Annotated in this window: 178 protein-coding genes, 2 tRNA genes, 9 pseudogenes, 1 riboswitch and 1 other annotated feature (2 of these 191 running past the window's edge); of the genes and pseudogenes, 86 read left to right on the top strand and 103 right to left on the bottom strand. The window is 53.0% G+C overall.

The window, feature by feature from the left end:
- Nucleotides 1–25, bottom strand: a pseudogene (gene hisI / locus CKO_RS23715) (phosphoribosyl-AMP cyclohydrolase); it reaches 377 nt to the left of the window's first position.
- A 150-nt stretch (nucleotides 26–175) separates the two neighbouring features.
- On the opposite strand from hisI, the gene CKO_RS22225 reads away from it, so the two are divergent.
- A complete protein-coding gene (locus tag CKO_RS22225) occupies nucleotides 176–658 on the top strand; it encodes a Fur family transcriptional regulator (protein ID WP_021575198.1) in 483 nt (160 codons plus the stop codon).
- Between the two features lie 205 nt (nucleotides 659–863).
- On the opposite strand, the gene CKO_RS04005 is transcribed toward CKO_RS22225, so the two are convergent.
- The 3 genes and pseudogenes from CKO_RS04005 to CKO_RS23565 all read right to left on the bottom strand — a co-directional run.
- On the bottom strand, nucleotides 864–1,772 hold the full coding sequence (locus CKO_RS04005) for a FecCD family ABC transporter permease (RefSeq protein ID WP_012131851.1): 909 nt from the start codon (nucleotides 1,770–1,772) through the stop codon (nucleotides 864–866).
- A gap of 110 nt (nucleotides 1,773–1,882) precedes the next feature.
- Complete coding sequence (locus tag CKO_RS04000) at nucleotides 1,883–2,839, bottom strand: ABC transporter substrate-binding protein (RefSeq protein WP_000732537.1); 957 nt, start codon at nucleotides 2,837–2,839, stop codon at nucleotides 1,883–1,885.
- A gap of 21 nt (nucleotides 2,840–2,860) precedes the next feature.
- Nucleotides 2,861–3,178, bottom strand: a pseudogene (locus CKO_RS23565) (ATP-binding cassette domain-containing protein); the annotation flags it as partial.
- A gap of 173 nt (nucleotides 3,179–3,351) precedes the next feature.
- Between CKO_RS23565 and CKO_RS03995 the strand changes: the two are divergent.
- The gene (locus CKO_RS03995) at nucleotides 3,352–4,614 is read left to right on the top strand and encodes a tyrosine-type recombinase/integrase (protein WP_000059622.1); all 1,263 of its coding nucleotides are present in this window, start codon (nucleotides 3,352–3,354) and stop codon (nucleotides 4,612–4,614) included.
- Nucleotides 4,615–4,807: 193 nt separating this feature from the next.
- Here CKO_RS03995 and ybtS read toward each other — a convergent pair whose 3' ends face one another.
- Genes ybtS through ybtP form a run of 4 tightly spaced genes read right to left on the bottom strand, consistent with a single transcriptional unit; the run spans nucleotide 4,808 to nucleotide 10,914 of the window.
- Nucleotides 4,808–6,112, bottom strand: coding sequence for a yersiniabactin biosynthesis salicylate synthase Irp9/YbtS (gene ybtS, locus CKO_RS03990; protein WP_012131849.1), 1,305 nt, complete (start codon nucleotides 6,110–6,112; stop codon nucleotides 4,808–4,810).
- A gap of 27 nt (nucleotides 6,113–6,139) precedes the next feature.
- Nucleotides 6,140–7,420 carry a yersiniabactin-associated zinc MFS transporter YbtX gene (gene ybtX, locus CKO_RS03985; protein WP_001286279.1) on the bottom strand — a complete coding sequence of 427 codons (1,281 nt, stop codon included), beginning with the start codon at nucleotides 7,418–7,420 and terminating at the stop codon, nucleotides 6,140–6,142.
- Nucleotides 7,413–9,215: a yersiniabactin ABC transporter ATP-binding/permease protein YbtQ gene (ybtQ, locus tag CKO_RS03980; RefSeq protein ID WP_012131848.1), complete on the bottom strand. Its 1,803-nt coding sequence runs from the start codon at nucleotides 9,213–9,215 to the stop codon at nucleotides 7,413–7,415. The genes ybtX and ybtQ overlap by 8 nt, the downstream gene beginning before the upstream one ends.
- On the bottom strand, nucleotides 9,202–10,914 hold the full coding sequence (ybtP, locus tag CKO_RS03975) for a yersiniabactin ABC transporter ATP-binding/permease protein YbtP (protein WP_001327262.1): 1,713 nt from the start codon (nucleotides 10,912–10,914) through the stop codon (nucleotides 9,202–9,204). Before ybtP ends, ybtQ begins: the two co-directional genes overlap by 14 nt.
- A gap of 256 nt (nucleotides 10,915–11,170) precedes the next feature.
- On the opposite strand from ybtP, the gene ybtA reads away from it, so the two are divergent.
- From ybtA to mobC, 31 genes and pseudogenes are all read left to right on the top strand, one after another.
- Nucleotides 11,171–12,130, top strand: coding sequence for a yersiniabactin transcriptional regulator YbtA (gene ybtA, locus CKO_RS03970; RefSeq protein WP_012131847.1), 960 nt, complete (start codon nucleotides 11,171–11,173; stop codon nucleotides 12,128–12,130).
- A 190-nt stretch (nucleotides 12,131–12,320) separates the two neighbouring features.
- A pseudogene (irp2, locus tag CKO_RS03965) lies at nucleotides 12,321–18,432 on the top strand (yersiniabactin non-ribosomal peptide synthetase HMWP2).
- Nucleotides 18,433–18,519: 87 nt separating this feature from the next.
- The gene (irp1, locus tag CKO_RS03955) at nucleotides 18,520–28,011 is read left to right on the top strand and encodes a yersiniabactin polyketide synthase HMWP1 (RefSeq protein WP_012131844.1); all 9,492 of its coding nucleotides are present in this window, start codon (nucleotides 18,520–18,522) and stop codon (nucleotides 28,009–28,011) included.
- Nucleotides 28,008–29,108, top strand: coding sequence for a yersiniabactin biosynthesis oxidoreductase YbtU (gene ybtU, locus CKO_RS03950; RefSeq protein ID WP_012131843.1), 1,101 nt, complete (start codon nucleotides 28,008–28,010; stop codon nucleotides 29,106–29,108). The genes irp1 and ybtU overlap by 4 nt, the downstream gene beginning before the upstream one ends.
- On the top strand, nucleotides 29,105–29,908 hold the full coding sequence (gene ybtT, locus CKO_RS03945) for a yersiniabactin biosynthesis thioesterase YbtT (RefSeq protein ID WP_024130222.1): 804 nt from the start codon (nucleotides 29,105–29,107) through the stop codon (nucleotides 29,906–29,908). The genes ybtU and ybtT overlap by 4 nt, the downstream gene beginning before the upstream one ends.
- Nucleotides 29,909–29,911: 3 nt before the next feature.
- Nucleotides 29,912–31,489, top strand: a complete 1,578-nt coding sequence (ybtE, locus tag CKO_RS03940; protein ID WP_012131841.1) for a yersiniabactin biosynthesis salycil-AMP ligase YbtE — start codon at nucleotides 29,912–29,914, stop codon at nucleotides 31,487–31,489.
- 130 nt (nucleotides 31,490–31,619) lie between these two features.
- Nucleotides 31,620–33,641 carry a siderophore yersiniabactin receptor FyuA gene (gene fyuA / locus CKO_RS03935; RefSeq protein ID WP_012131840.1) on the top strand — a complete coding sequence of 674 codons (2,022 nt, stop codon included), beginning with the start codon at nucleotides 31,620–31,622 and terminating at the stop codon, nucleotides 33,639–33,641.
- A gap of 871 nt (nucleotides 33,642–34,512) precedes the next feature.
- Nucleotides 34,513–35,439 carry a hypothetical protein gene (locus CKO_RS23440; protein ID WP_000039782.1) on the top strand — a complete coding sequence of 309 codons (927 nt, stop codon included), beginning with the start codon at nucleotides 34,513–34,515 and terminating at the stop codon, nucleotides 35,437–35,439.
- Nucleotides 35,440–35,578: 139 nt separating this feature from the next.
- The gene (locus CKO_RS03925) at nucleotides 35,579–35,764 is read left to right on the top strand and encodes an AlpA family transcriptional regulator (RefSeq protein ID WP_000205185.1); all 186 of its coding nucleotides are present in this window, start codon (nucleotides 35,579–35,581) and stop codon (nucleotides 35,762–35,764) included.
- Between the two features lie 21 nt (nucleotides 35,765–35,785).
- Nucleotides 35,786–35,968, top strand: coding sequence for a hypothetical protein (locus CKO_RS22210; RefSeq protein WP_001513329.1), 183 nt, complete (start codon nucleotides 35,786–35,788; stop codon nucleotides 35,966–35,968).
- The gene (locus CKO_RS03920; protein ID WP_000937857.1) at nucleotides 35,953–36,534 is read left to right on the top strand and encodes a DUF2857 domain-containing protein; all 582 of its coding nucleotides are present in this window, start codon (nucleotides 35,953–35,955) and stop codon (nucleotides 36,532–36,534) included. The genes CKO_RS22210 and CKO_RS03920 overlap by 16 nt, the downstream gene beginning before the upstream one ends.
- A complete protein-coding gene (locus tag CKO_RS22205) occupies nucleotides 36,524–36,733 on the top strand; it encodes a TraR/DksA family transcriptional regulator (protein WP_001112403.1) in 210 nt (69 codons plus the stop codon). Before CKO_RS03920 ends, CKO_RS22205 begins: the two co-directional genes overlap by 11 nt.
- Before the next feature lie 221 nt (nucleotides 36,734–36,954).
- Nucleotides 36,955–37,104, top strand: a pseudogene (locus CKO_RS22970) (Hha/YmoA family nucleoid-associated regulatory protein); the annotation flags it as partial.
- 568 nt (nucleotides 37,105–37,672) lie between these two features.
- The gene (locus CKO_RS03905) at nucleotides 37,673–37,906 is read left to right on the top strand and encodes a hypothetical protein (RefSeq protein WP_001231171.1); all 234 of its coding nucleotides are present in this window, start codon (nucleotides 37,673–37,675) and stop codon (nucleotides 37,904–37,906) included.
- A 72-nt stretch (nucleotides 37,907–37,978) separates the two neighbouring features.
- Nucleotides 37,979–38,689 (top strand): lytic transglycosylase domain-containing protein, encoded by a 711-nt coding sequence (locus CKO_RS03900; RefSeq protein ID WP_001593436.1) that lies wholly within the window; start codon nucleotides 37,979–37,981, stop codon nucleotides 38,687–38,689.
- Nucleotides 38,689–38,982: a TrbC/VirB2 family protein gene (locus CKO_RS03895; protein ID WP_000600171.1), complete on the top strand. Its 294-nt coding sequence runs from the start codon at nucleotides 38,689–38,691 to the stop codon at nucleotides 38,980–38,982. The genes CKO_RS03900 and CKO_RS03895 overlap by 1 nt, the downstream gene beginning before the upstream one ends.
- 12 nt (nucleotides 38,983–38,994) lie before the next feature.
- On the top strand, nucleotides 38,995–41,733 hold the full coding sequence (locus CKO_RS03890; RefSeq protein WP_001096398.1) for a VirB4 family type IV secretion/conjugal transfer ATPase: 2,739 nt from the start codon (nucleotides 38,995–38,997) through the stop codon (nucleotides 41,731–41,733).
- A 17-nt stretch (nucleotides 41,734–41,750) separates the two neighbouring features.
- On the top strand, nucleotides 41,751–42,458 hold the full coding sequence (locus CKO_RS03885) for a TrbJ/VirB5 family protein (RefSeq protein ID WP_000857358.1): 708 nt from the start codon (nucleotides 41,751–41,753) through the stop codon (nucleotides 42,456–42,458).
- A gap of 7 nt (nucleotides 42,459–42,465) precedes the next feature.
- Nucleotides 42,466–42,708 carry an EexN family lipoprotein gene (locus tag CKO_RS22195; RefSeq protein WP_001593437.1) on the top strand — a complete coding sequence of 81 codons (243 nt, stop codon included), beginning with the start codon at nucleotides 42,466–42,468 and terminating at the stop codon, nucleotides 42,706–42,708.
- Nucleotides 42,709–42,711: 3 nt separating this feature from the next.
- Nucleotides 42,712–43,785, top strand: a complete 1,074-nt coding sequence (locus CKO_RS03880; protein WP_001593439.1) for a TrbL/VirB6 family protein — start codon at nucleotides 42,712–42,714, stop codon at nucleotides 43,783–43,785.
- 91 nt (nucleotides 43,786–43,876) lie between these two features.
- Entirely contained in the window at nucleotides 43,877–44,014 is a 138-nt protein-coding gene (locus CKO_RS23500; RefSeq protein WP_000825479.1) for a hypothetical protein, read from the top strand.
- Entirely contained in the window at nucleotides 44,007–44,690 is a 684-nt protein-coding gene (locus CKO_RS03870) for a VirB8 family type IV secretion system protein (protein ID WP_000003229.1), read from the top strand. The genes CKO_RS23500 and CKO_RS03870 overlap by 8 nt, the downstream gene beginning before the upstream one ends.
- The gene (gene virB9 / locus CKO_RS03865; protein ID WP_000976328.1) at nucleotides 44,687–45,595 is read left to right on the top strand and encodes a P-type conjugative transfer protein VirB9; all 909 of its coding nucleotides are present in this window, start codon (nucleotides 44,687–44,689) and stop codon (nucleotides 45,593–45,595) included. The genes CKO_RS03870 and virB9 overlap by 4 nt, the downstream gene beginning before the upstream one ends.
- 43 nt (nucleotides 45,596–45,638) lie before the next feature.
- Complete coding sequence (gene virB10, locus CKO_RS03860) at nucleotides 45,639–46,883, top strand: VirB10/TraB/TrbI family type IV secretion system protein (RefSeq protein ID WP_012131839.1); 1,245 nt, start codon at nucleotides 45,639–45,641, stop codon at nucleotides 46,881–46,883.
- 11 nt (nucleotides 46,884–46,894) lie between these two features.
- Nucleotides 46,895–47,215 carry a hypothetical protein gene (locus CKO_RS03855; protein WP_004175313.1) on the top strand — a complete coding sequence of 107 codons (321 nt, stop codon included), beginning with the start codon at nucleotides 46,895–46,897 and terminating at the stop codon, nucleotides 47,213–47,215.
- Entirely contained in the window at nucleotides 47,205–48,230 is a 1,026-nt protein-coding gene (gene virB11, locus CKO_RS03850) for a P-type DNA transfer ATPase VirB11 (RefSeq protein WP_004175311.1), read from the top strand. The genes CKO_RS03855 and virB11 overlap by 11 nt, the downstream gene beginning before the upstream one ends.
- Complete coding sequence (locus tag CKO_RS22190; protein ID WP_012131837.1) at nucleotides 48,227–48,625, top strand: cag pathogenicity island Cag12 family protein; 399 nt, start codon at nucleotides 48,227–48,229, stop codon at nucleotides 48,623–48,625. Before virB11 ends, CKO_RS22190 begins: the two co-directional genes overlap by 4 nt.
- Nucleotides 48,626–48,651: 26 nt before the next feature.
- Nucleotides 48,652–48,960 carry a TrbM/KikA/MpfK family conjugal transfer protein gene (locus tag CKO_RS22185; protein WP_080516669.1) on the top strand — a complete coding sequence of 103 codons (309 nt, stop codon included), beginning with the start codon at nucleotides 48,652–48,654 and terminating at the stop codon, nucleotides 48,958–48,960.
- A gap of 42 nt (nucleotides 48,961–49,002) precedes the next feature.
- Nucleotides 49,003–49,308 (top strand): hypothetical protein, encoded by a 306-nt coding sequence (locus CKO_RS03845; RefSeq protein ID WP_012131835.1) that lies wholly within the window; start codon nucleotides 49,003–49,005, stop codon nucleotides 49,306–49,308.
- 777 nt (nucleotides 49,309–50,085) lie between these two features.
- Complete coding sequence (locus CKO_RS03840) at nucleotides 50,086–51,825, top strand: type IV secretory system conjugative DNA transfer family protein (RefSeq protein ID WP_004175309.1); 1,740 nt, start codon at nucleotides 50,086–50,088, stop codon at nucleotides 51,823–51,825.
- An 8-nt stretch (nucleotides 51,826–51,833) separates the two neighbouring features.
- The gene (gene mobC / locus CKO_RS03835) at nucleotides 51,834–52,598 is read left to right on the top strand and encodes a MobC family replication-relaxation protein (protein WP_004175307.1); all 765 of its coding nucleotides are present in this window, start codon (nucleotides 51,834–51,836) and stop codon (nucleotides 52,596–52,598) included.
- A gap of 1,269 nt (nucleotides 52,599–53,867) precedes the next feature.
- Here the strand turns inward: mobC and clbS are convergent.
- The 17 genes from clbS to clbB form a co-directional block, all read right to left on the bottom strand.
- Entirely contained in the window at nucleotides 53,868–54,380 is a 513-nt protein-coding gene (gene clbS / locus CKO_RS03830; RefSeq protein ID WP_004175305.1) for a colibactin self-protection protein ClbS, read from the bottom strand.
- Between the two features lie 34 nt (nucleotides 54,381–54,414).
- Entirely contained in the window at nucleotides 54,415–55,137 is a 723-nt protein-coding gene (clbQ, locus tag CKO_RS03825; protein WP_000065646.1) for a colibactin biosynthesis thioesterase ClbQ, read from the bottom strand.
- The gene (gene clbP, locus CKO_RS03820) at nucleotides 55,130–56,644 is read right to left on the bottom strand and encodes a precolibactin peptidase ClbP (RefSeq protein ID WP_002430641.1); all 1,515 of its coding nucleotides are present in this window, start codon (nucleotides 56,642–56,644) and stop codon (nucleotides 55,130–55,132) included. The genes clbQ and clbP overlap by 8 nt, the downstream gene beginning before the upstream one ends.
- A 12-nt stretch (nucleotides 56,645–56,656) precedes the next feature.
- On the bottom strand, nucleotides 56,657–59,116 hold the full coding sequence (clbO, locus tag CKO_RS03815) for a colibactin polyketide synthase ClbO (protein WP_001029878.1): 2,460 nt from the start codon (nucleotides 59,114–59,116) through the stop codon (nucleotides 56,657–56,659).
- A 30-nt stretch (nucleotides 59,117–59,146) separates the two neighbouring features.
- A complete protein-coding gene (gene clbN, locus CKO_RS03810; protein WP_001327259.1) occupies nucleotides 59,147–63,514 on the bottom strand; it encodes a colibactin non-ribosomal peptide synthetase ClbN in 4,368 nt (1,455 codons plus the stop codon).
- Nucleotides 63,511–64,950 (bottom strand): precolibactin export MATE transporter ClbM, encoded by a 1,440-nt coding sequence (clbM, locus tag CKO_RS03805; RefSeq protein WP_000217768.1) that lies wholly within the window; start codon nucleotides 64,948–64,950, stop codon nucleotides 63,511–63,513. The genes clbN and clbM overlap by 4 nt, the downstream gene beginning before the upstream one ends.
- A gap of 61 nt (nucleotides 64,951–65,011) precedes the next feature.
- Nucleotides 65,012–66,475: a colibactin biosynthesis amidase ClbL gene (clbL, locus tag CKO_RS03800; protein ID WP_001297937.1), complete on the bottom strand. Its 1,464-nt coding sequence runs from the start codon at nucleotides 66,473–66,475 to the stop codon at nucleotides 65,012–65,014.
- Nucleotides 66,468–72,932 carry a colibactin hybrid non-ribosomal peptide synthetase/type I polyketide synthase ClbK gene (gene clbK, locus CKO_RS03795; RefSeq protein ID WP_023316156.1) on the bottom strand — a complete coding sequence of 2,155 codons (6,465 nt, stop codon included), beginning with the start codon at nucleotides 72,930–72,932 and terminating at the stop codon, nucleotides 66,468–66,470. Before clbK ends, clbL begins: the two co-directional genes overlap by 8 nt.
- Before the next feature lie 10 nt (nucleotides 72,933–72,942).
- Entirely contained in the window at nucleotides 72,943–79,443 is a 6,501-nt protein-coding gene (gene clbJ, locus CKO_RS03790) for a colibactin non-ribosomal peptide synthetase ClbJ (protein ID WP_012131830.1), read from the bottom strand.
- A gap of 43 nt (nucleotides 79,444–79,486) precedes the next feature.
- A complete protein-coding gene (clbI, locus tag CKO_RS03785; protein ID WP_012131829.1) occupies nucleotides 79,487–82,519 on the bottom strand; it encodes a colibactin polyketide synthase ClbI in 3,033 nt (1,010 codons plus the stop codon).
- 49 nt (nucleotides 82,520–82,568) lie between these two features.
- Complete coding sequence (clbH, locus tag CKO_RS03780) at nucleotides 82,569–87,365, bottom strand: colibactin non-ribosomal peptide synthetase ClbH (RefSeq protein ID WP_012131828.1); 4,797 nt, start codon at nucleotides 87,363–87,365, stop codon at nucleotides 82,569–82,571.
- Between the two features lie 47 nt (nucleotides 87,366–87,412).
- Nucleotides 87,413–88,681: a colibactin biosynthesis acyltransferase ClbG gene (gene clbG / locus CKO_RS03775; protein ID WP_000159201.1), complete on the bottom strand. Its 1,269-nt coding sequence runs from the start codon at nucleotides 88,679–88,681 to the stop codon at nucleotides 87,413–87,415.
- Nucleotides 88,678–89,808 (bottom strand): colibactin biosynthesis dehydrogenase ClbF, encoded by a 1,131-nt coding sequence (gene clbF / locus CKO_RS03770; protein ID WP_000337350.1) that lies wholly within the window; start codon nucleotides 89,806–89,808, stop codon nucleotides 88,678–88,680. Before clbF ends, clbG begins: the two co-directional genes overlap by 4 nt.
- Before the next feature lie 3 nt (nucleotides 89,809–89,811).
- A complete protein-coding gene (gene clbE, locus CKO_RS03765; protein ID WP_001297917.1) occupies nucleotides 89,812–90,060 on the bottom strand; it encodes a colibactin biosynthesis aminomalonyl-acyl carrier protein ClbE in 249 nt (82 codons plus the stop codon).
- 29 nt (nucleotides 90,061–90,089) lie between these two features.
- Nucleotides 90,090–90,959 carry a colibactin biosynthesis dehydrogenase ClbD gene (clbD, locus tag CKO_RS03760; RefSeq protein ID WP_000982270.1) on the bottom strand — a complete coding sequence of 290 codons (870 nt, stop codon included), beginning with the start codon at nucleotides 90,957–90,959 and terminating at the stop codon, nucleotides 90,090–90,092.
- Nucleotides 90,960–90,968: 9 nt separating this feature from the next.
- Complete coding sequence (clbC, locus tag CKO_RS03755; RefSeq protein ID WP_001297908.1) at nucleotides 90,969–93,569, bottom strand: colibactin polyketide synthase ClbC; 2,601 nt, start codon at nucleotides 93,567–93,569, stop codon at nucleotides 90,969–90,971.
- A 40-nt stretch (nucleotides 93,570–93,609) separates the two neighbouring features.
- Nucleotides 93,610–103,230, bottom strand: a complete 9,621-nt coding sequence (gene clbB / locus CKO_RS03750; RefSeq protein WP_001518711.1) for a colibactin hybrid non-ribosomal peptide synthetase/type I polyketide synthase ClbB — start codon at nucleotides 103,228–103,230, stop codon at nucleotides 93,610–93,612.
- Nucleotides 103,231–103,671: 441 nt separating this feature from the next.
- Here clbB and clbR point away from each other — a divergent pair, with 441 nt between their 5' ends.
- From clbR to CKO_RS22160, 4 genes and pseudogenes are all read left to right on the top strand, one after another.
- A complete protein-coding gene (gene clbR / locus CKO_RS03745) occupies nucleotides 103,672–103,884 on the top strand; it encodes a colibactin biosynthesis LuxR family transcriptional regulator ClbR (RefSeq protein WP_000357141.1) in 213 nt (70 codons plus the stop codon).
- The gene (gene clbA / locus CKO_RS03740; protein ID WP_001217110.1) at nucleotides 103,885–104,619 is read left to right on the top strand and encodes a colibactin biosynthesis phosphopantetheinyl transferase ClbA; all 735 of its coding nucleotides are present in this window, start codon (nucleotides 103,885–103,887) and stop codon (nucleotides 104,617–104,619) included.
- Between the two features lie 145 nt (nucleotides 104,620–104,764).
- Nucleotides 104,765–105,615: pseudogene (locus tag CKO_RS03730) on the top strand (IS3 family transposase).
- 17 nt (nucleotides 105,616–105,632) lie between these two features.
- A pseudogene (locus tag CKO_RS22160) lies at nucleotides 105,633–105,833 on the top strand (IS3 family transposase); the annotation flags it as partial.
- A gap of 849 nt (nucleotides 105,834–106,682) precedes the next feature.
- Here CKO_RS22160 and CKO_RS03720 read toward each other — a convergent pair.
- From CKO_RS03720 to CKO_RS03710, 3 genes are read right to left on the bottom strand one after another with little or no spacing between them, the layout of a single operon-like run.
- Nucleotides 106,683–107,693, bottom strand: a complete 1,011-nt coding sequence (locus tag CKO_RS03720) for a FecCD family ABC transporter permease (RefSeq protein ID WP_012131823.1) — start codon at nucleotides 107,691–107,693, stop codon at nucleotides 106,683–106,685.
- The gene (locus CKO_RS03715; RefSeq protein ID WP_024130219.1) at nucleotides 107,690–108,646 is read right to left on the bottom strand and encodes an ABC transporter substrate-binding protein; all 957 of its coding nucleotides are present in this window, start codon (nucleotides 108,644–108,646) and stop codon (nucleotides 107,690–107,692) included. Before CKO_RS03715 ends, CKO_RS03720 begins: the two co-directional genes overlap by 4 nt.
- 19 nt (nucleotides 108,647–108,665) lie before the next feature.
- Nucleotides 108,666–109,499, bottom strand: coding sequence for an ABC transporter ATP-binding protein (locus CKO_RS03710; protein WP_012131821.1), 834 nt, complete (start codon nucleotides 109,497–109,499; stop codon nucleotides 108,666–108,668).
- A 228-nt stretch (nucleotides 109,500–109,727) separates the two neighbouring features.
- Between CKO_RS03710 and shiA the strand changes: the two genes are divergently transcribed.
- The 4 genes from shiA (at nucleotide 109,728) to CKO_RS22150 (ending at nucleotide 115,112) form a co-directional block, all read left to right on the top strand.
- Nucleotides 109,728–111,044 (top strand): shikimate transporter, encoded by a 1,317-nt coding sequence (shiA, locus tag CKO_RS03705; protein WP_012131820.1) that lies wholly within the window; start codon nucleotides 109,728–109,730, stop codon nucleotides 111,042–111,044.
- 117 nt (nucleotides 111,045–111,161) lie between these two features.
- On the top strand, nucleotides 111,162–112,616 hold the full coding sequence (locus tag CKO_RS03700) for an AMP nucleosidase (protein WP_012131819.1): 1,455 nt from the start codon (nucleotides 111,162–111,164) through the stop codon (nucleotides 112,614–112,616).
- Nucleotides 112,617–112,631: 15 nt separating this feature from the next.
- A complete protein-coding gene (locus CKO_RS03695; RefSeq protein WP_024130217.1) occupies nucleotides 112,632–114,410 on the top strand; it encodes an aminopeptidase P family protein in 1,779 nt (592 codons plus the stop codon).
- Between the two features lie 222 nt (nucleotides 114,411–114,632).
- On the top strand, nucleotides 114,633–115,112 hold the full coding sequence (locus CKO_RS22150) for a hypothetical protein (protein ID WP_012131816.1): 480 nt from the start codon (nucleotides 114,633–114,635) through the stop codon (nucleotides 115,110–115,112).
- 196 nt (nucleotides 115,113–115,308) lie between these two features.
- Here the strand turns inward: CKO_RS22150 and CKO_RS03690 are convergent, their stop codons facing one another.
- Both CKO_RS03690 and CKO_RS03685 read right to left on the bottom strand, forming a co-directional pair.
- Nucleotides 115,309–116,088: an SDR family oxidoreductase gene (locus tag CKO_RS03690; RefSeq protein WP_012131815.1), complete on the bottom strand. Its 780-nt coding sequence runs from the start codon at nucleotides 116,086–116,088 to the stop codon at nucleotides 115,309–115,311.
- Nucleotides 116,088–116,414 carry a nuclear transport factor 2 family protein gene (locus CKO_RS03685; RefSeq protein WP_012131814.1) on the bottom strand — a complete coding sequence of 109 codons (327 nt, stop codon included), beginning with the start codon at nucleotides 116,412–116,414 and terminating at the stop codon, nucleotides 116,088–116,090. The genes CKO_RS03690 and CKO_RS03685 overlap by 1 nt, the downstream gene beginning before the upstream one ends.
- A 90-nt stretch (nucleotides 116,415–116,504) precedes the next feature.
- On the opposite strand from CKO_RS03685, the gene CKO_RS03680 reads away from it, so the two are divergent.
- A complete protein-coding gene (locus CKO_RS03680; protein WP_012131813.1) occupies nucleotides 116,505–116,831 on the top strand; it encodes a winged helix-turn-helix transcriptional regulator in 327 nt (108 codons plus the stop codon).
- Between the two features lie 175 nt (nucleotides 116,832–117,006).
- Here CKO_RS03680 and CKO_RS03675 read toward each other — a convergent pair whose 3' ends face one another.
- Nucleotides 117,007–118,740 (bottom strand): ABC transporter ATP-binding protein, encoded by a 1,734-nt coding sequence (locus CKO_RS03675; protein WP_167316294.1) that lies wholly within the window; start codon nucleotides 118,738–118,740, stop codon nucleotides 117,007–117,009.
- Nucleotides 118,741–119,038: 298 nt separating this feature from the next.
- Between CKO_RS03675 and CKO_RS03670 the strand changes: the two genes are divergently transcribed.
- On the top strand, nucleotides 119,039–119,512 hold the full coding sequence (locus tag CKO_RS03670) for a cold-shock protein (protein ID WP_012131811.1): 474 nt from the start codon (nucleotides 119,039–119,041) through the stop codon (nucleotides 119,510–119,512).
- A 127-nt stretch (nucleotides 119,513–119,639) separates the two neighbouring features.
- Nucleotides 119,640–120,179, top strand: a complete 540-nt coding sequence (locus tag CKO_RS03665; RefSeq protein WP_012131810.1) for a DUF2058 domain-containing protein — start codon at nucleotides 119,640–119,642, stop codon at nucleotides 120,177–120,179.
- Nucleotides 120,180–120,280: 101 nt separating this feature from the next.
- Here CKO_RS03665 and CKO_RS03660 read toward each other — a convergent pair.
- From CKO_RS03660 to CKO_RS23770, 3 genes are all read right to left on the bottom strand, one after another.
- Nucleotides 120,281–120,356 (bottom strand) — tRNA-Asn (locus CKO_RS03660).
- 87 nt (nucleotides 120,357–120,443) lie between these two features.
- Nucleotides 120,444–121,934, bottom strand: coding sequence for an EmmdR/YeeO family multidrug/toxin efflux MATE transporter (locus CKO_RS03655; protein WP_012131809.1), 1,491 nt, complete (start codon nucleotides 121,932–121,934; stop codon nucleotides 120,444–120,446).
- Nucleotide 121,935: 1 nt separating this feature from the next.
- Nucleotides 121,936–122,088, bottom strand: coding sequence for a DUF5951 family protein (locus tag CKO_RS23770; RefSeq protein WP_153257545.1), 153 nt, complete (start codon nucleotides 122,086–122,088; stop codon nucleotides 121,936–121,938).
- 6 nt (nucleotides 122,089–122,094) lie between these two features.
- Here CKO_RS23770 and CKO_RS03650 point away from each other — a divergent pair.
- From CKO_RS03650 to CKO_RS03630, 5 genes are all read left to right on the top strand, one after another.
- A tRNA-Asn gene (locus tag CKO_RS03650) sits at nucleotides 122,095–122,170 on the top strand.
- A 229-nt stretch (nucleotides 122,171–122,399) separates the two neighbouring features.
- The gene (locus CKO_RS03645) at nucleotides 122,400–124,487 is read left to right on the top strand and encodes a TonB-dependent siderophore receptor (protein ID WP_012131808.1); all 2,088 of its coding nucleotides are present in this window, start codon (nucleotides 122,400–122,402) and stop codon (nucleotides 124,485–124,487) included.
- Nucleotides 124,487–125,500, top strand: a complete 1,014-nt coding sequence (locus CKO_RS03640; protein WP_012131807.1) for an ABC transporter substrate-binding protein — start codon at nucleotides 124,487–124,489, stop codon at nucleotides 125,498–125,500. Before CKO_RS03645 ends, CKO_RS03640 begins: the two co-directional genes overlap by 1 nt.
- A complete protein-coding gene (locus CKO_RS03635) occupies nucleotides 125,430–126,179 on the top strand; it encodes a class I SAM-dependent methyltransferase (protein ID WP_024130215.1) in 750 nt (249 codons plus the stop codon). The genes CKO_RS03640 and CKO_RS03635 overlap by 71 nt, the downstream gene beginning before the upstream one ends.
- A 32-nt stretch (nucleotides 126,180–126,211) precedes the next feature.
- Nucleotides 126,212–127,189, top strand: a complete 978-nt coding sequence (locus CKO_RS03630; RefSeq protein WP_012131805.1) for a FecCD family ABC transporter permease — start codon at nucleotides 126,212–126,214, stop codon at nucleotides 127,187–127,189.
- Between the two features lie 87 nt (nucleotides 127,190–127,276).
- On the opposite strand, the gene CKO_RS03625 is transcribed toward CKO_RS03630, so the two are convergent.
- Entirely contained in the window at nucleotides 127,277–127,840 is a 564-nt protein-coding gene (locus tag CKO_RS03625; protein WP_012131804.1) for a flavin reductase family protein, read from the bottom strand.
- Nucleotides 127,841–128,083: 243 nt separating this feature from the next.
- Between CKO_RS03625 and CKO_RS03620 the strand changes: the two genes are divergently transcribed.
- The 3 genes from CKO_RS03620 to CKO_RS03610 all read left to right on the top strand — a co-directional run bounded on the left by CKO_RS03620 (nucleotide 128,084) and on the right by CKO_RS03610 (nucleotide 130,417).
- Nucleotides 128,084–129,208, top strand: coding sequence for a YbdK family carboxylate-amine ligase (locus CKO_RS03620; RefSeq protein ID WP_024130213.1), 1,125 nt, complete (start codon nucleotides 128,084–128,086; stop codon nucleotides 129,206–129,208).
- 337 nt (nucleotides 129,209–129,545) lie between these two features.
- A complete protein-coding gene (locus tag CKO_RS03615) occupies nucleotides 129,546–129,914 on the top strand; it encodes an NlpC/P60 family protein (protein WP_024130212.1) in 369 nt (122 codons plus the stop codon).
- A complete protein-coding gene (locus tag CKO_RS03610) occupies nucleotides 129,914–130,417 on the top strand; it encodes a YqhG/Tai3 family protein (RefSeq protein WP_012131801.1) in 504 nt (167 codons plus the stop codon). The genes CKO_RS03615 and CKO_RS03610 overlap by 1 nt, the downstream gene beginning before the upstream one ends.
- 478 nt (nucleotides 130,418–130,895) lie before the next feature.
- On the opposite strand, the gene dctP is transcribed toward CKO_RS03610, so the two are convergent.
- Both dctP and CKO_RS03595 read right to left on the bottom strand, forming a co-directional pair.
- Nucleotides 130,896–131,951: a TRAP transporter substrate-binding protein DctP gene (dctP, locus tag CKO_RS03600; RefSeq protein ID WP_024130211.1), complete on the bottom strand. Its 1,056-nt coding sequence runs from the start codon at nucleotides 131,949–131,951 to the stop codon at nucleotides 130,896–130,898.
- A gap of 48 nt (nucleotides 131,952–131,999) precedes the next feature.
- Entirely contained in the window at nucleotides 132,000–132,590 is a 591-nt protein-coding gene (locus CKO_RS03595; RefSeq protein ID WP_012131798.1) for a nuclear transport factor 2 family protein, read from the bottom strand.
- 110 nt (nucleotides 132,591–132,700) lie between these two features.
- Here CKO_RS03595 and CKO_RS03590 point away from each other — a divergent pair, with 110 nt between their 5' ends.
- Nucleotides 132,701–133,603, top strand: coding sequence for a LysR substrate-binding domain-containing protein (locus CKO_RS03590; RefSeq protein WP_012131797.1), 903 nt, complete (start codon nucleotides 132,701–132,703; stop codon nucleotides 133,601–133,603).
- Here the strand turns inward: CKO_RS03590 and ldtA are convergent.
- From ldtA to pduF, 23 genes are all read right to left on the bottom strand, one after another.
- Complete coding sequence (ldtA, locus tag CKO_RS03585) at nucleotides 133,578–134,507, bottom strand: L,D-transpeptidase (protein WP_024130210.1); 930 nt, start codon at nucleotides 134,505–134,507, stop codon at nucleotides 133,578–133,580. The two genes, CKO_RS03590 and ldtA, sit on opposite strands and share 26 nt — an antisense overlap.
- A 112-nt stretch (nucleotides 134,508–134,619) precedes the next feature.
- Nucleotides 134,620–135,678 (bottom strand): nicotinate-nucleotide--dimethylbenzimidazole phosphoribosyltransferase, encoded by a 1,059-nt coding sequence (gene cobT / locus CKO_RS03580; RefSeq protein ID WP_024130209.1) that lies wholly within the window; start codon nucleotides 135,676–135,678, stop codon nucleotides 134,620–134,622.
- A 25-nt stretch (nucleotides 135,679–135,703) separates the two neighbouring features.
- Nucleotides 135,704–136,447 (bottom strand): adenosylcobinamide-GDP ribazoletransferase, encoded by a 744-nt coding sequence (cobS, locus tag CKO_RS03575; protein ID WP_012131794.1) that lies wholly within the window; start codon nucleotides 136,445–136,447, stop codon nucleotides 135,704–135,706.
- Nucleotides 136,444–136,989, bottom strand: coding sequence for a bifunctional adenosylcobinamide kinase/adenosylcobinamide-phosphate guanylyltransferase (gene cobU / locus CKO_RS03570; protein WP_012131793.1), 546 nt, complete (start codon nucleotides 136,987–136,989; stop codon nucleotides 136,444–136,446). Before cobU ends, cobS begins: the two co-directional genes overlap by 4 nt.
- Nucleotides 136,986–138,506 carry a cobyric acid synthase gene (locus CKO_RS03565; RefSeq protein ID WP_012131792.1) on the bottom strand — a complete coding sequence of 507 codons (1,521 nt, stop codon included), beginning with the start codon at nucleotides 138,504–138,506 and terminating at the stop codon, nucleotides 136,986–136,988. Before CKO_RS03565 ends, cobU begins: the two co-directional genes overlap by 4 nt.
- A complete protein-coding gene (locus CKO_RS03560) occupies nucleotides 138,503–139,318 on the bottom strand; it encodes an energy-coupling factor ABC transporter ATP-binding protein (RefSeq protein WP_012131791.1) in 816 nt (271 codons plus the stop codon). Before CKO_RS03560 ends, CKO_RS03565 begins: the two co-directional genes overlap by 4 nt.
- Before the next feature lie 8 nt (nucleotides 139,319–139,326).
- Nucleotides 139,327–140,004 (bottom strand): energy-coupling factor ABC transporter transmembrane protein, encoded by a 678-nt coding sequence (locus CKO_RS03555; RefSeq protein WP_012131790.1) that lies wholly within the window; start codon nucleotides 140,002–140,004, stop codon nucleotides 139,327–139,329.
- Nucleotides 139,991–140,272 carry an energy-coupling factor ABC transporter substrate-binding protein gene (locus tag CKO_RS03550; RefSeq protein WP_012131789.1) on the bottom strand — a complete coding sequence of 94 codons (282 nt, stop codon included), beginning with the start codon at nucleotides 140,270–140,272 and terminating at the stop codon, nucleotides 139,991–139,993. Before CKO_RS03550 ends, CKO_RS03555 begins: the two co-directional genes overlap by 14 nt.
- A 1-nt stretch (nucleotide 140,273) precedes the next feature.
- Nucleotides 140,274–141,011, bottom strand: coding sequence for a cobalt ECF transporter S component CbiM (gene cbiM, locus CKO_RS03545; protein ID WP_012131788.1), 738 nt, complete (start codon nucleotides 141,009–141,011; stop codon nucleotides 140,274–140,276).
- On the bottom strand, nucleotides 141,008–141,721 hold the full coding sequence (locus CKO_RS03540; protein ID WP_012131787.1) for a cobalt-factor II C(20)-methyltransferase: 714 nt from the start codon (nucleotides 141,719–141,721) through the stop codon (nucleotides 141,008–141,010). Before CKO_RS03540 ends, cbiM begins: the two co-directional genes overlap by 4 nt.
- On the bottom strand, nucleotides 141,718–142,512 hold the full coding sequence (cbiK, locus tag CKO_RS03535; RefSeq protein ID WP_012131786.1) for a sirohydrochlorin cobaltochelatase: 795 nt from the start codon (nucleotides 142,510–142,512) through the stop codon (nucleotides 141,718–141,720). The genes CKO_RS03540 and cbiK overlap by 4 nt, the downstream gene beginning before the upstream one ends.
- A 10-nt stretch (nucleotides 142,513–142,522) precedes the next feature.
- Nucleotides 142,523–143,308, bottom strand: a complete 786-nt coding sequence (locus tag CKO_RS03530) for a cobalt-precorrin-6A reductase (protein WP_012131785.1) — start codon at nucleotides 143,306–143,308, stop codon at nucleotides 142,523–142,525.
- The gene (locus CKO_RS03525) at nucleotides 143,305–144,030 is read right to left on the bottom strand and encodes a precorrin-3B C(17)-methyltransferase (RefSeq protein WP_012131784.1); all 726 of its coding nucleotides are present in this window, start codon (nucleotides 144,028–144,030) and stop codon (nucleotides 143,305–143,307) included. Before CKO_RS03525 ends, CKO_RS03530 begins: the two co-directional genes overlap by 4 nt.
- Complete coding sequence (gene cbiG, locus CKO_RS03520; protein ID WP_012131783.1) at nucleotides 144,030–145,085, bottom strand: cobalt-precorrin 5A hydrolase; 1,056 nt, start codon at nucleotides 145,083–145,085, stop codon at nucleotides 144,030–144,032. Before cbiG ends, CKO_RS03525 begins: the two co-directional genes overlap by 1 nt.
- Nucleotides 145,066–145,839: a cobalt-precorrin-4 methyltransferase gene (locus tag CKO_RS03515; RefSeq protein WP_012131782.1), complete on the bottom strand. Its 774-nt coding sequence runs from the start codon at nucleotides 145,837–145,839 to the stop codon at nucleotides 145,066–145,068. Before CKO_RS03515 ends, cbiG begins: the two co-directional genes overlap by 20 nt.
- Entirely contained in the window at nucleotides 145,832–146,401 is a 570-nt protein-coding gene (locus tag CKO_RS03510) for a decarboxylating cobalt-precorrin-6B (C(15))-methyltransferase (RefSeq protein ID WP_012131781.1), read from the bottom strand. The genes CKO_RS03515 and CKO_RS03510 overlap by 8 nt, the downstream gene beginning before the upstream one ends.
- Complete coding sequence (locus CKO_RS03505) at nucleotides 146,391–146,996, bottom strand: cobalt-precorrin-7 (C(5))-methyltransferase (protein WP_012131780.1); 606 nt, start codon at nucleotides 146,994–146,996, stop codon at nucleotides 146,391–146,393. Before CKO_RS03505 ends, CKO_RS03510 begins: the two co-directional genes overlap by 11 nt.
- Nucleotides 146,990–148,129 (bottom strand): cobalt-precorrin-5B (C(1))-methyltransferase CbiD, encoded by a 1,140-nt coding sequence (gene cbiD, locus CKO_RS03500; protein WP_012131779.1) that lies wholly within the window; start codon nucleotides 148,127–148,129, stop codon nucleotides 146,990–146,992. Before cbiD ends, CKO_RS03505 begins: the two co-directional genes overlap by 7 nt.
- Entirely contained in the window at nucleotides 148,126–148,758 is a 633-nt protein-coding gene (locus CKO_RS03495; protein WP_012131778.1) for a cobalt-precorrin-8 methylmutase, read from the bottom strand. The genes cbiD and CKO_RS03495 overlap by 4 nt, the downstream gene beginning before the upstream one ends.
- 12 nt (nucleotides 148,759–148,770) lie before the next feature.
- Entirely contained in the window at nucleotides 148,771–149,730 is a 960-nt protein-coding gene (gene cbiB / locus CKO_RS03490; protein ID WP_012131777.1) for an adenosylcobinamide-phosphate synthase CbiB, read from the bottom strand.
- Nucleotides 149,727–151,106 carry a cobyrinic acid a,c-diamide synthase CobB gene (locus CKO_RS03485; RefSeq protein ID WP_012131776.1) on the bottom strand — a complete coding sequence of 460 codons (1,380 nt, stop codon included), beginning with the start codon at nucleotides 151,104–151,106 and terminating at the stop codon, nucleotides 149,727–149,729. The genes cbiB and CKO_RS03485 overlap by 4 nt, the downstream gene beginning before the upstream one ends.
- 99 nt (nucleotides 151,107–151,205) lie before the next feature.
- Nucleotides 151,206–151,379, bottom strand: a riboswitch (cobalamin riboswitch).
- 298 nt (nucleotides 151,380–151,677) lie between these two features.
- A complete protein-coding gene (gene pocR / locus CKO_RS03480) occupies nucleotides 151,678–152,589 on the bottom strand; it encodes a transcriptional regulator PocR (protein ID WP_012131773.1) in 912 nt (303 codons plus the stop codon).
- A 205-nt stretch (nucleotides 152,590–152,794) separates the two neighbouring features.
- A complete protein-coding gene (pduF, locus tag CKO_RS03475; protein WP_012131772.1) occupies nucleotides 152,795–153,604 on the bottom strand; it encodes a propanediol diffusion facilitator PduF in 810 nt (269 codons plus the stop codon).
- 523 nt (nucleotides 153,605–154,127) lie between these two features.
- Here pduF and pduA point away from each other — a divergent pair.
- The 21 genes from pduA to CKO_RS03370 all read left to right on the top strand — a co-directional run bounded on the left by pduA (nucleotide 154,128) and on the right by CKO_RS03370 (nucleotide 170,914).
- On the top strand, nucleotides 154,128–154,412 hold the full coding sequence (pduA, locus tag CKO_RS03470; protein WP_001183618.1) for a propanediol utilization microcompartment protein PduA: 285 nt from the start codon (nucleotides 154,128–154,130) through the stop codon (nucleotides 154,410–154,412).
- Nucleotides 154,409–155,221 (top strand): propanediol utilization microcompartment protein PduB, encoded by an 813-nt coding sequence (pduB, locus tag CKO_RS03465; RefSeq protein ID WP_012131771.1) that lies wholly within the window; start codon nucleotides 154,409–154,411, stop codon nucleotides 155,219–155,221. Before pduA ends, pduB begins: the two co-directional genes overlap by 4 nt.
- Nucleotides 155,222–155,239: 18 nt before the next feature.
- On the top strand, nucleotides 155,240–156,904 hold the full coding sequence (gene pduC / locus CKO_RS03460) for a propanediol dehydratase large subunit PduC (RefSeq protein ID WP_012131770.1): 1,665 nt from the start codon (nucleotides 155,240–155,242) through the stop codon (nucleotides 156,902–156,904).
- A 10-nt stretch (nucleotides 156,905–156,914) separates the two neighbouring features.
- The gene (gene pduD, locus CKO_RS03455; RefSeq protein WP_012131769.1) at nucleotides 156,915–157,589 is read left to right on the top strand and encodes a propanediol dehydratase medium subunit PduD; all 675 of its coding nucleotides are present in this window, start codon (nucleotides 156,915–156,917) and stop codon (nucleotides 157,587–157,589) included.
- Nucleotides 157,590–157,603: 14 nt separating this feature from the next.
- The gene (gene pduE, locus CKO_RS03450) at nucleotides 157,604–158,122 is read left to right on the top strand and encodes a propanediol dehydratase small subunit PduE (RefSeq protein ID WP_012131768.1); all 519 of its coding nucleotides are present in this window, start codon (nucleotides 157,604–157,606) and stop codon (nucleotides 158,120–158,122) included.
- 15 nt (nucleotides 158,123–158,137) lie between these two features.
- Nucleotides 158,138–159,970, top strand: a complete 1,833-nt coding sequence (locus CKO_RS03445) for a diol dehydratase reactivase subunit alpha (protein WP_012131767.1) — start codon at nucleotides 158,138–158,140, stop codon at nucleotides 159,968–159,970.
- Nucleotides 159,960–160,310 (top strand): glycerol dehydratase reactivase beta/small subunit family protein, encoded by a 351-nt coding sequence (locus CKO_RS03440; RefSeq protein ID WP_012131766.1) that lies wholly within the window; start codon nucleotides 159,960–159,962, stop codon nucleotides 160,308–160,310. The genes CKO_RS03445 and CKO_RS03440 overlap by 11 nt, the downstream gene beginning before the upstream one ends.
- Nucleotides 160,311–160,329: 19 nt before the next feature.
- Nucleotides 160,330–160,605 carry a propanediol utilization microcompartment protein PduJ gene (gene pduJ / locus CKO_RS03435; RefSeq protein ID WP_004853788.1) on the top strand — a complete coding sequence of 92 codons (276 nt, stop codon included), beginning with the start codon at nucleotides 160,330–160,332 and terminating at the stop codon, nucleotides 160,603–160,605.
- Between the two features lie 24 nt (nucleotides 160,606–160,629).
- Entirely contained in the window at nucleotides 160,630–161,106 is a 477-nt protein-coding gene (locus tag CKO_RS03430; RefSeq protein WP_048902380.1) for a BMC domain-containing protein, read from the top strand.
- Between the two features lie 11 nt (nucleotides 161,107–161,117).
- Complete coding sequence (locus CKO_RS03425) at nucleotides 161,118–161,750, top strand: phosphate propanoyltransferase (protein ID WP_012131764.1); 633 nt, start codon at nucleotides 161,118–161,120, stop codon at nucleotides 161,748–161,750.
- Nucleotides 161,747–162,238 carry a microcompartment protein PduM gene (gene pduM, locus CKO_RS03420; RefSeq protein WP_012131763.1) on the top strand — a complete coding sequence of 164 codons (492 nt, stop codon included), beginning with the start codon at nucleotides 161,747–161,749 and terminating at the stop codon, nucleotides 162,236–162,238. The genes CKO_RS03425 and pduM overlap by 4 nt, the downstream gene beginning before the upstream one ends.
- A gap of 3 nt (nucleotides 162,239–162,241) precedes the next feature.
- Nucleotides 162,242–162,517 carry a EutN/CcmL family microcompartment protein gene (locus CKO_RS03415; RefSeq protein ID WP_012131762.1) on the top strand — a complete coding sequence of 92 codons (276 nt, stop codon included), beginning with the start codon at nucleotides 162,242–162,244 and terminating at the stop codon, nucleotides 162,515–162,517.
- Nucleotides 162,518–162,527: 10 nt separating this feature from the next.
- Nucleotides 162,528–163,535, top strand: a complete 1,008-nt coding sequence (pduO, locus tag CKO_RS03410; RefSeq protein ID WP_024130208.1) for a two-domain cob(I)yrinic acid a,c-diamide adenosyltransferase PduO — start codon at nucleotides 162,528–162,530, stop codon at nucleotides 163,533–163,535.
- Entirely contained in the window at nucleotides 163,532–164,917 is a 1,386-nt protein-coding gene (pduP, locus tag CKO_RS03405) for a CoA-acylating propionaldehyde dehydrogenase PduP (RefSeq protein WP_012131760.1), read from the top strand. Before pduO ends, pduP begins: the two co-directional genes overlap by 4 nt.
- A 10-nt stretch (nucleotides 164,918–164,927) precedes the next feature.
- A complete protein-coding gene (locus CKO_RS03400) occupies nucleotides 164,928–166,040 on the top strand; it encodes a 1-propanol dehydrogenase PduQ (RefSeq protein WP_012131759.1) in 1,113 nt (370 codons plus the stop codon).
- Nucleotides 166,037–167,392, top strand: coding sequence for a 4Fe-4S dicluster domain-containing protein (locus CKO_RS03395; RefSeq protein WP_012131758.1), 1,356 nt, complete (start codon nucleotides 166,037–166,039; stop codon nucleotides 167,390–167,392). Before CKO_RS03400 ends, CKO_RS03395 begins: the two co-directional genes overlap by 4 nt.
- 2 nt (nucleotides 167,393–167,394) lie before the next feature.
- Nucleotides 167,395–167,949: a propanediol utilization microcompartment protein PduT gene (pduT, locus tag CKO_RS03390; RefSeq protein WP_012131757.1), complete on the top strand. Its 555-nt coding sequence runs from the start codon at nucleotides 167,395–167,397 to the stop codon at nucleotides 167,947–167,949.
- Nucleotides 167,949–168,299: a propanediol utilization microcompartment protein PduU gene (gene pduU / locus CKO_RS03385; RefSeq protein WP_024130207.1), complete on the top strand. Its 351-nt coding sequence runs from the start codon at nucleotides 167,949–167,951 to the stop codon at nucleotides 168,297–168,299. Before pduT ends, pduU begins: the two co-directional genes overlap by 1 nt.
- A 4-nt stretch (nucleotides 168,300–168,303) precedes the next feature.
- On the top strand, nucleotides 168,304–168,756 hold the full coding sequence (gene pduV, locus CKO_RS03380; RefSeq protein WP_012131755.1) for a EutP/PduV family microcompartment system protein: 453 nt from the start codon (nucleotides 168,304–168,306) through the stop codon (nucleotides 168,754–168,756).
- Nucleotides 168,741–169,955, top strand: coding sequence for an acetate/propionate family kinase (locus CKO_RS03375; RefSeq protein ID WP_024130206.1), 1,215 nt, complete (start codon nucleotides 168,741–168,743; stop codon nucleotides 169,953–169,955). The genes pduV and CKO_RS03375 overlap by 16 nt, the downstream gene beginning before the upstream one ends.
- Nucleotides 169,956–170,047: 92 nt before the next feature.
- Nucleotides 170,048–170,914 carry a GHMP family kinase ATP-binding protein gene (locus CKO_RS03370; RefSeq protein WP_024130205.1) on the top strand — a complete coding sequence of 289 codons (867 nt, stop codon included), beginning with the start codon at nucleotides 170,048–170,050 and terminating at the stop codon, nucleotides 170,912–170,914.
- Nucleotides 170,915–170,947: 33 nt separating this feature from the next.
- On the opposite strand, the gene CKO_RS03365 is transcribed toward CKO_RS03370, so the two are convergent.
- From CKO_RS03365 to dacD, 4 genes are all read right to left on the bottom strand, one after another.
- The gene (locus CKO_RS03365; protein ID WP_024130204.1) at nucleotides 170,948–171,283 is read right to left on the bottom strand and encodes a DUF496 family protein; all 336 of its coding nucleotides are present in this window, start codon (nucleotides 171,281–171,283) and stop codon (nucleotides 170,948–170,950) included.
- A 172-nt stretch (nucleotides 171,284–171,455) separates the two neighbouring features.
- Entirely contained in the window at nucleotides 171,456–172,514 is a 1,059-nt protein-coding gene (locus CKO_RS03360) for an FUSC family protein (RefSeq protein ID WP_012131751.1), read from the bottom strand.
- Between the two features lie 143 nt (nucleotides 172,515–172,657).
- Nucleotides 172,658–173,125 (bottom strand): DNA gyrase inhibitor SbmC, encoded by a 468-nt coding sequence (gene sbmC, locus CKO_RS03355; protein ID WP_012131750.1) that lies wholly within the window; start codon nucleotides 173,123–173,125, stop codon nucleotides 172,658–172,660.
- Nucleotides 173,126–173,373: 248 nt separating this feature from the next.
- Nucleotides 173,374–174,546: a serine-type D-Ala-D-Ala carboxypeptidase DacD gene (gene dacD, locus CKO_RS03350; RefSeq protein WP_080516668.1), complete on the bottom strand. Its 1,173-nt coding sequence runs from the start codon at nucleotides 174,544–174,546 to the stop codon at nucleotides 173,374–173,376.
- A gap of 223 nt (nucleotides 174,547–174,769) precedes the next feature.
- Here dacD and sbcB point away from each other — a divergent pair, with 223 nt between their 5' ends.
- Nucleotides 174,770–176,194 carry an exodeoxyribonuclease I gene (sbcB, locus tag CKO_RS03345; protein ID WP_012131748.1) on the top strand — a complete coding sequence of 475 codons (1,425 nt, stop codon included), beginning with the start codon at nucleotides 174,770–174,772 and terminating at the stop codon, nucleotides 176,192–176,194.
- Nucleotides 176,195–176,207: 13 nt separating this feature from the next.
- Here sbcB and CKO_RS23765 read toward each other — a convergent pair.
- The 5 genes and pseudogenes from CKO_RS23765 to CKO_RS03330 all read right to left on the bottom strand — a co-directional run.
- A pseudogene (locus tag CKO_RS23765) lies at nucleotides 176,208–176,291 on the bottom strand (hypothetical protein); the annotation flags it as partial.
- Between the two features lie 110 nt (nucleotides 176,292–176,401).
- Nucleotides 176,402–177,763 carry an APC family permease gene (locus CKO_RS03340; RefSeq protein WP_024130202.1) on the bottom strand — a complete coding sequence of 454 codons (1,362 nt, stop codon included), beginning with the start codon at nucleotides 177,761–177,763 and terminating at the stop codon, nucleotides 176,402–176,404.
- Nucleotides 177,753–177,815 carry a membrane protein YoeI gene (yoeI, locus tag CKO_RS23240; protein WP_099433339.1) on the bottom strand — a complete coding sequence of 21 codons (63 nt, stop codon included), beginning with the start codon at nucleotides 177,813–177,815 and terminating at the stop codon, nucleotides 177,753–177,755. Before yoeI ends, CKO_RS03340 begins: the two co-directional genes overlap by 11 nt.
- A 161-nt stretch (nucleotides 177,816–177,976) precedes the next feature.
- Nucleotides 177,977–178,961: pseudogene (locus tag CKO_RS03335) on the bottom strand (LysR family transcriptional regulator).
- A gap of 41 nt (nucleotides 178,962–179,002) precedes the next feature.
- The gene (locus CKO_RS03330; RefSeq protein WP_012131743.1) at nucleotides 179,003–179,827 is read right to left on the bottom strand and encodes an SDR family oxidoreductase; all 825 of its coding nucleotides are present in this window, start codon (nucleotides 179,825–179,827) and stop codon (nucleotides 179,003–179,005) included.
- Nucleotides 179,828–180,002: 175 nt separating this feature from the next.
- On the opposite strand from CKO_RS03330, the gene hisL reads away from it, so the two are divergent.
- The 9 genes from hisL to hisIE all read left to right on the top strand — a co-directional run bounded on the left by hisL (nucleotide 180,003) and on the right by hisIE (nucleotide 187,239).
- Nucleotides 180,003–180,053 (top strand): his operon leader peptide, encoded by a 51-nt coding sequence (gene hisL / locus CKO_RS23235; RefSeq protein WP_001364200.1) that lies wholly within the window; start codon nucleotides 180,003–180,005, stop codon nucleotides 180,051–180,053.
- Nucleotides 180,029–180,153, top strand: a sequence feature (His leader region). (Overlaps the previous gene by 25 nt.)
- 46 nt (nucleotides 180,154–180,199) lie before the next feature.
- The gene (gene hisG, locus CKO_RS03325; protein ID WP_024130200.1) at nucleotides 180,200–181,099 is read left to right on the top strand and encodes an ATP phosphoribosyltransferase; all 900 of its coding nucleotides are present in this window, start codon (nucleotides 180,200–180,202) and stop codon (nucleotides 181,097–181,099) included.
- Between the two features lie 5 nt (nucleotides 181,100–181,104).
- Nucleotides 181,105–182,409, top strand: a complete 1,305-nt coding sequence (gene hisD / locus CKO_RS03320; RefSeq protein WP_012131740.1) for a histidinol dehydrogenase — start codon at nucleotides 181,105–181,107, stop codon at nucleotides 182,407–182,409.
- Complete coding sequence (hisC, locus tag CKO_RS03315) at nucleotides 182,406–183,485, top strand: histidinol-phosphate transaminase (protein WP_012131739.1); 1,080 nt, start codon at nucleotides 182,406–182,408, stop codon at nucleotides 183,483–183,485. Before hisD ends, hisC begins: the two co-directional genes overlap by 4 nt.
- The gene (gene hisB / locus CKO_RS03310; protein ID WP_012131738.1) at nucleotides 183,482–184,549 is read left to right on the top strand and encodes a bifunctional histidinol-phosphatase/imidazoleglycerol-phosphate dehydratase HisB; all 1,068 of its coding nucleotides are present in this window, start codon (nucleotides 183,482–183,484) and stop codon (nucleotides 184,547–184,549) included. Before hisC ends, hisB begins: the two co-directional genes overlap by 4 nt.
- Nucleotides 184,549–185,139, top strand: a complete 591-nt coding sequence (gene hisH, locus CKO_RS03305) for an imidazole glycerol phosphate synthase subunit HisH (protein ID WP_012131737.1) — start codon at nucleotides 184,549–184,551, stop codon at nucleotides 185,137–185,139. Before hisB ends, hisH begins: the two co-directional genes overlap by 1 nt.
- Nucleotides 185,139–185,876, top strand: a complete 738-nt coding sequence (hisA, locus tag CKO_RS03300; protein ID WP_012131736.1) for a 1-(5-phosphoribosyl)-5-[(5-phosphoribosylamino)methylideneamino]imidazole-4-carboxamide isomerase — start codon at nucleotides 185,139–185,141, stop codon at nucleotides 185,874–185,876. The genes hisH and hisA overlap by 1 nt, the downstream gene beginning before the upstream one ends.
- Nucleotides 185,858–186,634 carry an imidazole glycerol phosphate synthase subunit HisF gene (gene hisF, locus CKO_RS03295; RefSeq protein ID WP_012131735.1) on the top strand — a complete coding sequence of 259 codons (777 nt, stop codon included), beginning with the start codon at nucleotides 185,858–185,860 and terminating at the stop codon, nucleotides 186,632–186,634. The genes hisA and hisF overlap by 19 nt, the downstream gene beginning before the upstream one ends.
- Nucleotides 186,628–187,239, top strand: a complete 612-nt coding sequence (hisIE, locus tag CKO_RS03290; RefSeq protein ID WP_012131734.1) for a bifunctional phosphoribosyl-AMP cyclohydrolase/phosphoribosyl-ATP diphosphatase HisIE — start codon at nucleotides 186,628–186,630, stop codon at nucleotides 187,237–187,239. Before hisF ends, hisIE begins: the two co-directional genes overlap by 7 nt.
- Before the next feature lie 79 nt (nucleotides 187,240–187,318).
- Here hisIE and wzzB read toward each other — a convergent pair whose 3' ends face one another.
- The 31 genes and pseudogenes from wzzB to CKO_RS03135 all read right to left on the bottom strand — a co-directional run bounded on the left by wzzB (nucleotide 187,319) and on the right by CKO_RS03135 (nucleotide 223,641).
- Nucleotides 187,319–188,302, bottom strand: coding sequence for an LPS O-antigen chain length determinant protein WzzB (gene wzzB / locus CKO_RS03285; RefSeq protein ID WP_012131733.1), 984 nt, complete (start codon nucleotides 188,300–188,302; stop codon nucleotides 187,319–187,321).
- A gap of 146 nt (nucleotides 188,303–188,448) precedes the next feature.
- Nucleotides 188,449–189,615, bottom strand: a complete 1,167-nt coding sequence (gene ugd / locus CKO_RS03280; protein ID WP_012131732.1) for a UDP-glucose 6-dehydrogenase — start codon at nucleotides 189,613–189,615, stop codon at nucleotides 188,449–188,451.
- 236 nt (nucleotides 189,616–189,851) lie between these two features.
- A complete protein-coding gene (gene gndA, locus CKO_RS03275; RefSeq protein WP_012131731.1) occupies nucleotides 189,852–191,258 on the bottom strand; it encodes an NADP-dependent phosphogluconate dehydrogenase in 1,407 nt (468 codons plus the stop codon).
- 149 nt (nucleotides 191,259–191,407) lie between these two features.
- Complete coding sequence (locus CKO_RS03270; RefSeq protein ID WP_012131730.1) at nucleotides 191,408–192,844, bottom strand: undecaprenyl-phosphate galactose phosphotransferase; 1,437 nt, start codon at nucleotides 192,842–192,844, stop codon at nucleotides 191,408–191,410.
- Between the two features lie 14 nt (nucleotides 192,845–192,858).
- The gene (gene glf, locus CKO_RS03265; RefSeq protein WP_012131729.1) at nucleotides 192,859–194,007 is read right to left on the bottom strand and encodes a UDP-galactopyranose mutase; all 1,149 of its coding nucleotides are present in this window, start codon (nucleotides 194,005–194,007) and stop codon (nucleotides 192,859–192,861) included.
- 12 nt (nucleotides 194,008–194,019) lie between these two features.
- Nucleotides 194,020–195,009: an acyltransferase family protein gene (locus tag CKO_RS03260; RefSeq protein ID WP_024130198.1), complete on the bottom strand. Its 990-nt coding sequence runs from the start codon at nucleotides 195,007–195,009 to the stop codon at nucleotides 194,020–194,022.
- A 23-nt stretch (nucleotides 195,010–195,032) separates the two neighbouring features.
- Nucleotides 195,033–195,794 (bottom strand): DUF4422 domain-containing protein, encoded by a 762-nt coding sequence (locus CKO_RS03255; RefSeq protein ID WP_012131727.1) that lies wholly within the window; start codon nucleotides 195,792–195,794, stop codon nucleotides 195,033–195,035.
- A 13-nt stretch (nucleotides 195,795–195,807) separates the two neighbouring features.
- The gene (locus CKO_RS03250; RefSeq protein WP_012131726.1) at nucleotides 195,808–197,088 is read right to left on the bottom strand and encodes an MATE family efflux transporter; all 1,281 of its coding nucleotides are present in this window, start codon (nucleotides 197,086–197,088) and stop codon (nucleotides 195,808–195,810) included.
- Entirely contained in the window at nucleotides 197,088–198,164 is a 1,077-nt protein-coding gene (locus CKO_RS22140; RefSeq protein WP_071818850.1) for an EpsG family protein, read from the bottom strand. The genes CKO_RS03250 and CKO_RS22140 overlap by 1 nt, the downstream gene beginning before the upstream one ends.
- Nucleotides 198,152–199,462, bottom strand: coding sequence for a capsular polysaccharide export protein, LipB/KpsS family (locus CKO_RS03240; RefSeq protein ID WP_012131722.1), 1,311 nt, complete (start codon nucleotides 199,460–199,462; stop codon nucleotides 198,152–198,154). Before CKO_RS03240 ends, CKO_RS22140 begins: the two co-directional genes overlap by 13 nt.
- A 363-nt stretch (nucleotides 199,463–199,825) precedes the next feature.
- Nucleotides 199,826–200,719 carry a UTP--glucose-1-phosphate uridylyltransferase GalF gene (gene galF, locus CKO_RS03235; RefSeq protein WP_012131721.1) on the bottom strand — a complete coding sequence of 298 codons (894 nt, stop codon included), beginning with the start codon at nucleotides 200,717–200,719 and terminating at the stop codon, nucleotides 199,826–199,828.
- Nucleotides 200,720–200,884: 165 nt separating this feature from the next.
- Entirely contained in the window at nucleotides 200,885–202,288 is a 1,404-nt protein-coding gene (wcaM, locus tag CKO_RS03230) for a colanic acid biosynthesis protein WcaM (protein WP_012131719.1), read from the bottom strand.
- Between the two features lie 11 nt (nucleotides 202,289–202,299).
- Nucleotides 202,300–203,520 carry a colanic acid biosynthesis glycosyltransferase WcaL gene (gene wcaL, locus CKO_RS03225; RefSeq protein WP_012131718.1) on the bottom strand — a complete coding sequence of 407 codons (1,221 nt, stop codon included), beginning with the start codon at nucleotides 203,518–203,520 and terminating at the stop codon, nucleotides 202,300–202,302.
- Entirely contained in the window at nucleotides 203,517–204,797 is a 1,281-nt protein-coding gene (wcaK, locus tag CKO_RS03220) for a colanic acid biosynthesis pyruvyl transferase WcaK (protein WP_012131717.1), read from the bottom strand. The genes wcaL and wcaK overlap by 4 nt, the downstream gene beginning before the upstream one ends.
- Before the next feature lie 109 nt (nucleotides 204,798–204,906).
- Nucleotides 204,907–206,385: a colanic acid undecaprenyl disphosphate flippase WzxC gene (wzxC, locus tag CKO_RS03215; RefSeq protein WP_012131715.1), complete on the bottom strand. Its 1,479-nt coding sequence runs from the start codon at nucleotides 206,383–206,385 to the stop codon at nucleotides 204,907–204,909.
- A 9-nt stretch (nucleotides 206,386–206,394) separates the two neighbouring features.
- Entirely contained in the window at nucleotides 206,395–207,789 is a 1,395-nt protein-coding gene (wcaJ, locus tag CKO_RS03210; RefSeq protein ID WP_012131714.1) for an undecaprenyl-phosphate glucose phosphotransferase, read from the bottom strand.
- A 54-nt stretch (nucleotides 207,790–207,843) separates the two neighbouring features.
- Nucleotides 207,844–209,214 carry a colanic acid biosynthesis phosphomannomutase CpsG gene (gene cpsG / locus CKO_RS03205; protein WP_012131713.1) on the bottom strand — a complete coding sequence of 457 codons (1,371 nt, stop codon included), beginning with the start codon at nucleotides 209,212–209,214 and terminating at the stop codon, nucleotides 207,844–207,846.
- A 148-nt stretch (nucleotides 209,215–209,362) separates the two neighbouring features.
- On the bottom strand, nucleotides 209,363–210,799 hold the full coding sequence (gene cpsB / locus CKO_RS03200) for a mannose-1-phosphate guanyltransferase (protein WP_012131712.1): 1,437 nt from the start codon (nucleotides 210,797–210,799) through the stop codon (nucleotides 209,363–209,365).
- A 3-nt stretch (nucleotides 210,800–210,802) separates the two neighbouring features.
- Complete coding sequence (gene wcaI, locus CKO_RS03195; protein ID WP_024130196.1) at nucleotides 210,803–212,026, bottom strand: colanic acid biosynthesis fucosyltransferase WcaI; 1,224 nt, start codon at nucleotides 212,024–212,026, stop codon at nucleotides 210,803–210,805.
- 86 nt (nucleotides 212,027–212,112) lie between these two features.
- Nucleotides 212,113–212,586 (bottom strand): annotated as a pseudogene (locus CKO_RS03190) (GDP-mannose mannosyl hydrolase); the annotation flags it as partial.
- A 2-nt stretch (nucleotides 212,587–212,588) separates the two neighbouring features.
- Nucleotides 212,589–213,554: a GDP-L-fucose synthase gene (fcl, locus tag CKO_RS03185; RefSeq protein WP_012131709.1), complete on the bottom strand. Its 966-nt coding sequence runs from the start codon at nucleotides 213,552–213,554 to the stop codon at nucleotides 212,589–212,591.
- Between the two features lie 2 nt (nucleotides 213,555–213,556).
- Nucleotides 213,557–214,678, bottom strand: coding sequence for a GDP-mannose 4,6-dehydratase (gene gmd, locus CKO_RS03180; RefSeq protein WP_012131708.1), 1,122 nt, complete (start codon nucleotides 214,676–214,678; stop codon nucleotides 213,557–213,559).
- 23 nt (nucleotides 214,679–214,701) lie between these two features.
- Nucleotides 214,702–215,256 carry a colanic acid biosynthesis acetyltransferase WcaF gene (gene wcaF, locus CKO_RS03175; protein ID WP_024130195.1) on the bottom strand — a complete coding sequence of 185 codons (555 nt, stop codon included), beginning with the start codon at nucleotides 215,254–215,256 and terminating at the stop codon, nucleotides 214,702–214,704.
- A 15-nt stretch (nucleotides 215,257–215,271) separates the two neighbouring features.
- The gene (wcaE, locus tag CKO_RS03170; protein ID WP_012131706.1) at nucleotides 215,272–216,018 is read right to left on the bottom strand and encodes a colanic acid biosynthesis glycosyltransferase WcaE; all 747 of its coding nucleotides are present in this window, start codon (nucleotides 216,016–216,018) and stop codon (nucleotides 215,272–215,274) included.
- Between the two features lie 12 nt (nucleotides 216,019–216,030).
- Nucleotides 216,031–217,251, bottom strand: a complete 1,221-nt coding sequence (gene wcaD, locus CKO_RS03165) for a colanic acid polymerase WcaD (RefSeq protein ID WP_012131705.1) — start codon at nucleotides 217,249–217,251, stop codon at nucleotides 216,031–216,033.
- Nucleotides 217,226–218,443, bottom strand: a complete 1,218-nt coding sequence (gene wcaC / locus CKO_RS03160; protein ID WP_012131704.1) for a colanic acid biosynthesis glycosyltransferase WcaC — start codon at nucleotides 218,441–218,443, stop codon at nucleotides 217,226–217,228. The genes wcaD and wcaC overlap by 26 nt, the downstream gene beginning before the upstream one ends.
- The gene (wcaB, locus tag CKO_RS03155) at nucleotides 218,440–218,928 is read right to left on the bottom strand and encodes a colanic acid biosynthesis acetyltransferase WcaB (protein WP_024130194.1); all 489 of its coding nucleotides are present in this window, start codon (nucleotides 218,926–218,928) and stop codon (nucleotides 218,440–218,442) included. Before wcaB ends, wcaC begins: the two co-directional genes overlap by 4 nt.
- A gap of 2 nt (nucleotides 218,929–218,930) precedes the next feature.
- Nucleotides 218,931–219,773 (bottom strand): colanic acid biosynthesis glycosyltransferase WcaA, encoded by an 843-nt coding sequence (gene wcaA, locus CKO_RS03150; protein WP_024130193.1) that lies wholly within the window; start codon nucleotides 219,771–219,773, stop codon nucleotides 218,931–218,933.
- Between the two features lie 114 nt (nucleotides 219,774–219,887).
- Nucleotides 219,888–222,050, bottom strand: a complete 2,163-nt coding sequence (gene wzc / locus CKO_RS03145) for a tyrosine-protein kinase Wzc (RefSeq protein ID WP_012131701.1) — start codon at nucleotides 222,048–222,050, stop codon at nucleotides 219,888–219,890.
- A 2-nt stretch (nucleotides 222,051–222,052) separates the two neighbouring features.
- Nucleotides 222,053–222,496 carry a low molecular weight protein-tyrosine-phosphatase Wzb gene (wzb, locus tag CKO_RS03140; RefSeq protein ID WP_012131700.1) on the bottom strand — a complete coding sequence of 148 codons (444 nt, stop codon included), beginning with the start codon at nucleotides 222,494–222,496 and terminating at the stop codon, nucleotides 222,053–222,055.
- A gap of 5 nt (nucleotides 222,497–222,501) precedes the next feature.
- Nucleotides 222,502–223,641, bottom strand: a complete 1,140-nt coding sequence (locus tag CKO_RS03135) for a polysaccharide export protein (RefSeq protein ID WP_012131699.1) — start codon at nucleotides 223,639–223,641, stop codon at nucleotides 222,502–222,504.
- Nucleotides 223,642–224,332: 691 nt separating this feature from the next.
- Here CKO_RS03135 and CKO_RS03130 point away from each other — a divergent pair.
- Nucleotides 224,333–225,916 carry a TerC family protein gene (locus CKO_RS03130; RefSeq protein WP_012131695.1) on the top strand — a complete coding sequence of 528 codons (1,584 nt, stop codon included), beginning with the start codon at nucleotides 224,333–224,335 and terminating at the stop codon, nucleotides 225,914–225,916.
- Between the two features lie 171 nt (nucleotides 225,917–226,087).
- Here the strand turns inward: CKO_RS03130 and asmA are convergent, their stop codons facing one another.
- The 3 genes from asmA to udk form a co-directional block, all read right to left on the bottom strand.
- The gene (gene asmA / locus CKO_RS03125) at nucleotides 226,088–227,941 is read right to left on the bottom strand and encodes an outer membrane assembly protein AsmA (RefSeq protein WP_012131693.1); all 1,854 of its coding nucleotides are present in this window, start codon (nucleotides 227,939–227,941) and stop codon (nucleotides 226,088–226,090) included.
- Nucleotides 227,942–227,962: 21 nt separating this feature from the next.
- Nucleotides 227,963–228,544, bottom strand: a complete 582-nt coding sequence (gene dcd / locus CKO_RS03120) for a dCTP deaminase (RefSeq protein ID WP_012131692.1) — start codon at nucleotides 228,542–228,544, stop codon at nucleotides 227,963–227,965.
- Between the two features lie 91 nt (nucleotides 228,545–228,635).
- Complete coding sequence (gene udk, locus CKO_RS03115; RefSeq protein WP_024130192.1) at nucleotides 228,636–229,277, bottom strand: uridine kinase; 642 nt, start codon at nucleotides 229,275–229,277, stop codon at nucleotides 228,636–228,638.
- 327 nt (nucleotides 229,278–229,604) lie between these two features.
- On the opposite strand from udk, the gene CKO_RS03110 reads away from it, so the two are divergent.
- Nucleotides 229,605–230,686, top strand: the beginning of a protein-coding gene (locus CKO_RS03110; RefSeq protein WP_012131688.1) for a diguanylate cyclase. 2,248 nt of this gene lie beyond the right edge of the window; the window shows 1,082 of its 3,330 coding nt (coding positions 1–1,082); it begins with the start codon at nucleotides 229,605–229,607; its stop codon lies beyond the right edge, outside the window.

Raw genomic sequence — 230,686 nt, 5'->3', positions numbered from 1 at the left:
GGGCTTTTTCCAGTAAGAGAAACATTGGCACCTCACTTATCATGTGTTATGTTATAACGTAACAATAAAATTTGCCAGTTCTTCTTTCCTTACATGGCACGATCAAAACATCAGTAGATTTCCATCGTTTCAGGACAAGAAAAGATAACATCGCTTGAAAATTACAGGAGGCCCGGTGAGTAATAGCCCATATTCTCTAAGTACAAGGGACACTGCATTATCGTCTACGGATTGTTCCGGGCGGAGAGAGCTGATTGAGAGTAAGAAAATACGAATCACACCGCTCCGGGAGAGAGTTTATAATTTCGTCAGTCATGCTAAAGAAAAAGGCATTAGCGCATACCAGATACTGGAATTAATGAAGAAATATAATCCGAATGCAAAACCGGCTACGGTTTATCGTTCTCTGGATTATTTGCAACAGGCAGGGATTATCGTAAAAATAGAATGCTGTAGCAAATTTATCAAAAAAAATAATTTATCCTCTGATGTTGTGACTATTTTTTTGATTTGCTCAAACTGCGGAACAATAATCCAACATACTGACCACCTCATTCATACTTACATTGAGAAAAAAGCAATAGATTATGGTTGTGCTGTACAAAAAAAAGATATTGAAGTTAAAGTAATTTGCCCTGATTGTCGAGGAAAGGGTTAAATCACCAATACGAATAATCATTGAAATCGAGTCAGGCGATAAATAAATTTTAAAATATCTAAAAGCCATCACACTATTACCTGACTCTATAATAAATATAACCGTCAACAAGGATTGTCGGTTGCTTTCATAATTGGCGTCAACAACCTCAACCTTCAGAATGAATAAAAGACATCAGAGCCTTATTTTTCTGTCTTATATGTGCTTAACAGGCCGTATTTCTGGACGAATTTCGTGCGAGTAACATGATAATAAACAACCCTCCAATGCCCGCCGTAATAATGCCAATTGGTAGTTCCTGCGGTGCCAGTATCGTCCGGCTGACTATATCGCCGCCACACAGTAATATTGCACCCCAGACGCCACACAAAGGTAACAACAACAGATGCTTAACTCCTGCAAAATGCCGACACAGATGAGGCACCATTAAGCCAACAAATCCAATCACGCCGGTTAATGCCACCATCAACGATGTTGCCAGTGCGCAACAAAGAAAAATCTCGATGCGCAGACGACTCACGTTAATCCCCAGCGACAACGCTGTCTGTTCTCCTGCCAGCACACCATCCAGAGAGCGCCACCGTAACAGGACAAAAGCAAACAGCAACACCAGGCTGAACACTGCGAAAGGCAAATTATTCCAGGTGGCTAATCCCAGACCACCCAGTGACCAGAACAGCACAGAGCTGGCAGCTCGCTGATCGCCCGAAAAAATGAAATAACTGGTCAGCGCCCCGAACAAAAAAGAGATGGCAAGACCGCAGAGAATTAGATGCTCAGCTCCGCGTTGCTTTTTAAAATGAAACAACAGCATTACTGCTATGGCGGAACACACACCACCAACAAACGCCGATACGGGGAGCGTTAATACACCAAGTCGATCACCAAAACGGGTGATCACCAGCACCGCCCCCGCTGACGCGCCGGAGGATAGCCCGAACAAAAAAGGATCGGCCAGATCGTTACGGGTGGTAGTTTGTAACAACGCCCCTACCATTGCCAGTCCCGCCCCTGTCAGCACAGAGAGCAACATCCTCGGTACGCGTAAATCCGTCACAATTCTGCTGACCATGGCAGATACCGGCTCATCCACCAGCTTCAGTGCTCCCAGCACCTACATTAGCGACAGTGAAACTGTCCCTCTGGTAATACTGAATAACATCAACCCAATCAGCACTACCATGGCTCCCCACATCGCCCAGTGATAACGGTACGACATGAGCATCACTTCGCCGTTGACGGGTACATCGCCCGCGCGAGTTTTTCCACCGCATCAACGTTGGCAGGCCCCGGTGTCAGTTCAGCATATTGTAATTTCAGGTATCGATGATGCTGAACAGCCGGAGTCAGTTTCATTAACGGATGATTCTCAAGAAAATGACGCAGTGCATCCGCACCGCTGCCCGTCTGGTAATCCAACAAAATAATGAAGTCCGGCTCAGTAGCGGCCACGCTTTCCCAGGAAGTCGTTCCCCAACTGGTATCCACCGCCTCCATTACATTTTTACCACCAGCCGCCTCAATTATGGCCGTAGGCATCGCATATTTACCACTGGTAAACGGTTTATCCTCGCCTGAGTCGTAGACGAACACCTTTAAAGGACGGGTACCTGCCGCTGGCTTCGGCAGTTCATTCAACCTCTTTTTCCAGCCGCTGACCAGGGACTGTGCGTCATTGCGCTTGCCAAAAATCTTACCCAGCGTGAGGACATCGTTATACAGCAGATCCATGGTGGCTTTATTTTTGTGCGCAGTGGTGAACACACAGCTTTCACTCAGAACAAAAGTCTTGATGCCATATTTGCTTAGCGTATCCGGCGTCACTTCGCCACCCACCTTCATCCCATAGTTCCAGCCAGCGAAAAAGAAATCAGGTTCGGCTGCCAGCAATGTTTCCAGAGTGGGATATTTGGGTGCCAGTTCTGGGATCGAGCCCATCGCCTTTTTAAATTCCGGCGTCATTTTGTACCAGCCACTAATACCAGTCAGCCCAACAATACGATCCTGTAAATGCAGTGCAAACGCCATTTCTGACATATTAAGGTCGTTGATAACAGCCCTTTTCGGCGGACCGGCGAATGTGACAGGAGTCCCACAACTTTCAATAGTAACAGGAAAATCAGCAGCACTGGCTACTGAGGCAGACAGTACCGCCAGCAGGGATATAAACAATTTTTTCATCACTGACTCTCAGAAAGTAATTTATGCACAATGCGGAACTTCAAAAATACGCAACGCCTTTCCTGTATGGGGATGCGGTACGGTAAAACTGGTCAAGCCAAAGATGGGATAAAGGTATTCTGATACCAATACCCTCTCCGGTGTGTCACAGATCACTGATTGCCCCTGCGACAAGAGGAGAACACGGTCAGCAAATGATTCTGTCAGTGTCAGATCGTGCAATACCGCCACGACGGTAATTCCCTTGGTTTTTACAAGGGAAAGTAGTTCCTCGCGCCCGGGAGGATCGAGATGATTGGTGGGTTCATCAAGCAATACCAGGTCGGGCGTCTGTGCCAGTCAGAGGAGCCAATTTTCTGTTTTCATGCTTCCTTGCGAATCCTTATCTGATGTTGATTCAACAGGTTAGTGTGAAAACTCTTCCCGGTGCATTTTGATTTTACCCTACGCATCGGGAAAAATTGGTGGTCAAATCTGGGGTCAGGTTAGTTCGATAATGGAGTGACCCCCATATGTCCCTTACCGACGCAAAAATCCGCACCCTCAAGCCTTCTGATAAACCCTTTAAAGTCTCCGATTCCCACGGTCTGTATCTGCTGGTCAAGCCGGGTGGCTCCCGCCACTGGTATCTCAAATACCGTATTAGCGGTAAAGAATCCCGCATTGCGCTGGGTGCCTATCCAGCCATCTCCCTGTCTGATGCGCGACAGCAACGTGAAGGTATCCGTAAAATGCTGGCGCTGAATATCAACCCGGTACAGCAGCGGGCTGCTGAACGTGGCTCACGAACACCGGAGAAAGTTTTTAAAAACGTGGCGCTGGCGTGGCATAAAAGTAACAGGAAATGGTCGCAGAACACCGCCGACCGTCTGCTTGCCAGCCTGAACAATCACATCTTTCCGGTCATCGGGAACCTACCTGTATCAGAACTTAAACCCCGTCATTTCATTGACCTGCTGAAAGGGATCGAGGAAAAAGGTCTGCTGGAGGTTGCGTCCCGCACACGGCAGCACCTGAGTAACATAATGCGCCATGCGGTCCATCAGGAGTTAATCGATACGAACCCTGCAGCAAACCTTGGCGGCGTGACCACACCTCCTGTCAGACGGCACTATCCTGCCCTGCCGCTGGAGCGGCTGCCTGAACTGCTTGAACGTATTGGGGCATATCATCAGGGCCGTGAACTGACCCGGCATGCCGTTCTGCTGATGCTGCATGTGTTCATTCGCTCCAGTGAACTGCGTTTCGCCCGCTGGTCAGAGATTGATTTCACAAACCGAGTCTGGACGATACCCGCGACGCGAGAACCCATTATTGGCGTGCGTTATTCCGGCCGCGGGGCAAAAATGCGAATGCCGCATATCGTCCCCCTCTCAGAACAGTCCATCGCCATTCTGAAACAGATTAAGGATATCACCGGTAATAATGAACTGATCTTCCCCGGCGACCATAACCCGTATAAGCCAATGTGTGAAAACACGGTCAATAAGGCACTGCGGGTGATGGGTTACGACACGAAAAAGGATATCTGCGGTCACGGCTTCCGGGCAATGGCATGCAGTGCGCTGATGGAATCGGGTTTATGGGCAAAGGACGCAGTAGAACGCCAGATGAGTCATCAGGAGCGCAATACCGTGCGCATGGCTTATATTCATAAGGCAGAGCACCTAGAAGCCCGCAAAGCGATGATGCAGTGGTGGTCGGATTATCTGGAAGCATGCCGAGAATCTTATGCACCGCCTTATACAATTGGTAAAAATAAGTTTATCCCATAGTATACTAACGAATCCCACACTCTGGCAAATTACCACCACCTCTACAGGAGGTGGTTCTATATAGACTTTTATCAACTTCATGACGAAAAACACCTATTTTATCCAAAAAGAAGACAATAGAGTCACAGAGGAATCAAAGAGCGACTCAATTGTCTTTGGACAGTCTGGTTGTGAGGTTAGAAAACAGTTACTCCTACACCATTAAATAGGGCGCAATGCTCGCTAATTTCTCCCGGGTTTCCGTCAGTTCGCGTTCCGGCGTAGATTGCGCGATGATTCCCGCCCCCGCCTGTATCCAGCTGCGCTGGCTGTCCTGAAATACGGAACGCAGGACCAGCGCCGCATCGAAGCGCGTATCGTCCAGCAGCAGAATTGCGCCGGAATAAAGCTCTCGCGGCGTATTCTCAATTTGCATAATCGCGTTCAGAGCAGCGTTTTTAGGGATGCCTGAGGCGGTAATCGACGGAAACAATACAGTAAACGCATCCCAGGCATCCTTGTTTTCCGCAAGCTGACCGCTCACGCCAGACCCCAGATGCTGAACGCTGCCGCGCTGGCGAACCGACATTAAATCTTCAACCACCACGCTGCCCGGCTGGCAAACGGCCTCCAGTTCAGCAATAGCTTCTTTGACAGAAAGGATATGCTCAAGCACCTCTTTACTGTCGTGCAGCAGTTCTGCCTCTTTCGCCTTATTATGCTCCGGGTTTCCCATGCGATCGCGGGTGCCCGCAAGCGGTTCAGTGACCACTTTATTGCCCGTCACTGACATCACCAGTTCCGGGCTAAAGCCCAGCGCTTCGCGTCCTTCCTGACGGAACATAAACGAGCGCACAGGCGTGTTTGCCTGCCGACCGTATAACAGCGTGGCAGGCATATCAATCCGCGATGGCAGGGGAATGGCGCGCGAGACAATCACTTTGACATACTCGCCACGGCGGATCTCCGCAACGGCGCGTACAACCTGTTGTTTATACGCCTCACCATTGAGGGCGGTATCCACCGCCAGTGGTGCGTTCTGCGTCGTTGTACCGGCCTCTTTTACCCACTCGCACAGACGTCGGCACCCGTCGGCGGAGTCCGCATAAACGGTGACATTTCCCTTTTCAAAAATAAGTTCTTCACGGGGAACGGTTAACGTCAGCAGCGGCCACTCCCCGGCGTTAAAGGCAATCCCCCGCGCATGCGCCGCAAAGTTGAACCCGACCTGTCCATATACCCGACGTCCTTTCACCTGAGGATGCGCCATAAAACGACGCGCGCAGTCGGCAATGGAATCCACCGCCCATTTTTGCTCCCCGGCATCATCAATAAATGTCGCCTGCGTTCCATCGGCATTAATGTGCAACCGTGCCTGGCACCCTTTGCCTAAATACCAACAGGGTTGACGCTCATAGACATAACACTCTTCTTCTGCGAACTGGCGTAAAACGCCAGAAATCGTCGGCAGCCATTGTTCCTCTGGTAACGCCAGGTGTAAAAATTCACTGATTTTCATCCCTTACCTCTCTGTGTTATTCCCGGATCAATCAATTGCGCTTGTCATCAGTTCTCTTGCCGAATGCAGCCGGATATAAGCAACCCACGCCGCCAGCAACGTGAATACCCCGGCAAACAGGAAGCAGGCCGCATAGCCAAAATGTTGAGCAACAACGCCGCCGATAACACCAGCCAGGATGGCGATTGCCGCGTCAGTACATTGAAAGAGGGTGAAGTCGACACCGGCCTGCAAAGGCGATGAAAGCGACATCAGCGTGGCGTAAAGACAGACCAGCGCGCAGGCCAGCGAAATGGACTGGACAATGACCAGACACTGGAGAATCGGCAGCAACAGATGACCCGGCGCCATCATGAACGTCATCACCACCGCCAGCAGCGCGATCCCCTGGACGCCATAAGCCGTCAACAGCGCTCTGCCGGGTGAGGTGTATTTCATCAGTAATCCGCCGGCCAGCGTTCCTGCTATGCCCGCTGCAATATTGCCGCCGCTGAACAGCGCGCCCAACGCAGACATGCTCAACCCATGATCCAACAACAGCGGCGCCAGAAGAGGCAGCACAAACCGCATGCCTGAATTCAGCATTAATACCAGCAGTAAGCCCAGGCGCGCCTGCTTCCTCCTTAGCGCATAACCTAACGCCGGAACATGCGGGATAGGCGCTGTTCGCGTCGGCTCCGTAATGCGCCACAGCGGGAATGACAGCGCCATAATCAGCATCGCCATCATCAGCATGGCGACAGGCCAGCCGGATGCTGCCGACAACATCAGGAACACCCCGCCGCCGCACATCATTCCCAGATAGCTGCCGCCGACCTGCACGCTGTTTCCCCAGCCGTAACCCGCGCGAGTCAGTTGATCGACGCAAAAGCCGTCGCTGGCGATATCAATGGTGGAAGCGACCGTGCCTGCCACCATAAACAGAACAAATAACGCGACGATTTGCGTATCGGGAAATCCTCCTTCTCGCCCAAACCAGCCAATCGCTGCGGCAATCATCAGGATCGCCGCTAGCGCGACCTGACCACGCAGGATTAACATCCGCGAACGGCGTTCCTGGCTACCGGGCGGAAGCCGCCAGCGTTCGATCCACGGCGCCCAAATAAACTTCAGCGCCCAGGGCAGCATGAACAGGGTTGTCGCACCGGCAAGCGCCAGCGATCCGCCAGCAGCGCGCACCAGCGCGGGTAAGGACTGCATAGACAGCGCCGATACCAGACTCTGCGTCACATAGACGCCGGCAATAGCAAAAATCACCCGCCCGGTCGTCAACGTCAGCGGTTTCACATTCGACTGAACATCACTCATGCACCCACTCTCCAGACGCGGAAACCCCGTCGTCGCGCCACACGCGCGCGGCCATTTGCGCCTGCCACAGCGCCTGATAACGTCCATGATGTGAGAGCAATTGCGCATGAGTACCCTGCTCAACCACCTGTCCCTCTTCTATCACCAGAATGTTTCCGGCCCCGGCGATGGTGGATAAACGGTGAGCGATGATAATCACCGTCCGGTTGTGAACCAGGTTATCGATCGCTTTTTGCACCGCCAGCTCGCTTTCAATATCCAGCGCGGCAGTCGGTTCATCGAGAATGACGACCGGCGCGTTTTTCAATAACGCTCTGGCAATGGAAATCCGCTGGCGCTCGCCGCCCGATAGCTGGCCGCCCATCTCTCCCATTGGCGTCAGCCAGCCTTGCGGAAGACGGGAAATAAACTCAAGGCACTGCGCCGCGCGGGCGGCCTCTTCTACCTCCTGCCGCGTCGCCTGTGGGCGCGCGATACGGATATTCGCCAGCAGCGTGTCATCAAACAGCCAGACATCCTGGAAAACAACAGAAATCAGGCTATTGAGCTGTTCCGGCGTCAGGCGGCGAATATCGACGCCGCCAATAGAAATCTGCCCTTGCTGCGGATCGGCATAGCGCATTAACAGTTTGGTGACCGTAGTTTTGCCTGCGCCGGAGGCACCCACCAGCGCGCTCATACTGGCTGCCGGGAACGTCAAAGAAACATGATTAAGCGCGTGGCCGTCGCCTTCTTCGTAGCGATAGCTGACGTTGTCAAAGCGGATATCGTAACGTTCCGGCATCTCGCTTTGCTCTGCGACGGGAAGCGGTGCTATCGCCATAAACTGCTCAATCCGTTGCAGGGCGCTGGCGATCAGTTCCACAACCGAGGTGTAGCTGATAAACATCGCCATCGGTTCTGCGAAGCGCATAATCATCGCGACGGCGGCAATCAAAAAGGCGAGGTTCAGAGTGCCCGTCACTACCCAGACGATCCCGGATAACACCACCACCTGTAGGCCCAACTCCACGACGCTGGCGATCAGCATCGTCGCGCCAGCGCCCTGACGGTGAGTGCGGGTCTGTAAGTTTTCCAGCGCATTGAAATGCGCCAGCAGCGCCCGGCTTTTATCGGCATCGCTGCCGCAGGTGCGCAATACCATCATCCCCTGAGCAAATTCAACGATATCGCCGCTCAGACGCTGGTGCGCTTCCCCCAGCGTCTGCATTTGTCGCCGCATCGCCGGGCGGCGCCAGTAATAAAACGGCACCAGCAGAGGGAAGATCAGCAACATCACCAGCCCCAGCCGCCAGTCTATCCACAATGTCGCCAGCGACGCCGTCAGCGGCGTGACAATGGTGAGCAGCAAAATATTGGCTATCGCAATAACATAATTGAGGTTTTCATCCACGCTGCCCAGCAGCAAGGCGTTCATTTCACCCGCCCTGCCGCGCTGGAGCTTCTCCAGCGGCACGCGGCGTAACTGCTCGCCAAGTCGCAGGCGCAACTCATGGGTGGCCTGCGCCAGATGACCACGGTATTCAAAGCCCAGGCCATACCAGCGTAGCACCAGCGTCACAATTGCGGCGACGCTGAAGGCCATAGCCCAGTTAAGAAGTTGCGGCGCGTCTCCCCGTAACAGCGCATCAATGATCGGATAAAGACAGGCAAAGGCGATCCCCTGCATGAATGCCGCCAGCAACAGCGCCAGCATACTGCGTCGCAGCATCCTGGCCTGACTGCCAACGCTGGAGATAAGCTGGCGCCAGTTGACGCGCCAGGCCAGGTTATCCGCAGGATTATTGTCTTTCATTTTCCACCACCTCTTCCTGTGTTCCACCCGGCACCCAATGCTGCGCCTGCTGATAGTGTTGCCAGAGCCGTTGATACAGGCCGCCCTGCGCCAACAGTTGCGTATGGTTCCCCATTTCCCTGAGCTGTCCGTCGGAAAACAGCAATATCACATCGGCCTGAGTCACCATTGAGAGACGATGCGCGACCATGATGACCGTCCGGCCACGCATGGCCGCCGCGAGCGCCTTGATAAGCGCCGCTTCGTTTTCCGGGTCAGCAAACGCCGTCGCCTCATCGAGCACCAGGATGGGGCGATCCTGCAAAAGCGCCCGGGCGATAGTAATGCGCTGCCGCTGGCCGCCGGAGAGAAATACCCCACGTTCCCCGACTCGTGTGTTGTAACCTTCTGGCAGAGCGCTAATAAAATCATGGGCCTGCGCCACTCTGGCCGCCGCTATTACCGCCTCCAGCGGCGTATCCGGCGCGCCCAGACGAATGTTATTGGCTATCGTGTCGGCAAAAAGGAAGTTGTCCTGAAACACAAACGAGAGTTGCTTCATCAGGGTGTCCGTCTGCATATCACGCAGATCCACGCCTCCAATACGGATATGGCCTTTGTCCGGGTCGGCGTAACGCAGCAGCAAGCGCGCCACGGTGCTTTTTCCGGCGCCGCTTGGCCCGACCAGCGCCACAATTTGCCCGGCAGGCACATGAAAGCTCACCTCCTGCAACGCGGCGCCAGTACGCGCTTGCGGATAATGAAAGCTCACCTGCTCAAAGGTAATGCTCGCCTCTTGCGGCTGCTGGTCAGACTGCGGCAGCGATAACTCCGGCATCGCGAGAACCTGATAAATACGCTGAATGCTTAAACGCGTTTGCGCGACCAGGTTATTGAGCATCATCATTGGCATTACGGCTTCGGCCATTCCGCTGCCCAGCAGTAAAACGGCCACCCACGCGATAAAATCGAAACTGCCATAGTGCAGCAGGCCGTATCCCGACCAGATCAGGACAAACAGGGTCGGGAGAGGATTCAGAATCGAGAAGGAAAAACGCGCTGAAAAACCGGCTTTGCGATACCAGGTTTTGAGCACATCGACCCACTCTTCAAGGGCGCGTTGATAGCGCAAAAAACTGGTGCTGCCGCTATCAAACGTTCTCACCACGGGCATGGCCTGCACGAACTCAATCACCGCCGCGCTGACCTGCTCGCGCGCCTTATGATAACGCTGAGCCATATCTTCCGAACGCTGGCGGGCGAGCACGAGAACAACCGATCCAAACGCCAGTACCCCCAGCGTCGCGATTGCCAGCCGCCAGTCCAGCCAGAACAAGATAACGATTGTCGCCAGCGGCATGATGATCGCGCGGGCATAGAGCGGCGTGCTGTCGGCCACAAAAATATGTAACGACTTCACGTCATCCAGCATCACTTTCGCCACTGACCCGCTGCCCATTTGCTGTAACACGCCAGGCGGAAGCTGCAATGCTTTACGGGCTAACCTGCTGCGCAGAATGTTCTCCAGATGAAAAGCCGCGTAATGAGAGGTGTTGAACGCCTGTAAGCGCAGAACAAAAGTTAAGACCACGCAGCCGATCACGCCGCCCAGCGGCCAGGCCGGAATAGCGTCAGGCGTCGCGCGAATGTCACGCAGGCTCCACGCCAGAAAAAGGAGCGCCCCCAGGCTGGTTAATGCCGCCAGCCCCGCCAGCGCCATAGCTAAAATAACCTTCCTGCGAACCGGTGTAATCACCTGCCAGAGAGGAAATCGGGACAGCGATTCAGTATTGGATGATTGAGATGACATGGGAGTAACTGAATTTCCTGATGAATTTTTACGGACGCCAAAAACGACAATTCAGGGTGGCGTTCTGAGAATTAATGTGAATAATAACCATTATCAATAACTCATCTACCCCATTCGGTTCTATTTATACCCGCATTGGTCTAAGCCACAGGGAGATAACCAGGTCATGACGGAGTCACCGCAAACGCAATCTGAAATCTCTATTCACCAGTTGGTGGTCGGGAAACCTGCAAACGATGGCAATATTCCTGCTCAGTGTGAACTGCTGCGCTGTTCGTTGCAGGAAGGTATGGATATTTTGCTCTGGAGGGGCCATTTTGCGCGGCCTGAGACGTTGCAGCTACACGACGATCTGGGCAGGATTAACTTCTCGTACATCCTGGAAGGCACTTCGCGCTTTGCGATTCAGGGACTCCGGCGCCACACCGACTGGGAGCTTGCGCGCAATCGCCATTACATTACCCATACGCCAGACTGTCGCGGCAGCGCCTCCTATTGTGGCCGATTCGAGAGCATTACCCTCTCCTTCAGCCCTGAAACCCTCGCGCTGTGGGTGCCGGATATTAGCGCGGTCATTAAGAATAAGATCGACTCCCACTGCTGTTGCCAGCAGCAGCGTTGTAATGCTGAAACCCACTTAACGGCTCAGGCCTTGCGTCACGCGCTGATGCGCATGCACGGCGGCTTCAGTCATGAACAAAAGCCGTCGACGCTATGGTTGCAGGGGCAAAGTCTGGTCATGCTCAGTCTGGTGCTGGATGAACATCGCGAAGACGCCAGTTGCCTCTCCTGCCACTTCAACCCGATGGAACGCCAGAAACTGCTGCGGGCGAAGGATCTGCTGCTGGCTGATCTGACGCAAGCGCCGGGCGTCGCGGAGCTGGCCAGAGAGTCCGGTCTGAGCGTTCTCAAAATTAAGCGAGGCTTCCGCGTTCTGTTCAACAACAGCGTCTATGGCCTGTTTCAGGCTGAACGAATGCAGGAAGCCAGAAGACGCCTGGCCAACGGCAATACCTCCGTCATGACGGTGGCGGCCGATCTGGGCTATGCCAACGCCAGCCATTTCTCTGCCGCCTTCCAGAAACAGTTTGGCGTAACCCCTTCGACCTTTAAACGCGTGATGTAACCGGGGTCGCGCCCCCCTAAACTCCTCCCTGACAGAGGCCCGGATACCCCATCCGGGCCTCTGTTCTTTCCGCCTGTTACCAACCCGAAAGGGGCATAAATAAACCCGTTTCGGGTAGCATCCAATTGTTAATAATTATTATTCTCATATGAGCAATGCTTTTCGGTAAGACGTGCCATCAGGAGGAAGAATGATTTCTGGCGCACCATCTCAGGATTCGCTGTTACCGGACAACCGCCACGCGGCTGATTACCAACAATTACGCGAGCGGCTCATACAGGAACTGAATTTAACGCCGCAGCAGTTACATGAAGAGAGCAACCTGATCCAGGCCGGCCTGGATTCCATAAGATTGATGAGATGGTTACACTGGTTTCGTAAAAATGGCTACCGCCTTACCCTTCGCGAGCTGTATGCCGCCCCCACGCTGGCGGCATGGAACCAGTTAATGCTCAGCCGGTCGCCTGAGAACGCGGAAGAAGAAACGCCGCCCGACGAATCATCCTGGCCGAACATGACCGAAAGTACCCCCTTCCCATTGACGCCAGTACAGCACGCCTACCTGACGGGCCGCATGCCGGGGCAGAAGCTTGGCGGCGTGGGTTGCCACCTGTATCAGGAGTTTGAAGGCCATTGTCTGACGGCGTCGCAGTTGGAGCAGGCCATCACGACCTTGCTGCAACGCCACCCAATGCTGCATATCGCCTTTCGCCCCGACGGGCAGCAGGTCTGGCTACCGCAACCTTACTGGAACGGCGTCACCGTTCATGATTTACGCCATAACGACGCTGAAAGCCGCCAGGCCTATCTGGACGCACTGCGCCAGCGCCTGAGCCACCGTCTTTTACGCGTGGAAATCGGCGAAACGTTTGATTTTCAGCTGACGCTCTTGCCGGACAATCACCACCGCCTCCATGTCAATATTGACCTGCTGATTATGGATGCCTCCAGCTTTACGCTTTTCTTCGATGAGCTTAACGCCCTGCTGGCCGGAGAATCGCTGCCGGCTATCGACACCCGCTATGATTTCCGCTCGTATTTGCTGCACCAGCAGAAGATCAATCAACCACTGAGAGACGACGCGCGCGCTTACTGGCTGGCGAAAGCATCGACGCTTCCCCCCGCGCCCGTCTTGCCGCTGGCCTGCGAACCCGCCACGCTACGTGAAGTCCGTAATACCCGACGCCGCATGATTGTCCCGGCAACACGCTGGCACGCCTTTAGCAACCGGGCCGGCGAGTATGGCGTGACGCCGACAATGGCGCTGGCGACCTGTTTTTCTGCCGTGCTGGCTCGCTGGGGCGGCCTGACGCGTCTGCTGCTTAACATCACCTTATTCGACCGCCAGCCGCTGCACCCGGCGGTTGGCGCGATGCTTGCCGACTTCACCAATATTCTTCTGCTGGATACCGCCTGCGATGGCGATACCGTCAGCAACCTGGCGCGTAAAAACCAGCTCACGTTTACGGAGGACTGGGAGCATCGCCACTGGTCCGGCGTCGAATTACTCCGTGAACTCAAACGCCAGCAGCGCTACCCCCACGGCGCCCCGGTGGTATTTACCAGCAATCTGGGGCGTTCTCTCTACAGCAGCCGCGCAGAATCGCCGTTGGGCGAGCCGGAATGGGGCATCTCGCAAACGCCGCAGGTCTGGATAGATCATCTGGCGTTCGAGCATCACGGCGAGGTCTGGCTACAATGGGACAGCAACGACGCGCTGTTCCCTCCGGCGTTAGTCGAAACATTGTTCGACGCCTACTGCCAGTTGATTAACCAACTCTGCGATGACGAAAGCGCCTGGCAAAAGCCGTTCGCAGATATGATGCCCGCCAGCCAGCGCGCGATACGCGAACGGGTCAACGCCACCGGCGCCCCCATTCCCGAAGGCTTGCTGCATGAAGGCATTTTCCGTATCGCTCTGCAACAGCCGCAGGCGCTGGCGGTAACGGACATGCGTTATCAGTGGAATTATCATGAGCTGACAGACTATGCCCGCCGTTGCGCGGGCAGGTTAATCGAGTGCGGGGTTCAGCCCGGCGATAATGTGGCTATCACGATGTCGAAAGGCGCAGGACAACTTGTTGCGGTTCTGGCCGTCCTGCTGGCCGGGGCGGTTTACGTTCCGGTTTCGCTGGATCAGCCTGCCGCACGGCGCGAGAAAATCTACGCTGACGCCAGCGTCCGGCTGGTGCTCATTTGTCAGCACGACGCCAGCGCCGGGTCAGACGATATTCCCGTCCTTGCCTGGCAGCAGGCCATTGAGGCGGAGCCGATCGCCAACCCGGTAGTACGCGCCCCCACGCAACCGGCCTACATTATCTACACCTCCGGCTCTACCGGTACGCCGAAAGGGGTAGTCATTTCTCACCGGGGAGCGCTTAACACCTGTTGCGATATCAATACCCGCTATCAGGTTGGCCCGCATGACAGGGTGCTGGCCCTCTCCGCCCTACATTTTGATTTATCGGTTTACGACATTTTTGGCGTACTGCGCGCGGGCGGCGCGCTGGTGATGGTGATGGAAAATCAACGGCGCGATCCTCACGCATGGTGTGAGCTGATCCAGCGCCATCAGGTCACGCTCTGGAACAGCGTCCCGGCGCTGTTCGATATGCTGCTGACCTGGTGTGAAGGTTTCGCCGACGCCACGCCGGAAAACCTGCGCGCAGTGATGCTTTCCGGCGACTGGATCGGGCTTGACCTCCCCGCCCGTTATCGGGCCTTCCGGCCACAAGGACAATTTATCGCGATGGGCGGCGCCACCGAGGCGTCTATCTGGTCTAACGCCTGCGAAATTCACGACGTCCCCGCCCACTGGCGTTCCATCCCTTACGGTTTTCCGCTAACCAACCAACGCTACCGGGTGGTGGATGAACAGGGCCGGGACTGCCCTGACTGGGTGCCGGGTGAATTATGGATTGGCGGCATTGGGGTCGCGGAAGGCTATTTCAACGATCCCCTGCGTAGCGAGCAGCAATTTTTGACGCTCCCGGACGAGCGCTGGTATCGCACCGGCGATCTCGGCTGCTACTGGCCAGATGGCACAATCGAGTTCCTCGGTCGTCGCGACAAGCAGGTCAAAGTCGGAGGATATCGCATCGAGCTGGGCGAAATCGAAAGCGCGCTCAGCCAGCTGGCGGGGGTGAAACAAGCAACCGTTCTGGCGATCGGCGAAAAAGAAAAAACGCTGGCGGCATACGTTGTTCCTCAAGGCGAGGCTTTTTGCATTACCGATCATCGGAACCCGGCACTGCCGCAGGCGTGGCACACGCTTGCGGGAACGTTGCCCTGTTGCGCCATCTCGCCAGAGATCTCCGCAGAACAGGTAGCCGATTTCCTTCAGCATCGCCTGCTAAAACTGAAGCCGGGTCACACCGCTGGCGCCGATCCTCTCCCCCTGATGAACTCACTCGCTATCCAGCCGCGCTGGCAGGCCGTGGTGGAACGCTGGTTAGCATTTCTGGTGACACAACGGCGACTGAAGCCCGCTGCTGAAGGTTATCAGGTCTGCGCTGGTGAAGAACGCGAGGATGAGCACCCGCACTTCAGCGGACATGATTTAACGTTATCGCAAATTCTTCGCGGTGCCCGTAACGAACTGTCGTTACTGAACGACGCGCAGTGGTCGCCGGAAAGCCTGGCCTTTAACCATCCGGCCAGCGCCCCGTATATTCAGGAACTGGCGACAATTTGCCAACAGCTTGCACAGCGCTTACAGCGCCCGATACGCCTGCTTGAGGTGGGAACCCGCACTGGCCGCGCCGCAGAATCGCTGTTAGCACAGCTCAACGCCGGACAGATTGAGTATGTCGGGCTTGAGCAGAGCCAGGAGATGCTGCTGAGCGCCCGGCAGAGGCTCGCCCCCTGGCCTGGCGCCCGTCTGTCCCTCTGGAATGCAGACACGCTGGCGGCGCACGCTCACTCGGCGGACATTATCTGGCTTAATAACGCCCTGCATCGTCTGCTGCCGGAAGATCCCGGGCTCCTTGCGACATTACAACAGCTTGCCGTTCCCGGCGCGCTGCTCTACGTGATGGAGTTTCGCCAGTTAACGCCGTCCGCCCTGCTCAGCACGCTCCTGTTAACCAATGGGCAGCCGGAGGCCTTGCTGCATAACAGCGCCGACTGGGCGGCATTATTTAGCGCGGCCGCCTTCAACTGTCAGCATGGCGATGAGGTCGCGGGGTTACAACGCTTCCTCGTACAATGTCCTGACAGGCAGGTGCGCCGCGATCCCCGTCAACTTCAGGCCGCCCTCGCTGGACGTCTGCCGGGGTGGATGGTGCCGCAACGGATCGTCTTCCTCGACGCCTTACCGCTGACGGCTAATGGGAAAATTGACTACCAGGCGCTGAAGCGTCGTCATACCCCTGAAGCGGAAAACCCGGCCGAAGCGGATTTACCCCAGGGCGACATTGAAAAACAGGTTGCCGCCCTCTGGCAGCAACTCTTATCAACTGGCAATGTCACCAGAGAAACCGACTTCTTCCAGCAAGGCGGCGATAGCCTGCTGGCGACCCGTCTGACCGGGCAACTTCATCAGGCAGGTTATGAAGCGCAATTAAGCGACCTGTTTAATCATCCCCGGCTGGCGGATTTTGCCGCCACGCTGCGGAAAACCGACGTCCCGGTCGAACAACCATTCGTCCACTCCCCTGAAGATCGCTACCAGCCCTTTGCGCTTACCGACGTGCAGCAGGCTTACCTGGTGGGGCGTCAGCCGGGCTTTGCCCTGGGCGGCGTCGGCTCACATTTCTTTGTTGAATTTGAAATTGCCGATCTGGACCTCACCCGGCTGGAGACGGTCTGGAACCGATTAATCGCCCGCCACGATATGCTGCGCGCCATCGTGCGTGATGGACAGCAACAGGTGCTCGAACAGACGCCCCCCTGGGTGATACCCGCACACACCCTCCATACGCCTGAAGAGGCGTTGCGGGTGCGCGAAAAACTGGCGCATCAGGTACTCAACCCCGAAGTGTGGCCGGTATTCGATCTCCAGGTCGGATACGTGGACGGGATGCCTGCCCGCCTGTGGCTGTGTCTGGATAACCTGTTGCTTGACGGTCTGAGCATGCAGATCCTGCTGGCGGAGCTGGAGCACGGCTACCGCTACCCGCAACAGCTGCTTCCGCCGCTGCCCGTCACCTTCAGGGATTATCTGCAACAACCCTCGCTACAGTCGCCCAATCCAGATTCTCTGGCATGGTGGCAGGCGCAGCTTGATGATATTCCTCCGGCGCCTGCGTTGCCGCTGCGCTGCTTGCCTCAGGAGGTTGAAACACCGCGCTTCGCCCGCCTGAACGGCGCGCTGGACAGCACGCGCTGGCATCGGCTGAAAAAACGGGCGGCTGACGCCCATCTCACCCCGTCGGCCGTACTGTTGTCGGTGTGGTCAACGGTTCTCTCTGCATGGAGTGCACAGCCTGAGTTCACGCTTAACCTTACGCTTTTCGACAGGCGACCGCTGCACCCGCAAATCAACCAGATTCTGGGCGATTTCACCTCGCTGATGCTGCTGAGCTGGCATCCCGGCGAAAGCTGGCTGCACAGCGCGCAGTCACTACAGCAGCGGCTGAGCCAGAACCTCAACCACCGCGATGTGTGTGTCAGCCATCCGCGTGATGCGTCAACTGGCGCAACAGCAAAACGTGCCTGCCGTTCCGATGCCCGTCGTCTTTACCAGCGCGCTGGGCTTTGAGCAGGATAACTTCCTCGCCCGGCGTAATCTGCTCAAACCGGTCTGGGGCATCTCCCAGACGCCGCAGGTCTGGCTCGATCACCAGATTTATGAATCCGAAGGCGAACTGCGCTTTAACTGGGATTTTGTCGCCGCGCTGTTTCCTGCCGGGCAGGTGGAGCGCCAGTTTGAACAGTATTGCGCATTGCTAAACCGAATGGCCGAGGATGAAAGCGGCTGGCAACTGCCGCTCGCCGCGCTGGTGCCTCCCGTTAAACACGCAGGGCAATGCGCAGAGCGCTCACCGCGCGTATGCCCTGAGCAATCTCAGCCACACATTGCGGCGGACGAGAGCACCGTCAGCCTGATTTGCGACGCCTTCCGCGAGGTGGTTGGCGAGTCTGTCACGCCCGCAGAAAACTTCTTTGAGGCGGGCGCAACGTCGCTGAATCTGGTGCAACTGCACGTTTTGTTACAACGTCACGAATTTTCCACCCTGACGTTGCTTGACCTCTTCACCCACCCTTCTCCTGCTGCCCTGGCCGATTATCTGGCCGGCGTCGCCACGGTGGAGAAAACAAAACGACCTCGCCCTGTTCGCCGTCGTCAGCGGCGGATATAGCGCGAAGCAAACTGATTTTCCCCGGAACGCCATCGCGAACGCATGGCGTTCCATTGACTTTGTGAATCTTAGGAAACGGGACCGATTATGGATAACTTGCGCTTCTCTTCTGCGCCGACAGCAGATTCCATTGATGCATCGATCGCTCAACACTACCCGGACTGCGAACCTGTCGCGGTTATCGGCTACGCCTGCCATTTTCCTGAATCGCCGGATGGCGAAACGTTCTGGCAAAATCTGCTGGAAGGTCGTGAATGCAGCCGACGCTTTACGCGCGAAGAGCTTCTGGCCGTCGGTCTGGATGCCGCCATCATTGACGATCCTCATTATGTCAATATCGGTACGGTGTTAGACAACGCCGACTGCTTCGACGCCACCCTGTTTGGCTATTCGCGACAGGAAGCGGAGTCGATGGACCCGCAGCAGCGCCTGTTTTTGCAGGCGGTCTGGCATGCGCTGGAACATGCCGGTTATGCCCCCGGCGCCGTCCCCCATAAGACCGGCGTTTTCGCCTCTTCCCGGATGAGTACCTACCCCGGTCGCGAAGCATTGAACGTGACAGAAGTCGCGCAGGTAAAAGGTCTGCAATCTCTGATGGGCAATGATAAAGACTATATTGCCACCCGCGCCGCGTACAAACTCAACCTGCACGGCCCGGCGTTATCGGTACAGACCGCCTGCTCCAGCTCGCTGGTTGCCGTGCATCTGGCCTGTGAAAGCCTGCGCGCAGGCGAATCCGATATGGCGGTTGCCGGCGGCGTGGCGCTCTCTTTCCCCCAGCAGGCAGGCTACCGCTACCAGCCCGGAATGATTTTCTCTCCTGATGGTCACTGTCGTCCCTTTGACGCCTCGGCTGAGGGCACCTGGGCCGGTAACGGTCTCGGCTGCGTGGTGCTGCGTCGCCTGAGAGACGCGCTGCTGTCAGGCGATCCGATTATCTCGGTGATCCTCTCCAGCGCGGTCAACAACGACGGCAACAGAAAGGTCGGCTATACCGCCCCTTCCGTCGCAGGGCAACAGGCAGTCATCGAAGAGGCGTTAATGCTGGCGGCCATCGACGACAGGCAGGTAGGTTACATTGAAACCCACGGCACCGGCACACCGCTGGGCGACGCGATTGAAATTGAAGCGTTACGCAACGTCTATGCGCCTCGCCCGCAGGATCAGCGCTGTGCGCTCGGTTCCGTGAAAAGTAACATGGGCCATCTGGATACCGCGGCGGGCATTGCCGGACTGCTGAAAACCGTTCTGGCAGTCAATCGCGGGCAAATTCCTCCCTTACTGAATTTTCACACCCCCAACCCGGCGCTGAAACTTGAAGAGAGCCCCTTTACCATACCGGTGTCGGCACAGGCATGGCAGGACGAAATGCGCTATGCGGGCGTCTCCTCCTTTGGTATTGGCGGCACCAACTGCCATATGATCGTCGCCTCGCTGCCCGACGCGCTCAACGCGCGCCTCCCCAATACGGATAGCGGCAGAAAAAGTACCGCGCTGCTGCTCAGCGCCGCCAGCGACAGCGCGTTGCGGCGGCTGGCGACGGATTATGCCGGGGCGCTGAGAGAGAATGCGGATGCCAGCTCTCTGGCCTTCACAGCCCTGCACGCGCGCCGTCTCGATCTCCCCTTCCGCCTGGCGGCGCCATTAAACCGTGAAACCGCCGAGGCGCTCAGCGCCTGGGCCGGTGAGAAATCGGGGGCGCTGGTTTACAGCGGCCACGGCGCCAGCGGCAAGCAGGTGTGGCTGTTTACCGGCCAGGGCTCGCACTGGCGCACTATGGGTCAAACGATGTACCAGCACTCAACGGCGTTTGCCGACACGCTGGATCGCTGTTTTTCCGCCTGTAGCGAAATGCTCACGCCGTCACTGCGCGAAGCGATGTTTAACCCCGATTCGGCGCAACTGGACAATATGGCCTGGGCGCAGCCGGCGATTGTCGCGTTTGAAATCGCGATGGCGGCGCACTGGCGTGCTGAAGGACTGAAGCCAGACTTCGCCATTGGGCATTCCGTCGGTGAATTTGCCGCTGCTGTTGTCTGCGGACACTATACGATTGAACAGGTCATGCCACTGGTTTGTCGGCGCGGCGCGCTAATGCAGCAGTGCGCAAGCGGCGCGATGGTGGCGGTATTTGCAGACGAAGACACGCTGATGCCGCTGGCTCGCCAGTTTGAGCTGGATCTCGCCGCCAATAACGGTACGCAACATACGGTATTTTCCGGGCCGGAAGCCCGTCTCGCAGTATTTTGCGCCACGCTCTCGCAGCATGACATTAACTATCGTCGCCTGAGCGTAACCGGTGCGGCGCACTCCGCTTTACTGGAGCCGATACTCGATCGGTTCCAGGACGCCTGCGCGGGACTGCACGCGGAGCCGGGGCAAATACCGATTATTTCCACGCTCACCGCCGACGTCATTGATGAGTCAACGCTCAACCAGGCGGATTACTGGCGCCGACACATGCGCCAGCCGGTGCGTTTTATCCAGAGTATTCAGGTGGCGCATCAGCTCGGCGCCCGCGTTTTTCTGGAGATGGGGCCCGATGCCCAGTTGGTTGCTTGCGGGCAGCGCGAATACCGCGATAACGCATACTGGATAGCCAGCGCCCGGCGTAACAAAGAGGCGAGCGATGTCCTCAATCAGGCCCTGCTCCAGCTTTACGCTGCCGGCGTCGCCCTACCGTGGGCCGACCTGCTGGCGGGCGATGGACAACGTATCGCTGCGCCATGTTATCCGTTTGATACTGAGCGTTACTGGAAAGAGCGCGTCTCCCCGGCCTGCGAGCCTGCCGACGCAGCGCTGTCTGCCGGGCTGGAGGTGGCGAGTCGCGCCGCGACAGCGCTCGATCTCCCTCGCCTGGAAGCGCTTAAACAGTGCGCCACGCGACTGCACGCCATCTACGTCGATCAACTGGTACAACGCTGTACCGGCGATGCCATTGAGAACGGCGTGGACGCCATGACCATCATGCGCCGTGGACGTCTGCTGCCCCGCTACCAGCAGCTACTCCAGCGCCTGCTGAATAACTGCGTGGTCGACGGCGATTACCGCTGCACCGACGGGCGATACGTCCGCGCCCGCCCCATTGAACATCAACAGCGGGAATCACTGCTGACGGAACTTGCCGGTTATTGTGAAGGTTTTCAGGCTATTCCCGACACCATCGCCCGTGCCGGCGATCGGTTATATGAAATGATGAGCGGCGCGGAAGAACCGGTGGCGATTATCTTCCCGCAAAGCGCCTCCGACGGCGTGGAAGTGCTGTATCAGGAATTCAGCTTTGGCCGCTATTTCAACCAAATCGCCGCCGGGGTATTACGCGGCATTGTCCAGACGCGTCAGCCCCGCCAGCCGTTGCGTATTCTTGAAGTTGGCGGCGGAACCGGCGGCACCACCGCGTGGCTGCTGCCGGAACTTAACGGCGTTCCGGCACTGGAGTACCATTTCACCGATATCTCGGCGCTGTTCACCCGCCGCGCCCAGCAGAAATTCGCCGACTATGATTTTGTGAAGTATAGCGAGCTGGATCTCGAAAAAGAGGCGCAGTCTCAGGGCTTCCAGGCACAGTCTTACGATCTTATCGTGGCGGCGAACGTGATTCACGCCACCCGCCATATTGGTCGCACGCTCGATAATCTGCGCCCCCTGCTCAAGCCGGGCGGGCGCCTGCTGATGCGCGAAATCACCCAGCCAATGCGTCTGTTTGACTTCGTTTTCGGCCCGCTGGTTCTTCCGCTACAGGATCTCGACGCCCGCGAAGGTGAGTTATTCCTCACCACCGCTCAGTGGCAGCAACAGTGCCGCCACGCCGGATTCAGCAAAGTGGCGTGGCTACCGCAGGATGGCAGCCCAACCGCCGGGATGAGCGAACATATCATTCTCGCCACGCTGCCCGGTCAGGCGGTTAGCGCCGTAACATTCACCGCGCCATCAGAACCCGTGTTGGGGCAGGCGCTGACGGATAACGGTGATTATCTCGCCGACTGGTCTGATTGCGCAGGTCAGCCTGAACGGTTTAACGCCCGCTGGCAGGAGGCCTGGCGTCTGCTCTCACAGCGTCATGGCGACGCTCTGCCTGTGGAACCGCCCCCCGTCGCCGCCCCGGAGTGGCTGGAGGAGGTTCGCTTAAGCTGGCAAAACGAAGCCTTTTCCCGCGGTCAGATGCGCGTTGAAGCCCGTCATCCTGATGGCGAGTGGCTGCCGCTATCGCCCACCGCGCCTCTTCCTGCGCCGCAGACGCATTATCAATGGCGCTGGACGCCCCTCAACGTCGCCAGCGTTGACCATCCGCTTACCTTCAGCTTTAGCACCGGTACGCTTGCGCGCAGCGACGAGCTGGCGCAATACGGCATCATTCACGATCCGCACGCCTCTTCGCGACTGATGATTGTTGAGGAGAGCGAGGATACGCTGGCCTTAGCGGAGAAAGTGATAGCGGCGCTCACCGCCAGCGCAGCCGGATTGATTGTGGTCACCCGCCGCGCGTGGCGAGTCGAGGAAAATGAGGCACTCTCTGCGTCCCATCACGCGCTATGGGCCTTGCTTCGCGTCGCGGCCAACGAACAGCCGGAACGGTTGATTGCCGCCATCGATCTCGCCGAAAACACCCCGTGGGAAACGCTGCATCAAGGGTTGAGCGCAGTCTCACTATCACAGCGCTGGCTCGCCGCACGGGGTGACACCCTCTGGCTCCCTTCACTGGCGCCCAATACGGGATGCGCCGCTGAATTACCGGCAAACGTGTTTATCGGCGATAACCGCTGGCATCTGGTGACCGGTGCGTTTGGCGGATTAGGCCGCCTTGCCGTGAACTGGCTCAGAGAAAAAGGGGCGCGACGCATCGCCCTGCTGGCGCCGCGCGTGGATGAGTCATGGCTACGCGACGTGGAGGGCGGGCAGACGCGCGTCTGCCGTTGTGATGTGGGCGATGCCGGGCAACTGGCCACGGTTCTTGACGATCTGGCGGCCAACGGCGGCATTGCCGGAGCGATTCATGCCGCTGGCGTATTGGCTGACGCGCCGTTGCAGGAGCTTGACGACCACCAGCTGGCTGCCGTTTTCGCGGTAAAAGCGCAGGCGGCAAACCAGCTGTTGCAAACCCTGCGCAACCACGACGGACGCTATCTTATTCTCTACTCTTCCGCTGCCGCCACCCTCGGCGCGCCGGGTCAGAGCGCCCATGCGCTGGCCTGCGGCTACCTGGACGGGCTGGCCCAGCAGTTTTCCACCCTTGATGCGCCGAAAACGCTCTCTGTCGCCTGGGGCGCATGGGGAGAAAGCGGTCGGGCGGCCACGCCGGAAATGCTGGTGACGCTCGCCAGCCGAGGTATGGGCGCGTTAAGCGATGCCGAAGGCTGCTGGCACCTGGAACAGGCGGTGATGCGCGGCGCCCCGTGGCGACTGGCGATGCGCGTTTTTACCGACAAAATGCCCCCGTTACAACAGGCTCTGTTTAACATCAGCGCCACAGAAAAAGCCGCAACGCCGGTCATTCCTCCTGCTGATGACAACGCCTTTAACGGCAGCCTGAGCGATGAAACGGCGGTGATGGCATGGCTGAAAAAGCGGATTGCGGTTCAGCTAAGGCTGAGCGATCCGGCGTCACTGCGTCCAAACCAGGATCTGTTGCAACTCGGCATGGACTCGCTGCTCTTCCTTGAACTCAGTAGCGATATTCAGCACTACCTGGGTGTACGCATCAATGCGGAACGGGCGTGGCAGGATCTGTCTCCTCATGGACTCACGCAGCTTATCTGTTCTAAGCCAGAGACGACGCCTGCCGCTTCGCAGCCGGAAGTGTTGCGGCACGACGCCGACGAGCGTTATGCGCCCTTCCCTTTGACGCCCATTCAGCACGCCTACTGGCTGGGGCGAACCCACCTCATTGGCTATGGCGGCGTCGCCTGTCACGTCCTGTTTGAGTGGGATAAACGCCACGATGAGTTCGATCTCGCCATACTGGAGAAAGCATGGAACCAGCTTATCGCACGCCACGATATGTTGCGCATGGTGGTTGATGCCGACGGGCAGCAGCGAGTCCTGGCGACAACGCCGGAGTATCACATCCAGCGTGACGATCTGCGCGCGCTTTCCCCGGAAGAACAGCGTATAGCGCTGGAAAAACGGCGGCATGAACTGAGCTATCGCGTTTTGCCTGCCGACCAGTGGCCTCTTTTTGAGCTGGTGGTCAGCGAAATCGACGATTGCCATTACCGCCTGCACATGAACCTCGACCTTTTGCAGTTCGATGTGCAGAGTTTTAAAGTCATGATGGACGATCTGGCGCAGGTCTGGCGCGGTGAAACGCTGGCGCCGCTCGCTATTACCTTCCGTGATTATGTGATGGCTGAACAGGCGCGCCGACAGACATCGGCATGGCACGATGCCTGGGATTACTGGCAGGAAAAACTGCCGCAACTGCCCTTAGCGCCAGAGCTGCCGGTGGTTGAGACACCCCCGGAAACGCCACACTTCACCACCTTCAAATCGACGATCGGCAAGACAGAATGGCAGGCCGTGAAACAGCGCTGGCAGCAGCAAGGCGTCACACCGTCTGCCGCACTGCTCACGCTGTTTGCCGCCACCCTTGAGCGCTGGAGCCGCACCACGGCATTTACGCTGAACCTGACGTTCTTCAATCGCCAGCCGATCCATCCGCAAATCAACCAGTTGATTGGTGATTTTACCTCCGTCACGCTGGTTGATTTTAACTTCTCAACGCCGGTGACGTTGCAAGAGCAGATGCAACAGACCCAACAGCGCCTCTGGCAAAACATGGCGCACAGTGAAATGAACGGTGTTGAGGTGATCCGTGAGCTGGGCCGCCTGCGCGGGTCACAACGTCAACCGCTAATGCCGGTGGTGTTTACCAGTATGCTGGGGATGACGCTGGAAGGCATGACTATCGATCAGGCGATGAGCCATCTGTTCGGCGAACCCTGCTATGTGTTCACGCAAACGCCGCAGGTCTGGCTGGATCATCAGGTCATGGAGAGCGACGGCGAGTTGATGTTTAGCTGGTACTGCATGGACAACGTGCTGGAACCCGGCGCTGCCGAGGCGATGTTTAATGACTATTGCGCCATCCTGCAAGCCGTCATCGCCGCCCCTGAAAGCCTGAAGACTCTCGCCAGCGGCATCGCCGGGCACATTCCCCGCCGACGCTGGCCGCTGAACGCACAGACGGACTACGACCTGCGGGATATTGAGCAGGCGACGCTCGAATACCCCGGCATCCGGCAGACCAGAGCGGAAATGACCGAACAGGGCGCGTTGACGCTGGATATCGTGATGGCCGACGATCCGTCGCCATCAGCGGCGACGCCTGATGAGCACGAACTTACCCAACTGGCGCTGCCGTTGCCTGAGCAGGCGCAGCTTGATGAGCTGGAGGCGACCTGGCGCTGGCTGGAGGCGCGTGCGCTACAGGGGATCGCGGCCACGCTAAATCGTCACGGCCTGTTTACCACGCCGGAGATCGCCCATCGCTTTAGCGCAATAGTACAGGCGCTGTCCGCGCAAGCGTCTCACCAGCGTCTGCTGCGCCAGTGGCTACAGTGTCTGACGGAAAGAGCGTGGTTAATCCGCGAAGGTGAAAGCTGGCGCTGCCGCGTTCCGCTCAGCGAGATTCCTGAGCCTCAGGAAGCGTGCCCGCCAAGCCAATGGAGCCAGGCGCTGGCGCAGTATCTGGAAACCTGCATCGCCCGGCACGACGCCCTCTTCTCCGGGCAGTGTTCTCCGCTGGAATTGCTGTTCAACGAGCAGCATCGCGTTACCGACGCGCTGTATCGCGACAACCCCGCCAGCGCCTGTCTGAATCGCTATACCGCGCAGATTGCCGCCTTGTGCAGCGCAGAACGGATTCTGGAGGTTGGCGCCGGAACCGCAGCCACTACCGCGCCGGTGCTGAAGGCCACGCGGAACACGCGGCAGTCGTACCACTTCACGGACGTCTCCGCGCAGTTCCTCAATGACGCCAGAGCCCGTTTCCATGATGAATCGCGGGTGTCTTATGCCTTGTTCGACATCAACCAGCCGCTGGATTTCACCGCCCACCCGGAGGCGGGTTACGACCTGATCGTTGCCGTCAATGTGCTCCACGACGCCAGCCATGTCGTCCAGACGTTGCGCAGATTAAAACTGTTGCTGAAAGCCGGCGGACGTTTGCTGATCGTTGAAGCGACGGAGCGAAACAGCGTATTCCAGCTGGCGAGCGTGGGCTTTATTGAGGGATTAAGCGGATACCGCGATTTCCGCCGCCGGGATGAGAAACCGATGCTCACCCGCTCCGCATGGCAGGAGGTTCTCGTTCAGGCCGGGTTTGCAAACGAGCTGGCGTGGCCCGCGCAGGAATCGTCGCCGCTGCGCCAGCATCTGCTGGTGGCGCGTTCGCCTGGCGTAAATCGCCCGGATAAAAAAGCCGTGAGCCACTATTTACAGCAGCGCTTTGGCACCGGTCTGCCCATTTTACAGATCCGGCAAAGAGAAGCGTTATTTACGCCGCTGCATGCCCCGTCTGATGCGCCGACTGAGCCAGCCAAACCTACGCCAGTTGCCGGGGGGAATCCGGCGCTGGAAAAACAGGTGGCTGAACTCTGGCAATCGCTGCTGTCTCGCCCCGTGGCAAGGCATCACGACTTTTTCGAACTGGGCGGCGACAGCCTGATGGCGACAAGGATGGTCGCGCAGCTAAACCGGAGAGGGATTGCCAGGGCTAACCTTCAGGATCTGTTCAGCCATTCGACGCTGAGCGACTTCTGCGCCCATCTACAGGCGGCTACGTCAGGAGAGGACAACCCGATACCCCTTTGCCAGGGCGACGGCGACGAAACCCTGTTCGTCTTCCACGCTTCAGACGGCGATATCAGCGCCTGGCTGCCGCTCGCCAGCGCGTTGAACAGGCGCGTTTTCGGCCTGCAAGCAAAATCGCCGCAGCGCTTTGCCACGCTCGACCAGATGATCGATGAGTATGTCGGGTGCATCCGTCGTCAGCAGCCTCACGGCCCTTATGTGCTGGCGGGTTGGTCGTATGGCGCGTTTCTTGCGGCGGGCACCGCACAGCGCCTGTACGCCAAAGGCGAGCAGGTTCGGATCGCGTTAATCGATCCCGTGTGCCGACAGGATTTCTGTTGCGAAAACCGGGCGGCCCTGCTGCGCCTGTTAGCCGAAGGACAAACGCCTCTGGCGCTGCCCGAACATTTCGACCAGCAGACGCCCGACAGCCAGCTTGCCGACTTTATCAGCCTCGCTAAAACGGCCGGTATGGTGTCGCAAAACCTGACGCTGCAAGCGGCAGAAACGTGGCTCGATAACATCGCGCATCTGCTGCGTTTACTGACTGAGCATACGCCGGGCGAAAGCGTTCCGGTCCCCTGTCTCATGGTGTATGCCGCCGGGAGACCCGCACGCTGGACGCCAGCAGAAACCGAGTGGCAGGGCTGGATAAACAACGCCGACGACGCTGTGATTGAAGCCAGCCACTGGCAAATCATGATGGAAGCCCCCCACGTTCAGGCTTGTGCGCAACACATTACGCGCTGGCTTTGCGCAACCTCAACGCAACCGGAGAACACGTTATGATGCCGTCCGCCTCCCCAAAACAACGCGTACTGATTGTGGGCGCCAAATTTGGCGAAATGTACCTGAATGCCTTTATGCAGCCCCCGGAGGGGCTGGAACTGGTCGGCCTGCTGGCGCAGGGAAGCGCCCGCTCAAGAGAGCTGGCCCACGAGTTTGGCATTCCGCTGTATACCTCGCCGGAACAGATAACCGGGATGCCGGATATCGCCTGTATTGTCGTGCGTTCGACCGTCGCCGGAGGAACCGGTACGCAGCTTGCCAGACACTTTCTGGCGCGCGGCGTACACGTTATTCAGGAGCATCCCCTCCACCCGGATGACATCAGTTCCTTACAAACGCTGGCGCAGGAACAGGGCTGCTGCTATTGGGTAAACACGTTTTATCCGCATACGCGCGCGGGACGCACATGGCTTCGCGATGCGCAGCAGCTGCGTCGCTGCCTGGCTAAGACGCCGCCGGTAGTCCACGCCACCACCAGCCGACAGTTGCTCTACTCCACGCTGGATTTGTTGTTGCTGGCTCTGGGCGTTGATGCCGCCGCCGTGGAGTGCGACGTGGTTGGCAGCTTTAGCGATTTTCACTGCCTGAGACTCTTCTGGCCGGAGGGAGAAGCCTGCCTGCTGCTTCAGCGCTATCTCGATCCTGACGATCCAGATATGCATAGCCTTATCATGCACCGCCTGCTGCTGGGCTGGCCGGAAGGTCATCTTTCGCTGGAGGCGAGCTACGGCCCCGTCATCTGGTCATCCAGCCTGTTTGTCGCAGACCATCAGGAGAACGCCCACAGTCTCTACCGCAGACCGGAGATCCTGCGCGATCCGCCGGGTCTGACGCGCAGCGCGGCGCCCCTGAGCTGGCGTGACTGCTGCGAAACCGTCGGGCCGGAGGGCGTCAACTGGTTGCTACACCAGTTGCGCAGCCATCTGGCGGGCGAACATCCACCAGCGGCCTGCCAAAGCGTACATCAGATCGCGTTATCACGTTTATGGCAGCAGATTTTACGTAAGACCGGCAATGCGGAGATCAGACGCCTGACGCCGCCGCACCACGACCGGTTAGCCGGTTTCTACAACGATGATGATAAGGAGGCGCTGTGACGCAATCTGCAATGTGCATCCCGCTGTGGCCCGCCCGGAACGGCAATACTGCGCATCTGGTCATGTGCCCTTTCGCTGGCGGCAGCAGTAGCGCGTTTCGCCACTGGCGAGACAATCAAATGGCGAACAGCGCGCTTTCTCTGGTGACCTGGCCGGGGCGCGATCGCCTTCGCCATCTGGAACCGCTCAGAAGCATTACACAACTGGCGGCACTGCTGGCGAACGAACTGGAAGCGTCCGTATCGCCTGACACGCCGCTTTTACTCGCCGGGCACAGCATGGGAGCGCAGGTGGCGTTTGAAACCTGCCGACTTCTGGAGCAACGGGGGCATGCGCCGCAAGGACTGATTATTTCCGGGTGCCATGCCCCGCATCTGCATTCTGAACGCCAGCTCAGCCATCGCGATGATGCCGACTTTATCGCTGAACTGATAGACATTGGCGGATGTTCTCCTGAACTGCGGGAAAACCAGGAATTAATGTCGCTGTTTCTTCCTCTTCTGCGCGCTGATTTTTACGCCACCGAGAGCTATCACTACGACTCGCCCGACGTCTGTCCGCCGCTGCGCACGCCAGCGCTGTTATTGTGCGGCAGCCACGATCGCGAAGCCTCCTGGCAGCAGGTTGATGCCTGGCGTCAGTGGCTGAGCCACGTTACAGACCCGGTGGTGATTGACGGCGATCATTTCTATCCCATTCAACAAGCCCGGTCCTTTTTTACGCAGATTGTCCGCCATTTTCCCCACGCATTTTCTGCAATGACCGCGTTGCAAAAACAGCCCAGCACTTCAGAAAGGTGACGCATGAATTCTTCCTTTGAATCTCTGATTGAACAGTATCCCTTACCCATTGCCGAACAGTTGCGCCACTGGGCGGCCCGTTATGCCTCGCGAATTGCCGTCGTTGATGCAAAGGGGTCGTTAACCTACAGCGCGCTTGATGCACAAGTTGACGAACTTGCCGCAGGTCTGTCATCACTGGGTTTGCGTTCGGGGGAGCATGTAATTGTGCAGCTTCCCAACGACAACGCGTTTGTTACCCTGCTGTTCGCCTTGTTAAGACTGGGCGTTATCCCCGTGCTGGCGATGCCCTCGCAACGGGCGCTGGATATCGACGCGCTGATTGAGCTGGCGCAACCCGTCGCTTACGTTATTCACGGGGAAAACCACGCAGAGCTGGCCCGACAGATGGCGCACAAACACGCCTGCCTGCGTCATGTTCTGGTCGCTGGAGAGACCGTGAGCGACGATTTTACGCCGCTCTTCTCCCTTCACGGTGAGCGGCAGGCGTGGCCGCAGCCTGATGTTTCCGCCACCGCGTTGCTGCTGCTTTCAGGCGGCACAACCGGCACGCCCAAACTCATCCCGCGCCGACATGCCGACTATAGCTATAACTTCAGCGCTTCTGCTGAACTGTGCGGCATCAGCCAACAGAGCGTGTATCTCGCCGTCCTCCCGGTGGCGCATAACTTTCCGCTGGCCTGCCCCGGCATTCTGGGAACGCTTGCCTGCGGCGGAAAAGTGGTGCTGACCGACAGCGCCAGCTGTGATGAGGTGATGCCTTTAATCGCGCAGGAAAGAGTGACTCACGTCGCCCTGGTTCCGGCGCTGGCGCAATTATGGGTGCAGGCCAGGGAGTGGGAAGACAGCGACCTTTCGTCGCTGCGCGTCATTCAGGCAGGCGGCGCCCGGCTCGACCCGACGCTTGCTGAGCAGGTTATCGCCACCTTTGACTGTACCCTGCAACAGGTTTTCGGTATGGCGGAAGGCCTGCTCTGTTTTACCCGGCTGGACGATCCGCATACCACTATTCTCCACAGCCAGGGGCGCCCGTTGTCCCCTCTGGATGAAATCCGCATCGTTGATCAAGACGAGAACGACGTCGCACCGGGCGAAACCGGGCAATTGTTAACGCGCGGCCCTTATACCATCTCGGGCTATTACCGCGCCCCTGCTCACAACGCGCAGGCCTTTACTGCGCAAGGGTTTTACCGCACTGGCGATAATGTCAGGCTGGATGAGGCGGGGAACCTGCACGTTGAGGGGCGCATAAAAGAGCAGATCAACCGCGCCGGAGAAAAAATAGCCGCTGCTGAAGTGGAATCGGCACTGCTGCGTTTAGCGGAAGTGCAAGATTGCGCGGTGGTCGCCGCGCCGGACACGCTGCTTGGCGAGCGGATTTGCGCGTTTATCATCGCGCAGCAGATGCCAACTGACTACCAACAACTGCGTCAACAACTGACCCGTATGGGACTCAGCGCGTGGAAAATTCCTGACCAAATCGAGTATCTGGACCACTGGCCGCTCACCGCCGTCGGCAAGATAGACAAAAAACGCCTGACGGCTCTCGCCGTCGACCGTTATCGCCATTCTGTCCAATAAGCGCAAACCGACCCGAAACAGGTTGAAATAAACCCGTTTCGGGTAGCACCACTATTAGAAATAGTTATCATTTTCAATTCACCATTGTCGGTATTTTTGGCGTTTCGCCGTCTTACAGGGACTCACAACAATGAAAATGACACGGCTTTATCCTCTGGCCTTGGGGGGATTATTGCTCCCCGCCATTGCTAATGCCCAGACTTCACAGCAAGACGAAAGCACGCTGGTGGTTACCGCCAGTAAACAATCTTCCCGCTCGGCATCAGCCAACAATGTCTCGTCTACCGTTGTCAGCGCGCCGGAATTAAGCGACGCCGGCGTCACCGCCAGCGACAAACTCCCCAGAGTGTTGCCCGGGCTCAATATTGAAAATAGCGGCAACATGCTTTTTTCGACGATCTCGCTACGCGGCGTCTCTTCGGCGCAGGACTTCTATAACCCCGCCGTCACCCTGTATGTCGATGGCGTCCCTCAGCTTTCCACCAACACCATCCAGGCGCTTACCGATGTGCAAAGCGTGGAGTTGCTGCGTGGCCCACAGGGAACGTTATATGGCAAAAGCGCTCAGGGCGGGATCATCAACATCGTCACCCAGCAGCCGGACAGCACGCCGCGCGGCTATATTGAAGGCGGCGTCAGCAGCCGCGACAGTTATCGAAGTAAGTTCAACCTGAGCGGCCCCATTCAGGATGGCCTGCTGTACGGCAGCGTCACCCTGTTACGCCAGGTTGATGACGGCGACATGATTAACCCCGCGACGGGAAGCGATGATTTAGGCGGCACCCGCGCCAGCATAGGGAATGTGAAACTGCGTCTGGCGCCGGACGACCAGCCCTGGGAAATGGGCTTTGCCGCCTCACGCGAATGTACCCGCGCCACCCAGGACGCCTATGTGGGATGGAATGATATTAAGGGCCGTAAGCTCTCACTTAGCGATGGTTCACCAGACCCGTACATGCGGCGCTGCACTGACAGCCAGACCCTGAGTGGGAAATACACCACCGATGACTGGGTTTTCAACCTGATCAGCGCCTGGCAACAACAGCATTATTCACGGACCTACCCTGTCGGCACATTACTCGTTAATCTGCCGCAACGCTGGAATCAGGATGTCCAGGAGCTGCGCGCCGCAACCCTGGGCGATGCGCGTACCGTTGATATGGTGTTTGGCCTCTATCGGCAGAACACGCGCGAGCAAATGCAGGCAACTTACGACATGCCTACCATGCGTTATCTGACCAGCGCCGGCTATACCACCGCTGAAACGCTGGCCGCATACAGTGACCTGACCTGGCATTTAACCGATCGTTTTGACATCGGTGGCGGCGTTCGCTTCTCACATGATAAGGCCAGTACGCAATATCACGGCAACCTGGCCGGAAACCCATTTGGCGATGATGGAAAAAGCGACGACGATCAGGTACTCGGACAGCTATCCGCAGGCTATATGCTGACCGACGACTGGAGAGTGTATACCCGTGTAGCCCAGGGATATAAACCTTCCGGGTACAACATCATTCCTACCGCAGGTCTTTCTGCCAAACCGTTCGTCGCCGAGAAGTCCATCAACTATGAACTTGGCACCCGCTACGAAACCGCTGACGTCACCCTGCAAGCCGCGACGTTTTATACCCACACCAAAGACATGCAGCTTTACTCTGGCCCGGTCGGGATGCAGACATTAAGCAATGCGGGTAAAGCCGACGCCACCGGCGTTGAGCTTGAAGCGAAGTGGCGGTTTGCGCCAGGCTGGTCATGGGATATCAATGGCAACGTGATCCGTTCCGAATTCACCAATGACAGTGAGTTGTATCACGGTAACCGGGTGCCGTTCGTACCACGTTATGGCGCGGGAAGCAGCGTGAACGGCGTGATTGATACGCGCTATGGCGCACTGATGCCCCGACTGGCGGTTAATCTGGTCGGGCCGCATTATTTCGATGGCGACAACCAGTTGCGGCAAGGCACCTATGCCACCCTGGACAGCAGCCTGGGCTGGCAGGCGACTGAACGGATGAACATTTCCGTCTATGTCGATAACCTGTTCGACCGTCGTTACCGTACCTATGGCTACATGAACGGCAGCAGCGCCGTCGCGCAGGTCAATATGGGTCGCACCGTCGGTATCAATACGCGAATTGATTTCTTCTGATTATTGTAAAAGGGATACCGAAAAGGTATCCCTTTTACACCACTAGTTAAAACCAGTAACTCAGCAGAGTCGCAAAAAATATTATTCCATAGTGATTATTTAAACAATGAAATTGCGATTAGGACAAATAGATTTAACTTTCTCGTTCCTTTCTCTCCTTATACTAAAGAAATAATCATATCAAAATAAAAATTCACAACAGTGCAACATTAAAAACACAACCAACAAACAATCCTATATACAAGGCACATCTCCAGAATATAAAAGCACAGACAAACAACCTAAAAAAAACAACCCGAATTAATAAAACCTTTACAATTACACACCCTCAACTCAAAACAATTTCGAAAACTCAAAGATTTCATCGGCAAAAACAGTCATTAACACATCTATTTTTTTGAAATTCTGTAGAGTAAAACTGATATAAAGCATTTATCATATTAACATATCAATAAGTGCAAACTTAAAAATCAAAAGTTAGGGTTCAGTAAAACCAATTCGCCACAAAAAAACCACCCCATACATATAAATTATTTTATAGGTAAAATAGATTATATATTCTCATAGCTACCACAAACTATACTAGCCTGAACTATATTTATTCTTCTGCAATCAATGCATACATAACACAAATATCACTCAGGTACACTACTCAAACCACGCTGGGATTTTTCCTCAAGTTATAATCATCACCCCGAAAATCATTCGGCATTTACTCATTAAATAGTCACCCCATAGGCCTGTACATGTTCACTCAGAAATATACATCCTTTTCTCTGTCATAAACCCTCTGATTAATCATAAATAAATACTTGTGGCACCAATCTTTTTCCTTAACGGAACGAATTGTTGTGTAGAAGGAGATAATATTATGTCAAAAAAATATCAGCCATTGCTTATAACTCATTATATGTCAACATGGGTCACTATAACGGAAGCAGTTGAGATCACTACCAAAGCCATAAAACAAAAAATTACTCCTAGCGATATTTATCGTCATGCCTTGAGTGGCAACATCCTACTATCGGTCTATTTCCAGTCTCCTGTGATACTTAAGAAGATACAAACTTTTAATGGAAAAATAAAATTCAGGCAGTTTGAGGGAGACCTACTTGATAAACTATGCATGCTTGACAGGGACGGTTTTATTTATGGTCAAAATTTAAGACTCTGTACAGAAGCCAGATATGTTTGTCCTGTGCAACAAATTATAGATACCCCCCTGATAGGCTATGAATATGTTTTGATTCAGCGCATACTGGCACGTGAACTTAAATTCCCCTCCCCAATTGTGGGGGCAAGAAAAACTAACCATGGTATTATAGTAAGATTTTCAGAGGAGCTTTTTCAAATTTTCGAAACGATGAGTTGGAAAGAACGCGTAGAAAAACAAATTTCCAGACTACCTAAAAACACAGCATTAGATGTCATAAAAAAACTAACAGAAGTGACGACCATAAAATATAATCACAATGGGTGCTTTCCTCTTTATACATTACCGCCTGATGCCTGTTTTGTTATTCGCCACACCGAAGTCGAAAGACTAATTAATTTATACAAAAAAAGGGAGAGTCATCCCATTTCACCTTCCCGTATGACAACACCGTTATCACGCCTGTTTTGGCTGGCCTGCAAGCACAATGATACTATCAGCCCACTGCTGAATCATCCCTATAAGCTCCTTTCTATTTTTGAACAATGGGCATCAGACGATGGCATCGGGGAAAAACTGGACGCTGAAACACTGAAAAATGCGCTGAAGCGTGGTTCGCCATCTTCGACATCCTTATCCGGCTAATACCATCCCCATTTGTAATGGCCGACAACCCTAAATAAGGGTTTTGCATCCCTTATTTAGGGCTCACCAGCTTTCTCTCAGGCTTCCACTGTGTTTTTTTATTCTCCGGCCACCGTTTATTTCAGTCACAGGAGGATATATGACATCTTATCAGTTACTACGCCTCAGACAGGTTGAGCAAAAAACAGGGCTGAAGCGTTCACAGATATACCTTTATATGAAAGAGGGTGCATTTCCCCGTTCAATAAAAATAGGCCCTGCTAGTGTTGCCTGGCTCGAGTCTGAGATTGACGAGTGGATCAACAAAAAGTTATCTGACCGATAAAGACGCAATGAGGAGAAGATGATGAACATTAATATCCCGGCACTCATAAACTTCGATCCTGCAGGTATAAAAAAAAGCACCTGCATGTATATTTCAGACCTGCCCGGTATTGTGCTATATGACACTATACCATTCACTGAATATTCAGCTGAATTACTGAGCACTTATTCAGTTAAGGAGTCAATTTCATGCTTCCATCCCTGAATCATATTATATTAACCGTTGCTCTTCAGGCGCTACGGGAAGGAAATATTCATCACTGCGAAACTATGGGATTCACTTACGATGAAATGAATTTGCTCGGTTGCTTATCAATAAACGATCTTATCACCCTCAGTCAGGCACCTTTACCGCTTGTCGATATTACTATCCGCCATGATGTCCTGCAAAAATTACTGGCATCATCCCACGAGGAAAACAGGCGTCAGGAACAACTGAACAGAGCTGTCAGGCTGGGGGGCTCAATCGCACTGATGAACCGTTATTTCGGGGTTGGCTCCAGAGAAACCTGTGCACGCCGCCGGTTACTCGGTGTCTCCGTTCCAAACGGGAGAACACCCATTCCGGATGAAGAAACCGATGCTGCAATCTGGCATCAGTGGCAAAAATATCGGGTCGAAAACATTGATTCCCCGGAGGCGCTGGACGCCATGATGCAGGTTACAGAAAACCTTTCATCGTGTACTGCCCCCTCGCTGACCGTTGTCTGGAACTGCATCACGCATTGCGAAAGAAAGAACACGGTAAGGAGAATACAACGTGCCAGATGAAATCGATCGCGATCAGGCGTTTAATGAACGGTGCCTAGAAGCACTGATTGAACAAAGCCGGTTAAGACCCACACCGACACCTTCCCTGCAGCACTGTCGATTTTGCGGCAAGGCTATTCCGGAAAAACGCCGTCAGACGCTGCCGGGTGTAACAACCTGTACTGACTGTCAGTCGATACTGGAGAAACGCAGACGTTAAATCTGTATGTGCGGAGGAGAATAGCTCCGCACATTTTAATATGCACCAGCCGGCTTGTTTTCAGGTTCCCGTGCCTCCATGTCATGGATGAATAACCTGCTCACATCTCCTGCTGTGGCAATCCTTTTTTACAGTCAGTACACCAGAGGTCAGACATGAACAAACCGGCAAACAAGATGGAATTCGTCAGAAAACTGCGGTAAATAAATGACGGCAGCCTGCTGGAAAAGGTTGTCGGGCATATGGAAGAAAAGCTCACAGGGAATGAGCTTGAAATGCTTTATGCCGCAGCAGATTATCGCCGCGCAGAGATTGTAATGAACCAGTACTTTGATAAGGTTCCCGGTAATGTCTGGAAATATGTCAGATAACTCTGTGTTTTTTATGCAACAGGTACAGACGGACACCACTGCGGCATGAAAACGAATTTCACCACCCGGCCCGGTAAGTATCGGCCTAAGTGGCCGGGAAACGTTTAACCAGATTAAAGACCGTCCCTTACAACAAAAGGGACTACTGTATTCCTGTCTTTCACGCCTTACACATTATTGTCGTTACCAAATTCAGCCACAGAGACAGCATACAACCCCATCTGACATATAAAGAAAGTCTTCCTCCGGATGTTTAATTTAACCTGATAATAATCAACAAATATTATTATCAGCCCGCCCGTCATCATTCATGCACACACACACCGTGCCAGTAATACGTTAATTTCACATACTTTTTTATCATTCCTTCCGGTATTTATTTTCCCGTTAAAATTTCATTACCCCTCCTGCATCCTGACCATGCTCTTTAACAATATGGAGCGGGCTGTCACACAACCATAATTCAGGGTGCCGCTGAATGTTCTCGCTGACCCGTTAAAACCGGAATGCAGGATCGGAATGTGATCGAAGAAATCATCTTCAACAATTTTAATTAAACGAGGACATTATGAGAAAGCCTGTTTATTACGCGTATGTTGCCCAGGAAAGTCATCCGGACTCTCAGGGTGAGAAAAATACCTGGTGGACAAAGGTCGGAGTCGCCTTTCCCCACCACGGTAAATCCGGTCTGAATATTGTCCTGACGCCCGGTATTGCCGTTTCCGGCAAACTGGTCCTGCTTGAGCCCCGGGAGGAAAATAATCCACCACAGAATACGGGCCCCATCGAAACCGTGTCGTAACCACCCTTAATTCTGTTCCCACAGCATGCAGTATCAGCAGACCCTGCATGTCACTTGTTTACTGAGGTCACCATGCTTTCCACCACAGCCTTTCTGGCGATAGCCATGCAGTGCGCCGCCAGCATTCATCCGTCCACGGCATTCGACGTGGCACGGGTGGAATCCGGTTTTAACCCTTATGCCATCGCTGAGATTGTCCCGAAGGCCGGCCCCTCTTTCGGCGATCAACACATTATTTCTCACCTGCCAGCCAGCCGGGGAGATGCAGAGCATATTCTCCGTCGCCTGTCAGCACAGGATCGCCGTTACTCTGTCGGGCTGATGCAAATCACCAGCACCAATTTCCGCCATTATGGTGTGTCCGCCACAGAGCTACTTGATCCCTGTACCAATCTGTCCGTCTTCGAACACATTCTCAGAGACTGCTACCGGCGCGGCGGCACGCTGAAAAGGGCGCTGAGTTGTTATTATTCCGGCAATTTCAGTACCGGGCAACAACCTGAAACGGCGTTTTCCGGAACGAGCTATATCCAGCGAATCGGTTATCCGCCGGGATCATCCCGCTATGCGGTCCCCGGAACCCGTGAGGACAAATCATCAGTTGCCGTTCCCCTGAAAACCGCCCCTGCCAGTGACTCATCCCGTCACCACGTGATCTGGCCCGGAGTCGTCGTCCGTGGCGTCCCTGCGAAACTCCGCCAAGAAAAAATCTTCATCGCACCGTTCTCCGCGCCGTCAGTGCGCCGGAGTTTCTCCCTGTCACCCCGTGAGGAGGAGGAATAATGATACTTTTCCGCAAGCTAAAAGCTGTGGTCCCCCCCGTTTCGGCCTGTACGCTGACGACTTTTTCTGCAACCCCGGCACTGGCCGACGGATTTCAGCGGGCAAATACTGTCATGCAAAAAGTGTCAACCGGGCTGCATGGTCTGGCGGCAATCACGATCACCGTGGCCGTGATCTGGATTGGCTATAAGACCCTGTGGAAAGGCGAGAGCCTGTCGCAGTGCGGCTACATCATCATTGGCGGCATTTTAATTGGCGGAGGCAGTGAAATCGGCGCTCTGCTGATGAGCTAAGAGGCTGAACATATGGCAAAGCTGCTCAAGGCAATGAAACGCCCGGCGGCGCTGTGGGGGGTGCCAATGGTGCCCCTGCTGGCTGTCACGGGTGTAACCATCATCGTTGCTATCTGGACTTCCGTCGCTCTCCTGTTCTTACTTCCTGTGCAATTTCTGGTGATGAAGTCCCTTACCAGAAATGAACCGATGCGGTTCAATCTGATTGCCGTATGGCTGAGAGCGAAGGGAAAGCCGGTAGCAAACCGTTTATTTGGCGCAACAACATTTATGCCCGTTGAGCATGATGATGTTGATATCAAGGAGTTTCTCGACGCCATGAAACTAAATCAGTGTGCCACCATCAAGAAGTACATCCCGTACTCATCGCACATTCATCAGCATGTGGTTCGTTCCCCTAAGAGCGATCTGTACTGCACCTGGGAATTGATGGGAACGCCGTTCGACTGCGAGTCTGACGAGTCGCTCCAGTTCGGGACGAACCAGTTACACGGGCTAATCCGCTCATTCGAAGGTATGCCAGTTACTTTCTATATCCATAACGACCGCAATACGTTTACCGACAATCTTCATAAAGATTCCGGCAACCCGTATGCCGATGAAGTTAGCCGTCTTTACTACGCTTCTGTCGGTCTGTTCCGGCGCAACCGCCTGTTCCTGACGGTCTGCTATCGCCCGTTTGTCAGCCTTGAAAAAGCAGAACGCAAACGGATGAAAGACAGCCAGAAACTAAAGGAGCTGGACGGTGCTTTGCTGGAAATGCTGGAAATAAAAAGCACGCTCGATACCGCGCTGTCGCGCTATGGTGCGCGACCTCTCGGTACGTTTACCGAAGGAAACGCGGTGTTTTCGTCGCAACTGGCTTTCTATGAATATCTGCTAACGCACCAGTGGCGAAAAGTGCGCGTCACCCGTACCCCGGCCTATGACGTGATGGGGGCGGCGGCGTTGTTCTTTTCGGCTGAATCCGGGCAGATAAACCACGCCAACGGTACGCAATATTTCCGGGGGCTGGAGGTTAAAGAGTTCTCCGAAGAGACCGCCACGGGGATGATGGACTCCCTTCTTTACGCCCCCTGCGATTACGTGATCACGCAGTCCTATACCTGCATGTCACGCGAGGAAGCGAAGAAAGCCATTAAGCGTACCCGTCGCCTTTTGATGAGTGCCGACGACGATGCTGTTTCCCAGCGGCTGGATCTGGATGTGGCGCTTGACCTGCTGACATCGGGGAAAATCGCTTACGGCAAGCACCATTTTTCCATCATGGTGTATTCCCCGTCGCTGGAAAGCCTGGTTGCTGATACGAATGAAATCAGTAACGCGCTGAACAACATAGGGATAACGCCTGTTCCGGCAGAAATATCGCTTTCAGCGGCGTATATGGCGCAACTGCCAGGCAACTACAACCTGAGGCCACGTAAAGGGGAGCTGAGTAGCCAGAACTTTGTGGAGCTGGCCGCGCTCCATAATTTCTATCCGGGCAAGCGCGATAAAGCCCCCTGGGGGGATGCGATGGCTTTACTGCGCACCCCGTCAGGCGATGGCTACTATATCAACCTGCATAACACACTGGCAGATAAGGACGAATTCAACGAGAAGAACCCGGCCAGTACCTGCATCCTCGGTACGAACGGTTCGGGTAAAACCATGTTGATGACGTTCTTTGAGATCATGCAGCAGAAATACGGGCGCGAGGATAGCTTCTCCCCGGATGCCAAAACCAAACGGCTGACAACCGTTTACCTCGATAAAGACCGGGGCGCAGAGATGAACATCCGGGCGCTGGGTGGCCGTTACTATCGGGTTATCAGTGGTGAGTCTACAGGGTGGAACCCGTTCTCGTTGCCAGCAACCAAACGCAATATCAATTTCATCAAGCAACTGATGAAAATCCTTTGTACCCGTAACGGCTCGACGATCTCCCCACGCGATGAACGACGTCTGAGTGATGCGGTCAATGCTGTGATGAATGACGAGCCGCAATATCGCGTCTACGGCATTACCCGAATGCTGGAAAATTTGCCTGAGCCGGCTACGAAAGAAGCCCAGGAAAACGGCCTTAGCATTCGGTTGTCACAGTGGGCGCAGGGCGGTGAGTTCGGCTGGGTGTTTGATAACGAGTCTGACACGTTCGATATCAGCAACTGCGATAACTTCGGCATCGACGGAACGGAGTTCCTGGACGATGCAAGCGTATGTGCGCCAATCTCGTTTTATCTGCTGTACCGCATTACCAGCCTGCTTGACGGGCGACGCCTGGTCATTTTCATGGATGAATTCTGGAAGTGGTTACGCGACCCGGTGTTTAAGGACTTTGCTTATAACAAGCTGAAAACCATCCGTAAGCTGAACGGGATGCTGGTCGTCGGTACTCAATCCCCGGCAGAGATCATCAAAGATGATATCGCCCCGGCAGTGATTGAGCAGTGCGGGACACAGATTCTGGCGGCGAACCCCAACGCCGACCGCGCACACTATGTTGACGGTATGAAGTTTGAACCGGAAGTGTTCGACGTGGTGAAAGGGCTTGACCCGCAAGCCCGCCAGTATGTTGTGGTGAAAAATCAGTTCAAGCGCGGCGATACCAAACGTTTTGCCGCTCGTGTCACGCTCGACCTGTCGGGTATCGGCAGATACACCAAAGTCATGAGCGGCGATGCCCCCAACCTCGAAATATTCGAATCGATTTACCGGGAAGGAATGCAGCCTCATGAATGGCTCGATACCTACCTGGCTAAAGCGCTCTGACCCAAAGGAGATATACGATGAAAACTCGCTTTCGTACTCTTATTCTGGCTTGCGTCATTGCAAGCCCACTGGCTCATGCTGGTATTCCCGTCGCTGTTGATGCTGACCCTATGCGGGACGTGCAGTGGGCGCAGGAGTTAAAACGCTGGATGGAAACGGCCAGACACTACCAGTCACAAATACAGGCATATAAAGACCAACTGGCGACGGCCACTGGCGTTCGTGATATTGCTGATTTTGTTGACCAGGCCAAAGGCCTGAAAGCTGACCTTGAAAAGCTGCGTAAGCCCGGACAGGCACTGAATGACCTGCTTCTCTCCGGCGGTTCCTCCGGGCAGTTCGATGCGTTGTACGAGAAGTATAAAATTTTCGACACCTGCAACACTGCGCAATCGGGGAGTTATGCCAACGTATGCAAGCAGCAGGTCATCAACAAGGCTATCCAGCTTGAGCAAACCGACGAGGTTCAGAACCAGGTAAGCCAGACCCTGGGGGAAATAAACAGTCTCTCCAACAGGGTAGCGTTAGCCAAAGATTCGAAAGAATCTCAAGACCTTGCAAACAGTATTCAGCTAAAATCTGTCATGCTGAACACGCTTACCACCCAATGGGAAATGAGCGTGAAAGCAGCAGAGAAGCGCGAAAATGCGCTAGAAGCGGAGCGTGTTAAGCAGTGGAATCAGCAGCAGTTAAACGCGCCAACTGCTGACCTTAATAATTTATGAGGTATTTATGTTATCAAAAAAAATTATTTTAATTTCGACGATCACCCTGTGCTTTTCTATTGTTGGATGCAAAGAGGAAGCTAAAACAACAAAATGGTATAGGGATCACCCTGACGAATTAAAACTAGTTTATGAAAAGTGCCAAAAGAGTGGTGACGCTTCTGAAAATTGCAAGAATGCAAATGAAGCCCACTATCAAATCAAGCAGCTAAACGCACCAACTCCAGACTTAAATAATTTAGAGGAGTAATATATGAGTGGCGGTCTTTTTGTTGGGGTTGAAAAATACCTGATAGGAGGAATTACAGACGCCACAAAGGGATTGATGATGTCGTACTCTTCTATGATGATGGGGCTGGCAGCAGCGTCAGCTACCATCTACATCATGTGGCGTGGATACCAGACTTTGGCTGGTAAGCTATCTACGCCTATGGAAGACACGATGTGGGACATCATGAGGATGGCGATCATCCTGTCCTTTGTGGCTAATTTAGGCGGCTACCTCGATGGCGTTATTGATGCCATAAACGGAATAAAGGAGGGTTTTTCTGGTAGTGATAATATATGGCAGTTATTAGACACCCTATGGAATAAGGCTAAAGTGTTAGGGAAAACGCTACATGACATGGATAATTCTACATATGTAAAAGATGAGGGAATGACTGCTCAATTTTGTGTATGGCTTGGAATATTCGCACTTATGATTCTAGCGGGCTTTGTTTCAATGGTTGCCGAAGTAATGATTCTACTATTAGGAATAACTGCACCTATTTTCATATTCTGCCTTATGTATGGTTTCCTCCGCCCCATGTTCAATAACTGGTTGCAAAATATATTTGCAGGAATATTAACAATTCTATTTGCCGCTCTCTCATTGAGAATTGTAGTGAATTACTTGAATCTCGTTCTTAATAAGGCGACGAAGGTAGCAGACAGTTCAACAATTGTTGAACTTGGTGCTCAAGTCTGCCTTGCAGGTATTTTCGCTGCAATACTGGTGTATATTTCCGCTAAGGTAGCCGCAGCTCTGGCCGGGGCAAGCGCTACCGTATCCATGCAGGGGCTGGCCGCTGTAGGTATCGGTGCGGCTGCTTTTGGTGCCGGGAAGCTAGCCGGGGGTGCAGTTAAAGAAACCAAACGTTCCGCCCAGGACAACATTCAGGGCTGGAAGGATGCGAATGCAGGTAAGCCCGGCAAGCCCGGAGGTGAGTTAGGCTATAACGCATCTAAAGCGCGGAAGTACGCGATTGAGCAGATGATAGCCCGGAACGAAGCGCGGAGGCTGGCACAGTCGAGAGAATCCGCGGTTAAGAAGTTCAACAGCTAGGCCAGACGTCTCCCGTCCATCCCCCCGAAATATCATCATATGAAAATATAATTATATTTTCATATATCTAATTTAGTTGAGGAAATCATTGATGAAACGCTTGATTGCGCTGGCTTTGCTGTGCGCGCTTTCTGGCTGCGCCCAGAACACGCCTCCCTCTGCCTTTAGCGGTAAGGGAGAACCCGTAAACACCCCTCAAATTATGGCGGAGTTAAACAGTCATGAGTGAACAGAAATTAATAGCTGAATCCCGCACTTTTGAGCAGCAAATGATTGAGCGGGATAAACGCGCCACAAAAGCCGGTTTTGTTGTTGGCGGTATGGGTCTGCTGATTGCGGTACTGGCGCTCGTCGCCGTGGTCGTGATGTTGCCGCTGAAACAGACGGACGTTGAGCTGTATACCTTGGATAACCACACAGGACGGGTGGAACACGTTACCCGGACATCGAAAACCAGCCTGACCGCAACAGAAGCCTATCAAAAGGCGATGGCCGCAAACTACGTCAAAGTGCGTGAGCGGTATGTCTATCCCTCTTTGCAGGACGACTACGAGACGGTACAAGTCTACAACGCTCCCCAGGTAAACGATGACTATCTGGCGCTTTACGCCGGAAAAAACGCCCCAGACAAGGTTTATAAGAACGGGGCGCACACCGTGAAAGTGGAGATCTTGTCCAACCAGATCACCGATGCGACAGCCCCTGATAGGGTCGCCACCATCCGCTACAAGAAGATTATCCGCCGTCTGGCTGATAACAGCACCCGCAACGAATATTGGGATGCCCGGTTCACGTTCCATTCTAACCCTGACAAGGAAATGAGCGATGCGGAACGCGAGATCAACTACTTCGGCTTTACCGTCACCAGTTGGCAGACCGACCGCGAAATCCGGGGAGGTGAATGATGAAAAAGTTAACGTTTACCGCACTGGCACTGATGATGTGCGGCGCGGCATGGGCTGCGGCCATACCGCAGGCAAGCCGCTATGACTCCCGCGTGCAGCAGGTTATCTATAACCCGCAGAACGTCACTGTCGTTAACACCAAACCCGGCTTTATGACAACGCTAGTCTTTGATAACGATGAGGCGGTCATAAGCGCCAAACCTGGCTTTGATGAGGCGTGGGAAGCCACGCCGGATGCAAACCGGGTCAACGTTCGCCCGGTCGCGCTCACGCAGGGAGCGCCCGGAGAAGATGGCAACACAACGCAGGTCGTGATCCCCCCGAACAGCCGGGACTGGCATACCAATATGCTGGTTGTCACCAGTAAGCGCCTGTACAACGTCGAGCTGAACGTCATCGATGATAAATCGGCACAACAACCCGCTTTCCAGGTGAGCTATCGCTATCCGGGCGAAGAACGGGACAAAGCGAGCCGGGAGGCGACGGCCAGACAGCGCGAGTGGGAGCAGAAACAGCAACAGGCCAGCGTCCAGAAAGCGCTGAACTCGGCGCAGACGCCCCGCAACTGGAGTTACACCAAATATCCGGGCAAAGGCAGTTTCAACATTGTTCCCGATTTTGCTTACGACGATGGCCGCTTTACGTTCGTGGGCTTCTCCCCGTCTAAGTCCATTCCTTCCGTCACCAAAGAGCTGAACGGCAAAGAGCATGTGGTTAACAGCAGTATCCAGAAGAAAGGCGATTTCACCGTACTGGTGATTCAGGAGGTGACGCCACGCCTAGTACTGCGTTCCGGTAATGCCGTTGTGGGTCTGGAAAATAGCGGATTTGGCAAGGTACACGCCGCCGATGGTTCCACCGTATCCCGGCAGGTGGAAAGAGTGGAAAAACCGGAATCCAATTAACCTATAAAAATATTTTTATATTTTTATAAAAGGAAACGTGCATATGAACGACGAAAACAAAATGCCTGTGCCGGATGAAGCGCAGGCATTCCCGGCACACGCTGAGGATGATATTGCCACGCTTGAGCGGGAAGCCCGCGCTAAAAGGGAGGCCGAGCTTCTCAATGCGCAGGACGACGAAGAGAAAGACCCGGTACAACCCGCCGTTAACAAGCTGAAAAAGCGCAAACGGGGCAAAGCAACCGCCTTTCTTGCCATTGTCGCGGTCACGCTTATCTTCCTGGCATGGGGTGGTAACTGGGTTTATCGCAATATCCTGTGGCAGCCTACGGAAGAAAAGAAACAGGACACAGCCCCGCAGACGAACAAAACCGATTACCGGCAGCGTAACGATCTCGGTATGTCCACCGATACAGCCGAAGAAGAGCCAGAGCAACAGGATAACGGCCAGAGCAGCACGGGGGGAACAGGGCAGGTGGCTCCGGCCGCCCCGCCAGAACTCAACAAAGCCAGCTTCCTTATTCGCCGTGATGGTTCGGCCACCACACAGAACCCGGTAAAAACCCGGCAGCAGGAAATGACGCTGACATCGGCAACGACCACCGGACAACAGGACAGCAGCGCGGCCACAAATACCGCCGCACCGCCGCCGGGACAAAGCCCCGCACCAGTGCGCCGCATACCCTATAACCCTGACCTGTACATCCCGGAAAATACCTCGATCCCCTGCTCACTGGATCGCCGCTTTGTATCTGACCGGGCGGGGAAACTTCGCTGCACGGTCACTACTGACATCTGGAGCGCCAGCGGCAACACGAAGCTGATAGAGAAAGGCACCACGGCATCATTACTTTACCGCGCCATAGCGGAAGAAGGTATGAAGCACGGGCAAGGGCGGGCATTCATCATTGCGACGAAGCTACGCACCCGCCAGCCGCCTTATCTCGATATCCCGTTGGTTGATACCAGCGCGGCTGGCGATCTGGGCGAGGCTGGCGTTGATGGCTGGATTGATTCGCACTTCTGGGAACGGTTCGGCGGCGCGTTAATGGTCGGCATGATCCCCGATATTGGCGCATGGGCATCCAACAGTGCGGGTAAAAAAGACCGCAATACGGACTATACGGAAAACAGCCGCCAGGCTATGGCAGATATGGCGCGTACCACGCTGGAGAACAGCATCAATATTCCCCCAACGCTCTATAAGAATCAGGGCGAGATCATCAACCTGATCACAGGCGAGGATATTGATTTTTCAAACATTTACACACTGAAAATCAAACAATAAAGGAATACGTTATGACGAGAGCAAACAAGAAACGCATAGCCATTCTGGTTATGTACATTGCACGTATTGTCGGCCAGAGCCTGCGTGATGCACCACTTGCATTACTTATCGCGGGTTTTCTTTTTCTGCTGTTTGCACCGCCCTCGGCGTGGATGGCCATCAATCAAATCTGGTATCACCTGCGCCCTTTAACTGACCGTGAAGCGATCATGTTAGGAAAAAGTGTGTCTGGCTTACTCCAGCTTGCCTGGCTGGTAGCAGTCAGTTCTCTCTTCATTCTTTCTGTTGATGAAGTCTTTTCCCGGATGAAAGAGGTAAAAGATGACCGCTAAAAATATCTCCCTCGACCGCTATAAACAGCGTTTCTTTGGCGACTTTCTGGAGCTTCCCGGCCTGACGGAAATCGCCGTCAACCGTCCAGGTGAGCTGTATACCAAAATCAACGGCATGTGGGAACAGCATGCCGTTCCTTTGAGCTATGAGGATTGCTACAACTTTGCCCGGTGCCTGGCAAAGCACCACGGCGACAATATCGAAGATATTAAGCCGGGACTGTCAGCCACGCTGGAATCTGGCGAACGGTGCCAGGTTATTGTTCCTCCGGCCTGTGAGCGCGATACGGTGTCTGTCACCATCCGTAAGCCCTCGAAGATACAAATCCCGCACCAGGGATATATCGATGCGGGATTTTATAACCGGGTAACAAACGACGAGAAGACGGAGACACACGACGAAGAATTAATTGCATTGTACAACGCCAGAAATATTCCTCTGTTTATGGAGAAATGCGTGGAGTATGGAAAAACATTAGCCGTCGCAGGTGAAACTGGTTCAGGGAAAACAACATTCATGAAAATGTTGATACAGTATATCCCTGTCCATTTACGCATAACGACGATAGAAGACAATCCGGAGATAATATTTTTTAAACACAGGAACTACGTTCACCTGTTTTATCCTTCTGAGTCATCCGATGAAAAAGGGTCTGTCGTTACTCCGGCGAGCCTTTTACGCTGGAATTACCGCATGAACCCTGACCGCATTCTGTTGACAGAAGTTCGCGGCGCGGAAGCCTGGGATTTTCTCAAAATTACAGGTTCCGGCCATGAAGGAAGCATGACCTCCATTCATGCCGGGTCAGCAAAAGAAGCAATAGATGGATTTATTACCCGTTGCTACGAGAACCCACAGTGCGCCCAGCTCCCCTATACATTTATGTTGCGTAAGGTTCTGGACAGTCTGGACGTGATAGTGAGCATTGATTTGGACGGAGATGTCCGCCGTATGAATGACATTTATTTCCGCCCGGCCCATCGCAATCAATATTTTGAGGAGATGAAAGCATGACAAATAAAATGACAGTCATCATCCTGGCGGCAATAATTACCGGATGTTCATCGCCGCCGCCTCCCGTTCCTGTAGCGTGGGATAAAGCCGCTGAGCCATTAAACACCCGTTTACCGCAATGGCGTGACAATAACGTTACAGTCCCGTCCCCGACAGTTAACGGTAAATGGACATTATCAGTCAGCACACATAGTTTCCACGACACAACATGGACGCCAGCAGTATTTTACGCTGCCGCCCACTCAACACGAATTGTCGTCTCTGCACAATCCGGTACTGATTTCTTTAATGCCAGAAACTGGCTTCGCCAGAATGGCGCAAAAGGCGTCATTGAATACCAGCCTGTTTTTAATTGCCTGACGTGCAGGGAAACCACCATTTATTTCTCTCGCTAATCTGTTTAAAACACAATCTGATAAGGATTTACCATGAAAAAACCGTTATCGCGGTGGCCGCACTATGTCTGGCAGCAGGAACCCCAGTTTATTCCTTTGCCGCTGACCCGTGCGAAGTTGTTCTTTGTATGTACGGAAAAGCTACGGGTAATAGTGGCGGGCGTGAATGCCGTTCTGCAGAAAAGGCTTTTTTTAAAATAGTCAAAAAGAATAAACATGGTTTCTTACCCAACCATACTTTGAAGGCGAGAAAAGCGTTCCTTGGTGAATGTCCCGACGCAGATCCGGAGGCCGTAAATAAAATACTGTCCAGGTACGGTAAGGTCAGAGGATAGTAATAATCCGTATAACATCCTGTTTACTGTAAAAGGTGCGACATGCCAAAAGAAGACTTATTCATCCGAAATATATACTCCCGCAATCAGGACAGAATATCGGTAGCCCTGGTATATGACACGTTATCAAAAGAAGCCCACAGAGGTTGCGGGCTGTATTACGAAATATACGCAAGCAGATTAATCGGCCTTTTGCGCGCTCATCTTTCAGAACTTAATGAAGCTGACGCAAACAAATTAATGAGGTATGCAGAAAGTAAAGGCACAAAAATTGATGATACAACCTGGAGTGAGGTGCTGGAAGCGGAAATGGAATGCAGAGCTGAAATATACCGCGAACAGATGTAATCACACAGAACAAAAAATGTATTGTACAACACACAGGCTAACAGGCGACGGGGTTTTAAGGCTTCATTATTTTTGGCTTCAATTTCGAAGAAATTGTTAAGACGAAAAATAATGAAGTGGAACGTGGACAGAAAATTCAATTTCGGAGAAATTGCTAATTTTCAGGCTCCACGTCCACCCGCGAACATTCGCCCCAGCGAATTGAAGCGGGCCGGGGGGAGCCGCAAAAATTTTGCCGCCCCAGCGAGCAAAAAGGCACGCCCACGTGCCGGTTTTTGTGGGGGGCTTGCCCCGCACACCGTCGCAGCCAGGCTATATTTCCCGCCCCAGCGGGGAATATGCCGATTAGGCGCGACCAACCCCTTTAAAGCAGCGTTCCCATTTTTTCGAGCTTGCGAAGAAAAAATAGGCTAAACGCGCGTCTTAAAGGGGTTGGTCGCGCGTAGCGCGCGACGGTGTGCCGCCTTTGACCCTGGGGGTTTTGGTCCGGCGTCCAGCCGGGACATTACCCCCATGTGCCATGCAGTGAGGGCGTCCAGCCCGAACGTAATGACACACGCCGTTGCCCGTTATTCGGGCGTTTCAGAGGACAGACGACCACTGGTCGGCTGTTTTCTGAAAGCAGGGATAACGGGCTTGATCGCCACTGGCGATCACTGTCTTTTTCTGTTTTATGGAGTCATTTGATGGAGTCATCGCATGGAGTCAAGCTGCGACTCCATGCGATGACTCCATGACTTGACCCCATCACTACGATTTTTAATGGAGTTAGCAAATATGGGATCACATCTTATGCAAAGGCTGAATGCTTTTGCTGACGCCTTTTCCTTTTTCCTGTTATGGCTGCAAAACAGCCCTGTCATATTATCCCTGTTCGCAGGTCTTACATTACCGTTTATAGTCAACCTTCCCCGAGAGGAAAGAAAGAACGCTCCGTTCTGGTTAAAATCGGTGGCGTGTGTGTCTATTTTCTTTTTTATATTCGGTACCATATCACCGCTAACTATTCAGGGGCTGAGCTACTTTTTTAAATTACTCGACAACAACATACTGTTCAGAATTCCACTATGGATCATGACAGTCACATTTACGACAGCAGGATTATTCTTTCATATTGCAGCCCGACGACTTCTGGCGGGAGAAATTGACAACCTGAAACATCGAATGATTAAGAAAACCAAGCTGGAGAGAAATACCAGAACGGATGTACGTAAAGTAAAAGAGCTGTTGCCCGAGAGCATAGAATACAACCCACTCGATTACATTGATTTAAAGAAAGGTGCTTTCATTGGCTTAAACAAAAATGACCAGCCGCAATACATAACCATAAAAGAATTCAAGACCCAACACGCAGCAATTATCGGCACAACTGGTTCAGGGAAAAGTGTCACTGCAGCCATTCTACTTTATCAGGCAATTCTTGCAGGCGAGGCTGTTTTTGTAGAAGATCCAAAAGATGATGAATGGGCACCACATGTACTCAGGGAAGCATGTAAAAAAGCGGGCAAGAAATTTACACTTATAAATTTGAACAAGCCAAATTTTCAGCTTGATTTACTGGCTGATATCTCTCATGAACAACTGGAGGAACTATTTAACGCTGGCTTTAGTCTGGCTAAAAAAGGGGAAGCTTCAGATTTTTATCGAATCTCTGACCGCCGCGCAGCCAGAAATACATCAGCAATTTATGAAAAAGGAATGACACTTTATGATTTATTTAACACTGATTTTGTTCAGTCATTACGTCAAGCTGCTCCCGCATTTTTTGGTGAGCTGGAAGAAGTTGCTTTAGTTAACTCAATTAATGCCACAAATGGATTTTCATTAAAGGAGGTTTTTGATGAAGGTGGTTGTTGCTACATTATTGGTTCAACACGAAATCAAAAAATAATATCCGCACAAAGGATGATTCTGACCCGCCTGATACAAATAGCAGAGACCAGGGACAGAATAAACAGCACCCCGCGTACTGTTGCTATTTTTCTCGACGAATTGAAATATCATCTATCCCGCCCCGCCCTTGAGGGGCTTGGAACGGCACGAGATAAAGGCGTGCATATATTCATGGCTTTTCAGGCGATAGACGATCTGCGTGACTGTCCGTCTGATTTAAATGGTGATGCAGTTATTGGAGCCATCATTGAAAACGCCAAATTCAAATTGATTTATAAAATTCAAAATCCAGAAACAGCAGAATGGGCGGCAAAAATGACAGGTTCAATCCTGGTCGATGATGAAATGAGGAAAGTAAGGACTGATTTATCATTAACGGAAAAAATGGATACAGACCGTATGATAAGACAGGCAGAAAGTTACTACGTTGACAGTAATATGTTTTTAAATCTCCCTGAAAAGGTCGGCTTTGTATTTACAACAAAAGAACTGGCGAAGGCAACAAAGATGTCCCCTATTCTGGTTAAAAAGAAACATATTGAATTGCTGTCATTTGAAAATCCTCAATCTGAACAACCACAAACCGAAATCAATGAACAAAATAAGCCATCTATTAATTTGTAAGGATTGATATGCTTATACATAACGTATCAGAGAGAAAAAAAGCCTCTGCTGACAAAATGCTCTCCCTTCTAAATTTTCTGAAAGAAGAAACTTATTCTGATTTTAACACACTAAGACGTGTTCTCGGCTTTAGCAAAAATTCTCACAGCCCATTATATAAGGTACTAAATAGAGCAATTAAAGCTGGCTTCATCATCAAACACGAAATGCCTGGGGTAAAACAAAAAATAACGATTTGGGGGATAACTATGCAGGGGTTAGCAATGGTGGTCATGCCTGACGATGCTGTTTTCCCTGGATACTTTGAACCCGGCAAACTCAAATACTGGACTCTGGAACATCGTCTACTAAATCAGAGGGTCAGAATTGCACTGGAAGAGAAAGGCGGGCAAGGCTGGCTTAATGGTGATCGGGGGGAGTTTATGGCGCGTTATCCTGGTGTTCGCCATCGCCCTGACGGGATTATCACGTTAGATAGCGGCGCAATCGTCGCCGTCGAAACGGAGCGCTCAATGAAAACCCGCGCACGCTATATCAACATCATTAACAGTCATCTGGCGGCCAGCGATGCCGGACACTGGCACTACGCGATGTATGTCATGCCGGATGACAAAACCAAAACATCGTTAATCCGGCTGTTTGACTCCATCAAAACGGTAATGAGGAACAACGTTCCGGTGCCGTTCGACACGAGGAACCGCGAAATGTTTCTTTTCCGCACCATTGATGAACTGGAGCAAGCAACCGCCAGCGGTCGAAGCAAAACCTGTTAAAGTTGGCTGTCCAGAAACTGACGGAGACCATAGCCAACTAAACAGATCTTTATTACCGTAAGTTAGGAACATTATGATTAGCGGCTAAATATCAACGCAGAACAAGTTGTAGAATCTGGATGTAGTCGTCATCTGATCTCCCCCCCGCTGCACTCAGGAGTGGCATTTGCGACAACAAGTGAGTCTTAGACCGACATAAACTGAATGAAAATTCAGTAAAATGATGACCTCCAGTAATACAATGATGATAATGCGATTATATAAAGGTCAAACCATATGGTTGTTAGCGGATTTCAACAACGGTGCTGTACTCGCTGAGCGGCACATGAAGTTTGAATAATGTGGAAACAACAAATGGCTACATTAAGTCATTGGACATATACAGAGATGGTTGGCAAATCGAGTACACGATATGTTGCCTGAAAAGTCGACCGAACAGAACTATAAATATCAAGTCGGCATAACACATCTAAATTTCATAAGGGAAGATGTGCCACCGGGGACGTTTTTTTCACCACGGGGACTTCGGGTATAACGATGCAATCCGAAGAAAGAAATCCAATGTTGGCGATATTCATCATCGCTTTATTCGTCCACTCATGCGAATGGCAATAAAGCGACTCACCAAAACAGTTTCTTTAGCTTCCCTCTACCAAAATTCCCTATGATCGCATGTTAGAACTCTGCGTGCTGAACTTCGGGCCATATGGACGGTATCATTCATGCACTTGCTCCTTTGAAATTGCTGGATATCATTCGTCTTTATCTGCACCGGCCGGCACAAATAGCTGTAGGGGAACCCGGCGCAGGCAAAAAGAGCGACTTTAACGCGTTTTGCAGGACTCCCCGTTGCCTTGCAGGGAGACACTGTATCATCAAACACCATCTTAATCCCAGCACATTACCCTCCATCCTGGCTCGTACCAAATCAGAGGAAAGGCCTCGCGGCAATAGATTTTCCCAGCGAAGCTCGGAGTGAAATACAGTGCAGCAATATCCGACATCAGAATTTGATCCTCCTGCGTCAGGATACGAAAAATCATCCCGATTTGAGCACCCTTGTCGAAAAAAAATCACCTTATTATGAAGATTGGTTCTTAATACACATGCGTTCGCATGTGCTTATGTTAAGTAGACTTATTGTCTTACACATTTTATCCGTATCATTAACCAGAATATGTTCCGGAGCAGCGGGTGATAGTGCCGCCAGTCCACACTCATCGCTGCCCGGAAAAATCATCAGTGGGGAGGCAAACGGTAAGCACCCCGCTATTCTGCAAGACATTTCTGCAGTTTATTTAACCTCCCCGAAGCATTTTTATAAGGCGAGGCGGTATTAAATTGAATCATACGACCTCGGGTCCATTTATTATACCAAGGTTTACCGTAAAGCTCGTCGTTACTGAATCGTTCAATCAAAGCCACGAGTTGCTGCTTATTTTCCTTTAACCGTGCCAATAAAACTTCGTACTCTGTAATATCCTCATAGTCACGGTAGAATTTCTGTGCTAAACGCCCCAATTCATTCCATTTAAATCCTTCCTCAGGAAAAATAATAGTTTTTCCTTTTGCCTCTTGGTCATGCCAGTGTAACACCAGCTCTCCCCAGCCAATCAGATAGGAAACCAGATTCGCTACGCTAATCGTAGTCCCCTTCGCGTGCCCTTCCAATAGAGGTTCAAAGGCGAGTTGGGGCGTAATAGATTCTAGCTTCTTATTTAATAAAGAAAAATTACTATTAATAGCTCTAATTAACTCTTCTTTTGATGATGGAACAGCCATATCTATTGCTCCTTGTATAGTTACACAACTATTTCTACCCTACTATTTCGAGTGATTCAATCGTCTGGTTCACATAACCTACCACCTGTTCAAAATGCTTATCGACAAAAAAATGATCGGCAGCAGGAAATATAATAGTCCGCGTCTTTCGTGTGGTGAATTTTTCCCATGCAAGTAATTCATCCTGCATTACCAGATTGTCAGCATCGCCATGAAATAGCACGATCGGACAGGTTAATGTGCGCGCCTTGGCCTGAAATACATACTGCTCATAGAGCCGATAATCGTTTTTAATGATGGGGGTGAAAATTGTCATTAACTCTTTATTACGAAAGACATCAACCGGAGTTCCGCCCAGCTTGACGATCTCTTCCATAAACGCCTGATCGGGCAAGGTATGCAGTATTACTTCATGAGAGGCCCGATCGGGTGGGCGACAGCCGGAAAAAAACAGCGCGCATGGCATGTCATGTCCATGATCGAGAATATAATGCACCAGTTCGAAGGCCATGATCCCTCCGAGACTATGCCCAAAAATGGCGTAGTCTCCACCTGTGTAGTGTTTCACAAATTGTTGATAAAGGTCAGCGACGGCATCCACCATCGTAAGACACAGCGGCTGGCGTATTCTAGTTCCCCTCCCCGCAGGTTCTAAAGGCCGCAAAGTAATATTGTCCGACAGCACGCTACGCCATTTATAATACATGGCGGCAGAACCACCTGAATATGGCAAACAATACAAACTGATATTACTCATCGTCCCACTCCTTGTTGTGTAATAGAATTCGTTTAATTTGATGATTTAATGTCAGAACGAAAGCTAACAGGATAATTCCGAACGGTATCGCCAACACGCTCGATGGACCCCATACCAAGATAAAACGCCAGTCAAGTCCTGGAGATAGTATACCCGGTGCGACATAGAGCATGGCGGCCACGAGCCCAGGAACCGCCAAGGCGATGATATAGTCACGTACGCGTAAACGTAACCTCTGCTGTTTTCCAGGGCCATGCGCCGTTGCGCGATAAACACGGAAAGCACCGCGCACTACAACCACCGCCCCCCAAAAACACAGCAACAACGTGAGGTAGACGAAAAGGGTATCGGTGGCTGTAATTGCATCACCAGCGCCGTCAGCATATTTGCCAATGCGCAGATAATTATCGATATCCGCGCAAAGCTGTAGTATCAGATTCGAATTCATATTTGCCAGCGCAACAATGCCAATCTGCTGATCCGGTCGCAACGCAATGCAAGAAGAAAAGTTTGGATTCTGCCCACCGTGACTGATGTAAGGGCCTTGATTCTGGTCGATAAACCAACCGCTGGCATAGAGGATACGATTGTCTGCGGCAAGCGGAACATCACTATTACCACGCCAACTGTTACTCATCGCCTCACGCAGCGTTGCCGGCAAAGCCTTTCTGTGCAACCAGGCGTCTATCCATATTTCCATATCAGGCAGAGTGCTATGGATATAGGCGGCAGGAACATGGTTCCGGGCCAGAGGCGCATGAAACAGAACGGGTTTGCCGAATCCCAGTTTATAGCCGCTTGCCTTGTTGACAATAATCTCATCCCCCTTAACTGCCACAGTCGCCGACATGCCCAGCGGCTGCGTGAGTCGTTCCGCAATGACCTCTGTAAAGGTTTTTCCCGTCACATTTTCAATCACCGCGCCCAACACATCATAATTGGCGGAGGCATAGCTAAACTTCGCACCCGGCGCAAACAGCAGATTCTCGTTGCGCAGTTGCTGTGCCACAGCGCTCCCAGGCATAGGGTTTTCCAGCCGAGCCAGTGTTGAAAAAGGCAATCCTGATGTATGATAAAGGAAATCAGCCACGGTCAGGGAAGCAGGTTTTCCCTGATAATTCAAGCGCATTTCCGGCAGATAGGTAATGATATCATCCCCTTGCCGGAGTCTGCCTTCCTGAATCAGTATTTGCACCACAAGTCCGGTAAACGCCTTACTCATCGATCCCAGCTCGTAAACTGTGTCCAGAGTATTCGCTTTCTGACTAGCCACATCGGCAACACCGTAGACAAATCGCTGACGTACCCCCTTAATGGTCACACTTACGGAAAGGGCTGGGACCTTGGCCTCCTGCATCCGTTGGTGAATTAATGTCGACAGGCGCTCATCTTGCGCCCCGATAGGCTCATGTTCTTGCGCCAAAGCGCACATAGCGGAAATAAAGAGCAGCATACAGCACAGGAGATGATATAATGTTTTAATGCTAACGTGTTCCATTATTGTCATCCTGTGAACACCTCATAAAATACCATCAACACATTCGGAGATAAATTCACTGTGCTCACGGATAGCGGGTCTGGCATAAATATCGGCGGCAGTCAGTCCGATTTTATAAATGTGGTTACAGCTGTCGACGAAAGAGATAACGTGCATCGAGGTCGCTCCGTATTCGAAAATAACCGCGTGTTCGTCATAATGATCGATGCATAACAATGAACGCCAGGTTTTCTCCACAAAGTCGCTGACCGACAAATAACTCACTGGTAACATAGCGTTCTCTCTCGCATCACTGGACTGAATTTCATACCGGACGCGATCAAACGAATAACCGGGTAAGCCTATAGTCTGCACGGCTGGCATTTCCGGTAAACAAATAGTCACTCCTCGTTGCCAAAGAGTGCCCAACAGCGGCAGGATGTCCTCAGGCGTATCCGTATTCAGCATGGGGGAAAATACTGTTTGCCCAACCCACTGCGCATGCTGGTGATACAATATGGAAAACGTCCCCGCGCGACCGATTTCCAGCATCAGCGTTCCCTCCGTCACCGCCAGATTAGCCAATATTTCGCTCAGTTCACTGTTGCCGGCCAGCGTCTGCTCCGGTGTCGTTTCAGCCACAATCACCTGCTGAACAGCGTTTTCCAGTGAGATGATGCGCGCAACATACTGCGCTGCTGCAGCCCCCGTCAGGTAACCGATGTGCTGCACAGGCGAGATACTTTGTTCGATCAGCCATTCACTAAGACTCACCTGCTGGATAAACTGACGCAATGCTGGCGTCCAATCGGCTGGTTCGCAGATTTGTGCAACATCCTGAGACAGGCGCTGGTGCCGCTGGCGCAAGTTAGGTTGACAAGCCAGCAAATGCGTCAGGGCACTCTCCAGCTTATCGTCCCGGTCCGGATATAGGAACACCAAGGTAGTTTCCATATTGATAGGGGTAAAAGACATGTCAGCATCCCGCAGTTTCGCCAAACTTGCACGCAACGCTACCACACTGTCTGCCGCCAGCGCACAGCGATACGGGAAATGTGCCCGGCGTTGCGCGAGAGTATAGGCGATACGATCTTTATCTGCTTCCGCATAGGTCGCCAGAGCGTGATAATGAGCATCCAACTGTTGTCTAAGGGCTAATGGCGTTTTGGCGCTGAAGAAAAACAGGCGGCGCTCATTTTCTTGCACCGCTTGCGCAGGCGTCTCGCACCAGTTTTGCAGAACCAAATGAGCATTGGTCCCTCCCAGCCCAAACGAACTAACGGTGGCATGGATCCTTTTCGTTTGTGGGACAGAAGTCACTACATCACTGAGATAAAATGGCGAGGCTGGCTGCAACAGTTTTTTATGTTTATTTACTAGGTTGATCTGCGGGGGAACTAAACCAGTATATAGCGTCAGTGCGGTTTTCATTAAGCTGACGATACCGGAAGCGACTCCCAGGTGACCCAAGTTGGCTTTTACCGCACCCAATTGAATGCTGTGCGGCGCACATGCCGGTGCGAAAACCCGGTGCAGAGCTTCAAGCTCAATCTCATCACCCAACGGGGTACCGGTACCGTGCGTTTCGATCAGTGCGATATCAGTCGGTACGACTTCTGCGGCGGCAAGCGCCGTATTGATCGCTTCTACCTGTCCTTCTACGCTGGGGGCGACAAACCCCAGCCGACGCCCGCCGTCGTTATTTACCGCACCTCCTTTAATCACCGCATACACTCTGTCTTGGTCGCGTAGTGCATCCTCAAGACGTTTTAGCACCACAACTCCCGCACCGCTGCTGTATACCGTGCCGGTCGCCTCAGCGCTAAACGGGGCGCAGTGTCCGTCTTGCGATACCAGCTTATCACCTTGCGGACTGTAGCCGTGCGCCTGTAAAAAACCCAAGGTGACCCCACCTGCCAACGCAACATCGGCTTGAAAAGTCAATAACCCCTCGCATGCTAAATATGCTGCCACCAACGAACTGGAACAGGCGGTCTGTACACTCACAGCGGGTCCGGTAAACCCCAACTTGTAGGCAACCTGAGCACACAAGTAATCCTTTTCGTTACCAATCTGCGCCTGAAGATAATGGTGATCGCCGCTCATCTTCAGGTATGGATAGACGCGATCGATAAAATAGTTATTGGCGTAGGTCGCCCCATAGACGCCGACTCGCTTAAGTTGCGTGGGAATATAGCCCGCATGCTCAAGAGCGTTGTAGCAGCATTCAAGAAATATTCGTTGTTGCGGATCCATCAACAGGGCTTCGCCAGGCGGAATATTGAAAAATGCAGCATCGAAGTCATAGGGAGCGGTGATTATATTGCGCAGCCTAATCCAAGGGTTCCCATTATCGTCTTCTGTGCATGTCGGTTGAGTGAACTCCTCACCCGCCAGCAACTTATCCCACCACTCGGGCACCGATTCCGCACCGGAAAAACGCCCGCTCATGCCAATAATGGCAATATCCAGTGAGCCACAGGTAAAATCATCCTTTGCCATTGTTGTATTCCTTAAGGGTTGGCATCGTGTTTATAGTGTCCACAAAGTCGGCGCGCCCGTCAGCGTGGCGCTGTGTTGGCACAGCCAGGCATCCAGATCAGTGAGGCTGTTCTTGTAGCGCGCCAGCAGGAGTTGCACATCATTCAGCGCAATGCGCGTGGGATCGAAACGGCAGTGGAAGGAGAGACCATCAGCTGCCGAGCGCGCAATATTAAACTCCAGCACGCAGCCGAGCGCGTTTTCAGGCGCGGTATAGATATCACTATTAAAGTGATCAATATGAAAATAGCGGAGTGAAGGTTGCGCCTGCACACCGATGTAATTCATTCGGATCCCTTGCGCAAGAGAGTCTTCCGGTGCATGCCGCATTTGCAGCAGACCGTAATCTCCCCCACCATGCGTGCGTTTTGCCAAATCGGAAGCGATCGCAGATAACAGTGTCGCCATATCGCCATGCAGAGGGATCGCCCAAGGATAAAATAGAGTAAACCACCCGACCGTATCCGCAACGTCAGGCTCATCGGGCCAGCAGCCGCGTCCCATGCCTTCCATCTCGATGCGACACCAAGGCTCTTCGCTGTAGTAACGCAGCACCAGCGCCAATGCCGTTAGCACATAGGTTTCGGCGCTGTACGCGGTATTACCACTGGATTCAAACAACCTCCTGACGCAAGGATGGCGAAAGTCTTCACGCCAAGCGCGCGTACGAGGTAATGAGTCATCTGGCAATGACACGGGTGGGAAATGCAGCGGTAGCGTTTGACATACTGTGCGCCAGCTTTCGTGTGTGGCGGAATCTACCGTTTTGCTCGCCAGATAGTCATTCCAGCGATGCAGTCCGCTGTTGCTGGTGCCATTGACAGTGCTGACGGCGTCCAGCGTGCTGAGGATTAAATACCAAGAGTGCATATCGACGCACAAGTGATGGGCACAGAGTACCAGCGTGCTAGACGCAGGCTGCGGGGCGTGTAACAGAGCTGCCGTAAAGACTCGACCATTTGTCACGTCAAGCATGCTATTGCACTGAGCGATCACCTCTGCCAACGTCCACTGCGCCGTCGAATATTCCGTGAGCACCTCGTTGGGATAACACACATTAGGGTCGCATACTAGCAACCGCCCCTCAGCGTCCAGCGCACTGTGCAAAGCTGGCTGCTGCTGGATTAATGTATGCAGCCTGTTGTGTAACTGCTCGAGCGGGCAGCCCGGCAACACTTTCAGCACAATGACATGGTTATAAACATTGGGCACTGGCAACGCCAACTGCGTAAACCAACGCAATGCGGGTAGATCGATACGGGTGTTATGAGCATACTGCGCGAGCTGTGACACCGTTGTATGACTAGCGAGAAACTCACAGATGGCGTTCACTGTTCCACACTCCATCACCTGCACCGCTGACATCGTCCAGCCGTGGTGCCTGAGCTGCGCTGCAATCTGGATACTCTTGATGGAGTCCAACCCCAAGACATAAAGATTTTCGTTATCATCAAACTCAGTTTGCTCCAGCGCCCCTTCCACACATACCCGAACTGAATGCCTTATCGCCGCATCTCCCAGCCGCTCGCTACCCGATGCAGGCGCGGTGTTTCGGACCGTTGCGACCATCTGACGCACGTCCACCTTGCCATTGTGCGACAGCGGCAGTTGGGCGATAGCACAGCACTGCTTGGGTTGCATGTAGGTGGGTAATTGCTGACGCAGATGTTGCATTACGGTAGCTACATCAACAGATGACGGTGTCACGCAGGCTAGCAACCCGCTGTGCTGCCCCTGCACATCATCAATCACCGCCACCGCCGCACTTTCTACCTGAGGTGCGCTCAACAACGCTTGTTCGATTTCGCACAGCTCAATACGATAGCCATTAATTTTGACCTGATCGTCTTTACGTCCCTGATAAACCAGCGTATTAGGAGCGATGGCGTAGCCAATATCACCGCTGCGATAGCCAATCATCACCCCATTGGTATCTTTAAGGTAGGCGGCGGCCGTTTGTTGCGGCGCATCGATATAGCCCTGCGTCACTGACGCGCCATAAATCACCAATTCACCAGTTTCGCCTTCCGGTACCGGACAGCCCCAAGGGGAGCAAATTGCTACCTGGCAACCGTCGATCGCCATACCGATGGGCAATGAAGGCAGCGTTTCTTGCCCGGTGTAGCGATAGATCATGCAACCAACGGTGGCCTCTGTCGGCCCATATTCGTTATAGATCACGGCCTGAGGAAAGAGAGCAGCCGCCTTACGCGCCAGATCCCGCTTGAAATCCTCCCCGCCAACCACCAAGGTACGAATCTGCTCACTGCTTATGCCAGCCGCACACAACAACCGCAGGTGTGCAGGCGTCAGTTTGATCACTGTGTTGGGCTGATCAACCACGGCCATGCGCAGCAATGTTTCGCTCTCGGCGTGCCGACAAACGCTGATGCTAGCGCCCACACATAAGGGGGCGAACAGCGTAGTGATGGTCAAATCGAAGGACAGCGAAGAGTAGAGCGCAGCCCGGTCCTGCGCTGTAAAGTAACGTTCGGCGGCGAAATGGAGATAGTTAGCCAGATTGCCATGAGAGACTTGCACGCCCTTAGGCTCGCCGGTCGATCCGGAGGTAAACAGCACATATGCCAGATCCTGCGGTTCAATAGCTGGCCAAGGTTCTCTAGCAAGCGCCGAAGTGGCTAAGGCCTGGAGCAAGCTGGACGCGGGAAACGCCAGCGCCTGCGTCAATTCATGCATCGCCGGATCGTAAAGGATATGCGCTACCTGCGCTTTACGACACATGGCGTAAAGGCGGGTCGTTGGCAACGCGGGATTTAGCGGCAGAAATGCCGCGCCGCAGCGCAAAATACCATAAATAACCATCACCGTTTGAGCGCTATGCTCAGCGATAATCCCAACCACTTGACCGCGTCCGATCCCCTGTTGGCGCAGATAACGCGCAACCCGCTCAACAGCGTCATCCAACTGCCGATAAGTCAAAGACTGTTCATTATCAATTAGTGCTGTGCGATCACCATGCTCCACAACTTGCGCTGCAAATCGGGAAGTAAATGAGGGTTTGAGTGAGCCACATGCCAATGCGACGTGCGGCGCAGGATAGACTTCGAGATCGCCTAGACGAGCGTCAGGTTGCCGATCCAATGCAGTGACTAAATCCAACAGCCCATTTTTCATCGCTGTCAGTTGGTGCGGAGTGAAAGCGCTACGCAGCGCCTCCAGACTCAACCTAAGGCTTTCTTTATGATTATTAACAGTTTGCAAAACAATCTGTAGCTTATAGGACTGCTCGCCGCTGTAGTAACTCTCCACGCGTTGCGCGGCACCTGCAATGTGGCGTTCATAGGTAAAGTTATAATAATTAACGCAATAATCGAACGCCCGCAACTTCCCTCCCCCCTGTTCCGCCAAATCCTGGTTGAATAAGGTAATGGGATATTTGCTGTGTTTAAAACCGCGTTTCAGTTCGCGCTGGAAAAAGGCCACCCGTTCACAGAATCGTTCCGTGCGCACCAGTCGATAGGCCAGCGGCAATTGATTAGTAAACATGCCAAAGCAACGCCGCGCCTCGCGAGTATGCCGATTGGCTAACGGCACGCCTATTACGCCTTTTTCCTCCCCCCATACTCTGGCGCGATAGAGAGCGAAGAGTGCAATAAACAGCGTATTAAGCGTACAGCCATAACGATTACACAACCTGTAGAGACGGTTAATCATGGCTGGCTCAAGCCAAGTGGAACAACTGATGCCCTCAGTAGTAACGATGGGGGAACTGTCTGGAAAGCAGTCGCGGTATTCGTCGATATAGTCACGCCACCAGCCACGATCAACGGCAAAGCGCGTTGACGCCTGATAAGATTGCTGCTGCGCCAGAAATGCGCTATAGGCTGGTGACGCATCATCTGGTACGTCCTGCTGTTCGTATGCTCGCTTGACATGGTTTGACAACAACGCCATTGACCAACCATCAGCAATGCCGTGATGGGCTTTAAATAAATAACCGCTGTATTGTTCACCGCACGTAAAGGTGACAAACTCGAACAAATCGTGCGCCAGCAGGGTAAAGGGCTGCCGGAACCACTCATCAACAAATGTTTCGATCGCCGCTGGGCGTAGGTTCTCCTTGTCATAATCTGGGGAAAAAGTCAAATGGCGGATATCGCGCCAGTGATAAGGCTGCACTTGGCTGACCACTTCACTCTCCTCTCCCATCACAAACCACATACGCAACGCATCAAATTGCCGAATGGCGGACTGGATGGCCGCGTGTAGTCGGGGCAGATCGACAATTCCCTCAATGGTGACCACACCACCAATGATGTTTACGGCACTGTAAGGATACAGTTGATCAATGATGTGGCACTGTTCCTGTGGCCACGACAACGGATTGCCCGACATCATGGTGCCACCTCCATATCCAAGTGTTGGGAGCGCACCGCCTCCTGATTCCATCGCAGCAGACGAGGTGAAAGACGCAGCAGACGCCACGCCAACAACGCAGCCACAAAAGTGCCGCTCATCGCCCCAAAATAGACGCCGGTAATACGCATCTCTAACACAATCGCCAGCAGGTATACGACAGGGACAGATATAAACACGTGACGCATCAGCGTCAACAACACCGAATACCAAGGCTTACCAATGGCCTGATAATATTCACTTGCTAACAGGCTGATAGCGACAAAGGGTAGTGCCAGTGCCATGATACGGGTTTGCAGTACCGCATAGTCACTCACGGCAACAACACGAGTAAACAGGGGATACATCCAGGGTGCCAGTACAATATGCATAACGGCTAACACCAGCACAATAGAGAAGGCCAGCGCGACGGCGGCCCAATAGGCATTCAGCGTGCGGGTGACATTTCCGTGTCCCCAGTTTTGCCCCACCACAGTCAGCAACGCGGTCGCGATAGCCAGCATCGGCGTGATGATGAAATAGTCGATGCGACCAGTGAGCGTAAACGCTGCCATCGCGTTTACGTCCAGCCTGACGATAAAAAAATTATAAATCACTATGCCGACCGCAATGATCAGTTGCATCAGCATCTGCGCCATGCCGACGGAGAGAAACTCTCGGTAGATTTTCCAGGAGAATGGGCGTAACGCGATGCGTATACTCAACCCGATATGTAATCCCATCAATGTGTAGATGAAATAGGCGACCATACTCAGTTGCGCCAGAAACGACGCCAATGCCACCCCTTTCACACCAAAATCGAATACAAAGATCATGATTGGATCGAGCATAATATTTACCAACGCCCCCAACAATGAGGCCTTCATGATGACCATGATCTTACCCGCGCCTTGAAACAGCCCCATCATGACGCCAATCAACATGATGCTGAACACGGTCAGCAGCGAATAATAATAGAACTCCGTTGCGTAGCCGATGATGCTCTTCGTGGCCCCCAGTGAGCGCAATAGCGGCTGGGCATAAACATAGCCAAGTACGGTGATCACGATCGCAAAGAATAGCGCGATGATGATACCGACCGACAAAATCCGCTGTGCACGATCCAACCGCTGCATGCCGATGGCGCGGGACAGCAAAGATCCCATACCGATTTGAATGCCGTTGGCGATGGCAAATAACCCCATTCCAACGGGGAAAACCAGCCCCACACCGGCAATGATGCCGCTGTTGGTGACATCAATGTGGCTCAGCCAAAAAATATCGGCGATGGCATAGGTCACCTGCGTTAACATACCGACAAACATCGGCAACGCCATGCGCAGGAGTAATTTATACAGCGAGCCGTCAAACATACCCGCCACCGTGAACAGCTCATCGTTCGGCGTGCCGTTGTCTGGCTCAAGCTTATTCACCGTCATACCTGCTCCTTATTCATTAAATGCGCCGCACCTTTATTGGCGCTGTCACCGATATCCGCCTCTAGTACCCTTCCGGTACCGTGAATCCGCCACTGATGCTTTCGCAGAACTCAGCAAAGTTAATCGTCACATCATCGTGAAAATGCCCGGAAATGATCTGTATGCCGCACGGAAGCTCATCCATCGTTTTCGCCAATGGGTAAACGGTGGCAGGCAAACCAAAAACCGTTGCTAACATGTTCCAGAACAAATGTTCGTTGTAATCTTGCGGTTCGCCATTGACGATAAGCTTGCGCTTACGCACCGGCTGCTGCATGTGCGCAAACGCCAGCACCGGGCTGACAGGTGTCAACAACACGTCATAACGCGCGAAAAGGGTTTCTATCACCCGGCTGTATTCGTGGCGGAGTTTGTCTGTATTCCGCTGTTCGCCACTGTCTTTCAGCATGCCCTGGTAATAGCTCGTTATCCCCTCAGGCACATCCGCCAGCTTGCCCACAAGCCTGAAGCCCAGCGCAGCCAGCCCGGCTGTAAGACGCTGGCGTCCATTGAGCGCCGTACTTACCAGCCGACCACTGAGTTTGACTGCTATATCAAACAGTGCGTCGGGATCGATATCGGCGGGCATAGCATCATCAACCTCCACGCCAGGCTGTGCGCGTAACTTGTCGATAAACGATTGAAAACGCTGTGCGATCTGTTGATCTATCTCATGGTGGGGCGCACTAAACCACGTGCACACGCGGTAGTTTGCTTTGGCCTGATAACGGCTAAAATCGGGAATACGCGGCGGTTCCACCCAGAATGTGCTCAATGCGCGCATCATCAGACGCAGATCCGCCGCGCTGCGCGCCATGGGGCCCGCCGTCGAGAGATCCGGCTCATCAGTCGCTTGCGGACCACCACCGGGCACATGTCCTCTGACCGACATCAACCCCAAGCTACAACGATGGGCATAGACACCTGTGTAGTGTGCGGGAATGCGCAGTGAGCCAAACAAATCGCTGCCAAATTCCACGGGGGTGAAATCCGCCGCCACCGCCACCGCCGCTCCTCCGGACGATCCGCCGGGTGAACGTTGCCTATCCCACAGGTTATGGGTGGTGCCATACAGATCGTTATAGGTTTGCCAATCGGCAGTCATCATCGGCACATTGGTTTTTCCCATCAGGATCGCCCCGGCAGCGCGTAAGCGTGCGATGGAAGGAGCATCCTGCGTCGCCCGGTTATCTTTCAGATAATGGGCACCGGACGTGGTTAACCACCCTTGCACGTCAAACGACTCCTTAACAGTACAAGGTAATCCGTGCAACACGCCCCTTGCGCGCCCCTCCAGTCGCTCACGATCGGCGCGCGCGGCGGCCTCCAACGCCAACGCATAGTGCTGCTGCACCACCGCATTCAACGGCTTGTTAAACTGCGCCATACGTGAAAAATAGTGATTCACCAACGCCACTGAGGTGGTTTCTCCGGACGCCAACTGTGCCAACAGTGTCCCTGCGCTACGATAGCTCTGCTCACTCATCGCCCTTTTCTCCCTGTTGGGCACGTTTACGCCGCAACGCCAGATTCTCGCGCGCAGCGCTGACCTGCGAAACCTCAGCCTGCGCTAATACGATATCGTGGGCGGCGGGTAGATTGTGCAGTTGCTCATCAAGGTAACGCGCCACATCCGCGATGGTTGGCAGACGGAACAGATCGACAATGGGAATCTCCTGCCCGATAATCGCCTCAAGTGCCTGCTGAATACGCACCAATTCTATAGAACTGCCCCCCAGCGAGAAGAAATCGTCTTCGGCCGACACGTGGCTCACGCCGAGTACCTCCTGCCAGAGCGCCACCAGCCGCTGTTGTAACGCACTGTCCACCTGGATTGGACCCACGCCGTCACGCTGGTGGGCAATTTGTTCGCCCTGCAGCTGTAATTTTTGCCGATCTAGCTTGCCGTTAGCGGTTAACGGAAAATCGGTCGCTAACATCAGATCACTCGGCACCATATAGTCAGGCAGTTGCTGACGCAGGCCGCGCAGCATGGCATCTTTGTAGCTCTGCATGTCCAGCGGCGCAGCGGTTTCCTTCGGTTTCTCATAGGTGGAGAAATCGCGCAGCAATGCTGCAGCACTTGCCGCCTCTTGCCCTATCACGCCCCCCACGGTGCAATGGACATAGCGATGATGTGGCGACAATTGAAAATGCGATGCCACAGCGGAAAAGTCTGCCATCCCAAGTTGGCACAGCCCCAATCCGTAGCGCGGCGCATCTTCTTCCAGTAAATGGCAGAGAGTACCTGCTTCCATCACCGAGAAGTGCCAAGCTGCCTCTTGCCCATAGAATGGCGAGATCACCGCCATATCAGCCACCATAAACAGCGTGAATGCCGCCCGATCGGCAATAGACTGATTAGGTCCGGCATGAAAACCACTGTTCAGCTCGACTTCTGGTGCTACCGGCATAAGACAGCTCTGTCGCGGGTCGAAGTAGTAAATACCGGATACTCCCTCTTCGATCTTGTCTGGATGCAGGTACACGTAGGTTTGCACCGGGTATAGCCCCCCGGCGGACGCATAGGCATACTTGGCAAAAGGTAGACCGGGTAGACGCATCTGCCCCAAGCCCGACAGCAATTGCCCCAACTGTGCCAGCGTGGTTTTTTGCGCGCTGAAATGACGATAGCTGCGGCGTTTGATGTAACGTGTGCTATCCGCCGGTGCCGTCAGTGCAATGCCCAGACCATCCAGCGCGCGAATATGTGGCTCCTTGAGTTTGAACGCTAGACGCTGTGCCGGATTCACAATAATACCCTGCGCCAGTGCCGCCGCCTCCGCTTCCTTAGCTTGCAATGCCTGCGCCTGGTGGCGATCGTGCAGTTTGGCAAAAGCGACCAGCCGACGATGTTGAGAATTACCCACTGCCACCACCACTGACTGCTCCACATCGGGATGTCGCGCAATGCAGCGCTCGATTTCCCCCAGTTCGATACGGTAACCATTCACCTTCACTTGGGTATCGTTGCGCCCCAAAAAGGCGACTTGCCCGTCAGCAAAGTAGCGCCCGCGATCCCCAGTGCGGTAAATTCGCTCACCACTCGCTTCGCGCCAGACAAAGCTCGCCGCCGTTTTCTCTGCGTCGTTCAGGTAGCCTTGTGCCAGCCCCATCCCGCCAATGCAAATCTCTCCTTCCACCCCGACCGGACATTCCTCCAGTTGCGCATTTAGCACGTATACTGGCTGGTTGCGCAGACCCCGACCGTAGGGAATACTGGTCCACGTCGATTCCACCTCACCTATCGGGTAGTAGACCGACCAGATGGCGCACTCGGTCGCTCCACCCAGACTGATGATGTCCATCGTTTCATTGAGCCGCTCGCGCATCTGCTCCGGTAACGTTAGCGGGATCCAGTCGCCGCTCAACAGTGCCAGACGCAACGTCGGATAACTCATCCGATCGCCGCTGTGGTATTCGCACAGCATCTGCATCAGTGCGGGCACTGCATTCCAGACGCTTACATGACCGTGTACCATAACTGTCTGCCAATGACGCGGATCTTTTTCCCGTCCTGCTTCCGGCAGTACCAGCGCTGCACCCACCATAAAAGGCGCAAAGGCATCGTAAACCGACAGGTCAAAGCTCAATGATGACAGCCCGAACACCCTATCCTGCGCATTGAGGCCAAAGCGTTCGTTGATGTCTTCCAGCGTGTTCATGGCCGCACGGTGGTCGATCATCACTCCTTTCGGGGTACCGGTGGAGCCGGAAGTGAAAATGATATAGGCCAGATCCGTGACATCCCCAGCCACTTCAGGCAACGGCGCAGCAGGCGTGTCCAGCATTCCGTCGTCGATGATCAGCACGGGCAGCGACGGCTCCAATTGCGTGAGACCCGGCTGCGTTACTTGTACCCGCACCTCGCCCACCGTCAGCAAAAGCTGGCGACGCTGTGGCGGTAGCACCGGATCCACTGGCAGATAGACCGCACCCAGTCGTAAAATGCCGTGTACGGCGGCAATCTGCTGCCAGCCTTTTTCCATCACCACCGCCACGCGGTCGCCATGCTGCACGCCCAGCGCTAACAGGGCGCGGGCCACATGATCCGCCGCCGTCGACAGTTGGCGATAGGTCAATTCACGGATAGGACTGATCAGCGCAGTTTCCTGTGGCGTCAGTGCTGCCTGACGCAGTAACCCATGGTGCAACAAGGCCGTAGGTGCAGGAGCCTGCGTGACCGGTGCACTAACGGTGGGCAGCGCCAGCACATCTTGAGTCTCATGCCAGAGCTGTGGTCGCTGGGCTAGGGCGTGCAGGAGTTGGCAATAACACTGGAACATCTGATCCATTAGCGCCGGTTCAAACAATTGTTCCACCACGTCCCAATTAAAGTGCAATTCCCCGTTACGCTCCATTACCTGATGATCGAGCCACACCTGCGGTGTCTGTGAAATACTGTACAGATCATCCTGCGGTTGGTTGAACAGCGTATCATCCGTTTCCCAGCTCGCCTCATATTGATTGAGCAAGCTGGTGAACACGATAGGAATCACCGATTTCGCCGGATCGCGGTGAGTTTGTACCAGCAGTCGAGAGACCTGGATACCGCCAAACAAGCGGTTATCCAAATCGCGCCACAGTTGAGAGTGGATCACGTTTGCCCGCGCCTGCAAGGTTTCTCCCTGCGACATATCAATCTCCAGCAACGTCAGTGCAGTAAAATCGCCAATTAAGTGATTGATATCTGCGTGCAACGGCAGACGATTAAACAGCGTCAGGTTAAGGCTAAAGTGCGGCGAGGAACTAAAGCGCGCCAACACCTGAGCAAACCCCGTGAGCAGCAGTGTAGTAGGCGTGATACTCATCTGACCCGCCTGCGTTTTCAAGCGCTGCCAGATAGCACGAGATAGACAATAGCTACGGCGCACGAATGTGGGGTTTTCCAGCTTCGTGGGGTCGGTACGCAGCGGCAATCGTGGCCCCGGCGGCAGAGTTTCGATGCGGGCGCGCCAGTAGTCACGTGCCCGTTCAAACTGCGGCGTTTTCTCGTAGGATTTTAAGGTCAGCACATAGTCGCGGAAACTGTACGTCAATGTAGGCAATGCCGCCTGCGGATGGCGGTAGTGATAAGCTAGTTCCCGAATGAACAACTCCAGACTCCATGCATCGGCTATCAGCAGGTCGATAGATACATGTAGCCGGGCTTTTTGCTGCGGATCAACCACGACCTCCATCTGAAACAGAGGCCAGCGACTACAATCAATCATCTGATGTGAGAGGGTGTCACGCAGCTCACGGCAACGCTGTTGAAACGCATCCTCGCACTGGGTGGTATAGAAGGCAACGTGGTATTCCGGCACGTTTGGCAATATCTGCTGCATACCGTCATCGTTGACAATTGCACGCAACATGCTGTGCCGCGCAATCACCGCATTGAGCGCGCGGTTGAACGCTGTTTCATCTAGCCCCTGTAGTTCATATTCCACATAGATATGGGTGGAAATATTGCCCAATCCCAAGGATTTTCGCCGCCCAACCCAATAGGCCTGTTGCACGTCAGTCAGCGGAAAAGGTAGGTGCTGCTGGTCAGGGGCAAAGACCGTATCAGGCAATGCTGAAACCGCTGTCTCACTGCCGCCTTGTTCGAGCAGATAGCAACTTAATCCCTCGATGGTGGGATCGGCAAAGAATGCGCTTAGCGTACAGGTGATGCCGTAACGTTGCTGAATATCATATAAAATGGTTGACGCTAACAGCGAATGCCCACCCAGTTCGAAGAAGCTGGCGTGGTGATCATCAATGCTGACACCAAGCGTGCGTTCCCATATCTCCGTCACCACTGCAATAATATCGGATTTTGTTGCGCGGGATAAGAGATTATTCGACGATTCGTGGGAGAACGTGGCAGGCCGTACGGCCTCGACCCAATAGCGCTGCGGTGTAAAAACGGTCCCCGGCAGGGCGATGCGTTGACTGCCCAACATACGCTCCGCCGCATCCACCCAGCGCCAATCTAGGCTGACGCCAGCCAACCATAACTGCCCTAACGCCTCTAGCGCGGTGCGATTGGCATCACTCGCCGCGTCGTCCAGCATCAAAGAGCAGACATCGGGCTGCAAGAGGGGATTCGTCGGCACATCATCAAACGGTTGGCCCGCATTCAACCTGTGCCATGCTTGCTCTAGTGTGCAGTCTCCTCGTAGTACGGCGGCAGCATAGCCACCATCACCGTCGCCGCATAGCACCACATTCAACGTTTCCCGTTCGTCAATCAACGCGATCAGCGCATACTGGCTGATAAACGTCCGTTGCGCAGGGGAGAGATCTTGCAGACAGGCTGGTTCGAGCGGAAAATGCTCGAGCAGTTGTCCCACCGCCTGTGACAACACCTCAGAGCACGCCAGCCAGTCACTAAGCGTCTCGAGTGCAACAACGAAACGGTGCCCCAATCTCCAGTAGATCGTGCAACCCGTGGTTGCCTCCACCATCGGTGCGTCGCGGAGTTGTCGGGCTAGCTGGGTGCAATTCTCTGCGATGACACACTTACGTACCGGGGCGGAGAAACGCCCGTGACGCAGGGTGTAAGCCACGTCCTGTAAGCGTATCTCTGGATGTGCGGCCAGTTTCGCCAGCAGGGCGTTTTGCATCTGTTCCAGGGCATTGTGGTTTTTTGCCGAGAGTACAACGACACAAGGCCCCATCTGCTGCGCCCTCGCCTGCGGCGTCGATAACGGCGCTTGTACCACCAGATGTGCGTTGGTGCCGCCCAATCCGAACGCACTCACACCAGCGGTGCGTGGCGTGGTGCCCTCCGGCCAAGGCGTTAAACGGGACACCACTTCAAACGGGCTGTCCTCCAACCCCAGTTGCGGATTAGCCCGTTGAAAATTCAGCGTAGGGTAAAACACCCGGTTAGTAAGACTCAGCACCGTTTTTATGAGACTGGTGATGCCAGATGCCATTTCTACGTGACCCACGTTAGGTTTCACAGCCCCCAGACGCCACGGTGTCGCATTCGGCGCTGGCGTCCCAAACACACGTTTGATGGCCGCGAATTCGATAGCGTCACCCAACGGCGTGCCGCTGCCATGCAGTTCTAGATACTGAATTTGCTGCGGCGTCACCTCCGCCAAGCTATGCGCCTCAATCATCACAGCTTCCTGACCATCAACACCCGGCACGGTATAACCACTGCGCGCACCGCCATCATTGTTGATGGCGCTTCCCTTGATGACGGCAAGGATGTTATCCCCTTGCACCTGCGCGTCTGTAGCCCGTTTGAGCAGCACCATGCCCAAACCACTGCTGTAGACCGTACCGCTCGCCTGCGCATCAAAAGTATGAATCAGGCCATCCTCTGCTTGCAGCCCATCACCGTGCGATTCATAGCTGCGCTGCTCCTCCATGCGAAACGTGACGCCACCCGCTAGCGCCATATCGCACTGACCGCTCAGCAGCCCTTCGCAGGCCAGATGCACTGCCACCAGCGAGGTGGCACAACTGGCCTGAACCGTCACGCAAGGGCCGGTAATATTCAGGCGGTAAGCCAGTTGGGACGTCAAATGATCTTTGTCATTGCCGACCATGATTTGGAGACCACCGAGTTGTGCAAGCTTGTCTGGGTTGTTCATCAGGTGAGTAAGCAAATAGAAGCTGGTACTCACGCCCGCATATAGGCCGACGCGCGCATCGTGCTGCTTCGGGTTGTAACCGCTTTGTTCAAACATCTCCCAAGCACAGGTCAGAAATACGCGCTGCTGTGGATCCATGATTTCTGCTTCTGCACGGCTGTAGCCAAAAAAGTTGGCATCGAACTCCGCCATGTGCTCATAGACGTTGTTCAGCGTAATGTGATTGTGGCCGTTGCTCGGGGTCACTTTGGGGTCCAAAATGTTGCATCCGGTGCGAAGCACCGTTTCGAATGCCGCAACGCTGTGCACGCCGGGGTACCGGCAGTTCATGCCAACAATGGCAATATCGCTTTCACTGTAAGTCATTAGTTTTTCCTTAACGCTGACGCTGGTGACGACGTACAAGTCGTTGCTGGGCGCGGGATCGGGAAGCATCACGCTGCTGTGTTTGATTCACCGCCCGTGCATTGTCCTGCATAGCCTGCAAATAACCGGCAATTCTTTTCACGGTGGTTAAGCGAAATAGCTCAGCAATAGGTACCGTAACCTTAAAAATCTCCTCAATACGGCGATGCAACAGCACGATCTGGATTGAGCCGCCCCCCGCTTCAAAAAAGTTGTCATTCAGTCCGATCTGTTCTCGTTGTAGTACCTCGCACCAGAGAGCGGCCACCTGCTGTTCATAGGGCGAGGCGTGCGCGAGGGCCCTCGACTTCTGTGATGTAGATTGCGACATACGTTGGATAACCTCTTGAACCATTGCCGCCTGATCAATTTTGCCGTTGCCTGTCATCGGCAGCACCTTGAGAAGAAAGAAATGTTGGGGCAGCAGGTAATACGGCAACTGCACGGCTAACTGAGCACGAACACGCGCTAACAGGGCGTCAGTATCGTCAGGATGCAGGTTTTCTGCGGCAGTGATAAAGGCATACAGCTGTCCCTGGTGGCACACCACGGCGGCACTCCCTACGCTGTCGAGCTGTTCAAGGTGGCTTTTGACTTCCCCCAGTTCGATACGGTAACCATTCACCTTCACTTGGGTATCGTTGCGCCCCAAAAAGGCGACTTGCCCGTCAGCAAAGTAGCGCCCGCGATCCCCAGTGCGGTAAATTCGCTCACCACTCGCTTCGCGCCAGACAAAGCTCGCCGCCGTTTTCTCTGCATCGTTCAGGTAGCCTTGTGCCAGCCCCATCCCGCCAATGCAAATCTCTCCTTCCACCCCGACCGGACATTCCTCCAGTTGCGCATTTAGCACGTATACTGGCTGGTTGCGCAGACCCCGACCGTAGGGAATACTGGTCCACGTCGATTCCACCTCACCTATCGGGTAGTAGACCGACCAGATGGCGCACTCGGTCGCTCCACCCAGACTGATGATGTCCATCGTTTCATTGAGCCGCTCGCGCATCTGCTCCGGTAACGTTAGCGGGATCCAGTCGCCGCTCAACAGTGCCAGACGCAACGTCGGATAACTCATCCGATCGCCGCTGTGGTATTCGCACAGCATCTGCATCAGTGCGGGCACTGCATTCCAGACGCTTACATGACCGTGTACCATAACTGTCTGCCAATGACGCGGATCTTTTTCCCGTCCTGCTTCCGGCAGTACCAGCGCTGCACCCACCATAAAAGGCGCAAAGGCATCGTAAACCGACAGGTCAAAGCTCAATGATGACAGCCCGAACACCCTATCCTGCGCATTGAGGCCAAAGCGTTCGTTGATGTCTTCCAGCGTGTTCATGGCCGCACGGTGGTCGATCATCACTCCTTTCGGGGTACCGGTGGAGCCGGAAGTGAAAATGATATAGGCCAGATCCGTGACATCCCCAGCCACTTCAGGCAACGGCGCAGCAGGCGTGTCCAGCATTCCGTCGTCGATGATCAGCACGGGCAGCGACGGCTCCAATTGCGTGAGACCCGGCTGCGTTACTTGTACCCGCACCTCGCCCACCGTCAGCAAAAGCTGGCGACGCTGTGGCGGTAGCACCGGATCCACTGGCAGATAGACCGCACCCAGTCGTAAAATGCCGTGTACGGCGGCAATCTGCTGCCAGCCTTTTTCCATCACCACCGCCACGCGGTCGCCATGCTGCACGCCCAGCGCTAACAGGGCGCGGGCCACATGATCCGCCGCCGTCGACAGTTGGCGATAGGTCAATTCACGGATAGGACTGATCAGCGCAGTTTCCTGTGGCGTCAGTGCTGCCTGACGCAGTAACCCATGGTGCAACAAGGCCGTAGGTGCAGGGGCCTGCGTGACCGGTGCACTAACGGTGGGCAGCGCCAGAGAACTATTTACCCCCCACCAACTTTGCGGCATGGCAACCAGCGCCTGCAGCGCATGACAATAAGCACCAAACATCTGATCCAGCAGCGTGGTATCAAACAGTTGCTCGACCGCGTCCCAGTTGAAATGCAACTCCCCAGCCAACTCGATCACCTGGTGATCGAGCCACACCTGCGGTGTTTGGGTAATATTGGCGTCCGGACACAGAGTAAAACGGGTTGTGTCCCGAGGGTCTTGCGCAGTCGTCTCCCCGTCGATATCCAACATACTAGTGAATACCACCGGCATCGGCGCATGGAAACGACCGCTATGGATCAGCGCCTCGCTGGCGCGGATCCCACTGAAACGACGATGTTCGAGATCTTCCCACAGTTGCACCTGAATACGCTGAGCGTTGTGGGCATAAGAGTGCTGGCTGTCGTAACAAACATTCAGCAAGCTGACAGCGGTAAAATCACCAATAACTGCCTCTGCGTTGGGGTAACCCTGCGGGCGGTTGAACAACGTCAGATTGAGCGTAAACGTCGGGCTAAGGCTCCAACGTGCCAGCACTTGGCTAAAGACTGTCAACAACAATGCCGTCTTGGTGATACGTGTGCGTTGGGCCAGCGCGCTCAGCACTCCCCAGTTGTGGGCTGACAGCCGATGACGGCGACGTACGAACCTGATCGCAGACAGTTGCGCCAAATCGCCCTGTACGGGCAGCGTTGGTGGGCCATACAGCTGCGGCAGCGCCCGTTGCCAATAGGCCTGATCGCGTGCATAGGCTTCACTCGCCTGCTCTACCAACAGCGCCTGCACGTAGTCACGAAAAGAGAACGGTAGCAACGGCAGTGACACATGGGGCTCACGGTACAGCATCATCAACTCCTGCTGTAGCGTGCGCATACTCAGAGCATCGGCAATCAGCAGATCGAGACTGAAATGCAAGCGGCCATGTTGCGCCGTGCAAGCCGAATAACTGAAATCAAACAGCGGCCAACGATCTGCGGGATGCACATGATGCGACAGCCGATCGCGGATCGCCATCAAGGCATCGTTTCGTGCGTTAGGGGACAAAGCACTCAGATCGCGCTGCTCTAACTGATACGCCGGCACTTGCGCCAGAATCTGCTGAGTACCGTCGGGGAGTACCCGCGCACGTAGCATTTCATGGCGAGCGATCAGCGCATTCACCGCATGGGTAAAATGCGTAACATTAAAGTGTTCTACGTCAAATTCATGGTAGATGTGGGTCGCGATCGAGGTAGCACCCGTCTGTCGTCCAAGCCAGTAGGCGCGCTGAACATCCGTCAATGGGAACGGTTGATGACGATGCTCAGGGTCGTGCACTATCACCCAGTCATCCTGAGACGCGGCAGCGTCCGTGATAGATTGCTGTGCAATACGCGCACTCAGTGCCCGTAGTGTGGAGTAGTGGAAAATGTCCTTCAGGGTCAAGGCGCAGTGAAAAGTGCGGTTGATCTCTGCTACCAACGTTACCGCCAACAGCGAATGTCCCCCCAAGCGAAAGAAATCGCACTCAGGATCGACGTTTTTTATCGGCAAATAGCGCATCCACAGCGCCAGCAACATCTGTTCCGTGTCGCTCAGCGCTTGCGTCTGCGGCGACACAAGGGAGCTATCGGCAACGAAATTTTCCGCTAACCGCTTACGATCGATTTTACCGTTGTCAGTGTTCGGGAAGTCGGCCACCCTCTGCCACAGCGTTGGCACCATATAGTCTGGCAGTTGCTGCCGAAGCTCGTTTTTCAGTTGCTCGAATAGCGAGGGAGGCTCACTGGTGATGATGAATGCTGCCAGTGCTTTGTGTAACGGTGCTCTTTCAATACAGGCCACCACCGCGGCGTCCACATGCGGATGCCGTGCCAACGTCCGTTCAATTTCGCCTAACTCAATACGATAACCGCGCAGTTTGATCTGGCTATCTTTGCGCCCAACAAAAAACAACTGCCCCTGCGCATCACTCCTGACCAGATCGCCAGTGCGGAACATCCTGCCACCGGGGACCCCTGGTTCTGACAAGAAGAACTGTGCGTTCAACTCAGGCTGCCCATCATACCCTTGCGCCACACCATCCCCGGCGATGTAAAGCTCGCCGTCAACGCCTTGCGGCACTGGATGGCCCTCATTGTCCAGAATGTATATACGGGTATTGGCAATGGGAGCGCCGAGGGTGATGTTTTCCGCTTGGGTTATCTGCGATTTCAGCGACCAAATGGTTGTTTCGGTGGGACCGTAGAGGTTCCACAATGAACCACAACAGCGCAACAGTTCTTCCGCCACTTTCGTTGGCAGCGCTTCACCGCCTGCCAGCACACATAGTTCCGGGTCGCCACGCCAACCCGCCATCAACAGCCCGTGCCAGAACGAGGGCGTCGCCTGCATCAGCGTTGGTCGATAGTCGGCAATCAGCGGAATCATACGGAAGCTGTCTGCGGCGCGTTCCGCCTCTGTCAGATAGAGACTCGCACCGGAGATCAGCGGCAACAGATACTCCAAGAATGAGATATCAAATGTTGGCGTCGTCACCGAGAGCAGCCGGTCTTGCGAGCCAACCGCAAAGGTACGCTGCATATCCAACAACAAGTTCAGCAACCCGCGGTGAACAACGCACACGCCTTTAGGTTCACCGGTACTGCCGGAGGTAAACAACAGGTAGGCCTGCATATCCGGCAACAGCGCGCAAGGTGTAGAATACCGGATCGCATTCGACATGTCCTGCATCAATTCCGGCAACGACAGTTGTACAATTTCACCCCACTCTCCCGGCTGACGGACCACCAGACAGACCAAACGCGCGCGTTGCATAAGGCGTTGCAAACGCGCGGCAGGCTGATGAATATCGAACGGCACGTAGCACGCCCCCACAAACCACGTCGCCAACATGGTTGCAATCACATCCCTGTGACGTGGCAACAGCACGCCAATACGATCGCCCGGTTGTATGCCATGCGCTCGAAAACGCATCGCGATGAACTGCACACGCGCCCAGAGCTCAGCGTAGGTCAGTGTGCCGTCATGCTGCTGTATTGCCAGTTGCTTTGGGTGCTGCACACAGCGCTGTTCAATGATACGCAGCACATCCTGCGGCCCGAGCCACGGGACGTTAGTGGCGTTGAGCGGATCACGCCGCGGCGTTGCGGTCTCCGGTGCATGCAGAGGGATCGCCCCTATCGGGGTCTCCAGTGATGATGTCAACGATAAGCAGTGCTGACGCAGCGCCTCGGCAATCTGCTTCACCACATCAGCATCGTATAACCCCAAATCGTACTCAAAGGAGACGTCGAACGTGGCGTCGTTTTGGAACACCTCGACTGTCATGTCGTATTTGACGGTCTGATTGTGATACGTCACCTGCTCCCAATACGCACCAGCCAAGGTAAAAGCGCGTGGGGTCACGTGGTTATGGTAGATATAGAGGATCTGGAACAACGGTGAATGGGAAAGGCTGCGAGGGAGATCCAGCATATTCACCAAGTTTTCAAACGGCAGTTGCTGGCGCCCCTGCGTCTCTTTCACGCTGGCCTTCACACGCTGGAGCGCCTCGCGCCCTACCTCAACCCCATTAAAATCGGTGTAGATAACCGCAGTGCTGGCATAATAACCAATGCTACTCTGCAATTCCGGGCGAATGCGCCCCGATACTGGCATGCCTATCACCAATCGCTGTTGCTGAGCGTAACGCATCAGCACCAGTTGGAAGGCAGTCAGCATCAGCACGAACGGCGTTGTTTCCTGCGTGCGGGCTACGTGTTTCAACGCGAGGCTTAATGTTTCATCCAGGGTGATGCTGAACCGGGAACCATGTGTAGAGGGTTGTGCCGGGCGCGGGTGCAGCGATGGAAATGTCGACAGCAGAGGCGCGTCTTGCAAACGCGCACGCCAGTAGGCAAGTTCGTTCGCCAGCAAGGTATCCTGGAACCATTCGCGCTGCCAGAAGGCATAATCGGCATATTGCAGCGGCGGCGGAGGCAGCGACGTTTCATTACCAGCATGCAATCGAGCATACTGCTGCTGTAACTCATCGAACAATAGCCGTAACGAGATACCGTCGATGATGATATGGTGCGCGCAAAACACCAAATGACAACCTTGATCGGGTTGAATAATCTGAGTTACCCCCCACAGAGGACCGCGTGCCAGATCGAACCGGGTGTTTATCACCTGCTGAATTACCGCATCTAGCGCTGAAGTTGGGGCCTGCGCTGCCAGCGTGACCGTATCGAGAACTAACGAAGACGCATCATCTATCACCTGGCAAGGCCGATCGTTACGTACTATGATACGGGTACGCAAGATGGCGTGGCGTGCTTGCACATGGCGCAATGCCTCCGTGAGCATCGGCATATCCACCACGCCATGCAAACGATACACCACATAAAGGTTGTAGTTAGTGGCGGTACTGTCGTATTTTTGCAAAAACCACAACCGCTCCTGATTAAACGACAGCGGGATTGCCTGCGCCGGATCCGCTTTGATGATGGGAATGCGGCTGGGCGACACGCCTGATTGCGCCAACTGTCGTAATAGCTTTTCCTTTTTTTCCGCCGGTAACATTCGCGCCAATGCGGCATGATGTATCGTCATGACCGTCCTTTCCTTTTCGCTGTGTTAAATACTTTTGCCAACGTCACTCATTAATCATGTCGTTAACTAGCACGGCAAGTGCGGACCCTCCATCATCCTGCTGCTCCTGCTCGACCAACTGCGCTAACGCGCGCACGCTGGCATCCTCCATCACGTCGAAAAAGGAAAGAGTGACGGCGAACCGTTCCTGTACCTGCGCCAGCAACATGCCCAGCATCAATGAATGTCCGCCAGCTTCGAAGAAGTTGTCGTCAATGCCCAAGCCGTCAATTCCCAGCAATGCTTCACAAATCGCCACTAAGCCGCGCTGCGTTTTGCTCTCTGGAGCCGCGTAAGGCACCGAAAACGCCGGACGCGGCTGACGGCGCACCGACGGTTCGCTAGGGATGACACTTCCCGCGTCCGCCACCGGCGTTACGGCGCTCCTCTGTTCTTCTGGACTGTCGACCCAGTAACGGATTTTGTCAAAGGCGTAGGTCGGTAGAGAGACACGGCGCGGTTGCTCACCTGCAAACGCAGACAAATCGATGTTATGCCCTCGCACCCAAAGCGCTGCCACGGTATCTAAGATATGTGTGTGCTCATCGCTGCTGCGGGCACCTGCTGGCAGCGAGCTGAACGCGAGACGATCACCTAATGCATGACCGTTGGTCAGTTGGGTCAGGGTGGCACCTGGCCCGATTTCCAGAAAATCGACATCAAATGTAGCTTGCGCCTCTTGCAGTGCAGCGGAGAACTGCACAGGCATCAGCATCTGTTCAATCCAGTAGTCCGGTGTGGTGAGAGTGTCGGCACTGACGTGCGCGCCGGTTACGGTAGAGATGATGGTGAGCGTCGGCGGGTTCAGTCGTACATTCTCAAATGCCTGACGTAGCGCCTGCGCCGCATCTTGCATCATGCTAGAGTGGAAGGCATGAGAGGTATGCAATCGTTTGTTGATGATGTTCTGCTCCGTCAGACGCTGGCTGACGGCGAGGATCTCCGACGTAGGCCCGGCGATAACCGAATAGTCAGGGGCGTTAACAGCGGCAATCGCCAGCGGGGCGGTAATCAGTGCGCGAATCTGTGCTTCGGGCAGCGCCACCATCAACATGGCACCGCTTGGTGCCTGATGCATCAGCTCTGCTCGACGCGCCACCAAGCGCAACGCATCCTCTAAAGAGAACACGCCTGCCAACGTCGCTGCCACCCATTCGCCCAGCGAATGACCAATCATTACCGTTGGCGTGATTCCCCAACTGAGCCACAATTGGGCTAAGGCATACTCGACGCTGAACAGCAGCGGTTGTGTGAGGCAGGTTTGCGCAAGGCGTTCGCCTTGGGCTAACGAGACTTCTGCTCTGAACAACTCATGGCGGATATCCAGTTGGTATTCACGCTCGAGTAACGTCGCGCAACGGTCGAAGGCATCGGCGTAGGCCGGCCAAACCTGATAGAGCTGATGGCCCATGCGCTGATATTGGCTACCCTGCCCGGAAAACAACAGCCCCAGCCCGAGCTGTGTCTGCGCTACACCACGAGCAAACGGCGCTGTCGCGGCCTGCTGCAACAGCGTCCCGGCAGCATGTAGATCTCTGGTTACGAGCGCGGCGCGATGTGCGAAGGCTTTACGTCCCTGTGAGAGTGTCCACGCCAGATCCCGCCTATCCGGCAGCGATTCATGTTGCAGAAAATCGGCAAAACGCGCCAGCCCCGAGGATAAGGCACTGTCGGTCTTGGCAGAAAACGGCAAAATACTGTAGGCAGGTACAGGCGCTCGCGCTTGCAAGTCAACGGCTGGCGCTTGTTCCAGCACAACATGGGCATTGGTGCCGCCCATGCCAAGCGAGGTGACGCCCGCGCGACGGATGCCGCTTTCCGGTTGCCACGGTTGACAGGTAGTGTTGATGTAAAACGGACTATTGGTCAGATCGATCTGTGCATTGGGCCGTTCAAAGTGCAATGTTGCGGGAATTATTCCCTGCTGCACTGCCAGCGCGGTTTTTATCAACCCTGCGACGCCCGCTGCCGTATCCAAATGGCCGATATTGGTTTTTACCGACCCCAGCGCACAGTACTGCTTTTGTGACGCGCCCGCAAAGGCTTGGCTTAGCGCAGAAAACTCAACCGGATCGCCCAAACGCGTACCGGTACCGTGGGCTTCCACATAAGTGATATCCTGCGGTGTCAAACCTGCCAACCGCTGTGCCTGAGCAATGGCGCGCGCTTGGGCATCCACGCTCGGCGCGGTATAACTGATCTTCTCCGAACCGTCGTTGTTGACGGCAAATCCTTTGATGACCGCATAGATGTTATCGCCATCACGCAGCGCTTCATCAACACGCTTTAACACCACCAGCCCCGCGCCGGTGCCGGGCACAAATCCGCTGCTGTTATCGGAAAACGCCCGACAGTGGCCATCGGCGGCGGTGATCCCACCTTCCTGCGACAAGTAGCCGGTTTTTGCTGGTGGCCCCAGCGTTACTCCGCCAGCAATCGCCATGTCACACTGCCAAGTCAACAGACTTTGGCATGCCACGCACACCGCCACCAAGGATGTCGATGAGGAAGTCTGCACCGTGATCGCCGGGCCGCGCAGGTTGAGGTGATAGGCGATGGTAGTAGTGATACTGTCTTTGTCGTTACCAATGGCCGCCTGCAAACTGCCAGAAGAGAAAACGCGTTTAAAGTGCGGCATCAAGTTCAGCATCAAATAGGAATCCATGCTTTTGCCAGCAAAAATACCCACATCCCCCGGATAATCGGCAGCCACATAGCCCGCATCTTCGAAGGCTGCCCACGCGGTTTCCAACAGGACACGGTGCTGAGGATCCATCAGCTCCGCCTCTCGGGGTGCGATACCGAAGAAAGCAGCATCAAATTTATCGATGTCAGCTACCTCCCCTTTGGCCTTGACGTAATCTGGGTGCTGAACAAATTCAGGACTGATTCCCATCGCCAGCAGTTCCTCATCGCTGTAAAAGGAAATGCACTCTCGGCTTGCCAGAAGATTTTCCCAAAACGCCTGTACCGTATCGGCTTGAGGGAAACGCCCCGCCATCCCAATGATAGCTATACCAAAATCATTCTCTGCCATGTTGCTTTCCCCCTATATTCAGGTTTATCACGCGTTTCATTCAGTGGAATCAGTGATGACTGTCGGTTGTGGCTGCCCAGCGCGTGTGACCAAAGGCCAAACGCTGCTTCGCCGCACGCAGTTGTGTCTGATCTCCTGTGGTCCCTTGCGCTGCGTCCGGGGCCAGCAGAAATTCCGCCAAGCGTTTGATGGTAGTGAAGCGCAGCAGGTCAACCAACGCCACGTGCTGACCGCACTGCTGCCCGATGTATTGCTGCATCTGTACTAGCAGAAGTGAGTGTCCACCGAGATCGAAGAAATTTGTGGTGGTGCCGACACGCTCCAGGCCAAGCAACTGCTGCCAGATCTCCGCCAGACGCTGTTCCAGTTCGGTTGCCGGAGGGACATACTCGCCCGGCCCTTCCAACTGCCGCAGATCGACCAGCGGCAGGCACTGGGGATCGATTTTGCCGTTTACACCTAGCGGCATGGCGCTCAGCGGCACGTAGAGCAACGGCAGCATATGCAACGGAAGCCGCAGGCTGAGCCATACGCGCAATTGCTGAGCATCCAGCGCAACGCCGTTGACGCTGCAATAGAAGGCCACTAGTAGCGGCGTTGCCGCCGCATTGCGTCGCACATCGACCCACGCATCAGCAATATCCGGATGCTGTTTCAGTAGGCTTTCGATGTCGCCCAGTTCAACTCGGTATCCACGGATCTGCACTTGGCGATCTTGTCTGCCGAGATAGAACAACATCCCGTCGGTTGCCCAACGAGCACGATCGCCAGTTTTCAGCACCCGAACGCCAGGGTATTCCGGCAACTCGACAAAGCGCTCGGGATCCTGTCGTGCATCAAGGTAGCCGGGCGAAATGCCCAGACCAGAGAAACAGAGTTCTCCACAGGCACCTGGCGGTACCAAACGATTATATGCATCCACCACATAAGCTTGGGTGTTCTGAATCGGGCGGCCAATGGGCAATGCTCCCGTTTCTTGCTCCCTACGCTTTGCGACAGGAAAGTAGGTCGAGCAGATACCGCTTTCGGTCAGGCCATAACCGTTAACCACTGCCATGTGCGGCAGAAGCGGCGCTATCTGCTCATACTCTAACGCTTCACCACCGCACAGAAACAAGCGCAGCGATCCCATCGACTGAGCCAGCACAGAGAGGCTGGCAGAAAGCGATGGGGTGGTGCTCAGGATAGTCACCCGCTGAGATGCCAGCAGCGCAATGAGCGCATCACTATCCAAACTCTGCGCTTTTTGCGCCAATACTAAGGTACCGCCAGCGGCGAGCAGCGGCAGTACCTCCCCGACAAAGCTAGCAGACGCGACTGAGGTAATGGGTAGCAGAACATCCTGATGCGTCACTTGATAGCTGGATATAAAGGATGCGGTTAAGTTGACCAGATTACGTTGGCTGAGTCGGACGCCTTTGGGCTGCCCGGTAGTACCGGAGGTAAAGATCACCACCGCATCGCAATCTAAAGCATCTGGCGCAACACTAACTGGCAGGTTCGGTATTTCTGTCAGCAGGCTACGCCAGTCAGGCACTAGCACCCAAGGTATCGTCAGCCCATGAGGGGATTCCAGCGGTTGCGCCACCAGCAGCATGCACGGCGTTGCCTGCGCCAAGATCAGGGCATTGCGGGCCGCTGGCGCGTTACCATCCAGCGGCACATAGCTCGCCCCCAAAGAGAGGATCGCCAATTGTGCGATAATCAATTCGAAACAAAAAGGCAGTTGCAGTGCGACAGATTCTCCGCGTTTTACGCCTTGCGCACGCAGCCAAGTACACATCTGCATCGTGGCCTGTTGCAATTCGCCATAGGTCATGGCGTCGTCAGCGTGGCGCAAAGCCACCTGTGTAGGGCGCTGCTGGCAGTGCGGTAACACTAGCGCCAGCAGGTTATCTACGGGCGGCAGAGCAACTTCAGTGGCGTTGTGCCGCGCCAGCCAAGCGTGCTCTCGAGGGGTGAAACGAATCAAATCGCGGACTAACTGCGTGGGTTGGCTGCTGGCCTCATCTAGCAGTTCTCTCCACTGCGCCACCAGGTGCTGAATACGATCCGCACTGTATAACCCAGCGTCGTATTCGAAAGTGCCGGTGATGCGCCCATCGATATGCTGCATACTTAGCGAAATATCCACCTGAGATGCACTGGTATCCAACAATAATGGTGTAACGTTGACACCGTTTAGTGTCGGGCTCGCCAGAGGCATATTGTCGAGTTGGAACATGCACTGATATATTGGGAAATGTCCGGCGCTGCGATCCACATTCACTGCGCGCACTATGTCGGTAAATTCGAGACGCTGGTGCCTGAAAGCGGCAAACAGAATACCTCTGATCGTCTGTACTAACTCGGAAAACGATGCCGCTTCGTCAAGAGGTAAGCGCAGCGGTAGTACGTTGACCAGCGGCGCGATCATATGCTCCTGTTCTTTCGTCAGCCGCGCAGCAATCGGCATACCGACGATGTATTCCTGTTGACGCGCATTACGATGCAGCAGGAGGACGAAGGCGGTCAGCAGATAGTTATACAACGACACGCGCTGCGCACGCGCCGCCGCCAACACTCGCTCGCATGTGTTGGCAGACAATGCGAAGGCAACAAACGCGCCTTGGTAACGTGCCACCTTCTGACGCGGTTGATCGGTGGGGATATCAAGAATCGGCAACGTCCCCGCCAGGGTATTTTGCCAGTAACGCATCGCGTCCTGATAGGCGTCACTCTGACGCCACTCTTCTTGGTACTCCATGTAGTCGGCATACTCCAACAACGGTTCTGGCGTCAGCGATTCACCGTTATATGCGGCCTGCAATTCGCGTAACAAAACGCCTTTCGACCAGCCATCACTGATGATGTGGTGCAGATGAATCAACAATACGCTACGATCGTCATCGATCGTCAACAGTTCAAACCGGCACAGCGGTGTGCCTGACGTTAAGGGCATGGGGTGTGCCGCACGCTGGTTGATCATCGCCTGTAGCGCGTTATCATCACTCACCGAGGGGAGTGGCACTATGGTCAGCAACGCCTGCGACGATACGCACTGAGGCACCGCCAATACTGGTTGTCCATTGTGGGTTTCCGCCATAGCACGTAACAGAGTATGCCGACTCATCAATTGACGAATCGCGCCGTCCATCCGCGTGCGATCCAGTTCTCCTTCAAGCAGCAAGGCGGTGGGGTTATTGTATAGTGCAGTATGCGGCGCCAATTGTTGCATAAACCACATCGACGATTGAGCCGATGACAACGGTAGGTAGCGCACGGCGGGAGTTTCACGTAAATCGACGCGACTGGCTGAGTACGCCCGCGCCAAGTCGAGCAACGTTTTACGACAGCACTTGCCATTGTCGGAGAGTGGTAACTCTGACATTGCCAACAAACGGTTCGGCAGCATGTAGGCAGGCAAGTTTTTGGACAGTGCGTCCATTAAGGCCGCCAAATTGAGCGGCACGCTACTGACGACAAAAGCGTAAATCAACTGATTGTCGGGATCATCCTGATCCGCCACCACGACTGCCTGCTGTACCCCCGGGAAACGCATCGCATGGGCTTCGATTTCTCCCAATTCAACGCGCAACCCTCTAATTTTAATCTGAAAATCATTACGGCCAATGTAATGAATTTGTTGGCTTTCCCCGTCGCGCCACACCAGATCTCCAGTTTTATACAGCCGCTCCGGTTTCCCTAAATGGCGCAAAGTTGGATGTATAGTAAAACAGCGATCAGTTAACGCCACGTTGTTGAGATAGCCACGTGCCAGCCCGATACCAGCGAGATACAGTTCGCCCTCTTCGCCGTCTGCTACCGGATTACCATGGTCATCCAGCACATAGAGTCGGCAACCGTCAATCGCTTGACCGATAGGGATATCGTCGTAGTCGTACCCGCGCAGGCAGCGGTGATGACTGACATCGATTGCTGCTTCGGTCGGGCCATAGAGATTTATAAGATCACCCTGCGCCACCGATTGATAAAAGCGAGCCACACTGTGGACCGTGAGTTTCTCACCGCTGGAAAACACTAATCGCAATGAGGCGGTCAAACGAGGATCCTGTTTCATCTCCAGATACTCGACAAACAGGTTCAGTATCGAAGGGACAAAGTGCACAACCGACACGCGGTGACGCTGAATCAGTCGAGCCAAGGTTCGCGGATCGCTCTCCAGTCCGGACGGTAACAGCACTACAGATGCGCCGTACATCGCCCACCAGAACATCTCCCAGACAGAGACGTCAAAGGTGTACACCGTCTTCTGAAACAGCACGTCCTGAGAACTGATAGGATAAGCGTTCTGCATCCAGACAATTCGGTTTAGCAGCGCTGCATGTTCCGTCGCCACCCCTTTAGGGACACCGGTGGAACCGGAGGTGTAAATAATATACGCCAGTTGCCGCGCATGTGGTCGGTAACGCAGATCCGTCGTTGGCATGGCACTGACCGCCGCGCTGTCGATTTCGACGCGAGGAATCGGCCAGCGATCACCATCGTCAGTACCGATCAGACAAACAGCGCCGCTGTTGCTCAGTATATTTTCAATGCGGCTGCGCGGTGCATTGTACGCCAGCGGTAAATAGGCACCACCAGCTTTTACAATAGCGAAAATGGCAATCAGCATTGCCATGCCGCGCGGCAGGCGGATAGCTACCACACGATCCTCGCCGATCCCCAGCCCACGCAGATAATGCGCCAGTTGGTTAGAGCGTGCATTAAGATCGTGATAGCTCAGCGCCGCGTCCCCCATCAATACAGCGGCTTTTTCCCCATATTCTCCGGCGATACGATACAAATAGTCGACTATCGTTTGGTCGTCGGTAGGCAACTGTCTCATAATCCCTTGCTGTTCCATAACTCTGGCCTTCAAAGCGAGATAAGTACGTAAAATGGCGTGACGGGTTACGCCTGTCCGCCGTTGTCGGAAGCCAACCGCGCGTGGCAGGCGTCGATTTCTGCCTGACTACTGCCTTTGAGTTGAAATCCCTGTTCAAGAAGCTCATGCAAAAAAGCAATGTCCTCTTCGCTGGATGTGCCGCGCTGCTCAATCTGCTGGATGCGCTCAAAAAAACGACTGAGCAATTCTTTCAATTGCGCACTGGCAGCCACATCGGCGGCGCGGTGATGGCGTGTGGCTGTCAGGGCGTTAGTGAGCAGCGTGATGCGTTGGCGGCGCACGGCTTCCGGATCGGTCTTCACCGCCATGTTATCCCCCAGCACCAATGCTAGTTGCGCACGATCATGACGATTGTCAAATGCGTAAACTGGTGCTGGATAGCGATTCTCCAGCAGCAGGTTTTTCAGCACACTTTGCGGACCGATCTCTATCGCGATCGGTGACAAGTGTCCTGTCAGGTAGGTGAGAGAGCGCTGCCACTGCACTGGCTGAGAGAGCTGTTGTTCTAGCCACTGGACTGGCGTGACCGTATCGGGATAGGGTTGAGCGTTGACATTGGAGATCACTGGGCAGCACGGACGTCGCCATTCGCAGCGATCCAGCGCCTTGCGCAATTGCTGTCCGCAAGGTTTCAATAGTGGGCTGTGGTAAGGAACACCACCAATCAGCGGCACTACTTCGACTTGGCGATCATGATCCAGCAGGTATTGCTCGGCGGCGATAATGGCCGAGTTTTGTCCGGATAACATAAACTGTTGCGGCGAATTGAAGCAGGCAATACCGACCTGCTGTCGGGTTTCACGCTCCGCCACCTCGCACGCCGCTGCCACCAGTGCCTGATTCCCTTGCTTGATGATAGTGGTACTCGCGTCCATTTCGCGGGCGATCTCACTGGCTAAACGGCTACGCATCGCCACCAGCGCCAGTGCTTGGGAAAAGCTCAGCGCACCACTACAGGTCAGCGCAGCATATTCGCCCAAACTATGACCCAACATATAACGTAGGTTGACATGGACACCGGTTTGCGCCAAAAACTGCTGCCACGCGACAAAGTGGGCCACGCTGGTGGTATAGATAGCCAGCGCCATTGCCGTCGGCTCAGCAAGTTGTACCAAAGTACCCGACAGGCACAGCGCTGCCATGTCCCGTTCCGTGATCTGGCTAGCTTCATCAAACAGAGTACGCACCTGCGGATAACGCTCATACAGCCACCGTGCCATGCCTACATATTGCGAACCGGAGCCAGGGAACATCAGTGCGACATCCTTCGTCATGCTTCACTCCCCATCATGTAATTCATCGCAATTTGGATTTCATGAATTTGCGATGTCCCTTCGATGATTTCCATGATTTTGGCGTCGCGGTAGTAACGTTCGACGGCATAATCGGCATGGCAACCATTCGCACCGAGCAGTTGCACCGCCTTCCCGGCCACGTCCACCGCAGCTTTGGAAGCGACATACTTCGCCATCAGGATTTGGTTTATCATGGCCGGGTGCAGCGTTTCGCGGTATTCCGCCGCGCTGAAGCACATTAGTTGCGCACTGCGCGTTTGGGTCAGCATTGTGGCAAACAAGTGCTGAACAATGCCATGAGAAAATAACCGCCGCTTGAACTGTTTACGCTGGCGGATGTAGCGCGCTGCCACATCCACAGCGGCCCGACATAATCCTAGGCTGCCACAAGCGGTGGTGAACCGCCCTTCATTGAGCGCAAAATTCACCGCCAGCGGTACCCCAGGGGTGAGCGGACCGAGCAATGCATCCTCCTTCAGGCGGCAGTCATTAAAATGCAGCTCTGCCAACATATTGCCGCGTAACCCCAACATGTCGTTGAGTGGAGTGATAGTAAAGCCGTCGGTATTGCGATCGATAAGCACTGTCGCTAATTGATTACCACAGTGGATTAAAACAATAAAAAAATCAGCAATCTGCCCTAGCGTGATCCATTTCTTTTTCCCGTTCAGCCGCCAACCGTCGCCATCCTGCTGTAATTCTGTTTCCACGTTCACTAAGTCACTGCCGATATTCGGCTCTGTGAGGGCAATCGCGCCGATCAATTCCCCCGTTGCCAGCTTTGGCAAATAATGGGCTTTTTGCGCTGCGCTGCCCACGCGTTGCAGCAGCGTGCTGACCATGCCAGTCACTGTTATGAGATTTTCTAACGAACCGTGAACCCCAGCCATCACTTCATGCAAAGCGCACAGTTGATAAGAATCGTAACCTCGTCCGCCATATTTTTGGGGGATTGACGCACCTAAGTACCCGGCCTGCGCCACGCAAGAAATAATGTCTGGCACAATAAACTGCTGACGTTCAATATTCTGTGCAGCCAGGGCGAGATGTTGTTTGGCAAACAGGACTGCCTCTTGCTGAGCCAGCTCATAATTTTCAGTGCACATAGTTTACTCCAGGCCTGTTTGTCGCTGAATGAGCTCCACTATTTTATTGACGGTAGCAATCTGTTCTGTTTTCAACTCACTCACTTCCAGCTCAACCTGAAAATTTTTTTCTATAAACAGTATGATTTGCACAGTAAATAACGAATGGACAAGCCCGAGAGAAAAAATATCGTCATCATCGTTCAACGTATGCCCACGTAATGAGCGTGAAAGAAATTCCCGAATGGCGGCTTTCATATCTTGCTTTTTCATATTCATATCCCTATCTGGTTAACCCAGAATCACTGCTCGGCGTACGTCTGTTGATAGCGATAAAACCCCTGCCCTGATTTCACGCCCAAATACCCTGCATCGACCATTTTCTTTAATAAAAAGCTGGGGCGATACTTATCATCATTAAAACTTTCATATAGCACCTGCAACGATTGCAAAATCGTATCCAAGCCAATCAAATCGGCAGTTTGTAGTGGCCCCATCTTGTGCCCGAAGCAGGTTTTAAACAACGTATCGATATCCTCAGCACGGGCGATCTGCTCCTGCACCATAAATATGGCTTCGTTAACAAAAATCATCATGGCACGATTAGTGACAAAGCCCGGAGAATCATTGACCACGATGCCGGTTTTATTCAACTGAGCAAATAAGTGGTGAAATATGTTCAGTGTACGCTCTGCAGTATGTACACCACGGATTAATTCGACGGTGTGCATCAGCGGTACCGGGTTCATAAAATGGACGCCGACTACATTCTCCGGATGTCGCATTAATTTTGACAACGCAGTGATAGATATGGCGGACGTATTAACACCAAACACTGTCGACGCGCCGCAGATCGTATTCATCCGTGTGTATAGTGCATTTTTTTTCTCTATATCCTCAGTAATATTCTCAATCACCAAATCACATTCTACAATGTCGTCCAACTCAGTTGTGAAACGGATATTTTCCATTATCTCCGCTGTGCTATGCGTCTTTTTTTTATGCTGCGGGTGAAAATTATATAAGCGTAAGTTCGCTTCGATCATCTGTCGGCATTTATCCAACTGAGATTGAGAAATATCCACAACGTTAGTTGATATGCCGTATTGCGCCATGTTATGAGCGACGCCAGTTCCCATTACTCCTGCACCTATTACCGCCACGTTCATCATTGAGCTCCTTTACTGACAGGCTATTTCGAGGTTGTCTTCGCCCCCCAGTTGCGCCGCGATATGCGCGTAGATATTGCGCGGATTGGGGTTTTCCATCAGGGTCAAAAGATCGATATGTACGTTGAAATCGCGTTCTAAACGGGAGGTCAATTGCGTCACCAGCAGCGAATGCCCGCCTAATTCAAAAAAGTCGTCGTCCACCCCGACCGGCGATATTTCCAGCAACAGTTCCATCAGACCTGTGATATACTGCATACCCCGCGAGTGTGCGGCTACGAAAGGTACGCTTAACACGGGACGTGCCTGATAAGGGTGGTGCGTTTCGGGTCCTGCTTCGGGTTGGGTCTCCACACTACCCATTACCCGTCCAGGCAATGGGTAGTGGTTGTGTGCGAAGGGATATGCTGATGCGCTCCCGCGTTGCGGCAGCGGAGTGCCGTACCACACGGCCCAATCCACATTGATACCTGCACACCACAGTTGCGCCACGTAGCGCAATACATCAACGTCTTCTCTTATTTCCGGCGGCAGCCTAACCCAGTTGATACTGTGAACGCCCTCCCCCAGTTCTCGGGTATCTGCCAACAGCGCTTCACTCCAAAACCCTCTGTCGTTACGCTGTGCATCGGTGATGGGATTTCCTTGCCAAGCCAGCACGTAGCCGGGGATAGGTTCATGGCGCTCAGGAAGCCAGAGATGAAGCGCCTTTTGCTCCATTTCCCACAGCAAATGCAACACGTCTTGCGTCGCAATCATGCCACTGGCTGCAGCGGCAGGCAAAAGGCCTGTTCCAGCACCCGACAGCAGTGTTAATGTCGGTAGCAGGTTCATCCAGGTTTTTAGCGCGGCGATAGTCTGGCAGCCTCTGATTAGCAGGCTGCTGTTCGCTTGTGCCGCCCACGTTTCAGCGTGGCAATAAGCGGGTGGAATATTCATGCCGTCGAGTAATGCCGTCAGAGCAGTCGCTTCGCGTTGATAATGTGCCGAATGCGCCAGCCACTGTGCGTAAGTACAATCGTTCGTAGTACGTAGATCTGGACAGTGTAGGCCCCAAGGAGCGTCGGGCATTAGGTTATCCAGCGATGCCAGCATCGCTTGCGTACCATCGTTTTCCACTTGTATCACTCGGCGGCAATCAAACACGGGGCGCGCCACTTGTTGTGTGTAGGCTAGCGTTGACGCATCAAGGGTAGCCAGCAACGGGGTAAGCTGTTGCGTCAGCTCATCCAACTGCTCGAAAGACGGCGCGGAGAGAGGGATAAACACCGGTGCTCGCACTTGGTCATGGTCATCGCGCACCGCAGGATTCAGCCCTTCCAAAATCATATGCACATTAGTACCGCCAATGCCAAAAGAACTGACGCCAGCGCGGGGCGGCATCCGCGATGCGGGCCACTCCTGCGGCTGTATCGGGATATAAAACGGTGAATGCGCCAGATCCAGCTTCGAGTTAGGCATTTGATAGTTGGCGAGCGGCGGAATGGTCCGGTGATGAAGTACCAGCGCCGTCTTGATTAACCCAGCCACGCCCGCCGCCGCGTGGGTGTGGCCAATATTCGCCTTTACAGCCCCTAGTGCACAGTATTGGCGGTGTGAAGTATCGAACGCCTCCGTCAACGCAGCGAACTCGATAGGATCGCCAATACGGGTGCCGGTACCGTGGGTTTCAACGTAGCCGATGCTTTCTGGGCTTACTTCTGCCAGATGACAGGCCGCACAAATGACCGCCTTCTGTCCCTCATGACCAGGCGCGACAAAACCGATTTTTTGTTTACCGTCATTGTTGACCGCGCTACCCCGGATCACCGCATAGATGCGATCGCCCGCTGCCAGAGCATCTTCCAAACGCCGAAGCACAACCACACCCGCGCCATCGCCAAACAGGGTGCCAGAAGCCTGACTGTCAAAAGGACGGCAGTGGCCATCGGTGGAGTGGATCATGCCCTGTTGACAGAAGTAGCCTGACTTCTGCGGTAAATCGATAGTAATTCCACCCGCCAACGCCAGATCACATTCGCCAAACAACAAGCTGCGGCAAGCGATATGCGTTGCACTCAGAGAAGTCGAACAACTGGTGTAGAGACTATACACCGGACCGTTGAGATTGAGACTGTAGGCAATGAGATGTGCGAGCAGATCCTTATGACCATAGATGCCAGACTCAAAACGATTCAGCGCATCGCCGCCAATCTGTGACAGCGAACGCCGTAGCCAATCCACATCTTCTGACGCCCCCACGAATACCCCGGTGATCAGATCGCTGGTACGTTGGGCATAGCCTGCATCTTCCAGCGCATGGTAGGCAACTTCATGTAATACGCGGGATTTCGGATCCAGAGTCTGCGCCTCTTTGTGACTGTAACCGAAAAATGCAGCATCAAAGTCGCATATGCCCTCGATATAGGGCTTGGCCCGTACATAGGCCGGGTTGTCCAGAGTACTCTGTTCGACGCCTTCGGCCAGCAACTCCTCCTCGCTAAAGAAGGTGACGCACTCTTTACCCTGAACGATGTTATGCCAGAATTCGTGTAACGTCCGGGACTGCGGGAAACGGACCGCCATACCAATAATGGCGATTTCCATGCCGTTCATTTCGCTTGCGTATTCCATAAACTTCATTACCTTTCTTCAGGGCGAGGAGGCGCCCGGATTAATGCAAAGACGTGTGACTGCGCGCAGTATTTTTCGCAATTTGCAAAGCACGTTTTGCTATCTGATTCGCGCGCGTATTCGTCTGTACTGCAGGCTGTGGTGATGGCGCATTTGACTCGCCCTCCGGGGGCTGGCAAAACGTCGCCAGCTGGCGCACGGTGGCGTGGTTGTACAGCGACACCACGCTCACTTGCGGATAGTGACGCGCCATTTGCCCACTCAGTTGCACCATATCGAGTGAGGTTGCCCCTAATTCGGCATAGTTGTCGTCAATGCCTACTCTATCCAGACCCAGATACTCTTCCAGGATTTGGCAGAGCACGCGTTCCACTTCACGTGTCGCGGGGCTGTAAGGCACGCCAATTTCCGGACGGGGCCGCTTTTTCACTGTCTGCTGAGTAATCGTATCGTTAGCGGCAGACGGTACACCGCGATCCACCCGGTTGCCCCGCGCTAATCTATCGATCGCCCGAGGTGAGAGCAGCAGTTGCGCCCACGGACTGCGAGTGTTCAGTATCGGCCACAATTGGCGCATCACCTCGGCATTGCTCATGCTGAGCGCATAGCCGCCGAGGCGCCTTTCTGCTATCATGGCGTTCAGCCGGTCCATGCCTGCCGCAGTGCGATGCGTTACCACCACCTTGCCAATATGCTGCGGCGTGGTCAGGGTGGCGAAGGCGCGTGCAACCTCGGGCAATGGTACGGATTTGCATGGAAGGAGCGGTAGCGTGTTATCATCTATCCAAGCGACAATCTGTTGCAGGTAGCGACTAAACGCACCATGCGCCGCGTGAAAATTAATCGGAATAAAGGTGCCGCCTTGGGCGAAGAAACGCATCGGTAGCGCTTTGTCTTCCACAATGTCCTTGCTGCCCAGCTCAAGAAAACGGCCCAGCGGTGCCAGCAGCGCGAGGCTAGCGTCAAGCAGACGGCCTGTGAGGGAGTTAAGGATCACATCCATCCCCTGTCCGTCCGATGCGGTCAGCAGAGTGGCAGCGAACTGTTCGTCGTGTGAATCAGCTACGGCATGTACGCCTAGCGAAAGCAAGTAATCGCGTTTCTGCTCGCTACCTGCTGTGGCGAAAATCTGTGCTCCGCAGCGTTTGGCAATATGTAGCGCAGCCAAGCCAACGCCCCCCGCCGCACTGTGGATCAATACTCGTTCTCCGGGTTGCAAATTAGCGCGCACCACCAGTGCGTAATAGGCGGTGAGGTATGCGATAGGCAGCGCAGCCGCCTGTTCGATGCGACAATGGGCTGGTTTTCTCACTACGCAATCGCTTTCTACCCGTGCGTACTGGACAAAACCACCGTTTAGCACCGCCATAACATCCTCTCCCGGGGCAAATTCAGTGACATTTTTACCCACGCGAGTAATGCGTCCGGCGCACTCCAGTCCCAATTGCAGCGGAGCCTCACCCGGCTGCTGCCGGAGCAATCCCGTGGTGAACAGCACATCCTTAAAGTTCAGTCCGGTGGCCAGTACCTCAATCTCTACTTGTGAATCCCCCAGCGCTAAGCGCGGCGTAGGGCACAACGCTAGCTTTCCTGCCCCCTCCCCCTCAGCGGCCAGCCGCAGTTGGTAGTTATCGGCACTGGGCACGCGCAGTCGCGTGTCGTCATCGACATCTTGTATGTGGAGCTGTACCTTGCGCTTCACCATTGCCGCACAGCGGGCAACCATCTCGCCTGCCATGTCGTAGAGCGTGAAAGCGTAGCTGTCACCCTCCTCATCGTGCCGATTGACAGTCAGCGCCACATGTAAGGTGTTCGGCAACGGGCGGTACAGGCGTAAATCCTGATAAAGGAAAGGTACCGAATCAGTATGAAAACCAGGCAGTTGTTCGACAACACTGCTGGCGATGTCCAACAGCGCAGGGTGCAGTGCGATCGTATCATTAGCGGCAACGGTGGGCAGGGCCAGCGTTGCGAAAACCTGAGTCTGGGCGGTATTGCCATACAGTTGTTGTACGCTGTGCCAGCGCGGCCCATAGTGGAAGTGCGTGCTCGATAATTCCTTTGTTGGAGGAGTGATAGTGTGCATCTCGCGCATCAGCCCCGTGAGATCGCACACAACATTATCGTCTACCATCAGACGCGTCGCCCTGCCTCTGGCATGGGTTGTTAACGTGCCACTAAAGCGCTCCGTCATTGATTTCACCTCGACACTAACTCCTTGCCCGTTAGGTGAAATGTCAACAAAAACGTCAACACTGCAGTTGTCCATCACAGTCAACGGTGCCAAAAAGACCAATTCATCAATGCAGATTTGGTCTTGCACAAAGTAATGGCGCAGAGCTTCATACGCCAGCGCCAGATAGCCGGTTCCCGGCAGCGTGGCGATACCGGATATCCGGTGCTCATCCAGCAGCCAATCGGACTCGGGGGATAATCGCGCGTAGTAGCTGGTGTCAGCCCCTTGTTGTTTATAAGCCTGTAGCAACGTTCCCGTCATCAATGGGCGCAGTCCACGCAAGACATCGTATTCACTGCCGTTTATAGCATCCAACAACATGCCCTGCTCACGCAATGCATCCAACCCGATACTGAGCGCATTCACCTTGTAGCGGGTACGCAGTTGCTGTGCCAGTGCATCCAAATAGGCGCTGGCGGTAGCATAGCCTGTCTGGCCAATCTCCGCATTCACGGCAGCCAACGAGTTACAGAACAGCAGTAGCAGACGCTCATCCAGCAGATTCCGTTGCGCTAACGCATGCAGCACATTAGCAGTACCCCGTTCTTTCACCGTTAGCGTGTCGCGTAGCGCAGATTCGCTCAATTGATGCAGTGTCAATGTGGTGGTAGCGTCGGCAGCAAAAATCACGCCATCCAACCGTCCATAGCGTTCGAGCAGAGTTGCCAGACAAGCTCTAACCGCCTCCGCCTGCGTCACGTCGCAGTGGATAACGTCTAATGCGTCCTGCTGCACCGCTTCATGGTGATAACCTGTGCGGCTGCTCAGTACCACACGGACTCCCTCACGCTGAGCAAGCGCTTCGCCGATCATGCGGCCAATCCCCTTTTCACCGCCGATAATCCACAGTACGTTGCCCGGTATACACCCTGTTTGAGGGGGTAAGTGCGCCAACAGCCGTGTCGGGATAAAGCGTCGCAGGTAAAGCATCCCCTGCCTGAGCGCCATTACCGTTTCTTGTTTCGGGGCCAGACGCTGGGTTAGCAAGTTCAGATTCTCATCACTGCTCTGCGCATCGATATCGATCAATCGTACTTCGGTCGGGTGCAGCTCTTGGGCAAACACGTTTACTGCGCCCGACAACGCTGCCAGCGTCGGTTCGGGATTATCCTCTTCCTGTACGCGAAACGCACCATGGGTCAATACTGTTAAGGACGCCAGCGGCGTGGTGCTGTGCATACACCAGCGAGCAACACGATAAAGTCCCGAGAGCGACTGTGTCAACGATGATCCTGCCTCCGCACCGGGAGCATACAAGCAATGTAACTGTCGGTAGGTTTTGTGTGCTAAAAGTGCGCAGATGTCGTGGAAATGCGTCAGAATACGGTCATTATCCCACACGTCGTCCTCTGACGATATCGGCAGCGGCATTGTGATGCTGTCGACACCACTACTCATCAGCGTCTGCTGTAACTTGTCGCCGTCAGCACTAATAATGATGATCAATTCGCCCGGCGCATAGAACGCCTCCCGCAAGGATGTGTCGTGCATCCGCCACAGCACACGCTGGAGCCACTCATCTTGCGGACGGCGCAGAGGATTTGGATACTGGCGATAACCGGAAAGTGCAGCACCATAGCGATAGTAATAAGTCTGTTCGAAGGGGTAATCCGGCAATGGAATGTGCTTGCCGAGTGCCGTCTGGTTAAAGCGTCTCCAATCAATATTCTCCCCCCTGACCCACAGCGCCGCCAGCGTACGATGCAACATGTGCTCATCATCGATCGCCGCGTTGGCTTTGCGTAGCGTCAACAGGGTCGGCTGATCGCTGTATTGGTTATGTCCTTGAATAAAGGTAGAGAGCGTATTACCCGGCCCACATTCGATAAACAGCGTGGGTTGTACCAACAGTTGCGCCGCACCTTCGCTAAACAGCACCGCGTTGCGCACTTGCTGCACCCAGTAATCCGGCGAGGTAGCTTGCTCCTCAGTAATCCATGTACCGCTTACATTAGATATAAAGCGCTTGTGCGGCGCGTGCATCGGGATTTGCCCCAGCAACTGTGCAAAATCGTGCAGCATCGGCGTCATCATGGCCGAGTGGAATGCGTGAGAGGTTTTCAGGCGCCTGTGCTGTATCCCGCCCTCGACTAAGCGTGTGCTCAAACGGGAAATGGCCGCCTGCTCGCCCGCGACTACGCAAAAATGCGCGCTATTATTAGCTGCCAGTTCAATACCCCGTTCTGCAGCTAGCCATGGGGTCAACTGTTCGCGACTAAGGTAGACCGCCATCATGCTACCGGGACGCATGGACTGCATCAAACGTCCGCGCGCCTCAATGACGTGCAGCGCATCCTCAAGAGTAAATACGCCAGCAATACAGGCCGCAACATACTCGCCCAGACTGTGCCCGATCATACTGTCCGGCGTAATCCCCAGATCAATCAAGGTGCGCGCTAGGCTGTATTCGACACAGAACAACGCCGGTTGTGTGAACTGCGTTTGATCAATATCCCGCGTATCCTCATCGTCAAACAACAACGCCTTGAGATCGACCGTCGAATAGCGTTGGAATGCAGCAAAGCAGCGATCCATGTGCTGGCGAAACATGGGTTGATGAGCATAGAGCGCGCTGGCCATGCCGTGATATTGGCTACCTTGACCAGGAAACATGAAGCAGATCTCCGCTGTCGTGCGCTGACCATTGAAGATTTCCGCTTGCAATATCGTGGCACAGGAGAGATCGATTTTCGACCCACGACTCACCAAATAAGCCCGCCGATGGTCAAAGGCTGTGCGTCCAGTTTGCAATGTATAAGCCACATCCGGCAGGCGCACCCCTACTCCATGCTTGACATATTCCAGTGTGGAGGCCACGCGCAACTCTAACGCAGCGGGTGTTTTAGCGGAGAACAACAACAGATAGCTGTCGCGTACCCCCGTCGCTGAAGGGTCGTCCTCATGTTGATGTGCTTCTAGTGCGATGCTGGCATTGGTGCCGCCGATGCCGAAGGAGCTCACCAGTGCACGACGAGGACGCGTCGACGGCCACGGTTGGACTTGCTGGTTAACGTACAATGCAGAACGCGATAGATCTATAGCAGGATTGAGTTGGCGAAAGTGCGCTGTTGGTGGCAACACTTGATGATGCAGGGCGAGCGTTGTTTTGATGACGCCCGCCACTCCCGCAGCGGAGTTGAGGTGGCCAATATTACTTTTCAGCGCTGAAACCACACAAAACGGAACAGGTGTTGGGCCAAACACCTCATTAAGCGCACGTAACTCAATAGGATCACCCAGCACCGTACCGGTGCCGTGCGCTTCCACCAATCCGATACTGTCGCTATCAAAACCGGCACGGCGCAAACTGGTGCGGATTACCGTTGATTGCCCGATCACACTCGGCGCGGTATAGCCGATTTTGTTATTGCCATCATTATTGACCGCCGAACCTTTGATCACACCATAGATGCAGTCCCGATCCGCCAGCGCGTCGTCCAGACGTTTTAGCAGCAGCATTCCTAAGCCATCACCGGTGACTGTGCCAGAGGCTTGGCTATCGAAAGGACGACAGACACCATCTCGCGCATTGATCATGCCTTCATGATATTCATAGCCCCGGTACGCAGGCATCTCGATAGAAACGCCGCCCGCCAATGCCGCATCGCAATCCCGGTTACGTAGTGCGATGCAGGCCTGGTGGATAGCCACTGCCGAAGTGGAGCAGGCGGTGTCAAGCGTCACGGCAGGGCCGGTGAGGTTAAGCGCATGGGCAATCAATGCTGTGACGGAATGGATATTCAGGATACTGGCCTTGTACAGGGCGGTAGAGTCGGTAGTGTCTTGCATTACCGCATTAAGCCAGTGGGGGGATGTCAGCAGTCCGGCATAAATGCCAATCGCACCAGTAAAGGTGGCAGGATCGCACCCAGCGTGTTCCAGAGTTTGCCAGCAGCACTGATGCAATAAGCGAATTTGCGGATCCATACATTCCGCCTCGTTGGGAGTATAACCAAAGAAATCCGCATCAAACCATTCGTGATCATCAACAATCCCTTTGGTTTTTATATAATTCGCTTGTTTAAGCGTGTCAGGTGTCACACCATGCGCGCGCAACTCTTCATCACTGAACAGTGTTAATCCCGATTCCCCTCCTACAACCAGCGTCCACAACGCTGCAATATTCGCCGCACCGGGGAAACGTCCCGCCATACCGACAATCGCCACCGGCATGTCGCTGTAGACAACAGCACGCGTTGGAATTGCATCCTCCGGCGATACGGCAGTATCGAGAAAATGTGCTAACGCCGTGAGCGTTGGGTACTTAAAGAGATCGGTAATATCAATCTCCAAGCCAAGTTGCCGCTTAATATCCCCTTTAACCCTGATGGTATCCAATGAGGTGCCACCGAGGGCGAAAAAGGAGGCATTGCTATCAATGTCTTGTCTATCAAGTACGCGTTGCCAGATAGCATGCAGCGCATGTTCCATGTCACTATGCACCTCTGATATCGTGGTGGACACGGCGTTGCACTGAGTTGCGGGCAGGAGATACCGCAACTGCGCCAAGTCGGCCTTGCCACTATGGCTTTTTGCAATCTCCGTCACCACCACCAAGGATTCCGGAATAGCGAATGGCGGCAATCTGTCAGCCAATTGCCCTCGAACTTCCACCTCATCATAGCTATCATTGACGCAGACCACTGCCGCAATATGCAGCGTTTCACGTACGCGGTAAGGAACCACTACCGCCTCGATAATGCCGGAGCACTCCAGCAGGCGCTGCTCGATCTCTCCGGTTTCAATTCGTTGTCCATTGATCTTAATTTGACCGTCTTTACGCCCAAAACAGTCAACACAGCCATCATCCAGCAACCGGGCATAATCGCCAGTTTTGTACATCATACCGCCGGGAATAAAAGGATCAGGGACAAAAACCGTCGCACTTAGCGCCGGGTTGTTCTGATAGCCGATGGCGACCCCCACTCCACCCGCCACTAGTTCACCGGTGGCACCGATAGGCAACAAATGCCCATGGAGATCGGTAATGTAGAGCGAGGTGCCCGGTACCGCGTATCCTATCGGGACTCGGGCGGGTTGCAACCCGTTGAAACGATATGCGGTGGTAAAAATAGTGTTTTCCGTCGGCCCATAACCGTTTGTCACCACCAGATGCGGGTATTTTTGCATCACGTCGTTGACATGCCACGCAGATACTGCTTCGCCGCCCACCGTAATGTGTTGTAACATACCGAAGAAATCGGCACCTTCTGCCACATAGGAGTTAAACAAGGATGAGGTAAACCAGGCGCGCGCCACCTGTTCATCAGCGATCGTGCGGCGAATGTGATTGATATCAAGTAATGCCTGTTTGCTGAGTAATACTAGTTTGCCGTGGTTGAGCAAGGTAGACCACATCTCAAACACCGAAACATCAAACTCAAATGGGCAGGTCAGCAGCGTTGTCTCACCGCTCTCCACCTTCAGCGGGCTGTCGCCTTGTATCAGGCGCAATAAACCGCGGTGCGCCACCGCGATACCTTTTGGCTTACCCGTCGACCCCGATGAATAAATCACATAAGCGCGAGAATCTGGTGTGATAACCGGAAATACCACCGAGGGCGCGACGGGAAATGCACAGAGGTCACTCTGCGCAACGTTTAATGCATCTAGCGGTTTGCCATGTACCAGCAACAGCGCCAAGCCGCTGTCATCAATAATTTCCTGCATCCTACCCACTGGGTAGTCGGGGCTGATGGGCACATAAGCAGCCCCGATCAACATGATGGCGATGATGGCAACCACGGTGTTTACCCGGCGTTCGCTAATTATGCCTACAGTATCGCCAACCATAACACCCTGCTGTACCAAATAAGCCGCGAGCTGCTCAGCTTGTGCTGCCAACTCCGAATAGGTCAACGCGCACAATTCATCAACCACTGCGACCTGTGCTGGCGAAGTCGCAGCAACTTGATGAAATTGTTCGATGACGTTGGATTGACTATCCCAATCCCGGCATGCCATGCGTTCCAGATAGGGTTGAAGTACCTGCGCCTGCTGGCATGGGGACAAGTTTACCAACGCAGCAATGGGGCGCTGCGGATTGTCCACCAGTTGTTCAAGCAGATAACTCAGGTGCATCAGCAACGCTTGCGCCATGTTGTTGGTCAGGTAGTTAAGGGCATATGCAATACTGAAACGGAATCCCTTCTGTTGAGTGATGGTCAAGGTCAGCGGATAGTGCGTTTGTTCATGTACACTGAGATGGCGAATTGCCACGGGCGACGCGCATGACAATAATGTCATATCAACGGGATAATTCTCCAACACCACTAAGGTATTAAAAAGATCCCCAGCATGACCTTCTTTATGTACCAACCGTTGTATGCTGGCTAAGGCATCATGTTCATTGCTGTAGTGAGCTATTAGTGTTTGGTGCATACGTTGTAAGTGTTGCAACAGTGTCGCCCCATCATCACGCAGACGCAGCGGCAACGTGTTAATAAATAGCCCTAGTGTTTCTTCTATACCATCAATTGGTATATTTCGCCCTGATATTGTCGCGCCGAATAACACATCGTCAGCATAGCACCAACGTTGTAGCAGGATGCCCCAGGCCACATAGAAGATTACTGCGGGGGTGATACGATAATCGCTGCATAGCGTCTGTATTTTCTGACACACATCCGGAGACAAATTGATCTCCACATGATTTGTTTGATTAACGTAAGAATTGTTCTCGGCTTCAGTATCTGTGTGATATTGTGACAGCGGCACGATACAAGTTGGTGTTCCCTCCCGAAGATATGCAGCCCAATAGTCGTGCTGAAAGGTGTGACGTCGGGCCGACAGTGTGTCTACAAGGGGTTTCAGAGATGAGGGGATAATGGCGCTATCATCCCTCACACCACTGACCACAGCCGCTCCATAGAGTTGGAGCAACTGTTTAATGAAAAGGGATAAGCTCCAGCCATCCATCACAATATGATGGTATGATAGTATAAAAGCACTTTCTTTCGTTGACTGAATAAGGTAGGCCCGGACTGGGATCGTTTTCAAGGAAAATGGGTATTTTAAATCAGCCTGTAGCAGTTGAGGAATTATAGCATCAATACCGTCATCCTGCGGGACAGGAATGATAATGTCATCATTAGCTAGTAGAAAACGTATTTCCTCTTGCTCACAGTCTAACACATATATATCCGGCAACACATCGGTCTTCACCACCTGACAAGGGCGCTCATCAATCTCCCAGTTATAATCAGTGCGAAAACACTCATGCTTTCGAAATAACGTTTCCAGCGCCCACTTGAAGTGGGCGCTATCTACATGCTGAGAAAAAATGCATGTAAAATGCTCATGGTAGTTACTCCTTTTCTTATCCTTTAAGGAATGGAATAAAAACCCCTGTTGACTTGGTGTTAGCGGTAACTGCTTACGCGTGTCCATCTTATTACATGGAAAATCTCCAGAGGTATTATCCATAACCATCACCTTATTATCGGATTTATAGATTATTTAACATGATTATTCTAAATGGCACACCTATCCGCAAGTATAGTTTTTTATTGCGTATTCATATAATCATATTGCATTTTATCACTTACAGGAATACCCCCAAAAAATCCTTATATTCTGATTACATGTTTTTCTTCAATGAATTAGATTCTGTCTGTAAGCAAAAACATGTAAGTCATGCAGTACATACATGATGTAGCGGGTATGAATTGATACAGCCACCACATAGAAAATAATGCGTAATTCCCATTTACATAAAAACCGTTGTATCGTAAATTCCTCTTAAATACTGCCAAAACAACAGATACACAGATACACAGATACACAGATACACAGATACACAGATACACAGATACACAGATACACAGATACACAGATACACAGATACCATTCAGGATGGGGGGAAACATGGATAAGTTCAAAGAAAAAAACCCGTTATCTCTGCGTGAAAGACAAGTATTGCGCATGCTGGCACAAGGTGATGAGTACTCTCAAATATCACATAATCTTAACATATCAATAAACACAGTAAAGTTTCATGTGAAAAACATCAAACATAAAATACAAGCTCGGAATACGAATCACGCTATACACATTGCTAACAGGAATGAGATTATCTAAATGAGGATTGATATATTAATTGGACATACTAGTTTTTTTCATCAAACCAGTAGAGATAACTTCCTTCACTATCTCAATGAGGAAGAAATAAAACGCTATGATCAGTTTCATTTTGTGAGTGATAAAGAACTCTATATTTTAAGCCGTATCCTGCTCAAAACAGCACTAAAAAGATATCAACCTGATGTCTCATTACAATCATGGCAATTTAGTACGTGCAAATATGGCAAACCATTTATAGTTTTTCCTCAGTTGGCAAAAAAGATTTTTTTTAACCTTTCCCATACTATAGATACAGTAGCCGTTGCTATTAGTTCTCACTGCGAGCTTGGTGTCGATATTGAACAAATAAGAGATTTAGACAACTCTTATCTGAATATCAGTCAGCATTTTTTTACTCCACAGGAAGCTACTAACATAGTTTCACTTCCTCGTTATGAAGGTCAATTACTTTTTTGGAAAATGTGGACGCTCAAAGAAGCTTACATCAAATATCGAGGTAAAGGCCTATCTTTAGGACTGGATTGTATTGAATTTCATTTAACAAATAAAAAACTAACTTCAAAATATAGAGGTTCACCTGTTTATTTCTCTCAATGGAAAATATGTAACTCATTTCTCGCATTAGCCTCTCCACTCATCACCCCTAAAATAACTATTGAGCTATTTCCTATGCAGTCCCAACTTTATCACCACGACTATCAGCTAATTCATTCGTCAAATGGGCAGAATTGAATCGCCACGGATAATCTAGACACTTCTGAGCCGTCGATAATATTGATTTTCATATTCCGTCGGTGGTGTAAGTATCCCGCATAATCGTGCCATTCACATTTAGAGATCATCCGGCATAATCAATCTGCCAACGAAGGAGAGCGCTATGCGTAAAGCCCGTTTTACTGAGCATCAGATCATCGCCGTGATTAAGTCGGTTGAAGCCGGACGAACTGTTAAAGATGTCTGTCGCGAGGCCGGAATCTCTGAAGCCACCTATTACAACTGGAAGTCCAAATACGGCGGCATGGAGGCTTCTGATATTAAGAAAATCAAGGATCTTGAGGACGAGAACCGCCGTCTAAAACAAATGTTTGCCGACCTGAGTCTGGAGAACCGGGCGCTGAAAGACGTTATCGAAAAAAAGCTTTAAAACCAGCCTTTAAGCGTGAGCTGGTTACTCATCTGATAACGACGTTCGAACTCAGTATCCGTCAGGCCTGCCGGAGTCTGAACCTGAGCTGGTCTGTCGATTTTATGCATGATGCCCTGGTCTGTGGCCGTCGTTTTCGCATGTTCAATGTCGTTGATGATTTTAACCGTGAGGCATTGTCGATTGAAATCGATCTGAATCTGCCAGCTCAGCGAGTGGTCCGTGTACTCGACAGGATCGCGGCAAACCGTGGCTATCCGGCCATGCTTCGTCTGGATAACGGCCCGGAATTTATCTCCCTGGCACTGGCTGAATGGGCAGAGAAACATGCAATAAAACTGGAGTTTATCCAGCCGGGTAAGCCGACGCAGAACGCTTTCATTGAGCGCTTTAACCGGACATACCGAACAGAAATACTCGATTTTTATCTGTTCAGAACGCTGAATGAAGTACGGGAAATCACTGAAAAATGGTTATCAAAATATAACTGTGAACGCCCGCATGAATCGCTGAATAATATGACACCGGAGGAATACCGACAGCGCCATTATTTGGCCGGGATCTCAAAAAGTGTATGGAACTAAAATGGGTCTATTTACACTGCTGCTACGATAATGCCTGCGTGGAAAGCTTCTTTCATTCACTGAAAGTGGAATGTCTCCATGGAGAACACTTTATCAGCCGGGAAATAATGCGGGCAACGGTGTTTAATTATATCGAATGTGATTACAGTCGCTGGCGACGGCACAGTTGGTGTGGCGGTCTCACTCCGGAACAATTTGAAAACCAGAACCTCGCTTAGAGCAGTGTCCATATTACGAGGGTAGGATCAGTCGTTTCTTTCGCGGTAACTTTATATGATCGCTGTGTACCAGCATCGAGAGAAGAAATTCAGGATGTATTCAACACTGAGTTCACAAGCTCTGTAGCTATTAAGTCAGTATTATTTACGTTTACGATACATGTTATTATCGCAGGATCTTTATCTTGGTAGTGATACTGCGAGTGGATACACCCCCACTCAGTATCTTCTATAACTATGGCTTTTGGTTCTTCAGGCATCATACCTTCCATAACACGTTCTTGATGGATACGTAACTTGTAGTACTTCTCTGGAGATGAAGAAATTTCAACGAGTACAGATTGTAGATGTACGAAGCCTAGAAATTTAAAACACTCGGATTTTGTAGAGGATTTTAATGATAAAGTCCAGATAACAAACACGTTATTGGAACCATCACCATAATTTTTAGTGTCAATCTTATCTACCAGCTCCTCGTTGATTAACATAGACTGATTTAGCAACTTCCGCTTCACGCCCTGAGCGGACTGTTATCGCTCTTTAGACACAGTTCCACTAGGGGAGAGGATCAGCGCTTCCCACGTAGGGACACTATAGTAACTATCACCACATGCAGTAGGGAAGCTCAAACCAAATTTATGTAGCCAGCTCCTATTGGTGGTCATTCTGGTGGTCTTGACAGGAAGATAACTCTGGTTTAGCTTACTTATTAGCCACTTACTGGCAAAGGCGATCCCAGTCAGAGGAGCCAGATTTAGAAAAGCTCGCTTTTTAGCGGGCTTTTTGCTTTTCTGTACTCCGAACAACCACAATCAGGTATACGTTCCAGCCGCTTACCGTTTCTGGCCGTCATATTGACGACGTTCTGGCGAGCAACACAATAATAAACAAACCGCCAATACCCGCCGTAATAATGCCGACAGGCAGTTCCTGCGAGGTCAGCAACGTTCGGCTGACAATATCGCCGCCGCACAACAGCACAGCCCCCCAGACACCACAAAGAGGCAGTAAAAGCAGATGCTTAACGCCAGAAAAGTACCGACACAGATGTGGCACCATCAGCCCAACAAAGCCGATCACTCCCGTCAGTGCCACTAAGAAAGAGGTCGCCAGCGCGCAGCACAGGAAAATTTCCATCCGCAGGCGGCTGACGTTAATCCCCAGCGATAACGCCGTCTGCTCACCGGCCAGCATGCCATCCAGCGCACGCCATCGCAGCAGAATAAAAGCGCTCAGTAATATCAGGCTCAGTAAGGCGAAAGGCAGATTGCCCCAACTGGCTAATCCCAGGCCGCCCAGTGACCAGAACAGCACGGAACTGGCGGCACGTTGATCGCCAGAAAAAATGAAATAGCTGGTTAACGCGCCAAACAGAAAGGAGATAGCAAGCCCACTGATAATTAACTGCTCAGCCCCACGTTGCTTTTTGAAGTGGAACAGTAATATCACCGCCATAGCGGAGCAGATCCCACCAACAAATGCCGATACGGGGAGCGTCAGCGTGCCAAGCTGATTGCCGAATCGGGTAATGACCAGTACCGCGCCCGCCGATGCGCCCGATGACAGCCCAAATAAAAATGGATCGGCAAGATCATTACGTGTGGTGGTCTGCAACAACGCGCCCACTATCGCCAGTCCTGCCCCTGTAAGTACAGAGAGCAGCGTCCTCGGCACGCGTAAATCAATCACAATTCTGCTGACCATATCCGATACCGGCACATCTGCAATCCCTATCGCCCCCAGCACCTGCAACAGCGATAACGAAACAGCGCCTTTGGCAATACTGAGTAACATTAATCCTGCCAGTACCACCACCGCGCTCCACATCGCCCAGTAGTAACGGTACGAAGTGAAACTCATTGTGCAGCCGTCTGATACATGGCCCGCGCCAGTTTTTCTACTGCTTTGACATTCGCAGGGCCTGGCGTCAGTTCAGCATATTGCAGCTTCAGATAACGTTGGTGTTTCACCGCTGGCGTGAGTTTCATCAACGGGTGATTTTCCAGGAAGTGACGAAGCTCATCAGCCCCACTTCCCGTTTGATAATCCAGCAGAATGATAAAGTCCGGCTCAGTGGCAGCCACACTTTCCCAGGAAGTTGTGCCCCAACTGATATCCAGCGCCTCCATCGCATTTTTACCACCAGCCGCTTCGATAATGGCGTCAGGCATCGCATATTTCCCGCTGGTAAAAGGTTTATCCTCTCCCGAATCATAAACAAACACGCTTAATGGTCGGGTTCCTTTCGGCGGTTTGGGCAGCGCCTCCAGCGTCTTTTTCCAGCGATTAACCAGCGCCCGAGCGTCATCTTGCTTACCAAAAATCTTCCCCAGCGTCAGTACGTCATTATAAAGTAGATCCATACTGGCTTTACGCTTATGCGCGGCAGTAAAGACGCAACTTTCGCTCAGAACAAAAGTCTTGATGCCATATTTATTGAGTGAAGAAGGCGTCACTTCACCCCCTACTTTCATGCCATAATTCCAGCCTGCGAAAAAGAAATCTGGATTAACCGCCAGCAATGTTTCCAGAGAGGGATATTTCGGTGCCAGTTCAGGGATCGACCCCATTGCTTTTTTAAATTCCGGCGTCATTTTGTACCACCCGCTGATGCCGGTCAGACCGACGATACGATCCTGTAAATTCAGAGCGAACGCCATTTCAGACATATTAAGGTCATTAATAATCGCTCGCTTTGGCGGTTCCGTGAACGTCACGGGTGTTCCACAACTCTCTATGGTGACAGGAAAATCCGCAGCCTCTACTGCCGATACCGACAAAATAGCAACCATGCCTGCAAGCAATTTTTTCATCACAATCCTCAGATATTTATTATGCATAGCCAGGAACTTCAAAAATACGCAGCGCTTTCCCCGTATCAGGGTGTGGTACGGTAAAGCAGGTCAACCCAAAAACGGGATAAAGGTTTTCAGACACCAGCACACGCTCCGGTGTGTCGCAGAGCACCATTCTTCCCTGCGACAGAAGAAGAACGCGGTCAGCAAAAGATTCAATCAGCGACAGATCGTGCAATACCGCCACCACCGTTATCCCCTTGTTTTTCACCAACGAAAGCAGTTCCACCCGACCGGAGGGATCCAGATGGTTGGTTGGCTCATCAAGCAGCACCAGGCTCGGCATCTGAGCTAACACCCGCGCCAGCGCCGCCCGCTGCCTTTCTCCGCCAGAAAGCGCGGACAGCGACCGCTTTCGCAACGCCAGTAATCCCGTCTCTTTAATGGCCTTCGTCACGATGGCATCATGCCTGTCGCGTGGTGCATCCCGGGCGTGCGGGATACGCCCCAGCGCCACATAATCCTCAAGAGCCAGCCTCAGATCGGGCGTATCATTTTGCGCCAGAACGGCGATCTGCTTTGCCCGCTGCTGCCGCGACAGCGCCGAAACAGACTGGCCCAGTAGCTGAATATCGCCCTTCTGAAGGGGGAGTTCCTGGCTTATTGCCCTCAGTAAAGACGTTTTACCGCTGCCGTTAGGCCCAATAACGGCCAGGCATTTCCCTTCCTCAACCTCAAAGCGAATTGCACAAAGCAGTTCTCCGCCTCCGGGTCGCTGTAGCGACGCAATATTGACGCTTAGAGCACTCGCCGGGTTATCACTGGATGCGACGAATTGCACAATACTTAACCTCTTCCATGATCGAACCATTAATTGGATATGTTATATCATAACAATTAACGTTAACAACCCTGAGATACAAGGCGATTTCAACCGGGCTCCGTACTATTTTTCATCTTGCCCCCGCGTGACGGATAAAATCATTTTCTCTTTCCGTCTGTCGCGGTAGTCTCATAAAAGCCGTTAATATGTCGGCAGCAATATGAGTCATCATTTCTCCATACTAATAACTAAAAAAACAGCACAGACAGGATAACTATGGATTCCACCCTCACCTCCACGCGTCCCCAGGATGAGACGCCTTCGCTTAATCGCGCGCGCCGCGCCGCATTAGGAAGCTTCGCTGGCGCAGTCGTCGACTGGTACGATTTTCTGCTCTATGGCATCACCGCTGCCCTGGTGTTTAATCGTGAATTCTTCCCGCAAATCAGCCCGGCGATGGGTACACTCGCGGCGTTTGCCACCTTCGGCGTTGGCTTTCTGTTTCGCCCGCTGGGGGGTGTGATCTTCGGCCACTTCGGCGATCGTCTGGGCCGTAAGCGTATGCTGATGCTGACCGTATGGATGATGGGTATCGCTACCGCACTGATTGGCATCCTCCCTTCTTTCGCCACTATAGGCTGGTGGGCGCCGGTACTACTGGTGATATTACGGGCTGTTCAGGGTTTTGCCGTCGGTGGCGAATGGGGTGGCGCGGCATTGCTGTCGGTTGAAAGCGCGCCGGAGAACAAAAAAGCGTTTTACAGCAGCGGCGTTCAGGTGGGTTATGGCGTAGGGCTGCTGCTCTCGACCGGTCTGGTCTCGCTGATCAGCACGCTGACGACCGATGAACAGTTTCTGAGTTGGGGTTGGCGCATCCCATTCTTGTTCAGCATTATTCTGGTGCTTGGCGCCTTATGGGTGCGCAATGGCATGGAAGAGTCCGCCGAATTTGAACAGCAAAAACAGGAAACACCACCGGCGAAAAAACGCTTGCCGGTTATGGAGGCGTTGAGCCGCCACCCTGGCGCATTTCTGAAAATCATCGGCCTGCGCCTGTGCGAGCTGCTGACGATGTATATCGTCACCGCGTTCGCCCTGAACTACTCCACCCAAAATCTGGGTCTTCCGCGTGAGCTTTTTCTGAATATCGGTCTGCTGGTGGGGGGACTAAGCTGCCTGACGATCCCCTGCTTTGCCTGGCTTGCGGACCGCTTCGGTCGTCGGCGCGTCTATATTACAGGTGCCTTAATCGGTACGCTCAGCGCATTCCCGTTTTTTATGGCGCTTGAAGCCCAGTCAATCTTCTGGATTGTGTTCTTCTCCATCATGCTGGCCAATATTGCTCATGATATGGTGGTCTGCGTACAGCAGCCGATGTTTACCGGCATGTTCGGTGCAGGTTATCGCTACAGCGGTGCCGGAGTCGGTTATCAGGTCGCCAGCGTCGTGGGCGGCGGGTTCACTCCCTTTATCGCCGCCGCACTGGTCACCTTCTCCGATGGGAACTGGCACAGCGTTGCCATTTACCTGCTGGCAGGCTGCCTGATCTCTGCCGTTACGGCGCTGTTGATGAAAAATAAACCACACGTCTAATCCCTGTACGGGGGCCATCTGGCCTCCGTCTGTTCTTACGCAACGTCTGACTTTTGTTTCACATTCCTGTGACATACTATCGGGAGAGCAGTACACCTGTGGAACAAGGAGACAGACATGAATAATAAGGGCGCCGGCCTGACCCCGTCTCAGGCGCTGGATAAACTGGACGAACTCTACGAGCAATCGGTTCAGGCTCTGCGTAACGCAATTGGCAAGTATGTTGAAAACGGGGAACTTCCAGACATTACAGCCCGAAATAATGGCCTTTTTGTTTACCCATCGCTTTCCGTCTCCTGGAGCGGCAATGCGACGAATCCCCCCAAGACCCGCGCCTATGGCCGCTTTACCCATGCTGGCTGCTACACCACAACCATCACCCGTCCTGCGCTGTTTCGCCCTTACCTTGAAGAGCAATTAACGCTGCTGTATCAGGATTATGACGCGCATATTGCGGTTGAACCGTCCCATCATGAAATTCCGTATCCTTATGTCATTGACGGTTCCGAGCTGTCGCTTGACCGCTCCATGAGCGCCGGATTGACGCGCTTTTTCCCCACCACTGAACTGGCGCAGATTGGCGACGAGACCGCAGACGGTTTGTTCCACCCCGGTGAGTTTTATCCGCTCTCTCACTTCGACGCGCGCCGTGTCGATTTCTCGCTGGCGCGACTGCGTCACTACACGGGGACGCCAGTTGAACATTTTCAGCCCTTTGTTCTGTTTACCAACTACACCCGCTATGTAGACGAATTTGTGCGCTGGGGATGCAGCCAGATTCTGGACCCGGACAGTCCCTATATCGCACTTTCCTGTGCTGGCGGGATCTGGATCACCGCAGAAACCGAGGCTCCTGAAGAAGCCACCTCCGATCTGGCGTGGAAAAAACACCAGATGCCAGCCTGGCACCTGATTACGGCTGACGGCCAGGGGATTACGCTGGTGAATATTGGCGTCGGGCCGTCAAACGCCAAAACTATTTGCGATCACCTGGCGGTACTGCGCCCGGACGTCTGGCTGATGATTGGTCACTGCGGCGGCCTGCGTGAAAGTCAGGCGATTGGCGACTATGTGCTGGCGCACGCCTACTTACGTGACGATCATGTGCTCGATGCCGTACTGCCGCCCGATATTCCCATCCCCAGCATCGCAGAAGTTCAGCGCGCACTGTATGACGCCACAAAAATGGTGAGCGGCATGCCTGGCGAAGAGGTTAAGCAGCGGCTGCGTACCGGTACGGTCGTCACCACCGATGATCGTAACTGGGAGTTACGCTACTCTGCCTCCGCATTGCGTTTCAACCTGAGCCGCGCCGTCGCCATTGATATGGAAAGTGCCACAATTGCCGCCCAGGGCTATCGCTTCCGCGTACCTTACGGCACGCTATTGTGCGTCTCCGACAAACCGTTGCACGGTGAGATTAAACTTCCCGGCCAGGCTAACCGTTTTTATGAAGGTGCGATTTCGGAGCACCTGCAAATCGGCATCCGCGCCATTGATCTGTTACGCGCAGAAGGCGATCGCCTGCACTCACGTAAACTGCGCACATTCAACGAACCGCCGTTCCGTTAAGGCATGAAGGTGTCTATGAGCAACCCAACTCCCCTTTCCGCCCTGCGTAATCTCCTGATTGCGCAGGGGCTGGATGGCATGATCGTTCCTCGCGCCGATGCTCATCAAAGCGAGGACTGTACGCCACACGATAATAAACTGGCCTGGTTAACGGGCTTTAGCGGTTCTGCCGGACTGGCGTTAGTGCTTCGCGACCGCGCATTGCTGTTTGTGGATGGCCGCTACCAGGTTCAGGCCCGCGCCGAAGTCGATCGCAATGATTTTGAAATTCATCACCTGCATAACGAGCCGCTTGCGGAGTATTTGCAGGAACAGGTTGCCTCCGGCGCACGTATTGCCTTCGAACCTCTGCTGATGGTCAACAGCCAGTTTGAGACACTCTCAGCCACCCACTGCGAACTGGTGGCGTTAGACAGCGATCCGTTCGACGTTGTATGGCAAAACCGCCCCGCCGCCCCCTGCGGCATCATCCGGGAAATGCCCGTTGAAATCAGCGGTGAACGCAGCACGCAGAAACGCGCGCGCATTCTCGACGAACTGGCAAAACAGCAGGCGGATTACCTGCCGATCACCCTGCCGGATAATATCGCCTGGATGCTGAACGTGCGCGGCAGCGACCTCAACATGGTGCCTGTTCCTTTCTCGTTTGCGTTATTGCACCGCACGGGCGAACTGGAATGGTTCGTTGATGAAAAGAAAACTCAGCAGTTACCTGCAAGTTTGCTCAGCACGCTGACCATTTCCCCGCCGGGTGAGTTCCTTGCACGCTGTCAGCAACGCGCGGCCGGGAAGCGTTTCCTGGTTGATAAAGATTTCGCCCCGGTCGCCCTGCGCTTCGTCATTGAGCAGCATGGCGGTGACGTCATCTGGTCAGCAGATCCGATTACGCTGATGAAAGCGCACAAGAACGAAACCGAGCTGGCAGGATACCGCGAATGCCATGAGCAGGACGGCGCCGCCTGGGTTAATTTCCTCGCCTGGCTGGCGCACGAAGTGCCGCTGCGTGAAGCCGCAGGCAATCCGATAACGGAGCTGGAAGCCCAGGAAAAACAGCGGGCTTATCGCCAGCAACAACCGGGATTTCTTGAGCAGAGCTTTAACACCATTTCTGCATCGGCAGGCAATGCCGCCATGTGCCACTATCATTCAAGCGAGAAAACAAACGCGCCAGTCACAACCCAGGAGATGTACCTGAACGATTCGGGCGGTCAATATCAGAACGGTACGACAGACACGACCCGTACCCTCGCATTTGGGCCGCAGGAGCCGCAGCGTCGGTTACACTACACCGCTGTGTTGAAGGGCTTTTTGTCGCTGATTACCCTGCAATTCCCCAGCGGAACTCAGGGACACCAGCTTGACGCCTTTACCCGCCGGGCGCTTTGGGATCTTGGTCTGGATTACGATCACGGAGCGGGACACGGCGTAGGTCATCAGCTATTGATTCATGAGCAACCGCACCGTATCGCCAAAAAAGTGAACCCCTGGCCGCTGGTGGCAGGCAACATCATTACGATAGAGCCGGGCTATTACCTCGCCGGACAATACGGTATCCGCATTGAAAATCAGGTCGAAATTGTCGAAAGCCGCCCTGGTTTCTGCAAATTCGCCACACTGACGCTGGTGCCGATCGACTTAAGTCTCGTGGAATTGCATCTGCTTAGCGAGGCAGAAAAACTGTGGATTGATGAGTACCATCAGCAGGTAAGAGAAACATTATCCCCTCGCGTAGAAAGCAACGCCCGCCCGTGGCTGTTCGCCGCCACTGCTCCCATACGGGTGCGCGCAAATTAACCCTGTATGCTGAAAACCAAAAACCCGCTAAAAGTGGGCTTTTTGGGTAGAGGGGCGGGTTTGTGCCAAGAGTGGACTTTTTGGTAGTTGTCAGTGGGAAGGTATTTCAGCAGAATGAGACTGCCTTTAAGCATGACCATTTTTTATGCAGTCACAAACTATTGAATCTAGCTCCGGCAGGGGTTACTGACTCACAGAATAAAGGATGCACGAGATCGAGCTATGCGTACTCATCAACTGAATAAGTCCCGTAAACTGTATCGCAGCGTCAACACGACTACGCGGCACCATTCTAATAATCCAGGTGCAGAGTATCGCTGGGAACGCAATCGTAAAAAAGCCGGAGATGAGCTACTGGTAAAGCGCGAGACAATGCATGGCAGACAGAATCGTGGCCGAGACTACACCCCATTGTTTTATTTTCTGATCAAGCAGATTGGCAAACCGTGGGATGAAATATTCAGCGAAGTATGTGGACGTCTTGATACCACCGAGCCTGTATTCTGGTTGGTCGCGCTACATGAGCATCAGCGAAGGGATTTAGTCTGCATTGGCGAAAGCAGTTTTTATCCGGGTTTGTTTGTTGATGAGAATGGAATTCTGCAACAGGTAAACCCTTCAATTACGAGAAAGGACGTTAAAGTGACTTGCCGCTGCTGTACACACACTTATATTGGTGAACCTGTACCCTGGATAGATTGAGTGACAACACCTCCTATCCTGCTACGGGTGCGGCCGTCATCAGCAATGAGAGCGATTGCAAACTTCCGTTTCTCGCTCATAGCAGACTATTCACTTACATCAGACTGTTTTGCGTCAAAACGGACGCTACGATTAACCATTTTCTGCCTCTGGCGATCTTAATCGGCTCATAATTCGGGCCGATTAAGATACATGATTACACCGTCGGGATGGTGCCGCCATCTATCACATATTCGGTGCCGGTGATGGCGGCAGCATGAGACGACGCGAGGAAAGCAATGAGCTTCGCCACCTCAATGGGCTTTGACGGACGACCAAGAGGAATACCCCCGAGTGCATTCATGATGATTTGCTTACCGCCTTCGTAATCCGTTCCCGCCTGCTTCGCCAGTCGCTCTGCCATCGCTACCGAAGCTTCGGTTTCGATCCAGCCGGGCGCAACACGAACCACACGAACCCCCTTCGGGGATACCTCTTTCGACAGGCTCTTGCTGTACGCCGACAGCGCAGCTTTTGCCGCCGCATAACCGGTGGTCGATTCCGGTAACGGCAGTTCACGCTGGATAGAGGTGACGTGAATGATAACCCCGCTGCCCTGCGCCAGCATCCCTGGCAGCAGCGCACGATCTAAGCGTACCGCTGGCAGCAGATTAAGGTTGAGTTCCTGCTGCCACTCCGTTTCGCCCAGTGCTGCAAAGCCACCACCAGGTGAGATAGAACCGCCCGCAACATGGATGATGACGTCGACACCGCCCAGATGCTTCTGAACGGCTTCAGCTACTGAAGCACACCCGTTGACCGTGGTCAGGTCCGCCGCCACGAAGACGTCAGCGATACATTCTGTGGACGTATGACGCGCGGTGGCTAACACCCTGGCACCCAGTTGCTTTAATAATCCAACGACCGCGTTGCCGACGCCTTTGGTGCCGGCAGTAACCAGTATGCGTTTGTCCTGAAAATCAAGATCTAACGACATCAGATAATCTCCAGTGTGTTGATCTTGTCGCCGACCAGGTCGAAAGCATGTTTAAGCACTATCGGGCTGCCAGGAAAATTACCGACAACGTTTGAGGTGACTGTCACCCGGTGACCTTCGGTGAGGAACTGAACCGGCTCAACGCTGTAGTCAAACGCGGCCTGTGCGGCACGTTGCCATGCCTCGATCGCTGCGTGTCCCTTATGCGTTTTACCTTCGTCTGTCACGACAGCATCGGCAGTAAAACAGTGCTTAACGTTGGCAATATCTGCTCCGTTGCTGATCGCGAAATAGTCAGAAATAGCGTGCGGTAGGGCTAATGACATGGCGCTTTACTCCCGTTGTTTACAGTACAGGAATTTTCAACATAGACTGTGAAATTGACAAGTACGCACGAAAAAGTGAGCAACTGAATTATGAGTAAGTTATATACTCCAGAATCTGCCGCAAGCGGCGTGGAGCATGTGCTGCGACTGCTGGAAGGTCGCTGGAAATTAATTATTCTTTTTCATCTGTTCGATGGAAAAGTACAGCGCTATTCCGATTTTGAAAAACTGATCCCGGGTATTTCACAGAAGATGCTGGCTCAGCAACTGCGACAACTGGAAGCCGACGGCATCGTATCACGCACGGTGTACCCTCAGGTGCCGCCGAAAGTGGAATATCGCCTGACCGAGTGGGGGCAAGAACTGTGCCCGGCCCTTGATGCAATGCTGAAATGGGCGGAAAAACGCGAGGATTAGTTGTCACCGGGGCCTTTTTGTCGTGAGCGAAAATTACTGATATCTGGTTTTCGCTCAAATCGGACATGGTTATGCCGAACCTCTTGTCCGGCGTACACCGGGGAACAATGACGATATATTTGGATGGGTTACATCTGGAATAACGTGCAAATACCTGCGTACCATTCCCGTAGTATTAAACTGCCTGAGTCATCACCGATTTAAACTGCGCATGCCACATGTCGTAAAATTTTCCCCGACGGCTTATCAACGCAGTGAAGTCCCCATTTTCGATGACCTCTCCAGCAGACATCACGATAATCCTGTCGAACTCTTTTATATTACCGAGCCTGTGCGTCACTGCGATCACGGTTGTGTTCAGGGCAAGAATATCATTAAACAGCCGGTGCTCAGTTTCAGGATCGAGTGATGAAGAGAACTCATCAAAAATAAACAGATTGGCCTTTCGGTATAGCGCCCGTGCAATCGCGAGCCGCTGCCACTGCCCTATGGAGAGTTCATCGCCGCCGAACTGCTTGCCCAGCCGGGTGTGCTGGTCATACGGAAATCCTACCTTTTTCAGCAATTCATCAACCGCTGGCGACGGGGTTTCTGCATCATAATTATTCAGGGCAATGTTTTCGCCCACCGTGAACTCGTATTTTCCGTAATCCTGAAACACGGTGGCTATCTGGTTCCGGTAACTTTCAATATCCAACCTGTCGAGCGGCACGCCTGACACAGACACAGCCCCCTCACTGAAGGCGTACATGCGCAGGATCATTTTAATCAGAGTTGTTTTTCCGCTGCCGTTCTCACCGAGAATAGCGACCTTTTCACCGGGGGCAATTTCAAGGTTAACCCCATTCAGGGCTGGATGATTACGCCCCTCATACTGAAACCGGAGTTTGTGAATGCTGAGGGCAAAAGGTGTTTCGGCGGGTAAGGTAAGGTGCCCGTTTTTCACCGGTTCAATCTTATCCGTCATAAACGCATGGTAGCGGGTGAAAAAACTGCTCATGCTGACGAGATTCGAACCATAATTGGCTATCTCGTCGAGGTGCGATTTCATCATCACAATGGACTGAAACACCATCACCAGCGCGCTCACGGCAATATCACTGGTGCGTAAGTTGTTTAAAAAAAAAGTTACCCCGACGAACAGCATAGTCAGGCTCAGCATCATGGCCGGCACAGGCGTGATTAGCGCGCGGATGCGCTGTTTGTGCATGCGATTATAGGTATTGCGAGCGGACGCATTGAATTTAGTCAGCAGATATTTACCAAGACCGTAAAGCCGGATCTCCTGCAAAAAACTCTTGTCCATACTGACGCCATATACGTAGCGCATCGCAATCGCATCTTTAGACGTGAAGAATAAATCCCGCACGTATCTCTGCTGGATACGCATATTGATGGCAATCATCGGTATGGCGGAAAGCGCGCAAATGGCCGCCCCTGCTCCTGAATAGTTGATCAGAACCAGCAGCAGACTGCCAGCCATGACGATTGCCCGGATAACGTAAATGATACAGATGATGAAATTAAGCGGTCGATACGCCGCTTCTTTTTTCAAATATTCCAGTTGCTCGTAACGCTCCTTATTATCAAACAGGCTCAGGGAAAAAGAGTCGTTCATACGGCACATAATCTTAGTGCTGAAGTGATTAGTCGAAATCTCCGTGACATCCCCCTGAACAAGATTGACCAGGGGCTGCATAAGCTGCATGCCAAGGAGTGAAACACACCAGACCGCAACGCTCAGCATCAGATCGCCGTCGGTGGTTTGCACTGCATGCAGTGTGTTGATTATTTGGCCGGTCATAAAGATGTTGAGGGCCGGTATCAGCCCCTGAAGCAACACAACGACGATAAGTGCGGTAATACGAAGTGGGCATGACGCAAAGACGTACCTGATAGCCAGTAGCACTGACGACCTCCCTTGTTGCAGTAGCCATAGATCGTGTGAGTCGCAGATCATGATAGATGAGAATGGCACTCAATTGCATTAATGGAATGTAACAGTGAACTGGGTTGTGAAGTAGACGTTCTCCCCATCCCTGACCATCGGCCAAATGCAATCGCGACTTCCCTCCCCCACGGCCCCCTGGTCTGATGGACATTTATCACCCAAACTTAAGCCAAAGACATGGTCTGCGTGGGCATTGTGCTTTACACTGCGCGCTGTAAAAACTGAGTAGATAAACGATTAACCAGGCGGTAAGGCGATGAACGGAACAATCACAACGTGGTTTAAAGATAAAGGTTTTGGATTTATCAAAGATGAAAACGGTGATAACCGCTATTTTCATGTGATTAAGGTTGCCAACCCTGAGCTGATTAAAAAAGACGCGGCGGTGACTTTTGAACCCACCACCAATAACAAAGGCTTGTCCGCTTATGCTGTGAAAGTCATCCCGGAAAGCAAATACATCTATATCGCGGGCGAGCGCCTGAAGCTCACGTCGATCAAGTCTTATCTGGTTTACAGCGAAGAAGTGCCAGCCGATACCCGAATTGATAAAGAAAACGCGGTGCTGTCTGTGGGCGTGCTGATGAGTAGTATCAGACCCAAATCAGCCGCAAAGCCCGGTGAAATGCGCTCGCTGAGAAAACTGGCAATCACCACCTTCCAGGGAACGACGTTAATCTTCTCGGAAGATGAGATAGACATAGAGGCCACGGTGAAACTGCTCAAGTAATTCATCTGAATCCCGTGCCGGAATCCTGCGCCATTCATAAACAGAATTCCGGCTCGCGTGCGCCAGGTACAGACGCAAAAATTACGGGTATAATCACATACATTATTCAACGGTTTCAGAAACGAAGATGACAAAACTCACCTTACAAGAGCAGATGCTAAAAGCGGGATTAGTAACCAGTAAAAAAATGGCCAAAGTCCAGAGAACGGCTAAAAAATCACGAGTTCAGGCGCGTGAAGCAAGAGAGGCTGTGGAAGAAAATAAAAAAGCGCAACTTGAGCGTGATAAACAGCTAAGCGAGCAACAAAAACAAGCGGCGTTATCCAAAGAATATAAAGCGCAGGTGAAGCAACTTATTGAAATGAATAGAATCAGCATTTCAAAAGGCGATATTGGTTTTAACTTCACAGATAATAACTTAATTAAAAAAATAGATGTGGATAAGGCGACGCAAGCCCAGTTGATTAATGGTCGCCTCGCCATTGCGCGTTTGGTTGTTGATAACGGTGGGGAATGTGAATACGCGATTATCCCCGCAAGCGTAGCCGATAAAATTGCGCAGCGAGATGCTAACAGTATCGTCTTAAATAGTGCGCTTAGTCAGGAAGAGCAGGACGAAGAAGATCCGTATGCTGATTTTAAAGTGCCTGATGATTTGATGTGGTAATCAACGTTTGTCGTTCAGCGTCCGGCGTGCCGGGCACTGAAAGAACTGAATGCCGATGACGGAAAGCAAAAAGCCCGCTAAAAAGCGGGCTTTTCTAAATTTGGCTCCTCTGACTGGACTCGAACCAGTGACATACGGATTAACAGTCCGCCGTTCTACCGACTGAACTACAGAGGAATCGTGTGAACGGGGCGCATATTAACGACGCCCACGAGCATTGTCAAAGCCTGAATGCACAAACACGTTCGTTTGCCGAAATATTCTTCATTTCGTTGGAGATTCAGGCTGAACGGGCGATTTTATGCGCTCAGGACGCGGGTATTTCCATAGCCAACGACCGCTGACCATACGCCAGTAAAACAGTGCGGCGCGCACCGCCCAGTCAAAGAACATCCCCAGCCAGACCCCGACAACGCCCCAGCCAAGCACGATCCCCAACGTGTAACCCGCAACCACACGGCAGCCCCACATCCCCAGCATCGAAACCCACATTGCAAAACGTGCGTCCCGCGCCCCTTTAAACCCTGAGGGCAACACCCAGGACGCAGACCAAATCGGCATAAACGCCGCGTTCAGCCAAATCAGAACCACGACAACATCTTTTACATCCTGATCGTGGGTATAAAACGAGGCCATCAGTCCCGCAAACGGCGCGCTTAACCATGCAATCGCGGTCAGTCCAATGGTAGATAGCCAGAACACATGACGAAGCTGAATCTCTGCCTGGGAAATCTGACCATTCCCCAGCCGTCGGCCAGTGATGATTGTCGATGCAGAACCCAGCGCGTTTCCGGGCAGGTTGATCAGCGCGGCAATTGAAAAAGCGATGAAGTTACCGGCAATAACGCTGGTCCCCATCCCCGCCACAAACATCTGCGTTAACAATTTCCCACCGTTGAACAAAACAGATTCGATGCTCGCAGGGATACCAATCCCCATCACTTCCCAGATAATGGTGAAGTTCAGCGGCTTAAAATAGCTCTTCAACGTAATGCGCAATGCCGGGTTAAAACCAATCATCAACACCCAGATAATGGCGACGGCTCCGATATAGCGAGAGATGGTCAGCCCGAGTCCCGCCCCGACAAAACCCAACCCCTGCCAGGAAAAAACGCCATAAATCAGGACGCTGCTGATCATGATGTTAAGAATATTCATGCCGCCATTGATCAACAGCGGAATTTTGGTATTTCCGGCTCCACGCAATGCACCACTGCCAATCAGGGCGATGGCCGCAGCGGGATAGCTGATCACCGTCAGTTCCAGGTATGTCAGCGCCAGAGCCTTCACCTCGGAAGACGCCTCCCCGGCCACGACATCAATAATCTGTTCGCCAAAATAGTGAATAACCGCCGCCAGCACGATGGCAAAAAGCGTCATGATCACCAGTGACTGTCTCGCGGCGGCCCTGGCGCGACGACGATCGCGTTTTCCCAGGCTAAACGCCACAACCACGGTCGTCCCCAGATCGATAGCAGCAAAAAACGCCATAATGACCATGTTGAAGCTATCGGCAAGCCCTACCCCGGCCATCGCCTCTTTACCCAACCAACTGACCAGAAAGGTGCTCAGCACCCCCATTAGCAGTACGCAGGTATTTTCCAGAAAGATAGGCACGGCAAGCGGGGTGATTTCACGCCAGAAAAGAACCTTGTAACTCTTACGTTTGGCATACCAGGGCGTACGGGAGACGGCCTGGCGTAAGGCTGCGGAGACGTTCAAAGTGGACCTTAATGAAGAAAGTTGAAACCTCATTTCAAATAATGAGGGAGAATCCAAAAAGCTGCAAAGTTTTTTCCCTGTAAAATGTCTGCAATTGCAACAAACTGTTGAGAGAAGCAGCAATTGAACCGCCTCCAGGGAAATGAGGTTTGACAAAAGATTTTTCGCCGCTAAGATAAGCCTCCACAACGATTCCTCTGTAGTTCAGTCGGTAGAACGGCGGACTGTTAATCCGTATGTCACTGGTTCGAGTCCAGTCAGAGGAGCCAGATTTTAGTCTCGAGATATCTCAGTAAGTCTTGAGGCGTTTTAAAAGCAGTAGTTAAATTGAACCGGTTGTCCTGATAAGGATTGCCGGTTTTTTTGACGCCTGTCGTTTTTGGCCCCCCCCCCCACAGACCTCTCCTGCCCCCTTCCCACTTGTTCTCATTTGCCTACTTTTTTTCTTTATGAGATATGTTATGTTATAACATATCCATTATAATGTAATGCCAACCTATGAAACTTAAGCCTTCTTTGATAGCTCTCGCAGTAGCAGTAAATACTTCACCTCTGGCCTATGCAGCAGATGAAACCATCGTCGTCACCGGCAGTGACGTATCCGACTATTCCGCCGAATCCGACTCGGCACGTCTTTCATCCGGTTCAGCCTCACGTCTCGGTCTGACCGATAAGCAAACGCCACGCCATACTGAAACCATCAGCGCCAGAACCATTACGGCTAAGGGCAAACGCACGCTCACCGAAGTCGTTGAAACCGCCCCGGGCATGTCCGGCACCAGCTCACCTACGCTCTCAAACAGCGTTTCACTGCGCGGCTTCTCCGGCGTTTCCTGGCTGCTAAACGGCGTGGCCGTACCCGGTAGCACCATTCAAATCGCCGACCCGGTTCATTATGAAAATGTGGACATCCTGTATGGCACAGGCTCCGTTTTAAATGGTCTGAGTTCTGCCGGTGGCAGCGTCAACCTGATATCACGTAAAGCAACCTTTGGTCGACAGCCAGTAGAAACTGACTATAGCTGGTCAAGCTATAACAGCCATCGCGCCCACATCGGCGCGGGCGGTACGCTTGTTGAGGGTATAGCTGCTGGCCGCGTGGATGTAAGCGCATCAAATACCGGCACTCAGGTTGATAAAGATCGCAGTCGCCCGAAGCGCATCAGCGCACAGCTCCTGCTGACGCCGACCGATAACACACAGGTCACTTTTGACATCGATCGTAGCTTAACGGATATGCGCAATCCCTATTTCGGGACGCCTGTCATCAACGGCAAAGTTGATCGCGACTTGCGCCATGTAAACTACAACAACATTCAGGATGCGCATATCCGCAGCCAGGCAACCTCATTCCAGTCAACCCAGTCCTGGTATGCAACGCCTGATGTAACCTTTGATAACCAGTTCTATTATTACAAAGGATTCCGCGAATGGCAGAACGTTGAACGCTATTACCCGTCAAACAAAGCGGGCTATGTTACCCGTGATTCTTATGGCGATCTTGCTCATGATGACAAGCTGACGGGCAACCGTACAATGGTCACCTGGGATCACCCGATTGCATCATTCGCCAACCGCGTGACTGCGGGTGTCGATTTTTCAAAACGCGAATTCCAGTACTATTCTAACGGCTTCCCGGGGGGCGAAGAGGTTCTGCTGACCAACCCCGCCTCCAATGACTTTCGCACCGGTGCGAGTGGCAAGATGCGCTCACCTGTTCGTCACATCACTCAGAACCAGTATGCCTTGCTGCTGGAAGACAATCTGAATATCACTGATGCTGTCGCCCTGTTAAGCCAGTTGCGCTATACCAACCTGGACATGCACTGGAATTACCAGCAGGACAATAAAACCATCAATCGTAGCTATAGTTTTATGAGTGTTGGTATTGGGCCGAGCTGGGCCATTAACGAAAACTGGACGGTGTATGCCAACTATTCCACAGGTAAAGAGCCCGGCAGCGATATCTTCTTTATCAGCCCTGAACAAACGTCCCTGCCACTTACAGAAGTTCAGCAATATGAAGCCGGTGTAAAAGGGACATTCGACCACGGCGAAATGAAGCTGGCCGTTTACGATCTCCAGAAAAAAAATCTTTATCAGCAATCGGCTGTCCAGGCCGGTGTATGGAATGCGGTTGGCAAGCAGACTTCGCGCGGCATCGAGTTCAGCGGATTGATTAAACCGCTGGATAGCGTCGCGCTGGCGGGAAATGTGGCTTATACCCATGCGCGCTTTGACAATTTCAAACAAGGTACGCAGGACCTTTCCGGCAATCAGCCGCGCTATATCCCGGAGTGGACGGCTAACCTTTCTGGCCGTTATATGCCGATTAGCAAACTGGGGCTGGGCGCGCAGCTCCACTATGTTGGCAGTAGCTATAACGATGATGCCAACAAAAACAAAATGGGCGATTACACGACTGTCGACCTTAACGCCGATTATGAAGTGATTAAGGACGTTACCGTAGGCACCCGCGTGCGTAACCTGACGGATCGCTTTTACACCTGGCAGCGTACTTATACAGGGCAGGAAATGATTGCGCCAGGTCGAACTTACGAAGCCTATGTCAACATGCGCTTCTGATGAAACGCCTGGCCTCCCTCGCATTGCTGGCGACCTTCGCCAGCTTTGCGCATCCCGTTACGTTGCAGAATTGCGGAAGATCCTGGACGTTTGAGCATGTACCACAGCGGGCAATCGTCTATATGCCGACCGCAATGGAAAACATGCTCGCATTACGTCTGGGAGATTCCGTGATCAGTGCTGTCGGTTATCGGCCAGATGAAGATACCGCGCCCTCCCCCTGGTATAAACCGCTAAAAGCACGTCTCGACAGTTCGCCCTGGTCGGGAGAGTCCTTGCTGAGTTCCCGGCCAGATTTTATCTATTCCGGCAGCTACTACTGGTTTAACAGCCCGGAGACCGCCGGTCGTGAAAGGATGGCTGAATGGGGAATTGGAAGCTGGCTCATTGAAGGGATGTGCAATGGCCTGCAAAGTGGCCCTCCTGCGCCTGTAACCTTCGACAGCATCTACGACGAGTTGCGTAATATTGCGCGCATATATGGCGTGGAGCCGCGCGCAGAGGCGCTTATCAATGAACTGAAGCAACAGGTCGCTGCTGACAGCCGCATAAAACTGCCACGCAGAACGCTCATGTGGTGGTATTCCGGTACGGCAACACCTTATGTGGCGGGCGGTTATGGCGCTTCTGAGCTGTTAACCAAAACCATCGGCAGTAAAAACATCTTTGATAACAGTGCTGAACTGTGGCCCGCCATGAGCTGGGAGGTCATTGCCGAACGGGACCCTGACTACCTGATCCTGGGCGATCTGCAAAGGGGGGGAGATGGCGACAGCGCCCGGAGCAAAATCGATTTTCTTGAACGTAATCCCCTCACCGCAGGCATGAAGGCGGTTAAAGCAAAACGTTACATCATTTTACCTGGCTATGACATGGACGCATCTGCGCGTTCAGTTCTGGCCCTTCACCGACTAGTCACACAAATACACGCTAAGGAACAACATGACCTTTCCAGCCCGCGAATTACTGAAAAACTGGGACGAACAACAAAGCGCCTACATCGCTCACCGTGAAGAACGCTATAACGCCGCGCTGGATGTTCTGGCAATGCTATATGGCGAAGAATTCCATGTGGTGGATCTGGCCTGTGGTCCAGGCTCATTCAGCATGCGTCTTCTGAATCGCTTTCCGGCGATAAGAGTAACGGCTATTGACCTCGACCCGCTTCTGCTTACGCTGGCCAAAGAAGCCTTATCTGAATACAAGGACCGTATTCAGTTCTTCAGCGGCGATATTGCAACAGCGGATTGCTTTGCCGCTATTACCGACAAACCGCAGGCCGTTGTTTCCAGCACGGCCATCCACTGGCTGCTGCCTGAACAGCAGGTCGCGCTTTATCGCAACATCTTTAACCTGCTGGATGAACATGGCTTATTCATGAACGCCGATCATCAGCGATTTGATAATCGCAATCCATGCCAGAAACGGATTGCCCAGCTTCATGACGAAGATACGCAGAAAAAAGCCTGGACAGCGGGAGTGCAGGACTGGGATAGCTGGTTTGCATCGGCCACCCGTCATCATGAGCTGGCTGATTTGATGGACGCGCGCACCGCTATCTTTAAAGACCGCCCGACACCACTGCCCACCACGGTCGAATTCCAGCTCACCGCTCTGCGCCAGGCGGGTTTTAGCGAAACGGGTACTCTCTGGCAATTCCTGGATGATTATGTGATCGCTGGCTGGAAATAATCATGCTGCGTTCTCCTGTTTTTCGCCTCTCCATGCTGTTTCCGGCCCTGATGCTGGCGTTTTGCATTGCCATTATGTATGGCCCGGTGACCTTTTCCATGAAGGACGTGGCAAATGCCATACTGGCAGGCTACTGGCATAGCGATACAGCGGGAACGCTTCATCAGCGGATCGTATGGTCTCTGCGTATGCCGCGCACCCTGCTTGCTGCGCTGGCGGGCGCCGCATTAGCGCTGGCTGGAACGGTGCTCCAGTCGTTGACACGTAATCCTCTTGCCGACCCCTGGGTGTTGGGGATCTCATCCGGCGCAGGGTTTGGCGCGGTACTGGTCATTGCGCTTGGTCTCAGTGCGGGCTGGGCCGCTGTACCTGCCGGGGCGTTCTGCGGCGCGATGCTGGCTTTCGCACTGGTGCTTTTCATGGCGCGGAAATCGCTATCCGGCCAGTCCAGCCGTTTTATCCTGACCGGCGTCGCCGTGACACAGCTTCTCTCCGCCGCCACATCATTAACCACGCTCTGGAAAACGGATGCAGACACCACGCGAGGGGTGATGTTCTGGCTGCTGGGAAGCTTTGCACAGGCATCCTGGCTTCAGGTACTGCTTTGCGCACTGGTGCTGTTGCCGATATTTCTGCTCTGCTGGTGGCGGGCAATAGAGCTGGATGTGCTCACGTTTGGCAATGTGACGGCAGCGTCGCTTGGTGTGGACGTTGGCGCAATCAGGCTCGCCCTGTATTGTTTGTTGACCTTATTGACTGCGGTCATTGTGGCATGTTGCGGAGCAATAGGTTTTATTGGGCTGACCGTGCCTCATATCGCCCGCATATTCATTGGTCATCGCCATCGATCGCTGCTGCCGGCATCCATGCTGTGCGGCGCGACTTTTACCGTTCTGGCTGATACGCTTGCCCGAACGCTGTTTGCGCCTCGTGAATTACCCGTCGGCATCCTGACGGCGATACTCGGGGTTCCGGTATTTCTGTTCCTGATTTCACGGACTTCCCGATAAAATACTGACGAAGGCGATCCCTGGCAGAAAGCCCGCTTTTTAGCGGGCTTTCTGCCATTTATCCGTGACGAGCGCCACCGCAAACGCTCAGATAAGCATTTCCGGCCTGAACAGCGCGCTCAGATTCATTGTCTTGCCCGACACCATAAACTCCCCCTTCCCTGTATAGTGAATCGTCTCAGGGTGTTCCGGTGATGTGGCCACATGCGCCTTCACGACCTCGAAAATGAAAAAATTGTAGCGTTCCACCAGCACATCATCATACAAACAGCACTCAAAATTCGCATAACATTGCTGGATCAGCGGGGCATCAACCTCATCGGCTTCCTGTGCCGTAAGATTAAATTCGGCAAACTTATCGATGTCAGCGCCGGACGTGTTGCCGATTCGCACGACCGTCTCGGCCAAATCCGTCAGCGGAACGTTGATCACGCATTCCCGGCTATGACGGATCATCTCAAAACTGTGGTTGCCGCCCGAAATCATCAGCCCGACCAGCGAGGGAGAAAATTCCAGAACGGTATGCCAGCCCAGCGTCATGATATTGGTCTTTCCGTTCCATTTGGATGACACCAACACAACCGGGCCCGGTTCTAAATATCGGCGAACCTGACTGACCGGATAATCGACTTTAGTAATAGCTAAGCTCATAAGATGACTCCTGTTAAAGTGTTCCACAAAAACAGGCCACACTGCTGCGGCAATACCTGAGCAGTCCTCGCGCTACAGCATACTCTCTCTCGTCATATCGCAAAAAATTAACCATACCAATAAAATGGTTTTATGACCGTAATCAGGGTTCTGCGATTCACCTCTGGCAGGCATGACCGTCTGACCTACACTTTTAACAATAGAATTTCAGGCCAACCACAACAACTCAGTGCAGAGGACATTATGGTATCTCTACCTTTTACCCGCTCACTGCGGTTTACGACGGGCACCGAGCTGGAACTCCAGTTAATCGACAGAAACGATACCAGGCTGGTAGATAAAGCGGATATCGTGCTGGCCGATATGGCGCACACTCAGCAAATAAAGCATGAGCTAACCAAGTCAATGATTGAGCTGAACAGCTCAGTACACTCTTCGGTGTTTAAACTGCATGAAGAATTATCTTTATTAGCCTGTAACGTCAGGGAAGTCGCCAGAAAACACGGCTGCGATGTTACCGGCGGCGGCCGCCATTTAGATGGCGACTGGCGAGAACAGGTGATTAGCGATTTACAACGTCATCAAAATCTGGCCGTACGCTATGGCTACATCACCAAAATGGCCTGCGTATTTGGGCAGCATATTCATATTGGCGTTCAGGATGGCGATGACGCCATTTATCTGTGTCATGCGCTTATTCCCTACCTGCCCCATTTAGTTGCACTCAGCGCCTCTTCGCCGTGGCTGGATGGCGTGGATACCTCTTTTTCAAGTTCCCGCTTTACCGGGCAGAACGCCTTTCTGAACAGTGAACTGATTGAAAACATCTATAACTGGGACGAGTTCGTCGTATTTTATAACGAGATGGTCGATGTCGGGATCATTAAAAGTATCAAAGATATTTACTGGTACGTCAGGCCACAGCCTGCTCTGGGCACAATTGAAATCAGAATATGCGATATGCCGCTGACAATATTTCATGCCGCAATGCTCACAGGCTATAGCAAAATACTGGCTCAGTATCTGTTAGCCAACCGGACAAATATCGTCAAAAAACATCATGCTATTGAAAAATACAATATCTTTAACGCCCGGCGCGATGGCTTACAGGCCAGCTACGTCAACACGTTAACCAGACAGCGTCAGTCGCTGGCGGGTCAGATATTGCAGACCGTAGAGAACCTGTCATTACGCACCCACAGTGATGAGGATAAGTACGTTCTGCAATATATTGCCCGGTATGTCAAAAAGGGCATCAATGATTCAGACAGAATACGTAGTATGATTAAACGCGCGGTGGACTTAAATACCGTCATGGAACGTATGCGAAAAATGCTGTTATCAGCGCCAAAGAATTATAAAAAATGATGCACGCCAGGGCCGAAAATAGTTATTCGGCCCTTTTATCAGGCAATTGTCGCAATACGTTCCCGAGCGTTACGTTTTGCCTTCTCGCTTAAGAGGCCGGAGACATCATCTCGTCCAGAATGCTACTGACCTGTTTCCCGCTCATATTCCGATACCCGCATTCTTTTATTTTCGGAATTCGTTTAGGCAATCCCTTCGCTATTGATTCCGCCTGCTCTCAGCGTCAAGCGCACTTGCCTCGCTTATCACGTTACGCTTTCTGTGGCACTAAATGATTAACCCTCCTAACTAATTGGGTATCTATTAGCAATTTCTCTAACTGAAATGGATGATAATCATGGGATGGGACACAAGAAGCGCCGGAAACTGGGCAAAACATCACGCCGAACCGGGGCCAACGAATAACTGTGCATCGTATGTGCGCAAGGCCATAAAGGCAGGGGGCGTGACCGTAACAAACACGCAAAACGCCAAAGATTACGGCCCAATGCTGGAGTCTGCGGGGTTTAGAAAAATATCTTCAACGCAATCCCCCAGAGCTGGTGACGTGGTAGTGATTCAGCCTTACGCGGGAGGACACGCCGCCGGTCACATGGCTATTTACGACGGCCAGGATTGGTATTCAGACTTTAAACAGCGGGATTTTTGGGGCGGTCCTGGATACCGTTCGTCAAAGCCAGCGCATCAAATGTACAGGAAGGATTGATGAAAGCCCTTTATGTTGTTCTCATGATATTTGCAATTACCGCGTGCAGCTCAGGACGCGATAACGCAGAACGGCGTGTTTCAGATTTCTACACTTACTATCTAAACGTGTTTGCAAATAGTGAAGGGAAAATAAAGCCTGCGCCTGAAAAGATGGATGAATATATTTCGAAGGATACGCTAGCCCAACTAAATACTATCTCTCATATTTATGAGCAGGAGATTATCGACACCGATTACTATACATATGCGCAAGATTATTCAGCAGATTGGATCCCCTTATTGAAAGTTGGAAAAGCTAAAAACTGTTTTGGTGGTGAATACGTCGATGTTTGGTTGGGTCGACAAAACAATCAGACGTATCAAATTGGAGTCTACCTAAAAAGAGAGGGCGGCAAGTGGAAAATATACAGAGTGAAGAATGTTACCGCCGGTTATGAGCATTACATATTTGACGCACACGCCATTGAGAAAGCGAAGCAACATGCTGCAACTACCAATTAAATAGGGAGATTATAACGGCCGCTAAATTAATCCCAATGCGCGGCCGACCTTAACAGTCATTATGCTTTTCTTTCGTCCTCCGGTGGATTCAACAACGTCAGCGCTACGGAATGTTTTATAATTCAGCAATCATTTAAGGATATAAGAGCCTACTCCCGCCAGCGTCAGTCGCTGGCGGGTCAGATATTGCAGACCGTAGAGAACCTGTCATTACGCATCCACGGTGATGAGGATAAGTACGTTCTGCAATATATTGCCCGGTATGTCAAAAAGGGCATCAATGATTCAGACAGAATACGCAGTATGATTAAACGCGCGGTGGACTTAAACACCGTCATGGAACGTATGCGAAAAATGCTGCTATCAGCACCAAAGAATTATAAAAAATGATGCACGCCAGGGCCGAAAATGGTTATTCGGCCCTTTTATCAGGCAACTGTAGTAATACGTTCCCGAGCGTTACGTTTTGTCTTCTCGCTTAAGGGGTCGGAGACACCATCTCGTCCAGAATGCTACTGACCTGGTTCATCACCCTTCCCGCCTCGGTAAGCCCGTTCTTTTCCAGCTCCTTCACCCACTCAGACTGAATCTCCTGGTATCGGGTGGCGGCTTTCCATTGCGCAACGTCTTCAGAGTGCAGGATTCTGACCGTCGCACCGCTTTTTTCCAGATCGGCGACTTGTGTGGTGAAGCTTTTATCCATTACGGAACCCAGGGATTGATAAGCGACGTCAGCGGCCCGCTGAATCGCCGCCCGATCGTCGCGGGAAAGGTTATCCCAGGTGTTTTTATTCATCACCAGCAGGTAAACATGCCCAAGCCAGAGATCCCGCGAAACCAGCACATCAGGCGCGAATCGCTGAGCATTTAACGCATAGCCGCTATCCACATTCAACATTAATCCGTCGAGACTTCCGCTTTGTAAGGCCTTGTAGGTTTCATCTCCCCAGGGCATGGTCACGGCTTTAGCGCCGACATTTTTCAGAAACCCCTGGTGCCAGAAACTGGCGGAGCGCCACGTTCCCCCCTTAAGTCCTTCAGGATTATTCAGCGCGGTAGTGCTAAAAAAAGCCAGCGGATAGCCGGTCGCAATGAAAACATTCACCACATTTTCTTTCTTGAGTTCTGCCGAAAAATCCGGGATATCCGCATAAACGCGACGAAAGAAAGCAACCTGCTTTTCCCCGGCAGGGCCGACGGGGAAGCTTTTAAAGATTTGCTGCAATGGTAATGCCTTAGCCGCATATTCAGGTACAACAACAGCCATATCCGCTTTGTCCCCCTTTCCCGCCATCGCCAGAGCCGTATAACCATCACTTAGCTCGCCTCCCCAGTGCGCCTCTACCTTCAGGCGACCACGCGACTCTTTTTCGATTGCGGGGAAAAATACGTCATTGATAAAACGAGTGCGCATTCCACCCAGCGGTTCATGGTCGCTGTAGATTAGGGTTTGCGCAGCCAAAGCCGCACCGGGAAACATTAGCATCGCAAACAGAACGGCGATGCATTTTCGTCCTGGTATAGTGGTGAGCATTTCTCTTATCCTTTTGAGAATCATGATGATCGCAGTCGCTGATGAAGCTTAAACAACGGGCTCAGACAGCCAGCGCTGCCCTTCGGTTTTCATCTGCTGTTCGAGCGCACTGCCGCGCGTTGCGAATACACGCGTGACCGGAAATCCGCTTTTTTCCAGCAGGTATGCCAGCGCGGCGTATTCTCGCGGGTATTTTGCTACCGCGCTTTGATCAATATCGACCACGCCCAGCGGGAAGGTAAAACTCCCCATGTCATAAATGCTCTGGCGTCTGAAGAGTTTCCACACGCCATCGCGTTTTTCCGCCATATCGTAAAAGCGATTATGGGTCACCATCCCCAGATTCAGCTTCACATTCTCGCCGATGATCATGGCATTGGTTTCTACAATGGCGCGGTTGACGCTGCTATTGAAGGTCACTACCGGCGTGCCAATCAAATGCTTGGTGCGGATATCAGAGGCGCCCATACGCATTGAGCCGTCAACAAAATCGCTCGCCAGCCCTTCAAACCAGGTTATCTCAATGGTGCCATCCGGGTGAAACAGCCCGCGAAGTTGCTCCCACTCGCCCAGATCGCGATGCATCCAGCCAGTGAGAAGATCGGTAATTTGCTGACGATCCGCCAGGTGATTGTGCATAATTTTTACTCCAGCCAGTTAAGTGGATTCAGTTTCCTCGCCATTAACGTTAAAATCCAATAGATAAATCTTACAGATTATTCAGTTTAGATGAATGATGAGGCCATCGTATGGATCTGCGCCACTTACGCTATTTTCTTGCCGTTGCACAAGAAGGACACTTTGGCCGCGCCGCCGAAAAACTCAATATCGTTCCTCCCGCGCTGAGCATGCAGATCAAGGCGCTGGAAGAAGAGTTAGGCGGCCCGCTGTTTATTCGTACCAGCCGGAAAGTTGAGTTAACCGAAGCGGGAAAATTGTTGCAGACTGAAGCGCAACGCACGCTTGAGCAGGCGGAACATGCCCGTCTGACAGTACAACGGTCGATGCGCGGAGAAACGGGTCTTGTGCGCGTCGGCTTTGCTGGCAACGCGGTGTTCAGCGGCAAATTGACAGAAGATCTGCGCGCCTTTCGCCAGGCCTATCCCGATGCGGAACTGGTCGTGTGCGAAATCGCGCCGTTGCTACAAGCGGATGCCATTCTGAGCGGCCAGCTCGACATTGGTTACACACCCGATCACCATAACGTACGCCAGCCAGAATTAGCGGCTGAAAAAATAGGCCTCTGGGGCCGGATGGTCGCCATCGCCGACGATCATCCGCTGGCTTGTGAAACCCATTTGACGGTAGGTATGCTGGCTGAAGAGCCCCTCATTTTCTACGACACCCACCGTGCGGATGAGCCGCTTTATATGATGCTCACAGAGATTATGGGTCATGTTCCGCACGTCGCCCATTGCACCTCCAGCACGCTCAGCGTACTGGCTCTGGCCGCCGCCGGGCAAGGGCTGGCGCTGGTGCCTGAACCGCTGATGCACATCGCCATTCCCGGCCTGGTCTATCGCCCTCTCGACGCGCCTGAGTTATCGGCCAATCTGATGCTGCTCAGCAGAAAGAACGACAATAACGGCGCGGTAAAGGCTTTTCTGGAGATTGCGCGGAGAAACGTCAGAACCCCGTCAGACCCGCGCTGATATTTGTCGGCATCCCGGAGCGGCGCTCCAGCGCCTCGTTGACGCGATGAATGTCAACGCCATCGCCCTTCATAAAAGTACGCATCACCGGCGTGATCGGCAGCGGTACTTTTTTGTCAGATTCAAATTCAGTGCGATTACGCGATAACGGCTCATGCACTTCAATCCAGCGACTGCCGTCCGCTTCGACGGTGGTTTTCAGCGGTTGATCGATAATCTGCACGCGAGTGCCCACCGGCACATTGTCAAACAGGTATTTGATGTCATCATTACGCAACCGGATGCACCCCTGGCTCACGCGCAGCCCAATACCGAAGTTCGCATTTGTGCCATGAATGGCATACAGCTTACCGATATAAATTGCATACAGCCCCATCGGGTTATCCGGCCCGGCGGGGACAAACGCGGGCAGACTTTCGCCTCGTTTAGCATATTCACGTCGGGTATTCGCCGTCGGCGTCCAGCTCGGCGCCTCCTGCTTACGCTCTACCGCAGTCACCCAGTTACGTGGAGTTTCTCGCCCCGCCTCGCCAATGCCAATCGGCAGGACATCAACGGTATCGCCCCCTTTCGGATAGTAGTAAAGACGCATTTCCGCCACGTTAACCACAATGCCTTCACGCACGGTATCCGGCAAAATAAGCTGCTGCGGCACCACCAGCGTCGAACCGGACTTCGGCAAAAAGACGTCCACATCGGGATTCGCTTCGAGCATATTGCTCAGCCCCTGTCCGTACTGCGCCGCAAACGCTTCCAGCGGTTGAGTATTATTGTCCGGGACGGTTATCGTCAGCGGGTTGCCGACCAGACGACTCCCTTCTGGCGGCAATGGATAACTTACCGCCAGCGCGCTCTGGCTTGCGAACAGCAGAATAAAAGAACAAAACAATTTCACACGAGGCATCATTTCCCTTTCCTCAAATCGCAGCAGATGTCGGTTAATTATAGCTTTTTTATCGCCTTTCCGACGTTAACAGCGAATGAGCGCCACCGAAGGGAAACGATACGGCTTATCTTTATTTACCATTCGGCAGGACAATATTACTTGCCGCCAGTTGCCCCATGTTGCGGTACATCGCGCAGGCGGCTTCAACGATGGGCATTGCCAGCGCTGCGCCGCTGCCTTCGCCAAGACGCATTCCCATATGCAGATACGGCTCCAGCTCCAGGTGCTCCAGCGCAATCCGCGCGCCCTTCTCTGCCGAGAAATGCGACGGAATCAGATACGGTTTAATTTCCGGCGCAACCTGACAGGCCGCCAGCGCCGCAGAATAGGAGAGAAAACCATCCAGCACAACCGGCAATCCACATGACGCGGCGCCCAGCATCACGCCCGCCATACCGACCAGGTCAAAACCGCCCACCTTCGCCAGCACCTCAACGCCATCACGCGGATCGGGCCGGTTCACCGCAATAGCGCGGCGCACAACCTCAACTTTATTGCCAATTCTGGAGAGCGGAAGATTCGCGCCAATCCCCACCACATCTTCGGCATCGCTACCGGTCAGTACACTCACAATCGCCGCCGCAGGGGTGGTATTCGCCATTCCCAGTTCGCCAACGCCAAACAGCGTCACGCCGCTTTGCGCCAGTTCGCGGGTGTAGCGCATCACTTCCAGCAGCAGTTCTTCGGCCTGAACGCGGCTCATCGCCGGGCCTGTCGCGATATTCCCGCACCCACGCGCCACGCGCATATTCACCACGCCGGGGATCGGGTCGGCATCAATCCCGACGTCAATCACATGGACTTTTGCCCCGGCCTGAGCAGCCAGTACGCAAACACCGGTTGTTCCCTGCGTCATGTTGGCCGCCTGAATGGCGGTGACAACTTTCGGCGAGACCGCAACCCCTTCATCCCACACGCCATGATCGGCGCACATCACCAGCATCGCCTTCTTACCGACATGCGGAGTGCCGTTGAGACCGGGCATCCCCGCTAACTGTACGGCCAGCGCTTCCAGGCGCCCGAGGCTGCCCGGCGGTTTGAGCAAGCCGTCGATGTGCTGCCGGGCGTGCGCCATTGCGTCGCTGTCCGGTTTGGGAATGTCACGGAGTAAAGAGGTTAACGTCTGCATAAGGGTTCTCATCGTGTTGGCTGGCTCACAGCAGAGCCAGCAGGAAGATCAACTCGCCAAGTTCAATCGCCGCACCCAGCGTATCGCCGGTTTGCCCACCCAACGTGCGTTTTAATAATTGCCCAAGAATAAAAATTGCCGCCAGAGTGACCACCAGCGCAGCGACCCCGTGCATCCCCGGCATGAGTATCGCCGCGAGAATAGCGGTTAATCCCAGCGTCACGCAGGTCTGTCGCCCGGTAACTTTGCCGATAAACACGTTGCCCAGCCCTTCTTCACGGGCATAGCGATGACGATACATCAGCAATACGGCGACACCGCGCCCCGCCGCGCAGGCCATCGCCAGCGCCGCCAGCATCGGCGTGCCTCTCAGCGCCAGTTCGCTAATCACCAGCACTTTCGCCAGCAGGACAAAAATCAACGCCAGCCCGCCGTGGGTGCCCAGGCGGCTGTCACGCATAATTTCCAGCATCCGCTCCCGGCGGCGGGCGGAAAAAATACCGTCACAGGTATCCGCCAGACCGTCGAGGTGAAAACCGCCGGTCAGCAGCGCCAGCGTCAAAACGCAAAACAGGGCCGCCAGTGGAATGCCGCACCAGGACTGAAGCGCCACAAACACCAGGCCGCCAATCGCGCCCAGCAGCATGCCGATTAGCGGGAATGTCACAATACCGCGGGAATACTCCTCAAAATCCAGCCCCTGAGACCAACGGGTCGGAACAGGCAAACGCGAAATAAAAGCGAGCATCGCCCAGAACAACTTACTCATTTAATTTTGACTCCAATACCCGATACCACCAGCCAGACCTCATCCGCCGCCGCAGCCAGACGCTGATTGACGCGCCCGGCGATGTCGCGAAAATGTCGCGCCAGACGATTTTCCGGGACAATGCCCATGCCCACCTCATTGGTCACCAGAACCACCTGAGCCGGACAGCGCTGACAGGCGTCGATCAACGTGCGAATTTCATCTTCAATCGCCTGCTCCATCGCCGCGTAATCCCAGTTATCCGGGTCAGTATCGCCGCCCATCGCGAACAATAAATTGGTCACCATGGTCGTGATACACTCCAGCAGAATGGCCTCTTCGGGGGCGTTATCTGGCGTAATCAGCGCATCAAGATGCCGCCAGCATTCCGCTGTCCGCCAGTGCGGCGGTCTGCCATCCCGATGGTGCTGAATCCGCGCCGCCATCTCCTCGTCAAAAATCTGCGACGTGGCGATGTACAGCACCTGCGGCGAATCCGCGATTAACGCCTCCGCATGGCGGCTTTTCCCGCTGCGCGCGCCGCCGGTCACCAGAATCATCATACGGGCTCCCGGTGCTGCTGCATGATGGTATAAATTTTCTCAATATCGATGTGTTGTCGCATCGCATCCGCCAGCAGATCAAACTGCTGCGATTTATATTGCGCGTAATGGAAGGCGTGATCCAGCGGCGTCAGCCCCTTACGCACGCGCAGGCCATTGACCAGCGCCCGCGTGAACGCATCGCTGTCGAACAAGCCATGAAGATAGGTGCCAAAGACCAGTCCGTCGTCCGTTACCGCGCCGTCAGCGATAGCGTTTTCGCCTTTGCGTAACGTCATGGCTGGCTGGCATTGTGCATTCAGTGTCGTCTCGCCCATATGAATTTCATACCCGCGCACCGCCAGGCCAGACGCCGCCGCCAGCCATCCCGGCAGCGCAGAGGCCATCTGCCCTTCAACCTGCGTGGTGGTTTTATCCTGCGCGAAGTGCGTGACGGTATTAAGCAGCCCAAGACCGGGGAGCGTGCCCAGCCCGGACTCCACCTCATCAATAATGGTGTCGCCCAGCATCTGATAGCCGCCACAGATACCTGCCACCGGTACGCCCTGACGATGCGCCTGCAACACGCCATGTGCCATTGCGCTTTCACGCAGCCAGACCAGATCGCCAAGCGTATTTTTGCTACCCGGCAGAATTATCAGGTCCGCGCCCGCCAGTTCTTCAGGGTGGCGCACATAGCGCACGCGAACATCCGGCTGCGCCGCCAGCGCGTTGAAATCGGTGAAATTCGAGATGTGCGGCACCTGAACAACGGCAATGTCGATATCACGTTTATCGGTACGCAGGTATTTGCCTTTTTGCAGCGCCACGCCATCCTCATCTTCAAGATCGACCTCCAGCCAGGGCATCACGCCCAGAACCGGCACGCCGGTCAGCGCTTCAATCTGTTCAATGCCGGAGTAGAGCAGCGTCACGTCGCCGCGAAACTTATTGATGATCACCCCTTTCACTCTGGCGCGTTCACTATCATGCAGCAGCGCCAGCGTACCGTAGATAGAGGCAAAAACGCCGCCGCGATCGATATCCGCCACCAGAATGACCGGACATTGCGCCATTTCCGCCATCCCCATATTGACGATGTCGCGGTCACGCAGGTTTATTTCCGCCGGGCTACCGGCGCCCTCCAGCACCAGAACGTCATATTCTTGCGCCAGGCTATTGTAAACCGTGAGGATCTGCTCACGCAGACGCGGCTTATATTCATGGTAGCTAACCGCGTCCATATCGGTGGCGACTTTGCCCATCAACACCACCTGCGCTTTCCGATCGCTGGTCGGTTTTAGCAGGACCGGATTCATCCGCACATCCGGTGCAATCCCCGCCGCTTCCGCCTGGAAAATCTGCGCGCGTCCCATCTCTTTGCCGTCCGGCGTGATGCCGGAATTCAGCGCCATATTCTGTGACTTAAACGGCGCCGTGCGCAGGCCATCCTGATAAAAGATGCGGCACAGCCCCGCCACCAGCACACTTTTACCTACATCTGATGCCGTTCCCTGCAACATTACTGCCTGCGTCATGACGCCTCCTTCAGCGCGTTCTCTCGCATACGCCCAAAAAATTCTTCTTCCGTTTTACACAGCGGCAACCCCAGTTGCGCATGCAGTTTGACCAGCCACGGTTGCGTCAGCCCGGCTTGTTCGATCAGTTCAGTGCGTGCAAACACCTCTCCCGGCTCACCGTATGCCAGTACCTCGCCACGGCGCAGCACATAAACGGCATCGCTGACTTCATAAATGAGATCAATATCATGGCTGGAAATAACAACATGATTCCCCTGCGCCACAATCCGCTTGATGATCGCGATCATCTGTGTGCGCCCGGCAGGATCAAGCCCGGCAGTGGGTTCATCCAGCAGCAGGTAGCGGGCCTGCAACACCATCGCCCCCGCAATCGCCACGCGTTTTTTTTGCCCGTGGCTTAAACACTGGATCGGCTGATGACGGAAATGCTGCGCATCAACCAGGGTCAACGCATCGTCCACGCGGCGGGCAATCTCATCCTCAGCCACGCCTAGATTTCGCAGACTAAAAGCGATATCGCTGTCGATATCGGTATAAAAAATTTGTTGATCGGGGTCCTGAAAAACGGTTGCCACCTGTTGGCGCAGCGCCAGCAGCCCGCGCTTACTGTAATCCAGCGCTTTTCCCTGCCACAAAACCTCGCCTTTTTGCGGGCGCAGTAAACCGCTCAGGTTCATAAATAGCGTCGATTTTCCGCAGCCGTTCGCGCCCACCAGCCCGGTAACCGCATGGGGGGAGAAATCCAGCGTTAGCCCCTTGAGCACCTGCTCATCCTGATAGCGAAACCAGAGACCGGAGGTGGCAAGCATACGAATCCTTACAGGTGAAAATCACCCTGATACAGTTTGATATCAAGCACGGTGGTCATTTGCTGATAGCGGATAAGCACACGCGTAAACAGCAAACCCACCAGCATTGCCAGAGAACGATAGCCTTTTGGCAAACTACGATAGCCAAAACGCAGCGTTTGCGCGCGATGAATGGCCAGCGCTTCATCTAACAGGATAAAAATAAAGCGCCATGTCAGCAGGATCTGCTCGGTCAGCAGCCGTGGCACATGCGCGCGCTTAAGCAAAATAATCAGTTGCGGAAACGGCAGATTCAACACCAGCCAGAACGTCGCCGCCAGCGCGCTCAGACTGCGCCAGAAGGTTTCATTGGCGGTATTCAACCCTGACGAGGTCACCCCCAGCCAGTAATCGCCAACCGGAACGCTTGCCAGTAACAAGAGAGGATCGCGGCTCACGCTGAATAAAATCGTCACCACGCCCACGCTTAAAAAACCAAACGGTATCGCCATCCAGCGACACCAGCGCCAGAACGAAATCCGCAGCAGCCAGCAGCTCAGCCCGGCGATGAGCGCCAGTTCAATACCCTGCCCCAAAGGAGGCAGGGTAAAGGCCAGAATCATCATCAGCAACCAGAGCAAAAACTTACGCACCGGCGTAACATGAAGCCAGCGGCTCTGGTAGCTGAGTCGATCAAGCCCGGTCATCACGGCGCTGTCTGCCTTTGCTGTAACCGAGAATATAGAAAATCACCGCCGCGCCAAGCGAACCTTGCAGCGTAAACAGCAGACTTTCAATTTCACCGCTGGCCGGTTCATACAATGGCTGGAACCACGGTTCATAGTGCGGCGCCACCACCTGGATCTGGCTTTCCGCTTCGCCGTCAGAGCCACCGAACTCACCGCCATGATCGATAAAAAACGGCAGGATCACCAGGGCAATCACCATAGCTAACAATATCAGCGTCTTTTTCATCTTAATGTCCTTGTGCGGTAATCAACCGACGTTTGGTCAACTGGTCGTAAATCATGACGGTCAGCAGCCCCTCCGCGATCGCAATGGGGATCTGTGTCAGGCAGAAAATCCCCATAAATTTAATCACTGAACCCATTGCCCCTGCCTGCGGGTCCGGGAACGCCACCCCAAGCTGCACCGACGTCACGAAGTACGTCACCAGATCCGCCAGCATGGCGCAAAGAAAGACGCCGACATCGCGGCGCAGCCCGGCGCGGCAGGCCATTTGCCATACCAGATACCCGACAACGGGGCCGATAACCGCCATCGACATCCCGTTCGCACCCAGCGTGGTCAGGCCGCCATGCGCCAGCAGCAGCGCCTGAAACAGCAGCACAATCGCCCCGAGGATCGCCACAACGCCTGGGCCAAATAAAATCACCGCAAGCCCTACCCCTGTCGGGTGCGAGCAACTACCTGTAACAGAAGGAATTTTCAGCGCCGACAGCACGAAGATAAACGCCCCGCACAATGCCAGCAGCACCTTCTGGTTGTTATCTTCCTGCACGATACGGCGCAGGCGCACCAGTCCGTACCACAGGCACGGTAAAAACAGCACCCACCAGGCCAGCGCCCACATCGGCGGCAGGAATCCCTCCATGATATGCATGGCGAACGCCTGTTCCGGGACAACCATCAGCAATAACGCCGCAGCTAACCCGCTGAAAGACAGCTGTTTTAGCTGTTGTTCAAGTTTCATTCTGCATACTCCCACTGTTTGTTGACCAGAATGGTCGAAAAATAGGGCAGCGGCTGCTCGTCGCTGACCTCATTCAGGTGACGCCAGCACTGCTCACCGGGCAGCGTGGCTTCCGCCATCATCAGGGCGCACTCCAGCAAACCTTCCTGTTGCAGCAATGCTTTAATACGCGCGAAGCGACCGTAGACCTTCATCAGCACCAGACTGTCATGCTGTCTTAACGCCTGCTGAATTGTTTCTTCCGCCGCGGTGCAGGAGATCACCGCCAGCGATTGTTGTTCCATCGCCAGCGGCGTTTTTGCGCGGGCGGCAATGGCGGCAAACGAGGTGACGCCAGGAACGATTTCCAGCCACGCCGGGTTGCCGATCCGCTGGAGTAAAAAGACCCAGGTGCTGAACAGCATGGCATCGCCAAGGGTGATGAACCCCACCTGTTTACCCGCCTCCACTTCCTGAACCAGCGCTGCGGCTACCTCATTCCAGACGGCTTCTTTTTCCGCGCTGTCAGCGCTCATTGGAAAGTGGCAGCAGCGGACTTCCGTCTGCTCACCCAGATACTCACGCACAATAGAGAGCGCCAGACTGTCGCCGCCTTTGCGCCCTGCCGGAGCGTAAAGGATATCGAGCGAGCCAAGTATTCGCGCCGCGCGCACGGTGATCAGATCGGCTGCGCCCGGCCCGGTACTTAACGCATACAGCTTTCCACTCATGCCGCTTCCTCCATGGCCGTATTCAGCGCCTGTTGCAAATGCGCCACGAACATGGCGCGTACCGCCGGATTCTCCCCCAGACCGCTCAGCCACGGCGTCGCCGGGATGCCTGCGGCGTTGAACTGCGTTTTCCAGGAGTCCTCTTCATCGGAAGCCATATCGTTGATGGCATGATCGCCGGCGACAAGCATCAGCGGCATCAGATGCACCGCCGTTACGCCTTCCTGACGTAAGCTCCCGATGAGAATATCCACCTCCGGGTAACTCTCAACCGCTCCCACACGCGCCGGAAAACGCTGCGCCGTCATCATATGGTCCAGACACGCATAGGCCGCAAACGCGTGGTGGCTGGCGCCGTGCCCCATAAACACCACTTTCTCCGTCGCGCCAAGCGTCGGCATCTGCTGCTGTAAAGCCTGCATCAGCTGCGCGTAATCGGCATGGCTGCTCAACAGCGGCACGCCGAGCGTAAGACGGGTAAATAACGGGCGCAGAGTCTGAACTTCACGCACAATTTTTTCGTATTCGTCGCCGTTAATAATGTGCAGGGACTGAATCGCCACATCCTGATACCCCTGTTCAGCAAGCTTCTGCAATGCCTGAAGCGGCGTATCGATTTCAATGCCGTCACGCTGTTTGAGCTTGCGGATAATCATCCCGGAGGTGAACGCGCGAAACAGATCGCGATCCGGGCAGCTGGCTGCCAGATCGCGTTCGCAGGCCACAATGTTCTTCTCACAGGTGTCGTGATAGCTGGTGCCAAAACTCACCACCAGAAGCGCTTTTTTCATCTCTTACTCCTTAAGCAGCGGCCAGCCAGCGCGCCAAACGCTGCGCAAATGCGGCCTGACTTTCCAGTAACTCATCACCCGTTACAAGCGTTGCCGGGCGGGTAATCACGATGCAGGGGATACCGGCATCCAGACAGGGTTGAACTTTTTCCTGATAACCGCCCTCCGCCCCCGATGCTTTTGTCACCACGACATCGGCCTGGCACTGACGATAAAACGCCGCGTTAAATTCAGCGCTGAACGGCCCGCACAGGGCGAAAATTTCACCAACGCCAAATCCCAGGTCGGCACATTGCTGAATGACCTCAGGAACAGGTAAGACGCGGGCCAGCAGTTTTTTGTGCGGCAACCCGGCTCGCCAGGTCGCCAGATCTTTACTACCGGTCGTTAACAGAACGCGTTCGCCAAAGCGCTGCGCCACATCGCAGGCCTCAGCAATCGTGTGGACATGGTGCAACAGCGGGTGCGTAAGCTCGCTGAGCTGTTCCGGGCGCTGATAGCGGCTCAGCAACACCCCCGCGCGTTCACAGGCGTGCATAATGTTGCGGCTGACGACCTCGGCATACGGGTGCGACGCATCAATGACCCAACGCGTGCGGTGCGCTTTCAGCCAGGCCACCATCTCCTCTGGCTCCAGGCGCCCGCAGCGGATCTGACCTTTAATGTCGCCAGCCAGCTGCTTTCCTGTCGGCGTGGCAACCGACAGGGTGTATGCCACCTTTGCTGCATCCAGTTGCTGACACAGCATCCGGGCATCGCTGGTGCCGCCCATAACCAGCACGTCGCCGTAACTCACAGTACGTAACCTCGCGGCGTGATCATCAGACCATCCTGTACGTAAGTGGCTTTGTTGCCGACAATCACCAGGCTGGTCATATCGACAGGCTCAAAATCCATATCGCCGAGCGTGGTCAGCCATTTTTCCTGCTTTTTACGCCCGGCCGACTTCACCACGCCAACCGGCGTTTGCGCGTTTTTGCTGGCGGACAGCAGTTCAAAAGCACGCGCCAGATGACCTTCACGGCCACGGCTGCGCGGGTTATAGAAACAGATCACGAAGTCTGCTTCTCCGGCGGCGATAATCCGTTTTTCGATGACCGGCCACGGTGTCAGGAGATCGCTCAGGCTGATATGACAGAAATCGTGCATCAACGGCGCGCCCAGCAGGGAGGCCGCCGCGATACTGGCGGTCATGCCGGGGATCAACCGCACTTCAACGTCCAGCTTCTGTTTGCTGACCAGTTCCAGCACCAGCCCCGCCATGCCATAAATCCCCGCATCGCCGCTGCTGATCAGCGCCACATTGTGTCCGGCCTGCGCCAGTTCAATCGCCGCCTGACAGCGTTCGATCTCTTTGCACATTCCGGTTTTGATCACCTGCTTGTCGCCGGTAAAGGCTTTTACCAGATGGGTGTACGTTTTATAGCCAACGACAATTTCCGCCGCCTGTAAGGCTTCTACGGCTTCCATCGTCATCATTGCCTGCGAGCCAGGGCCAATTCCAATTACGCTTAACATCAGTGTGAAACTCCCAAAGTAATAGTGACGCCCTGTTCACGCAGGGTTTCGCCAGACAGTTTTCCGTGACTTAACAGCCAGGCCGCCGGGCCGGATACGCTGCCCACACCGACGGTTTGCCGCACAAATCTGGAGGCCGGGAAGCGATGTTCATGCTCACGCAACGCGTCAGCGGTAAAGGTTTCAAAGGGAACGCGACAGCAGGAGGCAAGCTGGATTAATCCCTGCTCATCTTTTTTGAGCGAGACGCTGCCAATCGCTTTCAACGCCAGCGGATCAAATTTCTGCGCCTCCAGTTGTCGCGCCAGCAGCGCTGCCAGCAGCGGGAACGGCGTATCGCGGCGACAGCCGATTCCGGCGACCACCCGCTGCGGCACCAGTTTCCAGTGCCGGACGGGTATTTCTGGCAATTCATTGCGCAAAGTGATGCAAACCAGCGCATCAAGCTCGGGAAGTTGATGCAGGTCGGTCACGGTGACGAACCCGCGTCGATCGCAGCGACTGACATCGTCTGCCAGCTCCTCATCCCACCACAGCCCGACGCGCTGGTGGCTGACCAGCATCTGGTTGACGATTTTTACCGCCGAGCGGAAGTCGGTCATCCGGGCATTGAGCTGAAATGCCAGCGTATCAAGCGCCGCCATATCGTTAACGTCAGTCGCCGTCGTGATAACCGGATCGGCGCCGAGCATGCCCGCCAGATAGCGGGTCAGCGCATTGGCGCCCCCCGCATGACCAGAAAGCAGGCTGATCACATGCTGGCCTCGCTCATCGATCACCACCACCGCCGGGTCGCTGAATTTGTCGTTTACCAGCGGCGCCAGCACGCGTACCGCGATGCCGGTCGCACCGATAAAAATCAGCGCCGAATAGTTAGCAAACGCATCGCGGGCCGATTGTGCAAATCCACCTTCGAAGGGCATAAACCCATCTTCCAGCAGTTTCTCACTGGTAAAGCAGGTTAACGGCAGCATCGCCGCCAGCCGCTTCGCAAGCTGTACGCCGCCGGGCGTCAGACAAAACAGGGCTATAGATTCAGGCTTTACGGTATTCATGGCTAAAGTCCGCCGCATAGAGTTTTGAGTAGTGATACTCATCCCCCAGGAAATTCCCGACCAGAATGAGCGCCGTTTTACGGATACCCGCCTCACGTACTTTGTCGCCGATATCCGCCAGCGTGCCGCGCACGGTCTGGCTTTCCGGCCAGGTCGCTTTGTAGATAACCGCCACCGGCGTGGTGGTCGGATAGCCGCCTTCAATCAGCCGCTCGGCAACCCGGTGAATACGCTGCACGGAGAGATAAATCGCCATTGACGTCTGGTGGCTGGCGAAGGACTCCAGTTGTTCACGTTCCGGCACCGGAGTACGCCCTTCCAGGCGGGTAATGATGAGGCTTTGCGAAACTTCCGGGACGGTATACTCCACCCCCAGCTCCGCAGCAGCGCCGAGAAACGCGCTGACGCCCGGCACCACCTGCCAGTCGATGCCGCGTCGGGTAAGTTCTTCGCCCTGCTCACGCACGGAGCCGTACAGCGACACATCGCCCGTTTGCAGGCGTACGACCGTTTTTCCGGCCTTCACGCCCGCTTCCATCAGATCCAGAATTTGCTCCAGATGCAGTTCGGCGCTGTCGTGGCACTCAGCGCCTGGCGGGCAATAGTCCAGCAGTTCAGTATTAATCAGCGATCCGGCATAAATAACGACCTGCGCCTGTTGCAACAGGCGATAACCTTTAAGCGTGATCAGTTCACGATCGCCCGGACCTGCGCCGACAAACCATACACAGCGGGGATCAAATGTCTCAGACATGGTTCTCTTCCTTCTGACAGGCGATAACAAAAACAGGATTATTCGGTTTGAAATAGTGGCCACTGCCGAGGGGAGTGAGTGACGACACCTGCACTTGCAGGCAATCCACCTCATGGATGCCAATCTGTGTCAGATATTCCAGCGCAGTATTCAGGTTTTCCTGAAGGATAAAGGTCATCACCAGACGGCCGCCGGGATGCAATTGCCGCATAGCCCAGTCAATCAGCGTCGTCAGATGGCCGCCGCTCCCGCCCATAAACACCGCATCCGCTTTTTCAGTCATCGTCATCGGCGCTTCACCCGGCAGAATGTCGATATTGCCGCAGGCAAAATGCTGGCGGTTTTCATCCAGCAACCGCAGGGCTGCCGGGTTACGTTCAATCGCCGTAACGTGCAGCGAAGGGTGCTGTAACGCCGCCTCTATCGACACACTCCCGGTCCCGGCGCCTACGTCAATCAGATGGCTGGCACGGTGCAAATCAAGTTTTGACAGCGCGAGCGCGCGAACCGCTTCTTTGGTCATCGGCACGTTCTCGCCACGTAGAAAAAGCTCATCTTTCATCAAGGATCACCACTGCGTTCATGTCATAGTCGGCATTGACTTCACTGACGCGCAGCCAGTGAATCCGCTCGTTTTCCATTGCCAGGTTTTCGCCTATCACCATCCAGCGATGACCCTTGTCGCGCGCCATTAACTGCGTCGCAATTTCTCGCGGCCCGCAGCGAGCATCCGTCACCATCGCGACCTTGCGATGACGCGCCAGCGCATCAAAACAGACGCTGCGACCGTGGCTGCTGGTCAGCCACATATCGTTCATATCGATACCCGATTGCGCGCACAGATATTGCACTGCGCTGATACCGGGAATAATGCGCACCCGCTCAATGCCAAAATGGGCCACCATGCGCGTCCCGATGCCGTAAAACAGCGGATCGCCGGACGCCAGCACCACGATGCGTTTGTCCTGCTGCCCGGCAATCCAGTTGAGCAATTCCGCAATATTGGCGCCCAGAACAAACTGTTCGCCGGTGAACGCAGGAAACTGCAATAAATGGCGCTTTCCCCCCACCAGCACATCGGCATCCGCCACGGCCTCGCGTGCCGCTGGCGTCATCAAATGCAGCCCTGCCGGCCCCATGCCCACCACCGTTAGCATTGCATCTCCTCCACAATCTCTTCGATCGGGCGATTGCTACCGAGGATCTGGTTATCAAAAGAGAACATGATGGCGTCGCAGGTAGGTGGCGTTTTCGTGAAGCGCAGCATCTGCATCACGCGCATACAGATGCGTTGCGCAAGATGGTTGTAAATATGTTGAAAACCGTATGCTTCAATGTGCTCCATTGCCGCTTCGGTGGTATCGCAGTCGCTGACCCGAGTCAGTAACTCAAGCGGCGCGCCAAGCAGCGCCAGATGCGCCACCAGGGTTTCCATGCGGGCATCTGCGATGTGGCTGTGAGTGTGGAAAATCCCCGCGGCTATTTTAATCAACTTACCGGGATGGCCGATCAACACGATATGGCGGTATCCCAGACGTACCGCTTCTTCAATCATGTAGCCGACAAAATTGCTCATGGTGACGACAACCTGCGTGTCGATACCCATCTGTTCACGCACAAAACGCTCGCCGTGGTTTCCCGGCACCAGCACAACGCGTTCCAGACCGGCGGCGCGTTTGATTTCCAGCTCCAGCGACAGCGAGCGTTTCCAGCTCTCCTCCGACATCGGAGTGACAATGCCGGTGGTTCCAATGATCGAAATACCGCCCAGAATACCGAGGCGCGCGTTATAGGTTTTCTGCGCCCGTTCTTCCCCCTCCGGGGCAAAAATTTCAATGTCCGCTCCCCGCGCCGGGCCTATCGCTTCGCGTACTACAGACTCAATGGTATGGCGCGGAGTACGATTAATCGCCGCGCTGCCCACCGGCAGTCCAATTCCCTTACGCGTCACGGTTCCCACGCCTTCTCCGCCCTGCAACGTAATCTCGCCGCTATCGTTCAGCGTTACGCGGGCAAAAATCAGCATTCCGTGCGTGGCATCGACATCATCGCCGCCGTCTTTACGGATCGCGGCAATCGCCTGCCGCCCTTCGATGTGCGGCGACTCGACGTTCAGGCACAATGTCACCCCGGACGGCGTAACGATGGAGACTTGATGAATCAGATGCTGGCGTAACACCATCAACGCGGCGACCTTTGCCGCAGCGGTCGCGCACGATCCGGTGGTATACCCTTTTCGCAACGCTTTGCCGTTGTGCCAGACAGGCGCGTCGAAGGATTGATCGCTCATCGCGCCCCCTGCAAGTAATAGAGCATGGCGTTTACGATCGCGGCGGCGACGTTGCTTCCTCCTTTACGCCCCAGCGCCGCGATAGCTGGCAACGCGCTTTTCGTCAGCGCATCTTTAGACTCCGCCGCCCCGACGAACCCGACCGGTACGCCTACCACGCCGCTCACGGCAACGTCATGCTCAAGCAACCGGAACAGCGCCGTCGGTGCATTGCCGAATACAAACACCTTTTCACTCTCTTCCGTCACGGCGATATCCACCGCCGCCATTGATCGGGTAATCCCCTGCGCTTTTGCTTCCGCCACAACTCGCGGATCGCTGATATAGCAACGGCATTCACCGCCAAACGTCGCCAGCAATGTTTTATTGATGCCGGAAAGCGCCATTGTGGTATCGGTATAGATAATGGATGGGCGACTCAGCGCCGCGCAGAGTCGCTCCAGCGCGTCATCGGAAAACCAGAGAATATCCAGCCAGTCAAAGTCGGCGGTGGTGTGAATCACCCGCTTGATGATCGCTTCGTGAAGCGGGCTGGCAAACTGATACTCCGGGCGTGTCTCGCGAATGATCTCGCCAATGATGTCGAAACTTTTGGCCTCAATCGCCTGGGGCTGCTGAATATATTGCATCGTCTGTTATCCTCAGGCTGCGCCAACCAGCAGGCACCGTACGGCGATAAACAGCGCCAGTGCCAGGGTCGAGGCTACCCACATCAATCGAATCGTTCGGGAAATGTCATCTACTGAAATGCCGCGCTGCGCGTCGCCTATCCAGGGTTTTTCAACACGCTCGCCAAAGTAGTCATTCGGGCCGCCAAGACGAATACCCAGCGCACCGGCAACAGAGGCTTCTGACCACGCGCAGTTAGGACTGCTGTGGTTGTAGCGATCCCGCCAGCCGATATGCAGGGCGCGATAGCCGTCGTAACGACACAACGCCGCGGCAATACTCAGCAGCAGCCAGCTCAGACGCGCCGGGATAACGTTCGCAATATCATCCAGACGGGCGCTGACCATACCAATGGCGCGATATTTTTCGTGTTTATAGCCAACCATTGAATCGAGGGTATTTACGGCTTTGTACGCCATTGCCAGTGGCGCGCCGCCCAAAAAGAGGAAAAAAAGCGGGGCGATGATGCCGTCTACGGTGTTCTCGGCGACCGTCTCCACCACGGCACGATTAACCTGTTCAGGCTGTAACTGTGAGGTATCCCGTCCGACAATCCATGACAGCTTCTCGCGGCTTTCAGCTAAATCGCCCGCCCGCAGCGGGCGTTCAACATCGCGGGCAGCATTCGCAAGACAGCGGCCAGCCAGCACGGTAAAAATCATCCAGATCTCTACCAACCAGCCAAACCAGGGATGGATCTCGCTCGCCAGCGCCAGCACGCCCCAGGAAACCGCCCACGTCACGCCGACCACCACCAGCCACATCACCGCTCCGCCAATGCGCAGCGATCTGTCACTATGGCAGTAACGCCGCACAACACGTTGAGTTGCTGAAATTAAATTGCCAATCCAGCGTACCGGATGCGGCCAGTTCTGCGGATCGCCAATAACGAAATCAAGAAGCCAGGCGATACACCACGCAAGCACGGTCATAGCGCCTCCCTTCCTGCCGCCAGCCAGTGGTTCAGCATTGCAGGACGTTGTGCGAAATGAACGTGAAGGTAGCTTGCGAAGGTATTTCCCACCTGCCAGCCGCCAGACCACTCCTGCAATGTCTTACCATCGCGGACTTTACGGCACGCCATCACCGCCGGGTTTTCCGGGAGAAAATCAGAATAGTGGAACTCATGTCCACGCAGCACTTCGCCCGCCGCCGCCAGCAGCGTTTGCTCTCTGGCCTGCGCTTCGCAGTAGCCAAAGCGGGTCAACCGTTTCCCCATTTTGCTGTGCCCCGGAATCACATCCACCATCCGATGAATCTCTCCACTGGCGTCCTCCAGGGTACTGCCGAGGTACATCAGCCCGCCGCACTCTGCATAAATCGCCACGCCGCGCTGATGGGCGGCGCGCATTTGCGCCAGCATTGGGGTGTTCGCCGCCAGCGCAGCGGCGTGTAGCTCGGGGTATCCGCCTCCCAGCCAGATCATCTGGCATTCCGGCAGCGTGCTGTCATGCAGTGGACTGAAACGCGTCATCGTTACGCCGGTACGTTCCAGCAGTTTGATGTTATCGGGATAGTAAAAGTTAAACGCTTCGTCATCCGCGATGGCAACGGTAAGTCCTTTTCCCGCCTGCGGGTCGGGTAACGCTGGCCACTCGCCAGCAGGCAGCGCGGTTAGCTGACTCAGGGAAAGAAGCGCATCAATGTCCAGCGTTCGTTCAAGCGTATCGGCAAAATCCTGCCACGGCTGTTGATTAACGACGGACTCACGCGCGGTAATCAGCCCCAGATGACGCTCCGGCAACGCCACGCCTTCCACTCCGGGAACATAGCCAAGCACCGGTAGCGAACAATAGCGTTCAATCGCCGTTTTCAGGAGTTGGTAGTGAGTTTCGCTATTAACGCGATTAACAATCACGCCAGCGATATTGAGGTCAGGATCAAAGTGCTGAAATCCCATTACCGTCGCGGCAATAGAGGTAGAAACGGCTTTACCGTCCACCAGCAAAATCACGGGGCAGCCCAGCTGTTTCGCCATCGCCGCCGTACTACAGTAGTTCGGGTCGGTGCCATAGCCGTCATAGAGTCCCATCACGCCTTCGATCACCGCGACGTCCGCCTGCTGCATGTGTTCACAAAACAGCGCGTTAAGCACGGGCTCCGGGAGCATAAAGCTGTCGAGGTTACGGGACGCACTGCCGCATACTGCCGTATGCCAGCCGGTATCGAGATAATCAGGGCCGACTTTGCATGGCTGAACACGCATTCCACGTCTTTTCAGCAGACTCAGCAGACCAAGCGTGACGGTGGTTTTACCACAGCCGCTTCCGGTCCCTGCGAGAATAAATGCGTGAAGCTTTGCCGCCATACCCTGATCCTGTTCAGGGTGGTAGAGGTATTGTTTAGCTGCGTATTACCCCAGTCTTTCGACTGTACGCTACTGAGCAACCCACTTCCCACCGAAGTTGTTGGTAAATACCGACAGGCAGGTCTTCTGGCTTAGCGTCCTCCTCGCCCGTCCTTCCCAATCTTGCGATCAGTGGTCTTACGGGGTCGTCAGCATCACAGCAGCGGGGGCTGCGGGGGATTCTCACCCCCTTCCCTGACACAAATGTGCCAAACCTGTCGGCTGATGTTATGAGCATCACTTTCTCGCTCATAACGACAATTAAATTTTAATTACCTGTTACGCGCCATTATGCCAACGCAATGGTGTAATGACGCCTGTTTTGAATGAAACACTGCGCAAAAGAATAATGAAACCTATTCATAATGACACTGTATCTCATCACAAAAATAAAAACTGGCTCAGTTTATCCTTCAGATAACATTATTTTGTTGCGCTATGACAATTTATTGCTCTGCTATAGTTTTTTTCATTTTATAATGACTGACATACAATACGATATCAAAAATCGGCAATAGCAAAATATTGCTATTTATGCGGACTCGGCGGACGAATTATCATTTATTTGCTGACGGAAAGCCTGTGGCGTGATCTGATAGGTCTGACGGAACACTTTGCAAAAATAACTGGTTTGAGAAAAGCCTAAATTACGTGCAATGCTGGCGATACTCCAGTCACTGTGACAAAGCAGCTCTCTGGCGCTGGCCATGCGCTGTTGGTTTACCCAGGCATTAAAACCGATTCCCTGATATTTCTTGAATAACTTACTAAAGTAGTACGGGCTGAGGTAGACGTGAGAAGCGACATCTTCAAGGCGAAGATCGTCCGATAAATGCGCGTCAATGTAGCGTAACGCTTTCTTCATTTTGCTGTCGTGGGGATTGGGCCCACGTTGCGAACGAGCAGGTTCCGCTTGCGGCGGATTGTCTTTGATAACAACAAAATTAAGTTGTTTTTTAAGGCAATTTTCCACAATCAGCTTCAGCAGATCCGCAGAGGCTATCACCCGCGCGTAGTCCATTTCGGGGACGTTTCGGAACTCATTCAACAGTTCAGGATCGGCCTGCCAGCGATCATCGACATTAAGAATATCAACCAGTCCAACATCATCGCTTAAACGTACCTGACCGCATAACACAAACCCCACCAGATGACCGGCAATCACCAAAGGAATGGAGAAATCGGTTAGCCCGGCATGGCAACGATAAATACAGGGCTGATCTGATTTTGACGCTTCCAGCCCCCCGCAGCGATCGCTCATACGGCAACGAATACTGTGTTGAGGATGTTGACGCATTAGCTGACAAAAAGGCGTGAAATTGAATAACTCAGAAATTTCATCACCGTGAATATTGACAACCACGACCGCCAGACTGGTGGCTTGTGCAAAATCCTGTGCGATTTTATTAATGAGTTCTGAGTTCAGGGCACTCGCAGAAATCATGATAAAACCCCTCAGTTAATTTATTGTTGCAAATAGAACATTTATTTCACATTTACCTTTCATCATCACCATACTGTATTAGTGATAAAAAAGTATAAGGGACAATAACAAAAGTCTCCCATCCGTGGGAGACGTTTTGACCAGTTCGTGAAACCAGATCACGAAATGATTTTACGTGTTTCAAAAATACATACATCCCGTCGTGTTAACGTCCATTTTCCTCCAGCTTACAGGTATTGCACGGTAAATTTTTACCAATCAGGTAGCGATAAACCGCAGCTCCGGCGCAAGCTCCGACAATCGGCGCAATAATCGGCACAATAAAATAAGGAATATCGCGCCCACCGGTCATGGCAATGTCTCCCCAACCGGCAAACCACGCGAATAATTTTGGACCAAAATCACGCGCCGGATTCATCGCAAACCCCGTAAGCGGCCCGGTAGACGCCCCGATAACGGCAACCAAAATACCGATAAGCAAAGGCGCCAGCGGCCCTTTAGGAACCCCATTGCCATCATCGGTCAGCGCCATGATCATCCCCATCAGAATCGAGGTAATGACCACTTCGACCAGCGCCGCCTGCCATACGCTCAGCGCGGCTGCCGGGTAGGTACTGAAAATACTGGCAAGTTGCAGACTCTCCACGCTGCCGCGCACCATATGGTTCGCCGCTTCAAACTCGGTAAATAAGCTACCGTAGAGCAGATAGGCCAACAGCGCGCCGCCGAACGCTCCGGCAACCTGAGCGATGGAATAAGGCAAGACCTTTCGCCCAGGGAAACAGGCAAACAACCACAGCGCAATGGTAATCGCCGGGTTCAGGTGCGCGCCCGATATCCCGGCCGTGAGATAAACGGCAAGCGAGATCCCAAGCCCCCAAATGATGCAGATCTCCCATAATCCCAGACTCGCACCCGCAACTTTTAATGCACTCAGGCAACCGATACCAAAGAACAAAAACAGCCCGGTGCCCAAAAACTCGGCAATACATTGTGCTTTTAGTGAATCGTTCATTGTGACACCTTCTAAGCAGAGTTCGTGTCTTTACCAGCACAACGCCGTACTGGCAGTAGAGTACAACGAGCATCACTATAAAAAGCGGCACCTGTAAATTGTTGGCAATCTGCCGTTAACCTGCCCCGAAAAATCGTGTTGCTATAGCAAAATATTGCTCTCTGTTTATTCTCCAGGGCAATAATGGAGCGTACTCTAACGAATAAAATGCCAGATTAGGGATAATAAAAAATTGCGATCACCAGATATTCGTTTTCAAACAAATATCACAATTCCATTTTTCGCGTAGCAAAAGTTATTTATTTTGTCACCCTGTAAAATGTAAAAATGGAATAGCGAAAACGAAATAATCATATCAAAAACAACACATCAAACCTTTAGATTCAACGGGTTATAAAAAATCACAGCAATTTAGTGCTATTGACCACCCATTATTTTTTCATTCTCTTTTTAAAGTCAGCCATTCTTTTTCCTCGCTTCTTTTTATAGTCATCAACATCGGGACAACCCAGGCGAGGTCTTTATGCAACAAGAAGCATTAGGAATGGTAGAAACCAAAGGCTTAACCGCAGCCATAGAGGCCGCAGACGCAATGGTGAAGTCAGCCAATGTGATGTTAGTCGGCTACGAAAAAATTGGCTCCGGGCTGGTAACGGTCATCGTTCGCGGTGACGTTGGCGCAGTAAAAGCGGCAACCGATGCGGGCGCCGCTGCCGCACGCAACGTGGGAGAAGTGAAAGCCGTACACGTTATTCCACGCCCTCATACCGATGTAGAAAAAATCTTACCGAAGGGAATTAGCCAATGAGTAGCAATGAACTGGTGGAACAGATCATGGCGCAGGTAATTGCCCGTGTGGCAACGCCAGAACAAACGGCCATTCCTGAAGAAACCCACCCAATACGAGAGACGGCTATGGCAGAGAAAAGTTGCAGTTTAACGGAATTTGTCGGCACCGCGATTGGCGACACCGTCGGTCTGGTGATCGCAAATGTGGACAGTGCCTTACTGGAAGCGATGAAGCTGGAAAAGCGCTACCGCTCCATCGGAATCCTTGGCGCGCGAACTGGCGCAGGCCCGCACATTATGGCCGCCGATGAAGCAGTAAAAGCGACCAATACCGAAGTGGTCAGCATTGAGCTTCCCCGCGATACCAAAGGCGGCGCAGGCCACGGTTCGCTGATTATTTTAGGCGGCAATGATGTTTCGGACGTGAAGCGCGGCATTGAAGTTGCGCTGAAAGAACTCGACCGGACGTTCGGCGACGTATACGCCAATGAAGCCGGACATATCGAGCTGCAATACACCGCCCGCGCCAGCTATGCGCTTGAAAAAGCCTTTGGCGCGCCAATTGGCCGCGCCTGCGGCGTGATTGTCGGCGCCCCTGCCTCCGTTGGCGTGCTGATGGCGGATACCGCGCTGAAATCCGCCAATGTTGAGGTCGTGGCTTACAGCTCTCCGGCACACGGCACCAGCTTCAGTAACGAAGCCATTCTGGTGATTTCCGGGGATTCCGGCGCTGTACGTCAGGCGGTTATTTCAGCCCGTGAAATCGGCAAAACCGTCCTGTCCACCCTCGGCGCGACGCCGAAAAACGATCGTCCGTCCTACATCTGATATCCGTGAGGCTGATTCATGAGATCGAAAAGATTTGAAGCACTGGCGAAACGCCCTGTGAATCAGGACGGCTTCGTTAAGGAGTGGATCGAAGAAGGCTTCATTGCGATGGAAAGCCCGAACGACCCCAAACCGTCGATTAAAATCGTTAACGGCACGGTCACCGAGCTGGACGGCAAAGCCGCCAGCGAATTTGACCTGATCGACCACTTTATCGCCCGTTATGGTATTAACCTGGCGCGCGCGGAAGAAGTGATGGCGATGGACTCGGTCAAACTCGCCAATATGCTGTGCGATCCAAACGTCAAACGCAGCGACATCGTTCCGCTCACCACGGCGATGACGCCAGCAAAAATCGTTGAAGTCGTCTCACACATGAACGTGGTAGAGATGATGATGGCGATGCAAAAAATGCGCGCCCGCCGCACGCCTTCTCAGCAGGCGCATGTCACCAACGTGAAAGACAACCCGGTTCAGATTGCCGCCGATGCCGCAGAAGGCGCGTGGCGTGGGTTTGATGAGCAAGAGACAACGGTTGCGGTCGCGCGCTACGCCCCGTTCAATGCTATCGCTCTGCTGGTGGGCTCCCAGGTCGGTCGTCCGGGCGTATTAACGCAGTGTTCACTGGAAGAAGCCACCGAACTGAAGCTCGGTATGCTGGGCCACACCTGCTACGCCGAAACCATTTCCGTCTATGGTACTGAACCGGTCTTTACCGATGGCGACGATACCCCCTGGTCAAAAGGCTTCCTCGCCTCTTCCTATGCCTCTCGCGGCCTGAAAATGCGCTTTACCTCGGGGTCGGGTTCCGAAGTACAGATGGGCTATGCTGAAGGCAAATCAATGCTCTATCTGGAAGCCCGCTGTATCTATATCACCAAAGCCGCAGGCGTTCAGGGTCTACAGAACGGTTCTGTCAGCTGCATCGGCGTTCCTTCTGCCGTACCGTCAGGCATTCGCGCCGTACTGGCGGAAAACCTGATCTGCTCCGCGCTGGATCTGGAATGCGCCTCCAGTAACGACCAGACCTTCACCCACTCCGATATGCGTCGTACCGCGCGTCTGCTGATGCAGTTCCTGCCGGGTACTGACTTCATCTCCTCGGGTTATTCCGCCGTACCGAACTACGACAACATGTTTGCCGGTTCAAACGAAGATGCGGAGGACTTCGACGACTACAACGTTATCCAGCGTGACCTGAAAGTGGACGGTGGTCTGCGTCCGGTTCGCGAAGAAGACGTTATCGCCATCCGTAACAAAGCCGCGCGCGCGCTGCAAGCCGTGTTTGCCGGAATGGGGCTGCCGCCGATTACCGATGAAGAGGTTGAAGCCGCAACCTACGCTCACGGCTCGAAAGATATGCCTGAACGTAACATTGTCGAAGACATCAAGTTCGCGCAAGAGATCATCAACAAAAACCGTAACGGTCTGGAAGTGGTGAAAGCCCTTGCAAAAGGCGGTTTCACCGACGTCGCGCAAGACATGCTCAACATCCAGAAAGCCAAATTAACCGGAGACTATCTGCATACCTCCGCCATTATCGTCGGCGACGGGCAGGTGCTCTCTGCGGTGAATGACGTCAACGATTATGCCGGTCCGGCAACAGGTTATCGCCTGCAAGGCGAACGCTGGGAAGAGATTAAAAACATCCCTGGCGCACTCGATCCCAACGAACTTGGCTAAGGGGTGAAAAATGGAAATTAATGAAAAGCTGCTGCGCCAGATAATCGAAGACGTGCTTTCTGAAATGCAAACCAGCGATAAGCCCGTCTCCTTTCGCGCACCGACAGCATCAACTTCGCCGCAAGCCGCAGCACCGCAAGACGACGGTTTTCTGACGGAAATTGGCGAGGCCAGACAAGGTACGCAGCAGGATGAAGTGATCATTGCCGTGGGCCCGGCATTTGGCCTGTCGCAGACCGTGAATATCGTCGGCTTGCCGCACAAAAATATCCTGCGTGAAGTGATCGCCGGTATTGAAGAAGAAGGCATTAAAGCCCGCGTGATCCGCTGCTTTAAATCCTCTGACGTGGCGTTCGTCGCCGTTGAAGGCAACCGCCTCAGCGGCTCCGGCATTTCAATCGGTATTCAGTCAAAAGGCACTACCGTTATTCATCAGCAAGGGCTGCCGCCGCTCTCCAATCTGGAGTTATTCCCTCAGGCGCCGCTGCTGACGCTGGAAACGTATCGTCAGATTGGCAAGAACGCCGCGCGCTATGCGAAGCGTGAGTCACCACAACCGGTTCCGACCTTAAATGACCAAATGGCGCGCCCGAAGTACCAGGCGAAATCCGCCATTCTGCACATTAAAGAGACGAAGTATGTCGTGACGGGCAAAAACCCGCAGGAACTGCGCGTGGCGCTTTAACAAAGGATACCTCCATGAATACCGACGCAATTGAATCGATGGTTCGGGACGTGTTGAGCCGCATGAACAGCTTGCAGGGCAACGCACCTGCTCCAGCCGCAGCAAGCGCATCAACGCATACCGCAAAAGTGACGGATTATCCGCTGGCGAATAAACATCCAGAATGGGTAAAAACCGCCACCAATAAAACGCTGGATGAATTCACGCTGGAAAACGTCCTCAGCGACAAAGTGACCGCACAGGATATGCGTATCACGCCGGATACGCTGCGCATTCAGGCGGCTATCGCCAGAGATGCCGGACGTGACCGCCTGGCGATGAACTTTGAGCGCGCAGCGGAACTGACCGCCGTACCGGACGATCGAATCCTTGAAATTTACAACGCCCTGCGTCCATACCGTTCGACGAAAGAAGAGCTGATGGCTATCGCAGACGATCTGGAAAATCGCTATCAGGCGAAGATTTGCGCAGCTTTCGTGCGTGAAGCGGCAACGTTATACGTCGAGCGTAAAAAACTCAAAGGTGACGATTAATTTTAGGGAAATACGATGCGATACATAGCTGGCATTGATATTGGCAACTCATCAACAGAAGTCGCGCTGGCGCGGCTGGATGAGGCTGGCGCACTGACCATTACCGGCAGCGCGCTGGCAGAAACCACCGGAATTAAAGGCACATTACGAAATGTGTTTGGTATTCAGGAGGCGCTTACGCTTGCGGCAAAAAACGCAGGCATCAATGTCAGCGATATTTCGCTTATCCGCATCAACGAAGCCACACCGGTCATTGGCGATGTCGCGATGGAAACCATCACGGAAACCATCATTACCGAGTCCACAATGATCGGCCATAACCCTAAAACCCCAGGCGGGGTCGGTCTGGGTGTGGGAGTGACCATTACGCCGCAAGAGTTATTAACCCGCCCGGCGGATACGCCTTATATCCTGGTCGTGTCATCGGCGTTCGATTTCGCCGATGTCGCCACCATGATTAACGCCTCCGTACGTGCCGGATATCAACTCACCGGCGTCATTTTGCAGCAAGATGACGGCGTCCTGGTCAGCAACCGTCTGGAACAGCCTTTACCGATCGTCGATGAAGTGCTCTATATCGACCGGATTCCGCTGGGCATGCTGGCCGCTATTGAGGTTGCCGTACCAGGGAAAGTGATTGAAACGCTCTCTAACCCTTACGGTATTGCCACGGTTTTCGGCCTTAATGCCGAAGAAACTAAAAATATCGTCCCTATGGCGCGCGCGCTGATTGGCAATCGCTCCGCCGTCGTCGTGAAAACGCCGTCAGGGGATGTCAAAGCGCGCGCCATTCCCGCCGGGAATCTGGAACTGCTTTCTCAGGGACGCACGCTCCGTGTAGATGTTGCCGCCGGTGCTGAAGCCATCATGAAAGCGGTGGGCGAATGCCGCAAGCTGGACAACGTGACCGGCGAAGCAGGCACCAATATTGGCGGCATGCTGGAACATGTACGCCAGACCATGGCGGAACTGACCAATAAGCCCAGCAACGAGATCTTCATTCAGGATTTGCTGGCTGTCGATACTTCCGTTCCGGTGAGCGTTACCGGCGGGCTGGCTGGCGAATTTTCTCTGGAGCAGGCCGTGGGCATCGCCTCAATGGTGAAATCCGACCGTCTGCAAATGGCGATGATCGCCCGCGAAATCAAACAGAAGCTGAGTGTTGACGTTCAGGTTGGCGGTGCTGAGGCTGAAGCGGCGATTTTAGGCGCGTTGACGACTCCCGGCACCACGCGTCCGCTGGCGATTCTCGATTTGGGCGCAGGTTCGACAGATGCCTCCATCATCAATCCCAAAGGAGAGATCATTGCCACCCACCTCGCAGGGGCTGGCGATATGGTCACGATGATTATTGCCCGTGAGCTGGGTCTGGATGACCGCTATCTGGCAGAAGAGATTAAAAAGTATCCGCTCGCGAAGGTGGAAAGCCTTTTTCATCTGCGTCACGAAGATGGCAGCGTCCAGTTTTTCCCCACCCCGCTGCCGCCAGCCGTATTTGCCCGCGTATGTGTGGTGAAGCCCGATGAACTGGTTCCATTACCCGGCGATTTAGCGCTGGAAAAAGTACGCGCCATTCGCCGCAGCGCCAAAGAGCGGGTTTTCGTCACTAACGCCCTGCGCGCGCTGCGCCAGGTCAGCCCGACCGGCAACATTCGTGACATTCCTTTTGTCGTGCTGGTTGGCGGATCGTCTCTGGATTTCGAGATCCCGCAACTCGTCACCGATGCGCTGGCGCACTATCGCCTGGTGGCCGGTCGCGGAAACATTCGCGGCACAGAAGGCCCGAGAAATGCGGTCGCGACCGGGCTGATTCTCTCCTGGCATAAGGAGTTCGCGCATGGACAGTAACGCCAGTGCCCCGGCTATCGTTATTTCGACCATCAATGACGGTATCACGGTCTGGAAAGAGGTGCTTCTCGGTATTGAAGAAGAAGGTATCCCCTTTGTTATCCAGACGCAGACTGACGGTGACGTGACCCATTGCGCCTGGCAGGCGGCGCGTCGGTCTCCGCTACTCGTCGGCATAGCCTGCGACAAAGAAAAGCTGGTTGTGCATTACAAGAATTTACCCGCATCAGCGCCGCTTTTTACGCTGATGTATCACCAGGACAGCCATGCCCGGCGAAGTGCTGGTAACAACGCGGCAAGGTTAGTCAAAGGGATCCCCTTTCGGGATCTGAATACCTAAGCAACAGGAGAATCGCAGTATGAACAACGCACTGGGACTGGTTGAAACAAAAGGGTTAGTCGGCGCTATCGAAGCCGCTGACGCCATGGTGAAGTCCGCCAACGTGCAACTGGTGGGCTATGAAAAAATCGGCTCCGGCCTGGTCACCGTTATGGTTCGCGGTGATGTTGGCGCGGTTAAAGCGGCAGTCGATGCGGGAAGCGCCGCAGCAAGCGCCGTGGGCGAGGTGAAATCTTGCCACGTTATTCCACGTCCGCACAGCGACGTTGAGGCCATTTTACCCAAGTCAGCCTAAACGGCCGCAACCAAGGAGCACAGCGTGAAGCAATCACTGGGATTACTTGAAGTTAGTGGTCTGGCATTAGCCATCAGTTGCGCGGATGTCATGGCGAAAGCCGCTTCCATCACGCTGGTGGGGCTTGAGAGAACCAACGGTTCTGGCTGGACGGTGATCAAAATCACCGGTGATGTGGCCTCCGTGCAGTCCGCCATCATCACCGGTGCCAGTTTTGCCGATCAGCAGCAGGGGCTGATCGCCCATAAAGTTATCGCCAGGCCTGGGGAGGGGATTCTTTCCCGCGCGACGCTTATTCCGCCCGCGCCCATGCCAGCCCCGGAACCTGAAACAGAACCTGAAATAGAACCTGAATCTGAACCTGACGTCGTAGTTGTAGAAGAGTCAGTACCGGAAGCAGAACCCGAAACCGGAATGGTCAGTTGCAATCTCTGTCTTGACCCTGCCTGTAAACGGCAAAAAGGCGAGCCCCGGTCACTCTGCCTGCATTCAGGTAAGTGAGGTAAAGCGTAATGGATAAACAGCTTCTGGAAACAACCGTCAGCAAAGTGCTGGATGAAATGCGTGAGCGCCCTATTCCTCTGGGTGTTTCCAACCGTCATATCCATCTTAGCGCTGAAGACTATGCCCGGCTTTTCCCTGGTCAGCCAATCAGCGAGAAAAAAGCGCTGCTCCAGCCAGGGCAATATGCGGCCGACCAGACCGTCACGCTTATTGGCCCTAAAGGTCAGTTAAAGAATGTGCGCCTGCTCGGCCCCCTTCGCCGTACCAGCCAGGTTGAGATTTCCCGCACCGATGCCAGAACATTGGGCATCGCTGCGCCGCTGCGCATGTCGGGAGACCTTAAAGGAACGCCAGGCATTCGTCTTGTCAGCCCCTTCGCCGAGCTGGATCTCGCATCCGGCGTGATTGTCGCCCAACGCCACATTCATATGTCGCCGCTTGATGCGTTGATATTTCGCGTTGCGCATGGCGATAAAGTTTCTGTCGCTATTGAAGGCAATGCGCGCAGGCTGATTTTCGACAACGTCGCGATTCGCGTCTCTGCGGATATGCGTCTTGAAATGCACATCGACACAGACGAAGCCAATGCCGCAGGCGCCGACAGCCCGGACGCGTTTGCCACTCTGGTTACACCGCGATGAACGGCGAGATGTTGCAGCGCATTATTGAGGAGGTCATCTCCCGCTTGCAGCGTCGGGCGGAAAGCACGGCCACGCTCAGTATTTCGCAACTGCGGGAGGCCGATTCCCGCGCGCTGTTTTGTCAGTATGCGGCGCTGCATATTGTGCAGGCGGACCTGCCTTCGCTGACGTATATCGCAGAGCAGGATGCTGACGACCCTGTAGCGAAGAAAATCCATGACGCACTGGCATCAGGTATTCGTCTACAGATATCCCTGCACCATCGCCTGTTGCCGTCGCTGCCGGTGAAAAAGCTGGCGCGTCTGCCCATCAGGCTGGTCGATGAACGAGGGCAAACAATCTGCCTGCATCCGACCACTCTTTTGAGTTACGCCGACGTCGCCCTACTCGCGGGGCAATTACTGGTGCTGCGTCGTCGCTGTGTCGTCACCGCTCTGGCCCGTGAAGCCGCCAGCGCGCGTAATATTCAACTTATTAAGCAGGAGTGAACCATGCATCTGGCACGAGTCACAGGCGCGGTGGTATCCACGCAAAAATCGCCCTCTCTGGTTGGGAAAAAACTTTTGCTGGTACGTCGGGTAAGTGCCGATGGAGAGCTTCCCGACTCGCCTATTACCGGAGATGAGGTTGCCGTCGATTCCGTCGGCGCTGGCGTGGGTGAACTGGTTTTACTCAGCAGCGGCTCCAGCGCCAGACATGTTTTTTCCAGCCCGAACGAGGCCATCGATCTGGCCATTGTCGGCATCGTAGACACGCTTTCTCATTAAGGAGCGGATGATGGCGATTTATACCCGAACAGGAGATTCCGGCACTACGGCCTTATTTACCGGCCAACGGGTCAGTAAAACGCATCCACGCGTCGAAACCTACGGCACGCTGGATGAACTCAATGCAGCGCTAAGTTTATGCGTTTGCGCCACAACCAGCGCGCAACACCGCACGTTGCTCGAATCTATTCAGATGCAGATATTCTGGTTTAGCGCCGAACTCGCCAGCGAAAGCGAGCAGCCGTCGCCGGAGCAGCGCTATATCAGCGCGGAAGATATTGCCGCGCTTGAAGCGGCTATTGATACCGCGATGGGACGCGTTACGCCTTTACACAGTTTTATTTTACCTGGCCGTTGCGAAGCCGCGAGTCGCCTGCACTTTGCCCGCACGCTTTCCCGCCGGGCTGAAAGACGTCTGGTCGAGCTGTCGGCAACCGCCAGCGTCAGGCACGTCCTGATGCGCTACATCAACCGCTTATCTGATTGCCTGTATGCGCTGGCGCGCGCCGAAGATCATGACGCTCATCAGAACAACATCATTCGGGAGGTCACTGAGCGCTACCTGGCCTCAAACCCGGCCTCTGTCGTCAAGGAGTCCTCTATGGCCCTCTCTTTTCACGAGCTTCATCAGTTAACTCGTTCAGCGGTGGCGCGGGCGGAGGCGCTTCAGGTTCCTGTGGTCGTCAGCATTGTGGATGCCAACGGCACCGAAACCGTGACCTGGCGTATGCCGGACGCTCTGCTGGTGAGCAGTGAACTGGCGCCGAAAAAAGCCTGGACCGCCGTCGCCATGAAAACAGCCACCCACGAACTGGCTTGCGCCGTTCAGCCGGGCGCTTCGCTCTACGGTCTGGAAAGCCATATGCAGGGGAAAGTCGTCACTTTTGGCGGCGGATTCGCGTTATGGCGTGATGGTCTGCTCATTGGGGGTCTTGGCATCAGCGGCGGGAGCGTTGAACAGGACATGGATATTGCACAAGCCGCCATTGCGGCAATTAACGTGAGAACACATCAATGAATACTTCTGAACTGGAAACCCTCATCCGTAATATTTTAAGCGAACAGTTGGCGCCTGCGCAGGCCGAAACGCAAGGACACGGTATTTTTCAGTCCGTCGGCGAAGCGATAGACGCGGCGCACCAGGCTTTCTTACGTTATCAGCAGTGTCCGCTCAAAACGCGCAGCGCCATTATCAGCGCCCTGCGCCAGGAGCTTACGCCGCATCTTGCCACGCTGGCGGCGGAGAGCGCAGCGGAAACGGGGATGGGAAACAAAGAAGATAAATTTCTTAAAAACAAAGCCGCGCTGGATAACACGCCAGGCATTGAGGATTTGACAACCACGGCCCTCACCGGCGATGGCGGCATGGTGCTGTTTGAATATTCACCGTTCGGCGTCATTGGTTCCGTCGCGCCCAGCACCAACCCTACCGAAACCATTATTAACAACAGCATCAGTATGCTGGCTGCGGGCAACAGCGTTTATTTCAGCCCGCATCCTGGCGCGAAGAACGTCTCACTCAAATTGATCGGCATGATCGAAGATATCGCCTTCCGCTGCTGCGGCATCCGTAATCTGGTCGTCACTGTCGCAGAACCGACCTTTGAGGCAACTCAGCAAATGATGGCGCATCCCAATATTGCGGTGCTGGCTATTACTGGCGGCCCCGGCATTGTTGCGATGGGAATGAAAAGCGGTAAAAAGGTCATTGGCGCCGGGGCGGGCAATCCGCCCTGCATCGTTGATGAGACCGCCGATATCGTCAAAGCGGCCGAAGATATCATCAACGGCGCAGCGTTCGATTACAACCTGCCCTGTATCGCAGAAAAAAGTCTGATTGTCGTAGAGAGCGTCGCTGAGCGCCTGGTTCAGCAAATGCAGGCTTTCGGCGCATTGCTGTTAAACGCTGCGGATATCGATAAATTACGCGCCGTCTGCCTCCCGGAAGGTCACGCGAATAAAAAACTGGTCGGGAAAAGCCCTGCCGCCATGCTGGAAGCCGCCGGTATTGCCGTTCCCGCAAAACCGCCGCGTTTGCTTATCGGTATCGTCAGTGCCGACGATCCGTGGGTAACCAGCGAACAGTTGATGCCAATGCTACCCGTCGTGAAGGTCGATAATTTCGACAGCGCGCTGGCACTGGCGCTGAAAGTTGAAGAAGGCCTGCACCATACCGCCATTATGCACTCGCAGAATGTCTCTCGCCTGAATCTGGCGGCGCGCACCTTACAGACCTCTATTTTTGTGAAAAACGGCCCTTCCTATGCCGGTATCGGCGTTGGCGGCGAAGGGTTTACCACCTTTACCATCGCCACCCCGACCGGCGAAGGGACAACCTCAGCACGCACATTTGCCCGTTCCCGTCGCTGCGTACTGACCAACGGCTTTTCAATTCGCTAATGAGGTCGTTATGAATACGTTTTCACTACCAACCCGATTGTACAGTGGCAGAGGAAGTCTGGATGTGCTGACGCGTTTTACAAACCGTCATATCTGGATTATCTGTGATGGATTTCTGGCGCAATCACCGCTGATCAATACGCTGCGCGACGCCCTTCCAACGGATAATCGCATCAGCATATTCAGCGACATCACCCCGGACCCTACCATCGGTACGGTAGTGCAAGGTATTGCGCAAATGCATGCCCTGCGACCGGATGTGGTCATCGGCTTTGGCGGGGGATCGGCGCTCGACGCGGCAAAAGCCATCGTCTGGTTCAGCCGTCAGTTCGGCATCGAAATTGAAACCTGTGTTGCAATTCCCACCACCAGCGGCACCGGTTCCGAAGTCACCAGCGCATGCGTCATTAGCGATCCAGAAAAGGGCATTAAATATCCGTTATTTAATAAAGCGTTGTATCCAGATATGGCTATTCTCGACCCGACGCTGGTTGTCACCGTTCCGGCAAATATTACCGCCAACACGGGGATGGACGTCCTGACGCATGCGCTTGAAGCATATGTGTCTCCGCACGCCAGCGACTTCACTGACGCACTGGCGGAAAAAGCCGCGCAAATCGTCTTTCAGTATCTGCCCGTTGCGGTCAGGAAAGGGGATTGTCTGGCTACCCGTGGGAAGATGCACAACGCCTCAACGCTGGCGGGAATGGCGTTTAGTCAGGCTGGACTGGGGCTGAACCATGCTATTGCCCATCAGTTAGGCGGCCAGTTTCATCTGCCGCACGGGCTTGCCAATGCACTGCTGCTGACATCGGTCATCCGCTTTAACGCCCACGATCCTCGGGCGGCAAAACGATACGCAAGACTCGCGAAAGCCTGTCAACTCTGCCCCGCCAGCGCAAACGAGACGTCATGCCTCAATGCGCTGATTCATCAGATTGAGCAGCTCAAAACGCAGTGTGCGATTCCTTCATTCGCCCAGGCGCTTAAAGAGGGACGACAGGCGTATTCACAACGAATCCCGGTCATGGTTCAGGCGGCGCTGGCTGATGTGACGTTAAGAACCAACCCGCGTACCGCCGATGCCAGCGCGATCCGGGAACTTCTTGAGGCGTTGTCATGAATACTGTCAGCGCCATTGAACAGGATAGCTATGATGCGCAAACCATACGCGATCGAGTACGTGCTGCGGGCGTGGTTGGCGCCGGGGGAGCGGGTTTTCCCGCCCACGTCAAACTACAGGCGCAGGTTGAGATCTTTTTGGTTAATGCTGCTGAATGTGAACCGATGCTCAAGGTTGATCAGCAATTAATGGCGCAGCAGCCCGCGCGCCTGATTCGCGGCGTGCAGTACGCCATGAAGGCAACCGGCGCACGCGAGGGGATTATTGCGTTAAAAGAAAAATACCGCGATGCGATTGAGGCATTAACCCCCCTGCTACCTTCCAGTATAAGGCTGCATATTTTACCGGATGTCTACCCGGCCGGGGACGAAGTGCTGACCATCTGGATGGCGACAGGCCGACGCGTTCCGCCTGCGGCGTTGCCAGTGAGCGTCGGCGTGGTGGTCAATAATGTTCAGACCGTACTGAATATCGCCCGTGCGGTAGAACAACAGTATCCCGTAACGCGCCGCACTCTTACCGTTAACGGCGCGGTTGCGAGGCCGCTGACCGTCACCGTTCCTGTCGGTATGTCTTTACGCGACGTTTTAGCACTTGCAGGCGGCGCCACCGTTGATGACCCCGGATTGATTAACGGCGGCCCCATGATGGGAAGCCTGGTGACATCGCTGGATTCACCGGTGACAAAGACCACCGGCGGCCTGCTGGTGTTACCAAAAAACCATCCCTTGATTCAGCGGCGAATGCAGGATGAACGCACCGTTTTGTCTGTTGCAAAAACCGTTTGCGAGCAATGCCGGTTATGTACTGATTTATGCCCCAGGCATTTGATCGGCCATGAGTTATCTCCCCATTTGCTGGTACGCGCGGTGAACTATCAACAGGCCGCGACACCGCAACTCCTGCTTAGCGCGCTGACGTGTTCAGAATGCAATGTTTGCGAAAGCGTGGCATGCCCGGTGGGGATCTCCCCCATGCGCATTAACCGCATGCTGAAACGTGAGCTACGGGCGCAAAACCTCCGTTACGAAGGCCCGCTGAATCCCGCCGATGAAATGGCGAAATATCGGCTGGTGCCGATTAAACGATTAATTACCAAACTGGGGCTCAGCGACTGGTATCACGACGCGCCGCTAACGGACGTCGCCCCTTCAACAGACAAAACGACGCTGCTCTTGCGTCAGCATATTGGCGCCAGCGCCGTTCCCTGCGTGCAAAAAGGTGAACGCGTTGTCCGTGGACAGTGTGTCGCCGATATGCCATCTGGCGCGTTAGGCGCTCCCGTTCACGCCAGTATTGACGGCATTGTCAGCGACATTACTGAACACGCCATCACGGTTGTAAGAGGTTAACCATGTCTCAGGCTATAGGTATTTTAGAACTCACCAGCATCGCTAAAGGAATGGAAGCAGGCGATGCCATGCTGAAAAGCGCCAGCGTCAATTTACTGGTCAGTAAAACAATCTGTCCGGGTAAATTTTTACTGATGCTGGGCGGCGATGTCGGTGCGGTACAGCAGGCCATCGAAACGGGCACATCGCTGGCCGCAGACATGCTCGTGGATAGTCTGGTGCTACCGAATATTCATGCCAGCGTGCTGCCTGCGGTCAGCGGATTGAACAGCGTTGATCAACGTCAGGCCGTAGGGATCGTGGAAACCTGGAGCGTAGCAGCCTGTATCAGTGCCGCCGATCGCGCCGTTAAAGCCTCCAACGTGACGCTGGTGCGTGTCCATATGGCGTTCGGTATTGGCGGAAAATGTTACATGGTGGTGGCAGGCGATGTCTCCGATGTCAACAACGCCGTTACGGTAGCCAGTGAAAGCGCAGGCGAAAAAGGACTGCTGGTTTACCGCGCCGTGATCCCCCGTCCGCATGAAGCCATGTGGCGACAGATCGTGGAGGGATGATGGAAAAGCAACCGACAACGGAACGCATGATTCAGGAGTATGTTCCCGGGAAACAGGTGACGCTGGCGCATCTGATTGCTAACCCAGGCAAAGATCTCTTTAAAAAACTGGGTCTGCCGGATGCGGTGTCCGCTATTGGGATCCTGACCATTACGCCCAGCGAAGCCTCGATTATTGCCTGCGATATCGCCACCAAATCCGGCGCGGTCGAGATTGGTTTTCTTGACCGTTTCACCGGGGCCGTCGTGCTGACCGGCGATGTATCAGCCGTCGAGTATGCGTTAAATCAGGTGACCAGAACATTGGGAGAAATGATGTGTTTTACCGCCTGCCCAATTACCCGGACATAACGCCATGAAACGCATTATGTTAATCGGCCCCAGCCAGTGCGGGAAAACCTCTCTTACACAGAGTCTGAACGGCGAAGCGCTTCATTACCAGAAAACACAGGCTATTGTCTGGTCGCCCGGCACGATCGATACGCCGGGCGAATATCTGGAGAACCGCTGTCTGTATAGCGCGCTGCTGGCAAGCGCCTGTGAAGCCGACATTATCGCGCTGGTTCTTAATGCCGATGCGCCGTGGTCGCCCTTCTCCCCCGGTTTTACCGGCCCAATGAACAGACCCGTTATCGGGATCGTCACCAAATCTGATTTGGCGGATTCGTCACGTATCTCATGCGTGGAAAACTGGCTGATTCAAGCCGGCGCGCAGAAAATTTTTGTCACCAGCGCGCTGATGAAATCCGGGATTGATGAAATGTTTGTTTTTCTGAGTGCTAAGGAACCCTTATGTCTCACAAAATAATGGCGATTAACGCCGGTAGCTCGTCGCTAAAATTCCAGTTGCTGGCAATGCCGCAGGGCGAAATGATCTGCCAGGGATTAATCGAACGTATCGGAATGGCGAACGCCAGAGTCACAATGAAAACATCCGCGCAAAAATGGCAGGAAACGGCCCCCATCGCCGATCACCGCGAATCCGTTACCCTGCTGCTGGATAAGCTCCTCAGTCATCACATCATTAATACCTTACAGGATATTGACGGCGTGGGTCATCGCGTGGCGCACGGCGGAGAGTTCTTTAAGGATTCGGCGCGCGTGACCGATGAAACGCTCGCTCAAATTGAGCGTCTTGCCGAACTGGCCCCGTTGCATAACCCGGTTAACGCGCTCGGTATTCATATTTTTCGCCAGTTGTTACCCTCAACGCCTTCTGTGGCCGTATTCGATACCGCCTTTCATCAGACGCTGGACGAGTCGGCCTATATTTACCCTCTGCCCTGGCGTTATTACACCGAGCTGGGTATTCGCCGCTATGGTTTTCACGGTACCAGCCATAAATATGTCAGCACAGCATTAGCTGAAAGACTGGGCGTCCCGCTCAGCGCCTTACGCGTTATTTGCTGCCATCTGGGTAATGGCAGCAGCATTTGCGCTATCAAAGGGGGGCAATCCGTCAATACATCAATGGGATTTACGCCGCAATCAGGCGTGATGATGGGAACCCGTAGCGGAGACATCGATCCCTCCATTCTGCCCTGGATTGCAGAACGTGAAGGGAAAACGCCCCAGCAGCTTAATTATTTATTAAACAATGAGTCGGGGCTGCTGGGCATTTCCGGCGTTTCGCATGATTACCGCGACGTTGAGCAGGCCGCCGATGGCGGAAATCGCCGGGCGGCGCTTGCGCTTACGCTATTTGCTGAGCGCATTCGCGCGACAATCGGCAGCTATATCATGCAAATGGGCGGTCTGGATGCGCTCATTTTTACCGGTGGAATCGGCGAAAACTCCGCCCGTGCCAGAGCGGCAGTCTGCCATAATCTGCATTTCCTGGGGCTGAGTATTGATGAGGAAAAAAACCTGCGCAACGCTACGTTTATTCAGGCAGAAAACGCAGTGGTGAAAGTGGCGGTCATTAATACCAATGAAGAGCTTATGATCGCACAAGATGTGATGCGGATTGCGTTAAGTGACAAGGTCACATTTGGCGTTTCCGCCTGATTTTGCCCGACTGCAACTTGCGGAAAATCATGGTAATAGCGCAATCGCCGTGACACTATGCGCCGAGGATTGCTGACCAGAAAGGTGAAAACGTGGCTGTTGCGCAATGCCCCGCGTCATGCGGAGAACTTATCCAGGGCTGGATTCTGGGCAGTGAGAAACTGGTCTCCTGCCCTGTCGAATGGTACAGCACAGTGGAAGTAAGCTCGGGCGCTCCCCTTGCGGATGAGCGCCCCCTTTCACGCGCAATGGTCAATCGGCTACTGGAATACTGGCGCTACCCTGCGCAGTGGAGCCAGGAAATTCGGATCGCAGTGCATTCCACCATTCCCGTCGCCAAAGGGATGGCCAGCAGTACCGCAGATATCGCGGCAACGGCGGTCGCAACCGCACACCATCTGGGGCATACGCTGGATGAACCCACGCTTGCACATCTGTGTGTTTCGCTTGAACCCACCGACAGCACCATTTTCCGTCAACTGACGCTTTTCGATCACAATGACGCCTCTACGCAAATAGCTTGTGAAGCGCAGCCACAGCTTGATCTTTTAGTCCTCGAAAGCCCAATAACGTTGCGCACGGCGGATTATCACCGCATCCTCCGACTGGAACGTCTGCATGCGGGGGCGGCGATGTTGCAGCAGGCATGGGAGAGAGTGCAGGAAGCCTGCATAACGCAAAACCCTCGTCGGATGGGGGAAGCCGCCACGCTCAGCGCTATCGCCAGCCAACAACTGTTACCAAAGCCAGGCTTTGATGCCCTGCTGGCGCTGGTGGAAACATGTGATTTATACGGTCTGAATGTGGCGCACAGCGGAAGCGTTGTCGGGCTGATGCTGGACAGGCAGCGCCATGACGTTGACCATATTAAGTGGGAACTCGCACAACGAAAACTGACGGAACACTGGCCCGATCAGCATTTGCTGAAGATGGTCACTGGCGGGGTTGAATTGCAGTGAGGAACTCGCGGTGTTCCCCACTGCCACAGGCTGTTACTCTGCTTTTGCGTCGCCGTTTTTCATTTCGCCCATCGCTTTCAGCTTTTTAGAAATGTCGCGGCGTTCTTTAGAAATTTCTGCGTTTTTGATGATGTAATCATCAACGCGGTCCTCATAGTCGCTCTTCATGCTGGCGATGATGCCCTGGATCGCTTCAACGCTCATACCTGGCTTGATGTAATCGCTCAGATTGTCCAGCAGCAGAACACGCTTCTGGTTGTCACGGATCTTTTTCTCAACGTCCTGGATTTCACGTTGCAGTTTGTTCTTACGGCGGAACAGACGAACAAATTCCAGTACGTCCTGGAAAGAAGGCTTGTTGGTTTCCATTTTTACACCCCTGATAATGTGAGATTCGGATTCGTTTAAGCAACCGCTATACGTTAGGGTAAACATTACTTTTAGCCGTTGCAGATGACAATGGTTTTATCCTTTTTCAGTATCATACCCTTAATCGGTGCTGAATCGAAGCAGCAGCCGAATCACGAGCGTCATCTGCTTTTTATTTGCGCAATGCCCGGCAGATCAAATGGGAGAGCAGCTCCAGTTGCCGCGCCGTCTCCATACTTAGCCAAACATAGCCATGAATAGGCGTTTCAGCCACGGTATTGCCATGATGCTCGTTTATCAACTGGCGCAGCTCCGCGACAATCTCATTGAGTTTTTCCGTGTTTGCCAGTACCGGTTGCGGGTTGCCTTCGAACAGCGCATGGGCGATGGTGAGTAACGTTTGCTGCGTCATTTGCTGCGTTTCGCGCAGCGTGTGCGCATTCAGCATCACAAAATGGCTGGCACGAGATGCCCAGTGTGCATTAATTTGCAGCTCAAGCATACAGACCAGATTGCGGTTCACGGTTTGAATCGCTTCGAATATCGACTTTTGAATGCGGGTTTCTTTACTGGCTGGCGTAATCAGCCCACGCATTTTGACGACGTCGCTCAGCAGTTTCTGTAAATGCTTCTCCAGCCGGGGACGCTCTAACAAATTTGGCGACAACGCGGCCTGATAGACCCGATTGTACGCCGTCACACAATGCGCCATCTGAATGCGCCAGTGTAAAAATGCGCGTTGCGGCCAGATGCCGGTGAACAGCATCGCCAGCAGCGAACCTAAAATAACATCCCCGCCGCGCCACAATGCCGTGTTCATGTCGCCTGCCGGCGCGCCTACCACCACGGCGAGCGTGATGCCGATCAACAGAGCCTGATACGGCTTTTTCCCTAACGCCAGCCAACCGCACAAGAACATTGCCGCAGCGCACCAGATCAACATCAGCGGGAGGGAAAAAAGCTCCAGACGTAACGCTACAAGACCTAATACCGACCCCAGAATCGTGCCGCCGATGCGCTCAAACGCACGGGGAACCACGTTCCCCCAAAAGGAGATCGGCCCCATAATGACGACCAGTGTGATCAGCGGCCAGGTGCCTTCCGGGATGTTGAACAGTCGAACCAGCAGGAAAGTGAGAATAAACGCCAGCGCAATGCGAATGCCGTGTACAACACGATAATGGCGATATAAACGAATTTCAAAGGGACTCAGCGATTTATCGGCCCGCACTCACGCACTCCGTCTGGAAATGACCAAAAAACGAATTGTACCCGCTTTTGCAGCGAAAATATCACCATAGCGGACAGGACTCGCACGTAAACTGCCCCGTCACGACGCCTATCCGCCGGGTACTGCGTACAATTTACACAGGGCTATTTCGACTGTACGGGTACATACATTTCAATGTCCCAGTACCCGTCTTCCGTTCCATTGTTAAGATAGACCTCAAAACACGGTTTAGCCGCTATCTGGTAGTGATTGTCCTGTAACAGGCTATTGAAAAACTGATACCAGGGCGTCGCGAAATCATGATTCTCAACGCGCGCCACCGCTGTCGCATACTGCCCGCCGGCGATCTCCGTCAGGATGACGCCTTCGCTATTTTTCGGAATGGTGAAATTATCCGGGACAGACACCACCGTATCGCAGCGGAGTTTTTCCGCCGGAACCTCATCTGGATTATCGTAGTAAACCGCGATCCATTCGAGCGGAACAACCTGATTCCCGTCAACCCACATCATAAGTTGTTCAAAACCTTGCTTCACCGTTTTTTCCCACGGGCCGACCATGTGAAAACCGGCGATATTACGCTTCTCTGCCTGCCTGATTTCGTAGTCCATACTGCCTCCGATAGTTTCACTGAGACTGATAGCACACCGTCGACCCGATGGCGCTGCGCGTATCAGGTCGACGGTGTTCCATAATGCATTGAAGTCAGCGCCGGATAAGGAAGCGATGTCCCCTCCGGCAAATCTTATACTGTATATAAACACAGCATAAGATTTTGCATATAAAGGTCACAAGGAAATCATGATGAGTATGTGAGCAGACTCGCACTCTTACCAGTCTGCCGTGTCAGAAAAGGGGGTTACGCCTTATGGTGGAAGTAATCGCTCAGTCGGGAAAAAACGCCGCCTTTGCCAACAGACTCCAGCGTCACCAGAGGCCAGTGCGCCACCAGTTTATCCCGATCGTATAGCTCAATTTCACCAACCCGCTGATGTGCGGCAATAGGGGCTTCAAGTTCTTTTTTATCAAGGGCATACCGGGCCTTAATATGCGGAATTTCAGTTTTCGGCAGCGCCATCCAGAAATCCTGCTCGGTGCCCAGAGCAATATTTTCTTTATCGCCGTACCAGATACGTTCCGTGCCAACCTGTTTGCCACTGCGTAAAATTTGTACCGTATCGAAATTTTGCTGTCCCCATTGCAACAACTTACGTGCCTGATCTTCGCGCCCTTTCGCGCTTTCCGCGCCCATCACAACGGCGATAAGACGACGCTGCCCGTCCACGGAGGAGGCAATCAGGTTAAAACCCGCGCCGGAGGTATGGCCGGTTTTCAACCCGTCGATATTCATGGTTTTATCCCACAGCAGTCCGTTACGGTTCTGCTGGGTAATACCGTTCCATGTCAGGCTCTTTTCACTGTACATATGATAAAACTCAGGCTCACCGTGAATAATGGCGCGGGACAATACCGCCAGATCATAGGCTGAGCTGTGCTGGCCTGGCGCATCCAGTCCGTGTACCGTTTCAAAATGGGTATCCTGCAACTTCAGGGTTTCAACGTAGTGATTCATCATGGCGACGAACTGCGGTTGCCCTCCGGCGATGTAATCCGCCAGCGCAACGCAGGCATCGTTTCCAGAGTCAACAATCAGCCCCCGGCTGAGATCCCGAACCGAAACGCGCTCCCCTTGTTTCAGAAACATTAATGAAGATCCCACAAAAACCGGGTTGTCTTTGGCCCAGGCATCACGTCCAACGGTTACGATATCGTCCGGGCTAATACGATGGCTGTCGATAGCGCGATCGACAACATAGCCAGTCATCAGCTTGGTCAGGCTGGCCGGGTTACGCCGCTGATGTTCATTACCTGCGGTCAGAATTTGACCTGTGGTGTAATCCATAAGTACCCATGACCCTGCCTGAATGGCCGGAGGCTGGGGAGAAAAATCTGGCACGTCGGCAGCCAGAGCGGAAGAAAGATTCATCGCGAGAAGTGAAGCGGCAATAAACAAACGGCATTTCAACACTATTTCCTCAGGAAAGTCATAATTGCCGTTCTTTTTACGGAAGTTCTGATAAACAAACAGGGATAAATTGCAAGAAAATGTGACATAACGCACGTTTTTCTATGCAGTGCCGGGCAGCGTAACCTTAACGCTCCCAATAACGACTCAGAAGCTGATAACACCGCCAGGATTTGATACCCTGCTGCGCAGAACCGCGCAAACACACAGTAACGGATAGAACTGAACAATGAATGACGGCAAGCAGCACCCTACCTTCCTGTTCCATGACTACGAAACCTTCGGGACTCACCCGGCGCTGGACAGACCCGCACAGTTTGCCTCCATCCGCACGGATAGCGACTTTAACATTATTGGCGAACCTGAAGTCTTTTACTGCAAGCCCGCCGATGATTACCTGCCTCAGCCAGGCGCTGTGCTCATCACCGGGATTACGCCGCAGGAAGCGCGCGACAAAGGAGAGAACGAAGCCGACTTTGCCAGACGTATTCATTCACTGTTCACCGTGCCAAAAACCTGTGTCGTCGGCTACAACAATGTCCGTTTTGATGATGAAGTCACGCGTAACATTTTGTATCGCAACTTCTACGATCCCTATGCCTGGAGCTGGCAGCACGACAACTCGCGCTGGGATTTGCTGGATGTGATGCGCGCCTGCTATGCCCTGCGCCCGGAAGGCATAAACTGGCCGGAAAATGACGACGGATTGCCCAGCTTCCGCCTTGAGCACTTGACCAAAGCCAACGGGATCGAACATGCCAACGCGCACGATGCAATGGCAGACGTGTACGCCACCATCGCTATGGCGCAACTGGTGAAGTCGCGCCAGCCGCGTCTGTTTGACTACCTTTACACGCATCGCAACAAACATAAACTGGCGGCGTTGATCGATGTGCCGCAAATGAAACCGCTAGTACATATCTCCGGTATGTTTGGCGCCTGGCGCGGCAACACCAGCTGGGTTGCGCCGCTGGCCTGGCATCCAGAAAACCGCAACGCGGTCATTATGGTGGATCTGGCGGGCGATATGTCGCCATTACTGGAGCTGGACAGCGATACCCTGCGCGAGCGGTTATATACCGCTAAAGCCGATCTCGGCGATAACGCCGCGGTTCCAGTAAAACTGGTACACATCAATAAATGCCCGGTACTGGCTCAGGCTAATACGCTCCGCCCGGAGGATGCCGATCGCCTGGGGATTAACCGTCAGCACTGTCTCGATAACCTGAAAGTGCTGCGCGATAATCCGCAGGTACGCGATAAGGTTGTGGCAATCTTCGCTGAGGCCGAGCCGTTTACGCCGTCTGAAAACGTCGATGCGCAGCTATACAATGGCTTTTTCAGCGACGCCGATCGTGCCGCCATGAAAATCGTGCTGGAAACCGAACCGCGCAATTTGCCCGCGCTGGATATTACGTTTGTCGATAAGCGGATTGAAAAACTGCTGTTCAACTATCGCGCCCGTAACTTCCCTGGGACGCTGGATGAAACCGAACAGCAACGCTGGCTGGAGCATCGTCGTCAGGTGTTTACGCCAGAGTTTTTGCAACGGTATGCGGAAGAGTTACAGATGCTGTATCAGCAATATGCTGACGACAAAGAGAAACTGGCATTGCTGAAATCACTCTGGCAATACGCAGAAGAGATTGTCTGAGGAGCCACGCGTCGCTTTTGCCGGATGGCGGCGTAAACGCCTTATCCGGCCTACGAAAATAGGCAGCCGTAGGCCTGATAAGCGAAGCGCCATCAGGCGTTGGCGTTGTGCCGAAGGACGGCCGATGACCTTATCCGGCCTACAGATTTTTGCATAAAAAAACCGGAGAACATGTCTCCGGTTTTTTACCTGTGAAAGGTCATTTCATTACTGTGCGATATCTTCGTACTGCGGTACCGGATTGCGGAAGCTTTTGGTCACGCAAGCCAGATACACCAGGCCAATACCCGCCCAGATCAGACCCAGAGTCATTGAGCTTTCTTCCAGGTTGATCCACAGTGCGCCAACAGTCAGCGCGCCGCACACTGGCAGAACCAGATAGTTGAAGTGGTCTTTCAGCGTCTTGTTGCGCTTCTCACGGATCCAGAACTGGGAAATCACGGAGAGGTTCACAAAGGTAAACGCCACCAGCGCACCGAAGTTGATCAGCGCCGTCGCCGTAACCAGATCGAAGTTAATCGCCAGCAGTGCGATCGCGCCAACCAGCAGCACGTTCCACGCCGGAGTACGCCATTTCGGATGAACGTAGCCGAAGAAACGCGTCGGGAACACGCCGTCACGACCCATGACGTACATCAGACGGGAAACGCCCGCGTGTGCCGCCATACCGGATGCCAGTACGGTCACGCTGGAGAAAATCAGCACGCCCCACTGGAAGGTTTTACCCGCAACGTACAGCATGATTTCAGGCTGTGATGCATCCGGGTCTTTAAAGCGCGAAATATCCGGGAAGTACAGTTGCAGGAAGTAAGACGCCGCGATAAAGATCAGGCCGCCAATCAGCGCCGTCAGGAAAATCGCGCGCGGAATAACGCGCTCCGCGTCTTTGGTCTCTTCAGACAGAGAAGAGATTCCGTCAAAGCCGAGGAACGAGAAGCACAGGATTGTCGCACCGGTAATCATCGGCACAACGTGCGCGCCTTCAGACCAGAATGGGCGGGAGCTTACCAGCGTACCCGCACCTTCGCCGTGAGACACGCCGTAGATAATCAGGCCGACGATCACCGCTACAATCCCCATTTGCAGAATAACAATCAGGGTGTTGAAGTTAGCGACGGTCTTAATGCTGCGCAGGTTAGAGATGGTCATAAAGGCCACCAGCGCCACCACAAAGATCCACGACGGCACTGTCGGCACCAGCGCTTCAAAATAAATTTTCGCCAGCAGAATGTTGATCATCGGCATGAACAGGTAGTCCAGCAGCGATGACCAGCCCACCATAAAGCCTACGGTCGGGCTGATGGATTTCTGGGCGTAAGTATACGCGGAGCCAGCGGACGGGAAACGACGCACCAGTTTACCGTAGCTCAACGCAGTAAAAAGAATCGCGATCAGCGCAAAGGCATACGCCGTCGCGACGTGACCGTCAGTGAGGCCTGAGACGATACCAAATGTATCGAACAGCGTCATCGGCTGCATATAGGCAAGACCCATCATTACAACCGGAATCAACGTAAGCGTCTTACGCAATTCCACGCGAGAGGTGTTTGGAGTAACGTTATGCGACATGGTCATTCCCCTTTACGGCGAATGCCGTCGCGTAAGCAAAAAATTGCCCCATTTTCTGGATTCCTCAGCGACAACAACTGTCGGTTTTTAGTAAGTATCTATCCGGTACGAAGCCCGGCCTCTTTTATTGAATGATTGGTTTGATGCAAAAAAATAACCGACGCGTATTAAAACGTCGGTTAATGTCATTTTTTGCAAGCGGCGCATTGTGCACTAAATTAAGGCGAAATGACAAGAGAATGAGAGCCCCGTCAAAAAATATTTTTTATTAACTGTTTGATTTCCCAGCATCCCCCATTGTATAGACGCCAGCAATAGCACTATTTGCTAAAATTTTATCTCGCCACCACGCGCTGGCCAGTCCGGCCGTCTGTTCGTTCCAGCCCATCCACACTGGCTCCGACACGATCTGCGCCGCCACGTTCTTCTCAATAAGCGCACCGCTGTCCAGAAAGCGTTGCGCCAGATAGCGCGGTAAATACCCACATCCCAGGCCGCTGATTTGCAGTTCCAGTTTGGTTTTAAAATCAAAAACCGTTATGGCTTCCTGATCATCAAGCAATTGCGCGCTTGCCGAACATGCCGAATGCGTCTCATCGCCGACCACAATCGCGCGGAACCGTTTTATTGTGCGCCGACTCAACGGCTCTTCTTCCTGCACCAGTGGATGATGCGGGGCAATCGCAAAAACCTGCTCAAGCTCTCCCAGACGCGCAAAACCGAAACCACTGGCGTAGGGCGGATCGTGCATCGCGCCAACGATGATATCCGCCCGCCCCTGCGTCAGCGCCTCCCAGGAACCGCCCAGTACGCCATTTATGAATTTCAGGCGCGTTACGCTGTGATGTTGGTAGAAGGATTCAATGAGGGGAGTAAGGAGAGAAAAAGGAAACGTATCGTCCACACCGATGACCAGTTCGTTCTCCCAGCCTTCGTGAAGTTTGATGGCCTGCTTTTCCAGTTCGCGCACGGTATGCAGAACTTCCCGGCCTTTTTCCAGCAGCATCTGGCCGGTGCGGGTAAATTTAGCCCGATGCCCGCTGCGATCCAACAGTTGGATATTCAGATCGCTTTCCAGTTTATGAACGGTATAGCTGAGCGCTGACGGCGTCTTAAACAATTTTGCCGACGCCGCCGCAAAGCTCCCCTCTTTCTCTAACGCATCGAGAATCATCAGAACGTCCAGCAGTGGTTTCATACTCGCCCCCTTGCGGTGTCTGGCGGTAGTCTGCTGGCGCGTCACTCCATCGGCATCACCAGCGGGTCGGGATACTGGTATTCAAACCCGAGTTCATTACAAATCCGGCTGCCATCAATAATCTTACCTTTATCGTTACTCTGGCTTTCCAGAAAATGCGGCGGTTCCATACCCAGCAAACGCGCCATCTGCGGATAAAACACATTACGCGCCGGATGCGAAGGCGCACATATATTATAGATGTGTCCCCCTTTAGGTGCCTGTAACAGCAGAGTAATAGCAGCAATCACATCTTCCAGGTGGACCAGATTCACACCTTGCTGACCGTCAGGCGCGGTTTTACCGGCAAAGAAACGCCCCGGATGTCGTCCTGGCCCTACCAACCCGGACAGACGCAGAATATCGACGGAGGTGCCGGGCAGATTGTGCAGCCAGTCTTCGAGTTCCTTCAGGATGCGCCCACTCGCCGTGACGGGATTACGCGGCGTATTCTCTTTCACAATGCCGTGCACATCGCCGTACACTGACGTGGAACTGGTAAAAATGATACGCGGAACGTGATACGCCAGCGCGCTGTCGACCACCTCCTGTATTGCCTGGCGGTAAAAATCTTCCCCCGGCCCGCTACGGCGAGCGGGCAGCGTAATGACCAGAGCATCCACATCCATCAGTGCATCAAGATCGTCCGTTTCGCAAACCAGCTCAGGTTCCAGGCGCAGCGGATAGCTCTCAATGCCGCTCATGCGGGCCGCTTCCACGCCATCCTGCGTGGTTTTCGTGCCAGTAACCTGCCAGCCTCTTGCCGTCAGCGACATCGCCAGCGGCATTCCTAACCATCCTAAACCGACAATTGCGACCTTTTTCATGCGTTCTCTCCTGACTTTAACGCCATCTTATCTAAGGCTACGCCAGCCCGCCGGGACTGACAATTCATACCTTCAATATGAAATGAATTAATGATGAAAAAAAGCCCTTGCTTTCCGGCGCTAAAGTGGTTTAGGTTAAAAGGCATCAAATGAATAAGCATTCATCGAGAATTTTATGACACGCGTTCAATTTAAACACCACCATCATCACCATCATCCTGACTAGTCTTTCAGGCGATGTGTGCTGGAAGACATTCAGATCTTCCAGTGGTGCATGAACGCATGAGAAAGCCCCCGGAAGATCATTCTTCCGGGGGCTTTTTTTTGGTGCGCGATTCAGACCGGTTCAGACAGGATAAAGAGGAAAAAAGAATGTTAGATAACACCCGTTTACGCATAGCTATTCAGAAATCAGGCCGTTTAAGCGATGATTCACGCGAATTACTGGCCCGCTGCGGTATTAAAATCAACCTGCACACCCAGCGTCTGATTGCGATGGCGGAGAATATGCCGATTGATATTCTGCGTGTGCGTGATGACGATATTCCCGGCCTGGTCATGGATGGCGTGGTCGATCTGGGGATCATCGGGGAAAACGTTCTGGAAGAAGAGCTGTTGAGCCGCCGCGCGCAGGGCGAAGACCCGCGCTACTACACCCTGCGCCGTCTCGACTTCGGCGGCTGCCGCCTCTCGCTGGCCACCGCCGTCGATGAAGCCTGGGACGGCCCGGCTTCCCTTGACGGTAAGCGCATCGCCACCTCTTACCCGCACCTGCTTAAGCGTTATCTGGATCAGAAAGGCGTGTCGTTTAAATCCTGTCTGTTAAACGGTTCTGTTGAAGTCGCTCCGCGTGCGGGTCTGGCCGATGCCATCTGCGATCTGGTGTCTACCGGGGCGACGCTGGAAGCCAACGGTCTGCGTGAAGTCGAGGTGATTTACCGCTCCAAAGCCTGCCTGATCCAGCGTGACGGCGAAATGGCCGAAGCCAAACAACAGCTTATCGACAAACTGCTGACCCGTATTCAGGGCGTTATTCAGGCGCGTGAATCCAAATACATCATGATGCATGCGCCAAGCGAACGTCTGGAAGAAGTCATCGCGCTGCTGCCGGGCGCAGAGCGTCCGACCATTCTGCCGCTGGCGGGCGATCAGCAGCGCGTCGCCATGCACATGGTCAGCAGCGAAACCCTGTTCTGGGAAACGATGGAAAAACTGAAAGCGCTCGGCGCCAGCTCTATTCTGGTGCTGCCAATTGAAAAGATGATGGAGTGACGGCCATGAGCTTTAATACAATCATCGACTGGAATAGCTGCAATACTGAACAGCAGCGTGAATTGCTGATGCGTCCGGCTATTTCCGCCTCCGACAGCATTACCCGTACCGTCGCAGAGATCCTGGATAATGTGAAATCACGCGGTGATGACGCCCTGCGCGAATACAGCGCGAAGTTTGATAAAACGAACGTCGCAGCGCTGAAAGTGTCCGCCGAAAAGATTGCCGCGGCCAGCGCGCGTCTGAGCGACGATCTTAAACAGGCGATGGCGGTAGCGGTAAAAAACATCGAAACCTTCCACAATGCGCAAAAACTACCGGCAGTAGATGTTGAAACCCAGCCCGGCGTTCGCTGTCAGCAGGTGACGCGCCCTGTCGCATCTGTCGGCCTGTATATCCCGGGCGGCTCTGCCCCGCTCTTCTCCACCGTATTAATGCTCGCCACGCCCGCGCGTATTGCCGGATGCAAAAAAGTGGTGCTGTGCTCGCCACCGCCTATCGCGGATGAAATCCTTTACGCTGCGCAGTTGTGCGGCGTGCAGGAAATCTTCAACGTCGGCGGCGCCCAGGCCATTGCCGCTCTGGCGTTCGGCAGCGAATCCGTGCCAAAAGTGGACAAAATTTTTGGCCCCGGCAACGCGTTTGTCACCGAGGCGAAACGCCAGGTCAGCCAGCGTCTCGACGGCGCGGCAATTGATATGCCTGCCGGCCCTTCTGAAGTGCTGGTGATCGCCGACAGCGGCGCCACGCCAGATTTCGTGGCGTCTGACCTGCTCTCTCAGGCGGAACACGGCCCGGATTCTCAGGTCATTCTGCTGACCCCGGATGCCGGTATTGCGCAGAACGTCGCGGAGGCCGTCGAACGCCAGTTAGCGGAGTTACCGCGTGCAGAAACGGCGCGTCAGGCATTAAGCGCCAGCCGTCTGATCGTGACGAAAGACTTAGCCCAGTGCGTCGCCATCTCGAACCAGTATGGGCCGGAACACCTGATCATTCAGACCCGTAAGGCACGCGATCTGGTGGAGGATATTACCAGCGCGGGTTCCGTTTTTCTCGGTGACTGGTCACCGGAATCCGCAGGCGACTACGCTTCCGGCACCAATCATGTGCTGCCGACCTATGGTTATACCGCCACCTGCTCCAGCCTCGGTCTGGCGGATTTCCAGAAACGCATGACCGTTCAGGAATTGTCGCAGGCGGGTTTCTCCGCACTGGCATCCACCATTGAAACGCTGGCTGCGGCAGAACGGCTGACCGCCCACAAAAATGCTGTCACCCTGCGCGTTAACGCCCTTAAGGAGCAAGCATGAGCACTGAAAATACCCGCAGCGTCACCGACTTAGCCCGGGAAAACGTTCGCAACCTGACGCCGTACCAGTCCGCTCGCCGTCTGGGCGGTAATGGCGATGTGTGGCTGAATGCCAATGAGTTCCCGACGACGGTGGAGTTTCAGTTGACTCAGCAAACGCTCAACCGCTACCCGGAATGCCAGCCAAAAGCGGTTATTGAAAATTATGCGCAGTACGCCGGAGTGAACCCCGGGCAGGTGCTGGTCAGCCGTGGCGCAGACGAAGGTATTGAACTGCTGATTCGCGCATTCTGCGAACCGGGGAAAGAGGCAATTCTCTATTGTCCGCCAACGTACGGCATGTACAGCGTCAGCTCGGAAACCATTGGCGTTGAATGCCGGACGGTTCCGACGCTGGAAAACTGGCAGCTGGATCTGCGGGGCATCGCCGATAAACTCGACGGCGTTAAAGTGATGTTTGTATGCAGCCCCAACAACCCGACCGGGCAGCTTATCAATCCACAGGATTTACGTACTCTGCTGGAAATGACGCGCGGCAACGCCATTGTGGTGGCGGATGAAGCCTATATTGAATTCTGCCCACAGGCGACGCTGGCTGGCTGGCTCTCTGAATACCCGCATCTGGTAGTGCTGCGCACGCTCTCCAAAGCCTTTGCGCTCGCCGGTCTGCGCTGCGGATTTACGCTGGCGAATGAAGAGGTCATCAACCTGCTGCTGAAAGTCATCGCCCCCTACCCGCTCTCTACGCCGGTCGCCGATATTGCCGCTCAGGCGTTGACGCCGCAAGGCGTCAACGCGATGCGCGAACGTGTGGCGCAGATTCTGCTGGAACGTCAGTATCTGGTTAATGCGCTGAAAGAGATTGCCTGCGTAGAACAGGTGTTCGATTCAGAAACTAACTACATTCTGGCACGTTTTACCGCGTCAAGTAGCGTGTTTAAATCTCTGTGGGATCAGGGCATTATCTTACGTGATCAGAATAAACAACCTTCTTTAAGCGGCTGTCTGCGTATCACTGTTGGAACCCGCGAAGAAAGCCAGCGCGTCATTGACGCCTTACGTGCGGAGCAAGTATGAGCCAGAAGTATCTTTTTATTGACCGTGATGGAACCCTGATTGCCGAACCGCCGAGTGATTTTCAGGTGGATCGTTTTGACAAACTCGCCTTTGAACCGGACGTGGTGCCGGTTCTGCTGAAGCTGCAAAAAGCCGGCTTTAAGCTGGTGATGATCACCAACCAGGACGGGCTGGGAACGCAGAGCTTCCCGCAGGCAGACTTCGACGGCCCGCACGACCTGATGATGCAGGTTTTCACCTCCCAGGGCGTACTGTTTGATGAAGTGCTGATCTGCCCGCACCTGCCAGTGGATGAGTGCGACTGCCGTAAGCCGAAGGTAAAGCTGGTTGAACGTTATCTGGCTGAACAGGCGATGGATAGCGCCAACAGCTACGTGATTGGCGATCGCGCTACCGACATCCAGTTGGCCGAAAACATGGGCATTAACGGGTTACGTTATAACCGTGAAACCCTGAACTGGACGATGATTGGTGAGCAGCTGACAAAACGCGACCGCTATGCCCACGTTGAGCGCAATACCAAAGAAACGCAGATTGACGTCAAGGTGTGGCTGGATCGCGAAGGCGGCAGCAAGATCAATACCGGCGTGGGTTTCTTTGACCATATGCTCGATCAGATCGCCACGCATGGCGGTTTCCGTATGGAGATCGCGGTCAAGGGCGACCTCTATATTGACGATCACCATACGGTAGAAGATACCGGTCTGGCGCTGGGTGAGGCGCTAAAACTGGCGTTGGGCGATAAGCGCGGCATCAACCGCTTTGGTTTTGTGCTGCCGATGGACGAATGCCTGGCGCGTTGCGCACTGGATATCTCCGGGCGCCCGCACCTGGAATATAAAGCCGAGTTTACCTATCAGCGCGTGGGCGATCTGAGCACCGAGATGGTTGAACACTTCTTCCGCTCGCTCTCCTACACCATGGGCGTGACGCTGCACCTGAAGACCAAAGGTAAAAACGATCACCACCGTGTAGAAAGCCTGTTTAAAGCGTTTGGCCGCACGTTGCGCCAGGCCATTCGGGTAGAAGGCGACACGCTGCCTTCTTCTAAAGGAGTGCTGTGATGAACGTCGTCATCCTTGATACCGGCTGCGCCAACCTGAACTCGGTGAAATCCGCCGTGGCGCGCCACGGTTATGATCCGCTGGTCAGCCGCGACCCGGAGGTCGTCTTAAAAGCTGACAAACTCTTCCTGCCCGGCGTGGGAACCGCCCAGGCGGCGATGGATCAGTTGCACGAGCGTGAGCTTGTCGAATTGATTAAGGCTTGTACTCAGCCCGTTCTGGGAATTTGTTTAGGCATGCAGATCCTCGGGCGCCACAGTGAAGAGACAAACGGCGTCGACCTTCTGGGCATTATTGACCAGGACGTCCCGAAGATGACCGATTTTGGCCTGCCGCTCCCGCATATGGGCTGGAACCGCGTTTACCCGCAGGCGGGTAATCGTCTTTTCCAGGGCATTGAAGATGGTGCCTGGTTCTACTTTGTTCACAGCTACGCTATGCCCGTCAATCCGTGGACCATTGCTCAATGCAACTACGGCGAACCCTTCACTGCGGCAGTGCAAAAAGACAATTTCTTCGGCGTGCAGTTCCACCCGGAACGCTCCGGCGCCGCTGGCGCGCAGTTGCTGAAAAACTTCCTGGAGATGTGATGATTATTCCGGCATTAGATTTGATCGATGGCACCGTAGTGCGTCTCCATCAGGGCGACTACGCCCGGCAGCGTGATTACGGTAACGATCCCCTTCCCCGCCTGCGGGATTATGCCGCCCAGGGCGCCGAAGTGCTGCATCTGGTCGATTTGACCGGGGCGAAAGATCCGGCCAGACGGCAGATCCCGCTGATTAAAACGCTGGTCGCGGGTGTGAACGTGCCCGTGCAGGTTGGTGGCGGCGTGCGTACTGAAGACGATGTTGCGGCGCTGCTGGACGCAGGCGTTGCCCGCGTGGTGGTCGGCTCTACGGCGGTCAAATCTCCCGAGGTGGTCAAAGGCTGGTTTGAGCGCTTTGGCGCTGACGCGCTGGTGCTGGCGCTGGATGTGCGTATTGATGATCGGGGCAACAAACAGGTTGCCGTCAGCGGCTGGCAGGAGAACTCCGGCGTTTCGCTGGAGGAGCTGGTCGAGACTTATCTGCCGGTTGGCCTGAAGCATGTACTGTGCACCGATATCTCCCGTGACGGCACGCTGGCGGGTTCCAACGTCTCACTGTATGACGAAGTGTGCGCGAAATATCCGCAGGTCGCCTTTCAGTCTTCCGGCGGAATTGGCGGGATTGAAGACGTGGCCGCTCTGCGCGGCACGGGCGTTCGCGGCGTGATTGTCGGCCGCGCCCTACTGGAAGGTAAATTCACCGTTAAGGAGGCCATCCAATGCTGGCAAAACGTATAATCCCTTGCCTGGACGTACGCGATGGTCAGGTAGTAAAAGGCGTACAGTTCCGCAATCATGAAATCATCGGCGATATCGTCCCGCTGGCAAAACGCTATGCCGATGAAGGCGCAGACGAGCTGGTGTTCTATGATATTACCGCTTCCAGTGACGGGCGCGTGGTTGATAAGAGTTGGGTGTCGCGCGTCGCGGAAGTGATCGACATTCCATTCTGTGTCGCGGGTGGCATCAGGTCTATTGATGACGCCGCTAAAATCCTCTCTTTCGGCGCCGATAAAATTTCCATCAACTCCCCTGCGCTGGCCGACCCAACGCTGATCACCCGTCTTGCTGACCGTTTTGGCGTACAGTGCATTGTCGTGGGCATTGATACCTGGTTTGATGCCGAAACCGGCAAGTATCACGTCAACCAGTATACCGGCGATGAAAGCCGTACCCGCGTGACGCAGTGGGAAACTCTCGACTGGGTGCAGGAAGTACAAAAACGTGGAGCCGGTGAAATCGTGCTTAACATGATGAATCAGGACGGCGTGCGTAACGGTTACGATCTGGAGCAACTGAAAAAAGTCCGTGACGTCTGTCATGTACCGCTGATTGCCTCCGGCGGCGCGGGCACGATGGAGCACTTCCTTGAAGCCTTCCGCGATACCGATGTCGACGGGGCGCTTGCTGCCTCCGTCTTCCACAAACAGATTATTAATATTGGTGAATTAAAAGCGTACCTGGAAGCACAGGGCGTGGAGATCAGGATATGTTAACAGAGCAACAGCGCCGCAAACTCGACTGGGAAAAAACCGACGGATTGATGCCGGTTGTCGTGCAACATGCGGTATCCGGTGAAGTGTTGATGCTGGGTTACATGACCCCTGAAGCGCTGGATAAAACAATCGAAAGCGGCAACGTCACTTTCTTCTCACGAACCAAACAGCGTTTGTGGACCAAAGGCGAAACATCCGGCCACTTCCTGAAGGTAGTCCGCATTGCGCCGGATTGTGATAACGACACACTGCTGGTGCTGGCCAATCCAATTGGACCAACCTGTCACAAAGGCACCAGCAGCTGCTTTGGGGATGCCAGCCATCAGTGGTTATTCCTGTATCAGCTTGAACAACTGTTAGCCGAGCGTAAAACCGCCGACCCGGCAAGCTCTTACACGGCGAAGCTTTACGCCAGCGGCACCAAGCGTATCGCGCAGAAAGTGGGTGAAGAAGGTGTCGAGACCGCGCTGGCCGCAACGGTACATGACCGTTTTGAGCTGACCAATGAAGCCTCCGACCTGATGTACCACCTGCTGGTGCTGCTACAGGACCAGGACCTTGATTTAACGACCGTCATTGAGAATTTACGTAAGCGTCATCAATAGCTTCTGATGCGAAAAAACCGGGCAATGCCCGGTTTTTTGTAGGTCGGATAAGCGTAGTGCCATCCAGGATAACAATAAATTACTGCGTTTTCTCTCTGTAGTCGCGCAGAGCATTACGCCCCAGCACCACACCTGCACCAATCATCCCGCCCAATAGCACCGCCAGGACCAGCACAATTGCCTTTTTCGGACTGTCACGACGAACCGGCAGCGTCGGCTTCATGACGTAACGGTAGGCGTGAATGGATGCGGTTTCGATTTTCAGATTTCCGATATCCAGCAGGTTCTGTTTCGTTTGATAATAATTTGACGAAAAAACCAGCGGACGCGTGGATTCATGTTCAATCATTGATTTCAGCGCATCGCTGCCCAGGAGAACCATCGTGTCCTGCGTAACATCCTGAGTTTGCTGAACCTGTGGTTTAGTCACATCGGCCTGCTCTGCATAGCGCAATGCTTCCTGAATTTGCTTGATACGCAAATCTTTTTGCTCCTGCGCGACCACCTCCTGCGTTTTTAACGAGTCCTCAAGCGTAGTTGTCTGCAACTTGATGTTATCTTTCAGATCCGCTTCCAGTTCTTTCGCAACGCTCTCATCTACCTGCTGGATATACTCTGCTAACTGGCGTTGCGCTCCTTCCGCAGACTCTCCAACGTAAGAAACAGCCAACGGCAATGATTGACCCTTAACAGAAGGGGTAATGGTTAATTCTTCAGGTTCTTCCTGATTATCCAGGGCTGCTGACAATGCGGAAAAGGCGGAGCTAAAGCGACCGATAAAACCAGTCTGGATATCCGCAACTTTCGGAGCGTTATCGCCATACAAAACGCTCATCGCATTATTATAAGTAGCAATCTGCCCTACATCAGGCTGGGTGATGATGGCGGTAGAGGTCCATTTCTCTTTCGCTACCAGGATGTAACCAACAGCCAATAGAATTGCGACAATGACACACACAAAGATTGTCATTTTTCCGCGCCACAATTGCATCACTAAATCAATCAAATCAATCTGTTCCGGGTCATTACTGCGCCCGGTAGCATTGTTATTGTTCACTGTCATCAGTACCCTAACTAAGAAAATGCTTAAGCTGGAGACAGTGTAGTCATAAACATCGTTAATGCTATAGGATTATTGATAAAATTTACGGATTATTTCAAACACTTTGATAGCCAATCAGGGGCTATTGTAGCCCCAATAACAGAAGGTTAATCACTGCCAAAGAGATCGCGTGTATAAACTTTGTCCTGAACATCCAGCAGTTCAGACGCCATGCGGTTGGAGATAATCACGTCGGACTGCTGTTTAAACGTATTCAAATCACGTTCAAGGCGGGAATTAAAGAACGACGCTTCCTTCATAACCGGTTCGTAAATAATAACTTCCACACCTTTAGCTTTGATACGCTTCATAATCCCCTGAATTGAAGACGCACGGAAATTATCAGAACCGCTCTTCATAATCAGACGATAGATGCCCACCACTTTGGGTTTTCTGGACAGGATGGCATCTGCAATAAAATCTTTACGCGTCCGGTTCGCATCCACGATCGCGGAGATAATATTGTTTGGCACTGACTGATAATTCGCCAGAAGTTGCTTCGTATCTTTCGGCAGACAATAACCGCCATAACCAAATGAAGGATTGTTGTAATGATTGCCAATACGAGGATCCAGACACACACCTTCAATAATTTGTCGGGTATTCAGTCCTAAACTTTCCGCATAGCTATCAAGCTCATTAAAGTAAGCAACACGCATCGCAAGGTAAGTATTAGCAAAAAGCTTAATCGCCTCTGCTTCCGTCGAATCGGTAAACAGGGTTGGTATGTCCTGTTTTATGGCGCCTTCCTGTAGCAAAGCAGCGAATCGCTCCGCACGCTCAGAGCGTTCACCAACCACAATCCGCGAAGGATGCAAATTATCATAAAGCGCTTTACCTTCGCGCAGGAACTCGGGGGAGAAAATGATATTCTGCGTATTAAATTTTTTACTCATCGTTGCGGTGAAGCCAACCGGCACCGTTGACTTAATCACCATCACTGCCGATGGGTTAATCTCTGTCACATCCTGAATAACCGATTCTACACTTGATGTGTTGAAATAATTTGTTTTTGGATCATAGTCGGTTGGTGTTGCAATAATGACATAATCAGCATTTTGGTAGGCGGATACCTTGTCTAAGGTTGCTTCAAAATTAATATTCCCGGACGCTAAAAATTGCTGTATTTCTTTATCAACAATCGGAGATATCCGATCATTTAGCATTTCTACACGTTTGGGAATAATGTCTAACGCGGTAACCTGGTGATGCTGTGCGATAAGCAAACCGTTTGACAGACCAACGTACCCGGTTCCAGAAATGGTGATTTTCATTTCACGCTCTCAGAATTAACTTAATTATGCATCATGATGTTTATACATCCTGATAAGATATAAAAGTTTTAACGCCTGAATGAATATTGTGTCAATGAAGGCTAAAACAATTCAGATTTTCTTTATCAGGTTAAACATTAATTATTAAGTTAATATTAAGAAGTAAAAATAAATCAATCAGATTAGGGACAAAAAAAAGCCCGGTGAATCACCGGGCTTTTGATGCGAATCAGGAATTATTCCAGCCATTCAGTATGGAAAACGCCGTCTTTATCAGTACGCTTATACGTATGCGCCCCAAAGTAGTCACGCTGCGCCTGGATCAGGTTCGCAGGAAGAACGGCTGCGCGATAGCTGTCGTAGTAGGCAACAGCGGCAGAGAACGTCGGAACCGGGATACCATTCTGCACGGCATACGCAACCACATCACGCAGCGCTTGCTGATAATCGTCCGCGATTTTCTTGAAGTACGGTGCCAGCAGCAGGTTAGCGATACCCGCATTTTCTGCATATGCGTCGGTGATTTTCTGCAAGAACTGTGCACGAATAATGCAGCCGGCACGGAAGATCTTCGCAATTTCGCCGTAGTTCAGATCCCAGTTATATTCGTCAGAAGCGGCACGCAGCTGGGAGAACCCTTGTGCGTAAGAGACGATCTTACCGAGGTAGAGCGCGCGACGGACTTTCTCGATAAATTCCGCTTTGTCACCCGCAAGCTGCGCTTTAGGTCCCGACAACACTTTAGACGCTGCGACACGCTGCTCTTTCAGAGAAGAGATATAACGTGCAAAAACGGATTCCGTGATCAGCGACAGCGGCTCGCCCAGATCCAGAGAACTCTGGCTGGTCCATTTGCCGGTGCCTTTGTTTGCCGCTTCATCCAGAATCACATCAACCAGATATTTACCCTCTTCATCCTTTTTGGTGAAGATGTCTTTGGTGATATCGATCAGGTAGCTGTTCAGCTCGCCTTTGTTCCACTCAGTGAAAGTCTCTGCCAGCTCTTCGTTAGACAGATTCAGGCCACCTTTCAGCAAAGAATAGGCTTCTGCGATTAGCTGCATGTCGCCGTATTCGATACCGTTGTGAACCATTTTCACATAGTGACCGGCACCATCGGCACCAATATAGGTCACGCAAGGTTCGCCATCTTCTGCAACTGCGGCAATTTTAGTCAGAATCGGCGCAACCAGTTCGTAGGCCTCTTTCTGACCGCCAGGCATGATAGATGGGCCTTTCAGCGCCCCTTCTTCACCACCGGAAACGCCAGTACCAATGAAGTTAAAGCCTTCGGCAGAAAGTTCGCGATTACGACGGATAGTGTCCTGGAAGAACGTGTTACCACCATCAATGATGATGTCGCCTTTATCCAGATACGGCTTCAGGGAATCGATAGCAGCATCAGTGCCCGCCCCTGCTTTCACCATTAACAGGATACGACGAGGCGTTTCAAGGGATTCAACAAACTCTTTTACCGTGTAGTAAGGCACTAGTTTTTTGCCTGGGTTCTCGGCAATCACTTCTTCGGTCTTTTCACGGGAGCGGTTGAAAACGGAGACGGTATAACCACGGCTCTCGATGTTGAGCGCCAGGTTGCGCCCCATCACTGCCATACCGACGACGCCGATCTGTTGCTTGGACATTACATACTCCTGTCAGGTGTGGATACCCCGCCGTAAAATGGCGGCGAGTAAAGTGAAGAACATGTTAACTCAGGTTAGAGGCCAGAAGGTAGCAATAGATGTCCTCTTCAGAATGAACTTAATGCACATAAAATGCAGTTTCTGCTACATCAATATGCACCATCTCTATGGAGGACTACCTTCACAGTTTTGAAAAGAATAGCGATGTCATTCCACAGCGACCAGTTCTTGACATACCAGGAGTCAAAGTAGACTCGGGTATCGTAATCCACATCGTTACGTCCACTTACCTGCCACAACCCTGTCATTCCCGGTTTCGCCATTAGATAGTAATCAACATTCTCATCATAGCGTGGTAACTCTTCAGAGATAATCGGACGCGGGCCAACCAGACTCATTTGACCTTTCAGCACATTAAATAACTGAGGCAATTCATCAAGACTGGTTTTACGAATAAATCGACCGACAGGAGTGATTCGCGGATCGTTTTTCAACTTAAAGTCACGCTCCCATTCTTCCCGTGCGGCAGGATCGGAATCAAGGAGCTTTTGTAAAACCTCCTGCGAATTCATCACCATTGAGCGAAACTTATAGCAAGGGAAAAGCTTACCGTGACGTCCTACTCGCATATGACCGTAGATTGCCGGACCACCATCACGGGTAACTTTGTACCAAAGATAAATGAGCAGTGGCGAAGAAATTAAGATAATCAGTGATGAACAGACAATATCGAAAGTCCGTTTAAGGAAACGAGATGTCCGTTTTGCCAGATTATTATGAATACGCAGCAACATGACTTCATGACTAAAGATGAAAGACATATCGGTATTATAAAGTGGTAACCCGCGCAGGGACGGAATAACCGTGACAGAACGGCAGTCCTTCTTCGATAGTTCGCGCAACCAGTTAATGGTCTTATCGCTGTTTTCCATTTCAAAAGCTACAATGAAATGAATATCGCCTGTTTTCTTCATTTCCCAAAGAATATTGGGGTCCTGAAGAACCGGCAGTCCCTGTAGCGTTGCCTCTGTACACTCTTCGTCATAAAATGCGACAACATCAAAGCCAAGCATTTCCTCACTTTGCAGTGCATAATAAGCTTCCACTGCATTACTTCCGCTACCCATAATGACAGTCTTTTTCTTCCAAATCCCAAGACGATTAAGAAGTTGTTTGGTCATTGCTCGGAAAAGCGGCAGCAGAATTAATGCAAACGTCCAACAAAAGACCCATACATACCGAGAAAATTGCCATTTAGAAAAAGCGACCAGCGCCAGATCAAAAACAGCAAAGATCACAATAGTGCGGATAATCTCCTTCAATTCAAACCAAAAGGGTTTGCGATAGGAATAATGTCGCAACCGAACCCAGAACCATCCCACACATATCAAGCTCAGGATGACATGAGAAATTATACGCATCTCCAGTTGAGCATCGGGGATAAAACGATAAAGATCGTTAAAAATCCAGTATACACAACCAATAGAGAGGGCCAGTGATAAGTTAAAAAATATAAAATCCGATGCTGCGAGAAAAACCTTGCATAGCAATGGATTATATTTATTCAAAAAATTATCCGTATCCATGACAACACCTGACGTTAGCGAGGATTTATATTAAATACAGGCATTGGCTCCTGACTCTTTTGACATTCAAGGAATTTATTTGCAACATCAATAGCTTCACGAATAGTGACATCCATATCCAGATAGCGGTAGGTACCAAGACGCCCGACAAAAGTGGTATTGCTTAATTCCATCGCTTTATCCAGGTAGCGATTGAGCAGTTCTTTTTCCTTAACCATACGGATCGGATAATACGGAATATCATCTTCGGTGCAGAAGCGACTAAATTCACGATAACATGTTGTTTTTTCGTGTGACTCCCAGGGTGAGAAATGCTTATGCTCAGTGATTCGGGTATAAGGTACATTTTCTTCGCAGTAGTTGATAACAGCCGTTCCCTGGTAGTCACCTTCTGCTGAGAATTTTTCGAAATCCAGCGTGCGATAACCCAGACGCCCCTCACTAAAGTTAAAGTAACCATCCAGCGCGCCTGACCAAAATACATGCTGGTAGGCCCCACTCTCGGCAGCTGAAAACTCAGTATCTGTTCTTATTTCAATCAGTTCGTGATCAAGAATTTTTCCAACCATATCGGTATAGCCATCTCTGGGCATCCCCTGATACTGGTGGTTAAAATAATTGTCATTATAGTTAAAACGAAGCGGCAAGCGTTTCAAAATACTGGCTGGTAACTCCGTCGGCTCACAACCCCATTGTTTACGCGTATAGCCTTTAAAGAATGCTTCATACAGTTCCCGACCAATCATGCTGATGGCCTGTTCTTCAAAGTTTTTCGGTTCGACAATAGATTTGTCAGCTTTAGATTCGATGAAAGCACGGGCTTCATCCGGACGCATTGTTTTATTGAAAAACTGATTAATCGTATGCAGGTTTACTGGTAGTAAGTAAACATTGCCTTTGTAAATGGCCTTCACACGGTTGGTGTAAGGCATAAACTCTGAATACTGATTAACGAAATCCCAAACTTCTTTATCATCTGTATGAAAAATATGGGGACCATAAACGTGCAACATGACGTTGGTCTGCGGATCACGTTCTGAATGACAGTTACCAGCAATATGAGAACGTTTGTCGAAAACAACAGACTCAATCCCTTCCTCTGCTAATAATCTTGCAATAACCGCACCAGAAATACCCGCACCGACAATAGCAACAGATTTCATCAATGACCTCAATTATTTTGCTTCTTTATAAGTTACAAACATTTTCCCATTCACCAGGGAATTAAGAGCTGGCCAGCATGCAATTATTTTCACAAGAATAGCGAGCAATACGATCTGGATAATAAAACTTAATATGACATAGTATTCCATATGTACAAAAGTTAATATATTTTTCGCTATGGCGTTAATATAATAATTAAACCCCAATATAACCAAAGTATTTTTACCCAACCAAGAGATAAATTCCGAATTAATATAACCCGCAATATAATAGAGCAGATAACTTCCTGCTAAAGCAGAAGCAAGATTTATAAAAGCCCATACTCCATTCCCCACCTGTAATGCAGACATATCAACCTCAGTGGGAGTTAAATACGAAAATCCCAAAAGCAGTACGACAGAAATCATCGCATAATTAATATGTCTGGTTATGACAATACTTTGCAATATATATCCAATTAAAAAATATGGCATAGCGATAAAAGCTATATTCACATTAAAAAAATGAAAAATATTTACATTTTTCGCAATTAAATAAAAGGAAATTACAATCAAGGCAATAATATATTTATTTGAAGAGATTTTCATTATTAAATAAAACATAGCCTCAACTATAAACAGGCAATATAAAAACCAAATGGGAGTAACAAAGAAATTATTTGCTACTTTTGTTGCACCTGTTAATGTTCCATATAGTTTCATAAGGAAATCACTACCAGATATATTACTCATCAATAACATAGCAACAAACGGCAAGCCACAAATTACTCCAATCGTCCATGCAGGAATAATCAATCTATAAAATCGCTGGATGATAAATATCCAAGGTTTCAACTCCAGATTTTTAACATTTACCAGATAACCAGAAAGAATGAAAAAAGCAGGCATATGAAAACTATAAATAATCTTATGCCAAGATGGACTGAGGAAGGATACATGTCCTAACACAACCAACAATATCCCCAGTCCACGATATATATCTATATCCGTACGTCGAGTCATTGAATACTCTCGCTGCTTATATTTTATTTTAGGAAATGCCTAACCAAGAGTGCACTTCCTTTTTTTATTAAATTTTCACCTTCAATATTTACAACCTTTCTGTATCCAACTTTAATATTTCTTTTATTATGTTCAATCCATACATTAAATAATCTTTCTGCCATGAATCCTAAAATTCTTTTTTGATAAGAATCATAACCAGAGAAATCAATCTGTTTATTCACTTCGTCTAATAGAGGGAAAAGCCACTGACAATACTGATTGACCACATCAGCCTTACCTACGAACATATTATACAGACTTATTTTCCGACCATGCATAACCGTATCGAAGGCTTGATTATAATCAGGATACATAGCCTCCACGATAGAGCGTAATATATTCAAATCACCTTCTGAATGAGCTCGGCAGTAATGATTTTTTATATTCGTAACATAGTAATTACGTTTACGAGCGACAATTAAATCATATTTATTTAGGTCAAAATCATTACTAGAAGCAATGCCCTTACCATGGAGCGGTATAATATTATGAACGCCAGCGAAATAACGACGATAATGAACTAAACCAACAATATCTTCATCTGAATTTTTCCAGATCCAATATAATGCAGTCAATTCACAATATGATGGATTTAATTCTGATATATTATCTCCTTCATTATCACCGATAACACTTATACCTAAATCTGATGTACTATTCTTCTTACCTACATGGATAGGTTGATAACCTTCATCTACAGGAAAATCATATTGCTTATGTGTTGCGATATATATTCTAATCATGATATTACCAATTTTACTTCAAATAAAAATAATCAAGGATATTGATATCCAGTTTTCTTTTCACAAAATAGACAGCAATGACATTCTGTATAATCACAGAAAGAGCAACAGCGCAGGCAATTCCTTTTATGCCGAATCCCCCCCCCATGAAGTTAAGGTTGATAATCATCATAAATGCATTAAAGAAAATAATATTTCTAAATATTTTCTCATTACCTGTCATTGTTAATAAGAAAGCGACCGACCCTGTCAGGACATTAATTAACTGACCAATGCAAACTATTCTAAGTATGATAGATGCTTGAGTATATTCACGCCCAAAAATTGAAAGCACAAACTCAGGGAATAGTAAGAGAAACGCTACTCCTGGCAATGACAAAATAACGACAAGACGGGTGCTACTTCTTACCATTAATTTAAGCTCATCAAATTTCCCTTCAGTATACAGCTTGGAAAAATTTGGTGCAAAAACAACATTTAATGAAATAAGGAAGAAACTGATAACTAAACCAATCCGCAAGCAAACAGAGATAAGAGCAACGTCTTCACTTGAAATATAGTAGTTAGAGATGATAGGTGTAATCCATTGTATAATGGTATTACATATTAATATTAGCAAGAAAGATAGTAATGTTGTAATTATATATTTATATTTAAGCTTCTTCAAATAAACAACAGCATTTATATTAGTAAATATATATTTTTTCCACAAAACAGCACAAAAGATAAAACTAAGTATAATTGATAAAAATAAAAACCTTACTAAATTTAATGCATTAGCTTCCATATGCAGAACGGCACATACTAAAACAATAAACGAAAATATCAGCGGATAGGATATATTAATTATAATAACAGATAATAATGATCTCCCATTAGTCTGAAATATATATCCCGTATATTGGATCATGGAAAGAAGAGGGATGCTCGCACAAATATATAAAGCACCATAGACCTTTAATGACTCTCCGTAAGTCAGAAAAAGATATATAGCGCCTGATAACAGACATGATATAACTATAATTATTAATGCTCCAAACAATGCCAATGAACTTGCCTGGATATAATTTCTTGTGGCTATAAGTTGCGGTCGCATTCTAAGAATGGCATCACAAAACCCTGATGTACCGATAAGTCCCCACAACATAATAATAGAGAAGGAGGTGAAGAATATTCCGGCTTCATTTACATTGACCCAGCGAGTAACAAGTATATTCATCAAAAAACTAATGGATACACCAATTACTCTCGCTGCGATAACAGCAAACAATGCCTTAGTTTTTTTTCTAGTCATTAGATAAATCGAGTCACTAATTCAGATAACCAGTTATGTGATATAACCCCATAAAGCATAAAAATAATAACTATTAGTAATAATATTACCCTTCGTTGAGTTTTAACAAAAACGTGTTCTATACTCATAATATAAAAAGGGATTAAAAAAACATTTACTACAAACAAATATCTGATCGATGATTCTTTGGTGAAAAATAAGATGGCAGAGAAAACATATGCTAACAGAGCATATTCTAAAATAAGAGATGCGCTTTTATTTTTTATTGTTTTATCCAATAAGAATAAAGGAATAAATACAAATATTGAAGAATATAAAAACTTATATATATATATGGCGTGTTCATTATTTCGATCTGAATACTCAAATGCTCGAATTATTTTATTAGCAAACACACTTCCCGGGGGTAATGCTTTGAGCACAAAACCAACAATATATTCTGATGCCAAAGCAAAAATAAGTGATAGCAAAATAATTATATATTTTTTATGAAAATCAAGTCGTCTCCATATAGGCATAACCAAAAATATTAAAGCAGAGAAATGTAGACTGATAGCTATAATAATAGTGATAAAAGATTTAATCGATGCATTTCTTGATTGGTATGCTATTGATAAAAGAAGAAAACTAAAACTGATAGCTTGTCGCATTCCTCCCATATAGAGATACATGAAACTTATCATACTTGTCAGACAAAAAGCAATTATAGTTGTCTGTACATATTCATTTGTTAGCTTCAGTATTGCTATAAAAGATAACCATGTTGTAATTAATATTGTTATTACAGGAAATAACTCAGATGGTATACCTATTGTTCGCAATATATAGACTAATAAAGTAAATCCTGGCTCAAACTTTCTGGAGGTATCACCCTCATAAAAAGGTATATAATAGTGAATAGAATCATATCCCCAACGATTAGCTATACCAAGATATAATCCAATAAGTGTTATGTTAATAGCCAATAAAAAAAAGGAAAACTTGCTTCTTTTTAAGAAAGATATTATAGAAACAAAAAAAATCTGTAAAACAGAGAATGCTGCAAAACCAATTGGTGAAAATATTACCTGCAGCATATTTTTTCTACCGCATTGTTGAGATCATAATAATTGCTATTTTTATAATTATCTTTAACCATATAGTTTTTAAATAAATAAGCTATATAAAGTTTCACTTCTTCCTGGGTAGCTTTATTATCGATGGCTTTAACTATTTCAGTTTTTAACGATTCTCGAGATGTTAGATTATTTACTATTTGAGGATAATATATATCACCAAGTGTTAATACAGCAGCACCTCTTACAGCAGCCTCAAGTCCTACAGTTGAGTTTATTACAATTACTAACGAAGAGTTATCGATTAAATGATCAATTGGAGTATTATTATCAATATGTACATTCACATTTTCATTAATTAACTTATACAGTGATTTATTATATCTCCCTTTATTCATTGGATGTTCACGAACAATAAGATCATATCCCTCAGGTAATGATTTAATAACTGAAGTTAACATATCATCAATTGATGAAAATAATTTACAATTTGAGATAATCTGGACATCATTTGGCACTTGTAACGCAACAAAAATATATTTCCCTTGTTTTTCTATATCAATCTTATTTGCTTTACTATTCTTTTTAAATGGCAGACGTCCTAATAAATAAGGAATAGACTCCCAAAAACCCTCCCCTGTATATAGTTCGACAGCACATACTTTCCTAAAAATAGATGGAGGGACACTTTGAAGGACATCTTTTATCTTTCGGAAATAAGAACCAATATTCTTTTCATAAAATTTCTTTTCACTGACAGATGTAATGCATTTATTATATAAATATTCTATTTCATCTTCATTTACATTATTCCGCATCATATCGAGACTAGCAGTAGTGATGCTCATATTACAATTGACGCCTTTCGGATCAAAAATCATCGTCCCATATGGGCCAGGTTCAAAATAGAATACTTGAACCTCTTTTAATTTTGCAAAATAGCCACCAATAGAAGAATATAAACGTTTATCTCCAATAAATACCACACTGTGGAAATCTTCCCATGGGAAATAATTCTCATAAAAATCCCAATATTTTCTAGAGATATCTAAAAAATATTTTTCTAATTCAGGGAAAAGAGAGACATGAAACTCATAAAAATGACGAGGTATTGTAATATTTTTTTCTGACTTATATTTACGAACATTTCCAGGTAAATCAATATATTCTAATGAGTTTTTGATGCAATAGTTAGTCGAAGAAGCATACATACACAACTGGACAGTATCTCTACCAGTCACCTCTTTTATCTGTTTTGATAGTTGATGTATATATCTTGAATTACTCTCATAAAAGGACATTATTGCTATTTTTTTCATTTCTACAAAAATCTTTTTTGATGACAAAATTAAAAATCGCGTCGAATTTTTGATATGCTGTCCACGCTACCGCCCTTGGCTCTACAGCTACCAATACACTGAGAAACAAGGATTCAAAAATCCATGTAATTAATACCCCAGTCAACCTCTTCTGAAATCAATCTCAACTTCCGTTTCCGTGTGAGACACAACCTCACGACAGTTGTTTGTGATTGCCCTAAGAAAGAGTTTGGCAGGGGTTGTTTGTTGATCATTTTACACTAAAGTGCAAAACAAAACGGCAATAAGCATCAACTTTCCACAGTCGAGCTTATTGTCGAGTGATAACTGTCTATGGTTCTAATGACAGTATCCTGGCTTAGCTTACTCGTTAAGCAACGCCTCAATTCCCTTCCGAAACTTCGCCCCTTCCTTCAGGTTGCGCAGCCCGTACTTAACGAACGCTTGCATATAGCCCATTTTCTTACCGCAGTCGTAGCTATCGCCTGTCATCAGCATGGCGTCAACAGACTGTTTTTTCGCCAGTTCTGCAATTGCATCCGTCAACTGGATGCGGCCCCAGGCGCCGGGTTCTGTTCTTTCCAGTTCTGCCCAGATATCTGCCGACAACACATAGCGGCCTACCGCCATCAGATCTGAGTCCAGCGTCTGCGGTTGATCCGGCTTTTCAATGAACTCAACAATACGGCTGACTTTCCCCTCATTATCCAGAGGTTCTTTGGTCTGGATAACGGAATACTCTGAAAGGTCGCCTTTCATGCGTTTTGCCAGCACCTGGCTGCGCCCCGTTTCGTTGAAACGCGCTACCATTGCCGCAAGATTATAGCGAAGCGGATCGGCCGTCGCGTCATCAATGATGATATCAGGCAGCACCACCACAAAGGGGTTGTCGCCAATCACAGGACGTGCGCATAAAATGGAATGCCCCAGACCCAACGGTTGAGCCTGACGAACGTTCATAATCGTCACGCCTGGTGGGCAAATGGACTGCACTTCCGCCAGCAACTGACGTTTCACGCGTTGCTCCAGAAGTGACTCTAATTCGTAGGAGGTGTCGAAGTGGTTCTCTACCGCATTTTTGGAAGCGTGAGTGACCAGAACGATTTCTTTGATCCCAGCAGCAACAATTTCGTCAACAATGTACTGTACCATCGGTTTGTCAACAATCGGCAGCATCTCTTTGGGGATTGCCTTGGTGGCAGGCAACATGTGCATACCCAGACCAGCTACCGGAATAACTGCTTTCAAATTAATCATTATTTCATCCACCTATAAAATGGTTGCTGAATTATAGCTCTTTAGCATGTTTTAGCCAGCATGAATTACATTATGGCGTTGGATGTGATGGTACGCCGCTTATCCGCAGATTGCAGTAGCCATAATCTTAAGTATGAGTAACTTTCGCCAGGAATGGTCGCAAAACTACCTCCCCCGCTCCGGCAACCTGAAATTGACTGCTTCCACATTCACCACCTTGTGGTTAATCCTGTCGATATCGACAGAGCTCTGCCCCTTCTCATTGACTGCATGAACGTTCGCCAGCGACAGCAAAGTGTCCTGTTTCGCCATAAACTTGCCGCGTATATCTTTACGCAGATCAAAGTGCATCTTCAGCGCGGGCCCTGTCGCAGACTCCTGCATTACCTTGATATTACGCAGGAAAAGATGCTGCGGCTGGTTGTGTAATTCAAGCGTAGCGCGCTTCATATCCAGATTGGTGATCGCCACAAAGGAGGTCGCATTCCCTGAAGAGATCTGAATGCCGCGCAGTTTATAGGCCAGGCGAGTGTTATCAAGATGAATATCATTTAATTTGAAATTTTGCGGAATGGATAAATATTTGCCTTTGACGACGCCATAACCAATAAGCATCCCCGCACAATTCACCATATCGATATTATCAATCACGAAATTATCACACCCATAAATTGCTACCGTCGCATTATCAATGCCCGCTTTCTTACTGAAATCAGGCGTGATATTCCGCGCTTTTACATTACGAATGATAAAGTGTTTTCCGTTCTCCACATGAACCAGTTGTCGGCAATCCGATCCGGTAATATTGGCCACGACAAAGTTCTTTACGGTTTGCTCTTCCGGGTAGGCATTATCGTAGGTGCTGCCCGCCAGCCCGATGCCAATCCCCCAATTGATTTTCCCGTTGGTGCAATCGATGCGTTCTATAACATGGTCAGAGATCAGAATGTTACGATCGTTAATCGCCACGTTCCATTCGATAGCATCCCCTTGCAGATCGCTGAATCGGCTGTTGGTGATGCGCGCGCCGTCCACCTGGTTGTGGAATCCCTGGCGCAGAATGGCGTAATTTGCATGGCTGACCGTAATATCATCAATGGTGAGATTACGCATCACTCGCGGCTTTTTGCCGCCAATGTAGATCTGGGTAACGGGGCCGAACCCGCTCATGGCAATCCCCCTGATGGTGCAATCTGAACCGCGCACATCCAGGGTGATGTTGTGCAGACTGCCGCCCTGCTCTCCTGTTACCTGGCAGCCATCCTGCAACACGAACCGACCGCGACCATTGCCGCTTAAGCGCCCGCGCACATGCAGCGTTTTTCCTGCCGGAATAAAGATGCCGGTATTGACGTTCTCGCAGACCAGCCCCGCAGGAACAACAACCGTCTGCGCTTCGCTAAACGCCTGTTTAAACGAGGCTATCCAGTCTCGGGAGTTATAATCCTGAATATTGACGGTTTGCCGGGGTTCAAGCGCGCGGGCAAAGGGGGAATGGAGGACAGGAAGCGCGGCAAGCGCAGAGCCTGCCGTCAGGAAGGTGCGACGGGAGAGTTTATTCTCTGGCATACAACCTCGGTTTACATCGTTTGCAGCAGGCTGGCTAACTGTTGATTAATCACCTGCTGATTAAAATCAGCCTCAACTTTTTCACGGGCGCGTTGTACCACAGGCCGCAACGACTCGGTGTCGATGCGACTGAATGCCGCCAGTTGATCCGCCAACGCCTCAGCATCATTTTCAGGCACCAGCCAGCCCGACTTACCGGCATCCACCAGTTCAGGGATTCCGCTGTGAACGGTTGAAACCACCGGCAACCCGACTGCCATCGCTTCCATCAGCGCCACCGGAATACCTTCCATATCGCCATCCGTACCGGTGATAGACGGCAGCAGAAATACATCCGCGTCATCCAGCATCTTTTTCACTTCATGGCTGGGCTTAAAGCCGGGCATTTCAATCACATCATCAAGCTGGTACTGCTCAATCAATGTGCGCAGGCGTCTCTCCCACGGCCCCATGCCCAGGATGCGATAACGGAACGCCACCCCCTGCGCTTTGAGCTGTCGGCAGGCCTCAATCGCTACGTGCAGTCCTTTCTTCTCGGTTAATCGCGCCACGGAGATAATCTCCAGCGGCGTACCCGGCGCTTTTACCGGACGGTGAGTAAAGCGCGTCATATCGACGCCCATCCGCGAGACCGCAATTTTCTCGGGCGGGCACCCCATTGTTTTAAGGCGTCCCGCCCATAATTCACTGATGGGCAGCATGAGATCGCCACGCTGGAACAGGCGTTGATATTCAGGAGTGTAGTGATTGAGCACATCGCGGTGCGATACATCAATACCGTGAAAAACGGTGGAGATTTTGCCTTTGATCACGCCAAGTTCCCGCAACTTCGCCGCCGTTACACCCGCCGGGCCAAAATGGGCGATAAAAACATCCGCCTGGAACATTTTTGGCGTCAGCCCGCAGATTGCGGATAGAATCAGGTTGCGCGCTTCATCACCGTAACGTGAAACATTCAGCGCCTTCCAGGTCGATGCGCGCGTACCGCCACGCAAAGACGCAATGGCGCGATAGCGCAGCTTCGCCAGCTTGCCTTCCGGCTCATCCAGCAGCCAGTGCGTTTTTTCACCCAGGCGGTAGGTGTCATACGCCGCATGCGTGTTCTCAAGGTCGCCTTTATGCAACGCGACAATTTCCACCTCAAACCCCATATCGATAAACGCGGTGATCTGGTTCAGCACGAAGGTCTCTGACGACAGTGGGAACTTCAGTAAAAAGAAGCTGACCTTCATTTCCCCTCCCCGATACGGGTTAACACTGACTGCACCATGCGAAAGCCCTGTTCACGCTCGCGGTTTACGGCGTCCGCCAGTCGCGCGTTGAGCGCGGGCAACTGCCCCAGCGTATCGGCCACCATCGCTTCCAGGCTGCCGTCAAGCAAATGACGAATGTCGATCGCCATTTCAGGCAATCCCAGCTGTTGCATAATTCCGGCAGATTTGTGCTCATAATTAATGGCAATCGCAGGGGTCGCGAAATTCATGGAAATAATGGCGGAATGCAGGCGCGTGCCCACGGTCAGCTCACAGGCGCCGAGGATTTTCCCCATTTCAAGATCGTTGAGTTCGTCCATTACCACATGGTAACGATCCGGGTCGCTGACGTGCTGGCGCAGGTTTAACGCCACCATGCGATCGTCTTTGTTATAGCTGTCGATACCGGTACAGGTTGACAGCGCAATCACCTGATAGCCTTCCTCAAGGATACGGTTCACCACGCCAGCAAACGCCTTCTCGTAAGCCTGTTGGGTGGTTCCCAGACGCTTATCGAATGGCGCCAGTTCACGCAGCGTAATCGCAACCGTCTTTTGCTTTCCGGCAAGGGCTAACCAGTGCTGAACGGCATAACCCGGTTCAAAATCGTCATTGTGATGATCAACCAGCCAGGCGGTATCGACCCCCGCTTCAACTTTCGTCGTGGTGATATCGCTACGCTTCATCAGCTCCAGACTGACTGATTCACGCAGAATCAACGCATCACAATGACCAAAGACGTAATTCGCCAGCGTGTTGAACTGCTCGTCCTGGAAGGGGCCAACGCTATGACCAATCATATACAGCGGCTTCTTCGCCATAAAAGTACACAACGCATGTTCAAACTGCGGCACACCGTACAGATCGACGAAAAACGAGCCCCCGACCTGGATAATGGCGTCATAACCGGATAACAGACGCACGAAGTCGGTAAACCCTTGCGCAATGGCAATATTGCGCAGCTTGCCGGTATCGGTGACGCGGGAGAGCAGTACCTGATGCTGATAGCGGCGACGCAGCACTTTTTTCACACGCCCCATCACGCCCGCCGCGTTATTGTGCTGTTTCATCTGCGAATAGAGCGGATCGCCCATCACCGGGCGATTCAATAACCAGGATGAGCTCACCGGATAGCGACTCATCACATCCACTTCTGCGTCAGGCTCAAGACGGTTAATGGCATCCAGCAGGCCGCGCAAAATTGCGCTGTCGCCACGGTTGCCGCAGGTGTGGTTGCCCAGGATCAGTAATTTCATATTTGCCCCTTAAAATCGTTGCCGGATGGCGGCTGTCGCCTTATCCGGCCTACAGCAAAATCAATTCATAGGCCGGATACGACGCGTAAACGTCGCCATCCGGCAAAAGTTATCCTGCGCGAAGCAGTGTTTTCATTTTTTCGCTACGGCAAAACTGGCGCTTCATCTCCACCACCAGCGGATGGCGCGAAAGCACAATCATCACGGCGAAGGCCAGCGCACCCGCCACGATTTGCGTTGCCAGCAGTACGCTCAGCGGCAGATGTCCATTCAGCGCAATCCCCAACCCATAGCTCACCGCCAGGGTAGGTAAAGAGAGATAAAAAGGTAGCCACAGGCTAAGGATGTACTGGCGGTAGCTCGACCCCAGCACCGGTTTAATCATGACGAAATAGCTCAGAACGGTATTGATGATCTGCACCAGCAGGAAGCCCAGCGTCACGCCTGTCGCCCCCGCCAGATGGCCGCCAACGATAATTGCCGGAATGAACAGAAAGGTTTTGAACACATTGAATTTGAAGCTGATATCGACGCGCGCTTTCGCCATCAGCAACGAACCAATCGGGTTGCCGACAGAGCGCAACAGCCCCACCACGCACAACAGTTGCAGCACCGGAATGATGCTGTTCCACTTCTCGCCAAAAACCAGCGGCACAAAATTATTCGATACCACCATCAGACCGAGCAACGCGGGAAAATTAATAATCCCCACGACCGACAGCAGCTTGTAGAAGTTGACGCGCAGCTTCTCCGTATCATCCTGAATTTTGGCGAACGCCGGGAACAATACGCGGGTAATGATCGGGTTAAGCTTCATTGGCGGAACCACCGCCACGTTATAAGCAAGGTTATATCCCCCGGCGACGCTCGCGCCGAGAATACGCGCCAGCACCAGCGTCGACAGGTTAGTATTGACGTAATTGATGATGCTGTCCGCCGTCAGCCATGCGCCAAAGCGCAGGTTCGACGAAACAGACGCCAGCGAAAAATGCAGGCCGGGGCGGTAGATCTTCCGGCCAAAATAGCCGAACAGCAACGTACGGACGGCGCTGTTGACCAGATAGCCGAGGATCGCCGTCATTGCCAGCGGCCAGAAATGGGCGCTGACCACGGTGAAGGTGAACCCCGCCAGCACCGAGCTGGTCTCGATCATGCCTATTTTGTTAAATTCCAGCTCCTTTTGCATCAACGCGCGAAACTGCTGCCCGTGAGGGATCACCACAAACGCCAGCGACAGAGTTTTAATCAGCGGCGCCAGATCGGGGTTATGCAGCACGTTGCCGATCACGTCGCTAAGCAAAAACACCACGACGCACACCGCCAGCCCTAAGCCAGCGTTCAGCCAGTACAGGGTGGTGAGTTCGAGGTGGCTTATCGTTTTACGCTGGATAATGGAGTTGGCAATACCGAAGTCCGACAGCGTATCGGCGAGGGCGATAATCACCAGCGACACGGTCAGCAGACCAAACTGGTGATTATCAATAATCCGCGCCAGCACGGTCATCTGAATCAGTCCCAGCCCGATGATGATAACCGTAGCGATCGCCGACCACTTCGCCCCACTGATGGTTTTTTCTCGTAAGCTCATGATCGTTCCTCAGTACGCCGCTTTATTCACAAAGCCTTTGAACACCGTCAGAAAAACAATCTTGATGTCAAACCACACGCTCCACTCACGGATGTACTCCAGATCAAACTCCACGCGCTTTTCCATTTTCTCCAGCGTGTCGGTCTCGCCGCGCCAGCCGTTGATCTGCGCCCACCCCGTAATGCCGGGTTTGACTTTATGGCGCAGCATGTAGCCTTCGATAAGCTGGCGATACTGCTCGTTATGCGCCACCGCGTGCGGGCGCGGCCCAACGATAGACATACCGCCGGTCAGAACGTTGATAAACTGCGGCAGTTCATCAAGCGAGGTACGGCGCAGAAAATTCCCCACGCGGGTTACACGCGGGTCGTTTTGCGTCGCCTGCGTCACCACTTTGTCGTTTTCCATCACCTTCATGGAGCGGAATTTCCACACTTTGATCGGCTTACCGTCCATGCCATAACGAGTCTGACGGAAAATGATCGGCCCTGGCGAACTGAATTTGACCGCCAGCGCAATGCAACACAGCACCGGAGAGATCAGCAGCAGAATCAGCGACGCCAGCACGATATCTTCCGCGCGTTTCAGCAGACGATTGATCCCTGACAGCGGCGTGTCATACAGCGGCACGACCGGCACGCCGCTTACCTCTTCAATACGCGAGTGCAGAATATTGAAGGTAAAAACATCCGGGATGAGGATGACCGAGCAGGTAGTGTCCGCCAGAGCGCGCACCAGTTTTTTTACCTGCGCCTCGTCACTCATCGACATGGCGATATAGACGTTATGAATGCGTGAGGCTTTGGCATCCTCGACCAGCTGTTGCAGATTTCCGGCCCAGTCAGAAGAGACGCCGCCCGGTTTCGGATCGTAGTAAACGCCGACCACTTCAAAACCCAACCACGGCTCCTTGCGGAAGCTGTCCAGCAGCGACTGACCGGCAGGAAGATCCCCCGCCACCGCCACCCGGCGCGTGTTGTACCCACGGTTACGCAGCCATCCGGCTCCGTAGCGAATGAACGAGCGGCAGACCACCAGACCCACGCTGGAGAGCGCATACCACGCCAGCCAGACGGTAAGACGGTTATCGAAGTCGTTATTGAAGGCAATCAGGCCCGCGCTGAAGACCAGACTCAGCGTCCAGTTTTGCAGCAGCAGCGCCAGTTCCGTCGAAATCTTCACGCCGCGCCAGGAACGGTAAAAATCAGTTATGCCGCCCAGCATCTGAAAAACCACCAGCGTGATCAGCGCCACCAACAGATGCATATACAGGAAAGGCAATCCGCTCAGCTTGCAGACAACCCATAACCCGCCAAACATGATGGTGATATCCGAAAAGCGTTGCACCATAGAGATTAACGATGCATTGGTTTTGGCTCGCTCGCGCTTTTTTAGATTTGTCATCGTTGTTCCTGTTATTAGCCCCTTACCCGTCGCCGGGTAAGGGAAGAACCGACATTACTGATTCAGCAACGTCAGCAGGGTTCGCGTTCGCGCTTCCATCAGCGGAATGTCGCCGCGTGATTCCACGTTCAGCCGCACCACCGGTTCGGTATTGGAAGAACGCAGGTTGAAGCGCCAGTCGGCAAACGACATGCTGATGCCGTCAGTTCTGTCCACCGTCAGCGCTTCACGCGCAAAGTGTGCTTCCACCCGGCTGATGGCGGCCGCAGGCTCTGCCAGTTTGCTGTTGATTTCACCGCTGGCCGGGAACGCCGCCATCCGGTCACGCACCAGTTCCCCCAGCGACTGCCCTTTCAGACATACCAGCTCCGCCACCAGCAGCCACGGGATCATCCCGCTGTCGCAGTACGCAAAATCACGGAAGTAGTGATGGGCGCTCATTTCGCCGCCGTAGATAGCATCTTCATGGCGCATACGTTCTTTAATGAAGGCATGGCCGGTTTTCGACATCACCGGCGTGCCGCCCGCCGCCGTCACCACATCAACGGTGTTCCAGGACAGACGCGGGTCGTGGATGATCTTCGCTCCCGGGTGTTTCTCCAGAAATGCCTCCGCCAACAGGCCGACAATGTAGTAGCCCTCAATGAACTGCCCTTTCTCATCGAACAGGAAGCAGCGGTCGAAATCCCCGTCGAAGGCAATGCCCATATCTGCGCCGTGTTCAATAACGGCGTTGCGGGTGTCATCGCGACACTCCGGCAGCAGCGGATTAGGGATGCCATTCGGGAAGTTGCCGTCCGGCGTGTTGTGGATTTTGATGAAGTCAACCGGCACACCCTGCGCCTTAAAGCGGGCTTCAATGGCATCCACCACCGGGCCTGCCGCGCCGTTGCCGGAGTTGATGACCAGTTTCAATGGCGTGAGATTGTTGACGTTGATGTAGCCGAACAGGTGGTCGATGTAGGCGTCACGCAGATTGATCTGCTTATAGCTGCCGCGTCTGGCTTCGTTGACCGGTGGAAAATCATTGGCTTCCGCCAGACGCTGCACGTCGCGCAGGCCTGTGTCGCCGCTAATGGGGCGCGCGCCCTCGCGCACCAGTTTCATACCGTTGTAGTCCATCGGGTTATGGCTGGCGGTCACTTCAATACCGCCATCAACGCCCAGATGGAAGGTCGCAAAATAGATCTCTTCCGTGCCGGAAAGGCCGATATCCAGTACGTCAACGCCCGCATCCTGCAACCCTTTCGCCAGCGCCAGTTTCAGCGACTCGCTTGTCAGGCGCACATCGCCGCCCAGCACAATGGTTTTCGGTTGCAGGAACTCGCCGTAAGCGCGGCCAATACGCCACGCGATATCCTCATTCAACTCTTCGCCCAGCCTGCCGCGAATATCGTAGGCTTTAAAACAGGTTAATTTCGTCATGTTTTTACCCTTCTTCAGGCAACAGTTGGCCCTGACTCTCGTAAGAGCCTTTTTCAATTTTTGTTTTATTGCCCGGTGACGCTGCGCTTACCGGGCCTACGGACCTGTAGGCCGGATAAGCAACGCGCCATCCGGCAACTTACCGGGCTTACACCCGCCCATAGCGATCGGCGAAGCGCACCACGTCGTCCTCTTCAAGGTACGAACCGGAGCGGACTTCAATCAGGTCGAGCGGAATTTTTCCCGGATTCTCCAGGCAGTGGGTCGCCCCCAGAGGTATGTAGACAGACTCGTTTTCACCGAGCAGTTTGATTTCGCCGTTGATGGTGACTTTTGCCGTCCCTGCGACCACCACCCAGTGCTCAGCACGATGGTGATGCATCTGCACGGAGAGCCCCTCGCCGGGTTTAACGGTAATACGTTTCACCTGATAACGGTCGCCAGCGTCAATGGAGTCGTATTTGCCCCACGGCCGGTAGACTTCACGGTGGATATGGTGCTCATGACGCCCGTCAGCTTTAATCTGCTCCACCACTTTTTTCACATCCTGCACCGCATTGCGATCGGCAATCAGCACCGCATCTTTGGTCTGTACAACCACCAGGTCTTTCACCCCGACGGTCGTCACCAGGCCCGACTCCGCATAAACGTAGCTGTTTTCCGTTTTATGGCTAATGACGTCGCCGTGATGCACGTTTCCCTCGGCGGTGTGCGCGCTGATTTCCCACAGTGAAGACCAGGAACCCACGTCGCTCCAGCCGGCATCCATCGGCATAACCACCGCATCCGCCGTGCGCTCCATCACCGCGTAGTCCACCGACTCTTCCGGGCAGGCGAGGAACGCCTCTTCATCCACGCGGATAAAGTCGAGATCGGGGTCAACGATGCTCATCGCGTTTTCGCAGGCGTCCAGAATATCGGGACGGTATTTTTTCAGTTCTTCCAGATAACGTCCGGCGCGGAACAGGAACATCCCGCTGTTCCAGTAGTAGTCGCCGCTCGCCACGTAGGCCTGCGCGGTTTCAAGATTGGGTTTTTCGACAAACTGCGCGACGTCAAAAGCAACCGCGTCTTGCTCGCCGGGAGAGACATCGCCGCGACGAATATAGCCATAGCCGGTTTCTGGCAGATCCGGCACGATGCCGAACGTGACCAGCTTGCCCGCTTCAGCATACGGAATGGCGTTACGCACCGCGTCGCGAAACGCTCCTTCATCAGCGATGACGTGATCGGCCGCCAGTACCAGCATCAGCGGATCGCCTTCCGGGCTGTGGCGTTTCGCCGCCAGCGCCGCCAGCGCAATCGCTGGCGCGGTATTGCGCCCGGCAGGCTCAAGAATAATGTTCTCCGTCAGTTTGTTTAGCTGGCGCAACTGTTCGGCGACAATAAAGCGGTGCTGCTCATTGCAAATCACCACCGGGCTTTCGCACTCCACGCCGTTCAGACGACAAATAGTCGTTTGCAGCATGGTGAGATCGCCTTTCAGGCAGAGAAACTGTTTTGGATAAAGTACACGAGAAAGCGGCCATAAACGGCTACCCGAGCCACCCGCCATCACGACCGGATAAAGTTTACGTTGACCCATGATTTATCCCCGAATATCTGTAATAAATTGACGTAACACGTTCTCTTTATCGAGCGTGCGTTCGGCATATTCGCATGCCACCGTGTTGTTCTCAGGCATGGCAAGCGCCTGAGTAATCCCCGTCACCAGCGCATCGACCGACTCCGGTTCCACGCAAACGGCAATGCCGGGATAGTCGCGACAAAGCTGGCCGAGTTCGGTTTCCGGTTCAGCGGTAATCACCGCGTTGCCGCCCACCGCCAGAATATTGGTCAGTTTCGACGGCAAAACGGCATCCGCCGCGCCGCGCTTTTGCACCACCAGATGGCAATCGCCCATCTTCAGCAACGCAGGTAAGGCTTCATAAGGCTGAAGCGGGTAAAATTTGACGTTATCCAGGCCGCGTTCACGGGCCATTTTTTCCAGCCGCGCTTTGCCGCCGCCCTGCCCGACAATGACAAACAACCAGGGGCGATCGGTAAGACGCTCAGCGGCGTCGATCACGTTCTCAAGCCCTTGTTTTTCACCAATATTGCCGGAGTACAGAATGATTTTTTTATCATCCGGCAACCCCAGCGTCTGACGTAAGCGGGCCGCATCGCTAACGGTCACATCGCGAAAACGCGCCACTTCCGACCAGTTAGGGAAGAAAATCACCTTGTCTGCCGCGACCCCTTTCTCCTGCGCTTTATTCATCATTGAGCGGGAGATGGTGGAGACGTTATCGACGTTGTGCAGACCGCTGCGCTCGAACGCGGCGGCCAGTCGGGCAACCTTACCGCTCTTGCCTTGCCCGGCCAGCCCCAGACCGAGCATCGCATCCACCTCGTAGTCCTGAATGTGCAGCAACGTGCGCGCGCCGGAGAGTTTCGCCAGCAAACGCATACCCGGCGTGCAAAACAGCGTCGGCACCACGCCGATAATCCGATCCGGCTTCCAGCGTCGCTGCGCCATCAGCGGGAAGAAACTGCTCAGGGCGAAACTGCCCAGGTGCAGCAAGCGTTTCAGCGTCGATGGCTGCGTCGGAACATATAACGGGCAGCGCCAGACGGTGGCCGCCCCCTCTTCCCGGCGATAACGCCAGGAGGAATACTGCTCGCCCACTTTCCACTGCGGGTAATAAGGCGGCGCGGTGATCACCCGAACTTCATGCCCTTCACGCGCCATCCACTCCACCATCTCGCCGGTATATTTACCGATGCCGGTTAGCTCCGGCGAGTAGTTGATGCCGTACACAAGGATTCTCATACGCTTCATCCTTCAACCTGACTCTGCGTTGGCTGCATCTGCTCACCCCTGCCGCCTTGATTCAGGCTGAATGATTTCGTGTAACATCCAGGCACCCCGGACTGACGATCCGCGAGGAAGTACGCCCGACTGTTGTCGTGAACGCTGGCGCTTGCCAGAAGCCGCTCAGGCGTCTGCCAGCGATAATCTTCATGTTGTTCATCAGGCAGATGCAAATCCGCCTGATTCACCTTCAGGCGAAAACCAAGCACAACGTAATGAGTGGTAAAGTCTTCGCCGGAGAAGTTATCGTCATAGAAGTGCTGCCAGACGCCATAAAACGCGCCTGCGGACAGCGGTAAACGCAGCCCCAGTTCCGCCTGAGTGAGACGCTCAAACGCATTTTCCAGCGTCTCATCCTTCTGCACGCGCCCGCCCGGTACGAACCAGTAACCCTGCGCAGGGCGATTGGTGCGCTTGCCCAGCAGGAACTCGCCGCGCTCATTCTCCACGATCAAATCAATGGAGATCAGCGGCGTAGAGCGCACGACGGTAGCGAAATCTTCCTGACGTAAAAACATGTTTACCCCCGGAACCGGTGCTGGTTCTCAAGGAACCACTGGTAAGTGCTGGCAAGCCCGGCCTCCAGCGACACCTCGTGATACCAGCCAAGCTGATGCAGGCGCGTTACGTCGAGCAGTTTGCGCGGCGCGCCGTCCGGTTTCGTGGCGTCAAACACCACCCGCCCTTTGTAGCCCACGACCTGAGCGATCGTTTGCGCCAGCTCCCGAATGGTGCAATCCACACCAGTACCGACGTTGATGTGCGAGAGCATCGGCTGCGTGTTCTCCTGCCACACTTCGCGATCCAGCTCCATCACATGGATGCTGGCGGCAGCCATATCATCCACATGCAGGAACTCGCGCATCGGTGTCCCGCTGCCCCATACCACTACATCCGGCGCGTTCTGTTCGGTCGCTTCATGGAAGCGACGCAGCAGCGCGGGAATGACGTGCGAATTATTCGGGTGGAAGTTGTCATGCGGCCCGTACAGGTTGGTCGGCATGACCGAGCGGTAATCGCGGTCAAACTGGCGATTCCAGGACTCGCACAGTTTGATCCCGGCAATTTTGGCGATGGCATACGGCTCGTTGGTTGGTTCAAGCGACCCTTGCAGCAGTTCGCTTTCCGCCATCGGCTGTTTTGCCAGTTTGGGGTAGATACAGGAGGAACCGAGGAACAACAGCTTGTTCACGTTGTGCAGATGCGCGGCGTGAATGATGTTGCTCTCAATCATCATGTTCTCGTAGATGAAATCGGCCGGGTACGTATTGTTGGCGACAATACCGCCCACCTTCGCCGCCGCCAGATAAACCTGGTCAATGCGTTCTTCAGCGAAGAATGCCTGTACCGCCCGGCTGTCCAGCAAATTCAGCTCGTCGCGGGTGCGAAGCACCAGCACCACATCCTCACGCTGCGCCAGCTGTCTTACGATGGCGGAACCCACCATCCCGCGATGGCCCGCCACAAAAATACGTTGTTTCATCATCCTCAGGACTCCAGCGCGATGGCAACCTCGTAGCCATGAGATTTCAGCAAGGAATGTTTCTTCGCCGCTTCCAGGTCTTTCGCAACCATTTCAGACACCATCTCCTGGAGTGTGATCTCCGGTTTCCAGCCCAGCTTCTCGTGCGCTTTTGACGGGTCGCCCAGCAGGGTTTCCACTTCCGCAGGACGGAAGTAGCGTGGGTCAACGGCGATAATCACATCACCCGGCTTCACGCCCGGCGCGTCATGACCGGTGACAGAAACGACAATCCCTTTCTCTTCCACGCCTTCCCCTTCAAAGCGCAGTTTGATCCCCAGCTGTGCCGCCGCCATTTCGACGAACTGACGCACGGAGTACTGCACGCCGGTCGCGATCACGAAATCTTCCGGCGTCTCTTGTTGCAGCATCATCCACTGCATCTTGACGTAGTCTTTGGCATGGCCCCAGTCACGCAGGGAATCCATGTTGCCGAGGAACAGGCAGGACTCCAGCCCCTGAGCGATATTGGCAATCGCGCGGGTAATTTTGCGGGTCACGAAGGTTTCGCCGCGACGCGGAGATTCATGGTTGAACAGAATGCCGTTACAAGCGTAGATGCCGTAGGATTCGCGGTAGTTAACGGTGATCCAGTAGGCGTACAGTTTGGCGACGGCATACGGAGAGCGCGGATAGAACGGCGTGGTCTCTTTTTGCGGAATTTCCTGCACCAGACCGTACAGCTCAGAGGTGGAGGCCTGATAGAAACGGGTTTTCTTTTCCAGGCCCAGGAAGCGGATCGCCTCCAGCAGACGCAGCGTACCCAGCGCATCCACGTCGGCGGTGTATTCCGGGGACTCAAACGAAACCGCAACGTGGCTCATTGCCCCCAGGTTGTAGACTTCATCCGGCTGCACTTCCTGCAAAATGCGGGTCAGGTTGGATGAGTCGGTCAGATCACCGTAGTGCAGGTGGAATTTCGGGTTGCTGGCATGCGGGTCCTGATAGATATGATCCACGCGTTCGGTATTGAACGAAGACGCGCGACGCTTGATACCATGAACCTCGTAACCTTTCTCCAGCAGAAGTTCCGCCAGGTAAGAACCATCCTGCCCGGTTACGCCAGTAATGAGAGCGACTTTTGACATTTTATTTTCCTCAAATAGTCCCGTTAGGGAGTAACTTTCTCAACGCGCTCGCGCGTTACCACTGCGGGATTGCCACGGCAGATTGTGTTTGCCGGTAGCGATTTAAAAACACTGCTTCGCGCACCAACGACGGTGCCGTCGCCTATCGTTACGCCGGGAGCGACAAAGACATCCGTCGCCAGCCAGCATTTCTTGCCAATCACAATTGGCGTGGCGTTAATATCAAAATGGGCGCTGGCATAATCATGACTGCCGGTACATAAATAGCTTTTCTGCGAAATAACAGAGTGTGCGCCAATCGTAATGTCACCCAGCGTATATAAAACGGCGTCATCGCCGACCCAGGCGTAATCACCTAACGTCAATTTCCACGGATACGTAATTTTTACAGAAGGTCGGATGACTGCGTTTTTTCCTATTTTTGCGCCAAACATCCGTAATAAAAATGCGCGCCAGCGATACATCACCTGCGGCGACCAGCTAAATAACGTCGCCTGCACCGCCCACCATAATTGCACTTTTATTGCATTGCCGCCCCGGAACCCTTTCGGCACCGAGAAGCCGCTTAAATCCTGCATCATTTTTCCTTATATTCAGGCTTTGTTATATAAGGCTTTTGCTTTGCCTGTCGTTTTCAGACGTAATAAATAAGATAATTCCGCCCAAAATCCGGGGACACGTAATATTTTACGCTGCACGTTTTTTGCATCCCGGCATAATTCCAGATTGTTTGAGGTTGACACGCCGCCCATAGAAAATTCAGACACCAACCCTTTGATTCGACGGAAAGGATAGCCTGATTTATAAAGACTGGCTGCCAGCGCGTAATCAGATGACACCTTATATTGCAGATCGTATGGATGTTTTTTCAGCCCTGCGGTCGGGAAGAAAATAGCCTGATGGCTGGCGGGTAAGCTGTGGTAGATATACCAGCCATGTTTGGCGCTTCGTCGGGTTTTATTTCCTTCACCAAAATCCAGTAACGCGTCGCCAATGTACATCGCGTCATCATTTTTTCGCCCCAGTTGACGGACAAAATCGGTGACATCTTCATGAAACACATCGCCGGAATTGAGGAAAAGAGTATAGCGCCCTTGCGCCATCGCAATGCCTTTGTTCATCGCGTCGTAAATACCGCGATCTTTTTCACTTACGAAGCGTAAGTTAAACTCACCGTTGAGTTTTTCCAGAAACTGGGCGGTGCCGTCATCCGAACCGCCGTCCACGACAATCCATTCAAAGGTCAGGCTGGGATCGCGCGCCAGGTTGCGCAGCGAGCGCCAGGTGTTTACCACGCCGTCGTAATTACGAAAGGCGACAGTAACGACGCTAAGTAACATAAAACCACCTCGTCATGAATTCGTAATATTTAGCGCTTTGCGCAAAATAAAAGGACAAACGATTAAAAATGCATATTCCGGGCTAAATATCGAACCGGTAAAAAACAACGATACCGGCGTAAAGAGATAAAGCTGCACCCGAAAATTCTGATTATCGCCAAACGCATTCAGCGTCATTTTTAAGATTTTCCACATGTACCATGCGGTCAATAACACCGCGAACCATGAGAAATAAATAATCAGCAGATACAGGCCATTGTCTATTGTTTTCCCGACATCCGCACCGTTAAAAATTCCGAATGATGCGACATATTCATAAAGTGAGCCAAATCTGACTACGCCATCAATATGGGTCAACGAATAACCGACCATCACTAATGGCCCAACGATACGATAATACGATGACGAGCCTTCCGTTCCTAAATCTCCAAGACGTTCAGCGATATAAGGAAACGCAAAAACCACACCGACTAAAAATACGCCCAACGAAATAATCGCCAGTGGCAATTTTTTCCTTATCGCATCCTTATTCAGATACTGAAATGCCCACTCCAGTAAGTAAAACAGGATAAAGGTCATTACCCCTGAAAATGATCCTGATAATATTATCCCTGCCAGAATCATAGCATCGGTCTTAGGGGTTTTGATACCAAACTGTTTGATGCTGAGCCAAATTGAGATTAACGCCAGAGCAAAAAACGCCGGTTCAAAATAGAGCGCAGTGGTTCGCTTACCGCCAAATTTAATAAAATTCAGCACATAGCTATTACTGTAAATAAGATATTTCGAAATTCCTTCCATTAAGCTGCTGCCGCCGGTGAGAATGATCTGCGCCATCTCAACTGCCGCCAGCGCCACCACAAATGCCACCACCATATAGAAAAAACGTAATATCTTGCGGTAGTTATGCGGGGAAACGGTTTTAAAACGAATACTCCACACCATGCCGATAATGATGACGATGTAAACAAACAGCATCGTCGAGGTGACATATTTGCTGGCATCCAGCGACTGACCGAACAGGTAGTTAAACGCCGTCAGCCCTGCCCCCACGCCCAGCGCAATCATCAATTTTTTAATGCTGATGCGCTCAATGAACAACAACAGCAAAACGGGTAAAAAGGTGACGATGGTGATGGGGAAGCTTTCGCCCAGTTGGGCAATTTTGACGTTGACCAGCAGGTAGATCAGCGGCAGCAGCAGGTAACTACAGATTCTGATAGAACGAGACATACTCCTCCAGCATCTGTTGTCCGCTGTATGCGGTGCGGCTACGCTCGCAAAAGACCTCCAGCGAGGCGCCAAATACGGCCTGAGCAATGTCGGATTTGCTCATCTGCACCAGGTTCAGCACCTCGTCTTCACTGAACGTTCGCCCGCCCGATTTTGCCAGTACCTCCTGCGCCGCGTCGCTGTGCGTGGCGATCACCGGCACGCCGATAGATAAGGCTTCACACAAAATCAGCGGGTAATTATCGACCCGGGAGCTGAACACCAGCGCATCCATCTGGTTAAGGGCACTCATCAGCTTGCGTTTATCGGTTTCAAAGCCGTGATTCACCACGTTCTCACCGTCGAAGGGGGAAAACTTACCGAAGGTGTGCAGCTCAATGTTGTTGCCTGCCGCCATTATGTCGCGCACCAGTTGCTGGTTTGTTTTGCCGTCATAGCGCAAATCGTGCGCCACCACGGCAATTTTCGGTTTGCCCTGGCGCTCGCTCACCGGCGACAGTTCGGACAGAATCGCTTCGGTCGCCACATCAATGCCATTATTGATAATGCGACAACGCCCTTCCCCGTACAGGCTGTTAAACGCCTCCGCCACATGCTGGCTGGGCGAGATAAACTGACAGCCCAGCGAGAGCATCTGCTGAAACAGCTGCCGCTTGCCCACCACCAGCTGGTGCGCTCTGTCCACTTTTACCGGCGGATAATTGGTCAGCGTCGGGCATTTCTGACAGCCGCTTTTCCAGCCTTCACAGCCGTCGGTAAAGGCACAGCGTCCGGTCACGCTCCAGTGATCGTGCAGCGTCCAGACCAGCCTCACGTCCGGCTTGTGGTTTTTCACCTTCTCGCAGAAAGCGACAACCTCCGCCAGATTCAGCCAGTAGCTGTGCAGCACATGAAAATGCAGCACCAGCGGGCCGGGTGTCCGGGTCACTTTGCGGTACAGATTATCGAGATTGCCAAAAAGGTCACGGTTAAACAGACGAAACAGCGCGATATTGGCGACCGATGTCAGACGCGGCGTCTGTTTAATCACATGCGGGTAGTTGCTGTGGCTGACGCTTTTCTTCCCGCCTTTGCCGTAGCCATAGACAAAGTGCGAGGTCAGGCCTTTTTGTAGCGCGCGCAGGTGCAGGTCTAATGCCACGCCCGCCGCGCCGCCTTCCGCCAGTCGAACATTAAATTGCAGAATATTCATTTAATTACCTTCACTCGCGCCTTCTCTCCCACTACCAGCGCGTTATCGGGAACCGTGTCGAGCACCACGCTGCCCGCCCCGATAGTCACGTTATTGCCGATGGTGATATCCCCCAGCAAAATGACGTTAGCGCCCAGCTCAACGCCGTTACCAATGACCGGGCACGCCAGGCTGTCGCCGCCCCGGTTGCCGATGGTGACGCCATGACGCACGGTGAAGTCGTCGCCCGCGACGACATGCTTATTGATCACGACGGCATAACCGTGATGGATGGTGAAGCGTCGGCCGATGGTTGCGGCGGCCTGAATTTCGTAACCAAACAGGCATTCGGTCATCAGACGGTACAGCACCAGCACCGGCGCGGCCCACAGGTTATTCAGCACATTTTTTTTGCGCCAGACGGAACAAAAATGGGCGGCGCGGTAGGCCAGCACCATGCAGCACGGGCGCAGACTCCAGCTGTTTGCGCGTAGATCCTCCAGCATCCTTAACGCCCCCGCAGTCCGTCAGCCAGGCGTTTGCCGTTACGCACAGAAAACAGCGTCAGCAACGTGCGCCAGGTCATTCGCTTATTGCGGATCTGGTACAGCGTAAACAGCTGATACTTTTTGCTGGCGCGGTCGAATTTGTCTTTATGCTTGCGGTAGAAATGGAAGTAGCCGGAGAACTTTTTCGGCGAGGAGGTGATCTGCATTTCACCGTGATTGATGTGCAGAATCTGCGTCGCCTCTTCCACTTTCCACGGTTCGCCGTACTCAACCACCATGCGCAGGAAAATATCGTAGTCCTGCGCGGCTTTCAGTTCGGTATCAAACAGGCACTCTTTAAAACGCCAGGCCCAGGTAAAGACCTGATTGCCAATGATATTGCGTTTATAAAAAAGACGGCGTGAGTACGGCGATTTCGGGTACAGCGGCAGACTGGCCGGCTGCGAGTAAACCTCGCCTTCGCAGACATAGTCATTGGCGTATAAAAACGCGTGCGTTACCAGCTGATGCTTATGTTCAAGGAACACGCTCAGACGGTTCGGCGTCCATTCATCATCATCATCGATCCCGGTGATGTACTGCCCTTTCGCCTGCATAATGGCCTGATTACGCACCGCGCAGGCGCCGGAATTGATCGCATTGTGGGTGTAGCGCACGCGCGGGTCGTTTAACCCTTCAACAAACTGCTGCAACTGCTCATACGATGAGGAGCAGTCATCCACAATGATCATTTCCCAGTGGGTATAGTCCTGGCGCAGCACCGATTTAATCGCGCGAATCGCCAGTTGCTGCCGATTCCAGGTTGGCATGTAGATCGAAATCAGTGGGTTGTCTATTGTCATTCTCATTCCCCGGATAGTGTCGGATGGCGGCGTAAACACCTTATCCTGCCTACAATCACCAGCAATTTTGTCGGCCCTGTAGGCCTGATAAGCGCAGCGTCATCAGGCGACTTATTATTTTGAATCCGACTTGTATTCGTACTCGTAGTAACCGTAATCCTGATAACCGGTCGCCCGTCGGAAGATGGAGTTGAGGATTACGCCTTTTACCGGAATGCCGTTCTGCTCAAAGCGGCTCAGGCTGGTTTCCACCTCTTTTAATGTGTTAACAGCGTAACGCGCCACCATCAGCGTGGTGCCGACATGCCGTCCGACGATCGCCGCATCGGTCACCGCCAGAATCGGCGGCGTATCGATTAAGACCAGGTCATAGTGCGCGCTGGCCCAGGCAATCAGTTCGCCAAAGCGCTCGCTCATCAGCAGTTCCGACGGGTTAGGCGGCACCTGTCCGCGCGGCACCAGATCGAAATGCGGGATGGAGGTGGGTTTGGCGCAGGAGGCGATATCCCCTTTGCCCACCAGAATGTCGGACAGACCATTCACGTTGTTGGTGCCCAGCAGCTCGTGGGTATAGCCTTTACGCATATCGCAGTCGATCAGCAGCACGCGTTTGTTGGTCTGGCTGATGACCGCCGCCAGGTTGGCGCAGACAAAGGTTTTGCCGATAGACGGGCTGACCCCGGTCAACATCAGCACATTGTTTTGCGCCTGCATCATGGCGAAATGCAGGCTGGTACGCAGGCTACGCACCGCCTCAATCGCCAGATCGGTTGGATTCCCCACCGCCAGCAACTGGCTCTGTTTGTAGCGCTTAACGCCCTTAATCGTTTTGACGTTATCGCGCGCTTTCTGCCACTCCGACAGCGGAATGCTGGCATAGACGCTGATGCCGTGTTCTTCGAGCACCTGCGGACTTTCAATCCCACGGTTAAACAGCGAACGCAGCAACACGCCGACGATAGAGAGCATCAGGCCAAGAATAATGCTGCCAAGAATAATCAGCGCTTTTTTCGGCTTCAGCACGCCCGGCTGGGCAATCGCCGGGTCAACAATACGCACATCCCCGACGGTGCTGGCCTCGGTGATCTTCAGCTCCTGCTGCTTGTTCAGCAGTTGCATATAAACCTGCTGACCGGATTCGACGTCGCGCGTCAGACGCACAATTTCCTGCTGCGTTTTCGGCATTGCCGTCACGCGCCCGTTCAGTTTGGCTTTTTCATCTTCCAGCGCTTTACGTTTTTCCAGCAGCGTACGGTAAGCCGGATGCGCTTTAGTAAACAGCTTGGAGATTTCCGCCTCTTTGAAGGTCAGTTCGTTAAGCTGGGCGTCGATATTCACCATCGAATCCAGCACCGCCTTGGCCTCCAGCGGTAAGTCCACGGAGTCTTTATCCTGACGGAAGGCGTTGAGTTTGTTTTCCGCGACGTCCAGGCGACTGCGCACTTCCGGCAACTGTTTCGCCAGGAACGCCAGGCTTTTCGCCGCTTCCGCAGATTTCCGCTCAACGTTCTGTTCGAGATAGTTGCGGGTGATGCTGTTGAGAATATCGCGGATCTGATCCTTGTCTTCACCGGTAAAGGCCAGGCTCAATACGCCGGTATCTTTGCCGTTTTCCGTCACGGTCAGGTTGTTTTGCAGATTGTTGATCATCCCAAGCGTGGAGAATTTAGTGACGGTAAATTCACTGTCCGGGCGGGCATGGATAGCGCTCACCATCATCGTCACGCCATCTTTACTCAGCAGTTGCCCGGCCTGACCGCGCGCGCTAAAGCCGCCGTCGCTGGTCAGTTCGTAGGTTTTGTCACTCAGCACGTTAAGCGTGAAAACCTGCTCGCCCATCTCTTTTGGACGGGTGAACGTTGTCACTTTCACCGTCTCATTCTGCCGCCCCATCAGGCGCTCCCAGCCTGCGCCAAACAGCGGGAAGGTGTTTTTGGTGACGGAGATATCCAGGTCGAGATCGTCAACGGTTTTCCCCAGAACCAGACGCGACTGAATCAGCTGAATTTCCGCTTCTGATGCCGGCGGTTTATTGGCCAGCGCAGAGCCAATATCCTGCACCAGCGAGTTACCGGTATTTTGCTCGATTTGCACCAGCGCGTCGGCGCTGTAAATCGGCGTGGCGAATAGCGTGTAAATCACCGCGCACAGCGCAAATACCGCCGTAATGCCAAGCACCCACCAGCGCGCTTCAATGACGGTTCCCACCAGGCGACCGATATCGATTTCATCACTGCCCGTTACCGGAGCGGCAAGCTGTTTTACTTTTTCTGTCATTGTTATACCTGCTCTGCGTTCAATGCCTGCGCCCATTGGCGAGCAGACCTTTCAAGTAATGTGTACACCGCTTCAAACGCCTCGCGACTTTTGCGATACGGGTCGGGTATTTCACGCTCGCTGTCCCAGTGGCCGAACAACATCACTTTCCCGCGCATCTCTGGCGCCATCTCGCACAGTCTGGCGATATGGCGTTTTTCCATCGCCAGAATCAGGTCATAATCCCGGCACATACGCCCGGAGATCTGGCGGGCGCAATGACCTTCAAGAGAGAGGTTATGCGCCGCCGCCACGCTGACCGCCGACCGGTCGGCGCCCCTTCCCACCAGCGCGCCCAGCCCGGCGGACTCCACCGTTAACGACGGGTGATAACTTTTCAGCAAGCGCTCTGCCGTCGGGGAACGGCAAATGTTCCCCACGCAAACAACTAAGATTTTGTTAAACATGACGTTTACCAGTTATGAATGTCGCTGGCCGTATCCGTCATATAACGGACACCGCTGATGGTCGGCAGCAACTGATTGATCAGACGGTTCCAGCGCGCAACCGGTGCGGTCGTGACGTACACCACATCGTAAGGTTGCAGTCGGAACTCCGTCGCCATCACCAGAGAGGTGGCATCAGACATATCAAGCTGATAAATATTGGCGATCTTGCCATTGCGTCCGCCCTCGCCTTTCAGCGGTCGAATCACGAAGATGCCGCTGGCATTGGAGGTGGTCAGGTCGATACCTTCCGCCGTACCCAATGCTTCGGTGAGCGTCATACCGCTGAAGTCCATTTTGAGGGTGCTCTGTTTCTTCACTTCACCCATCACGAAGACTTTCAGATCGTCATTACGCGGTACAAACAGGATGTCTCCAGGGTAGAGCAACCGGTTCTGGCTGAGATCGCCGTTTTGCATCAGCGCCTGCAAAGAAATTCGCTGCTCCTGGCCATTGTGCGTCAGCACGACGTTGCGCCAGTCGGCGTTTTCGGTCAGACCACCTGCGGCGTTGATGGCATCAAGAACGGTGAGCGGCACGTTGGTGATCGCCTGCTGGCCGGATTTATTCACCTGCCCGGAGACATACGCCTTCTGCGAGCGGAAAGCGGCGATATTAACGTCCACCTGCGGGTCAGCAATGTACTTCGCTAAGCGCCCGGTAATATCACTGCGAATTTCACCCAGCGTTTTGCCCACCACAGTCACTTTGCCGATGTAGGGATAAAACATGGTGCCATCAGGTTGAACCCAGTTGCCGGTATCACTGGAGCTACGGTACTGCCCGGCGGGCGTGGTCAGTTCCGGGTGATCCCAGACCGTCACATTCAAAACATCGCCTGGGCCGACGCGGTACTGGTAGCTTGAGATCTCCTGGTCCAGTGACATATTGGGCTGCGCCACATTTGGACGTGGTCGTAATTGCTCCACCAGGCGCGGCGTCAACGGATAGACATTCACCATACGGTCGAGATCAAAATCAGCGTCTTGCTGTTTGATCACGTCTTTACCCATCGTAGACATATTGCTGCCCGGAAGTACTGTGCAACCACTTATCAAGGTTACCGACACCAATAATGGCATCAATTTCATTTTGGATTTCATCATTGATTATTTATCACTTTGGCAGAGTAATTATCCCGTGCAATTTAAATAGCGACTTCGCCTGTACACATTTACATTGCAGTTAATTGAAAAGAAATTTAACTGGCATCAGTCCTAAAAAATTTGGATTCATCCGTAGGCTATTGACAGAATAATTCAGACTTGTCACCAGGTTATCAGACACGCTACCGCCCTTGGCTTTTTAGCTACCAATACACTGATTAATTTAGGTTTTTATAATCCTCTTTATTTCCTCTTCTTCGCGACAGAGAAACATCACAGGAAATAAGAAAGTTACTCAGTAATGGCCTGCTTGACGGCGACAGGATATTTTTGTTGCCCACCATTAATGCTGCAAGAATTGTTGCAGTTAACGTAATAGCAGGCAAGGTAACAAGCCTGTACTTCACCCTTTTTAAGATTAATATTAAGCGTGGCGAAATTATAATTTTAGGATTTTATTGATGTTGACAAATTCTATATTTAACGCCCAACCTGCGATATTTCCGAAATATATCCACATTCAAAAAATCGTACCATATGGAAACTTTATGGTTATTTTTCCGCCACGTTTTCAGCATAAAAGCCTGATATAAAAGAAAGAGAAATGACGTTATGTCATTGCATTTTGCGCCAGCTTTATCCATGATCGAATTGTGACAACTGTCATATAACGAAAGGTATTATTCTCACTATGGAATGGATTGCCGATCCATCAATCTGGGCCGGACTCGTCACGCTTATCGTCATCGAGTTAGTCCTCGGCATTGATAACCTGGTCTTTATTGCCATCCTCGCTGAAAAACTGCCGCCTGCGCAGCGCGATCGTGCGCGCATTACCGGGCTGCTGTTAGCGATGATCATGCGCCTGCTGTTGCTGGCGTCTATATCGTGGCTGGTCACGCTGACGAAGCCTCTCTTTAGCATACGCGACCTGAGCTTCAGCGCCCGGGATCTGATTATGCTGTTTGGCGGTTTCTTCCTGCTCTTTAAAGCCACGATGGAGCTCAACGAGCGGCTGGAGGGGAAAGACAGCGATAACCCCACCCAACGCAAAGGGGCGAAATTCTGGGGCGTGGTGGCGCAAATTGTGGTGCTGGACGCCATCTTCTCCCTCGACTCGGTCATTACCGCCGTGGGGATGGTCGAACACCTTGCGGTGATGATGGCGGCGGTGATTATCGCCATCAGCCTGATGCTGCTGGCCAGTAAATCCCTGACCCGGTTTGTGAACAGCCACCCAACCATCGTGATCCTCTGCCTCAGCTTCCTGCTGATGATCGGCTTCAGCCTGGTGGCGGAAGGGTTTGGCTTCCATATTCCGAAAGGTTATCTGTACGCCGCGATCGGCTTCTCGGTGATGATTGAAGCGCTGAACCAACTGGCGATCTTCAACCGTCGTCGCTTCTTATCCGCCAACCATACGTTGCGCCAGCGCACCACCGAAGCGGTGATGCATTTGCTCAGCGGGAAAAAGGAGGATGCCGAGCTGGATGCTGACACCTCCGCTATGCTGGCGGATCATGACGACAGCCAGATTTTCAACCCGCAAGAGCGGCAGATGATTGAGCGGGTGCTGAACCTCAACCAGCGCACCGTCAGCAGTATCATGACCTCGCGCCATGATATTGAGCACATCGATCTCGACGCGCCTGAAGAGGAAATTCGCGCCCTGCTGGAAAAAAACCAGCATACGCGTCTGGTAGTGACCGGAGAGGACGAACAGGAAGAGTTGCTTGGCGTGGTGCATGTCATCGACCTGCTACAGCAATCGCTGCGCGGCGATCCGCTCGATCTGCGGGCGTTGATCCGTCAACCGCTGGTGTTTCCTGAAACGCTGCCGCTGCTTCCGGCGCTGGAGCAGTTCCGTAACGCCCGCACGCATTTTGCTTTTGTCGTGGATGAGTTTGGTTCCGTTGAAGGGATCGTAACCCTGAGCGACGTCATGGAAACCATCGCCGGTAATCTGCCGAACGAAGTGGAAGAGATCGACGCCCGTCACGATATTCAGAAAAACCCGGACGGCTCCTGGACCGCCAACGGCCATATGCCGCTGGAAGATCTGGTGCAGTACGTTCCGCTGCCGCTGGATGAGAAACGCGAGTACCACACCATCGCGGGGTTGTTGATGGAATACCTGCAACGCGTGCCGAAAACCGGAGAAGAGGTTCAGGTGGGAGATTACCTGTTGAAAACCTTGCAGGTTGAGAGTCACCGCGTACAGAAAGTACAGATTATACCGTTACGTAGCAATGACGAGTTAGATTACGAGGTGTAAGGCTGAACGGCATGCCGGGTGGCGGATGACGCCTTACCCGGCCTACGGTTGTGTCGTTGTAGGCCTGATAAGCGCAGCGCCATCAGGCGTAGGGTGTTGCCGGATGGCGGCGTAAACGCCTTACCCGGCCTACAAATGTTGTCTGTTTTCACAGCCGGCATTCAGATTCGCTTACAGCTTATCCAGCAGCTTCTTCACGTCTTTACCGTTGCGGGTCTCTTTATTACGATCCGCCCAGTCACTCAGACGACGTTTTGCTTCATCCTGCAAATGCTTACGCAGAATCTGGTCAACCTGGAGATTGTAATTCAGCGCCTGCCACTTACCGTATACGCGCAGCGGAACCGGCGTCTCTTTCAGGAAATCAATCAGCTTGCTTTCACCTGTCCAGCCGCCCAGCACGCGCACGTTAAACTGCGTGTCGCAGGTCTGCTCAACAAGATTCAACGCGCCATTACCGGAAACCGCCAGTATTGCAGACTGCCCTTCCATGCTGCCCAGCGTGAGCTTACCGTTATCCAGCGTCAGGTCGGTGACAAAGCGATCCAGGCGGGTCGCGTTATCAAAATTCTGCTGCGATTGCTGCACATCGCCACCGCTACGCGTTACCGCCTGCTGCACCAGTTGCTGGAAGTTCATCCCTTCCATACGCGTGTCGCGCATTTCAACATGCGCCTGCCCTTGCCAGCTGTGACGAAACGCCTGGGCGTCAATATCCGCGCCGGAAAAATCACCCGCCAGCGACATTTTGCCGGTCAGCGCGATGGGATAGTCAAACGCGTTCAGAATCGTGCCAATTTCCACATCTTCAAGGCGCGGCTGGAACACGGCGCGCGGATTTGCCGCTCTCGCGTCCAGCGTACCGGGCAGAGAAATCTCACCGCCGTCGAGTTTCCCCTGCAACTCGACGATATTCAGCAAACCGGCCTGATTCGTCATTTTCGCCGACACGTCGGTAAACGCCATGCCACGCCACTGCGCGTTATCCGCCCGCAGAGAGAGGGCCGCAGAAAACCCTTTTAGCCCCTGATAAGCGGGTTCATCAACGCGGGACGCGATAACCGGCCGCGGCCGCGTCGACTGCTGCCCCGTTTGCGCCACGTTTTTGGATGTGCTTGCCACGTCATTTCGCGGAAGAAGGTTATCCAGATTCAGCTTGCCAAATTGCAGATCGATCGCCCATTCCGGCTCATCGCTCAGCGTCACCTGAGCCTGTCCGGTCAGGGTGCTGTCGTTGGCGGTTAAACTGAGCTGACTGAAAGAGAGCCTTTTTTGCCCTTCCTGCCACTGCGCCTGTAATTGCCCCTGGCCCTGAATACCCTGTTTCGGTAAATCGGCTCCCTGCAACTGCCAGTTGAGCTGCTCGATACCGGCCGTTAGGTTGTGCGGATAGTCAGACGCATCGACCGTTCCGTTGAAGGAGAGCGAGAGATCGCGCTGATCGCGGTTCACCCGCCCGGAAAAATCAAACGTCCCGCGATGCTGTTCATCCTGCTCCATTTGCAGGCGAATATCGCGAACCGTAATTTGCTCGTCGTCTTCATGCTGGAACACCAGCACGCTGTCAGCAACGCGTAAGCTGCTGATATCAAAAGACCAGCCACGGTCTTCCGGGACATCCGGCAGCGTATTGTCTTTTGGCGCAACAGGCGCGTCTTCCCGGCGCGCCGCTTCCGTCTGCGGCGTCAACTGGATGACCGCGCCTTTGAGCATCACCTGTTCAACCTTCAACTGATGACTAAGAAGCGGCCACAGCGCAACGTCCAGGCGCATATTGTCGGCCCGAACCAGGGGTTCGCTGGCGCCTTCCGCCGTCAACGCCATCCGTCCAGAGAGGATGCTGAGTTGAGGCCATACGTGCCAGCGCAGAGGGCCATCCAGTTGCAGTTGATATCCGCTACGCGCAGCGACCTGCTGCACCATATACGCGCGGAAATCATTCGGATTCACCAACATCACCAACGCCGAGAAACCGGCCACCAGCACGACCAGGAGAATCATCAGCGTCGTCAGAAATCGTCTCATGCTATCCTCAGTGGAGCAGACTCAGTCTTTGTCAATCCGGCTGGCAACAGCGCCTTGCTGATCGCGGTATTTCGCATCCTGGCGACGGTTATAAGGGCGTGCGGCAGGGCCGGAGAGCGGCTCAAAGCTCAGGGCGCCAATCAGCATTCCCGGACGCAGGGCCAGCGGTAATTTCCCGGAGTTGTAGAACTCCAGAACGATGCAACCGGACCAGCCGGGATCGATACGGTGCGCGGTAACGTGCACCATCAGCCCAAGACGCGCCAGCGAGGAACGGCCATCCAGCCACCCCACGAGATCCGGCGGCAGCGTGACGGACTCAAAGGTCACGGCCAGCGCCAGCTCGCCCGGATGAAGATAAAACGCGTCGCCTTCATCCAGCACGATTTCATCGCTCATCACGCGATCCAGCGCAGCGCTGACCTCATCCTTCGGGCCGCTTAAATCAATAAACGCAGCCGTGTGGCCACGAAATGTACGAAATTTATTGCCAAGGCGCACATCCACCGTCGCGCCATTAATACGCTCAACAGGAGGACGCGGGTTGATCGACAAGCGGCCTTCATCCAGCCAGGCTTCAATATCTCGGTCACACAAACGCATGGCACTTTCTCCTTTCGTGCATCAGGCCCTTAACGTTCAACGCGTCAAGGGCGAACCAGGTTATCACTGAACGGTACACAATTCGCTGGGCTTATTCAAAGAACTGACTGATTTTCGCTTTCAGAATATCAATCGCGATGCGGTTCTTACCGCCGCGCGGTACGATAATATCGGCGTATTGCTTGGAAGGTTCAATAAATTGCAGGAACATCGGGCGTACGGTTTTCTGGTACTGCGCCATCACCGAATCCATTGAACGCCCACGCTCGTTGACGTCGCGCTTAATACGGCGCATCAGGCAGATATCCAGCGGGGTATCGACAAAAATGGAGAAGTTCATCTCTTCACGCAAACGCGCGTCCGTCAGCAGCAAAATCCCTTCAAGAATAATGACTTTTTTGGGCTCGACGCGAACGGTTTCCTGCATGCGGGTATGTTCAACATAGCTGTATACGGGCAATTCAATCGCCGAACCGCGCTTGAGCGCTTGCAGATGCTGGAACAGCAAACTGTGATCCATCGCATTAGGATGGTCGTAGTTGGTTTTTACACGCTCTTCCATCGACAGATGACTTTGATCTTTGTAATAGCTGTCTTCGGGAATAACGCCGATATGTTCATCACCCACTTGTTCACGCAATTCGCGATAAAGGGTACTGGCAATAAGACTCTTGCCGGAAGCCGATGCGCCAGCAATACCGATAATGACGCACTGATGAGACTGAACAGTCATAAATTTAGCGACCTGATTAACCTGGATGTTAGGGAGGGCGACGCCGAAGCGTCAAACGCGGCAATTATAGGGATTTCAGCGGCACGATACCAGTCGAGATAACAGAACGCTAAATTGCCGTCCATCTCTCCCTGTCGCAAATTAAAATGCTTATTTTTAAAGCAGCTGCCGGATTTATTCGTTTATGCCGGAATTAATCCCCCGGAGATGTCAAATTATGAGCCGCTGACGTATAAATCGTAAATTGTTTGTACTAGCATGATCCTGAATGAAAACTGACGCGTCCGGGCCCTCCGCGACGGCAAGGGCTATTCGGATAACGTGGTAATGAGTAAACAAACCCAACATGTTTTAGTTACCTTGCCTCACCCTCTACTGCGTCTCGTCAGTTTAGGTCTGCTCACCTTTATCTTTACACTCTTCTCGCTGGAACTGTCGCGTTTCGATACACCGCTGGCGCCGCTGTGGTTCCCGACGTCAATCATGATGGTCGGTTTTTATCGCCACGCAGGACGGATGTGGCCGGGGATCGCACTGGTCTGTTCCCTCGGCAGCATAAGCGCGTCACTCGTTTTTTCTCCTGCCGGTTCGCTGAATTTTGGCTGGACGGCGATCAATATTATTGAAGCGGTGGTCGGCGCAATCCTGTTACGTAAGCTACTGCCCTGGTATAACCCCTTACAAAATCTGAATGACTGGCTCCGCCTGGCGACGGGCAGCGCGGTGATTCCACCGTTACTGGGAGGCGCGCTGCTCTGGCTGCTGATGCCCGAAGGGACACCAGTAAAAACATTTTTGATTTGGATTCTGTCCGAGTCTATCGGCGCGCTGGCGCTGGTGCCATTAGGCTTGCTGTTTAAACCGCGCTACCTGCTTCGCCATCGCGATCCCCGCTTACTGCTTGAAACGCTGCTTACGCTGACGATAACGCTGGGGCTAAGCTGGCTCTCTATGCTGTACGTCCCGTGGCCTTTCACCTGCATTATCGTTCTGCTGATGTGGAGCGCGATACGTCTGCCGCGTATGGAAGCGTTTCTGATCTTCCTCGCCACCGTCATGATGACGTCGCTGATGCTGGCATCCGACCCGGCGCTGCTGTCAACGCCCAAAACATACGCCATGATGAACGTTCCCTGGCTGCCGCTTTTAATGATCCTGCTGCCCGTCAACATCATGACAATGGTGATGTATGCGTTTCGGGCGGAACAAAAAAATATCACGGAAAGCGAATTACGCTTTCGTAACGCGATGGAATATTCCGCGATCGGCATGGCGTTAGTGGGCACCGAAGGCCAATGGCTACAGGCCAACAAGGCATTGTGTCAGTTTCTTGGCTACAGCCAGGATGAACTGCGCGCCCTCACCTTTCAACAGCTTACCTGGCCTGAGGATCTGCATAACGACCTTGA

The organism is Citrobacter koseri ATCC BAA-895 (assembly GCF_000018045.1).
GTDB classification, from domain to species: Bacteria; Pseudomonadota; Gammaproteobacteria; order Enterobacterales; family Enterobacteriaceae; genus Citrobacter_B; species Citrobacter_B koseri.
This window is presented reverse-complemented; position numbering and strand designations above follow the sequence as displayed.

Excerpts from the sequence above, each read along its gene's own strand:
- CKO_RS04000 (WP_000732537.1), bottom strand. The coding sequence starts at position 2,839 with ATGAAAAAATTGTTTATATCCCTGCTGGCGGTACTGTCTGCCTCAGTA.
- CKO_RS03995 (WP_000059622.1), top strand. The coding sequence starts at position 3,352 with ATGTCCCTTACCGACGCAAAAATCCGCACCCTCAAGCCTTCTGATAAA.
- ybtS (WP_012131849.1), bottom strand. The coding sequence starts at position 6,112 with ATGAAAATCAGTGAATTTTTACACCTGGCGTTACCAGAGGAACAATGG.
- ybtX (WP_001286279.1), bottom strand. The coding sequence starts at position 7,420 with ATGAGTGATGTTCAGTCGAATGTGAAACCGCTGACGTTGACGACCGGG.
- ybtQ (WP_012131848.1), bottom strand. The coding sequence starts at position 9,215 with ATGAAAGACAATAATCCTGCGGATAACCTGGCCTGGCGCGTCAACTGG.
- ybtP (WP_001327262.1), bottom strand. The coding sequence starts at position 10,914 with ATGGCGCTGGCGGGGCTGGCGGCATTAACCAGCCTGGGGGCGCTCCTT.
- ybtA (WP_012131847.1), top strand. The coding sequence starts at position 11,171 with ATGACGGAGTCACCGCAAACGCAATCTGAAATCTCTATTCACCAGTTG.
- irp1 (WP_012131844.1), top strand. The coding sequence starts at position 18,520 with ATGGATAACTTGCGCTTCTCTTCTGCGCCGACAGCAGATTCCATTGAT.
- ybtU (WP_012131843.1), top strand. The coding sequence starts at position 28,008 with ATGATGCCGTCCGCCTCCCCAAAACAACGCGTACTGATTGTGGGCGCC.
- ybtE (WP_012131841.1), top strand. The coding sequence starts at position 29,912 with ATGAATTCTTCCTTTGAATCTCTGATTGAACAGTATCCCTTACCCATT.
- fyuA (WP_012131840.1), top strand. The coding sequence starts at position 31,620 with ATGAAAATGACACGGCTTTATCCTCTGGCCTTGGGGGGATTATTGCTC.
- CKO_RS23440 (WP_000039782.1), top strand. The coding sequence starts at position 34,513 with ATGTCAAAAAAATATCAGCCATTGCTTATAACTCATTATATGTCAACA.
- CKO_RS03925 (WP_000205185.1), top strand. The coding sequence starts at position 35,579 with ATGACATCTTATCAGTTACTACGCCTCAGACAGGTTGAGCAAAAAACA.
- CKO_RS22210 (WP_001513329.1), top strand. The coding sequence starts at position 35,786 with ATGAACATTAATATCCCGGCACTCATAAACTTCGATCCTGCAGGTATA.
- CKO_RS03920 (WP_000937857.1), top strand. The coding sequence starts at position 35,953 with ATGCTTCCATCCCTGAATCATATTATATTAACCGTTGCTCTTCAGGCG.
- CKO_RS03905 (WP_001231171.1), top strand. The coding sequence starts at position 37,673 with ATGAGAAAGCCTGTTTATTACGCGTATGTTGCCCAGGAAAGTCATCCG.
- CKO_RS03900 (WP_001593436.1), top strand. The coding sequence starts at position 37,979 with ATGCTTTCCACCACAGCCTTTCTGGCGATAGCCATGCAGTGCGCCGCC.
- CKO_RS03895 (WP_000600171.1), top strand. The coding sequence starts at position 38,689 with ATGATACTTTTCCGCAAGCTAAAAGCTGTGGTCCCCCCCGTTTCGGCC.
- CKO_RS03890 (WP_001096398.1), top strand. The coding sequence starts at position 38,995 with ATGGCAAAGCTGCTCAAGGCAATGAAACGCCCGGCGGCGCTGTGGGGG.
- CKO_RS03885 (WP_000857358.1), top strand. The coding sequence starts at position 41,751 with ATGAAAACTCGCTTTCGTACTCTTATTCTGGCTTGCGTCATTGCAAGC.
- CKO_RS22195 (WP_001593437.1), top strand. The coding sequence starts at position 42,466 with ATGTTATCAAAAAAAATTATTTTAATTTCGACGATCACCCTGTGCTTT.
- CKO_RS03880 (WP_001593439.1), top strand. The coding sequence starts at position 42,712 with ATGAGTGGCGGTCTTTTTGTTGGGGTTGAAAAATACCTGATAGGAGGA.
- CKO_RS23500 (WP_000825479.1), top strand. The coding sequence starts at position 43,877 with ATGAAACGCTTGATTGCGCTGGCTTTGCTGTGCGCGCTTTCTGGCTGC.
- CKO_RS03870 (WP_000003229.1), top strand. The coding sequence starts at position 44,007 with ATGAGTGAACAGAAATTAATAGCTGAATCCCGCACTTTTGAGCAGCAA.
- virB9 (WP_000976328.1), top strand. The coding sequence starts at position 44,687 with ATGATGAAAAAGTTAACGTTTACCGCACTGGCACTGATGATGTGCGGC.
- virB10 (WP_012131839.1), top strand. The coding sequence starts at position 45,639 with ATGAACGACGAAAACAAAATGCCTGTGCCGGATGAAGCGCAGGCATTC.
- CKO_RS03855 (WP_004175313.1), top strand. The coding sequence starts at position 46,895 with ATGACGAGAGCAAACAAGAAACGCATAGCCATTCTGGTTATGTACATT.
- virB11 (WP_004175311.1), top strand. The coding sequence starts at position 47,205 with ATGACCGCTAAAAATATCTCCCTCGACCGCTATAAACAGCGTTTCTTT.
- CKO_RS22190 (WP_012131837.1), top strand. The coding sequence starts at position 48,227 with ATGACAAATAAAATGACAGTCATCATCCTGGCGGCAATAATTACCGGA.
- CKO_RS03845 (WP_012131835.1), top strand. The coding sequence starts at position 49,003 with ATGCCAAAAGAAGACTTATTCATCCGAAATATATACTCCCGCAATCAG.
- CKO_RS03840 (WP_004175309.1), top strand. The coding sequence starts at position 50,086 with ATGGGATCACATCTTATGCAAAGGCTGAATGCTTTTGCTGACGCCTTT.
- mobC (WP_004175307.1), top strand. The coding sequence starts at position 51,834 with ATGCTTATACATAACGTATCAGAGAGAAAAAAAGCCTCTGCTGACAAA.
- clbS (WP_004175305.1), bottom strand. The coding sequence starts at position 54,380 with ATGGCTGTTCCATCATCAAAAGAAGAGTTAATTAGAGCTATTAATAGT.
- clbQ (WP_000065646.1), bottom strand. The coding sequence starts at position 55,137 with ATGAGTAATATCAGTTTGTATTGTTTGCCATATTCAGGTGGTTCTGCC.
- clbP (WP_002430641.1), bottom strand. The coding sequence starts at position 56,644 with ATGACAATAATGGAACACGTTAGCATTAAAACATTATATCATCTCCTG.
- clbO (WP_001029878.1), bottom strand. The coding sequence starts at position 59,116 with ATGGCAAAGGATGATTTTACCTGTGGCTCACTGGATATTGCCATTATT.
- clbN (WP_001327259.1), bottom strand. The coding sequence starts at position 63,514 with ATGATGTCGGGCAATCCGTTGTCGTGGCCACAGGAACAGTGCCACATC.
- clbM (WP_000217768.1), bottom strand. The coding sequence starts at position 64,950 with ATGACGGTGAATAAGCTTGAGCCAGACAACGGCACGCCGAACGATGAG.
- clbL (WP_001297937.1), bottom strand. The coding sequence starts at position 66,475 with ATGAGTGAGCAGAGCTATCGTAGCGCAGGGACACTGTTGGCACAGTTG.
- clbK (WP_023316156.1), bottom strand. The coding sequence starts at position 72,932 with ATGACTTACAGTGAAAGCGATATTGCCATTGTTGGCATGAACTGCCGG.
- clbJ (WP_012131830.1), bottom strand. The coding sequence starts at position 79,443 with ATGACGATACATCATGCCGCATTGGCGCGAATGTTACCGGCGGAAAAA.
- clbI (WP_012131829.1), bottom strand. The coding sequence starts at position 82,519 with ATGGCAGAGAATGATTTTGGTATAGCTATCATTGGGATGGCGGGGCGT.
- clbH (WP_012131828.1), bottom strand. The coding sequence starts at position 87,365 with ATGGAACAGCAAGGGATTATGAGACAGTTGCCTACCGACGACCAAACG.
- clbG (WP_000159201.1), bottom strand. The coding sequence starts at position 88,681 with ATGACGAAGGATGTCGCACTGATGTTCCCTGGCTCCGGTTCGCAATAT.
- clbF (WP_000337350.1), bottom strand. The coding sequence starts at position 89,808 with ATGTGCACTGAAAATTATGAGCTGGCTCAGCAAGAGGCAGTCCTGTTT.
- clbE (WP_001297917.1), bottom strand. The coding sequence starts at position 90,060 with ATGAAAAAGCAAGATATGAAAGCCGCCATTCGGGAATTTCTTTCACGC.
- clbD (WP_000982270.1), bottom strand. The coding sequence starts at position 90,959 with ATGATGAACGTGGCGGTAATAGGTGCAGGAGTAATGGGAACTGGCGTC.
- clbC (WP_001297908.1), bottom strand. The coding sequence starts at position 93,569 with ATGGAATACGCAAGCGAAATGAACGGCATGGAAATCGCCATTATTGGT.
- clbB (WP_001518711.1), bottom strand. The coding sequence starts at position 103,230 with ATGGATAATACCTCTGGAGATTTTCCATGTAATAAGATGGACACGCGT.
- clbR (WP_000357141.1), top strand. The coding sequence starts at position 103,672 with ATGGATAAGTTCAAAGAAAAAAACCCGTTATCTCTGCGTGAAAGACAA.
- clbA (WP_001217110.1), top strand. The coding sequence starts at position 103,885 with ATGAGGATTGATATATTAATTGGACATACTAGTTTTTTTCATCAAACC.
- CKO_RS03720 (WP_012131823.1), bottom strand. The coding sequence starts at position 107,693 with ATGAGTTTCACTTCGTACCGTTACTACTGGGCGATGTGGAGCGCGGTG.
- CKO_RS03715 (WP_024130219.1), bottom strand. The coding sequence starts at position 108,646 with ATGAAAAAATTGCTTGCAGGCATGGTTGCTATTTTGTCGGTATCGGCA.
- CKO_RS03710 (WP_012131821.1), bottom strand. The coding sequence starts at position 109,499 with ATGGTTCGATCATGGAAGAGGTTAAGTATTGTGCAATTCGTCGCATCC.
- shiA (WP_012131820.1), top strand. The coding sequence starts at position 109,728 with ATGGATTCCACCCTCACCTCCACGCGTCCCCAGGATGAGACGCCTTCG.
- CKO_RS03700 (WP_012131819.1), top strand. The coding sequence starts at position 111,162 with ATGAATAATAAGGGCGCCGGCCTGACCCCGTCTCAGGCGCTGGATAAA.
- CKO_RS03695 (WP_024130217.1), top strand. The coding sequence starts at position 112,632 with ATGAGCAACCCAACTCCCCTTTCCGCCCTGCGTAATCTCCTGATTGCG.
- CKO_RS22150 (WP_012131816.1), top strand. The coding sequence starts at position 114,633 with ATGCGTACTCATCAACTGAATAAGTCCCGTAAACTGTATCGCAGCGTC.
- CKO_RS03690 (WP_012131815.1), bottom strand. The coding sequence starts at position 116,088 with ATGTCGTTAGATCTTGATTTTCAGGACAAACGCATACTGGTTACTGCC.
- CKO_RS03685 (WP_012131814.1), bottom strand. The coding sequence starts at position 116,414 with ATGTCATTAGCCCTACCGCACGCTATTTCTGACTATTTCGCGATCAGC.
- CKO_RS03680 (WP_012131813.1), top strand. The coding sequence starts at position 116,505 with ATGAGTAAGTTATATACTCCAGAATCTGCCGCAAGCGGCGTGGAGCAT.
- CKO_RS03670 (WP_012131811.1), top strand. The coding sequence starts at position 119,039 with ATGAACGGAACAATCACAACGTGGTTTAAAGATAAAGGTTTTGGATTT.
- CKO_RS03665 (WP_012131810.1), top strand. The coding sequence starts at position 119,640 with ATGACAAAACTCACCTTACAAGAGCAGATGCTAAAAGCGGGATTAGTA.
- CKO_RS03655 (WP_012131809.1), bottom strand. The coding sequence starts at position 121,934 with ATGAGGTTTCAACTTTCTTCATTAAGGTCCACTTTGAACGTCTCCGCA.
- CKO_RS03645 (WP_012131808.1), top strand. The coding sequence starts at position 122,400 with ATGAAACTTAAGCCTTCTTTGATAGCTCTCGCAGTAGCAGTAAATACT.
- CKO_RS03640 (WP_012131807.1), top strand. The coding sequence starts at position 124,487 with ATGAAACGCCTGGCCTCCCTCGCATTGCTGGCGACCTTCGCCAGCTTT.
- CKO_RS03635 (WP_024130215.1), top strand. The coding sequence starts at position 125,430 with ATGACCTTTCCAGCCCGCGAATTACTGAAAAACTGGGACGAACAACAA.
- CKO_RS03630 (WP_012131805.1), top strand. The coding sequence starts at position 126,212 with ATGCTGTTTCCGGCCCTGATGCTGGCGTTTTGCATTGCCATTATGTAT.
- CKO_RS03625 (WP_012131804.1), bottom strand. The coding sequence starts at position 127,840 with ATGAGCTTAGCTATTACTAAAGTCGATTATCCGGTCAGTCAGGTTCGC.
- CKO_RS03620 (WP_024130213.1), top strand. The coding sequence starts at position 128,084 with ATGGTATCTCTACCTTTTACCCGCTCACTGCGGTTTACGACGGGCACC.
- CKO_RS03615 (WP_024130212.1), top strand. The coding sequence starts at position 129,546 with ATGGGATGGGACACAAGAAGCGCCGGAAACTGGGCAAAACATCACGCC.
- CKO_RS03610 (WP_012131801.1), top strand. The coding sequence starts at position 129,914 with ATGAAAGCCCTTTATGTTGTTCTCATGATATTTGCAATTACCGCGTGC.
- dctP (WP_024130211.1), bottom strand. The coding sequence starts at position 131,951 with ATGCTCACCACTATACCAGGACGAAAATGCATCGCCGTTCTGTTTGCG.
- CKO_RS03595 (WP_012131798.1), bottom strand. The coding sequence starts at position 132,590 with ATGCACAATCACCTGGCGGATCGTCAGCAAATTACCGATCTTCTCACT.
- CKO_RS03590 (WP_012131797.1), top strand. The coding sequence starts at position 132,701 with ATGGATCTGCGCCACTTACGCTATTTTCTTGCCGTTGCACAAGAAGGA.
- ldtA (WP_024130210.1), bottom strand. The coding sequence starts at position 134,507 with ATGCCTCGTGTGAAATTGTTTTGTTCTTTTATTCTGCTGTTCGCAAGC.
- cobT (WP_024130209.1), bottom strand. The coding sequence starts at position 135,678 with ATGCAGACGTTAACCTCTTTACTCCGTGACATTCCCAAACCGGACAGC.
- cobS (WP_012131794.1), bottom strand. The coding sequence starts at position 136,447 with ATGAGTAAGTTGTTCTGGGCGATGCTCGCTTTTATTTCGCGTTTGCCT.
- cobU (WP_012131793.1), bottom strand. The coding sequence starts at position 136,989 with ATGATGATTCTGGTGACCGGCGGCGCGCGCAGCGGGAAAAGCCGCCAT.
- CKO_RS03565 (WP_012131792.1), bottom strand. The coding sequence starts at position 138,506 with ATGACGCAGGCAGTAATGTTGCAGGGAACGGCATCAGATGTAGGTAAA.
- CKO_RS03560 (WP_012131791.1), bottom strand. The coding sequence starts at position 139,318 with ATGCTTGCCACCTCCGGTCTCTGGTTTCGCTATCAGGATGAGCAGGTG.
- CKO_RS03555 (WP_012131790.1), bottom strand. The coding sequence starts at position 140,004 with ATGACCGGGCTTGATCGACTCAGCTACCAGAGCCGCTGGCTTCATGTT.
- CKO_RS03550 (WP_012131789.1), bottom strand. The coding sequence starts at position 140,272 with ATGAAAAAGACGCTGATATTGTTAGCTATGGTGATTGCCCTGGTGATC.
- cbiM (WP_012131788.1), bottom strand. The coding sequence starts at position 141,011 with ATGAAACTTGAACAACAGCTAAAACAGCTGTCTTTCAGCGGGTTAGCT.
- CKO_RS03540 (WP_012131787.1), bottom strand. The coding sequence starts at position 141,721 with ATGAGTGGAAAGCTGTATGCGTTAAGTACCGGGCCGGGCGCAGCCGAT.
- cbiK (WP_012131786.1), bottom strand. The coding sequence starts at position 142,512 with ATGAAAAAAGCGCTTCTGGTGGTGAGTTTTGGCACCAGCTATCACGAC.
- CKO_RS03525 (WP_012131784.1), bottom strand. The coding sequence starts at position 144,030 with ATGTTAAGCGTAATTGGAATTGGCCCTGGCTCGCAGGCAATGATGACG.
- cbiG (WP_012131783.1), bottom strand. The coding sequence starts at position 145,085 with ATGAATACCGTAAAGCCTGAATCTATAGCCCTGTTTTGTCTGACGCCC.
- CKO_RS03515 (WP_012131782.1), bottom strand. The coding sequence starts at position 145,839 with ATGTCTGAGACATTTGATCCCCGCTGTGTATGGTTTGTCGGCGCAGGT.
- CKO_RS03510 (WP_012131781.1), bottom strand. The coding sequence starts at position 146,401 with ATGAAAGATGAGCTTTTTCTACGTGGCGAGAACGTGCCGATGACCAAA.
- CKO_RS03505 (WP_012131780.1), bottom strand. The coding sequence starts at position 146,996 with ATGCTAACGGTGGTGGGCATGGGGCCGGCAGGGCTGCATTTGATGACG.
- cbiD (WP_012131779.1), bottom strand. The coding sequence starts at position 148,129 with ATGAGCGATCAATCCTTCGACGCGCCTGTCTGGCACAACGGCAAAGCG.
- CKO_RS03495 (WP_012131778.1), bottom strand. The coding sequence starts at position 148,758 with ATGCAATATATTCAGCAGCCCCAGGCGATTGAGGCCAAAAGTTTCGAC.
- cbiB (WP_012131777.1), bottom strand. The coding sequence starts at position 149,730 with ATGACCGTGCTTGCGTGGTGTATCGCCTGGCTTCTTGATTTCGTTATT.
- CKO_RS03485 (WP_012131776.1), bottom strand. The coding sequence starts at position 151,106 with ATGGCGGCAAAGCTTCACGCATTTATTCTCGCAGGGACCGGAAGCGGC.
- pocR (WP_012131773.1), bottom strand. The coding sequence starts at position 152,589 with ATGATTTCTGCGAGTGCCCTGAACTCAGAACTCATTAATAAAATCGCA.
- pduF (WP_012131772.1), bottom strand. The coding sequence starts at position 153,604 with ATGAACGATTCACTAAAAGCACAATGTATTGCCGAGTTTTTGGGCACC.
- pduA (WP_001183618.1), top strand. The coding sequence starts at position 154,128 with ATGCAACAAGAAGCATTAGGAATGGTAGAAACCAAAGGCTTAACCGCA.
- pduB (WP_012131771.1), top strand. The coding sequence starts at position 154,409 with ATGAGTAGCAATGAACTGGTGGAACAGATCATGGCGCAGGTAATTGCC.
- pduC (WP_012131770.1), top strand. The coding sequence starts at position 155,240 with ATGAGATCGAAAAGATTTGAAGCACTGGCGAAACGCCCTGTGAATCAG.
- pduD (WP_012131769.1), top strand. The coding sequence starts at position 156,915 with ATGGAAATTAATGAAAAGCTGCTGCGCCAGATAATCGAAGACGTGCTT.
- pduE (WP_012131768.1), top strand. The coding sequence starts at position 157,604 with ATGAATACCGACGCAATTGAATCGATGGTTCGGGACGTGTTGAGCCGC.
- CKO_RS03445 (WP_012131767.1), top strand. The coding sequence starts at position 158,138 with ATGCGATACATAGCTGGCATTGATATTGGCAACTCATCAACAGAAGTC.
- CKO_RS03440 (WP_012131766.1), top strand. The coding sequence starts at position 159,960 with ATGGACAGTAACGCCAGTGCCCCGGCTATCGTTATTTCGACCATCAAT.
- pduJ (WP_004853788.1), top strand. The coding sequence starts at position 160,330 with ATGAACAACGCACTGGGACTGGTTGAAACAAAAGGGTTAGTCGGCGCT.
- CKO_RS03425 (WP_012131764.1), top strand. The coding sequence starts at position 161,118 with ATGGATAAACAGCTTCTGGAAACAACCGTCAGCAAAGTGCTGGATGAA.
- pduM (WP_012131763.1), top strand. The coding sequence starts at position 161,747 with ATGAACGGCGAGATGTTGCAGCGCATTATTGAGGAGGTCATCTCCCGC.
- CKO_RS03415 (WP_012131762.1), top strand. The coding sequence starts at position 162,242 with ATGCATCTGGCACGAGTCACAGGCGCGGTGGTATCCACGCAAAAATCG.
- pduO (WP_024130208.1), top strand. The coding sequence starts at position 162,528 with ATGGCGATTTATACCCGAACAGGAGATTCCGGCACTACGGCCTTATTT.
- pduP (WP_012131760.1), top strand. The coding sequence starts at position 163,532 with ATGAATACTTCTGAACTGGAAACCCTCATCCGTAATATTTTAAGCGAA.
- CKO_RS03400 (WP_012131759.1), top strand. The coding sequence starts at position 164,928 with ATGAATACGTTTTCACTACCAACCCGATTGTACAGTGGCAGAGGAAGT.
- CKO_RS03395 (WP_012131758.1), top strand. The coding sequence starts at position 166,037 with ATGAATACTGTCAGCGCCATTGAACAGGATAGCTATGATGCGCAAACC.
- pduT (WP_012131757.1), top strand. The coding sequence starts at position 167,395 with ATGTCTCAGGCTATAGGTATTTTAGAACTCACCAGCATCGCTAAAGGA.
- pduU (WP_024130207.1), top strand. The coding sequence starts at position 167,949 with ATGGAAAAGCAACCGACAACGGAACGCATGATTCAGGAGTATGTTCCC.
- pduV (WP_012131755.1), top strand. The coding sequence starts at position 168,304 with ATGAAACGCATTATGTTAATCGGCCCCAGCCAGTGCGGGAAAACCTCT.
- CKO_RS03375 (WP_024130206.1), top strand. The coding sequence starts at position 168,741 with ATGTCTCACAAAATAATGGCGATTAACGCCGGTAGCTCGTCGCTAAAA.
- CKO_RS03365 (WP_024130204.1), bottom strand. The coding sequence starts at position 171,283 with ATGGAAACCAACAAGCCTTCTTTCCAGGACGTACTGGAATTTGTTCGT.
- sbmC (WP_012131750.1), bottom strand. The coding sequence starts at position 173,125 with ATGGACTACGAAATCAGGCAGGCAGAGAAGCGTAATATCGCCGGTTTT.
- sbcB (WP_012131748.1), top strand. The coding sequence starts at position 174,770 with ATGAATGACGGCAAGCAGCACCCTACCTTCCTGTTCCATGACTACGAA.
- CKO_RS03340 (WP_024130202.1), bottom strand. The coding sequence starts at position 177,763 with ATGTCGCATAACGTTACTCCAAACACCTCTCGCGTGGAATTGCGTAAG.
- CKO_RS03330 (WP_012131743.1), bottom strand. The coding sequence starts at position 179,827 with ATGAAAAAGGTCGCAATTGTCGGTTTAGGATGGTTAGGAATGCCGCTG.
- hisG (WP_024130200.1), top strand. The coding sequence starts at position 180,200 with ATGTTAGATAACACCCGTTTACGCATAGCTATTCAGAAATCAGGCCGT.
- hisD (WP_012131740.1), top strand. The coding sequence starts at position 181,105 with ATGAGCTTTAATACAATCATCGACTGGAATAGCTGCAATACTGAACAG.
- hisC (WP_012131739.1), top strand. The coding sequence starts at position 182,406 with ATGAGCACTGAAAATACCCGCAGCGTCACCGACTTAGCCCGGGAAAAC.
- hisB (WP_012131738.1), top strand. The coding sequence starts at position 183,482 with ATGAGCCAGAAGTATCTTTTTATTGACCGTGATGGAACCCTGATTGCC.
- hisH (WP_012131737.1), top strand. The coding sequence starts at position 184,549 with ATGAACGTCGTCATCCTTGATACCGGCTGCGCCAACCTGAACTCGGTG.
- hisA (WP_012131736.1), top strand. The coding sequence starts at position 185,139 with ATGATTATTCCGGCATTAGATTTGATCGATGGCACCGTAGTGCGTCTC.
- hisF (WP_012131735.1), top strand. The coding sequence starts at position 185,858 with ATGCTGGCAAAACGTATAATCCCTTGCCTGGACGTACGCGATGGTCAG.
- hisIE (WP_012131734.1), top strand. The coding sequence starts at position 186,628 with ATGTTAACAGAGCAACAGCGCCGCAAACTCGACTGGGAAAAAACCGAC.
- wzzB (WP_012131733.1), bottom strand. The coding sequence starts at position 188,302 with ATGACAGTGAACAATAACAATGCTACCGGGCGCAGTAATGACCCGGAA.
- ugd (WP_012131732.1), bottom strand. The coding sequence starts at position 189,615 with ATGAAAATCACCATTTCTGGAACCGGGTACGTTGGTCTGTCAAACGGT.
- gndA (WP_012131731.1), bottom strand. The coding sequence starts at position 191,258 with ATGTCCAAGCAACAGATCGGCGTCGTCGGTATGGCAGTGATGGGGCGC.
- CKO_RS03270 (WP_012131730.1), bottom strand. The coding sequence starts at position 192,844 with ATGGATACGGATAATTTTTTGAATAAATATAATCCATTGCTATGCAAG.
- glf (WP_012131729.1), bottom strand. The coding sequence starts at position 194,007 with ATGAAATCTGTTGCTATTGTCGGTGCGGGTATTTCTGGTGCGGTTATT.
- CKO_RS03260 (WP_024130198.1), bottom strand. The coding sequence starts at position 195,009 with ATGACTCGACGTACGGATATAGATATATATCGTGGACTGGGGATATTG.
- CKO_RS03255 (WP_012131727.1), bottom strand. The coding sequence starts at position 195,794 with ATGATTAGAATATATATCGCAACACATAAGCAATATGATTTTCCTGTA.
- CKO_RS03250 (WP_012131726.1), bottom strand. The coding sequence starts at position 197,088 with ATGACTAGAAAAAAAACTAAGGCATTGTTTGCTGTTATCGCAGCGAGA.
- CKO_RS22140 (WP_071818850.1), bottom strand. The coding sequence starts at position 198,164 with ATGCTGCAGGTAATATTTTCACCAATTGGTTTTGCAGCATTCTCTGTT.
- CKO_RS03240 (WP_012131722.1), bottom strand. The coding sequence starts at position 199,462 with ATGAAAAAAATAGCAATAATGTCCTTTTATGAGAGTAATTCAAGATAT.
- galF (WP_012131721.1), bottom strand. The coding sequence starts at position 200,719 with ATGATTAATTTGAAAGCAGTTATTCCGGTAGCTGGTCTGGGTATGCAC.
- wcaM (WP_012131719.1), bottom strand. The coding sequence starts at position 202,288 with ATGCCAGAGAATAAACTCTCCCGTCGCACCTTCCTGACGGCAGGCTCT.
- wcaL (WP_012131718.1), bottom strand. The coding sequence starts at position 203,520 with ATGAAGGTCAGCTTCTTTTTACTGAAGTTCCCACTGTCGTCAGAGACC.
- wcaK (WP_012131717.1), bottom strand. The coding sequence starts at position 204,797 with ATGAAATTACTGATCCTGGGCAACCACACCTGCGGCAACCGTGGCGAC.
- wzxC (WP_012131715.1), bottom strand. The coding sequence starts at position 206,385 with ATGAGCTTACGAGAAAAAACCATCAGTGGGGCGAAGTGGTCGGCGATC.
- wcaJ (WP_012131714.1), bottom strand. The coding sequence starts at position 207,789 with ATGACAAATCTAAAAAAGCGCGAGCGAGCCAAAACCAATGCATCGTTA.
- cpsG (WP_012131713.1), bottom strand. The coding sequence starts at position 209,214 with ATGACGAAATTAACCTGTTTTAAAGCCTACGATATTCGCGGCAGGCTG.
- cpsB (WP_012131712.1), bottom strand. The coding sequence starts at position 210,799 with ATGGGTCAACGTAAACTTTATCCGGTCGTGATGGCGGGTGGCTCGGGT.
- wcaI (WP_024130196.1), bottom strand. The coding sequence starts at position 212,026 with ATGAGAATCCTTGTGTACGGCATCAACTACTCGCCGGAGCTAACCGGC.
- fcl (WP_012131709.1), bottom strand. The coding sequence starts at position 213,554 with ATGATGAAACAACGTATTTTTGTGGCGGGCCATCGCGGGATGGTGGGT.
- gmd (WP_012131708.1), bottom strand. The coding sequence starts at position 214,678 with ATGTCAAAAGTCGCTCTCATTACTGGCGTAACCGGGCAGGATGGTTCT.
- wcaF (WP_024130195.1), bottom strand. The coding sequence starts at position 215,256 with ATGCAGGATTTAAGCGGCTTCTCGGTGCCGAAAGGGTTCCGGGGCGGC.
- wcaE (WP_012131706.1), bottom strand. The coding sequence starts at position 216,018 with ATGTTACTTAGCGTCGTTACTGTCGCCTTTCGTAATTACGACGGCGTG.
- wcaD (WP_012131705.1), bottom strand. The coding sequence starts at position 217,251 with ATGTCTCGTTCTATCAGAATCTGTAGTTACCTGCTGCTGCCGCTGATC.
- wcaC (WP_012131704.1), bottom strand. The coding sequence starts at position 218,443 with ATGAATATTCTGCAATTTAATGTTCGACTGGCGGAAGGCGGCGCGGCG.
- wcaB (WP_024130194.1), bottom strand. The coding sequence starts at position 218,928 with ATGCTGGAGGATCTACGCGCAAACAGCTGGAGTCTGCGCCCGTGCTGC.
- wcaA (WP_024130193.1), bottom strand. The coding sequence starts at position 219,773 with ATGACAATAGACAACCCACTGATTTCGATCTACATGCCAACCTGGAAT.
- wzc (WP_012131701.1), bottom strand. The coding sequence starts at position 222,050 with ATGACAGAAAAAGTAAAACAGCTTGCCGCTCCGGTAACGGGCAGTGAT.
- wzb (WP_012131700.1), bottom strand. The coding sequence starts at position 222,496 with ATGTTTAACAAAATCTTAGTTGTTTGCGTGGGGAACATTTGCCGTTCC.
- CKO_RS03135 (WP_012131699.1), bottom strand. The coding sequence starts at position 223,641 with ATGATGAAATCCAAAATGAAATTGATGCCATTATTGGTGTCGGTAACC.
- CKO_RS03130 (WP_012131695.1), top strand. The coding sequence starts at position 224,333 with ATGGAATGGATTGCCGATCCATCAATCTGGGCCGGACTCGTCACGCTT.
- asmA (WP_012131693.1), bottom strand. The coding sequence starts at position 227,941 with ATGAGACGATTTCTGACGACGCTGATGATTCTCCTGGTCGTGCTGGTG.
- dcd (WP_012131692.1), bottom strand. The coding sequence starts at position 228,544 with ATGCGTTTGTGTGACCGAGATATTGAAGCCTGGCTGGATGAAGGCCGC.
- udk (WP_024130192.1), bottom strand. The coding sequence starts at position 229,277 with ATGACTGTTCAGTCTCATCAGTGCGTCATTATCGGTATTGCTGGCGCA.